This window comes from Spirosoma sp. SC4-14, from assembly GCF_037201965.1.
Taxonomy (GTDB): Bacteria; Bacteroidota; Bacteroidia; order Cytophagales; family Spirosomataceae; genus Spirosoma.
Genome location: NZ_CP147518.1, coordinates 7,511,453 through 7,742,138, shown reverse-complemented (window position 1 = coordinate 7,742,138; position 230,686 = coordinate 7,511,453). Strand labels below are relative to the sequence as shown.

The 230,686-nt window shown below is 47.4% G+C and carries 194 protein-coding genes, 5 tRNA genes and 1 riboswitch (1 of these 200 only partly in view); of the genes, 98 read left to right on the top strand and 101 right to left on the bottom strand.

Annotated elements, in window-relative coordinates; translation table 11 throughout:
• Window positions 1-44: 44 nt before the first annotated feature.
• Window positions 45-464: a gamma-glutamylcyclotransferase family protein gene (locus tag WBJ53_RS32025; RefSeq protein ID WP_338873994.1), complete on the bottom strand. Its 420-nt coding sequence runs from the start codon at window positions 462-464 to the stop codon at window positions 45-47.
• Between the two features lie 81 nt (window positions 465-545).
• Here WBJ53_RS32025 and WBJ53_RS32020 point away from each other — a divergent pair, with 81 nt between their 5' ends.
• Window positions 546-755, top strand: a complete 210-nt coding sequence (locus tag WBJ53_RS32020) for a hypothetical protein (RefSeq protein WP_338873993.1) — start codon at window positions 546-548, stop codon at window positions 753-755.
• Between the two features lie 229 nt (window positions 756-984).
• Window positions 985-2,799: a translational GTPase TypA gene (typA, locus tag WBJ53_RS32015; protein ID WP_338873992.1), complete on the top strand. Its 1,815-nt coding sequence runs from the start codon at window positions 985-987 to the stop codon at window positions 2,797-2,799.
• Window positions 2,800-2,885: 86 nt separating this feature from the next.
• On the opposite strand, the gene WBJ53_RS32010 is transcribed toward typA, so the two are convergent.
• The 9 genes from WBJ53_RS32010 to WBJ53_RS31970 all read right to left on the bottom strand — a co-directional run bounded on the left by WBJ53_RS32010 (window position 2,886) and on the right by WBJ53_RS31970 (window position 10,426).
• A complete protein-coding gene (locus WBJ53_RS32010; protein ID WP_338873991.1) occupies window positions 2,886-3,260 on the bottom strand; it encodes a hypothetical protein in 375 nt (124 codons plus the stop codon).
• Between the two features lie 244 nt (window positions 3,261-3,504).
• A complete protein-coding gene (locus WBJ53_RS32005) occupies window positions 3,505-4,083 on the bottom strand; it encodes a hypothetical protein (RefSeq protein WP_338873990.1) in 579 nt (192 codons plus the stop codon).
• Between the two features lie 16 nt (window positions 4,084-4,099).
• Window positions 4,100-5,377, bottom strand: coding sequence for a hypothetical protein (locus WBJ53_RS32000; protein ID WP_338873989.1), 1,278 nt, complete (start codon window positions 5,375-5,377; stop codon window positions 4,100-4,102).
• Between the two features lie 173 nt (window positions 5,378-5,550).
• Window positions 5,551-5,982, bottom strand: coding sequence for a hypothetical protein (locus WBJ53_RS31995; protein ID WP_338873988.1), 432 nt, complete (start codon window positions 5,980-5,982; stop codon window positions 5,551-5,553).
• Window positions 5,979-6,425, bottom strand: coding sequence for a hypothetical protein (locus WBJ53_RS31990; protein ID WP_338873987.1), 447 nt, complete (start codon window positions 6,423-6,425; stop codon window positions 5,979-5,981). Before WBJ53_RS31990 ends, WBJ53_RS31995 begins: the two co-directional genes overlap by 4 nt.
• Complete coding sequence (locus tag WBJ53_RS31985) at window positions 6,422-7,666, bottom strand: serpin family protein (protein ID WP_338873986.1); 1,245 nt, start codon at window positions 7,664-7,666, stop codon at window positions 6,422-6,424. Before WBJ53_RS31985 ends, WBJ53_RS31990 begins: the two co-directional genes overlap by 4 nt.
• A gap of 77 nt (window positions 7,667-7,743) precedes the next feature.
• Window positions 7,744-8,208, bottom strand: coding sequence for a hypothetical protein (locus WBJ53_RS31980; RefSeq protein ID WP_338873985.1), 465 nt, complete (start codon window positions 8,206-8,208; stop codon window positions 7,744-7,746).
• Window positions 8,209-8,219: 11 nt separating this feature from the next.
• On the bottom strand, window positions 8,220-9,842 hold the full coding sequence (locus WBJ53_RS31975; protein ID WP_338873984.1) for a hypothetical protein: 1,623 nt from the start codon (window positions 9,840-9,842) through the stop codon (window positions 8,220-8,222).
• A gap of 17 nt (window positions 9,843-9,859) precedes the next feature.
• Entirely contained in the window at window positions 9,860-10,426 is a 567-nt protein-coding gene (locus WBJ53_RS31970; RefSeq protein WP_338873983.1) for an RNA polymerase sigma factor, read from the bottom strand.
• A 161-nt stretch (window positions 10,427-10,587) separates the two neighbouring features.
• Between WBJ53_RS31970 and WBJ53_RS31965 the strand changes: the two genes are divergently transcribed.
• Window positions 10,588-11,445 (top strand): sugar phosphate isomerase/epimerase family protein, encoded by an 858-nt coding sequence (locus WBJ53_RS31965; protein WP_338873982.1) that lies wholly within the window; start codon window positions 10,588-10,590, stop codon window positions 11,443-11,445.
• A gap of 74 nt (window positions 11,446-11,519) precedes the next feature.
• Entirely contained in the window at window positions 11,520-14,597 is a 3,078-nt protein-coding gene (locus WBJ53_RS31960; protein ID WP_338873981.1) for a PVC-type heme-binding CxxCH protein, read from the top strand.
• 67 nt (window positions 14,598-14,664) lie between these two features.
• Here the strand turns inward: WBJ53_RS31960 and WBJ53_RS31955 are convergent, their stop codons facing one another.
• Entirely contained in the window at window positions 14,665-15,246 is a 582-nt protein-coding gene (locus WBJ53_RS31955) for a peptidylprolyl isomerase (protein ID WP_338873980.1), read from the bottom strand.
• A 562-nt stretch (window positions 15,247-15,808) separates the two neighbouring features.
• On the opposite strand from WBJ53_RS31955, the gene WBJ53_RS31950 reads away from it, so the two are divergent.
• Window positions 15,809-22,198, top strand: a complete 6,390-nt coding sequence (locus WBJ53_RS31950) for an alpha-2-macroglobulin family protein (RefSeq protein WP_338873978.1) — start codon at window positions 15,809-15,811, stop codon at window positions 22,196-22,198.
• Between the two features lie 460 nt (window positions 22,199-22,658).
• Here WBJ53_RS31950 and WBJ53_RS31945 read toward each other — a convergent pair whose 3' ends face one another.
• From WBJ53_RS31945 to WBJ53_RS31850, 20 genes are all read right to left on the bottom strand, one after another.
• Complete coding sequence (locus tag WBJ53_RS31945; protein WP_338873976.1) at window positions 22,659-23,036, bottom strand: Rid family detoxifying hydrolase; 378 nt, start codon at window positions 23,034-23,036, stop codon at window positions 22,659-22,661.
• Between the two features lie 87 nt (window positions 23,037-23,123).
• The gene (locus tag WBJ53_RS31940; RefSeq protein WP_338873974.1) at window positions 23,124-23,459 is read right to left on the bottom strand and encodes a phage holin family protein; all 336 of its coding nucleotides are present in this window, start codon (window positions 23,457-23,459) and stop codon (window positions 23,124-23,126) included.
• Window positions 23,460-23,548: 89 nt separating this feature from the next.
• Window positions 23,549-24,172 (bottom strand): bifunctional phosphoribosyl-AMP cyclohydrolase/phosphoribosyl-ATP diphosphatase HisIE, encoded by a 624-nt coding sequence (hisIE, locus tag WBJ53_RS31935; protein ID WP_338873972.1) that lies wholly within the window; start codon window positions 24,170-24,172, stop codon window positions 23,549-23,551.
• Window positions 24,173-24,189: 17 nt separating this feature from the next.
• Window positions 24,190-24,996 (bottom strand): tryptophan synthase subunit alpha, encoded by an 807-nt coding sequence (trpA, locus tag WBJ53_RS31930; protein ID WP_338873970.1) that lies wholly within the window; start codon window positions 24,994-24,996, stop codon window positions 24,190-24,192.
• A gap of 167 nt (window positions 24,997-25,163) precedes the next feature.
• Window positions 25,164-26,363 carry a tryptophan synthase subunit beta gene (gene trpB / locus WBJ53_RS31925; protein WP_338873968.1) on the bottom strand — a complete coding sequence of 400 codons (1,200 nt, stop codon included), beginning with the start codon at window positions 26,361-26,363 and terminating at the stop codon, window positions 25,164-25,166.
• 5 nt (window positions 26,364-26,368) lie between these two features.
• Window positions 26,369-26,617 (bottom strand): hypothetical protein, encoded by a 249-nt coding sequence (locus WBJ53_RS31920; RefSeq protein ID WP_338873966.1) that lies wholly within the window; start codon window positions 26,615-26,617, stop codon window positions 26,369-26,371.
• Window positions 26,618-26,757: 140 nt separating this feature from the next.
• A complete protein-coding gene (locus tag WBJ53_RS31915) occupies window positions 26,758-26,976 on the bottom strand; it encodes a hypothetical protein (protein ID WP_338873964.1) in 219 nt (72 codons plus the stop codon).
• Between the two features lie 61 nt (window positions 26,977-27,037).
• A complete protein-coding gene (locus tag WBJ53_RS31910; RefSeq protein WP_338873962.1) occupies window positions 27,038-27,682 on the bottom strand; it encodes a phosphoribosylanthranilate isomerase in 645 nt (214 codons plus the stop codon).
• A complete protein-coding gene (gene trpC / locus WBJ53_RS31905; RefSeq protein WP_338873960.1) occupies window positions 27,679-28,503 on the bottom strand; it encodes an indole-3-glycerol phosphate synthase TrpC in 825 nt (274 codons plus the stop codon). Before trpC ends, WBJ53_RS31910 begins: the two co-directional genes overlap by 4 nt.
• Before the next feature lie 100 nt (window positions 28,504-28,603).
• Window positions 28,604-29,590, bottom strand: a complete 987-nt coding sequence (gene trpD, locus WBJ53_RS31900; RefSeq protein WP_338873958.1) for an anthranilate phosphoribosyltransferase — start codon at window positions 29,588-29,590, stop codon at window positions 28,604-28,606.
• 37 nt (window positions 29,591-29,627) lie between these two features.
• Window positions 29,628-30,194, bottom strand: a complete 567-nt coding sequence (locus WBJ53_RS31895) for an aminodeoxychorismate/anthranilate synthase component II (protein WP_338873956.1) — start codon at window positions 30,192-30,194, stop codon at window positions 29,628-29,630.
• 82 nt (window positions 30,195-30,276) lie between these two features.
• Window positions 30,277-31,728, bottom strand: a complete 1,452-nt coding sequence (locus tag WBJ53_RS31890; RefSeq protein WP_338873954.1) for an anthranilate synthase component I family protein — start codon at window positions 31,726-31,728, stop codon at window positions 30,277-30,279.
• A gap of 209 nt (window positions 31,729-31,937) precedes the next feature.
• Window positions 31,938-32,014: transfer RNA gene (locus WBJ53_RS31885), tRNA-Pro, on the bottom strand.
• A 40-nt stretch (window positions 32,015-32,054) separates the two neighbouring features.
• On the bottom strand, window positions 32,055-32,840 hold the full coding sequence (locus WBJ53_RS31880; RefSeq protein WP_338873952.1) for an alpha/beta hydrolase: 786 nt from the start codon (window positions 32,838-32,840) through the stop codon (window positions 32,055-32,057).
• Window positions 32,840-34,180 (bottom strand): family 1 glycosylhydrolase, encoded by a 1,341-nt coding sequence (locus tag WBJ53_RS31875; protein ID WP_338873950.1) that lies wholly within the window; start codon window positions 34,178-34,180, stop codon window positions 32,840-32,842. The genes WBJ53_RS31880 and WBJ53_RS31875 overlap by 1 nt, the downstream gene beginning before the upstream one ends.
• An 80-nt stretch (window positions 34,181-34,260) precedes the next feature.
• Window positions 34,261-35,799 (bottom strand): GMC family oxidoreductase, encoded by a 1,539-nt coding sequence (locus tag WBJ53_RS31870; RefSeq protein WP_338873948.1) that lies wholly within the window; start codon window positions 35,797-35,799, stop codon window positions 34,261-34,263.
• 105 nt (window positions 35,800-35,904) lie between these two features.
• On the bottom strand, window positions 35,905-36,495 hold the full coding sequence (locus WBJ53_RS31865) for a gluconate 2-dehydrogenase subunit 3 family protein (RefSeq protein ID WP_338873946.1): 591 nt from the start codon (window positions 36,493-36,495) through the stop codon (window positions 35,905-35,907).
• Between the two features lie 20 nt (window positions 36,496-36,515).
• Complete coding sequence (locus WBJ53_RS31860; protein ID WP_338873944.1) at window positions 36,516-37,382, bottom strand: SDR family oxidoreductase; 867 nt, start codon at window positions 37,380-37,382, stop codon at window positions 36,516-36,518.
• Between the two features lie 158 nt (window positions 37,383-37,540).
• Window positions 37,541-37,996 (bottom strand): DUF2141 domain-containing protein, encoded by a 456-nt coding sequence (locus WBJ53_RS31855; RefSeq protein WP_338873942.1) that lies wholly within the window; start codon window positions 37,994-37,996, stop codon window positions 37,541-37,543.
• Between the two features lie 158 nt (window positions 37,997-38,154).
• Complete coding sequence (locus WBJ53_RS31850) at window positions 38,155-40,011, bottom strand: RecQ family ATP-dependent DNA helicase (RefSeq protein ID WP_338877263.1); 1,857 nt, start codon at window positions 40,009-40,011, stop codon at window positions 38,155-38,157.
• 192 nt (window positions 40,012-40,203) lie between these two features.
• On the opposite strand from WBJ53_RS31850, the gene msrB reads away from it, so the two are divergent.
• The 4 genes from msrB to WBJ53_RS31830 all read left to right on the top strand — a co-directional run bounded on the left by msrB (window position 40,204) and on the right by WBJ53_RS31830 (window position 46,080).
• Window positions 40,204-40,611 (top strand): peptide-methionine (R)-S-oxide reductase MsrB, encoded by a 408-nt coding sequence (gene msrB / locus WBJ53_RS31845; protein WP_338873940.1) that lies wholly within the window; start codon window positions 40,204-40,206, stop codon window positions 40,609-40,611.
• Window positions 40,612-40,911: 300 nt separating this feature from the next.
• Window positions 40,912-43,557: a T9SS type A sorting domain-containing protein gene (locus tag WBJ53_RS31840; RefSeq protein WP_338873938.1), complete on the top strand. Its 2,646-nt coding sequence runs from the start codon at window positions 40,912-40,914 to the stop codon at window positions 43,555-43,557.
• A gap of 66 nt (window positions 43,558-43,623) precedes the next feature.
• Window positions 43,624-44,892 (top strand): D-alanyl-D-alanine carboxypeptidase, encoded by a 1,269-nt coding sequence (locus WBJ53_RS31835; RefSeq protein WP_338873936.1) that lies wholly within the window; start codon window positions 43,624-43,626, stop codon window positions 44,890-44,892.
• A gap of 234 nt (window positions 44,893-45,126) precedes the next feature.
• Window positions 45,127-46,080, top strand: coding sequence for a hypothetical protein (locus WBJ53_RS31830; protein ID WP_338873934.1), 954 nt, complete (start codon window positions 45,127-45,129; stop codon window positions 46,078-46,080).
• Window positions 46,081-46,115: 35 nt separating this feature from the next.
• Here WBJ53_RS31830 and WBJ53_RS31825 read toward each other — a convergent pair whose 3' ends face one another.
• Complete coding sequence (locus WBJ53_RS31825) at window positions 46,116-47,432, bottom strand: APC family permease (protein ID WP_338873932.1); 1,317 nt, start codon at window positions 47,430-47,432, stop codon at window positions 46,116-46,118.
• Between the two features lie 58 nt (window positions 47,433-47,490).
• Here WBJ53_RS31825 and crcB point away from each other — a divergent pair, with 58 nt between their 5' ends.
• The 5 genes from crcB (at window position 47,491) to WBJ53_RS31800 (ending at window position 55,224) form a co-directional block, all read left to right on the top strand.
• Window positions 47,491-47,949 carry a fluoride efflux transporter CrcB gene (crcB, locus tag WBJ53_RS31820; protein ID WP_338873930.1) on the top strand — a complete coding sequence of 153 codons (459 nt, stop codon included), beginning with the start codon at window positions 47,491-47,493 and terminating at the stop codon, window positions 47,947-47,949.
• Window positions 47,950-48,035: 86 nt separating this feature from the next.
• The gene (locus WBJ53_RS31815; RefSeq protein ID WP_338873928.1) at window positions 48,036-49,457 is read left to right on the top strand and encodes a M14 family zinc carboxypeptidase; all 1,422 of its coding nucleotides are present in this window, start codon (window positions 48,036-48,038) and stop codon (window positions 49,455-49,457) included.
• 214 nt (window positions 49,458-49,671) lie between these two features.
• Window positions 49,672-52,539: a TonB-dependent receptor gene (locus tag WBJ53_RS31810; protein WP_338873926.1), complete on the top strand. Its 2,868-nt coding sequence runs from the start codon at window positions 49,672-49,674 to the stop codon at window positions 52,537-52,539.
• 40 nt (window positions 52,540-52,579) lie between these two features.
• Window positions 52,580-54,256, top strand: coding sequence for an IPT/TIG domain-containing protein (locus tag WBJ53_RS31805; protein WP_338873924.1), 1,677 nt, complete (start codon window positions 52,580-52,582; stop codon window positions 54,254-54,256).
• Between the two features lie 476 nt (window positions 54,257-54,732).
• A complete protein-coding gene (locus WBJ53_RS31800) occupies window positions 54,733-55,224 on the top strand; it encodes an Rrf2 family transcriptional regulator (RefSeq protein ID WP_338873922.1) in 492 nt (163 codons plus the stop codon).
• A 104-nt stretch (window positions 55,225-55,328) separates the two neighbouring features.
• Here WBJ53_RS31800 and WBJ53_RS31795 read toward each other — a convergent pair whose 3' ends face one another.
• Window positions 55,329-56,849 (bottom strand): DUF4301 family protein, encoded by a 1,521-nt coding sequence (locus WBJ53_RS31795; RefSeq protein WP_338873920.1) that lies wholly within the window; start codon window positions 56,847-56,849, stop codon window positions 55,329-55,331.
• A gap of 245 nt (window positions 56,850-57,094) precedes the next feature.
• Between WBJ53_RS31795 and WBJ53_RS31790 the strand changes: the two genes are divergently transcribed.
• Window positions 57,095-57,817 carry an HAD family hydrolase gene (locus tag WBJ53_RS31790; RefSeq protein WP_338873918.1) on the top strand — a complete coding sequence of 241 codons (723 nt, stop codon included), beginning with the start codon at window positions 57,095-57,097 and terminating at the stop codon, window positions 57,815-57,817.
• On the opposite strand, the gene WBJ53_RS31785 is transcribed toward WBJ53_RS31790, so the two are convergent.
• From WBJ53_RS31785 to WBJ53_RS31750, 8 genes are all read right to left on the bottom strand, one after another.
• Window positions 57,758-58,471 carry a hypothetical protein gene (locus WBJ53_RS31785; RefSeq protein WP_338873916.1) on the bottom strand — a complete coding sequence of 238 codons (714 nt, stop codon included), beginning with the start codon at window positions 58,469-58,471 and terminating at the stop codon, window positions 57,758-57,760. The genes WBJ53_RS31790 and WBJ53_RS31785 overlap by 60 nt on opposite strands.
• Before the next feature lie 119 nt (window positions 58,472-58,590).
• Window positions 58,591-59,376 (bottom strand): amidohydrolase, encoded by a 786-nt coding sequence (locus WBJ53_RS31780; protein ID WP_338873914.1) that lies wholly within the window; start codon window positions 59,374-59,376, stop codon window positions 58,591-58,593.
• Between the two features lie 63 nt (window positions 59,377-59,439).
• On the bottom strand, window positions 59,440-60,012 hold the full coding sequence (def, locus tag WBJ53_RS31775; protein ID WP_338873912.1) for a peptide deformylase: 573 nt from the start codon (window positions 60,010-60,012) through the stop codon (window positions 59,440-59,442).
• Between the two features lie 104 nt (window positions 60,013-60,116).
• The gene (gene ruvX, locus WBJ53_RS31770) at window positions 60,117-60,530 is read right to left on the bottom strand and encodes a Holliday junction resolvase RuvX (RefSeq protein ID WP_338873910.1); all 414 of its coding nucleotides are present in this window, start codon (window positions 60,528-60,530) and stop codon (window positions 60,117-60,119) included.
• A gap of 77 nt (window positions 60,531-60,607) precedes the next feature.
• Window positions 60,608-61,750, bottom strand: a complete 1,143-nt coding sequence (locus WBJ53_RS31765; protein ID WP_338873908.1) for an XdhC/CoxI family protein — start codon at window positions 61,748-61,750, stop codon at window positions 60,608-60,610.
• Window positions 61,751-61,851: 101 nt separating this feature from the next.
• Window positions 61,852-64,038, bottom strand: a complete 2,187-nt coding sequence (locus WBJ53_RS31760; RefSeq protein ID WP_338873906.1) for a molybdopterin cofactor-binding domain-containing protein — start codon at window positions 64,036-64,038, stop codon at window positions 61,852-61,854.
• A complete protein-coding gene (locus WBJ53_RS31755; RefSeq protein ID WP_338873904.1) occupies window positions 64,035-64,541 on the bottom strand; it encodes a (2Fe-2S)-binding protein in 507 nt (168 codons plus the stop codon). Before WBJ53_RS31755 ends, WBJ53_RS31760 begins: the two co-directional genes overlap by 4 nt.
• A gap of 110 nt (window positions 64,542-64,651) precedes the next feature.
• Window positions 64,652-66,346, bottom strand: a complete 1,695-nt coding sequence (locus tag WBJ53_RS31750; RefSeq protein WP_338873902.1) for an alpha/beta hydrolase-fold protein — start codon at window positions 66,344-66,346, stop codon at window positions 64,652-64,654.
• 131 nt (window positions 66,347-66,477) lie between these two features.
• Between WBJ53_RS31750 and WBJ53_RS31745 the strand changes: the two genes are divergently transcribed.
• The 8 genes from WBJ53_RS31745 to WBJ53_RS31710 all read left to right on the top strand — a co-directional run bounded on the left by WBJ53_RS31745 (window position 66,478) and on the right by WBJ53_RS31710 (window position 79,993).
• On the top strand, window positions 66,478-67,245 hold the full coding sequence (locus tag WBJ53_RS31745; RefSeq protein WP_338873900.1) for an NUDIX domain-containing protein: 768 nt from the start codon (window positions 66,478-66,480) through the stop codon (window positions 67,243-67,245).
• A 333-nt stretch (window positions 67,246-67,578) separates the two neighbouring features.
• A complete protein-coding gene (locus tag WBJ53_RS31740) occupies window positions 67,579-70,860 on the top strand; it encodes a CotH kinase family protein (RefSeq protein ID WP_338873898.1) in 3,282 nt (1,093 codons plus the stop codon).
• A 110-nt stretch (window positions 70,861-70,970) separates the two neighbouring features.
• Window positions 70,971-72,113 (top strand): Gfo/Idh/MocA family oxidoreductase, encoded by a 1,143-nt coding sequence (locus tag WBJ53_RS31735; RefSeq protein ID WP_338873896.1) that lies wholly within the window; start codon window positions 70,971-70,973, stop codon window positions 72,111-72,113.
• Between the two features lie 130 nt (window positions 72,114-72,243).
• The gene (gene nagB, locus WBJ53_RS31730; RefSeq protein ID WP_338873894.1) at window positions 72,244-74,232 is read left to right on the top strand and encodes a glucosamine-6-phosphate deaminase; all 1,989 of its coding nucleotides are present in this window, start codon (window positions 72,244-72,246) and stop codon (window positions 74,230-74,232) included.
• A gap of 448 nt (window positions 74,233-74,680) precedes the next feature.
• A complete protein-coding gene (locus tag WBJ53_RS31725) occupies window positions 74,681-75,454 on the top strand; it encodes a hypothetical protein (protein WP_338873892.1) in 774 nt (257 codons plus the stop codon).
• A 58-nt stretch (window positions 75,455-75,512) separates the two neighbouring features.
• A complete protein-coding gene (locus tag WBJ53_RS31720) occupies window positions 75,513-76,667 on the top strand; it encodes a heparan-alpha-glucosaminide N-acetyltransferase domain-containing protein (RefSeq protein ID WP_338873890.1) in 1,155 nt (384 codons plus the stop codon).
• Window positions 76,664-77,059: a hypothetical protein gene (locus tag WBJ53_RS31715; RefSeq protein ID WP_338873888.1), complete on the top strand. Its 396-nt coding sequence runs from the start codon at window positions 76,664-76,666 to the stop codon at window positions 77,057-77,059. The genes WBJ53_RS31720 and WBJ53_RS31715 overlap by 4 nt, the downstream gene beginning before the upstream one ends.
• A 72-nt stretch (window positions 77,060-77,131) precedes the next feature.
• A complete protein-coding gene (locus tag WBJ53_RS31710; protein WP_338873886.1) occupies window positions 77,132-79,993 on the top strand; it encodes an insulinase family protein in 2,862 nt (953 codons plus the stop codon).
• A 65-nt stretch (window positions 79,994-80,058) separates the two neighbouring features.
• On the opposite strand, the gene WBJ53_RS31705 is transcribed toward WBJ53_RS31710, so the two are convergent.
• Together WBJ53_RS31705 and WBJ53_RS31700 are read right to left on the bottom strand one after the other, a co-directional pair.
• Complete coding sequence (locus WBJ53_RS31705) at window positions 80,059-80,625, bottom strand: GNAT family N-acetyltransferase (RefSeq protein WP_338873884.1); 567 nt, start codon at window positions 80,623-80,625, stop codon at window positions 80,059-80,061.
• 63 nt (window positions 80,626-80,688) lie between these two features.
• Window positions 80,689-81,990 (bottom strand): dienelactone hydrolase, encoded by a 1,302-nt coding sequence (locus tag WBJ53_RS31700; RefSeq protein WP_338873882.1) that lies wholly within the window; start codon window positions 81,988-81,990, stop codon window positions 80,689-80,691.
• 109 nt (window positions 81,991-82,099) lie between these two features.
• A riboswitch (TPP riboswitch) is annotated at window positions 82,100-82,201 on the top strand.
• 48 nt (window positions 82,202-82,249) lie between these two features.
• Here WBJ53_RS31700 and thiM point away from each other — a divergent pair.
• From thiM to WBJ53_RS31670, 6 genes are all read left to right on the top strand, one after another.
• The gene (thiM, locus tag WBJ53_RS31695) at window positions 82,250-83,056 is read left to right on the top strand and encodes a hydroxyethylthiazole kinase (protein ID WP_338873880.1); all 807 of its coding nucleotides are present in this window, start codon (window positions 82,250-82,252) and stop codon (window positions 83,054-83,056) included.
• Window positions 83,053-83,685 carry a thiamine phosphate synthase gene (thiE, locus tag WBJ53_RS31690; protein WP_338873878.1) on the top strand — a complete coding sequence of 211 codons (633 nt, stop codon included), beginning with the start codon at window positions 83,053-83,055 and terminating at the stop codon, window positions 83,683-83,685. Before thiM ends, thiE begins: the two co-directional genes overlap by 4 nt.
• A gap of 88 nt (window positions 83,686-83,773) precedes the next feature.
• A complete protein-coding gene (thiD, locus tag WBJ53_RS31685; RefSeq protein WP_338873876.1) occupies window positions 83,774-84,580 on the top strand; it encodes a bifunctional hydroxymethylpyrimidine kinase/phosphomethylpyrimidine kinase in 807 nt (268 codons plus the stop codon).
• A gap of 14 nt (window positions 84,581-84,594) precedes the next feature.
• Window positions 84,595-85,245, top strand: coding sequence for a thiaminase II (gene tenA, locus WBJ53_RS31680; protein ID WP_338873874.1), 651 nt, complete (start codon window positions 84,595-84,597; stop codon window positions 85,243-85,245).
• 57 nt (window positions 85,246-85,302) lie between these two features.
• On the top strand, window positions 85,303-85,497 hold the full coding sequence (locus WBJ53_RS31675; protein ID WP_338873872.1) for a hypothetical protein: 195 nt from the start codon (window positions 85,303-85,305) through the stop codon (window positions 85,495-85,497).
• Between the two features lie 52 nt (window positions 85,498-85,549).
• A complete protein-coding gene (locus WBJ53_RS31670; protein WP_338873870.1) occupies window positions 85,550-86,392 on the top strand; it encodes a helix-turn-helix domain-containing protein in 843 nt (280 codons plus the stop codon).
• 13 nt (window positions 86,393-86,405) lie between these two features.
• On the opposite strand, the gene WBJ53_RS31665 is transcribed toward WBJ53_RS31670, so the two are convergent.
• Entirely contained in the window at window positions 86,406-86,948 is a 543-nt protein-coding gene (locus WBJ53_RS31665; protein ID WP_338873868.1) for a Uma2 family endonuclease, read from the bottom strand.
• Between the two features lie 282 nt (window positions 86,949-87,230).
• Here WBJ53_RS31665 and WBJ53_RS31660 point away from each other — a divergent pair, with 282 nt between their 5' ends.
• Both WBJ53_RS31660 and WBJ53_RS31655 read left to right on the top strand, forming a co-directional pair.
• Window positions 87,231-88,871, top strand: coding sequence for an amidohydrolase family protein (locus WBJ53_RS31660; RefSeq protein WP_338873866.1), 1,641 nt, complete (start codon window positions 87,231-87,233; stop codon window positions 88,869-88,871).
• A 79-nt stretch (window positions 88,872-88,950) separates the two neighbouring features.
• Window positions 88,951-90,078, top strand: coding sequence for an ATP-binding protein (locus tag WBJ53_RS31655; protein ID WP_338873864.1), 1,128 nt, complete (start codon window positions 88,951-88,953; stop codon window positions 90,076-90,078).
• A 13-nt stretch (window positions 90,079-90,091) separates the two neighbouring features.
• Here the strand turns inward: WBJ53_RS31655 and WBJ53_RS31650 are convergent, their stop codons facing one another.
• Both WBJ53_RS31650 and WBJ53_RS31645 read right to left on the bottom strand, forming a co-directional pair.
• Entirely contained in the window at window positions 90,092-90,358 is a 267-nt protein-coding gene (locus WBJ53_RS31650; protein ID WP_338877261.1) for a LytTR family DNA-binding domain-containing protein, read from the bottom strand.
• Window positions 90,359-90,495: 137 nt separating this feature from the next.
• Complete coding sequence (locus WBJ53_RS31645; RefSeq protein WP_338873862.1) at window positions 90,496-91,068, bottom strand: hypothetical protein; 573 nt, start codon at window positions 91,066-91,068, stop codon at window positions 90,496-90,498.
• A gap of 90 nt (window positions 91,069-91,158) precedes the next feature.
• On the opposite strand from WBJ53_RS31645, the gene WBJ53_RS31640 reads away from it, so the two are divergent.
• Window positions 91,159-91,527: a helix-turn-helix domain-containing protein gene (locus WBJ53_RS31640; RefSeq protein WP_338873860.1), complete on the top strand. Its 369-nt coding sequence runs from the start codon at window positions 91,159-91,161 to the stop codon at window positions 91,525-91,527.
• A gap of 22 nt (window positions 91,528-91,549) precedes the next feature.
• Here WBJ53_RS31640 and WBJ53_RS31635 read toward each other — a convergent pair whose 3' ends face one another.
• A complete protein-coding gene (locus WBJ53_RS31635) occupies window positions 91,550-93,493 on the bottom strand; it encodes a histidinol-phosphatase (RefSeq protein ID WP_338873858.1) in 1,944 nt (647 codons plus the stop codon).
• A gap of 353 nt (window positions 93,494-93,846) precedes the next feature.
• Here WBJ53_RS31635 and WBJ53_RS31630 point away from each other — a divergent pair, with 353 nt between their 5' ends.
• Window positions 93,847-94,848 carry a 3-hydroxyacyl-CoA dehydrogenase family protein gene (locus WBJ53_RS31630; protein WP_338873857.1) on the top strand — a complete coding sequence of 334 codons (1,002 nt, stop codon included), beginning with the start codon at window positions 93,847-93,849 and terminating at the stop codon, window positions 94,846-94,848.
• Between the two features lie 50 nt (window positions 94,849-94,898).
• Here the strand turns inward: WBJ53_RS31630 and WBJ53_RS31625 are convergent, their stop codons facing one another.
• Window positions 94,899-96,011 carry a serine hydrolase domain-containing protein gene (locus WBJ53_RS31625; RefSeq protein WP_338873855.1) on the bottom strand — a complete coding sequence of 371 codons (1,113 nt, stop codon included), beginning with the start codon at window positions 96,009-96,011 and terminating at the stop codon, window positions 94,899-94,901.
• A 107-nt stretch (window positions 96,012-96,118) separates the two neighbouring features.
• Window positions 96,119-96,946, bottom strand: coding sequence for a siderophore-interacting protein (locus tag WBJ53_RS31620; protein ID WP_338873853.1), 828 nt, complete (start codon window positions 96,944-96,946; stop codon window positions 96,119-96,121).
• A gap of 239 nt (window positions 96,947-97,185) precedes the next feature.
• Between WBJ53_RS31620 and WBJ53_RS31615 the strand changes: the two genes are divergently transcribed.
• The 4 genes from WBJ53_RS31615 to WBJ53_RS31600 all read left to right on the top strand — a co-directional run bounded on the left by WBJ53_RS31615 (window position 97,186) and on the right by WBJ53_RS31600 (window position 102,068).
• Window positions 97,186-97,971 (top strand): HipA family kinase, encoded by a 786-nt coding sequence (locus WBJ53_RS31615; RefSeq protein WP_338873850.1) that lies wholly within the window; start codon window positions 97,186-97,188, stop codon window positions 97,969-97,971.
• A complete protein-coding gene (locus tag WBJ53_RS31610; RefSeq protein ID WP_338873848.1) occupies window positions 97,958-98,332 on the top strand; it encodes a DUF3037 domain-containing protein in 375 nt (124 codons plus the stop codon). The genes WBJ53_RS31615 and WBJ53_RS31610 overlap by 14 nt, the downstream gene beginning before the upstream one ends.
• Window positions 98,333-98,461: 129 nt before the next feature.
• The gene (locus tag WBJ53_RS31605) at window positions 98,462-99,751 is read left to right on the top strand and encodes a serine hydrolase (RefSeq protein ID WP_338873846.1); all 1,290 of its coding nucleotides are present in this window, start codon (window positions 98,462-98,464) and stop codon (window positions 99,749-99,751) included.
• Window positions 99,752-99,881: 130 nt separating this feature from the next.
• Entirely contained in the window at window positions 99,882-102,068 is a 2,187-nt protein-coding gene (locus WBJ53_RS31600; protein ID WP_338873844.1) for an alpha-galactosidase, read from the top strand.
• A gap of 3 nt (window positions 102,069-102,071) precedes the next feature.
• On the opposite strand, the gene WBJ53_RS31595 is transcribed toward WBJ53_RS31600, so the two are convergent.
• Window positions 102,072-104,117, bottom strand: coding sequence for a helix-hairpin-helix domain-containing protein (locus WBJ53_RS31595; RefSeq protein WP_338873842.1), 2,046 nt, complete (start codon window positions 104,115-104,117; stop codon window positions 102,072-102,074).
• 144 nt (window positions 104,118-104,261) lie between these two features.
• Window positions 104,262-105,533 carry a hypothetical protein gene (locus WBJ53_RS31590; RefSeq protein WP_338873840.1) on the bottom strand — a complete coding sequence of 424 codons (1,272 nt, stop codon included), beginning with the start codon at window positions 105,531-105,533 and terminating at the stop codon, window positions 104,262-104,264.
• Between the two features lie 161 nt (window positions 105,534-105,694).
• Between WBJ53_RS31590 and WBJ53_RS31585 the strand changes: the two genes are divergently transcribed.
• From WBJ53_RS31585 to WBJ53_RS31570, 4 genes are all read left to right on the top strand, one after another.
• The gene (locus WBJ53_RS31585) at window positions 105,695-106,321 is read left to right on the top strand and encodes a thymidine kinase (protein ID WP_338873838.1); all 627 of its coding nucleotides are present in this window, start codon (window positions 105,695-105,697) and stop codon (window positions 106,319-106,321) included.
• Window positions 106,322-106,331: 10 nt separating this feature from the next.
• The gene (locus tag WBJ53_RS31580; protein ID WP_338873836.1) at window positions 106,332-108,620 is read left to right on the top strand and encodes a two-component regulator propeller domain-containing protein; all 2,289 of its coding nucleotides are present in this window, start codon (window positions 106,332-106,334) and stop codon (window positions 108,618-108,620) included.
• Window positions 108,621-108,777: 157 nt separating this feature from the next.
• Window positions 108,778-109,773, top strand: coding sequence for a phosphotransferase (locus WBJ53_RS31575; RefSeq protein ID WP_338873834.1), 996 nt, complete (start codon window positions 108,778-108,780; stop codon window positions 109,771-109,773).
• A 99-nt stretch (window positions 109,774-109,872) separates the two neighbouring features.
• Entirely contained in the window at window positions 109,873-110,823 is a 951-nt protein-coding gene (locus tag WBJ53_RS31570) for a nucleoside hydrolase (protein WP_338873832.1), read from the top strand.
• Between the two features lie 9 nt (window positions 110,824-110,832).
• On the opposite strand, the gene WBJ53_RS31565 is transcribed toward WBJ53_RS31570, so the two are convergent.
• Window positions 110,833-113,262, bottom strand: coding sequence for a TonB-dependent receptor (locus WBJ53_RS31565; RefSeq protein WP_338873830.1), 2,430 nt, complete (start codon window positions 113,260-113,262; stop codon window positions 110,833-110,835).
• Window positions 113,263-114,035: 773 nt separating this feature from the next.
• Between WBJ53_RS31565 and WBJ53_RS31560 the strand changes: the two genes are divergently transcribed.
• Window positions 114,036-115,016 (top strand): pyruvate dehydrogenase complex E1 component subunit beta, encoded by a 981-nt coding sequence (locus WBJ53_RS31560; protein ID WP_338873828.1) that lies wholly within the window; start codon window positions 114,036-114,038, stop codon window positions 115,014-115,016.
• Window positions 115,017-115,225: 209 nt separating this feature from the next.
• Window positions 115,226-115,585 carry a hypothetical protein gene (locus WBJ53_RS31555; RefSeq protein ID WP_338873826.1) on the top strand — a complete coding sequence of 120 codons (360 nt, stop codon included), beginning with the start codon at window positions 115,226-115,228 and terminating at the stop codon, window positions 115,583-115,585.
• 17 nt (window positions 115,586-115,602) lie between these two features.
• Here WBJ53_RS31555 and WBJ53_RS31550 read toward each other — a convergent pair whose 3' ends face one another.
• The 6 genes from WBJ53_RS31550 to WBJ53_RS31525 form a co-directional block, all read right to left on the bottom strand.
• On the bottom strand, window positions 115,603-116,409 hold the full coding sequence (locus tag WBJ53_RS31550; RefSeq protein ID WP_338873824.1) for a sulfite exporter TauE/SafE family protein: 807 nt from the start codon (window positions 116,407-116,409) through the stop codon (window positions 115,603-115,605).
• Window positions 116,410-116,528: 119 nt separating this feature from the next.
• The gene (locus WBJ53_RS31545) at window positions 116,529-118,028 is read right to left on the bottom strand and encodes an amino acid permease (RefSeq protein WP_338873822.1); all 1,500 of its coding nucleotides are present in this window, start codon (window positions 118,026-118,028) and stop codon (window positions 116,529-116,531) included.
• A gap of 165 nt (window positions 118,029-118,193) precedes the next feature.
• Window positions 118,194-121,271, bottom strand: coding sequence for a protein translocase subunit SecDF (gene secDF / locus WBJ53_RS31540; protein WP_338873820.1), 3,078 nt, complete (start codon window positions 121,269-121,271; stop codon window positions 118,194-118,196).
• Window positions 121,272-121,396: 125 nt separating this feature from the next.
• Window positions 121,397-121,783: a hypothetical protein gene (locus tag WBJ53_RS31535; protein WP_338873818.1), complete on the bottom strand. Its 387-nt coding sequence runs from the start codon at window positions 121,781-121,783 to the stop codon at window positions 121,397-121,399.
• Window positions 121,784-121,945: 162 nt separating this feature from the next.
• Window positions 121,946-122,443 carry a hypothetical protein gene (locus WBJ53_RS31530; protein WP_338873816.1) on the bottom strand — a complete coding sequence of 166 codons (498 nt, stop codon included), beginning with the start codon at window positions 122,441-122,443 and terminating at the stop codon, window positions 121,946-121,948.
• A gap of 35 nt (window positions 122,444-122,478) precedes the next feature.
• Window positions 122,479-122,739 (bottom strand): sigma-70 family RNA polymerase sigma factor, encoded by a 261-nt coding sequence (locus WBJ53_RS31525; RefSeq protein WP_338877260.1) that lies wholly within the window; start codon window positions 122,737-122,739, stop codon window positions 122,479-122,481.
• A gap of 450 nt (window positions 122,740-123,189) precedes the next feature.
• Here WBJ53_RS31525 and nadC point away from each other — a divergent pair, with 450 nt between their 5' ends.
• A complete protein-coding gene (gene nadC, locus WBJ53_RS31520) occupies window positions 123,190-124,023 on the top strand; it encodes a carboxylating nicotinate-nucleotide diphosphorylase (protein WP_338873814.1) in 834 nt (277 codons plus the stop codon).
• Between the two features lie 221 nt (window positions 124,024-124,244).
• Here nadC and WBJ53_RS31515 read toward each other — a convergent pair whose 3' ends face one another.
• Together WBJ53_RS31515 and WBJ53_RS31510 are read right to left on the bottom strand one after the other, a co-directional pair.
• The gene (locus tag WBJ53_RS31515; RefSeq protein ID WP_338873813.1) at window positions 124,245-124,991 is read right to left on the bottom strand and encodes an ATP-binding cassette domain-containing protein; all 747 of its coding nucleotides are present in this window, start codon (window positions 124,989-124,991) and stop codon (window positions 124,245-124,247) included.
• Window positions 124,991-125,722 carry an ABC transporter permease gene (locus tag WBJ53_RS31510; RefSeq protein ID WP_338873811.1) on the bottom strand — a complete coding sequence of 244 codons (732 nt, stop codon included), beginning with the start codon at window positions 125,720-125,722 and terminating at the stop codon, window positions 124,991-124,993. Before WBJ53_RS31510 ends, WBJ53_RS31515 begins: the two co-directional genes overlap by 1 nt.
• Window positions 125,723-125,883: 161 nt before the next feature.
• Between WBJ53_RS31510 and WBJ53_RS31505 the strand changes: the two genes are divergently transcribed.
• Window positions 125,884-126,558, top strand: coding sequence for an SDR family oxidoreductase (locus tag WBJ53_RS31505; RefSeq protein ID WP_338873809.1), 675 nt, complete (start codon window positions 125,884-125,886; stop codon window positions 126,556-126,558).
• Window positions 126,559-126,697: 139 nt separating this feature from the next.
• On the top strand, window positions 126,698-127,612 hold the full coding sequence (locus WBJ53_RS31500) for an ROK family protein (RefSeq protein ID WP_338873807.1): 915 nt from the start codon (window positions 126,698-126,700) through the stop codon (window positions 127,610-127,612).
• A 90-nt stretch (window positions 127,613-127,702) separates the two neighbouring features.
• Here WBJ53_RS31500 and murB read toward each other — a convergent pair whose 3' ends face one another.
• Complete coding sequence (gene murB / locus WBJ53_RS31495; protein WP_338873805.1) at window positions 127,703-128,728, bottom strand: UDP-N-acetylmuramate dehydrogenase; 1,026 nt, start codon at window positions 128,726-128,728, stop codon at window positions 127,703-127,705.
• A gap of 126 nt (window positions 128,729-128,854) precedes the next feature.
• On the opposite strand from murB, the gene WBJ53_RS31490 reads away from it, so the two are divergent.
• Together WBJ53_RS31490 and gmd are read left to right on the top strand one after the other, a co-directional pair.
• On the top strand, window positions 128,855-129,451 hold the full coding sequence (locus WBJ53_RS31490) for an SPOR domain-containing protein (RefSeq protein ID WP_338873803.1): 597 nt from the start codon (window positions 128,855-128,857) through the stop codon (window positions 129,449-129,451).
• 81 nt (window positions 129,452-129,532) lie between these two features.
• On the top strand, window positions 129,533-130,645 hold the full coding sequence (gene gmd / locus WBJ53_RS31485) for a GDP-mannose 4,6-dehydratase (RefSeq protein WP_338873801.1): 1,113 nt from the start codon (window positions 129,533-129,535) through the stop codon (window positions 130,643-130,645).
• 80 nt (window positions 130,646-130,725) lie between these two features.
• Here gmd and WBJ53_RS31480 read toward each other — a convergent pair whose 3' ends face one another.
• The 11 genes from WBJ53_RS31480 to mnmD all read right to left on the bottom strand — a co-directional run bounded on the left by WBJ53_RS31480 (window position 130,726) and on the right by mnmD (window position 147,516).
• Complete coding sequence (locus WBJ53_RS31480; RefSeq protein ID WP_338873800.1) at window positions 130,726-132,252, bottom strand: Do family serine endopeptidase; 1,527 nt, start codon at window positions 132,250-132,252, stop codon at window positions 130,726-130,728.
• 216 nt (window positions 132,253-132,468) lie between these two features.
• A complete protein-coding gene (locus WBJ53_RS31475; protein WP_338873798.1) occupies window positions 132,469-132,915 on the bottom strand; it encodes an Hsp20/alpha crystallin family protein in 447 nt (148 codons plus the stop codon).
• Between the two features lie 249 nt (window positions 132,916-133,164).
• Window positions 133,165-133,926, bottom strand: coding sequence for a ribonuclease III (gene rnc / locus WBJ53_RS31470; protein ID WP_338873796.1), 762 nt, complete (start codon window positions 133,924-133,926; stop codon window positions 133,165-133,167).
• Window positions 133,927-133,929: 3 nt separating this feature from the next.
• On the bottom strand, window positions 133,930-135,180 hold the full coding sequence (gene fabF / locus WBJ53_RS31465; RefSeq protein WP_338873794.1) for a beta-ketoacyl-ACP synthase II: 1,251 nt from the start codon (window positions 135,178-135,180) through the stop codon (window positions 133,930-133,932).
• 57 nt (window positions 135,181-135,237) lie between these two features.
• Window positions 135,238-135,477, bottom strand: a complete 240-nt coding sequence (locus WBJ53_RS31460; RefSeq protein ID WP_338873792.1) for an acyl carrier protein — start codon at window positions 135,475-135,477, stop codon at window positions 135,238-135,240.
• Between the two features lie 358 nt (window positions 135,478-135,835).
• Entirely contained in the window at window positions 135,836-138,838 is a 3,003-nt protein-coding gene (locus WBJ53_RS31455) for a T9SS type A sorting domain-containing protein (RefSeq protein WP_338873790.1), read from the bottom strand.
• 170 nt (window positions 138,839-139,008) lie between these two features.
• Window positions 139,009-143,079, bottom strand: a complete 4,071-nt coding sequence (locus WBJ53_RS31450) for a two-component regulator propeller domain-containing protein (protein ID WP_338873788.1) — start codon at window positions 143,077-143,079, stop codon at window positions 139,009-139,011.
• Between the two features lie 179 nt (window positions 143,080-143,258).
• A complete protein-coding gene (locus WBJ53_RS31445; protein ID WP_338873786.1) occupies window positions 143,259-143,795 on the bottom strand; it encodes a hypothetical protein in 537 nt (178 codons plus the stop codon).
• A gap of 132 nt (window positions 143,796-143,927) precedes the next feature.
• Window positions 143,928-145,898, bottom strand: coding sequence for a M13 family metallopeptidase (locus tag WBJ53_RS31440; RefSeq protein WP_338877259.1), 1,971 nt, complete (start codon window positions 145,896-145,898; stop codon window positions 143,928-143,930).
• A gap of 254 nt (window positions 145,899-146,152) precedes the next feature.
• Complete coding sequence (locus tag WBJ53_RS31435) at window positions 146,153-146,740, bottom strand: DUF255 domain-containing protein (RefSeq protein WP_338873784.1); 588 nt, start codon at window positions 146,738-146,740, stop codon at window positions 146,153-146,155.
• A 104-nt stretch (window positions 146,741-146,844) separates the two neighbouring features.
• Window positions 146,845-147,516, bottom strand: a complete 672-nt coding sequence (gene mnmD, locus WBJ53_RS31430) for a tRNA (5-methylaminomethyl-2-thiouridine)(34)-methyltransferase MnmD (protein ID WP_338873782.1) — start codon at window positions 147,514-147,516, stop codon at window positions 146,845-146,847.
• A gap of 51 nt (window positions 147,517-147,567) precedes the next feature.
• Here mnmD and WBJ53_RS31425 point away from each other — a divergent pair, with 51 nt between their 5' ends.
• Window positions 147,568-148,041: a DUF4293 domain-containing protein gene (locus tag WBJ53_RS31425; protein ID WP_338873780.1), complete on the top strand. Its 474-nt coding sequence runs from the start codon at window positions 147,568-147,570 to the stop codon at window positions 148,039-148,041.
• A gap of 75 nt (window positions 148,042-148,116) precedes the next feature.
• Here the strand turns inward: WBJ53_RS31425 and WBJ53_RS31420 are convergent, their stop codons facing one another.
• The 3 genes from WBJ53_RS31420 to WBJ53_RS31410 are packed head-to-tail and all read right to left on the bottom strand — an operon-like array spanning window position 148,117 to window position 150,056.
• Entirely contained in the window at window positions 148,117-148,878 is a 762-nt protein-coding gene (locus WBJ53_RS31420; RefSeq protein WP_338868759.1) for an IS5 family transposase, read from the bottom strand.
• Window positions 148,879-148,926: 48 nt separating this feature from the next.
• Window positions 148,927-149,562, bottom strand: a complete 636-nt coding sequence (locus WBJ53_RS31415; protein WP_338873778.1) for a phosphatase PAP2 family protein — start codon at window positions 149,560-149,562, stop codon at window positions 148,927-148,929.
• Between the two features lie 14 nt (window positions 149,563-149,576).
• Window positions 149,577-150,056 (bottom strand): gliding motility lipoprotein GldH, encoded by a 480-nt coding sequence (locus WBJ53_RS31410; protein ID WP_338873776.1) that lies wholly within the window; start codon window positions 150,054-150,056, stop codon window positions 149,577-149,579.
• 106 nt (window positions 150,057-150,162) lie between these two features.
• Between WBJ53_RS31410 and WBJ53_RS31405 the strand changes: the two genes are divergently transcribed.
• Together WBJ53_RS31405 and WBJ53_RS31400 are read left to right on the top strand one after the other, a co-directional pair.
• A complete protein-coding gene (locus tag WBJ53_RS31405) occupies window positions 150,163-150,525 on the top strand; it encodes a BlaI/MecI/CopY family transcriptional regulator (RefSeq protein WP_338873774.1) in 363 nt (120 codons plus the stop codon).
• Between the two features lie 4 nt (window positions 150,526-150,529).
• Entirely contained in the window at window positions 150,530-152,251 is a 1,722-nt protein-coding gene (locus WBJ53_RS31400; RefSeq protein WP_338873772.1) for a M56 family metallopeptidase, read from the top strand.
• Window positions 152,252-152,304: 53 nt separating this feature from the next.
• Here the strand turns inward: WBJ53_RS31400 and ricT are convergent, their stop codons facing one another.
• The 3 genes from ricT to recQ all read right to left on the bottom strand — a co-directional run bounded on the left by ricT (window position 152,305) and on the right by recQ (window position 157,217).
• Window positions 152,305-153,513: a regulatory iron-sulfur-containing complex subunit RicT gene (gene ricT / locus WBJ53_RS31395; RefSeq protein ID WP_338873770.1), complete on the bottom strand. Its 1,209-nt coding sequence runs from the start codon at window positions 153,511-153,513 to the stop codon at window positions 152,305-152,307.
• A gap of 118 nt (window positions 153,514-153,631) precedes the next feature.
• Window positions 153,632-154,918 carry a phosphoribosylamine--glycine ligase gene (purD, locus tag WBJ53_RS31390; RefSeq protein ID WP_338873768.1) on the bottom strand — a complete coding sequence of 429 codons (1,287 nt, stop codon included), beginning with the start codon at window positions 154,916-154,918 and terminating at the stop codon, window positions 153,632-153,634.
• Window positions 154,919-155,006: 88 nt separating this feature from the next.
• Window positions 155,007-157,217 (bottom strand): DNA helicase RecQ, encoded by a 2,211-nt coding sequence (recQ, locus tag WBJ53_RS31385; RefSeq protein ID WP_338873766.1) that lies wholly within the window; start codon window positions 157,215-157,217, stop codon window positions 155,007-155,009.
• A 108-nt stretch (window positions 157,218-157,325) separates the two neighbouring features.
• Here recQ and WBJ53_RS31380 point away from each other — a divergent pair, with 108 nt between their 5' ends.
• The 4 genes from WBJ53_RS31380 to WBJ53_RS31365 all read left to right on the top strand — a co-directional run bounded on the left by WBJ53_RS31380 (window position 157,326) and on the right by WBJ53_RS31365 (window position 161,887).
• On the top strand, window positions 157,326-158,294 hold the full coding sequence (locus tag WBJ53_RS31380) for a KpsF/GutQ family sugar-phosphate isomerase (protein ID WP_338873764.1): 969 nt from the start codon (window positions 157,326-157,328) through the stop codon (window positions 158,292-158,294).
• 460 nt (window positions 158,295-158,754) lie between these two features.
• Complete coding sequence (locus tag WBJ53_RS31375; protein ID WP_338873762.1) at window positions 158,755-159,270, top strand: RNA polymerase sigma factor; 516 nt, start codon at window positions 158,755-158,757, stop codon at window positions 159,268-159,270.
• 272 nt (window positions 159,271-159,542) lie between these two features.
• Window positions 159,543-161,015, top strand: coding sequence for a phytoene desaturase family protein (crtI, locus tag WBJ53_RS31370; protein ID WP_338873760.1), 1,473 nt, complete (start codon window positions 159,543-159,545; stop codon window positions 161,013-161,015).
• 35 nt (window positions 161,016-161,050) lie between these two features.
• Window positions 161,051-161,887 carry a phytoene/squalene synthase family protein gene (locus tag WBJ53_RS31365; RefSeq protein WP_338873758.1) on the top strand — a complete coding sequence of 279 codons (837 nt, stop codon included), beginning with the start codon at window positions 161,051-161,053 and terminating at the stop codon, window positions 161,885-161,887.
• A 13-nt stretch (window positions 161,888-161,900) separates the two neighbouring features.
• Here WBJ53_RS31365 and WBJ53_RS31360 read toward each other — a convergent pair whose 3' ends face one another.
• On the bottom strand, window positions 161,901-162,797 hold the full coding sequence (locus WBJ53_RS31360) for a cupin-like domain-containing protein (protein ID WP_338873756.1): 897 nt from the start codon (window positions 162,795-162,797) through the stop codon (window positions 161,901-161,903).
• Between the two features lie 190 nt (window positions 162,798-162,987).
• On the opposite strand from WBJ53_RS31360, the gene gatB reads away from it, so the two are divergent.
• From gatB to proC, 3 genes are all read left to right on the top strand, one after another.
• Window positions 162,988-164,478, top strand: a complete 1,491-nt coding sequence (gene gatB / locus WBJ53_RS31355) for an Asp-tRNA(Asn)/Glu-tRNA(Gln) amidotransferase subunit GatB (RefSeq protein WP_338873754.1) — start codon at window positions 162,988-162,990, stop codon at window positions 164,476-164,478.
• Window positions 164,475-165,611 (top strand): TlpA disulfide reductase family protein, encoded by a 1,137-nt coding sequence (locus tag WBJ53_RS31350; RefSeq protein ID WP_338873752.1) that lies wholly within the window; start codon window positions 164,475-164,477, stop codon window positions 165,609-165,611. Before gatB ends, WBJ53_RS31350 begins: the two co-directional genes overlap by 4 nt.
• A 132-nt stretch (window positions 165,612-165,743) precedes the next feature.
• A complete protein-coding gene (gene proC / locus WBJ53_RS31345) occupies window positions 165,744-166,547 on the top strand; it encodes a pyrroline-5-carboxylate reductase (RefSeq protein ID WP_338873751.1) in 804 nt (267 codons plus the stop codon).
• Window positions 166,548-166,668: 121 nt separating this feature from the next.
• Here the strand turns inward: proC and purB are convergent, their stop codons facing one another.
• The 8 genes from purB to WBJ53_RS31305 all read right to left on the bottom strand — a co-directional run bounded on the left by purB (window position 166,669) and on the right by WBJ53_RS31305 (window position 178,828).
• Window positions 166,669-168,009, bottom strand: a complete 1,341-nt coding sequence (purB, locus tag WBJ53_RS31340) for an adenylosuccinate lyase (RefSeq protein WP_338873750.1) — start codon at window positions 168,007-168,009, stop codon at window positions 166,669-166,671.
• 90 nt (window positions 168,010-168,099) lie between these two features.
• Window positions 168,100-169,512 (bottom strand): DUF1207 domain-containing protein, encoded by a 1,413-nt coding sequence (locus WBJ53_RS31335; RefSeq protein ID WP_338873748.1) that lies wholly within the window; start codon window positions 169,510-169,512, stop codon window positions 168,100-168,102.
• 111 nt (window positions 169,513-169,623) lie between these two features.
• A complete protein-coding gene (locus tag WBJ53_RS31330; RefSeq protein ID WP_338873746.1) occupies window positions 169,624-170,985 on the bottom strand; it encodes a dipeptidase in 1,362 nt (453 codons plus the stop codon).
• A 151-nt stretch (window positions 170,986-171,136) separates the two neighbouring features.
• On the bottom strand, window positions 171,137-171,793 hold the full coding sequence (gene plsY, locus WBJ53_RS31325) for a glycerol-3-phosphate 1-O-acyltransferase PlsY (RefSeq protein WP_338873744.1): 657 nt from the start codon (window positions 171,791-171,793) through the stop codon (window positions 171,137-171,139).
• A 161-nt stretch (window positions 171,794-171,954) separates the two neighbouring features.
• Window positions 171,955-173,235, bottom strand: coding sequence for a pitrilysin family protein (locus WBJ53_RS31320; RefSeq protein ID WP_338873742.1), 1,281 nt, complete (start codon window positions 173,233-173,235; stop codon window positions 171,955-171,957).
• 166 nt (window positions 173,236-173,401) lie between these two features.
• Window positions 173,402-174,652 (bottom strand): type IX secretion system outer membrane channel protein PorV, encoded by a 1,251-nt coding sequence (porV, locus tag WBJ53_RS31315; protein ID WP_338873740.1) that lies wholly within the window; start codon window positions 174,650-174,652, stop codon window positions 173,402-173,404.
• Window positions 174,653-174,764: 112 nt separating this feature from the next.
• Entirely contained in the window at window positions 174,765-178,127 is a 3,363-nt protein-coding gene (porU, locus tag WBJ53_RS31310; RefSeq protein WP_338873738.1) for a type IX secretion system sortase PorU, read from the bottom strand.
• Between the two features lie 86 nt (window positions 178,128-178,213).
• Window positions 178,214-178,828, bottom strand: coding sequence for a SprT-like domain-containing protein (locus WBJ53_RS31305; RefSeq protein ID WP_338873736.1), 615 nt, complete (start codon window positions 178,826-178,828; stop codon window positions 178,214-178,216).
• A 61-nt stretch (window positions 178,829-178,889) separates the two neighbouring features.
• Between WBJ53_RS31305 and WBJ53_RS31300 the strand changes: the two genes are divergently transcribed.
• Window positions 178,890-179,177, top strand: a complete 288-nt coding sequence (locus WBJ53_RS31300) for a hypothetical protein (RefSeq protein WP_338873734.1) — start codon at window positions 178,890-178,892, stop codon at window positions 179,175-179,177.
• A 59-nt stretch (window positions 179,178-179,236) separates the two neighbouring features.
• Here the strand turns inward: WBJ53_RS31300 and WBJ53_RS31295 are convergent, their stop codons facing one another.
• The 7 genes from WBJ53_RS31295 to WBJ53_RS31265 form a co-directional block, all read right to left on the bottom strand.
• Complete coding sequence (locus tag WBJ53_RS31295; protein ID WP_338873732.1) at window positions 179,237-179,731, bottom strand: GtrA family protein; 495 nt, start codon at window positions 179,729-179,731, stop codon at window positions 179,237-179,239.
• Between the two features lie 137 nt (window positions 179,732-179,868).
• Window positions 179,869-181,275 (bottom strand): NADH-quinone oxidoreductase subunit N, encoded by a 1,407-nt coding sequence (locus WBJ53_RS31290; RefSeq protein WP_338873730.1) that lies wholly within the window; start codon window positions 181,273-181,275, stop codon window positions 179,869-179,871.
• Window positions 181,276-181,343: 68 nt separating this feature from the next.
• Window positions 181,344-182,822, bottom strand: coding sequence for an NADH-quinone oxidoreductase subunit M (locus tag WBJ53_RS31285; RefSeq protein ID WP_338873728.1), 1,479 nt, complete (start codon window positions 182,820-182,822; stop codon window positions 181,344-181,346).
• A 67-nt stretch (window positions 182,823-182,889) separates the two neighbouring features.
• Window positions 182,890-184,818, bottom strand: coding sequence for an NADH-quinone oxidoreductase subunit L (gene nuoL, locus WBJ53_RS31280; protein ID WP_338873726.1), 1,929 nt, complete (start codon window positions 184,816-184,818; stop codon window positions 182,890-182,892).
• 81 nt (window positions 184,819-184,899) lie between these two features.
• On the bottom strand, window positions 184,900-185,244 hold the full coding sequence (gene nuoK / locus WBJ53_RS31275) for an NADH-quinone oxidoreductase subunit NuoK (RefSeq protein ID WP_046577146.1): 345 nt from the start codon (window positions 185,242-185,244) through the stop codon (window positions 184,900-184,902).
• Window positions 185,245-185,385: 141 nt separating this feature from the next.
• Window positions 185,386-186,207, bottom strand: coding sequence for a 3'-5' exonuclease (locus WBJ53_RS31270; RefSeq protein ID WP_338873721.1), 822 nt, complete (start codon window positions 186,205-186,207; stop codon window positions 185,386-185,388).
• Window positions 186,208-186,283: 76 nt separating this feature from the next.
• On the bottom strand, window positions 186,284-187,876 hold the full coding sequence (locus tag WBJ53_RS31265; protein ID WP_338873719.1) for an FAD-dependent oxidoreductase: 1,593 nt from the start codon (window positions 187,874-187,876) through the stop codon (window positions 186,284-186,286).
• 240 nt (window positions 187,877-188,116) lie between these two features.
• Between WBJ53_RS31265 and WBJ53_RS31260 the strand changes: the two genes are divergently transcribed.
• A complete protein-coding gene (locus WBJ53_RS31260) occupies window positions 188,117-190,684 on the top strand; it encodes a TonB-dependent receptor (protein WP_338873717.1) in 2,568 nt (855 codons plus the stop codon).
• A 143-nt stretch (window positions 190,685-190,827) separates the two neighbouring features.
• Here the strand turns inward: WBJ53_RS31260 and WBJ53_RS31255 are convergent, their stop codons facing one another.
• From WBJ53_RS31255 to WBJ53_RS31245, 3 genes are all read right to left on the bottom strand, one after another.
• Window positions 190,828-191,220 carry a biopolymer transporter ExbD gene (locus WBJ53_RS31255; protein ID WP_338873715.1) on the bottom strand — a complete coding sequence of 131 codons (393 nt, stop codon included), beginning with the start codon at window positions 191,218-191,220 and terminating at the stop codon, window positions 190,828-190,830.
• A gap of 68 nt (window positions 191,221-191,288) precedes the next feature.
• A complete protein-coding gene (locus WBJ53_RS31250; protein ID WP_338873713.1) occupies window positions 191,289-191,999 on the bottom strand; it encodes a MotA/TolQ/ExbB proton channel family protein in 711 nt (236 codons plus the stop codon).
• Between the two features lie 217 nt (window positions 192,000-192,216).
• Window positions 192,217-193,188: a zinc-dependent alcohol dehydrogenase family protein gene (locus WBJ53_RS31245; RefSeq protein WP_338873711.1), complete on the bottom strand. Its 972-nt coding sequence runs from the start codon at window positions 193,186-193,188 to the stop codon at window positions 192,217-192,219.
• Between the two features lie 151 nt (window positions 193,189-193,339).
• Here WBJ53_RS31245 and WBJ53_RS31240 point away from each other — a divergent pair, with 151 nt between their 5' ends.
• Both WBJ53_RS31240 and udk read left to right on the top strand, forming a co-directional pair.
• A complete protein-coding gene (locus tag WBJ53_RS31240; protein ID WP_338873709.1) occupies window positions 193,340-194,065 on the top strand; it encodes an MIP/aquaporin family protein in 726 nt (241 codons plus the stop codon).
• Window positions 194,066-194,116: 51 nt separating this feature from the next.
• Complete coding sequence (gene udk / locus WBJ53_RS31235; protein WP_338873707.1) at window positions 194,117-194,740, top strand: uridine kinase; 624 nt, start codon at window positions 194,117-194,119, stop codon at window positions 194,738-194,740.
• Between the two features lie 83 nt (window positions 194,741-194,823).
• Here the strand turns inward: udk and WBJ53_RS31230 are convergent, their stop codons facing one another.
• Complete coding sequence (locus WBJ53_RS31230) at window positions 194,824-195,861, bottom strand: ferredoxin--NADP reductase (protein WP_338873705.1); 1,038 nt, start codon at window positions 195,859-195,861, stop codon at window positions 194,824-194,826.
• Between the two features lie 212 nt (window positions 195,862-196,073).
• On the opposite strand from WBJ53_RS31230, the gene nadA reads away from it, so the two are divergent.
• From nadA to WBJ53_RS31145, 17 genes are all read left to right on the top strand, one after another.
• The gene (gene nadA / locus WBJ53_RS31225; protein WP_338873703.1) at window positions 196,074-197,063 is read left to right on the top strand and encodes a quinolinate synthase NadA; all 990 of its coding nucleotides are present in this window, start codon (window positions 196,074-196,076) and stop codon (window positions 197,061-197,063) included.
• Window positions 197,064-197,464: 401 nt separating this feature from the next.
• A complete protein-coding gene (gene nadB / locus WBJ53_RS31220; protein ID WP_338873701.1) occupies window positions 197,465-199,090 on the top strand; it encodes an L-aspartate oxidase in 1,626 nt (541 codons plus the stop codon).
• Between the two features lie 163 nt (window positions 199,091-199,253).
• Window positions 199,254-199,336, top strand: a tRNA-Tyr gene (locus WBJ53_RS31215).
• A gap of 110 nt (window positions 199,337-199,446) precedes the next feature.
• Window positions 199,447-199,522: transfer RNA gene (locus WBJ53_RS31210), tRNA-Gly, on the top strand.
• Between the two features lie 61 nt (window positions 199,523-199,583).
• Window positions 199,584-199,655, top strand: a tRNA-Thr gene (locus WBJ53_RS31205).
• Between the two features lie 153 nt (window positions 199,656-199,808).
• Window positions 199,809-200,996, top strand: coding sequence for an elongation factor Tu (gene tuf, locus WBJ53_RS31200; protein ID WP_338873699.1), 1,188 nt, complete (start codon window positions 199,809-199,811; stop codon window positions 200,994-200,996).
• Between the two features lie 109 nt (window positions 200,997-201,105).
• Window positions 201,106-201,179 (top strand) — tRNA-Trp (locus WBJ53_RS31195).
• A gap of 14 nt (window positions 201,180-201,193) precedes the next feature.
• Window positions 201,194-201,385 carry a preprotein translocase subunit SecE gene (secE, locus tag WBJ53_RS31190; RefSeq protein ID WP_338873697.1) on the top strand — a complete coding sequence of 64 codons (192 nt, stop codon included), beginning with the start codon at window positions 201,194-201,196 and terminating at the stop codon, window positions 201,383-201,385.
• A 94-nt stretch (window positions 201,386-201,479) separates the two neighbouring features.
• Window positions 201,480-202,040, top strand: coding sequence for a transcription termination/antitermination protein NusG (gene nusG, locus WBJ53_RS31185; RefSeq protein ID WP_338873695.1), 561 nt, complete (start codon window positions 201,480-201,482; stop codon window positions 202,038-202,040).
• Between the two features lie 151 nt (window positions 202,041-202,191).
• A complete protein-coding gene (gene rplK / locus WBJ53_RS31180) occupies window positions 202,192-202,638 on the top strand; it encodes a 50S ribosomal protein L11 (protein WP_338873693.1) in 447 nt (148 codons plus the stop codon).
• Between the two features lie 23 nt (window positions 202,639-202,661).
• Entirely contained in the window at window positions 202,662-203,360 is a 699-nt protein-coding gene (gene rplA, locus WBJ53_RS31175) for a 50S ribosomal protein L1 (protein ID WP_338873691.1), read from the top strand.
• A 3-nt stretch (window positions 203,361-203,363) separates the two neighbouring features.
• Entirely contained in the window at window positions 203,364-203,897 is a 534-nt protein-coding gene (gene rplJ / locus WBJ53_RS31170) for a 50S ribosomal protein L10 (RefSeq protein WP_338873689.1), read from the top strand.
• 54 nt (window positions 203,898-203,951) lie between these two features.
• Entirely contained in the window at window positions 203,952-204,338 is a 387-nt protein-coding gene (rplL, locus tag WBJ53_RS31165) for a 50S ribosomal protein L7/L12 (RefSeq protein WP_232560324.1), read from the top strand.
• Window positions 204,339-204,588: 250 nt separating this feature from the next.
• Entirely contained in the window at window positions 204,589-208,458 is a 3,870-nt protein-coding gene (gene rpoB, locus WBJ53_RS31160) for a DNA-directed RNA polymerase subunit beta (protein WP_338873684.1), read from the top strand.
• A gap of 83 nt (window positions 208,459-208,541) precedes the next feature.
• Entirely contained in the window at window positions 208,542-212,870 is a 4,329-nt protein-coding gene (rpoC, locus tag WBJ53_RS31155; RefSeq protein WP_338873682.1) for a DNA-directed RNA polymerase subunit beta', read from the top strand.
• 180 nt (window positions 212,871-213,050) lie between these two features.
• Window positions 213,051-213,797 (top strand): transglutaminase family protein, encoded by a 747-nt coding sequence (locus WBJ53_RS31150; protein WP_338873680.1) that lies wholly within the window; start codon window positions 213,051-213,053, stop codon window positions 213,795-213,797.
• Between the two features lie 51 nt (window positions 213,798-213,848).
• Window positions 213,849-214,289 carry a hypothetical protein gene (locus tag WBJ53_RS31145; RefSeq protein ID WP_338873679.1) on the top strand — a complete coding sequence of 147 codons (441 nt, stop codon included), beginning with the start codon at window positions 213,849-213,851 and terminating at the stop codon, window positions 214,287-214,289.
• An 82-nt stretch (window positions 214,290-214,371) separates the two neighbouring features.
• Here the strand turns inward: WBJ53_RS31145 and WBJ53_RS31140 are convergent, their stop codons facing one another.
• A complete protein-coding gene (locus tag WBJ53_RS31140; RefSeq protein WP_338873677.1) occupies window positions 214,372-215,307 on the bottom strand; it encodes a hypothetical protein in 936 nt (311 codons plus the stop codon).
• Between the two features lie 374 nt (window positions 215,308-215,681).
• Here WBJ53_RS31140 and WBJ53_RS31135 point away from each other — a divergent pair, with 374 nt between their 5' ends.
• Entirely contained in the window at window positions 215,682-216,500 is an 819-nt protein-coding gene (locus WBJ53_RS31135; RefSeq protein WP_338873675.1) for a DNA-formamidopyrimidine glycosylase family protein, read from the top strand.
• A 3-nt stretch (window positions 216,501-216,503) separates the two neighbouring features.
• Here the strand turns inward: WBJ53_RS31135 and WBJ53_RS31130 are convergent, their stop codons facing one another.
• Complete coding sequence (locus WBJ53_RS31130) at window positions 216,504-217,715, bottom strand: DNA polymerase IV (protein WP_338873673.1); 1,212 nt, start codon at window positions 217,713-217,715, stop codon at window positions 216,504-216,506.
• Window positions 217,716-217,889: 174 nt separating this feature from the next.
• Here WBJ53_RS31130 and WBJ53_RS31125 point away from each other — a divergent pair, with 174 nt between their 5' ends.
• Window positions 217,890-218,603 carry a S24 family peptidase gene (locus WBJ53_RS31125; protein ID WP_338873671.1) on the top strand — a complete coding sequence of 238 codons (714 nt, stop codon included), beginning with the start codon at window positions 217,890-217,892 and terminating at the stop codon, window positions 218,601-218,603.
• 55 nt (window positions 218,604-218,658) lie between these two features.
• On the opposite strand, the gene WBJ53_RS31120 is transcribed toward WBJ53_RS31125, so the two are convergent.
• On the bottom strand, window positions 218,659-220,449 hold the full coding sequence (locus WBJ53_RS31120; RefSeq protein WP_338873669.1) for an ABC transporter ATP-binding protein: 1,791 nt from the start codon (window positions 220,447-220,449) through the stop codon (window positions 218,659-218,661).
• A 371-nt stretch (window positions 220,450-220,820) separates the two neighbouring features.
• Here WBJ53_RS31120 and fusA point away from each other — a divergent pair, with 371 nt between their 5' ends.
• The 17 genes from fusA to rpsH all read left to right on the top strand — a co-directional run.
• A complete protein-coding gene (fusA, locus tag WBJ53_RS31115) occupies window positions 220,821-222,938 on the top strand; it encodes an elongation factor G (protein WP_338873667.1) in 2,118 nt (705 codons plus the stop codon).
• A 116-nt stretch (window positions 222,939-223,054) separates the two neighbouring features.
• A complete protein-coding gene (rpsJ, locus tag WBJ53_RS31110) occupies window positions 223,055-223,360 on the top strand; it encodes a 30S ribosomal protein S10 (protein ID WP_077134125.1) in 306 nt (101 codons plus the stop codon).
• Between the two features lie 406 nt (window positions 223,361-223,766).
• Entirely contained in the window at window positions 223,767-224,387 is a 621-nt protein-coding gene (gene rplC / locus WBJ53_RS31105) for a 50S ribosomal protein L3 (RefSeq protein WP_338873663.1), read from the top strand.
• 3 nt (window positions 224,388-224,390) lie between these two features.
• Window positions 224,391-225,020 (top strand): 50S ribosomal protein L4, encoded by a 630-nt coding sequence (rplD, locus tag WBJ53_RS31100; RefSeq protein WP_338873661.1) that lies wholly within the window; start codon window positions 224,391-224,393, stop codon window positions 225,018-225,020.
• Between the two features lie 2 nt (window positions 225,021-225,022).
• A complete protein-coding gene (rplW, locus tag WBJ53_RS31095; RefSeq protein ID WP_338873659.1) occupies window positions 225,023-225,310 on the top strand; it encodes a 50S ribosomal protein L23 in 288 nt (95 codons plus the stop codon).
• 29 nt (window positions 225,311-225,339) lie between these two features.
• A complete protein-coding gene (gene rplB, locus WBJ53_RS31090) occupies window positions 225,340-226,164 on the top strand; it encodes a 50S ribosomal protein L2 (RefSeq protein WP_338873657.1) in 825 nt (274 codons plus the stop codon).
• A 9-nt stretch (window positions 226,165-226,173) separates the two neighbouring features.
• Window positions 226,174-226,452 carry a 30S ribosomal protein S19 gene (rpsS, locus tag WBJ53_RS31085; RefSeq protein ID WP_020600951.1) on the top strand — a complete coding sequence of 93 codons (279 nt, stop codon included), beginning with the start codon at window positions 226,174-226,176 and terminating at the stop codon, window positions 226,450-226,452.
• A 76-nt stretch (window positions 226,453-226,528) separates the two neighbouring features.
• Window positions 226,529-226,921 carry a 50S ribosomal protein L22 gene (gene rplV / locus WBJ53_RS31080; protein WP_338873653.1) on the top strand — a complete coding sequence of 131 codons (393 nt, stop codon included), beginning with the start codon at window positions 226,529-226,531 and terminating at the stop codon, window positions 226,919-226,921.
• A gap of 3 nt (window positions 226,922-226,924) precedes the next feature.
• Window positions 226,925-227,806 (top strand): 30S ribosomal protein S3, encoded by an 882-nt coding sequence (gene rpsC / locus WBJ53_RS31075; RefSeq protein WP_338873651.1) that lies wholly within the window; start codon window positions 226,925-226,927, stop codon window positions 227,804-227,806.
• A 90-nt stretch (window positions 227,807-227,896) separates the two neighbouring features.
• Window positions 227,897-228,325, top strand: coding sequence for a 50S ribosomal protein L16 (rplP, locus tag WBJ53_RS31070; RefSeq protein ID WP_163941447.1), 429 nt, complete (start codon window positions 227,897-227,899; stop codon window positions 228,323-228,325).
• Window positions 228,326-228,345: 20 nt separating this feature from the next.
• Window positions 228,346-228,540 (top strand): 50S ribosomal protein L29, encoded by a 195-nt coding sequence (rpmC, locus tag WBJ53_RS31065; RefSeq protein ID WP_338873648.1) that lies wholly within the window; start codon window positions 228,346-228,348, stop codon window positions 228,538-228,540.
• Between the two features lie 142 nt (window positions 228,541-228,682).
• Window positions 228,683-228,886 (top strand): 30S ribosomal protein S17, encoded by a 204-nt coding sequence (gene rpsQ, locus WBJ53_RS31060; RefSeq protein ID WP_338877257.1) that lies wholly within the window; start codon window positions 228,683-228,685, stop codon window positions 228,884-228,886.
• A gap of 3 nt (window positions 228,887-228,889) precedes the next feature.
• Entirely contained in the window at window positions 228,890-229,258 is a 369-nt protein-coding gene (gene rplN, locus WBJ53_RS31055) for a 50S ribosomal protein L14 (RefSeq protein ID WP_012930232.1), read from the top strand.
• Window positions 229,259-229,261: 3 nt separating this feature from the next.
• Entirely contained in the window at window positions 229,262-229,633 is a 372-nt protein-coding gene (gene rplX / locus WBJ53_RS31050; RefSeq protein WP_338873643.1) for a 50S ribosomal protein L24, read from the top strand.
• 20 nt (window positions 229,634-229,653) lie between these two features.
• Window positions 229,654-230,211: a 50S ribosomal protein L5 gene (rplE, locus tag WBJ53_RS31045; protein ID WP_338873641.1), complete on the top strand. Its 558-nt coding sequence runs from the start codon at window positions 229,654-229,656 to the stop codon at window positions 230,209-230,211.
• A gap of 9 nt (window positions 230,212-230,220) precedes the next feature.
• A complete protein-coding gene (rpsN, locus tag WBJ53_RS31040) occupies window positions 230,221-230,490 on the top strand; it encodes a 30S ribosomal protein S14 (RefSeq protein WP_163941461.1) in 270 nt (89 codons plus the stop codon).
• Window positions 230,491-230,580: 90 nt separating this feature from the next.
• Window positions 230,581-230,686 carry the 5' portion of a 30S ribosomal protein S8 gene (gene rpsH / locus WBJ53_RS31035; protein WP_338873637.1) on the top strand. Its footprint extends 293 nt past the window's final position, so only the first 106 of its 399 coding nucleotides appear in the window; the start codon lies at window positions 230,581-230,583; its stop codon lies beyond the right edge, outside the window.

The following is a 230,686-nucleotide window of genomic DNA, read 5'->3' as shown; positions in this document are numbered from 1 at the left end:
TAGCAAAAAGTCCCGGTGCTGATCGTATCGGGACTTTTTTTTGCTTATCTCGATAGATTTAAGTGATGGCAGTAATCGCCCGATTCAATAACTGGTTTGCCTTCGGATGGATAATTGTAGACATAAACCCAGCAATTGAGCAGGTGTTCGTTGCACATAACCGGAACAAGCATTCGGATATATTCGGTTGGCGATTCAAACTCTGCCCCAACACCTTCGTAATAGTCGAGATAGGTTAGAACCGTTTCATTGTTTTTGCTAATGTCATACACGGTTCCGACTACCAGTGTTGGACTGTTTTTCTGATAGACGGCCCCCGGATAACTACCTAAGTCATAAAGCAAACCCGAAAAAGAGCCTTCTCCAATATATTGAGAGCGTTGACGAAGATAAAGAGAAAACGAATTGTCAAAAACAGGCCGTAAAGTACCGTATACGAACAAAAAGTTAGAAGTATCGATCATAATAGGCTAAATAATAGATTTTTGGCGATTAATGCGACTAACGGCCCAAAAATTGCGTTATAAACGAAACAGGTTGAGGCTATGAGAAAGACGAAATTACTACTGCTGACCGCTGTGTCGGTGCTATTGTGGGAGGTTCCATTCGAAACAATGGCTTCTCCAACAAAAAACACGGCTACTGAAACGTCAATTTTTGGTCGTAAACGGAAGGGCTATAAACCCCGGCGAGGTGGCCTTTTTAATACCGGCCTTTTTCGTAAGAAAAACCCCTGTGGGTGCCCAAAGCATTAAGCAATTGTTAAGAAATTGTATTTATAAGAGAGAAAGGTCCTTAAGAGGGCCTTTTTTCGTTTTATTAGTTGTAAAATTCTGTGTTTCAGCGTAAAATTTCGTACCTTTGCGGCAAAATAGACTGGTATTTTTTAGGTTTTACTGATCGTCCCTGATTTTGCTTTCGCAGAAAGCTCATAAATAATCATAGAAGGTCAATAAAATCAAACAAATCCCAGTTCAGACCTGTATGCAATCAATTCGCAACATAGCAATCATCGCGCACGTTGACCACGGCAAAACGACCCTGGTCGACAAAATTATTCACGCGTCAAAGATCTTCCGGGAAAATCAGGAGTTTGGTGACCTGATTCTGGATAACAACGATCTGGAACGCGAACGGGGCATTACCATCGTTTCTAAAAACGTTTCGGTTCGGTATAAAGATGTAAAAATCAACATCATTGATACGCCGGGGCACAGTGACTTTGGGGGTGAAGTAGAGCGTGTTTTAAAAATGGCCGATGGCGTTTGTCTGTTGGTCGATGCCTTCGAAGGGCCTATGCCACAAACACGCTTTGTGTTAAGCAAAGCACTGTCGCTGGGGCTAAAACCAGTCGTGATCGTTAACAAAGTCGATAAAGAAAACTGCCGCCCCGATGAGGTGCATGAGCAGGTATTCGACCTGATGTTTAACCTGGGCGCAACAGAAGACCAGCTCGATTTTCCAACGGTTTACGGATCGTCGAAGCAAGGGTGGATGGGGCCAGACTGGAAAACCCCAACCGACAACATTACGTATCTGCTCGATACAATCGTTGAGCATATTCCGGCAGCGCCTGTCAATGAGGGGTTGCCACAGATGCAGATTACGTCTTTGGATTATTCGGCCTTTGTGGGTCGGATTGCCATTGGTCGTGTGCATCGCGGAACGCTAAAAGAGGGAGCCAGTATGGCCCTTGTGAAATCGGACGGTTCGGTTAAGCGGGTTCGAATTAAAGAATTGCACGTTTTTGAGGGCCTTGGTAAGCAAAAAGTATCGGAGGTTCGGTCGGGCGACATTTGTGCTGTAACGGGCCTGGAAGACTTCGAAATCGGTGATACATTAACCGATGCCGAAAACCCGGAAGCTCTCGACCGTATTTCGGTTGATGAGCCAACGATGAACATGCTGTTCACGATTAACAACTCTCCTTTCTTTGGTAAAGAAGGCAAGTTTGTAACCTCGCGTCACCTGCGCGACCGGCTCTTCAAAGAAACGGAAAAGAACCTGGCTCTTCGTGTTGAAAATACCGATAGTGAAGACCGGTTTCTAGTGTTTGGACGAGGGATTCTACATTTGTCGGTACTGATCGAGACCATGCGTCGTGAAGGTTACGAACTTCAGGTTGGTCAGCCACAGGTTCTTTATAAAGAAGATGAAAACGGTCAGAAACTGGAGCCGGTAGAAACGCTGGTCGTTGATGTTCCGGAAGAAACGGCCGGTAAAGTAATTGAACTGGCTACGCAGCGGAAAGGTGAATTGCTAATTATGGAGCCGAAAGGTGATTTGCAACACCTTGAGTTTGAGATTCCTTCAAGGGGTCTGATTGGTCTGCGCTCAAACGTGCTGACGGCTACGTTTGGGGAAGCTGTGATGAGTCACCGGTTTAAAGAATACCAGTCATTTAAAGGGCCAATTCAGGAGCGTATCAATGGATCACTGATTTCGATGACGACCGGTCAGGCTACAGCTTACTCAATCGATAAGCTACAGGATCGGGGCGTGTTCTTTGTTGAACCGGGTGAGGAAATCTATACAGGCCAGGTTGTTGGCGAGCATAACCGCCAGAACGACATCGTTGTGAATTTGCAAACGGCTAAGAAACTGACCAATATGCGGGCTTCGGGTTCGGACGACAATGTGAAAATTGCACCGAAAATTACGTTCTCGCTCGAAGAGTCAATGGAATATATCCAGAAAGATGAATATCTGGAAGTAACGCCTAAATCGATCCGGATGCGTAAAATCTTCCTGGATGAGAACGAGCGCAAACGGAATGAAAGCAAGTTTGCAATGGCTTAATTGACTGGAAAATAAGTTTGTTATCAATCGTTAGATATAAAAAAACCTCCCGAGCAATCGGGAGGTTTTTTTGTATGATGTGCGTATTATGATGCCTTAACCAACCGAAAGGCAACCGAATTTTTAATATTATCAGGAATTGTTTTCTGATTAGGTTCGCTCGTTGCACTTTGAGTTGTAACATATTCAGCCTGACGGTGAATATGACGGTATCCTGCCACAAATAGCGTTGCCCCAACAACAATCATTGCCATTTTTCTCATAACGTATTTTATATCATTAACCAATTCGATTCTATTAGGAAAAGTAATAACCTTCGCTACTGGTAGCGTGCTTACACCTGTAACCAGAAGGTGATCGCTCACTTTTTCGGCGCTTCGGTCTGTGGTTTTTCTTTCTTGCTGGTCAGAATAAACGTTCCAGTTACCCTGTCGCTGCGAATCCCAATAGTCAGTAGTCATACCTGTGTGGTTTATTAGCGTCAAAACGGTTTACTGGCGAATCAACAAATTGAGCTGAACCGTTAGGGTCAACAAAAAATGTTTGCCAAAAACTCAATCCAGAATTACTGAAATTGGCTGAAATATGAGTTTTGGGTTAGTTCGAACAGAAGACACAAAGTGTACAACGCTATAAGTACGCAAATTGTTAAACCGTTTACTCAATCAGCCAATACTAGGACGGAAAATATTCGTTTGGTCATCATTAAAAACTAATACCTAATCGAATGGCTACTCGATTGTAAACCCGTGTTTCGTGTTTGGCGATTTCATTCCATGAGAGTGGTTTGTCGGCCTCGGCTTCCTGACGCCTGTACGACAGCGACATAATAAAGTTTGCGTTGTTTGGTTTACCGGTTCGGAAGCCAATACCGGGTGAAATTACCCAGCCACCCGTTGTTTTATAACCCGTCGGATCTTCGTTTAGCCAGGTAAATCCCCAACCCGAATCGAGGCTCGTGAACACGCGAAGATTCTTCTGGTTGGGTTGGGCAAGATCGTATCGGAGCCCGGCGCAAACCGGTATGAGAAGTGCCGAATTATACCAGTCGATACCAACCGTTCCGCCCAGGGCCAACCGTGGGTGAATCAATACGCCGTTGAATGTTTGCGCGGTCAGATTCGACCGTTTCGATACCGATTCGACCGTTGGTGTGCCATACCTCACCTGACCCATCGATACACCGATTTCGGTCATGTTGGTGTAAACAGGTTTGAACGCTGGTGTTTGGGCAACGACCGATAACGGAAGCAAACCAAACAGCATCAGTAAAAACGTTCTCATAAGTTTGCTGAGTGGTTTAATACGGCCGGTTGACGGGAATTTTGCTTAATTGACGCAACTGAGCCGGATTCGAATAATCGAACTGATATAAGCCATCCCGACCAATCATTAACAGGGTTTTGTCGATTGGAATCACGTCGTAAGCATTCATGCTAGTCAGATATTCGAGTTGTTTAACGTCGAGCGGTGAGCTGGCGTCAAGTGATTTTAAGCCATATTCGCCCTCACAGATAAACACATTTGGGTAATCGACGCCCAGGCCGTGCGGATTCTGCATGGGATAACTTTTCAGTAACCGCGGATTCGTCAGGCTACTAATATCGACCACGTCGAGTTGATTGGTGTAGCCGCCACACTGAGTTCCATTGCGTAGGGTTACGTAGGCAATATCTCCGCTAACCACAACCGGGTCGCACACGCGGGCATGTTGAAACGTTGAAAGCTGTACGGGGTTGGCCGGATTTGTATTGTCGTAAATGAACATACCCGACTGAGATCCGATAAACAGTTTGTCCTTGTATGGGAAAATAGTTTCGATGCCCCAACCCAGGTTAATCCGATTGCTGGGTGTTGGCCTGGTAGCATCCCGAATATCGAACAATTGCATATCTGACTGGTTAACAGCATACAGATAATTGTCGTACAGCGCAAAACGAGCCATTGATCCGGCCGTGCCATTGGTACTTGGTGCTGCTGAATTAGCTTTTGAGAAATTGGCAAACGCATCGAAAACCAAGCAGTTAGGGCAGTTGTTTTGCCATTGCCCCGCCGTTTCACAGTCCGTTTTTACGGTTTCGGTAACGTAGTCGACCCGTTGGTCGCTGAGCGTAACCGCTTGTGGATTGACGCTCCAATAGCCCCCGTCGAATTGCCCACTTGGAAAAATTGACTGAACGCGATTAACCTCTCGGGGTTGACTCGGATCGCTAATGTCGAACGCGATCAGATCCATATAACTGTCGGCATACAGGATATTGTTACGAACCGCAATGTCGCCATTGCCCGGAATACGCAGAAACGCGATTTGTTGCGGTGAAGAGGGATTCCGGTTATCAATGATGTGAATGCCTTCCTTAATCTCGTTGATGAACAAATAGCCGTCTTTTGTGTAGATTTTACCAGTATTTCGTAGGTCCTGCGCTTGTTCAACGCGTACTCCTTCCCGTACCTGCTGAAGAGTAAGGGTAATGGGGGTAAATTGTTTAAAGGTTCGTGTTTCTTCGCATTTGTCGGTGCAACTGGCCAATGCCAGACCCATTAATGCCAAAGCGAAAAGTAGAGGTTGGGCTTTCATAGGCAACAGGATCTAATGATTTTATTATCAGGATTCTAAAGCGAATGAAAGCGTTGGATTGCCGGAGAAATAAATTGCCCGGCTGTCTTAACTACGGCCGGGCAATATTGGTCTTACACAAAAAGTTAGCAATATAATCGGTGGTGTCTGGTAGATGCCAATGGCCGAAATCCTTATCGGCTGTATTCATATATGGCCCCATCGGCAATAGCAGTGCCATCGGAGCTCCGTTCGGAAAGTACAAGTTTATTATCGCTCAGTTGAAACGATTGTTGGGTTGAATCGACCTGATAAAAAATCAGGCCTTCGGTAGAGCCTCCTTTGGGAAAGGATAGGGAATAATTACTGCTCTCAATCGGAATGCCATTACGAACCAGACTGTATTTGCCATTTCCTACTGTGCCCGTAAATGACAGTACTTCGGTATAGCCCGCTTCGGCAGGCGTAACCGTTTTCTGGGTTAAGCCATAGGTGATTTTAGTCAGGTTCCAGTCGCCCGCTAAAGGTGACGCTGGAAAAACACATCCGCAGACTCGTTTTTCGGAACAACTGAAAACAAGCGCTACGACGAAAACGATAGAAAAAGCCGTTCGGATACGGTTCATGGCTGAGTCATTTTTTTATACACTAACATCCCTGGTGTAGTGCCACCGTGGTAGAGGTTGAGCGTTGTTTGGGTTGGCGATTCAAATCGGACAATGCTGTTGAGCTTTTCATAATAGTTCTGTTCAAACTGTATGGCTTCGGGTGTGCCGCCTAGTTTTGTAGTGCCCAATTCGCTGACCTGCATCGTTCCGTCGATTGTCGCGAATATACGTGCCGTATAGTCGTTGATTGCCGATTTCCCACTGGCCAGAAATGGAGTTATATCAATGGGTGGATTTTTAGTATCGTATGCAAATTCGAGTGTTACGGCATAGGACGAATCAGGTTGAACAAGCTGCCAGGTACCAATCAGGTTTGCCAAAACAGGAGCAACCTCCTGATTCCGTTGTTTACAACCAGCAAAAATCGTTAGAACCAGGCAGGTAATTAAGGCTCGTTTCATGAATTTGTTTTTGTTGGATCGGCTATTTTTCCAACAAATAACACAGTTCCTGACGTCTTTTCGTGAATAACGAACACAAATGGGCGGTCGCAGAGCTTTGGAACAGGCATCGACGTTGTTGAAATACCTCCGGTTGTTACAGCGGCCGCTTCTGTACCTTTCTCATCTACAGCTACAAAGGTGTTCTGTTTCACAAAGCTTAGCGTTAGATTATTTTGTTCGCTTATTCTTGAAAAATCAGCATTGTCCGTAAAAGCGGTTGGCATTCCCATGGCACTGAGTGCGTTGTTTAGCTTGATTTCGTACGACAACGTAAATTTAGGTAATCCAAAGTCCAGCATGCCATTTGCCATATCGTTCTGGAGTTGGCTCCAGTCTGATGCGGTAAAGCTTTGCAACAGCGCATCGGCCGAGGAAGTGGCGGCTGGCAACAGTACCGTCATGGCAAATTTGTCGGAACCGTAGGGCAGTTCAAACGCCGAATAGGTTGGGCGAAACGCCTGCCGGAGGCTTGTGTTGAGCCGCATCATCTTCACGGAGGTTTGACTGCCATTGGCCAGCTTAAACGGAGTATCTACGGTTTGTTCGGGTTTAAACTGTGTTTTCCAGTCGCCTTTGAAATACAGCGCATTCATCAGAAACATAACGTTGTCTGGCTGAATCTGGTCGATTACTTTCGGAATACGACCGTTGGTTTTTTCGCTGGCCCAGCTATTGATCTTACCAACGGTAGCCGGATCATTGAAATCCTCGGCCGAAATTTCGGCCTTAAACGTCTGCTTTAGAATATCCTGAAAAGACGTGGCAACCGAAAATGTATTCCGATACCACATCGAGTTGGCCAGGGTCAGGGTTACTTTCGGATCAACAACTGGCAGGTTTTCCATCAGGTTCTGGTAGGTTTGGTTGGCTTCGGCCAGCGTTTGCGCGCCGAGCTTCAGGGTTTTCTGAATTTCGGCAGCCGTTGCTCCATTTGCTCCGTTCAAAATCATGCCAAGCGCTATGTGCAGGCTTAGCGGAGAAACAAAAATGTTCTTATCCTGTCCTTCTTCTGCCGTTATCTGCCTGGCCAGATCGAAAGCAAACTGAGTAGTTTGATTGGCAAACGGAGCCGACACACGTAGCTCGCCCGTTGCATTAGGGGGTGTATCAGGCGAAACCGTTGAATTTCTGCAACTGATGGCCGTTAAAAGGCTAACGGCAATAACCGCTGTTAATATCGAAAAAGGGTTTGTTTTCATAACAGACTCAGTATTAGCTCATAGTGTACTGGTCAATACGGTGGCCAGCCGTAAAAAGCAGATTCTATGAATAATTATTACTTACATTCTTTATAGGCATTTCGCTGTTTTCGCAGAAGATCTACCAGCGATTCGAAGCCAGGAATAGTGGCGTTGTATTCAAAGGTGACCCGGTGGCTCTGGTCGTTGAGTTGTAACTCAATATATTCGGCACCGCCGTCGGCGCAGTCGGGGCAACCAAGGCGCTCAGGTTGTTTGCTGAATTCCGAAAAATTGGTTGCCGCTTTTATGGCTGCCCAATCGGTTTCACTAATGGTTGTCTGGCAGGTTTGTGTTAATGATTTACGGATGTCGTTTCGAGTGAGTGTTACGGCTGTTTGTTTAATCTCATAATCATTTCGGCAGTAGCCTACGCACATGCCAAACGAGGTGCCTGTGCGAACAATTAAGCCATCGTTTACTTTCGAATCGCTCTGGGGAGAAACGCTGGAGCATCCAAAAAATAGCAGCAAGAACACTATATTGACCAGACGAAGGTTCATAGCCCAACAATTTAGAAATGATAATCAAGACCAAAGCTCATGCCAGCCGAAGTTGGCGTAGTCTGCACCTGCGATTCTGGACGAGTGCCAAACCCTAGCGATGGCTGATACATACCTGCCAATGAAGCCGACCACCGGTGCGAGGGGCGATAGCGAAAACGAGCACCCATCGATGCCGCAAGTGACACTGGACGGTATACACCGTCTTTCCCCGTAACAACCAGATCGTCGCCAACAGTGTTACGAACAAAAATATTCGTTAAAAATCCACCCAGAATAGCCATACCCAGGCGCTTTCGGGGGCGAAACTGATAACCTAGCTGAACCGGAACCTGAACATACTCGAAATTATTGGCCAAGGCCTGTTGATTGCGGTTGTCGTATGCCGAATAGGTGGCTGAAGCAGCACTCAGATTATCATAGTTTCCCTTGGCAGGTGAGGCATAAAGTGCCTCGCCCTGCACGCTATTTCGAACAGCATTGGCATATAAATTACCGGAGGTTGCCGATTTGTTGGTTGCAGCAAAACTCGCAGAAGTAGTTGAAAGGCTCGGGCTTTCTACCGTCGAATGAGCCGATAAATAACCGATTCCAGATTCAACTGACCAGTGTTCGCTGAGTTGTACACCAGCTCCTGCCTGATAAGCCATCGAAAAATTAGGCTGGCTGCTAACGGAAGGCTGGCTGGAAGTCGCAACGTTCAGAGCGGCTGTTTGTAACGATCGTATCGCAACCGATGGGTTAAACGCACCCGGCATCAGACTAACTGAAGCCCAAACTTCGCGATGTTCGTGTTTTAATTTACTCCGTTCAGGTTCCAGCGGTAAATCGGCAGGACGATACCAGACAATTCGATGAATACCACCTGGCGACCGCAGTTTCATTGGTTGCGACGAAAGCTTATTAATCTGGATCGTATGGAACGAAACCAGTTCGGCACTATTTATATCCGCAACGGAAGTTAATGACGTAAACCCTACCGACATTACCCGGGTTCGTTGCCGGGATGCCGTTGCCGCGAGTGTAGGATTGACAGTTCGGTTCGTGATTTCAGATGCCCCTGGCCGACTCTCAAAACGAGCCGAAGATTGCGGTAGCTGGGGAGCCTGAGTAATTTGATTTTCAGGAGAAAACCGGGTCGCCCGATGAACCGATTGCTCTGATTCAGATGCCGGTTGGCCTGGTTTGGAAAGCTTATTTTGTGCCTGATTTAGTGCTGGCGACGAGGGGGTTGCGGAGGCTACTGACTCGCTGGGTAGTTTCTCTGCCTGATGGCTATTTAATTTATTCGTTGATAAAGCAGGTTCGCTCTCAGCAGCACCAGTTTGGTTGGGTTGCGGCTGAGCTGATTTGTTTAATGGTTCATTATGGGCAAGTTGCGAGGTAGTAGGCGCTGTGTTGACAGACCACCACCCAATCAGCAATAAGGCTATAGCCGCAGCAATGCCAACGCTCCATTTGACCGGACGCGATGCCAACTGCCCGGTTTTCCATAGCGGAATAATTTTCGGATTAGCTGATTCATCTAACCGACGTTCAATGGCGTCCCATACCCCAGAGGGCGGTGTCTCGGCGGCTTCGTCGAAAGCCTTGCGCCAGAAATCGTTCGGTATGTTTTTTTCTAATTCATCCATCTCATTCGTATTGTTCACTACGGACGCCCATCTGCTGGATAACCATCCGCAAAGCGGTTGTCCGATTGTAATTTCTGTAGTAAAAGACTGCGTGCACGGGCATATTGTGATTTAGAGGTTCCTTCGGCAATGTCGAGCATTGCGGCAATTTCGGGATGGTTATACCCTTCAATTGCATATAAATTAAACACGGTGCGGCAACCGGGTGGTAGTTCCTGAATCAGTTGCAGCAAGTATTGGTAGTTTAGCGTGGGTAGACTTTCGTCGGCCTGGGGCAGTACTGGGGCTAGTTCCTGCACGTCGGCAGTGTTCTCCCAGGGCTTCAGCTTACGCAAGTGTTTAAGGGCTGTATTAATTACGATACGTTTCAACCATGCTTCCAATGGACATTCGAACCGAAATGAATCAATGTGCCGATAGATCTTTACAAAGGCATCCTGCAGTACATCTTCTGCTTCGTCGGGGTCTCGGATATATCGTTTGCAAACGACAAAGAGTTTCCCGGCAAACCGCTCATAGAGCTGTCGCTGCACAATCCGGTCTTGTCGTCGGCACCCTTCGACTAATGCGTATTCATCCTGCATATCGTATTGACAATCTGAAAGACCACATTCCAAACCAAAGGGTTGGAAACGAAGCAAAAAAATTATGCTTTTTGTGGCCCAAAGACTGTAAACACTAAAATAGGATAATTTTTACTGGATAAGTTAATACCTGTATCTTTGAAAAACCCTTTCTGATAAGCATGAACCGTCGGGATGTAATACGATATTCGCTGGGAATCAGTTTAACTTCGCTAGTAAAACCAGCCTGGCCGAAAAATAAGAAGCTGAAAAATCGGTTCAAAATTGGTGCCTGCGACTGGTCGATTGGCCCTGCTGGTGACATTAATTCTTTTGCTGTAGCCAAACGTATTGGTCTCGATGGCGTTCAGGTAAGTTTGAATACGGCTACCGACCATGAGCATCTGCGCCAACCCGACATATTACGGGCGCATCAGAAAGCGGCACAGGATGCTGGTATTGGGTTCAGCGGCCTTGCCATCGGCTTGCTGAATCAAATTCCTTACAAATCAGATCCCCGAACCGAAGTCTGGGTGCAGGATAGCGTTGATGTTGCCAAAGCGTTGGGCGTAAAAACTATTCTGCTGGCTTTTTTTTCAAATAATGATCTGAAAAACGATCCCAAAGGAACACAGGTCGTTATTGACCGACTGAAAGCCGTGGCGCCCAAAGCCGAAAAGGCTGGTATTACACTTGGCATTGAATCGTGGCTATCGGCTCCTGAGCATCTGGCTATTATGGATGCGGTGGGGTCGCCAGCCATAAAAGTCTATTACGACGTCTGCAACTCGTCGGTTATGGGATATGACATTTTTAGCGAAATTCGGGCTCTGGGGAAAGAGCGTATCTGCGAATTTCACTTAAAAGAAAATGGCTATTTGCTTGGCAGGGGAAAAATTGATCTAACGAAAGTTAGACAGGCATTAGACGATATTGGCTATACTGGCTGGCTCCAGATGGAAGGCGCTGTGCCACAGGGCAAACCAATGATGGAAAGTTATCTTGAAAACAATAAGACTGTGCGGTCGCTATTTGTATAATCCTGCCAGCCTAAAGCTCAGACAAGTTGCTAGTCTGTAGAGGGCTCATCTGGATTATTAACCTTCAGCTATTTATGAAAACGGCTCTTAACCTAAACACACTGCCACTCGTGCTGACAACGGTAGCTATACTTTTTTGTGCTACCCACCTCTTTCAGCAAAAAGCCACTATTCTGACCCCTTTCGACCATGAGCCATTTCAACAGAAAGGAATAAAGCTTGGAGCCGATTCGAGCACGCTCTACCTGCCCGATGATCTTGAAGCTACTTTGTGGGCGGAAGCCCCCATGTTCTATAATCCAACCAATATCGACATCGATGCCAGGGGGCGGGTTTGGGTAACAGAAGCCGTTAATTACCGTAAATTCAATAATAAGCCAGAAGGCAGGCTCAATCATCCTGAGGGCGAACGGATTGTTATTCTGGAAGATACTGACGGCGATGGTAAAGCCGATGAAAGTAAAGTTTTCGTGACCGATCCCGATCTGGTATCGCCGATGGGTATTGCCGTTATTGGTAACCGTATTATCGTATCCTGTTCGCCAAATCTGGTGATGTATACCGACGAGAACGGCGACGATAAACCCGACCGTAAAGAAATTTTACTGACGGGTTTTGGGGGGCTCGATCACGATCATTCGTTACATTCAGTAATAGCCGGACCCGATGGGAAGTATTATTTCAATACCGGAAATGCTGGGCCACATGTTGTAACGGACACCGAGGGCTGGACTCTGCGGTCGGGTAGTTTGTATGTGGGTGGTACACCCTACAACAAAATAAACCATGGCAATCAGGTGAGCGACGATGGCCGGGTCTGGACGGGAGGAATGGCCCTGCGCATTAACCCCAATGGTTCGGGACTGAAGGTGATGGCACATAATTTCCGCAATAATTACGAAACGGCCGTGGATTCGTATGGTAATATGTGGCAGAACGACAACGATGATCAGGTGGTTGCCTGCCGAACCAGCTGGCTCATGGAAGGTGCCAATGCGGGTTATTTTAGCAGTGATGGCACCCGCTACTGGCAGGCCGATCAGCGTCCCGGCCAGTCGATTCCGACAGCACACTGGCATCAGGAAGATCCGGGTGTAATGCCATCGGGCGATATTACGGGTGCTGGTTCGCCTACGGGTATGGTCATGTATGAAGGCGATGAACTGGGACCAAACTACCGGGGGATGTTGCTAAGCGCCGAAGCAGGCCGAAATGTGATTTTTTCCTACAAGCCCGAACCCTGGGGTGCTGGCTATCGACTTCAGCGAACCGATCTTATCAGCACCTTTCCAAAGGTAGATGAAGCCTATAAATGGAATGATGTTGAGAACGATACACGAAAGTGGTTCCGGCCCAGCGACGTGGCTGTCGGTACAGATGGTGCTATTTATATTGCCGACTGGTATGATCCTATTGTTGGTGGTCATCAGATGCAGGATCAGAAAGGGTATGGCCGTATCTATCGCATAACCCCTAAAGGAAAGAAACTAAAAACGCCTAAAATCGACCTCAAGACAACTCAGGGACAGATTGCAGCTTTACTTAACCCCGCTATCAACGTGCGCATGTTGGGTTTTGAAGCACTACGCCAACAAGGTGATAAGGTAATAGAGCCAGTTATGGCTCTATTGTCGTCGCCAAATCCATATCATCGGGCGCGGGCTATTTTCCTGCTGGCACATCTGGGTGCCGAAGGCCAATTTGAAGTAGAGCGGTTGCTGAAAGCCGTTGATGCACCTGTCAGACTCACCGCCTTACGGGCTTTACGTAGTATTACGCCCGAAAATTCGAAAGCAAATCCAGCACTTACGGCTTCGCAGAAAGCTCTGCTTCCTCTGCTGGGGAATCTGGCCAGCGATCGTAGTCCGGCTGTTCGTCGCGAAGTAGCCATTGCCCTTCGCGATGTGCCATATTACGATTGTCGGTTTATGTTGCTGAATCTGGTGAAAGGCTACGATGGCGAGGATCGTTTTTATCTGAATGCACTCGGGATTGCAGCCGATGGTAAAGAAGAAGCATTGATAGCCGATTTGCGCCCAACAATGCCCAGCGAACCAATTGAGTGGGATCAGAAAACGGTGAATCTGGTTTGGGAATTGCATCCGGCTTCTCTGGTGCCTCAGTTAAAAAAACGAGCCGAAGCACAAGCGCTCCCGGCCGAAGCTCGTCGTCAGGCAATTGTAGCGCTGGGATTTATCAAAACATCGGCAGCCGCTCAGGCTATGTTTGAGTTGACAAAATCGCCAGATAAAGCAATTGCCGATCAGGCCCTGTATTGGGTTAATTTCCGGCGCGGTAACGATTGGGCAACGCTCCTCAACTGGGAAGAAATGATGCCGACAAAACTATCGGCTGAAGAACAGAAAATGCTTGCTAAACGTCAGGTACTTCTGGACGAATACAAATCGGAAACCGAAAAACGGAAGGTCGTGCTCGAAATGGCCCGTGATCCTGAAGGGGCTAAAAGCCTGATCGGACTGGCTGCCGATGGTAAATTGGCGCCCGAATTAATAAAGGTAGCAAGTCCGGTTATTCTGAAAAATCCAGACCAGACTGTGCGGGTGATGGCGAAGGAATATTTTGGTAAAAAGACCGAAAAGAAATCAGAAAGTCAGTTGGCAGGCGATAATGCTGCAACAGAAAATATGGCGATGCCAACAGCTTCAGCGGCTAATGAAACATCCAAAGAAACTGCGTCATCAGCGGCTAATGCCGACTCTCCCATTGCCGAAATTGCCCTGCTGACAGGCAACGACCGCAATGGACGAACTGTGTTTCTAACAAACTGTTCAACCTGCCACCGGCATGGCAAACAGGGTAACGATATTGGTCCCGACCTAAGTCAAATTCATCAGAAGTTCGATAAAAATGGCCTGCTGGATGCCATTCTTTACCCAAGTGCTGGTATTGCTTTTGGCTACGAACCCTGGCTGATTACTACTAAAAAAGGGCAAACGTTTTATGGTTTCCTCGTTAGCGATGGCGAACAATCTGTTGTGATCAAGGGAATAAAAGGTCAGAAACACACTATTCCAGCCGATCAGGTATCGTCGCGCCGGCAGTATAAAACCAGCCTGATGCCCGATCCCAGAGCCATGGGGCTAACCAATCAGCAATTGGCCGATCTAACCGCGTTTTTGCTGAAACAATAATGATTTTAGGCTTTGTGTCTAAGCAAACCTAAAAGGGTTTAAATCTCTTTTGGGTTTGCTTAGGCCGTTATTTCACCTCGTAGCCTAGTTTTTTTAGTTGGGCAGCCGTCAGGTTCAGCACATTTACATCCAGCTTAATTGGTGTTAGTGGCGTATCGGTCGAGTCGGTTTTTACGGCTACAACAGCATCAATAACATCCATACCCTTAAAAACCTGACCAAACACGGTGAACTTATCGTCTAAACGGTGCTCTCCTTTTTTGTTCTGAACAATGTAAAACTGGCAACCTGCCGATAGCATTTGCGGGTTATTGTCGCGCCCCGCTCCTACTGCGCCGTATACGTGCCGGATGTTGGGCCGAAATTCTGGTTTCAGCAAATAGGGCGAATTGGCAAAACCTTCGGGCGTGTCTGGGCAACCGCCCTGCGCCACAAAATTGTTGATAACCCGGTTAAACGTCAGCGTATCCCAGTAGTTCTGATTGGCTAGTTTTATAAAACTGGCTTTGTGATTTGGCGTTTCGTCATAGAGCCAGAAAAGCACTTCGCCCATGTTTGTTTTGATCTGGCCAATTGGATACGTTTTTTCTGGCCTGGGCGGAGCTACGAACGAAGCGATATAAACAAAAAGTAGTAGAAGGTTTGGCATGTGCTAAAATGAAAAATGTTGTTAACAGTGTTAATTAGGGGATTTGTTCGGTAAAAAAATAAACGTAAACTCAACGGCCACTCTTTTATAAGCTGAGTTCGTCGGAGTTCGAGAGCTTCAGCGAAAGTTCTACTAATAAAACTGCCACCAAGCTTAGGATACGGATCTGTTGATGCTTTTAGACTGTGAATGTAAGAATCAAAATGAGAATATAGCTTTTGACTGGTTATCGACTTAGGGGAATCTTCAATAAAATAGTGTCTAAATAGCGCTAATGGCAGTTGAATCAGCGTGTAAGGGGTTAACTTACCGAATTGGTCGAAAGAAATCATACCCTATTAGCTATGGTTCTGAAAAGTAACTAGTTTATGTGAAATCTTGCATAATTTGGTTAAGTTATACGTGCTTTGTTAAACCCTCCTGCCTAAATCAGAGTCATAGTTTAAGAATTCGCCAGACACGGTCAACCTGATTTAGAGTCATTATCTAACCCCAAAAACAGCGTTGTGGAAAAACAGCCCTACTTTCATCTATCCCAACGATTCTACCTTCGTAACAAGCTATGCACTACCTCCTGACATTATTTTTTGCTATGGCCGCTTTATCTGCTTCTGCTCAGAGAGGCTCCAATACGCCACCAAAGCAACCCGACTACGCCCGCGACTGGAAACGAGCCGACTCATTAGCTGATAAAGGATTGCCAAAGTCGGCGCTCGATATTGCCAACCGTATCTATAAGGAAGCGAAGGCTACACACAACTATGCACAGGTTGCTAAAGCGGCCATGCACCGAATGATTTTTAGAAGCTATTCGGATGAAAATGCTTACGTTGAACTGGTTCGCTCAATGCAGGCCGATATTCTGGATACGCCAGAGCCTGCCAGGTCGGTCTTACAGTCGGTTATGGCCAATATTTACTGGCAGTATTTTCAGCAAAATCGGTATAAATTTTATAGTCGTACTACTGTTAATCAGTCTGTTAACGGTGTTAAGGGTTCGGGTGTACCTACCGATACAACGAACGATTTTCGAACCTGGGATGCACAGCATATAGTAAGAGCCATAACAGAAGCTTATCTGGCTTCGGTCGAACAAAAAGAGCTGTTGCAGAAAACACCCATTACGGAATTTGATGCCCTGCTCGACAAAGGTGATGCCGATGCCCGGCCACTTCGGCCAACGTTGTATGACCTGTTGGCCCATCGGGCCATTGGTTTTTTTCAGAATACAGAACCCGATTTGCTGAAGCCTGTTTTTTCGTTCGAACTCGATCAGCCTGGTTATCTCTCCATTCCCGATGTGTTCGCCAAACTACCTATTCAGAGCCGCGACTCGCTGTCGGGACGTTATCAGGCGCTGCTATTATACCAGCAATTGCTGTCGTTTCATCTGGCTGATCCTAACCCGGCGGCATTGGCCGATGCCGATGTATTACGGCTTGAATTTGTTCATCGGCACAGCGTAGGGCCCAATAAAGATTCGCTCTATCGCCAAACGCTTGAAACACAAATTGCCCACTATAAAAACCAGCCTGCCGAAGCAGTTTATGCGTATCAGTTGGCGGAGTTTCTGGCCAATTTTTCGTCCCCCGTTCGTCCCCTTGGCGACGATTTGTCTACCGACGATTCGGAGAAACTATCACGCTGGAACAACAAGCGGGCCGCCGACATCTGCCGGGATCTGGTAAAGCGATTTCCGAAAGAACTGGCCGGGCAAAAGGCATTGCAGTTGCTGAACCGATTGCTGAAGCCTTCCTATACGGTGCAGGTCGAACACATCAATGCGCCGGAGCAATCGTTTCGGGCATTGGTAAATTATCAGAATGTAAACAAAATTAATTACCGGATTATTCGGTTATCCCTGCCCGAGCTGGAGACCTACCGCAATATTAATGGCGACGATGCGGCCAAACTCAGGAAGTATAAGACCTGGCTGAAACGGCCGGTTTTAGCCGAGCAGTTCGTTACACTTCCCGACGACGGTGATCTGAACCGGCATTCAGTCGAAATGCCGATAAGAGGCTTGCCTATAGGCCATTATCTATTGCTGGCAACCAGCGACGATAGGTTTCAGGAAAAAACAGAATCCGTTCAGTACACGGTTTTTTCAGTTTCTAATCTGAGCTATTTGCTGCAACCCCGAAATAATAAGGAGCCGGGGCAGCAGATTGTCATTGCTAACCGATTGGATGGGGCTCCGGTTGCCAATGCAACCGTTACAATTGCTGAGGGAGCAACTCTTAACAGTAGCCGTAAACCTGTTCGAACAAATGCCGATGGGGTTGCCCAGTTTTTGGTTCAGGATATTCCGGCCCAAACGCCTTTCAGCTACCTGATTGCCAGTGGTTCCGATACAATTTCCTCTGATCGACAATACTTCTACCGCTATTCCTCGAACCCGAACGAAGATGTATCGCAGACGTATGCGAAGCTATTTACAGATCGGGCTATTTATCGACCAGGGCAATTAATTTATGTGAAAGCTCTGATTTATGAAGGGAAAACGAATCAATATACGGTTGTTGCTGATCGGGAAATTGATGTAGAACTAATCGACCACAACGGCGAACGTGTGCTGGAACAAACCATGCGTACCAACGAATTCGGGACATTCAATACCAGTTTTACGGCTCCGGTTGGTAAACTAACTGGCACTATGACCATTCAAACAGCTTTTGGTTCGGCCAGCGTTCAGGTTGAAGAATACAAACGGCCAACGTTTGAAGTGAAGGTTAAACCCATCAAACAGTCGTTCAAACTCGATCAGACTGTTTCATTAACAGCCGAAGCCAAAACATTTTCGGGGGCCGTTGTCGATGGGGCCGATGTGCGTTATCGCGTTGTTCGAAAACTTCGGGAACGGTGGTATTGGTGGTATCGCCCCCGGAATACAAACCAGACCGAAATTGCCAACGGAACGGCCCAAACTGATGAGAAAGGTAATGTTACGATTAGTTTTCCAGCCACGCCCGATCGCCAGAAATCCCGAGAAGACAGTCCCGTTTTCGACTACGAAGTCACGATTGATGTAACCGACCGTGCTGGCGAAACCCGCAGTGCAACGCAAACCCTGAGCATTGGCTATTCTGCCTTGCAGGCTGAACTGACCGCGCCGGAACAGATTGAAAAAAGTACCCCCGATTCGTTACTGGTTCGGATAACGAATCAATCGGGCGAAAAAGTGGCGGCAAAAGGACAGCTAACGATTTATAAGCTACAGCCGCCAACGCGTGTGTTGCGCGATCGGTTATGGAATCGGCCCGATCGGCAGTTGCTCAGTCGGGAAGAATTTGAGCGGCTGTTTCCACATGATTTATACGCCAGCGAAAACGATCCGCGTAGCTGGCCCAAAGGCGAAATTGTGCAGCAGCAGGTTATCAACTCTCCGGCCGACTCGCTCATAAAACCAGACATGAGTCGGTATGCAGTTGGCGAATACCTGGCGGAGCTGACCGTAATTGATTCGTCTGGCGAGAAATCGACCGATCAGGCGTTTTTTGCGGTAGTTGATGATAAACAACCTACCGCTTTGGTTCGGGCCGATGGCTGGTTGCAGGTGCGTAAAGCTACTGCCGAGCCGGGTCAGGAAGTGGTGTTCTGGGCGGGCAATAGTCAGCCGGGCTGGGTGTTGATGAGCGTCGAAGAAAATCACTCCATCATACGGCAGGAATGGCTCAAAACCGATGGTCGGCCCCGGCGGGTGGCTTTGCCCGTTACCGAAAAGCAACGTGGCGGATTTGCCGTTCATTTCGCAATGGTTCAAAACGGACGGCTATATCAGAAATCGCAGACCATAACGGTTCCGTTTACCAACAAACAACTTACGATTCAGACAAAAACATTTCGTAGTAAGCTCAAACCCGGTCAGCAGGAAGAATGGACGCTCACTATCGGTGGACTTAATAAAATGCCTGCCGAATTGGTAGCTACCTTGTATGATGAGTCTCTTGACGCCTTCGCCCGGCTCGACTGGCCAACGTCGTTCTACCAGTCTTATTTCCCGATGTTTTACGGATGGCAGTCGGGAAGTTTTAATATGCTAGCCACCAATCCACTGTTCTATCCGAATCGCCCAGAGTTTCAGGTTCCAGTCCGGCATTATGACCAGTTAGGCTGGATGGGGTATCGGTTTTCGCTTTACAACAATCGCCTGTTTAGCCATTCTCCTGTTGGGCCTTTTGGCGAAGTCGATAATGCTATTCGGATCAGCGTTCGTCGGTCAGGAAAGGTAATTAGCGGCACCATGAAAGCTAAAGATGGTTCGGGCGTGGCGGGCGTGAATGTGTTGATAAACGGAACTACGCAGGGAGCAGTTTCTGACGGGAAAGGCCAGTTTTCTATTGAAGTTGATTCTGATAAAAAACCAATTACGCTGGTGTTTTCGTCGGTTGGCTACATAACCGAAGAAGCAACCATTAAACAAAAAGCAATTTCGTTGCGCTTGATGCCCGACGAAAGATCGTTGAGCGAAGTGGTGGTAGTGGGCTATAGCACTCAGCAAAAACGATCTGTAACGGGTGCCGTGGCGAAGATGAGTGCCCGAAGCGCCCCAATGGCTTTAGATAGTAGAATGGCCGGTGGAAAGCAAGAAGAGTCGGATAATAGTGGAACCGGTGATACAAAAAAGCAGCCTGAACTTATCAACCCTCGCCGGAATTTTAATGAAACGGCTTTCTTTATTCCGCAGGCTACCACCGATGCAAAGGGGCGGGTTGTGCTCAAATTCACCATGCCCGAAGCCCTTACGCGCTGGCGGCTGCTGGCCTTTGCGCATACGAAAGACCTGAAAACCGGAACGCTCGAACGGGAAATCATCACCCAGAAAGAGTTGATGATTACGGCTAATGCCCCCCGCTTCCTGCGCGAAGGTGATACCATTCGTGTATCGGCCCGAGTCAACAACCTGACCGATAAGCCCATGTCGGTGATGGCAACATTAAACCTATCAGATGCGTTTACGGGTGAACCACTGAATCAGAAACTTCTCCGGTCGAACATACAGCTATCGACGAATGTGGCTGCCGGACAGGGGCAGGCCGTAGCCTGGACGCTTGTTGTGCCTTCGGGGCTCGAAACGGTTTCCTGCCGTTTTACGGCTCAAGCCGGAAACTTCTCCGATGGCGAAGAGTTTACGGTGCCTGTGTTGCCTAACCGAATGCTCGTGACCGATACACAACCTTTTTGGGTGAACGGTAAGGAAAGCAAAGAATTTAAATTGAAAGAGCTGGCCAATCTGAACCCCGAACTGCCCGTTCAGCATGAGCGGCTGACGGTGGAGGTAACAAGCAATCCATCGTGGTATGCCTTGCAGTCGTTGCCCTATCTGATGGAGTATCGCTACGAATGTGCCGAGCAACTTTTCAGCCGGTTGTATGCCAATAGTCTGGCGGCTCATATCATCAATAGTAAACCCGCCTTTAAGCAGGTTGTAGACGAATGGCAGAAAAACCCACCCCGGACACCCTTGATGGCGAACGACGAGTTACGGGCGGTGGCGCTGGAAAACTCACCCTGGCTGGCCGATGCCCGTTCAGAAGCGGCTCGTCAGGCGCAATTAGGCATCCTGCTCAATCAGAACCGAATGGTGAACGAGCAGGAGCGAGCTTTCGAAAAACTGCAACAGCTACAAACCACAGGCGGAGGGTTTCGGTGGTTTGGCGGTATGGAGCCGAGCCTGTCCATGACACTGCATATTCTGAGCGGTTTGGGGCATTTGCAAAAATTAGGCGTGCGCTTCTCTGAAGCTTTGCAACCCGAAGTTGCGGATATGCAGGCAAAAGCAATTCAATATGCTGATGCCGAAATGAAAAAATGGGTGACCGACCAGAAGAAAAAGAAGACCGTCGATAGCTGGTATTTTTCGGCAACCCAGTATCTCTACGCTCGTAGTTTTTATCTGGATAAGCCTGTCGATAAAGATGTGCTGGCCTATTTGAAACAACGTGTTTCGGAAAACTGGCTCAAACAAAGTTTGCAGGGGCAGGCTTTGTCGGCACTGGTGCTATACCGCTTCGGTGATAAAACTACTGCTGATAATATTCTGAAGTCATTACTCGAACGGAGTCGGCAGTCGGAAGAACTGGGGACCTACTGGCCTGATAATACCGCCGGATTATTCTGGTATCAGACGCCCATCGAAACGCAGGCCTACCTGATCGAAGCGTTCGACGAAATTCGGCAGGATCGGGTTGCTGTCGACAACATGAAACGATGGCTATTGCGACAGAAGCAAACACAGTCGTGGTCATCGACCAAGGCTACTACCGAAGCCATATATGCCTTACTGCTGCGCGGTAGCGACTGGCTTGGCACAACAGTAACTACGCAGGTTAGTCTGGGCGGGCAACCCATCGAAAGTCGGGTAACGAAAACGGAGCAGATTACGGGCTACCAGAAGGTAGTTTATGCCGCATCTGAAATCAAACCCGAGATGGGCGTTATCCAGATTACGAAAAAAGCCGACGGACCTGCCTGGGGAGCGTTGTACTGGCAACATTTTGAACCGCTCGATCAGGTGATGCCAGGTAGTGCTGGGTTATCGGTTCAAAAAACGCTGTATGTACAACATGACTCGCCTTCAGGCCCGGTCATCAGCGCCATCGACGCTAAGACTGCGCTGAAGCCCGGCGATCTGATCAAAGTGCGACTGGTTCTGAAAACCGATCGGGCAATGGAATATGTTCACCTGAAGGACAGCCGTGCGTCGGGATTCGAACCCGTGGCCGCTTTGTCGGGCTACAAATTCCAGAATGGTTTAGGATACTATGAATCGCCCCGCGATGCCAGTACCGATTTTTTTATGAGTTATCTGCCAGTGGGTACGCACGTATTCGAATACGATTTGCGAGTTGCCCAAACTGGCGACTTCGCTGCTGGTGTTGCTACAGTGCAATGTTTTTATGCTCCTGAATTTTCGGCTCATTCGGCGGGCACTCGGGTAAACGTGAACTAGCAGATAGTGTAGCGTGCTTTATCCTTAAAGGCGTTTCTCGACTTTGTTTAGAGATAGCGCTTTTAAGGGTAAGTCAATTCTTAGCTCAAAGGATTGAATAGAATGTTATTATTTATTCATGTTTAAAAAATTAAAAAAAAGTACACTAATTTACTTTTTTGTTTAGTATTGTTTATTTTTAGTAATACATTAAGTTTTTATCTAACAGTGTTAGGTTAATTTTTGTTATATATATAGCATTTACAAAAAATAATACATAAAATAAATATATATTTATAATATAGATTTTGTTCTTTATTTGTGAAATGGTCATAATTTATGGCTTTTTTCTTTGAAAAGTGTAGTAAGATTTAACAGTGTTAACTATCTTATAATAAGTTAGTTGATTTAATTGATGCTCTGGTTATATGTTGGGGAAATTAAGTCGATTTACCCGCAATTTCTGGAGAATTATTCTCGGCTATGCAACAATCGCTACAGCTTCCAGCTCAATCGTAAAGCCATAGTGCAACGGCAGAACAGGCACTACTGAGCGAGCGGGGCGATGGTCGCCGAAAAATTGTGCATAAGTTGCGTTGACTGTACTCCAGGCTTCCATATCGGCGATATAGATCGTAACCTTTACTACTTTCTGGCGATCGCTACCGGCGGCCGTCAGAATAGCATCGAGATTGCGCAGAACCTGCTCGGTTTGTTCGGAGATGGTGGCATCGGTAAGTTTTTCGCCTGTGGGTGTAATCGGTAAAATGCCGGAAACAAATACAAGATCGTTATGGACAATAGCCTGAGTGTAGTGGCCTCCTGGCGCTGGCGCTTCTGTTGTTTGAATGAAAGTCATGCTTGCTAAACGTTTTCTAGTGCTCAAAAAAAGAATGCCACAAGTTAGAACTCGTGGCATTCTTTTTTTGAATGAAAAATAAGGAGACTATACAATCGAGTCCAGCAAGGCCGTCACTACGGATACAACAATGCTGAACAACAGGGCCGCAATGAAGCCAGAAACGTGAAAAGCAGGAACCAGCGACGAAGTCAGATAGACCATCAGCACGTTAAGAACCAGTAGAAACAAGCCCAGTGTCAGAATCGTGATCGGTATTGTCAGGATCGTTAGAATTGGCTTAATGAAGGCATTCAGAAAGCCCAGTACGATGGCAACGACTAAATAAGTGCCGGCACCGCCCGTTACCGAAATGCCTGGAATGAACAAACTAGCAACATAAACAGCCACTGCGCTGATGAGGATACGAATAATCAGTCCCATGAAAAAAAAGCTTGTGTTTGGTGAGTAACGCTGTTCAAACACCGCTGTGATGCATCGCAACGTTGAAGAAACAAACCTGAAACCTGAAGCTATTGTTTTTGGTGGCGGGTCTGTAAAACGGCAATAACATCGTCTAAGCCAATATTTTTCTGTTCAAGCAGCACCAGAAAGTGGAAGAGCAGGTCGGCCGCTTCGCCTTTAAACAGATCATCGTTATCGTCTTTAGCCTCGATTACCAGTTCAACAGCTTCTTCGCCTACTTTCTGAGCAATTTTGTTTACTCCGCGGTTAAAGAGTGTAGTGGTGTATGATTTATCGGTTGGGTTAACCTTACGATCGTGAATAATGCTTTGCAGGTAATTCAAAAACTGTCCCTGGCCCGCACCGGCGTTTTCCGTATTAACTTCATCGAAGCACGTATCGGCACCCGTATGGCACACTGGTCCGGCTGGATTTGCTTTAATCAGTAGGGTATCGCCGTCGCAATCTACCAGAATTTCCTGTACGTGCAGAAAATTACTGGAGGTTTCGCCTTTAGTCCAGAGCCGCTGTTTACTTCGGCTAAAAAACGTTACCATCTGTTCGGCAAGTGTTTTGTTGTAGGCGTCGCGGTTCATGTAGCCCAGCATCAGCACTTTGCCGGTTTTAGTGTCCTGAACAATGGCCGGAACCAGCCCATCAGGCGATTTGTCAAAATTGATATCAGCATTCATGCCACAAAGGTAAGTCGCTAAGCGCGAATCGTCTGCACAAACGACCGGATGCTCTCGGCTGATGTGCCTTTTTCCTGTAAATGCCGGATAAATGCACTACCAACAATAGCGCCATTGGCATATTGGCTGGCCGTATCGAAGGTTTCCTGATTATTGATGCCAAATCCAATCAGCCGGGGATTGCGCAGATTCATGGCCTGAATCCGCTCAAAGTAGGCTTTCATCGAATCGCTGATTCCTTTTTGCGAACCAGTAATACTGGCCGAAGACACCATGTAAATGAATCCATCCGATTCCTGATCGATATGCCGAATCCGGCTCTCCGATGTTTGGGGAGTAATCAGATTCACATTCAGAATGCCATACTCCCGGAACGTCTGGGCGTAGTCTGCCAAATAGAGATCGAGTGGTAGGTCGGGCAGGATAACCCCATCGACACCCACTTCCTGACATTTTTTACAGAAATTTTCGACACCATACTGCAAAATAGGATTGATGTATCCCATCAGGAGAATCGGCACAGTAATCGGACCGCCAGATTGGTTCTGGCGGCAGCCTTCAAGTTGTGCAAACAACTTTTTCAATGACATCCCATTTTCGAGTGCCTTGTTGTTGCTCTGCTGAATAGTTTCACCATCGGCAACGGGGTCAGAGTAAGGCATGCCAATTTCGACCAGATCGACACCCGCCTGCTGCAAGCCGCGCAGAACGGTTACTGTATCGTCGAGTTCAGGAAAGCCAGCGGTAAAATATACATTTAATAACCGGTTGCTTTTATGAGCAAACAGGTCGGTAATTCGGTTTTGGGTTAATGTTTGTATCATATCTGTATGTTGGTCAGTGGTCAATAGTTATTGGTTAATAGGTCATTAGCCATTGGTAATGGGACACAGAGGAAACTTACATACGCATAAAAACTCTGTGCCCTCTGTGTCTCTGTGGACAATAAATATTCCTCGCAGACAACTGACCAATAACCACTGACCATTGCCTAAAGATGCTTAGAATAGGTTGCTAAATCTTTATCGCCACGACCGGACAAACAAACGACGACCACATCGTCGGCCTTAAGATTCATTTTTGACAAGGCTGCCAGCGCATGAGACGATTCCAGCGCAGGAATAATGCCTTCGAGTTTACTTAACTGAAAGCCAGCCTGTAGGGCTTCGTCGTCAGTGATAGCGTAGAATTCGCCACGGCCCGAATCGAACAGATGGGCATGAAGTGGACCAATACCCGGATAATCGAGCCCGGCCGAAATAGAGTAGGGTTCAATAACCTGCCCATCTTCGGTTTGCATCAGAATGGTCCGGCTACCGTGCAGTACGCCCGGCTTGCCGAGTGCCGTTGTTGCCGCTGAGTGGCCCGACGATACCCCTTGCCCTGCTGCTTCGGCCGCAACCAGACGAACCGATGGCTCATTCAGAAAATGGAAAAAAGTACCAGCTGCATTACTGCCTCCACCCACACAGGCCACCACATAGTCGGGGTTTTGGCGACCCGTTTTAGCAAGTAGTTGCTTTTTGATTTCTTCTGAAATAACCGACTGGAATCGGGCAACCATATCGGGGTAGGGATGAGGCCCCACAACCGAGCCAATAATATAATGCGTGTCGACGGGATTGTTGATCCAATGGCGCATAGCTTCGTTGGTGGCGTCTTTAAGTGTCTGGCTGCCCGACGTAGCCGGAACCACCGTAGCGCCCAGCATTCGCATCCGGTCGACGTTGGGCTTCTGGCGCTCCATGTCGATGCTTCCCATATACACAATGCACTCCAGGCCCATCAGGGCGCAAACTGTAGCCGTTGCTACACCATGCTGACCGGCACCGGTTTCGGCAACAATCCGTTTTTTACCAAGTCGCTGGGCTACCAGAATTTGCCCAATCGTATTGTTGACTTTATGCGCGCCCGTATGACACAGGTCTTCGCGTTTAAGGTAGATGGTGGCACCAATTTTTTCGGACAGTCGCTTTGCCAGAAATAGCGGAGTTGGCCGCCCTACGTAGTCTTCGAGCAATTGCCAGAATTCGGCCTGAAAGGAAGGGTCGGCAATAATCTGGAGATAGTTCTGCCGGAGTTCTTCAACATTAGGATAGAGCATTTCGGGAATGAAAGCTCCGCCGAAATGGCCATAAAAGCCTTTATCGGAAACCTCAAACGAGGTTGTTGGTTCAAGAGTGGTTTGCATGGTAATCAGTGCTTTACTAAGCGGAGTCCCAACAGGGGGAGATGATCGAAGTCGTTGTCGGTTGTGTGGAGTTCTACATCTAAATACAAGGTGGTTGCCGCGATCCAGATGTCGTTCTTGCCCATGTTTCGGGCAGAGGAGTTGAGCGGTGCAGTTTTTAGCTTCCCTTGACTGAAGGCATCTATTTTTGCATAAACAGGAATAATATCCGGCTCAATATCGGCAATTGGATAGCGGTCTATCAAGTACCTCATGAAATCTATTTTCTGTGCGCCCCAATCGGCTTTTAATGAAAAAGCTTCCAGTTCACCAACTACAATAATTGGGATGATCGTTTAAATAGGCGGTAGACTTCTCTGACGAATATGACTAATTAGCAGGTTTGTGTCATAAATCATACTGCACCTCTATCTCCTTCTGCTAACAATTCATCCATTCGTCTATTCTCTTCATCAGTAAATTCAGGAAATTCGAGTAAGAAAGGTTCCTGTACAGTTGTTGCCTCTAAAAACCTTTCAACTCCCCAACGCTTTATATCACTGGGTTTATAAATATTCAACTGCCCTCTTTTCATTCTCGGAATTTCGTCTTCTGTCGTCTTCGTCGTTTCCATCAGTTTTGTCGTTTTAAGTAATCAACAAACGTAATGAGCGAATCGTTGGCAGGGAAATCACTTACACCGTTTCCTCTTCTTCAACCGGACGAACGCGGTCGATCAGCTCTTTTACTTTAGCCACGTCTTTGATGCCGGGCGAAACTTCGACCTGACTGTTTACATCGACGCCGTATAGTTTCATGCCTTTCAGGGTGTCGAGTTGATCGAGGTTGTTAAGGCCGATACCACCACTAATAAAAAATGGCTTTTCGTTGTCGTACCGGCTCAGAATGCTCCAGTCGAAGGTAACGCCGTTGCCACCGGGCTGGTCGCCTTTGGCATCGAACAGAAAGAAATCGCAGTGGGCTTTGTAGTTGTTCAGCATCGAAAAGTTGAAGCCTTCGTCGACGCGGAACGCTTTGATCAGACTTATTCCACGGTTGCGTAAGCTTCGGCAATACTCGGGCGTTTCGTTACCATGTAGCTGAACATACTGAAAATCGTATTTTTTTACATTTCGAAGAATGTAGTCCGGGCTGGCATTCACAAACACACCTACTTTTCGAATGGAGCGGGGTAATGCCTTAACTACTTCTTCGTTCAATTCTTCACCGACAAACCGGGGTGACTGATCATAGAAAATAAATCCTACAAAATCAGGGCCCAGAGCGGCAATCTCTTTCAGGTTTTCAGCGTCTCTCAGACCACACACTTTTATTTTCATGACGTAAACGAGTTTGCAAAGGTGGGCATATGTGAAGTATAATCAGCCACTATCGACTGTAGCGCAGCGGCCGGATTGGCTGTTTTCATGAACGCTTCGCCAATGAGAAACCCATCGAAGCCAGCGCGGAATAAAGAATACATGGTTTGAGCATCGCGCAGGCCGCTTTCCGTTATTTTGGCAAACGTATCCGGAATCCGTTCAACTAACCGAAGTGAGGTGTCAATAGAGGTCGTAAAGGTTTTTAGGTTTCGGTTATTAACCCCAACCAGATCGACCGAATGAGTGAGGCTTCGGTCGAGTTCATCCTCATCATGAACTTCGAGAAGCACTTGTAAGCCCATATCCTGCGCCTGTTGACTAAGCATAGAGACTTCAGCAGGAGTCAGGCAGGCTGCAATCAGCAGAACCAGATCGGCTCCCCAGGCTTTAGCTTCGAGCAACTGATATTGATCGACAATAAAGTCTTTCCGCAGAATCGGTGTCGACGGGTTTGCTATCCGGGCGGTTTGTAAATCGGCTGGTGTACCGCCAAAGAATGGTTCATCGGTTAATACCGACAAAACGGCTGCACCCGCCTGTACATAGCCCTGGGTAGTTGTCGCTACGTCGGCCTGATCGTTAATGATACCTTTGGAGGGCGATTTACGCTTGAATTCGGCAATAATTCCTGTTGAGCGTAAATCCTGAATAGCTTCCCGCGCCGATAAAGGCTGCCGTTTGAAATCGGGCATCTGTTCCAGCGCTAATGGGGATGTAGCTGCTTTTCGCTGCTCTACTTCTATTCGTTTTTGGGCAATAATTTCGTCCAGAATTGTCATTTGCTACGCGTCATAGATTGGGTCATTTCTTTGGGTCAATAGTGTATTCAGGGAATAATTACGACACCTAATGACGAAGGATGACCATGAATGACTATGTCTAATTAATCAACTTCTTAAAACTGGCTAGTGCGCGTTTACTTTCGAGCGATTCGCGGGCCATCGCAACCGCATCTTCACGCATTGTTGCTTTACCTGCTGCCAGCAAAGCCATTGCCGAATTGGCCAGAACAGCTTGTTTCTGAGCCGATGTGGCTTCATCGTTGAGTACGTTCATAAAGATCTGAGCCGATTCGTCAAGAGTATGCCCACCTGCCAGCAATTCGGGCGATAGTGTGTTCAACCCTAGTTGTTCCGGTTCCAGAATCTGTTCGGTTTCATTACTGATCACTTTAAAAGCACCCGTTAACGAAATCTCGTCGTAACCGTCCAGCGCGTGCAGGATCATGAACCGTTTATCAGTTTGCTGATAAAGATACGCATATAATCGGGCTAATTCAAGGTTAAACACGCCAACAAGCTGTTTTTGAGGCTTTGCGGGGTTAATCATGGGGCCAAGTACATTGAAAAATGTCTTTACGCCGAGGTCTTTGCGAATGGGGGCTACGTTTTTCATGGCTGGGTGAAACAACGGAGCATGTAGAAAGCAAATGCCGGCGGTTTCCATCTTGCGCTGTAATTCGCCTACATCGTTGGTAAATTTATAGCCCAATCGTTCCATCACGGTCGATGAGCCTACCAGCGACGATACGCCATGATTGCCATGCTTGGCAACGCATTGACCTGCTCCCGCAACCACAAATGACGACAGTGTCGAAATGTTAAATGTGTCTTTACCGTCACCGCCGGTGCCACATAAATCCATTGGGTCATAGGCCGCCAGATCGACCGGCAGGCAAAGCTCAAGCATCGCATCCCGAAAGCCTTCGAGTTCTTCGAGCCGAAGGCTTCGCATCATATAAACGGTTAGAAACGACGCAATTTGCGCTGCGTTATATTCGCCCCGACCAATGCCCAGCAGCACTTGTCGAGCCTGGTCTTTGGTCAGGAATTTGTACTCAAATAAGTGGTTTAAAATAGCTTTCATCGTTATTTGATTTGTGTAGAGACGCAAAGAGGAGTCTCTACAGAGATAGCCAGTTCTGAATCATTTTCACACCGTTTTCGGTCAATACTGATTCGGGGTGAAACTGTAACCCACGAACATCGTAGCGAATATGTGCCAAACCCATTACGCGTCCATGTTCGTCTACGGCCGTAGTCCGCAACTCACTGGGTATCGACTCAGGTACTACCGTCCACGAGTGATAGCGCCCAACGGTCAGCTCATCAGGAATGTTGTTGAAAAGCCGCTCAGAGCGATCTGTAACCATGGCCCGGTGCGCAACGCCATGGAGCACATCGCCCAGGTTTTCGAGTGTGGCACCATAGGCTTCGCCAATTCCCTGATGACCGAGGCAAATACCCAGAATGCTTTTGGTTGGGCCATATTCAGTAATGAGATCCTGCATAATACCAGCCTCAGATGGGATACCCGGCCCCGGCGAAAGCATAATTTTGTCGTATTGGCTGACAGCATCCAGTGCAATCTTGTTGTTCCGAATTACATCGGGCCGATTTCCCAACTCCCGCAGAATATAAACCAGGTTGTAGGTAAAGGAATCGTAATTATCTAAGACTAAAAGTTTCATAATCTGAAAGGAGAGTTGATAGTGAAGAATGAAAAGTGAAGAGTATAAAATAGTTTGCAATCACCCTGTTATTCTTCACGCATTAAATAGTTTTCGCCTGTTCGATAGCTGTCCGAAGAGCAGCCAGTTTGTTGTGTACTTCCTGCAATTCGCTTTCGACTACCGACTTGGCAACAATGCCCGCACCCGCCTGATAGTAGAGTGTATTGTCTTTACTCATGAACGTACGGATCATGATGGCATGGTTAAACTCGCCGTCGAAACCCATATACCCAATGCTGCCTGAGTAGAAACTGCGGCTGATGCTTTCATAACGATCAATCAATTGCATAGCCATATGTTTGGGAGCACCCGACAGCGTTCCGGCCGGGAACGTTTCGGCCACAATTTGTAGCGGATCGGCCGATTCGGTCAGGTTGCCAACCACTTTAGATACCAGATGAATGACGTGTGAATAATATTGAACCTCTTTAAAGGTTTCCACTTTCACCACATCGCAGTTGCGACTCAGGTCGTTACGGGCCAGGTCGACCAGCATTACGTGTTCGGCCGATTCTTTAGGATCGTCGTAAAGTTTCTGGGCCAGCTCTGCATCGTGAACGTCATCGCCTGTGCGCCGGAAGGTTCCGGCAATGGGATAGATGGTGGCTTTTCGATCTTTAACAACAATCTGCGATTCGGGCGATGAACCGAAGAGTTTATAGTTGCCGTAGTCGAAGTAGAACAAGTAAGGAGAGGGATTCAGCGACCGTAAGGCCCGATATACATTAAATTCGTCGCCAATAAACGGGGTCGAAAACCGGCGCGACAAAACGATCTGGAATACATCGCCCCGCTGGCAGTGGTCTTTTCCTTTCTGGATAACTGCCCTGAATTGATCGTCGGTGAAATTCGATTGTTCTGGCCCGGCTGTATTGAATGAATAAGTTGGGTAGTTGCGGCCCGTAATTAAATCACTGATATAATCGATTCGACCCTCCGGGTCAGTATGTTCGGCGTCGCCATTACGGAGGTAGCTATGTTCGAACAGATACAGCTCATCCTTGAAGTGATTAATGGCCAGTACGTATCGATATACCATGAAAACGGCCGCCGGAATCTGATTTTCGGCCGGTATAGGTGCATGAAGAGTAATATCTTCAAAGCTCTGAACAGCCGGATAGCCAAAGTAGCCAAACAGGCCGTTGCTAATGAATGGGAATGGCGATTTCTCGTGCTGAAAACTATCCTTAAACCGTTGAAGCGCATCGAGCATATCGCGACTTTCGGTCATTTCGTGCGTTTGTTCTGCTTCGTCCGGCATTTTAATGGTTAGCAGACCGCCGTCGTAGGAGAAGCTGGCAACCGGATCGAAGGCGATGTACGAAAAACTGTTTTCGTTGCCATGATAGTCGGAGCTTTCGAGCAGGATGCTATTGAGAAACCGGTCGCGGATACGAAGGTAAATACTAACCGGCGTGATAATATCGGCCAGCATCCGCTTATGCTTGCTGACGATCCGATAGGTAGTGGGTGTTTTGAGAGTAGTACTCATGTTGTTGGGCTTTACAGGCTTTGTGATCGAATGGATGTTTGAGGGGCGAGTTCTGGAAAAAAAGAAGGCTCACCGGGATGACGGTGAGCCTTTGTGAAATTTGTTGGTGAACAACAATAGCGGCAACCCTCATCCCCAATGAGAAGAGTGCCACCACCAAATCATGTTGTTAACCTTATTATTCATGAGTTCTTGTTTCTGCTTTTCGTTGGTCGGGGTGGCGGGATTCGAACCCACGACCTCTACGTCCCGAACGTAGCGCGCTACCAGGCTGCGCTACACCCCGTTTGAGGGCACAAAAATAGCGTGTTTGATTAATTTTTTGTCTAACCTGCCCAAATTTTTTTCAGAATAAAATCGGCTAGCTGCTCTGGTACCTCCCACGGAAGCAGATGACCGGCGTTTTCTATCATATCTAAAGAGGCTGTTTTCAGATAAGGGATAACCAGTTTTGTTTGTACGTCGGGCGGCAAAGCCCGATCTGAAGTGCCTACAATAATGGACACCGGAATGTTGATGGAAGACAGTTGACCGGCTATATTTTCCTTACTACCCGCCATCAGCCATGCATCCCAGGCAACTTTTGAGGTGCGCAGGTCGTCGGCAATAATTTGTTCCTTAACGTTTTCAGAAACAGATGCTGCTGTTATGTTTTTCAAGGTTTGCTCGGCCCCCGACCGCCGACCGTGTCCCTGGAGGAGTTTTTGCCGTTCCTGATCGGGAATTGGTTCTGGCACAGGTGGCGAGGGTGAAACAAGAATTAATGATTGTAACTCTGCTGGTTGTCGGGCAGCTAGTGCCAGAGCCGCTTTTCCACTCATCGAATGGCCAATAACTACAGCCCTCTCTATCTGTAGTGTTTTTAGTGTAGCTGCAATATCGTCGGCCATGTCGTTTACCGAATAGCCCGATGGTGGCGCATCGGAGTTGCCAAAACCGCGCAGATCAATAGCTACACAATGATAGTAGTTAGCTAACGGGTTCATAACGAATTGCCATTCTAAAGCAGAGCCGCCAAAATAGTGAAGGAAAACAAGCGACAACGGGCCGCTTCCCTGTTCAAGTATATTTAGGTGTATGTTATTTGCAAAAATGCGTCTGGCCGTAGTCATCAGATCTGTACCTTAAGTCGAGCTGGTTGATCGGTCATTTCAAGCATTTCTCCGTAAGGCACAACCGTGATCTGGCCAAACTCGTTGAGAATATTTTTGTAGGCTTCTGCTACCGGTCGTGGCTTTCGGTTGAGGTCGTAAAGCCCGCAGGCATTCACATGATTATTAACCTGACCGAGCTGCGAGTCCCAGTCGATCTGGTCGATGAGGCTATACCACGTAAAGCCTAGGACCGGTACGCCACTTCGGCGCATGCGCATAATACCCGCCCACTGTTTATAGAGCCAGACGGGTGCCTGGTCGGCCTCAAATACGTTTGTTTCGGTATGCATAACGGGCATATGATACCGTTCGTAATATTCGCGGGTAATTTCATACCAGCCCAGCACATCCATCGACGTTTTGATAGAGCCGTCCGCTAGCTTGATCCGTTCATTACGACCATAATAGTCATTGCCCATGATCTGGTAGCCGGGCGGTTTTCCGGCCATAAACCAGTTATACTCGTCGCGGGTAAGACCGTTGTCCATCATAAACATAGCAACCGTAGCCGATGGCGCATTGGCATACAGCAGGTCCAGCGATAAAAACCGTAGTTCGTTGTCCAGAATTGTCTGCGCTGAGGGCGTAGCGCAGAGTTCATGAGTATATTCGGCACTTTCGCTTTGCACGATTACGCAATCGTTTCGATACCGGGCAAGCTGCTGATTGGCCATAATGCTGGCAGCTACACAGTGCTTAAGTGCTGTTACGAAGCCTCGGTCGGTTTTTAGCTGTTCATTCCAGACACCATCGCGACCACTGATGCGGGCCGTAACATAAATCTCATTAACGGGCGTATAGTAACGAACCCACGGGTAGCGTTTGGCAACTGCTGCGGCATAGCTGGCAAAATGAATCGGAAGCTCTGGGTTTTGAAAGTTGCCAATCCAGTCGGGTACGCCAAAATGCATCAGATCCAGAATCGGGATAATACCCAGGCGTTTGATTTCGGCCATTGCCAGATCAGCAAAACTCCAGTCGAATTTACCCGGTCCCTGATGAATGCTATAATAGGGAAGTCCATACCGAAGCACATTCAGTCCCATTTCTTTCACGAGTCCTAAATCGTCTTTCCACTGATCATAATGACCACATTCCCGAAGCTGGTCGCGCCGAACGGTGCCGTTCTGAATCGTTGGATAGGAGCACTCAATGCCTGTAGCGAACATAAAATTGCTGGGATTTGTGGTCGGAAATCCGCTCCCATCGTGTCCATTGGCCCCGCCAAATTGATCGCCGTCGTAGTTGCCGTCGCCAAATTTGCGTTTGATATGATCTAAAAATCCGTTCTGTTTCATAACATCGACTGGCTTACGGAAGTCGGCTTACAGAAGTCGGCCGGAGGTATATACCGCAAACCGATTTTACGATAAGCCAATCAACCTTTTTGTAAAAAACAATCCGCAGTTCGAAGCGATAACGCCATGATTGTCAGAGCTGGATTAACGCTTAAGGCACTGGGGAACGTTGAGTTATCACTGATAAATAAATTCGGAATGTCGAACGATTGCCCATTGGCGTTCACCACTGCCTGATCGGGCTTGTTTCCCATTCGGCAGGTACCGATTACGTGGGCATTACGGGGAAATGCCCAGACGTTTCGGGCACCAGCAGCCTCCCAGATGTCGCGCATGACGTTGTTGGCATGAACGGTCAGGCGGTGTTCATTGTCGCCGTTTGTGAAATAAACACGGGGTTTGGGGAGGTCACGAGCATCTTTTTCGTCCGAGAGCTCCAGATAATTGTGGTCGTAAGGCAGACAGTCGCCCAGAATATTGATACCCGCTACATGGTTGTAAGCCGAAGCCGCCTGTTTTAGGGCCTGCCCCCACAATCCGCGTCCTCGTGCCATTTGGCTCATATACGTAACCGGCATTACGCCAATAGATTGTAGAAGGTATCCGCCCGCGAAGTCGGCCTTTGGAGGGCGGTGCATATCTTCAGATATTAAGGCCCCCGGAATGCCTTTGTATGGACGCACATCGTCATCGAACTCGCCCCAGATTTGCAGGCCCGGATGAGCCATAATATTTCGGCCAACCTGTCCACTGCTGTTCGCGAGTCCGTTAAGAAGCAATAGGCGGGCAGTTTCAATAGTTCCTGCACACAGAAAAACAAACCGACATCGTTGCCGTTCTTCCTGCCCGTTTCGTATATAGACAACTTCACTGATTTTGCCCACGCTGTTTTTAATCAACTGGGTTACAAAACATTCTGGCCGAATCTCGGCTCCGTGATACAGGGCAAGTGGAATGTAGGTGACATCCATACTTGCTTTGGCGCCAATGGTACATCCTGCCTGACAGAAGCCCCGGTTGGCACAGGCAGGCCGGTATCCGACGCCTTCCTGATAATAACCTGCCGACAGAGCCGCATTGGCTGCGGGCGATGTGTTGATCCCCAGCGATTTGCAACCACGATCCATCAATTGGCCGGCACCGTTTATGGGTAATGGCCCTAGCGCGTAAGCGTGTTTGCGAGCAGGGCCCCAGGGGTAAGGTGAAGGCCCCGATACGCCCAGAAATTGCTCAACCTCGTCATAATACGGCTCAATATCCGCAAAGCTCAGGGGCCAGTCTTCACCAACACCGAAGTCGGTTCGGATACGGAAATCGTCGGGTTGGGCTCGTGGCGTGTAGGCTGTGTAATGAAGGGTAGAGCCACCAACACCTGTGCCCGAATTGTTGTTGCCAAAGGGTAGGGGATCGTTGCCCGCGCTAAGCCGTTCATCGTTCCAGAAGAGTTTACTCTGCGCTTTTTCGTCGGTCGGAAAGTCGTGCTGGGGGTTCCAGTGCTTGCCAGCTTCCAGTGCAACTACTTTCAGGCCAGCTTTGGCCAGGCGTGCCAGTAGGGGCGCACCGCCCGCACCGGTTCCGATTACGACAGCATCGACGGTTTCAGTTGTGGAATAAGGCATGAATTCGATACATTCAGATTAGTAGTTATCAAGCATTGGCAATTAGTCATTGATACAATCATTCCGCTTGTCCAATAACTAATGACCAAGTGACAACTGACCAGGTTATATTGCTCTTGGTTCTCGTTCTTCCAGTTGGTTGAGGCCGATTCGGTGCCAGGTTAGCACATCGGCCATCCCAACGTAGCCAATTTCTTCCTGCGCTAACGGGTGGCTATAATAGGCTTCTGCGGCTTCGGCCAGTAGTTCTTCAAAAAAACGATCGGCAGGAAGGGTTTGCCAGGTTTTGCCGGGAGCCTCCATTGTCTGAATAGCTTGAAGAACCTGATTTTTTTGTTCGTCGAGCAAGTCCTGAAATGGCTTCTGGAATAAATGAACGGCACTTTCGTCGATACCTTTCAACCCTGATCGATAAGCCTCGCCGTCATTCGGCATGGTGTCGTATCGCCAGCCATTTGTTGTGTTTTCCGAAAGCCGCTCGTCAATGCTGTGTTCGATGCAAATACGTTCAGGGCTGTTGGGCTGCGGAATCAGTTGGTCACAAACGGCTCGCAACAGTAAGAACTCTGCTTCTGAAAAGAATGTAGGTTGCCGAGGTTGAGCGTTCAGCCGTTCGGTCAATGCCTGTTGGGTAGCTTTGGTAACCTGATCGGTTTTGAGCAATGCGCGAACGGTGCCTGCTGGATAGTGAAACATGGTGAGTGATGAGGTATAAATTAGCCTAGCTTGCCGCCGGTTACTTCGACAATACTGCCGGTCATGAAACTGCCTTCGCTGGATGCAAGCAGCACATAAGCCGGAGCCAGTTCTTCGGGTTGGCCGGGCCGGGCAAGGGCAACCTCGTGACCAAAATTTTTGACCTCATCTTCGGGCATAGTTCCAGGAATGTTAGGCGTCCAGACAGGCCCAGGTGCTATGCAGTTTACCCGAATGTTACGTTTGCCCAACTGAATGGCCAGCGATTTGGTGAAGGCATGAATAGCGCCTTTCGAAGACGCATAATCGACCAGAATCGGATTGCCAACTATACCAACAATACTGCCCGTATTCACAATGGCATCGCCTTCGTTGAGGTGCGGCAAAACGGCTTTCACCATGAAGAAATAGCCAAAAATATTGGTTTCGAACGTTCTGCGAAACTGTTCCTCCGAAAGATCGTCTATAGACTGCTGCGCCATCTGATAGGCAGCGTTATTGACCAGAATATTCAATTTGCCATACTGCTCAACAACCTGTTGTACGGCGGCCTGACAGGCGGCTGCGTTTCGCACATCGGCCTTGATAATCAGGCATGAATGGTCTTTTTGTTCAACAAGGCGCTGGGTGTGTCTGGCATCATCAGTATTTTCGTTGTAAACAATTGCTACATCGGCACCCTCCATGGCAAACGCAATCGCTACTGCCCGCCCTATACCCGAATCGCCACCCGTAATGATAGCTACTTTGTCAATTAGTTTTCCGGCAGGTTTGTAGTTCGACAGATCGCTGTCGGGGGCTGGGTCCATGTCCGATTGTTGGGCCGGATAGGGGAGTTGCTGGCCCGGAATTTCGTTGGATTGCGGTCGGAATTCTGATTGCGTCATCGTAACGTTGAGAAAATCAATAGCCTATAACAATAGTCTGGTAACTGTGTGTTAGGCCTTTTTGTTGATTGGGTAGCAAAAGAGTCGCCCAGTTTTTGACGACTCCCGCACTCATATCTACTCAACGTGTTACTAGATTTCGATTCAAGACTGTGCCTCTACAGTTCGATCATACGAATTTGTACTGATTTATTTTCATTAAGCTCAAAAGAGCATTCGTCGAAACTGGGCGGTCCCATCAGCATCGTTACGTTTGAGAACCCAAAGGGCTCCGCTGGCATTTGACCCGAAAAATCCATTTTCTGATTGTCGTTCAGATCCTGAAGAACCCTCACCGCATAGCGCCCAGGTTTTAACCCCTCAAACGACACCGTGATGTCGCCGGATTCGGGTATCGCAACCGTTTTTTTATGAGCCGACTCTCCGGTAAAGCTGGACGCATCGGTAGCCAAACCGATGTATAGTTTCCCGGTTCGCTGATTGATTCCTGACACAACAACGGTTAGCTGATAAGTTGCCGAGTCGACAACAGCCCACGAAGGGTTATTGGCAGAAGAAAAAGCATAGACCGATAGATTGGTGAGTAGGCAGAGGGACGCGAGTAGGGTTTTCATAATGTGTCTGAAAGTTGATTGGTGACTATCGTTTTTTGGCAAAGATGACAGGTACAATAAAAGCTACAAAATGGCTGGGACACATAGCACGATTATGGGACAAATAGCAAGTTTTAGCCTGAGCAGATAGTCTGGCAGAAGGCTAGATTAACAGAAGATTACAGGTTCAGGGTAAGGTTACCATTTTTGGTATAGCGGATTTCTTCTTCGGCCAGCATTAGTTTTACAACCTGAGCCAGCGAATCGGTATCGGTTTGCGAAAAATGATGAGCCAGTTGTTTGGGCGATATGCCGGGGCCATTGGCTAGTGCAACAAACTCCCGCACTCGTTCGCGCATGGTTGATGAGACGATCTCCTGCTGTTTCTTCTTTTTTATGCAATTATCGCAAATGCCGCAGGCTTCGCCAGGTTTTTCACCAAAATAAGCCTGCAACAGGCGGGTTCGGCATTGGGTCGGATGTTCGCTATAAATAATGGCCGCCTGTACTTTCCGCAGCGCCTGTTCCTTTCGGCGGGTTAGTTCCTGCACATTGATTGGCAATGTTGGGGCATCGAACCGGGGCGTCAGAAAAGTGAGCTGTGGTTTGTCCTTTTGTTTTTCGTAGACAATAACGTTGCGCTGGTGAAGCTGTTCCAGTAGAGTTACAACCTCGCTCTGGTTAACCAGAAACGTTCGGGCCAGGGCCGACTCCGAAATGGTAACGAAATCGGTGAATACTTCCCCGCCATACATGCGCAGGATTAATTTTAGAAACGGATCGAAACGCGGATTCATAACCTGAAACTCATATAGCTGCCGATTATCGAGAGTGACCAGGAGACGGGATGGGTGGAAATAATTCTCGCTTAGTTCGATCAGACCTTCGAGTTGTAGTTGTTTCAGGGCATAATGCGTCTCCTGAGGGTGCAGATTGAAGGTATTGGCAAATGCATTCAGGTCAAAATCGTAGCTCTCGTAGTGCCCGCCACCAACCGGAACTGCCGTGTAGTTGGCTAACGCCTGATAGACCCGGCGCAGCATCTCAACCGGTGGGTAGAGTTGTTCGGTGCGGTAGCGTAAATGTTCCAGATCGCCATGGGTATAGAGCATCACGGCGTATGCTTTCTGGCCATCACGTCCGGCACGTCCGGCTTCCTGATAGTAGGCTTCGAGCGAATCGGGTACATCGAGGTGTACAACTACCCGCACATCGGGCTTATCGATACCCATACCGAAGGCATTGGTTGCTACCATCACCCGAATTCGGTCCTGAATCCATTCGTCCTGTTTATGCGACCGTTGCTGAGTTGTTAAACCAGCATGATAAAAATCGGCCGCAATTCCCTGGCGGGCGAGCCAATGAGCTACCTGCTGCGTTTGTTTCCGGCTACGAACATACACGATTCCCGAACCCGGAACATTCTGAAGAGCGCGCAGAAGTCGGTTTTCTTTGCTTTCTTCCAGTACGGCCGAATAAGACAGGTTGGGGCGGGCAAATGTCTGACGGAATACCTCCGGTTGCCGCAATGCCAGTTTATCCTGAATGTCGGTCTGAACATCGGGCGTTGCCGAAGCGGTAAGGGCAATGATTGGCGTTTCGGCAATTAGTTCGCGAAATTCCGCAATTTGCAGGTAGGGTGGTCTGAAATCGTATCCCCATGCCGAAATGCAATGTGCTTCATCAACCGCCAGCAGGCAAACCACCATTTGCTTTGCGCGTTCGATAACAATTTCGGTGCGGAGCCGCTCGGGTGATACATACAGGAATTTGGTATTCCCATAAATGCAGTTGTCGAGCGTACTGTCGATTTCGCGATAGTGCATTCCCGAGTAAATGGCTGCAGCCGGAATGCCGCGCTTGCGGAGCTGCTCTACCTGATCTTTCATTAGAGCAATTAGTGGCGTTACTACAATGCAAACCCCTTTCATGGCCAGGGCAGGCACCTGAAAACAGATGGACTTGCCGCCCCCGGTAGGCATCAAAACCAATGTATCCCGACGCTCCAGTACCGTCTTGACGATCTCTTCCTGCATGGGCCGGAAGCTGGTATATCCCCAAAACTGCTGTAAAATCTGTCGGATAGTCACTGGCGACGAAGTTAAAAGATCGTTGATATAGGGCACTCAAACCACTAAATAACTGCGAATTTACGTCTGGAAAAGACAAATCGGATAGGAGTATGGTTTACGTTCATAGAAAAGATAGAATATAGAACCAAAACCAACATGATTCAGAAAGTTATTAAAACCGACGAAGAGTGGCGTACCATATTAACGCCGGAGCAATATAGGGTGGCTCGCGGGAAGGGAACCGAACGGCCATTTACGGGCGAATACTGCGAAGCGCACGATCCGGGCGTTTATGCCTGTGTGTGTTGTGGTACAGAATTGTTTGAATCGAAAACCAAATTTGAATCAGGAACCGGATGGCCAAGTTTTACGGAACCTATTGAGGAAGAACGAACTCGGCTTGAAAAAGACTATAGTTATGGGATGTTTCGGGTAGAAGTGCTCTGCAACGTTTGCGATGCCCATCTGGGGCATGTATTTAATGATGGACCCCCACCAACGGGCCTGCGCTATTGTCTCAATTCGGTGTCGTTAGTGCTGAAACGGGAAGCCGATAACGTATAGAACGCTTGCTTTTAACCTCTCAGATTTGACAATTGGGCCATAAATGGACGTCCAGAATAAGTAAACAGGCTTAAACAGATTATGAACTTTGTTTCTTCTGTTACTATGTCTATTTTGGCCTGAAAGTTAAGCGGATGAACAGTTAGGCCGCAATGAAAATGAAACGAAATCGTATAAATACATGTAGACCGAGTTAACCACCAGGCTAAAGCCTTATAAGTAGTGTAGCGCTAAAGGGAGGTGATGGGGCTATATGCTAATCACAAATAACGTAGTATCGATTTATAATTCTATTCTCGCATGTGTTTAGGGAAAGTTCCGGCGTGGAGCCTGGTTGTGGGTCTGGCCTTGATCAGCACTTCAGGTGTAGCACAAAAACCAACTACAGCTTCGCCGGTCTATGGGGAATTTGTTCGAAAAATAAGGTCTGATTTAGTTGCTCCTAAAACCATTTGTTATGGTAGCGGCCGGGATGCCTTCACAAGCGTTGCTCCGCCCGAAGCCTTTCTGAAAGCCCGCCAGAACCCCAATGCCCGCAAAGCCGCAACGGCTACTATCAACGTTACATATTCTGGCTTTACACCCGAAGCCCAGGCTGCTTTTCAATATGCGGTCGATATTTGGGCAACTTATATCAGTACGCCCGTTCCAATTAATATTCAGGCTAGCTGGACAACCCAAAGCCGGGGAATTCTTGGTTCGGCAGGTCCCGCCGAAGTGCGATATGGTTCTGATGGCGCTCAGAAAGCTCAGGGTATCTATCCGATTGCACTGGCTGAAAAAATCGCTCGTCGGGAGCTAAACACGCCTGGCCAGCCCGATATAGTGGCTCAATTTAACCGAAACAATAACTGGTATTATGGAACCGATGGCATAACCCCCGCCGGGCAATATGACCTTGTTTCGGTTGTTCTCCACGAAATTGGGCACGGTTTAGGATTTATTGGGTATTTCGATACCGACGGAACGCTTGGTAACTACGCAGCCGGACTACCGTCGGTCTATGATCATTTCATCGAAAATGCACAGAGCCAGAATCTGGTAACATCGGCAGAAACCTACCCGGACGGGTCTAATCAATTATATCAACAACTGACGGGGGGCAATATTTTTTTAAATGGGCCTGTGCTCCAGCAGCAAACCGGGCAGAAAATTAAGCTATATGCTCCTCCAACCTTCAACCGTGGTTCCAGTGTGTACCATGTCGATGAGGCTACCTATCCGGCAGGTACTATTAATTCATTGATGTCGCCCCAATTCGGTTCGTCTGAAGCGATTCATACTCCCGGACCGCTGGTGCTGAGCTTTTTTGCCGATATGGAGTGGAAAACAACATCGGTACTGCATACACCACTCGTCAGTAGCGAAGAGATAAAGGATGTTGTGTTTATGGTTCGGGTAATCAGTGATACCACGCTGACACCGGGTTCGGTGAAACTACGCTACCGAAAAAGCCTTCCGACCGCTACCGATAATACATTTACGGAAGTGCCGCTGACGCTGGTTGCCGGAAGTTCAGCAGACTATACTTACACAATGCCTGCCAATCTGGCGCAGGGCGATATCTGGTATTATGTTCTGGCACAGGATGCGTCGGGCCGAACGTTTACCAATCCCGGCAAATCGACAACGGCTCAGCAGTTATTATACCGTGTACAATTTGGGCCCGACACAACGCCACCAACCGTAGCGTTTGCGCCAGAAAAAAACTTTATATTCACCACTACCGACAGTTTACCGGTTTATGCCCGAATATCCGATGATCGGAGTATTGCTTCGGTTCGGTCAAACATCAATACCGCTTATATCGACTATCAGATCAATGGAGCTGCCCAGCCAACCATACCGCTGCGGCTTACGCTGACGGGACCGAACGGAAAGTTGTACGATAGCCTTTATACAAACCGAATTACGTTCCCGGCCAATTCGCTCAAAGCAGGTGATAAAATCAGTTATCGGATTGTGGTTCAGGATTCTTCGAAAGCCCGGAACCAGACCATTAGCCCCAAAACCGGCTTGTATGACGTAACGGTAGTGGCCCTGAAGCCGACGGTGGATCGCTACAGCAATACGTTCAACGATGCATCGGCGGCCAGCGATTTTGTTGGCTATCGGTTCATGATCGACAAGCCCGCCAATTTTACAGATCCGGCTATTCAGTCTGAGCATCCGTATCAGAACGGGAGCGATTATAAGTATGAAAGCAATGCGCAGTATGTGTTGCTATCGCCCGTACGCGTAAAAGCCAACCCCGACAGTGCTACCATATTCTTCGACGAAATTGTATTGGTTGAACCCGGCGACGTAACGAGCACGTTTAGCAGTGATAATTTCTATGATTACGTAATAGTTGAAGGCTCAAAAGACGGTGGTAAAACCTGGCTGCCGGTTCGGGATGGCTACGACTCAAACGACCAGCCCGACTGGCTGATTGCCTACAATCGGAATCTGGTTGCCGGAACAACAGCGGGCGACAAAAACTCGACCACAATCGGCATTCCTTCATATTACAAACAACGGTCGATGTCGTTGCTGGAAAACGGTAACTTCAAAGCAGGGGATGAAGTATTGATTCGGTTTCGGTTGTTTTCTGACCAATTAGCGCACGGTTGGGGCTGGGCCGTCGATAACCTGCGCATTCAATTGCCGCCGTTGTCGCCCGTGCTGGGCAATGAACCCATACGTTCAGGCACGTTTTCGGTTTTCCCAAACCCGATTAGTACCGGACTACTTCAGATAGAAGCTGATCTGGTTAGGCCAGTGGCCGAGGCTAATCTGTCAATTTCGAGCGCTACCGGACAAATAATACAGCAGCAAACGCTAAAAGTAAGTGGCAAAAAGCTGAATGAACAGCTCGACCTGAGACAATTGCCTACGGGCTTATACTTTCTGCGGCTTAAAGCCGACGATTCTGTGCTAATGCAGAAGGTCATAATTGCCCGTTAGTTTGTAGGTTTACAGTAGCCACCGTTGCAAACTGAACATGCGGTTGCAAACGGTGGCTGTAAGCCAATGAATACCCTGAAAAAAAGCGCTCTGTTTATTATATTGGCCGGATTGCAGTTTGGTTGTTCACCCGCCCGGCGTCTTAGTCATGACTTACATACAAAACCGGTTTACATCGACCATTTTACCGGTGTTGCTTTATACGATCCGGTTCGTCAACGGTCGTTGATTCAGCACAATGCCGACAAGCCATTTACGCCTGCATCCAACACTAAACTGTTTAGTTTTTATGCTGGTACCCTAACTCTACCCGATTCGCTGCCCGCGTTTCGCTATACCATTAAAGGCGATTCGCTGATTGTCTGGGGCACGGGAAACCCGCTGTTGCTTCATCCCGATTTGCCCGACACAACCCTCCTCGCTTTTTTACGAAATCGCTCCGAACAATTATTTTTCTCAGCAGCAAATTATGCTGGCCCACGATTTGGTTCGGGCTGGGCCTGGGACGACTACAACGACGACTATTCGCCCGAACTGGCTCCACTACCCATTTATGGAAATGTAGTTCGGTACATAAACGGAACCGTCAGTCCACAACGCTTTGCCGATAGTGTTCTCATCGGAATCGGTTCTGCAAATGGATTACGACGGGCCGAATTCAGCAATCAGTTTGTTCGGTCGACTGGCGACCGGCCTCTTCGGCAGGATGTGCCGTTTCGGTGGTCGGCGGGGTTAGCGGCTCAGCTTTTATCCGACACACTTCATCGACCGGTGACGGTGCTGAATAAGCCGTTACCAGCAGAGGCCCGGCTGGTTCGGGGAACACCCACCGATTCGCTCTATAAACGGATGCTTTGGGTGAGCGACAATCAATTTGCCGAGCAAGTACTGTTTATGATTTCGGCCGAGCGAAACAGCAGCCAGTTAGAACCCTTGCTTGAACTGAAACGCACGTTCGATGGGCTGCATTTTCCGGCTTCGTCGGCCAAATGGGTCGATGGGTCGGGCCTGTCGCGCTATAATCTGTTTACGCCCAATGTACTGATTGCGTTGTTAACTAAAATTGCTGCCCGAGTGCCTCAGCAACGGTTGTTTAAGCTACTGCCTGCGGCTGGGCAATCGGGTACGTTACGGACGCTATCGGCCGCCGATAAACCCTATATTTTCGCAAAATCGGGGTCAATGAGTGGCGTATATAATCTAAGCGGTTATGTACTCACGAAGCGGAACAAGGTGCTGTATTTTAGTATTATGCACAATAACTTCACTCAGCCAGTTAGCGAAATGCGCAAACGTACGGCCGATCTGTTAAAGCAGATTCATGAGCAGTTTTAAGTTAGTAGGTAGTGGAATTTGAAAATTTTCATGCTCGTTGGCCATTGCATCGCAGATGGCCGGGGCGCGTGTCTATGACGCTTTTTCTGTCCGCTCGTTGGCCCGGCGAAAGTCATAAATTAAGAAGGGCTAAAAAGTTCAGGTTATAAGTATCTTTGCCTCCTATAATAAAAGTGAGATTTTGTATCCAATACTTGTTGCTAATGTGAGATTGTTAGTGACAAAATTCAGATAATGTTTCTAGACAAGATTAAAGGTGCTGAGTCTGGCGTTTTGCTTTACGGCATCACTCCACCCAAAGCGAGTACTTCTGCTGAACGAGTTGCCGAGATTGCCCAAAAAACCGTTGAACGACTTGCTGGCCTGGATATTGATGCACTCGTGGTGTATGATGTGCAGGATGAATCCGCTCGGACAGACGACGAAAGGCCTTTCCCGTTTATAACGGCACTTGACCCGTTTGGTTTTGCTTCTACCTACCTGGGGGCACTAACCATCCCCAAAATAATCTATCGTCCGGCTGGTAAATTCTCAGCCGAAGAGCTAGCCGATTGGCTGGAAGAAATGCATACGCATAACTTTTATCCTGTTTTTGTTGGCCTACCAGCGCCGGATTTTCCAGTAAAAACCAGCCTTTCGGAAGCCTACAGGCTCTGGAGCAAACATCAGGATGTTTCTGTTGTGGGTGCGGTAACGATCCCCGAACGACATAATCTGCTTAAGGATGAGGATGTTCGGATACTGGACAAAATGAGCGGTGGGGTATCGTACTTTATCTCCCAATGTGTGTTTAATCTTGATTATGCCAAACAGGTAATCAAAGACCTGACTCTACGCTGTAACCGCCTGCAGATAGAGCCTCCAACCATTATTTTTACGCTTACCGCCTGTGGATCAGAAAAAACGCTTCATTTTATGGAGTGGTTAGGGATTCATGTACCCGATGCGCTGAAAGAAGAATTAAAAACATCGGATGATATTCTTGAAAAGTCGGTAACATTATGCTTCGACATTGCCTCAGCATTGACCGCATATTGCCGTAAGCAGAATGTTCCTTTTGGCTTTAACATTGAAAGTGTTTCTATTCGGAAAGCAGAGATCGAAGCGTCCATCGATCTGGCAACTAAAATAGGTCAGATGATGAAGGATAAAGGTGTGCGTAAGTTGTCAAAAGAAAAACAGGAATAAGAGCATGAGTCTGAAAGACAACCAATGGCCACTAGCTAATTGGAAACCGCCCGCCGAATGAACAGATAAAATGGGTAACTGACAGCAATGAATGCCACGGCGTAGAGGCTGCTCGAAAAATCGCCGATGACAACGCCCAGCAGAAAGGCCAGCGAAGCGATTAGCAGTGTCCAGGTCGAAAACGGATAGCCCCATGCCCGAACCGGACGCGGAAGTTCGGGTTCGGTTTTTCGAAGGTAAATCAGTGCGGCAAAGCTCGACGCATAGCACAGCACGAAAAAGAACGTTGCAATATCCGATAACTTGCTATAGGTATTCGTCAGGATCAGGATAATGGAGGCCGATGCGGTTAATACAGTAGCATTTAAGGGCGTTCCGCCATTGTTGACCTGCGTAACGAAAGGGAAAAACAGCCCATCGCGGCCCATCGCAAAAATAACCCGTGGGTTAAACATGATCTGGGCATTGATGATCCCCATAATTGAAATCATCAGCAAAAAGGTAACAACCTGCGCACTCCCTGGTCCAAACAATACCTGAACCGCATCGGCTGCGGGTAACTTCGAACCGGCCAGCGCTGAAAGGGGCAAAACGTAGAGCAAGGCCAGGTTTACTAATATATAGATACCGATAATCAGCAGAACCCCACTAATCATGGAGCGGGGTAGATTGCGGCTTGGGTCAACGTCTTCTTCGGTAAAATAAGCGGCTGTATGCCAGCCATCATACGTATAGAAAACCGATTGTAAGGCCGCCAGCATTCCCAGCCAGATACCGCCTTCGGCCAGCGGCCGAACCGTATCGACGGAAGCAGTCGACTTTGGGTCGGGCGTAATAACAAAACAAACAATAACGAAAGCCAGCAAGCCCACTGCTTTCAATACGCTCATCACTTCCTGGGCCCGGCTGGCCAGCCGAACGCCGATGGAGTGAAACGCGACAAAGGCAACCAGTATCCCAATAGCCACCACTTTCTGATAATCGATCAGCGAGGGTGATAACAGACCGATGTATTCGCTCATGACCGCAGCCCCAAAGGCCATTGCCGACACGCTGCCCAACCAGCTACTGATGCCAATGATAAAACCAGCATAATCGCCAAAAGCCCGGCGGGCATACACATACCAGGCTCCGGCCTTGGGAAGCATCGTTCCTAACTCCATCACCGACAGCGAGCCAACCAGCGCATAAACGCCAACAATTAACCAAACGGCAATAATCAATGCAGGATTACCAATGTCCTGAGCGATCGGACCGGGCTTGCGGAGAATGCCAGTGCCAACGGTGCCGCCAATGGTAACGGCTATGCCGAATCCGACACCTAAAAGTTTTTTGAGTTGATTTTGGGCCATGGTGGGCGAATTAAGAGCAAAGGTGCCGGTGCCGGGAAGCTACAATGATAGCGAAAAAATGCCTTCAGAAAGCAGGCAATTGTTGGTTAAACCCGCTCCATCGCTGTTTTTTCGTAAGTTTGCCTATATGAAAACCCTGCTGACCCATCCTTACCTGCTGGTTTTTGCTGGCGGAGGATTCGGAAGTTTGTTGCGTTATCTGACGGGGCGACTGATTCCGGCCACACTCATGGGCTCTCCGTTTCCGATGGCTATTCTGATCGTTAATGTGGTAGCAAGTGCCATTCTTGGCGCTGTGGCTGGTTGGGTAATGGTCCGCATGGCTGGCGATGAAATGCGGCTGTTGATTGGGGTTGGATTTTGTGGTGGCCTCAGTACCTTTTCGAGCTTTAGTTACGATACGGTTGTGTTGTTACAAAATGGTCGAACCGGATTTGCTTTTTTGAATATTGGCTTAAATGTGACTTGTTGCCTCCTGGCTTCGATGGGAGGTTTATTAATCGGACAAAAACTTTAACACCGGTGAGAATGCAAAGGGTCATACATGATACGAATCGCTCTGCTCTACAATCTGCTTTACCGGTATTTCTGCTAGTACTACTAATGATTTCGACCGCTGCTCAGGCTCAGGATAGCGCACACCGTTTGTATGATGCGCACGAAACCTACAAAGAAAAAAACTTCACGTTTCGACGGTTTAAGCATAAAGATATTGTTCCGTTGATTAATGCCTTAGACCAGAAATTATTTACGGTCAGTCGGGTAGGAGAGTCGCTGGAGAAGCGTGCCATCTATCAGGTAAAGGCAGGTACAGGCCCCAACAAGGTGCTGCTCTGGTCGCAGATGCACGGCGATGAAGCCACGGCCACCATGGCCCTGTTCGATATTTTCAATTTTCTGAAAGCCAAAAACGATGGCTTCGATAACCTGCGTCAGTCGATTCTGACTAACAATACGCTGTATTTTGTTCCAATGCTGAATCCTGATGGTGCAGAACGGTTTCAGCGTCGAACGGCAACTGAGATCGATATGAATCGGGATGCACTACGGCTGCAAACACCCGAAGGCGCGTTGCTGAAATCGCTTCAGCAGACCCTGCAACCATTGGTTGGCTTCAATCTGCACGATCAGAACCCTCGCTACAGCGTCGGGAAAACGGGCAAGCAGGCAGTGGTGTCGTTTCTGGCTACGGCCTACGACGAAGACCGGAACATAAATGACGTGCGCGAACGGTCGATGCAACTCATTGTGGGTATGAATCGGGTTCTGCAACAGTTTGTGCCGGGGCAGGTAGCCCGCTACGATGATGAGTTTGAACCACGCGCCTTTGGCGACAATATTCAGAAATGGGGCACAACGCTCATATTGATCGAATCGGGGGGTTACAAAGGCGATGTTGAAAAAATGGCGATCCGGCGGCTGAATTTTGTTGCTATTCTAACGGCGCTTCAGGCGATCGCCGATAAATCGTATCAGCAGGAAGATACTACACAGTATCAGGCCATTCCGGAAAACGGTCGCCCCTTGTTTGATGTGCTGGTTCGGAATGCAACAATCCACCAGGAAGGGCGAGATATTATGATTGATGTTGGTATCAATCATACCGAGAAAAATATTACGAATGCCACCGATTTTCGATATAAAGGTGTTGTCGACGATATTGGCGACCTGTCGATTTTTTCGGGCCTGGAAGAAATCGACGCTACTGGTTTAAGGCTGATTCCGGCCCGCGTATATGCTGATACACTGGAGTCGGTTGAAGAACTGAAAAAGCTGGATTTATTGGCACTTCATCAGCAGGGGATCGTTGCGTTTCGGATTCGGCAGAAACCACAGGCCCACTTTCTGGATACTCCCGTTCATATTCTCTACGATGGCGATTTACCGGCACAACCCCTCGAAACGGATCAGATTCCAACCTTTTTGTTGGTGAAAGGTGACCAGATCATATATTGGTTCGTTAATGGATTCTGGACAAATGGTTCGGCCGAAACGAGCAAACGGGCAAATGGCATTGCCGAATAATCAGTAGATAAACTATTAATAAACAACAGTATATCGGTTCGATAGTAGGTTCTGGCAGAATATTATTAACTCTGTTAAGGAATGGTTAAGTTTCTGGATTTTAAGGCCTTATGCTAAGCCTTAAATGTAATTCAAGCGTAACATTGGCGTAACGTTGGCGTAACATTGGTCAGGTAGTTTTGCGTCGCTTATAAGCGACTCCAATACTACTAATATGAACCGAAATTTAATTATTGTTCTCTTCTCTCTCTTCTCTACCGCCGTTCTGGCGCAGACAGGTACCGTTAGGGGTACCATTAAAGATAGTAAAACAAAAGAAGCACTGATTGGCTGTACTGTTCGAATCGATGGTACACAACTGGGAGGAACGACCGACATTAACGGCGGTTTTTCAATTGCCAATGTTCCTGCCGGAACGCAAAAAGTTGTTATCTCATACGTATCCTATCAATCGAAAGAAATTCCAAACGTACGGGTCGAATCGGGCAATACGACAGCCATCGACACCGAACTCGACGAAGAAGGCAAATCGCTACAGGAAGTTGTGGTTCGGGCCAATCGGGCAACCAATACCGAAGTAGCCGTTATCACCGAGATCAAACAACTCAAACCCATTGCAGTTGGTATTTCGGCTCAGCAAATTGTGAAATCGCAGGACCGCGATGCAGCCGCAGCTATCCGCCGGGTACCGGGCGTGAGTATTGTCGACAATCGCTTCGTACTGATTCGCGGATTGGCTGCCCGCTACAACTCCGTACTGATCAACGACGTGATTACCCCTTCGACCGAAGTGGACACTCGTTCGTTCTCATTCGATCTGGTACCGAGCAACATCATCGACCGGATGATTGTCTTCAAGTCGGGATCTGCCGATTTGCCGGGTGATTTTGCGGGCGGTGTTGTTAAAATATATACCAAACGTCGTCCCGATCAGAATTTTACGGATGCTGGTATGACAATTGGCTACCGTGCCAATACGACGTTTGCCAATGTGCAGTCGCACAGTCGTAGTGGCCTGAACTGGTTAGGCTTATGGAGCGCCGATCAGCAGCTTCCGAGTAGTTTTCCGAAAAATGCAGCAAGTTTTGATGCGTTAAATCCTGCCCAGCGAGCTGCCTACGGCCGACTTCTACCAAATACCTGGGGGCTGAAAGATGTATCGGTAATGCCCGACATTCGCTTTGCTTTCAACACTGGCCGCCGGTTCGATATTGGAAATGTTCGTATTAGCAATCTGACCAGCATTAACTATGCGATGACTAATCAGGTCGCTAACATCGCTTTTAAGTTGTATGACAACGGTACGGTAGCGAACTCGATTGCTTCGAATTATAATGATGCCAATTACGCCCGGGCTACGCGTCTGGGTATTCTCCATAACTGGTCGGCTCGCTTTTCACCCGGATTTACGTTAGAGTGGAAAACGCTCTATAACCAATTAAGCACAACTGAAACGGTTGTTCGTACGGGTCAGGATATTGCCAATAGTAACGATGTACAGAGTTACTCTGAGCGTTTCGAGAATCGTAGTATTTTAACGACGCAACTGGCCGGTGAGCATTCAATTAGCGAACTGACGAAAATTAACTGGATCGGTAGTTTTGGCTATACCGGTCGGTGGGAGCCTGACTGGAAACGGATTCGTTATACACGTCCTTTAGATTCTACCGAGCCATTTACGATTGTAGCGCCTAACGATGCAACTGCCAGCGAAGCAGGTCGCTTCTATTCAAAACTGCACGAATATGTAGTATCGGCTATTGCCAATGGCGAGCATACATTTGGTAACCCAACCGATCGTGAACCGAATCGTATTCGGTTTGGTGTATATGGTGAACGTAAGAACCGCGATTATGCTGCCCGTTTTTATGGCTATGTATCGCCCTCGTTGATTGCTAAACAGCGGAGCCTGGGTACGGCTTTCGATCCGCAGTATGTGAACGGACAGAGTGGAGAAAACGGCGGATTTACGATTCTAGACGGAACCCGGGATCTGGATTCATACCGGGGGATCAATAGTTATCTGGCAGGGTATGTGTCGGGGGATGTTTATTTCGGACCGAAAGCAAATCTGACAATCGGATTTCGGGGCGAATATAACGACCAGACAATCAGAGCCACGTTGCAGAATGTTGATCGCAAACTGGCCTCGAACAAAATCTTTAGCCCACTACCCTCGCTTAACTTTACCTATAAGCTAAGTGATCGTACAAACCTTCGGTTCGCTTATTCGTCGTCTGTAAACCGTCCCGAAATCCGGGAATTGGCACCATTCCGTTATTACGACTTCAACCTGCTGGCTGATATTCAGGGTAATACAACGCTAACCACCGCAACGATCCAAAACGTTGATGCAAAGTGGGAATTTTATCCTTCGCCAAACGAACTGATTTCGGTAACGGGTTTCTACAAGCATTTCAATAAGCCAATTGAGGCCCTGCTGCTGGTACAGACCAATACACTGGCTTATACTTACTTCAATAGCAAATCGGCTCAGAACTATGGGGTCGAACTGGAAGTCCGCAAAGGGTTTGCGAACTCAGCCAGCCTCTTCCTGCAAAACCTGTCAGTTGTTGGTAACGTGTCGCTGATCAAAAGTAAGATCACTGTAGGGGATGTGGTTACTGCACCAGACCTGAGTGGACAGATCAATGAATATCGCAACTCGACGGATTCTGAGCGGCCTCTGGCAGGGCAGTCGCCCTATCTGATCAACCTAGGTGCATATTATACCGCGCCTAACTCGGGCTGGCAGGCTAATATTCTATATAACGTTTTTGGACAGCGGATTTTCACGGTCGGAAACATTCAGAACCCAACGGTTTACGAAATGCCTCGTAACGTAGTGGATTTGAATATTACGAAACAGTTCAACAATAAAATCGAGCTGCGTTTGGGCATTCAGGACATTCTCAATCAGCCTGTTCGTTTTGCGCAGGACTTCAATCGCGATGGCAAAATTGGCAGCGACGTAACTTCACAAACGGCCAATGCCGATCAGGTTATTCGTCGCTTCAAACGTGGTAGTTACTATACAATAAGCGCAGTTTACACGTTTGGCCGCCGAATGATAATACCTTAATAATCACCGCTAATTAACGAGTCAATCAACCCAATTACTTATGCAATTTCTTAGAAACTGGCAGTATTCATTGCTCCTATTACTGGGGCTCACGGTAGCGTTCACTGCGTGTAAAAACGACGATGAGCCAGCAGCAGTGTTGAGTATTACGGGTATTAATCCCACATCGGCTCCGATTAGTAGCACGGTTACTATCACGGGTACATTATTCAATTCGACACCGTCGAGCAACACAGTAACATTTACGGGCAATGCAGTTGCCACGATTATTTCGGCAACATCCACACAATTAGTAGTTACAGTTCCTTCGGGCGCTCAAAATGGACCTATCACTGTATCAACGGGTGGCCAGACGGCAACTAGCTCTGTGTCTTTCTCATTAAGCAATCGACCAGTTGTTACGAAAGTGGGTAGTATTACCGCCAATGAAACCTGGACCGCAGATAATATTTACCTAATGAAAGGTTTTGTTATCGTTGATAACAACGCAACATTGACGATTCAGGCTGGAACGATTATCAAAGGAGCCGGCAAAGCTGATGATCCTTCTGGTCAACAGCGTGGAGCTACCCTGATTGTTCGTCCCGGTGCTAAACTGATGGCCGTTGGTACAGCCGATGCACCGATTGTCTTTACATCTAATCAGCCTGCCGGGGCCCGGAATTATGGCGACTGGGGGGGGATTGCTCTATTTGGAAAAGCGCCTATCAACCAGCCAAGTGCTACAACGTTTGAAGGTGGTCTGCCCGGAACAGTTGGTACCTATAGCGACGTAAATGATAACTCGGGCACAATGCAATATATGCGCGTTGAGTTTGGGGGTATTGCTTTGCTGGCTAATAGTGAAATTAACGGGATCTCGCTATATGGTGTTGGGGCTGGTACAACCATGGATCACATTCAGGTTTCCTACTCGGGCGATGATGCCTACGAGTGGTTTGGTGGGACGGTTAACATGAAAAACCTGATTGCCTACAGAACCTGGGACGACGATTGGGATACCGACTGGGGCTATTCGGGTAAAGTTCAGTATGGGGTTTCATTGCGTGACCCAAATGTAGCTGACCAATCGGGTTCAAATGGTTTTGAGTCTGATAACTTTAACCCTGGTGCGCCAGCAACTGGCCCAAATGCTGGTCTGCCGTTAACGGCTGCTGTGTTTGCCAACATGAGTAACTTCCTGACGGCTGGTACTCCTCCAACCGGAAATACATCGGGTGGTAGCGGTCCATACCAGTCGGCTATGCACCTTCGTCGGAACACCAGCCTGAGCATTTTCAACTCAATTATGGTTGGTTATCCTGAAGGCTTACGTCTGGATGCTCAGACTGGTACAACCAACACGTTGGATAACGCAACGAGCGGGGCATTACAATTGCACGGTGTAGTAGTTGCCAACTCAACAACTCCGGTTCGCGGAGCCCAGTCAATTACCAACGACCAAGCTATTACGTTCTTCAACACAGCTGCTTATAAAAACCAGATCATTCCGAGTGCAAGTCTGGCTACGCTGTTGTTAAATGCGCAAACATTCAACCTGAGCGGTGGGGCTAGCTTTTTGCCTCAGTCAGGTTCTCCGCTATTGTCAGGAGCAATTTGGGATGGCAAAGGCGCTGATGCATTCTTTACCAAAGAAACCTTCATTGGAGCATTCGGAACAACCGACTGGACCAAAGGCTGGGCTAACTGGGATCCTCAGAATACGCCTTATAACTAAGCCGTCAAATTAATTTTCATATTGGTGTCGCACGAAAGGGCCGGGGCTTTGCACCGGCTTTTTTCTTTATAAAAACGCGTGATGATTGGGGTGGCTCGCTGAACGGCAGCGTTTTATGGCAAGCATTAGATAATGAGGCAGGCAATTTGGCCAGACTTTCTTTTGGCAATCAAGCTTTTCAGAAGTAGGGTAGGAGAGAGCAAAAAAAGCCAGAGAAACTGTACTTTTTTTGTTACTTGAACAAAAAATACACGTCTAACACCCAATTAACTCTATTGAACTTTAAGAGAGTAGTGCACTGTTTCGGCTATAAGAAGGTGCTTCTTTGACCCGGTTTGTTGCAGGTATCGGGTTAACGTTTAGGGGGAAATCACTAAAAAATTGCCTGACACTTAAGTACTTGTTACCTTTGTTCGCTTATATAGCCCATGCAGCTACACAATTAATGTTGTCAAACCCTAAAGTCACCGTAACAAATGATTTCAAAGAAAGCTAAGTATGCCATTAAGGCCCTCAAGGTTTTAACTGAAGAATACGGGAAAGGCCCAGTGCTGATTTCGTATATCTCAGCGAAAGAAAATATTCCTAAAAAGTTTCTGGAGGCTATTCTGCTCGAATTGCGCAATCATGGCATTCTACAGAGCCAGAAAGGAAAAGGAGGAGGTTATTTGTTACGCATTGATCCGGGGCGTGTCAATTTGGCGCAGGTGCTGCGGGTTATTGATGGGCCGATTGCACCCACCCCCTGCGTATCGTTTAACTTCTACGTAAAATGCGACGATTGCGCCGATGAAGAAACCTGTGCACTGAAACCAATTATGGAGCGTGTTCGGGATGCAAACCTCGGCGTATATGAAAATACGTCACTGCTCACATTCCAAAGCCCCGAATCGCTTGAAACCAAAGAGATTCCTATTGGGGCAGGTTCTGCTGAACTGGCAGAAGCATCGGCAAAAATGTCTGCTTAACGAATCAGTCATTAGTTAATTGGCAACCGTTTTTGAGGCTAATGACAGCGTATTTTTTTTATAGGAAAACAAAAAGGGATCGGCAACTGCCGATCCCTTTTTGTTTATTCTTCGGGCTGGTGTTCTTTCCGAAGCAGATCGTTCACTGTTTTGACCGGATTGAAGGTAATTAATGGAACCTCAACGAAGATGGTGTTCCAGTCGGCCATCGCGCCATTCCATAGACCAGGTAACTCCTGTGCTTTCAGGTCTTTTCCGTCTTTCGACTTCGCTGTAATAAAGCCCGTTAGAGGGTCGCGGTAATTAACCAGATTGTATTTGTTGCCCTGGCTGTCTTTCAGACCACAGACCAGATCGACCGGGTTGAAGTGGGTTGCTCCGTCGAAAATGGCTTTCTGTTCTGGATTAGCCAGATCGATCTGCGCCGATTCGACAACCTGTAACGATACCGACCCATCCTGATTTTTGGCCCAGAATGGTCCACCGCCGGGCTCGCCTACGTTTTTCACCATGCCACAAACACGCACTGGGCGATCCAGTTTCTTACGGAAATAGGCTATTTTTTCGGCTTTCGACAGCTTGTCGAACCCATCGGGAGGAAGGGTAAACAATGTCCGCCGGAACAGTTCATCGGCTTCGGCCAGATAGCCATCGCTAACGTCGTCTACATTGCCCAACAACAGGCCCTGCAAACGGGCTATTTGTTGCTGAGCATCGAGCAGTACCGCGCCCAGAACTTTTTTATAGGTAACTGTCGGTTCCTTAATCTCGTCGGGCACAACATTGTCGATGTTTTTAATGAACACAATATCGGCATCGATATCGTTGAGGTTTTCAATCAGTGCACCGTGGCCAGCCGGACGGAATAGCAACGAGCCATCGGGGTTCCGAAATGGCGAATTGTCCAGGTTTACGGAAATGGTATCGGTCGATTTTTTTTGCTCGGAGAAACTAATCTCGAATGTAACGCCCAGCCAGGCTTCATAATCGGCCTTTTGCTCTGCGATTAATTTTTCGAAGCGATCGCGGTGTTCGGGCGAAACCGTAAAGTGGATTTTAACCAAGCCGTTGGAGTTGGCATAGGCAGCTCCTTCAACCAGATGTTCTTCAACCGGTGTTCGCGGTCCGTCGGTATAACGGTGGAATTTCAATAGCCCTTTAGGCAGGCTACCGTACTCCAGGCCTTCGTCGGTGAGCAGAAAGCGAAGAACCGTCTGGCGGTCATTTTCAGAAACGGCTTTTTCCAGATCCTTCCCGTTGGCAGCCATTGCCGCTTTCAGGTCTTCATAAAAAGCGAAGTCGGTCAGGCGGGCAAATACTTCATCCGTTGCTTTATCCGATTTACCATCCAGGGCTGCAAACAGCGATTTAAACATACGGGTTGCGGCTCCAGACGCTGGTACAAATTTAACCAGGTCTGTTTCGTCAGTAGCTTCATCGAACCGGTGAATATAGGTTGCTAACTGATCTTCATCGATTCGTATGATGCCATCACCGATGGTAGCGGCTTTGATGACGTTCAGGAATGGGAAGCCATTAACAAAATACTTTATCTGCTCGTCGATTTGCTCAGTGGCGATGCCCTGAGCGGTAATCTGGTTCTGGTCTTGCTCGGTAAATTGCATAAGGTAACAGGAATAATATCGTTAGGGAACGGTTGGCAAATTGGGTATTTCGATAATGTGACGCAAATCAAATTTTTGATTAGGGCTGCTAATTGACTAATTGGATAACGGAGTAATTGTGGTTAGCCGACAAATGAGTAAATTGTTGAACCGTTGATATTGTTACTGGTCATTTGTTATTGGAAAACGAATGGCCGATGACAAATGACAAATTACTATTGACTAAGATTAAACCAGCTACCACTATGAAACTGATCGCATTTGACGCCGATGATACGTTATGGGTCAATGAACCCAACTATGTCAACGTAAAGGATAAGCTATTCGAAATGATGGCTCATCATGTTGATCCCGTAATTCTGTCGCAGCGGTTTTATGATGCACAGATGCGCAATTTGCGGGTATTTGGTTACGGAGCAAAGAGCTTTATTCTATCGATGATCGAAACGGGTATCGAACTTACCAACGGAGCTATAACGGGCTCCGAAATTCAGCAGATTATTGACGTAGGCCGGGAGTTGCTCGATTTCCCAATCGAAGTGCTCGATGGTGTTCAGGAAGTATTGGAAACGCTCTCGAATCACTTCGATCTGATGGTGCTGACCAAAGGCGATCTGTTTGATCAGGAAAGTAAAATTGCCCGTTCGGGACTGGGTCATTATTTCAAGCACGTTGAAATTGTCAGCGAGAAAAACGAACAGGCTTATCTGAGTATTCTGAAAAAATACAATCTGCAACCCAGCGAATTTATCATGATCGGCAATTCGCTCAAGTCCGATGTTTTGCCGGTTGTGCATATTGGTTGCCGGGCAATTCACATTCCTTTTTCGGTTACCTGGGAGCACGAACAAGTGGCTGATGAGCAACTACTGGATAAATCGTTTACTACCCTGGAAAGCGCCCGCGAATTATTGACTCTGTTTGAAAGTAGCCTGCCGCCGGTCATATTGAATAAGAGCTTCTATTAATATTTCGTCGGTTAGCTCGTGAGAGGCAATAAAATTGGCTAGTTCTATGCCCATATTGGGAAGTTCGCGACTGAGTGTATATTCGCTCGGGACGATGAATTTTGGCCGTTTGCCTTCTTTTTGCAAATAGAATTCGCGAAACATAACGTATTTGCCCCGAAACTGGTCTTCTGGCGGTGTGCGAAAAGAGTATAGTTTAGGGTCGATAAGCCGCAACTGTTTGGTCCATTTGCAAAGAAGTTTAGTGCGACCATCATACAAAAGCTCAAAATAACTTACCCGATTTATACCCAGAGGCTTCCGTTGACCGCTAATAAAATGCTTCCCTTCAAACATAAACTCGTCGGGCAACGCCATACTGGTTTCGGTTGAATCAGCTAAGCGCCAGTAAATCTCATCGAGCATAATGTTGTAAGCAATCTGAGCTGGCAACTCACGCTGATTTCTGTACAATAATGACCCCTGATGCCAGACGGTATTGCCCAGATATGCCGTGCCCAAATAACGTGTCGGATTTGGGGCAATAATTCTGCCCGTTTCTACGGTAATCAGCCTGCCTTTTTCATCCTGTATTATCGAACGCTGGAACGGTTGGCTATAAGTAGTAAGTTGCTTACATAATGTAAACGATACCAGTAGAACAAAGGCTTTCATGATGGAGGATATGTAGTTATAATAAGTTAATGCTGCTACTAATAACTCGTAAAAGCAGTTTTATACCGACAAATCCTTGAAAATTAATACTATTTTAAGCGCTGGGAGAGGAATGATTCTTAACCTAATAACGTAAATGCATCGGCATCGAGATTGGCTGGAAACTTCGCTCGAAACGTTTGTAACTCTTCCAGCGACAAACGTTGCTGATGAATTGCGCCAACATCGGTATGCCGGGCCAGCAGATCACCTTTGAAATCAATGAGGGCAGAGTCGCCTGTGTATGGATGGCCGTTGCCGTCGGCTCCTACGCGATTGACACCCGCAACATAGCTTAAATTTTCGATGGCTCGGGCCTGAAGAAGCGTATTCCAGGCCATGCGCCGGGGAGCAGGCCAGTTAGCAACATAGAGCAGCAGATCATAGTCAAAATCGGTAGAGTCGGCACTGCGGTTGCGGCTCCATACCGGAAATCGCAAATCATAGCAAATGAGCGGACAGATGCGCCAACCTTTCCATTCTTTAATGATTCGTCGTGTTCCAGCCGTGTATACGTTGTCTTCACCCGCCATCCGAAACAAGTGACGCTTGTCGTAGCTGTCGAATTGGCCATCGGGTTGCATCCAGATGAGTCGGTTAAAATACTGGCCACCTTCCTGCACCACATAACTACCCGTAACAACGGCGCCTGTCTGTGCAGCCATTTGTTTGAGCCACCGAAATGTGGTTAGCTTCATCGGTTCGGCAACCGCGGGCGCATCCATCGTAAAGCCCGTCGTAAACATTTCGGGCAAGACAATCAGATCGGTTGGCTCCGGCAACGAAAAGATATGCTCCTCCAGCATGGCCCGGTTCGCTACCGGATCGTGCCAGTACAGATTCGTCTGGAGGAGGGTGATGTGCATAAGAGCGGGGATGGCAGGGATTGCAGGGATAGTCTGGAACATCCCCACAATCCCTGCTCATTATCACTTCGGGAACTTCATTCGGTACTCGGCGTCGGTTTTTCCTTTGGTAATATCGGAAAGTTTTTTCCGGATAAGCTGCCGACGCAATGGAGGCAGATAATCAGTAAATAACTTACCGTCGAGATGGTCATATTCGTGCTGAATAATGCGGGCGGCCATGCCGTCGTATTCTTCTTCGTGTTCGTTCCAGTCGGTATCGAAGTAGTGAATTACCACAATTTCGGGCCGAAAAACTTCGCCCCGAATACCGGGAATACTAAGACAGCCCTCTTCAAAGCCCCAGTCGTCGCCTGCTTCTTCAATAATTTCAGGATTAATAAAGACTTTTTTAAAGCCAATCAGGCTTTTATCAATATCTTCTTCCGGTTCATCCTCATTGAGCGGTTCGCCGTCGACTACAAACATTCGAATGCTCTGACCAATCTGCGGAGCTGCCAGGCCAATACCAGAAGCCGCATACATGGTTTCGAACATATCTTCACTTAATTTCTTTACGTCGATGCTGCCGGGTTCTATTTCCTTAGCCCGTTTCCGCAAAACTGTGTCGCCGTAGGCAATTATTGGGAGAATCATACCTTTAATGTCTGAACCTGGATTTTCAGGATTTAGCAAATTGATACGATTTTGCTTCCTGGTGCCTAATCAGATGAATCTGTCGAATCCCGAAAATCCTGGTTCTACTTTTTACTTTCCATATATGACTGGAGAATAATGGCAGCGCTGACTTTGTCGATGTTGCCCTTCTCGCGCCGATCTTTTTTACTACTACCGCCAGCAATCATGGCCTGTAGTGCCATTGCCGATGTAAAACGCTCATCATGCCAATAAACGGGAATATTGGGAAATGCGTTCTGTAAATGAACGACGAACTTCCGAACACGGGGGGTGTTGTCGGTATCGGTACCATCTAGCCGTCTGGGTAATCCAACTATAAACGCTTCAACTGGTTCCCGTTCTGTGTAGGTCTTAAGATACTTGAGCAATTCGTGCGATAGCACCGTTTCCAAAGCCGATGCAATAAGTTGCAACGGATCGGTTACGGCAATGCCGGTTCGCTTTGCGCCATAGTCGATTGCTAAGAGTCGTGCCATTTCGGGCGCAAAGGTACGACATTAAAAGGAGTTTAAAGTGCTATTTATGAGCTTATGAATAGCTTTTGTCTATAGCATTAGTTGCCAGAGCTGGCAAAGGCTGTATGCGCTCTGACCAGCCGCTCATGAATGGGACCATCTTTGTCTTTCAGAAAACCGCCTGACCCGTTTGTGAAGAAAGCCTTTATTTCGGCCATAATCGATAGGGCGATTTCGTCGGGCGTTTCGGCTCCCATGTCAAGGCCAATAGGGGCATGTACGCGATTGAGCGACATTTCTGAAAACTGATAGCCGTCTTTTTTGAATTCGGCCTGCATTTTGTCGAAACGTTTGCGGGGGCCAAGCATACCGATATAGGGCACATCGGTAGCAAGCAATGCCTGTAAAACGGCCTTGTCGTAATGAAAATTATGCGACATCAGCACGGCGGCTGTGCGGTTGGTAATCGTAAGCTGATCGAGAACGGCTTCGCGGTCGGCATATAAAACGCAGGTGGCTACAGGAAAGCGTTTCGGTGATAAATGAGCGATGCAATCGTCGGTAACGGTAACCTGCCAGCCGAGGTCGCGGGCTAGTTTGGCCACTGGAATTACATCGTAACCGGCACCAAAAATGACCAGCTCGATACCTGGGTCGATACGTTCCAGAAACATATCGGCATATCCGGTTGCAACGGCGTATGACTGCGTAAGTGGTTTACCACTACGGAGTACCTGATGCATAGTTGGTGCTAACCAATTCGGTATACTATTGGTTGCTTCCTCGGTCAGAACGAACCGGTGGCCGGGTTTGAGCGTACTGGCTTCGTCACTGTTAATAACGGTAGCCAAAACCCGAACATCGCGTTTCTGCGTGAACTCTTTCAGAAGTGCAACTGGATTTTGGTCATCGTTAGGATCGATCGGTTCAATCAGGATGTCGATAATTCCGTTGCAGCCTAAACCGACCCCGAAACTATTGGCACCGTCGTCCATGGTATCGTAGGTAACCACAATGGGGGCACCATCGAGCATTACCTGCCGGGCTTTTCGCAATGCATCCCCTTCCAGACAACCGCCACTGATCGCGCCTTCCCATCGGCCATCGTCGGTAATGAGCATACGCGCTCCCGGCCGCCGATACGACGATCCTTCTACCCACACAACAGTTGCCAGAGCGGCTTTACGTTTTGTGAAGTCGATCTGCTCAAAAACCTCAACAATACGGACGATTTCTTTCATGGTTTTGAGTATTCCTATTTATGGTTTATGGTTTAAAGTTTATGGTTGCTTCGCCTATTCATGACCTTAACGAAACCATAAACTTTAAACCATAAACTCATTTATACTTTTTCCAAATCGACTGGCAACCGCCGGATACGTTTGCCAGTTGCTGCAAAAATAGCATTGGCTAATGCGGGGGCCAATGGCGGTAGCCCAGGCTCTCCAACGCCTTTTATTGTAGGACCGCCTTCGGCCAGAATATGCACCTCAACGGCTGGCATTTCATGAATACGGAGCATGCGGTTCCGGTCGAAATTTGCCTGAACAGCCTGCCCTTTGTTAAAGGTTATACCATCTTTGGTGGCGGCTGTGAGGGCCATGGCAATAGCGCCTTCAACCTGAGCCTTCACAGTATCGGGATTAACAACGGTTCCGAGGTCTATTACGCAATATACTTTGTCAACGGTTATGCCACCGTTCTTGTTTTTCGAGACCTCAACAACCTGCCCGGCCAGGCCAGCAAAAAACTCCCACTGAGCAACGCCCCGTCCTTTTCCGGCCGGTAACGGCTGATCCCAGTTCGATAATTCTTTCAGTTTGGTCAGCACGCGTTTCGTATCTGACTCTTTGGTGAGCATTGCCAGCCGGAAATCCATTGGATCTTTCCCGGCTTTGTGTGCCATTTCGTCCAGAAAGCACTCGTGCGAAAAAGCCAGTGTAGAACTGGTGACCGATCGCCAATACGTGAGTGGAATATGAATATCGGCATGAACATACCGCGTACTCAGATTCGGTATTTCGTATTTCTGCTCGTTGGTGCCTTCGAGCATGGTGCCGTCGGGTTTGGCTCTGTCGAATGTTTCGCTCATCGTGGCATCGATCGATGGCGAAATTACTTTATGCTCAAAGGCTATGGCCTGCCCATCGTTCGACAGTGCCCCACGCATGGCTGAATAGGTCATGGGGCGGAAAGGGCCAAGCGTTGTGTCGTCTTCGCGAGTCCAGACAACCTTAACGGGTTTGCCAATGGTTTTTGATAGCAGAGCTGCTTCGGTGGCAAAATCCTGGGTTAGCCGTCGGCCAAAACCACCGCCATTGAACATAATATGAACGGTAATATTGTCGGCAGGGACGTTCAGAACTTTGGCTACTTCGTCTTTCACCAGATCGCCCCCTTGCGAGGAAACCCAAAGCTCTATTTTGTCGCCAGATTGGTAATGGGCCAGCGCATTCATTGGCTCCATTGTTGAATGGCTTACTATAGGGGTTTCATAGAAAGCATCAAGTTTTACTGGCGCATCGGCAAATGCCTGGCCAAAATCGCCCGCGCTGTGGCCTGCTACACCCTCGGTTTTCGCTAATTCGCGTAGCCGGTTTTCAAAGGCAGCACTATTGAATGAATCGTTGCCCTGATGATCCCACTGCACTTTCAGGGCTTTTCGGCCTTTGAGCGCAGCCCAGTAGGTATCGGCAACAACGGCTACACCTTCGTATCGATTTTTGCCAACTACGCGCTCAACCTTAACCACCTGTTTAACACCGTTTACCTTCAGTGTCTGTGCCGTATCGAAACGAACAAGCTTACTGCCAAACACGGGGCAACGCTCGATAGATGCGTAAACCATGCCGGGAGCCTTGGCATCGATGCCAAACATAGCCTGTCCGGTCACTTTCAGCGGTGTGTCGGGACGAGGGGCTGGTTTACCCAGAATATTAAAATCGGTCGGATCTTTTAGTTTCGGATCTTTCGGGACATCGAGCTTTGCGGCTATGTCGGCCAGTTCGCCATACGTTAGTTTTTTGCCCGTTGGTCGGTGAATAATTGTTGCTTCCTTCGCGTAGCATTCGTCGGCAGGCACGTTCCACCGCTGGCTGGCAGCCGTAATAAGCATATCGCGGGCCGAAGCACCTACTTTCCGCATTTGCGTGTAGCCACCCCGAATGGAACCACTACCACCAACTGCCTGCGACCATAAGCCCCCGTACCTGGTTTCACCTCCGGTCTGTTTAATAACTACGTTGTCGAGCGAAACTTCCAGCTCTTCAGCAATTAGCGCTGGAACCGATTGGTAGGTACCCTGGCCAATTTCGGGCCGGGGGTTCATAATGGTGATGCGTCCCGATTTTTCGATCAACACAAAGGGCGTTAGTTCGACCGATTCGGGCAAACCACTCACATTCAATACGGGTCCGGCAATTGCCTGTGATGATGCGGGCAAACCCAGCGCAAAAGCGGCACCTGTTAAACCGGCCGCTTTCAGAAAACCCCGGCGATCAATGGCTGTTTGTGTCAGTTTGTTGCTCATCGTTTGCCAATTTTGGGAGTAGTCTTCGGAGCTTTAGGAGTAGTGGCCATCTCGGCCGATGCCGTATGGATTGCCTCACGTATGCGGTTATATGTACCGCACCGGCAGATGTTGCCCTGCATGGCAGCATCAATATCTGCGTCGGTTGGTTTGGGCGTTTGCTTCAGCAGCGCTACGGCCGACATAATCTGGCCCGACTGGCAATAGCCACACTGGGGTACCTGATGTTCGATCCAGGCTTTCTGAACGGGATGGTCGCCATTTTTAGAGATTCCTTCGATGGTCGTAATCTTATGCCCGGCTGCTGCCGAAACCGGAAAACTGCACGAACGAATGGGCGTACCATCAAGATGAACCGTGCAGGCTCCGCACTGCGCAATACCACAGCCAAATTTGGTGCCGGTTAGGCCAACTACATCACGAATAGCCCACAGTAAGGGCATATCGGGTTCTACATCGAATGTATGAGCCTGATTGTTTATGGTTATTTTGACTGAAGACATAACCTGAATAGCAGGGATAAAGACCTTATTGACAAAGGCGAATTGCTTAATAGAGCGCAAAGCGCAACTAAAATTAAGCAATAAGGCCGAATTTCTCCTATACTTCTAAATTACTTAGTCGCCGATATGGCTCCTGTCGTTACGGTCACGACACCTGTTTGGTTCAGGGCAGTGGCGTCGGCATTTGATAAGCGCCATGACTCATCGAAATAACCCGATACAATGGGCGATTTGGCCGACCCTTTAAACAGCAGAAAATCAGTGAAGGTGTTCAATCCTTCGAGCGCCCGAATCGTAAAATAGCTGGCATTCTGAGTCCCAGTCCACCAGGGTTGTCCCGAACTAACTGCTACATAATGGTTATTCATCGGAAAAATATAGAACAAGCCATACTCAGTAGCTGAAGGGGAAAGCTGCATGGGTAGCCGATCGCTGTATTGACTGATCAGTTTGTTGGTTTCTTTAGTGCCGAACAAAATCAGGTTAGAACTTTCGATATCGCTGGGCCGAACATCTTTGTCGGCCACAACGTGCGGAAATACCATAATTCGACCCAAAAATTCACCGCGATAGGTAGCCCAGTTGGCTGCCTGAGTAGCGGTTTCCTGGCGCGCCTTTAACTCCTCCGGCGATGGATTGTCGGCGGTACCATATACATACAGATGTCGGCTGGCAAAGGCTTCACTTAGGGGACCTTCAGCACCTGCCCGTTTGGCAGTAGTAGTAGGCTGATAGGCTGCGGCCTCCCAGCCTCCGGCTCCTTTAATCAGGGTAAGAGAGTTACTGACCTGCGCGTTGATTGTTTTTCCGTCGATTACTACATCGACAGGCTTTTTAGCCTTGAAATTTGGATGGCCTGCCAGATTAAGTGTAAGCGCACCGAGGTTTTTCGTGCTTATGTCGATATGGTTTTGCCCCGAAAATTTCGCGTCGACACTGGCCAGCGTACCCGGCATAATCTGGTCGAACTGTACCCAATAGGCCGATGGGTGTTTGTATTGGCGGGTTGAGAAACGAACGCGCTCGGGAAAGCGATTGCGTTTGAACTGATCGAACCAGCCAAAGATAAACTCATTCTCATAAGCCTGCACCCAACTATCGTGTTTAACGCCTGGGTACTCTTTATAGGTAACATTGACGCCCAGATCCTGAAAGTTCTTTACCCACTGCCGGGTTCCTTCAGGTTTTACGGCCGGATCGGCATCGCCCTGAAAAATATGAACCGGAAAATTAGTTGCATTGGCGGCCAGTTCGTCGGTGCCTTTGGGGGGGGCCGGACAAACCGGAGCAATGGCTGCCCAGATATCGGGTCGGCTCAGGCCAATCCAGAGCGTGCCACCACCCCCCATCGAAAGACCTGTCAGGTAGGTGCGGTCTTCATCGATGTTGAAGCGTTTCTTAACATCCGCCAAAACGTCGAAGACGTCTTTTTCGGCAATGCCCTGATAGCCAGCCGTACCCCTGGCGAGTGGAGATGCCACAATGTAGTTTACATCGGCCCATTCCGGAAAGTACCGCGAAGTCTCAATATCGCTCTCTCCCGGAGCGTTACTCTTGCCAAATACACGACGGAGCGATAGCCGATGATTGGAGCCTGCTCCATGCAACATGATGACAAGTGGGTATTTTTTCTTAGGATTGTAGTTTTTGGGGATATATAGGCCATAAGGCTGCTCGGTATCATCGACATCGGAGAAAAAAGTCAGTACTTGCGGGCCGGGTGCCAGTTTCTGAGCCTCAACCAGCCGGATGCCAGCAAACAGGCCTAAAAGCAGCAACAGTATTATTGGGCGTGAACGTGCCATAGAAAAAGGATTTTTAGCGTAAAGGTGCAGGCTTAACTACGATGAGTTATACACCGATTATGTTCAAATTGTAAATTGTACGGCCTGGGTGGAGTGCTCCAGGACCAGTAAAAAGAAAAAGAGCTTTTGGTATGACTTTTACCGAACAATTGCTTGCCCATTTTAAAAAAGTATCAGACGAATGCGTGCTCGGGCTGTCGCTCGACTGTGTGATATTCGGTTTTTATGACACCCATCTGAAAGTCTTACTGTTACGATGGAAAAATACCAATGAATGGTGTTTGCCGGGTGGGTTTATTTATAAAAATGAATCAGTCGATGTGGCCGCCAATCGGGTATTGCGCGAGCGAACCGGATTGGATCAATTATTTCTGCAACAGTTTCGTTTGTTTGGCGATGCGGTGCGATATGATCGGGAAGATACATGGCGTCGCCAGAAAATGGCCATTCCATTCGGCAGTGGTTCGTGGCCCGAACGAACCATTTCGATGGGATATTATGCATTGGTTGATCAGACAAAGGTGATGCCCTCCGCCGATTTTATGTCCGATGAGTGCTGCTGGTGGGATGTCTCGGATCTACCATCGTTGTTATACGACCACAAGCACATTATCGAAGTGGCGCTGCGAACCCTTCGCTTACAACTAAACTGGCAACCCATTGGCCTGAATCTGTTGCCCGAAAAGTTTACCATTCCTGAACTCCAGCGACTCTATGAAGCCGTGTTGGGCCGTTTGCTGGATGCGCGCAACTTCCACAAAAAAATTATGAGTCTGCATATTCTGACCCGGCTCGACGAGCGCCGAACAGGCAAAGCGCATAAGTCGCCCTATTTGTACCAGTTTAACCCGGAAAACTACCAAAAGGCGCTGGTGAATGGCGATCTTAGCTTTGTATGAGTTATTGCCGATTCGCGAATCGGTTCTTAAATCATATTAGTACGTATAGGGCAATTGAAACATCAATAGCTCGTAATGATGCTTAACAGTAAGCATCATTACGAGCTATTGATGTTTCAATTGTTTCTGTTCGTTTGATTAACGATTGGCGTAACTAGCAATAGTGAGAATATCGTATAAGAATTAGATGCTATTGCCTTCAGATAATTGATTAAAGCTATATTTATATTTGCTTTCGGTATCTTTATTTATACCGAGTATGTTTTCCGATATACTAATTGTCATTTGAAACTATGCAATTTTTTATCATCTATTCCATGCCTCTTATTAACCATGAACGTTTTACTTACTGCCCTACTGCTCGTTCTTTCATCAAGCCTGACTATTGCCCAGCAATTGTATGTAAATGAACTAATGGCTTCGAATAGCCATACATTGGCCGATAATTCGGGTTCTTTCGAAGACTGGATCGAAATTTATAACCCGAACAATTTTTCGGTAGATATTGCCGGCTACTACATTACCGACAACCTATCCAACCACACCAAGTCGCAGTTTCCAACCGGCTCATCGCAGACAATTATCCCCGCCAATGGCTTTCTGATTGTATGGGCTAGTGAAGAGCCGAGCCGTGGCCCGCTACACGCTACCATTAAACTTTCGGCTGATGGCGAAGCCGTAGGGTTATATCGAACGGATGGTTCTACGGTCGATGAGGTTACGTTTGGTCCGCAGCGCGCAGATGTGTCGTGGGGGCGTCAGCCTAACGGCACGGCTAACTGGTTTTTTTTCGGAGGTAGTAATGTTAGTCCCGGCAGTTCCAACAATGACAAAACGGGCTATTCGACTGTGCTTGCAGAGCCCGTTTTTTCACAAATAGGCGGCTTTTATAGTAGCGGGTTTACGTTAAACCTGAGCACGACAGACCCCACGGCTACTATTTACTATACATTGGACGGGTCAGACCCTGATCCTGCTAACCTGACAGACCAGACCTATCAGTATAAAAATTACTATGCTCAACAGCCTGGGCAGTCGTTGGGGGACTTAGAAACTGGCCATTACCAGACCTACGCCTATTCGGGCTCGATTGCGATTAACGACCGGACCAGTGCGCCTAACAAAGAATCTGTTAAAGCGTCCTCCTTTTTTAATCCACCATCTTATTTTCCGATTAGTCCCGTTTTTAAAGGCACTGTGGTTCGTGCAATAGCCTATAAAGCAGGGGCGCTGTCGAGCAATGTTGTAACACAGACCTATTTCATAGCGCCTACGTCTCCGGCCCGTTATACCGTTCCGGTCGTTTCGATAGCCACCAATGAGAAAAGTTTCTTTGAGTATTTTACGGGTATTTATACGCCCGGAAAAGCCTTCGACGATTGGCGGTCTGGAAACCCAAACGCATCGGCCGATTTTTGTACGCCCGGCAATTATACATACGAAGGGGATTCCTGGGAGCGACGGGCTAACGTTGAGTTTTTTCTCAACAACAATTCAATTATAAATCAGCCCGTCGGTCTGCGAATCAACGGCGGTTGTACGGTATCTGTGCCGCGTAAGAGTGTACGGCTCTATGGCGATAGTGATTTTGACTATCCGTTTTTCAGTAATCGCCCATCGAATCAATTTTATAACCGACTGTTGCTGCGTAATGGCGGCAACGACTGGGACTACAGCCTGATTATTGATGCGTATATGCAGACTATAGTGCGGCACTTAAAATTCGATACGCAATCCAATCGGGCCAGTGTAGTGTTTGTGAATGGCGAATATTGGGGAATCCACAGCTTGTATGAACGATATGACAAATACTATCTCAACAGGAACTATAACGTTAGCCCAGACAGTGTAGACATTGTGTCTCTTAGTTTTGGTATCGATGCCAATGAGGGTGATCTGACGGCCTATAATGCTATGTTGAGTTATTTTACGAATACCAGTCCGGTAAGCTACTCCTATGTGGCAACCAAAATGGATGTCGAAAATTTTACGGACTATCAGATCTCCGAGATTTATTCGGCTAACGACGATTGGCCCAATAATAACCAGCAGCTTTGGCGTAAGCGTACCAGTCAGTATTTGCCAAGGGCACCCTATGGGCAGGATGGACGATTTCGGTGGATGATGAAAGACGTAGATCATGGTCTGAGCTATATCTATCGGGAGAATTATAACCATAATACCCTGGCGCTGGCTACCGATAATACGCTCAATGCTACCTTTCCACTACGACGGCTGCTGGAGTTGCCCGACTATAAGGCATACTTTATTAATCGATATGCCGATCTGCTCAATACAACCTTTAACCAGACCCGAACGGTTGCTATGCTCAACGCTGTTGAGCAGGAGTATCAGCCCTATATTACGGAGCATTTCGACCGGTGGCGTACCTCAAAAAACCTTACTACCTGGACTACGAATGTTAACTACATCCGAACGTTTGTGCAGCAGCGGCCCAGTTATGCACGTGAGCATATTCGGTCGAAATTTGGGTTATCGAACGATCGTAACGTAACCGTTTCGGTTTCGGATACCAGTCGAGGATATGTTAAAGTCAACACAATCGATATTCTGCCGACTACGGCCGGGGTACCCGCTAGCCCCTATCCCTGGACGGGACTTTATTTTCAGGGAAATACGATTCGTATTGTAGCCAAAGCAAAAGCGGGCTACAGGTTTGTTGCCTGGCAGGAGAACGGAACGACTCTTACGACCGATACGGCCTATAGCTATAATCCTACTACCGATCGTTCGTTTACGGCTGTATTTGATTTTGATGAAAGCTTTGGGGGCAACCCTTCTGCCTATAATTTAGCTACTTGTGCATACCGATTTGACGCCTGGCCTGCTACCTCGGCAGCCGGTACATACCCATCCAACACCTATTTGGTAAGTATGAGTCAGGACGATCCGCCACTGTCGGCAACCTATGCTGTGGCCGATACCGTTAAAGGGACTTATAATTATTCGAGCAGTACGCGTATAAATGGGTTAGGCAGCGATGGGCTATCATTTATCAATACCGGAGGAGCCAATGTCGGCTATATAGCCACCCGATTGGGCGGAATGGTACTCGCCTTAAGAACCGTAGGGCTTACGGAAGCCTACGTGCAGTGGCGGGGCGGAACCGTTACGCCTAATCCGCGTCAGTATGCCATACGATTACGGTACCGAATTGGAAGTACAGGGCCTTTCACAGACCTGCTCGATGGTTCAAATCAGGTTGTCGAGTATGTACGAAACGCCAGTGCCGGACATTCGCAGGTGATAGGGCCGGTTGCGCTACCTGCCAGTTTGCTTAATAAACCTTATGTGCAGCTATTGTGGCAGTATTACTGGACGGGCGTAGGCAGCTCTGGTGCCCGCGATCAATTGCGAATAGATGACATTGAGATCAGCCGGGGAGTCTGCCAAAGTGTAGCTTCTGGCGACTGGAATGCGGCATCTACCTGGAGTTGTGGGCGAATACCATCCCTATGCGACGATGTACTCATTGCCGATGATCATACCGTTACACTGCTCATTAGCAATGCTAATGCCAGGAGTTTACGGTTCGGAACAAATGCCAGGTTGATTTACGCTAATGCAACGGCCTCACTGTTTATTCGGCCATAAATGCAGAACCGATGGGTACATTAGTTCTATAGTGTAAAGTAGTTGAATAGCTTTCTGCCAACATATACCCCATTCCTTTGGTTGTTTATGCGGATACAACACGCAATATTATGGAAACGACCGCGCCGAATGAACGCGAACTAGGAATTGGAGTTATTGGCATGGGAGGCTTTGGTCTGTTTGCGGTTCAGCAATTTTTGCAGACACCGCATACGAAGCTAGTAGCCATTGCCGGATCGAAACGCGACGAGGCAATGGTAACAGCCAAACGTTTCGGTGCCGATCAACTCGCTAGTCTCGATGAACTCGTCAATCATCCCGATGTCGATTTAGTTTATATTGCTACCCCGCCTTTTTTGCACTACGAGCAGGCTATGCTGGCGCTGAATGCGGGCAAGCACGTAATCTGCGAAAAACCACTGGCCATCAATCCCGAACAGGGACGGGAAATGATTGAAACTGCCCGGCAAAAAGGATTGCTTATGGTTACGAACCTCATGCAGCGATATAACCCCATGTTTGCCCGGATCAAACACCTGATCGATAAAAAACTACTGGGCGAATTTCTGCATGGCTATTTCGAAAACTACGCGGGCGATGAGGGCCTTTCGCCCGAACACTGGTTTTGGGATCGGAGTAAAAGCGGAGGGATTTTTATTGAACATGGCGTTCACTTCTTCGACATGTTTGCGGGCTGGCTGGGCGAAGGAACGGTGAAGGCAGCACAGGTCTTAACACGTCCGGGAAGCGCTATTGAAGATCAGGTGCAGGCAACGGTAGAGTATGGCGATGACGAAACCGGAAAAAAACTCGTCAATTTTTATCATGGCTTCACACAAACGGGCCGCATGGATCGGCAGGAAATGCGCCTGCTGTTCGAGCGGGGCGATGTGACCCTATTCGAATGGGTACCCACCCGAATGATTATGCGCTGTTTGGCCGACGAAGAAACTACGCGTGCCTTGCTGGATCTTTTTCCCGGCGCTCAACTGAACGTAACGGCCAACGTGAGCGGAAAAGACCGGCCTCTGCGCGGGCGGCATAAAGAGTTTGACGCCTATCAGCAAATCGAAATTCGGTTTGGCTTTGGCGATGAGAAGCAACATTTGTATAGCGAACTGCTCCGGCTCATGTTTCGTGATCAGGTCAGTGCAATTCGCTATCCAGATACGCATAGGACCATTCGGGAAGAAAATGGCTTGTATTCGCTACAAACAGCCACCGAGGCCGATCAACTGGCTCGCCAGAGCTAACAACTATCTGCCGCTCAGAACCTATTAATAAAAAATTTTAAAAATATAGACCCATCAACCGCTAAACTGATATAAACTCGCTGATTTTTTGCGACCTTTGCAAGGTCTTACTAATCCCTGAGTATAGCGCATGATCACCGAGTCTCAACTACTCGACAACCCGGATGGGCAACTATCGGGCGAATCGACGTCAGGTCTCTCAACCACTGGCGGCCCTCTCCATTCAGCTATTACGTACGAAAAAATTCCAACGCACATTTATGCTGATGCCAAAGATGCATCGCGGGCTGTGGCGCAGGAAATTGCTGGCCTAATTCGGCAGAAACAAAGCGAAGGCAAGCCTTGTATACTAGGATTGGCAACTGGCTCGTCGCCTAAAACGGTTTATGCTGAGTTGATTCGGATGCATAACGAAGAGGGGCTGAGCTTTCGGAACGTTGTTTCGTTTAACCTCGACGAGTATTTTCCCATGGAGCCCGATTCGCTGCAAAGCTACTGGCGCTTCATGCGGGAGCAGTTGTTCGACCATGTTGATATTCCGGAAGGAAATTACCATGTGCCCGACGGAACCCTGCCTGCCGATAAAGTAGCAGAGTTTTCGAAGCAATACGAAGCAGCTATCGAAGCGGCTGGTGGACTTGATTTCCAGTTGCTGGGTATTGGAGGAAATGGGCATATTGGTTTCAATGAGCCGGGTTCGCTGATTAATTCTCATACCCGGTTGATGATGCTCGACAACTCGACCCGGGCGGCTGCTGCGGGCGATTTCGGTGGACTTCCCAAAACACCCCGTAAGGCCATTACGATGGGCGTTGCGAGTATTCTGAGTGCCCGTCGCGTTGTGCTCCTTGCCTGGGGCGAACGCAAAGCGCCAGTTATTCGGGGGGCTGTTGAAGGGCTGGTAACCGAATTGAACCCAGCTTCGTATTTGCAAACGCACCCAAATGCCTTGTTTGTGATCGACGAAGCGGCTGCCTCAGAGCTGACCCGAATGAAAACACCCTGGCTGGTGGATTCGGTTGTTTGGGATAACAAGATGAAGAAAAAGGCCGTAACGCATTTGTCGCTGGCCTTAAGTAAGCCGATTCTGAAACTGACCGACCGCGATTATAACGACAACGGTATGAGCGATCTGCTGGCTCAGTATGGTCAGGCGTACGATATTAACATCGATGTTTTCAATCAGCTCCAGCATACCATTACGGGCTGGCCCGGTGGTAAGCCGAATGCCGACGATACAAACCGGCCCGAACGGGCGCTACCTGCTCAGAAACGCTGCCTGATTTTCAGCCCGCACCCCGACGATGATATTATTTCGATGGGGGGCACCTTCCAGCGCCTGCACGATCAGGGCCATGAGGTACACATTGGCTACCAAACTTCGGGTAATATTGCCGTTGCCGATGACGAAGCGCTGCGTTTTGCCGACTATGTGGTCGATTTTAATACAAAATTTAGCATCGACAGCCCAGAAGCGACGCGGATTTTCAGAGATGCCGCAGCTTCGTTGCGCGAGAAAAAAGACAGCGAAATGGATACGGTCGAAGTGCGTTACGTGAAAGGTCTGATTCGGATGGGCGAAGCGAAAGCAACCTGCCGTTTTGTTGGAATTCCCGTCGAAAATGCGCACTTCATGAATATGCCTTTCTACGAAACCGGAAAGGTCGCCAAAAAACCGCTCAGCGAAGAAGACATCAGGATTACGATGGACCTGATCGAAGAGATCAAGCCCCATCAGATCTATGCAGCTGGCGATCTGGCCGATCCGCACGGAACCCACAAGGTTTGTCTGGATGCCGTTCTGGAGGCAGTTCGTCGCTTAAAGGATAAAGATTTCATGAAAGACTGCTGGGTATGGCTCTACCGTGGTGCCTGGGCCGAGTGGGATATTCATGAGATTGAAATGGCCGTGCCGATGTCGCCCGACCAGGTGATGAAGAAACGGCTGGGTATTTTCAAACACCAGTCGCAGAAAGACGGTGTTGTGTATCAGGGTACTGACTCGCGGGAGTTCTGGCAGCGCGCCGAAGAACGTAACCAGGGTACGGCCGGTTTATATAACCGCCTGGGTCTGGCCGAATACGAAGCCATGGAAGCCTTTGTGCGCTGGCATTTTTAGGAACGATAGCGTTGACAATAAACAAGCTCGCCCAAGCCGTAAGAAGCTGGGCGAGCTTGTTTATTGATAATTCTTTCTAAATCCAGAGCTTTTTCAGAGAGTGTTCATTAAAGTGTGTCAAGTTATGATTTGCTAACTTGACACACTTTAATGAACACTCTCAAACAGGCCAGAAATCATTTTCTAACTATAATATCTTTACATAATCAGAGTTATCAGACCGTTCTGGAAAACGTCCAAATTACCGCCCCTCAGCTAGGTTGTATTTTAGCTAGATTGACTGGTCTAAGTGACTGATGCTGTACATAATGCCGAACTACCCCTACTTAAGAATCCGCCTGCGAAAAGCCATTAAAATTAGTTACTGTTATATGTTATAATACACATTTTGAATATAATTGCACAATTATATAATAGTTGTATTATAATGAGGCTTTTTGTCAACAGCATGACACGTCAAAACAAACAACGAACGCTCCGGCTATTTGCTTTACATGAATTTATTGTCGATCATTTTACGAAATCCGACTGGATCAAGTTGGCCTATCTGCTCGATGCGGTCGAGCTAATAGAAGGCCATCCACGCCTGTTACGAAGTCTCGATTTTAAAGATGATGATTATGAGGGGAATAGCCTGCTGATTCTCTCGAAACTGATTACTGAAAGCCATAGCAATCTCTACGAAATTGAACGCTTCGTTGAGGCTAAAAAGCTGACGATGAATCGGCCAGTGCGCGAAATTCCTGATTTTATTTCGACAGTTCAGGTCAATATGCCTGAGCGGGTCATCACCTTCGCACCTGATGTGTTCCGCATTCCCGAAAAAGCCGTTGAATCGAACGTATTGTCGGTCATGATGCCGTTTGAAAGTCGATTTAATGGTACCTACGAAGCTATTCGAAACGTATGTGCCCGACTCAGAATTGAGTGCAAACGGGCCGACGATATCTGGGATAACAGTATTTTGATTCAGGATGTGTTCGACCTGATTTATACATCGAAAGCCGTGATTACCGATTTTACAGATCGAAACCCAAACGTGTTTTACGAAACCGGCGTCGCGCATACACTCGGAAAAATCGTGATTCCAATTACGCAATCGGTGGGCGATATTCCGTTCGATCTGCGGCATCATCGGGCGCTAACGTATCTGCCCAATGCCGAAGGCCTTTTAAAACTCGAAAAGGATCTGGAGAAAAAGCTATCGAAGGTGTTCAGTTAACGTTTTTGCCCTACTTGTCGTATCTTCGGGAAACCCTTCGCTCTGGACCCCGACTTACATGCAATCGTTCGTTTCGACAAGTACGGCCCAATTTCACCACCCGCCGGTTTCGGCAGGTCGTTTGCTTTCGCTTGACTTTTTTCGCGGCCTTACGGTCGCGGCCATGATCACGGTTAATAATCCCGGCGACTGGGCGCACATCTATGCTCCGCTCGAACATGCCGCCTGGAACGGCTGGACGCCGACCGATCTGATTTTTCCGTTTTTCCTGTTCATTGTAGGCGTATCGATCACATTTGCCTTAGGTCGTTCGGCAGATGATTCGAAGGTGGCTGGCAAAATTTTGAAGCGGAGTATTACCCTGTTTTTACTGGGGCTGTTTTTGAGCTTCTTTCCGAAGTTCGACATTTCGACCGTTCGGATTCTGGGCGTACTTCAGCGAATCGCACTCGTTTATCTGGCCTGCTCTTTTTTATTCCTGAAAACAACTCCTCGTCAGCAAGGTATTCTGCTGGCAATCTTACTGATCGGCTATTGGCTGCTGATGACGCTGGTGCCCGTACCTGGCGTCGGCTATGCCAATCTGGAGCCAGAAACCAATATGGCGGCCTGGCTGGATCGGATCATTCTTACACCTGCGCACGTATACAAACCGGCCAAAGTCTGGGACCCGGAGGGGTTGCTCAGTACGCTTCCGGCCGTTGGTACCGGAATACTGGGCTTGTTAACTGGCAATTTGCTGCGCTCCGATCGATTGGCTGCCGAAAAAGTGGCCTGGTTGTTTACGGCAGGTTGCTTTTGCACAGTAGGTGGGTTAATCTGGAATGGTTTTTTTCCGATCAACAAAGCCTTATGGACCAGCTCGTTTGTGTTGCTCGCCGGTGGGCTGGCTATGCTTGGGCTGGCGCTGTGCTACTGGCTAATTGACGTTAAACACTACCGGCGTGGTATCCTGCCAGTTGTAGCTTTCGGCGTCAATGCCATCACAGTCTTTTTCCTGTCGGGACTGATTCCGCGGATGATGAACCTGATTCACGTAGCTGGTTCAGATGGTACTAAAGTTGGGTTGAAAGAGTATCTCTATCGGAGTTTTATTGCCCCACTTTTTTCCGATCCAACCAATGCGTCGCTGGCCGGTGCACTCACCTTTGTGTTAATCTGGTTCGGAATTCTTTGGTGGATGTATCGCAAAAACGTTATTATTAAAGTGTGAGCCGACACGCCGACGATCTAAAAGACCAGGTTGAACACATTTTGCGATGGGAACACGCTTCGCACTGGCGTCCGCGCGACTTTGTGCGCCTGAGCGAACTCGTTCATGCACACACGCAGGAACGTGTAGATGCTGAGCAGTTACAGATCTTTTGGCACAAGTCAATCGTTCATTCGCCCGAGTTGCTGAATAGCCTCGCCCGTTTTGCTGATTATACCGATTGGGACGATTTCTGTGTTCGTAATTCATACGGCATTGTTGAGGTCGATGAGGAAACAGCCCTGATGCACCCGCCTATGTGGGAAATTCCAATTCGATGGGTAATTCTGATCTGCTGGTTTTCCGTGATTGCTTCAATACTGGTGGCCATTTTATTGATCTGGAAGCGATAAACGTTTCAAGCCTTCTCAGCGTTATTATCTCATACGTTAATTACAAAATCAAATCCCAACCCAAACGACCGAATGGTACGTTTTCCGTTATCGCTGAGCTTGTTGCTTAGTGCAACATTGGTGCTGGCTCAATCGCCCTCCAAACCAAAATCATCGGCTCCTAAACCGACTAAACCCATACAAACAGCCGCTACGGCTTTTGACCTGAGCAAACCCATTCCGCCTGATCCGGCCGTAAAAGTTGGCAAGCTACCCAACGGCCTGACCTACTACATTCGGAAAAATGCCGAACCTAAAAATCGGGCTGAACTTCGATTGGTAGTTCGGGTCGGGTCGGTGCTGGAAGCCGATAATCAGCAGGGACTGGCGCACTTCATGGAACACATGGAGTTTAACGGAACGAAGAATTTCCCCAAAAACAAACTAGTCGACTTTCTGCAATCGTCGGGGGTTCGATTTGGTGCCGACCTGAATGCCTATACGGGTTTCGACGAAACGGTTTATCAACTGCCTGTTCCGACCGATTCGGCTAATGTGTTCCGGCAGGCGTTTCAGATTCTGGAAGACTGGGCCCATAATGCCACAATAGACCCGGTTGAAGTCGATAAGGAACGGGGTGTTGTGCTGGAAGAACGGCGATTGGGTAGGGGCGCTGGTCAGCGGATGCGCGATCAGTATTTTCCAATCCTGCTCAACAATTCTCAATATTCAAAACGACTGCCAATCGGTACCGAACAGGTACTCACAACCTTCAAGCCCGAAACCTTGCGGCAGTTCTATAAAGACTGGTACCGGCCCGATTTGATGGCTGTGATCGCTGTTGGCGATTTTGATCTGAAAGAAGTAGAAGGGATTATCCGGGAAAAATTCGGTCGGATTCCGGCAGTAAGACCGGCCAAATCCCGCACCGAATTTGAAATACCACCGCATAAGGATACCAAAGTTGCTATTGTAACCGATCCCGAACAGCCGAATACCATCATACAGGTAATTTATAAACGGCCTGAAATAAAAGAAAAAACGCTGAACGATCTGCGGGAAAGCATCAAGCGTGGCTTGTTCAATACCATGCTCGGCAACCGGATTCAGGAGCTGACGCAGCAGGCCGACCCTCCATTTTTGGGCGGTTATAGCAACTACAGCGATTTTCTGGGTAATCTGGATGCTTTCACGTCTATTGCCGTAGCCAAAGAAGGCAATGTTGAACGGGCGATTCGGGCGGTGCTGGATGAAAATGCCCGGGTGAAACAGTTTGGGTTTACCCCAACCGAACTGGCTCGTGCCAAGCAGGAGTTTATGACCAACGTAGAGCAGGCCTATAGCGAACGCGACAAAACCCGCTCATCGAGCTACGTAAATGAATACGTCCAGAATTTTACGGATCATGAACCCTACACGAGCATCGACTTTTATTACCACTTTTTGCAGAAGATTCAGGATGGTATTAAACTCGATGAGGTGAATGCGCTGGTCGATCAGTTTATTCATAATGATAACCGGGCTGTTATAGTCATGGCCCCCGAAAAAGACAAGGCAAAGCTCCCAACGGTTGAGCAAATCCTGGGCTACATCGACTCAGCGGGTAAAGGATTGACGGCCTACGACGATAAAACGCTCGACAGCCCCCTGCTGGCCCGGCAACCGACCGGATCGCCTGTGGTAAGCGAAAAAGAAATAAAAGACATCGGTGTAACCGAATGGACGCTGAAAAATGGCGTAAAGGTTGTGCTGAAACCGACCACCTTTAAAAACGATCAGATTCTGTTTTCGGGGAGCAGCTTTGGCGGCACATCGCTCTACGATCTGAACGATTTTCAATCGGCGAGGTTCTCGTCGACGTTGGCGGCATTGGGTGGCACGGGCGAGTACAACCAGGTACAGTTAGGTAAATTTCTGGCGGGGAAACAAGTGAGTGTGTATCCCTACATAGGTGAATTGAGTGAGGGAGTCAATGGTAGTGCAGCCCCGAAAGATCTGGAAACAGCCCTTCAACTGTTGTATAGCTATTTTACCCAGCCAAGAAAAGATGCTGATGTTGTGAAAGGATTTCTCTCGAATCAGCGGTCGGCGCTTCAGAATCAGGTAAATACACCCACACCACAGCGCGTTTTTCAGGATACAATTCAGGTAACGTTGGGCGATAATAATCCCCGCCGGCAACCACTCAAACCCGCTGATCTTGATAAAATAGACCTCGACCGTGCGCTGCAAATCTATCAGGAGCGGTTTGCGAATGGTGGCGACTTTACGTTCTATTTTGTTGGTAACTTTAAGGAAGATCAGATAAAACCGCTGATCGAGAAATACCTTGGAGGTTTGCCAACAACTGGTAAAGCCGAAACGTTTAAGGATCTTGGGATTCGAATTCCAACAGGCCAGATCAGCAAGACCGTGTATCGGGGCCTTGATCCGAAAGCCGCCGTTCAACTGGTTTATAGCGGAAACCTGACCTGGTCGCCCGAAACAACGACTCAGCTGGATGCGCTGGCCGAAGTGCTCGAAATTAAGTTAATTGAAAAACTACGTGAAGAAGAAAGTGGCGTTTATGGCGTCAGTGCCAATGCAGCTTATAGCAAGTATCCGGTGCCGCGCTACACATTCCGCATTAGCTTCGGTTGTGCGCCCGAAAACGTTGAAAAACTGATTGCTAAAACGCAGGAGCAGATTAACGATCTGAAACAGAAAGGCGCGCTTCCGGCCGACATTGCCAAGTTTAAGGCCGAAACCCGGCGCGAAACAGAATTGCAACTGAAAGATAACCAGTTCTGGCTCGGTTATCTGCAAAGTCAATATTACAATGGTGATGCGCCCGATGAGGTCTTACATGAGAACCAGCAATTGGAAAAAGTAACGGTCGGGAGCACGAAAGAAGCGGCCAATCAGTATTTGGGTTCTAATTTTATTCGGCTAGTGCTGATGCCAGAGAAGAAATAGTAGGAGTCATTTCGTTTTTGAGATAACCGACCGAGTTCTTAAGTGGAGCCGGTCGGTTTTGTTTGTTAGAACGTTGGACTGAATGCTGTATGTTGTTCGTGCGTTTTTCGGTACAGCACATGCCAACGCATGGGATGACCTTCGGGCAGACGCGGATGCTCAAAATCGTCGGCGGGATTATGGGTCATACCGAGCCGTTCCATCAGGTGCCAGGAGCGAATATTAGCCGGAATGGTGAACGATACGATCTCATCCAGACCCAGGGTTTCGAATCCAAAGTTCATAGCAGCCTGAGCCGCTTCAAACGCGTAGCCTTTACCCCAATACGGCCGGGCAAGTCGCCAGCCAATTTCAACGGCGGGCGTAAATGGCGCTTCGAACGAAACCGTCCATAAGCCACAGAAGCCAATAAACGGCGCAATATTGGGCGCTTCAATCGACCACAATCCCCAGCCGTTTACGTCCATATGATAGACCATCCGTTCGATCATGGCATCGCTTTCCAGCCGCGACAGGCGAGCCGGAAAATGCTTCATTACTTCTGGATTGGCATTCATAGCGGCAAACGGTTCGGCGTCCGCAGGTTGCCAGGGGCGTAGCACAAGGCGAGGGGTATGGATTCGTTGCGGCATGGCTATTTTAGTTGGAATATTACCTCATCTCTGTTTCAGGAGGAGGACAGGGATGGACGATCTCTACGGTTTTGCATGATGCATTTCCAGGCCAAGGGAGGTTCGGGGTTTGAAGCCAGTCCATGGCCCAGGGGCGTCCGTTTCAGGAAGGTTGAAGTACTTCGCATACTCCATTTTCTTCAGATGAATGCCCAGAAATGCCGTTACGAAGTGCTGGTTGATGTTGTTGATTCGGCGCTCGTTCCAGACCGGTTCAGCATAGTGACCATATTCGTCAGCCGATACGCCGGGTTGTAACGTTACTGCTGGCGGTGGATTGGGCGCTACATTATGCCGTGCATTGACGTAGGTAAGCAGATAACGATCTGCATTAACGGCTCCTTCATAAATGGCTTTGATGCCCTTTTCATAGCCAGAAATGTCGTCTTTACTACCCGCTATAAACAGTGTCGGTAACGTTAACCCGGCCAATCCGGCAGCATCCCATACACCCCGTTCCATTCCCCAGGGCGCAAACGCAACTACGGCCTTAATCCGCGAGTCGAGTGTGGGCTTGTAAGCGGGTGAGTTCATCGTACGGGGTTCCAGTGCAGTGCTTCCGTTGGTCATCTGGCCAAACAGTTTTAGGGCTTCGGCACTGAAGCCAGCTCCTACCGTGTTGAGTACGCCATAGCCACCCATCGAATAACCAATCAGGGCCGTATTATCGGCGTCGAGTAATCCCGCCAGAAACGTATTGCTGGTTTTCGCACTCAGCCGAGCCATCTCGTTCAGAACAAACAGATCGTCGAGTGGGCGATTTAGTAGTGTACTCGGGAAAGCGGCCAAATCGCTATAGGTCGATTCGGTATGGTCGATGGCGACAACAACGTACCCTTTCGAAGCCAGGTTTTCGGTCAGGTAGGTAAGCAACAACCGCGATCCGGGATAGCCATGCGATACGATAACTAATGGATAAGCTCCGCCACTTCGGTCGGGTTCGGCATCACGACTGGCCCGGCCCGGAAACGTAAAAGGGACGATGGGTCGTTTAGGATCATTTGATCGCCCAAGCACCGATTCATACTGTACTATGCCCGGTTTATTGTCGGGAATACGGGCCGGATACCAGATTTCGAGCGTTAACGGACGATCATACAAGGGATGCTTGCCTTCTTTTGTATGCAACACATCGACCTGGTCCTTATGAATCAGTTTCAGGGTTCGTACGCCAATCGGATAGCTTCCGCGAGCTGCCAGCTCAGGCGCATTAGGCAACAGATCGCCATTGATAAAGGTATCGCCGGATGGTTGGGCCATGGTTTGCCCGACTGTAGCCAGTGATATCAAGAGAAAAAACAGGTAACGAACAGCGGTTAGTTTCATCGGTTTTGGGAAATAGGAATAGGGTTTGTAAAGCTATCGCAAACTTTTTAAAGCCGATAAAGAGTCTCGTTTTTTATCCGCTTGTACAGTATTATCTGCTACCTTTGTTGCACAACTTTAGGGGTGTCTGACCAGATCGGCTCAGACTGAGAGAATACCCTCACTACCTGATGCAGTTCGTACTGCCGTAGGGAAAAGTTAACGAAACTTCGTTTACTCTCCTCTAAAGTTGCTGTGTATTTATCTCATAAACAGCAACATGACTCAACCCTCACACTTGATCTGGACCGATGTCGAGCGCATTCGTGCGCAGGCTCCGCTTATTCACAATATTACCAACTTCGTGGTCATGAACAACACGGCCAACGCCCTGCTGGCTCTCGGCGCTTCGCCCGCTATGGTTCATGCGCCCGACGAGGTCGAAGAGTTTGTTTCTATTTCCAGCGCACTGGTCGTCAACATCGGTACGCTCGATGCCACTTTTGTGGCCGGGATGAAACTCGCCATGCGACAGGCTAAAGCCTTGGGCAAACCCATTGTATTTGACCCGGTTGGTGTTGGGGCCACTACATTTCGTAATAAGGTCAGCGAGGAATTGCTGACGCTGGCTGCTCCCGACATTATTCGTGGCAATGCCTCCGAAATCATGGCATTAGCCGGTCTGAACGCCCAAACCAAAGGGGTCGATAGTTTGTATGGCTCGGAGGCCGCCGTGGAGGCCGCCCGACGGTTGAGTTCGGTATGGGGATCGGTGGTGGTGATCAGTGGTGAAACCGATTACATCATTCACGGCGACCGAACCGCCAAAGTGGCCAACGGGCATCCGCTCATGACCAAAGTAACGGGTATGGGTTGTACGGCCACGGCCATAACGGGCGCGTTTTCGGCTGTGAACAACAACTATTTTCAGGCCGCTACACACGCGATGGCTGTAATGGGAATCGCTGGTGAACTGGCCGTAGCGAAGAACCCGGCTCCCGGTAGCTTACAGGTCAACTTTCTGGATACGCTCTATCGACTGACCGAAGCCCAATTTACCGACACCCTCAAGCTGACACAGTCGTGAATCGTTTATATCTGGTAACGGATAGTGATGTGGCCCGAAAGGCAGGCCATACGCTTCCGTTTGTAGTCGAAGAAGCCTGTCGGGCGGGTGTTCGCTGGGTGCAGCTCCGCGAAAAAGAATTGTCTACACGGGCTTTTCTGGAACTTGGCGCCGAAATAAAGCAGATCACGCAGGCTTACGGAGCCAACCTGATCATCAACGACCGGGTTGATGTGGCGCTGGCGCTCGATGCCGATGGTGTTCACGTTGGCCAGGGCGATATGCCTTATTCGATGGTTCGGACGCTGATTGGACCAGATAAGATCATTGGGTTATCGATCAACAATCTGGCTGAATTACAGGCTATTGCTGGCGCTCAACTAGACTACCTGGGTATAGCCACAATTTTTCCAACAGGCACCAAACAGGACACGTCGAGTCTACTCGGTCTGGATGGCCTTCAACAGCTTTGCCGTCAAACCAGCCTGCCAACCTTTGCGATTGGCGGGATTAATGCTCAGAACATTCAACAGGTGATGCAAACCGGTGTAACGGGTGCCGCCGTCGTATCAGCCATTTGCGGACACCCGTCGCCGTATGAAGCCAGCAGGGAAATGATTGAATTGTTGAATGATAGAATGATTGAATAGAATGGTTAAATAGCTACCTCACTCTATTCTATCATTCTATCATTCAATAATTCAATCATTCAATCATTCAACAATTCAATCATTTCCTATGAACACCTACATTCGGACATTAACCATTGCGGGCTCCGATAGTGGCGGAGGGGCTGGTATTCAGGCTGATCTGAAAACGTTTTCGGCATTGGGCTGCTATGGCATGTCAGTGTTGACCGCCCTGACGGCCCAGAACACCCAGGCCGTTACCGGCATTTTTCCGGTATCGCCCGCCTTTATCGTTGAGCAATTGAAAGCCGTTCTGAGCGACATTGGCGTCGATGCGGTAAAGATTGGTATGCTTCACTCGCCCGAAATTATTGAACAAGTGGCCACTACGTTACGCGCGTTCGATGTGTCGACCATTGTGCTTGACCCGGTCATGGTCGCTAAAAGTGGCGATAAGCTGTTACAGGACGAAGCAGTCGATGCATTAAGAACGTATCTGTTACCGATGGCATCGGTCATTACCCCCAACTTGCCCGAAATCAGCGTATTGCTGGGTCGATCTGTAGAGACGAAAACCGATATGTTGCCTGCGGCTGTCGATCTGGCAACGCGCTGTCCGGGCGCGATTCTGGTAAAAGGCGGCCATTTGGCTGACAACGACAGTACAGATCTACTTTACGTTTCGGCCGATGAGCAGCATTGGTTTCCAACTGCCCGTATCAATACCAACAATTCACACGGAACGGGCTGTACACTGTCGTCGGCAATTGCGGCTGGATTGGCCAAAGGATTATCGGTCGTTGATGCGGTTGCAATGGCTAAAACCTACCTGACAGGGGCATTACAAGCCGGTGCTGATTATCGGTTGGGGCATGGACATGGGCCTGTTCACCATTTTTATAACCTCTGGCAGTAAGGTATAGAACGCAGATGAAATTCACCGAACAACTCTGGCAGGACATTATGCCTATTTACGAATCCATTCTGAAACACGGTTTTGTCGATGAACTGATGGCAGGCAGTCTGCCCACGGCTCTATTTCAGTACTACATTCAGCAGGATGCCCTGTATCTGGCCGATTTCAGCCGTGCCCTGAATCTACTGGCAGCCCGGTCGATAAGCACAGACGATGTGTTGCAGTTTACCCAGTTTGCGCAAAACGCTATTCTGGTCGAGCGGGCATTGCACGAAACCTATTTTTCAATCTATGCCATCGAACCAACATCGGACAAAATGCCAGCCTGTTTTGCGTATACGAATTACCTGCTGGCCACCACATCGCTTCAATCGGTTGCCGTCGGTGCAGCAGCGGTATTGCCCTGTTTCTGGATTTACCGGCAGGTGGGTAAACATATCTACCAACGAGCTATTCAGGAAAACCCGTACCAAACATGGATCGACACGTATGCAGGAGAAGCGTTCGATGTATCCGTCAATCAGATGCTGGCCATCACGGATCGGTTGGCCCAACAGGCCGGAACGACCGAACAACAGCGAATGCGCGACGCTTTCCGAACCTCAAGCCAACTGGAGTGGTATTTCTGGAATGACGCCTATACGCAGAATCGGTGGCAGGTGTAATTCCAATCATTTTGAGACAGTCCACAAAATGTCCGATTCTTCCAGATTGCCTGACGCTTGTCCAAATTCTGCATAACGACTTACCCAAAAGATAGTTGTGCAACGCAGGATATTCCTCGCATCAACCCTGACGGCTTAGAGTATTACTACTATCAGCATCTGGTTCGGGACTTTAAGGAGTTTACGCCCAACGCGTTTTACGAAGCTGAAGCCATATCGTCCGAGCGTGTATTTGGTGTTGCTGAGACATAACCATTCCCTAAGAGCCATTTGCCATTCAAAGGGCAAGTACTTATCTTCCAATATGATTTTCTTTCCGCACATACAACCCCATCCTTCGCTACGGCCTTATGTGCGGCATTATTTGCTACTACACATACCGCTAGACGACATATCTTTTGAGCAACGGATTAAGCCCATTCCGCCCGATGCCGATCAGTCGCTCTTCTTTTATCCACGTAGTGTCGCAAAAACCGTTGTCAACCGCAATGGTGAAACCCGAACCAACCCGTCGAGCATTTTTGTTGGGCAGCAAACGTCACGGATCAATATACTGCTTGGCGAAGATCACCTGATTATCCAGGTTTGTTTTCGGCCTGGATTTTTGTATCAACTGCTTGGAGGAATGCCAGCTACTGAATTTCAGGGCAAGGAAGTCGATGCGGAATACCTGATGGATGCCGGAATAGCCGAATTAAACAATCAATTGCGGGAAGAAACCGATCATCGTCGTATGATCAGCCATATCGAAGCATACCTGCTCAAAAAGATGGATTCATTGGCCCGGCGTACTTTGCCGCTACAACCCATCGACAAAGTGATTCTTGCGATTAAAGATACGAATGGCCCACTTTCGCTGGATTGGCTGGCCGACCAGGCTTGTTTGAGCAGCCGCCAACTGGAGCGTAAATTTCAGGAACGGCTCGGCATGAGTCCGAAGTTTTACGCCCGTATTGCCCGATTCGACCGAGCCTTTAAGCTGAAACTCCAACAGCCCCAACTCGACTGGCTCGACGTTGCCTACGCCTGTGGCTATTTCGATTATTCACACCTGATGCGCGATTTCCGGCAGTTTGCCGAGGTATCACCTACTATGCTGATGACGCAGGATACGGCTTCGCCCGACCGGGGGCAGTCTCTTGCCTGATCGAAACTCGTCGTTAGGCGAACGAAGATCCTTTTTTAGCCAGATATTGACCGATATTGAACTGAATGCCATCCAGCACGTCAATATCTTTATGCCAGTCTTTCACCTGCCAGTCCCCCTGCGGGGTAGCCACAGTAACTTTCTTAGCCACTGTAGTAATCCAGATCACTTTCTCAACGCCAAAATTCAGTAGCTTCTGGGTTTTCTGGAAGATGTAGCCATCTGTCTCTACGTCAGCCGAGTCGGCAGCAATATCAACTTCAACCACAACCTTAGGCGGCACCTGGGCGTAAAATTCATTGATAGCGTCGATGGGTAACGTAGCATTATCGAAAATGAGAATATCGCCCGCCAGATTGGTTCGCTTATCTAGATGAAGGCCCGTTTCGCTGGATAGAATTGTATACTGGTCCTCACTCAATTCCCTAAAAAGTAGTCGTTGAAGGTAAGCGACAATAAATGACTGTAGCGTACTTGATCCCATAATTTCTGAAAACTTCTTTGTACCTGCCAATACATCCCGGTAGCCCTTATAGTGAATAGGCTTACCGTCCATGATTTCGTAAATAAGATATTCTGGCACGTTAGCTTTGGGCCTTTTCGCCCGTATTCCAGATTTCGTAGCGATCATTTCCGTTCGTTTTCGATACGCTCAAATATAGCCAAAATCCATTGAAACTCCTGTTTAGAAGCCCAGGCGGTTGAGAACTCAAATAGATTTAGCACAGAATACAGCTCAGCTCAACCTGGGCCAAACGCTGTATTAATGTCGTTTTTTTACATCTGGCACGCCGACGCATTGCAATAGTTTTGGCTGGTAAACCAAAACACATTTTCCATGCGAAACGTATTGGCCGCGTTAGTTACCCAACTGATTAGTCTAGTAGCCGTAGCACAACAACCCGACCTGATTCTGACGAATGGACAAATTTTTACGTCGGATACCAGCCAGTTATATGTAGAAGCATTGGCAATCAAGGGAGGGCGCATCATTGCCACTGGCAAAACATCCGACATAGAAAAACTGGCGACCCGGCAAACTAAACGACTCGATTTAGGCGGTATGCTGGTTGTGCCGGGATTCAACGATGCGCATAACCATCTACCCGGTGGTCTGAAAGCAACAAAAATTGCGTCGGCTGGCATGAACCCTTCCTGGGAGGCCGTACAGGATTCGCTGAAAAAAGCCGTTCGGCGAACTCCCGAAGGGCAATGGATTGAAGGGATAATTGGTATCACAATCGCCAATTCGCCGGAGGTTACCCGGTTTGTGCTGGATAAAATCGCACCCAAACACCCTGTTCGGCTGCTTTCGTGGTGGGGCCATATTGGGTTATATAATACACTGGGGCTGCACGAAATGGGCATTGCCGACGATCAGCCCGACCCCAAAGGTGGTTTTTACGAACGGATGCCCGATGGCAAAACCCTGACGGGCAAAGGCTACGAAAAGAATGCCTACTGGCCGCATACCAGTTACGCAAAAATGGCATCACTACGCGACGAGAACGCTATGATAGCCGAGTTTAGGAGTATGACGCAGGCATTGCTCAAAGCCGGGGTTACCAGCTATCAGAACATGTGTACGGGTGCTACGGCTGCTGACTACGCTCAGCTCTGGAAAAAAGCCGGATTATCGTTCCGCCTTCGCCTGATTCGCTGGGGCGATATGAACACCGACGGTAGCTTAAGTATTCCAGCGAAAGACCTGGCTAAAACAACGCCCGATTTACCATTATTAACGGTGAGCGGCACCAAATGGCTGCTCGAAGGCACCCCTCTGGAAGGCGGTGCCGAACAGGTCGACCCTTACCCAAATCGCCCCGGCTGGTATGGCCGAATGAACTACACGGTAGCCGAAATTGAGCGGATGTGCAAGGAAGCTATTGCCCGTAAGGACCAGTTGCATTTCCATATTGGCGGCAGCAAATCGATTGGTAAACTCCTCGACCTGATGGCGGCTATGCCTGTCGACTGGAAAGCATTACGTCCGCGTTTTGAGCATGGCGACGAGATCGACTACTCGCCCGAATACATCAAAAAGGCACAGCAAATGGGCATTATCATTGTGCAGAACCCTACGCATTTTGCGCCGATGGAAGGCTTCCCGATTGGTCCACCAGCCACACATGGTATGGCGATGAAAACCTTGCTGAATGATCACATTCCGTTGGCGATTGGGTCTGATGGGCCGTTTAATCCTTACCTGAACATTATGTTTGCGACCACCCACCCGCGTCGACCCAGCGAAGCACTCAGCCGCGAACAGGCCGTTATCGCCTACACCCACACAGCCGCTTATGCCGAGTTTGCGGAAAATACTAAAGGGACACTAACGGTCAGCAAAGTGGCCGATCTGGCGGTGCTATCGCAGAATATTTTCAAAGTACCAGCCCCTAAGCTACTTCAAACTGAAAGCGTTCTGACAATGGTGAATGGGGTTATAGTTTATGATGCAGGCTTACTGACTGTCAAGTAAGGGGAATGTACAAAAAGTACTAATTCAGGGATTACAATCGCCTTTTTTATATAAATTTGGTGATTATAATCCCTGAATTATGATAAACAGGTTATTACTGCCAATTATTGAAGCGCAGCTTTTCAAGCAAAAGAGCATTGTACTACTTGGACCAAGGCAAACAGGAAAAACAACGCTGGTACGTGAGTTGCTTTCGCGGCTTTCGCAACCGTCAATATGGCTAAATGCCGATTTACCATCGGTGCGGGAAGGGCTTACCAAGGTGGGTACGGAGCAACTAAAACAAATTATTGGCAATGCAACGCTCGTTGTGATCGATGAAGCTCAACGGATTCAGAATATTGGGCTGACCCTCAAAATTGTTCATGATACGCTACCCCATGTGCAGCTAATTGCTACCGGCTCTTCGGCTTTTGACCTGGCCAATGAAATCAATGAACCGCTAACCGGCCGAAAATGGGAGTACTGGCTGTATCCTATTTCGTGGCAGGAGTTGGTTGATTACACCACTTTTTTAGGAGCCACAGGGCAATTGGAAACTCGTCTGATTTATGGTATGTATCCTGATGTGGTCACGAACTTAGGCAACGAGCGCGAAATTCTGGCCCAACTTTCAGGAAGCTACCTGTATAAAGATTTGCTTTCGTTTAGGGGAATCCGGCGGCCCAACGTACTGGAAAAATTATTGAGAGCACTCGCGTTTCAGGTGGGTAGCGAAGTGTCGTATAATGAGTTATCGCGTCTGGTTGAAATCGATAAGGCGACCGTCGAAAGCTACATTCAGTTGCTCGAACAGGCGTTTGTTGTATTCAGACTCCATCCCTTCAACCGAAATCTTAGGAATGAGATCAATACGAGCCGAAAGGTTTATTTCTACGATAACGGGATTCGGAATGCGCTCATCGAAAATTATGCCCCCCTCGAACTCCGAAATGATACCGGTGCTCTATGGGAGAATTTTCTGGTGAGCGAACGGATGAAACGCAATCACTATAAAAAGCACTACGCAAGGTCGTATTTCTGGCGTACTCACGCACAGCAGGAAATTGACTATCTGGAAGAATCAAACGGGCAATTAGCCGCTTACGAATTTAAATGGAACCCAAAAGCCAAAGCCCGTTTTCCTAAGACATTCTCAGAAGCATACCCGAATACGCAGCAAACGGTGATTAGTCCGCAGAATTTCACGGATTTTTTACTGACCTGAAAAGACCATTTTGCTACAGCCACCCAAACCGCTGTATCAATTTCTCTTTCTGATTGCGGGCTACGGGGATACTGACGTCGTTGCTCATGACCAGGTAAGCCCCTTCGCCCTTCATGAACAGTTTGATGTGGTCGAGGTTGATGACGTACTGCCGGTGAACCCGCAGAAAGTTCCGTTCTTCCAGCACTTCCTGCACCTCGCGAAGGGTGCGCGTCAGTAGAAAAGATCGGTTCTGGATAGCAATAACGTTGGTGTAATTACTATCAGACTCGCAGTAAATAACCTCGCCGACTGGCAGGAAAATAACGCCTTGCTGATAGGGAACGGCAATCTTGTCGGCTAACTGATGGCTGTGTAACTGGCTCCGAAGTATATCAACCTGCCAGGCATCGACCCGCTACTGTCGTTCGGCCTCAATCAATGTGGTCGTACCATCGGAATCTGCAAATTAGTGGGCCGGTTTTCTTCCGTGTCGAAGCCGCGCCCATCGACGTGCCTCGCTCCCCAGAACAACATATCGTTCAGGACATACATCAACTCGGATTCCTTAAAAATTTGTCCTTCGGTCAGTCCAAACGGTGCAAACGCTTTGCCTAAAATGCTTTGCGTACTGGTTAGCTCCCATCGATCAAAGTCGGCGCTGGCAAACTGATTCAGAATACCCACAAAACCCGGATGCAATGGCGTTACATCATACGCTTCATCGGCAATAAAGTCTACTTTCTGGGCACCAGTCGCTACCGGATGATCGCCCTGCCATTCTACATGACCCTTGATGAGCAGTCTGGCTAAAGGCACTTTTCCGTAGGCATCGGCAAAATTGATGATCTCCAGCGTAAAGGTGTCGTTAGATTGGTAGGTGAATCGACGGGACAAATAAAAGGGTTTTGCACTGCCATCTTCGTTTCGTGAACTACTGGGACGCACTTCGGGCGCAATACTGATCCACTCTCCGCCCGCGATCATTTCTTTGATTTGCTCGATTGTCATTGTTTTTGTCTTGATTACACAAAGCTGTTACCTTTGTCCATAATAGGCAAGTAGTCTGTTTTATGCTAGCTAGTACATTTTTTTAGACTAATGGGTAATTCGCGCAAAAACAAGGATTTTAATCCACATAACTGTCCGGTTACGCACTGCCTGAGTCGAATTGGCGGTCAGTGGAAAGTGCTGATTTTGTACGGAATCAGCAAAAACTGTAATCGGTTCAGTAAGCTGCAACGCGCCATTCCCTCCGTTAGCAAACAGATGCTGGTTAACCAATTGCGCGAACTGGAAGACGACGGTATTATCGAACGAACTATTTACCCGGAAATTCCACCTCGCGTCGAATACAAACTAAGCGACTACGGCCGATCATTAATTCCTGTAATTAACGTCATGCAGGAATGGGGGTTAAATGATTTGAAGGCCCAGGCTTCAGATCGCGTTTTTATGCAACCCGAGTGATGGTCTGGCAGAAATGCCGGGCTTAGTTGCTGTTTGTTTTCAGTAAAAAGTCGCGCACTAGTTCCTGCTGATCGGTACTTAGAAAGTCGACACCGGCTTCACGAAGCTTTGCCCAGACGACCGGGTCTTCGGGGCTGGCCCAAAGCCGCAGTTTTTTCCCTTCTTTATGGACCCGCCTTACCAACAGGCGTAATTTCTCGAATTGGTCGGCGGGTATTTCACCTTTTCCACGCCAGCTTAACTGATTCGGATAGGCATCGCTGACAATGGGCATAATTGCCTGCGAATAGCCTTTGCCCAGATCGCTGGGGCGACCGTCAATGGTTACGAAGTGATTTTTGTCCTTACTTATCGTCTGAACCGGTCGATTGCCTGACAAGACTACCGTGATAACACCGTTTTGATTTTTTGTCCGGCTACCGGTCGTGAGCATTGATTGGTAGCGCTGAAGCACTTTTTTCAATACCTGATAAGTGCTTTCTGCTTCGGTTTTAGCATCGATCATGAGGTAGAACGGGCCATTATATCCCGTAAAAATGTGCCCTTTGTTCTGGCGAATTCGTTCTGCTAATGGATTGAGGTATAGAGTTTCGAGGGTTGAGGCTGCATTTTTGAAGCCCGGCCGTTCGTGGGCAACATACAATGTGTCGTCAATCAGGTGAATATCGGCTTCAACACTCGTAAAGCCATTGTCGAGCGCATCCCAAAGCGGTCGCGATTGTTCGTAATCGTTATGAGCATGGGCATTGGGGAGGGGCGAAACGCTGGCGAGTGGTTGCGGTACCGGCTTCTGAACAATGGGCTGTGTCCAGGCCGTTTCTACGTCGCCCGGCATAAATGGATTGTATTTCGGTTTATTCGAAATGATTTTGGCCCGCAATAGCAGCAAATCATCGGTCAGGGCATAGGTAGCGGAGGTGTCCGACACTTCCCGTAGTAACTCGGCGGTTGTTTTTCCCTGCCTGATTCCGAAAAACTGAATTCGATACGAGACCTTCGGTTCGGCCTGCACCTGAACCGTCAGGGTCTTGTTGTGTTGGGGCAGTTGTTTTAATAAAACACCTGATGTTGAGTAAAACCGCCCGGCTTCCATCGCTTCGATTAGCGAACGAGGGGTTAGCTCGGGCGCATTAACCATAACCCAGGCTCGACCCGAATTGCTGAATTCCGGCCCAAAAAAATAGTAGTTGTGGCTGTCGTCGGTGCCGAGGCCATACATAATGGGGCGGCCTTGCTGCAAAAACCGAAAGTTGATCTTGTCCCACATCGATTCTGTACCTTCGCGGGTGCTGTCGCCATAGTTATTCACCAGCGGATGGCCATTGAAGACTTCGAAAAAACGCTCATACCGAAGTTGCATGAGATCTTCGGCCTTGATAGCATAATAAAAATTAGGATGATTAATGTGCGGAAATAAAGGTTGTCCTGTCTGCCGTCGTTGCGCAACAACCTGGTCGATATTGTTTTGCATAACCTCGGCTACGCTATTGCCGGGGAGGGGCCGAATCAGGTTTTGAACGTTAGTGACGTTAATATGAATCGGTTTTCCCTGAAAGCCCGTTGAGAGTTCTTCGCTTTTGATGATTAGGAATTTTCCTGGTTCTTCGAAATAGCTACGGTATTCGTCCAGCTTTTTGAGTTTAACTTTGAGAGAGTCGTTAGCACCGCGCTTGTAGGTGACCCAGTCGGGCCCAAACGTGCGCAGGTAGCGGTCAAATGTTCGCCGACGGTCGTTCTGATGCGGCACATTCACCCATTTATCAACATTCTGAATCACGTTATGGTCCGATAAGCCAACAAACTGATAGCCATTGGCTTTATACCAGTCCATAATCATTTCGGGGTAATCGTCGCCATCACTCCAGAGCGAATGCGTATGCAGATTACCTTTATACCAGTTTTGGGCGTAAGTCGAACCGCTTAAAAACCAGTTCAGTATAAGGATCAGGTAGATGAATTTTTTCATCGGTTGAGGGGGGAGGGGCCGTTAATGGCAGCAGATGCCGTAAAAATATCTATTGCTGTCTACTTTACCTGCTCTATACGTTTAAAATGGCTCAAACAGGCTATAAACATTGTGAGAGAAAGATAAAAAAAGTAAGGCGTCCGTTGTAATGTCTTGATAGATAGTGTTTTGCTACGGTAGTTGTTTGGGTGGATTCTATATGATGTAATCATTAAGCTTTTCGAAAAACAACAAAAAATGCGAAAAACTCACGGGAAAATAAGGTGCTTTTTGTTGACCAGAGCATGGCCACTCGTTCGTTGATTGGCGATCGGTTATCTTTAAGAACTGAACTTTCCCTCCTTACACGTCGTATGAATCTACCCATAATTCCAGAAAATATTCCCGTAGGCGTAGTTGGCCTGGGCCTGATGGGGTGTAGCATTACAACCTGCCTGCTGATGGCGGGGCATCCGGTGGTGGCCGTTGCTCCGTTGCCCGTCGATATGGAAACTGCCGAACCGCGCATTCGCGAGCATCTGGCAAAATCGTTTCAGGAAGGGCTGCTGACAAAAGAACCCGCAACGTATCTGGAGCCGCTTGTCATTACGGAAGAGTATAGCCTGCTGAAAAACTGCCGGGTTATTATGGAATGTACCGTTGAGAACATAGCCATTAAAAAAGCAGTCTATGAACGAGTCGAAGCGGTTGTTGCCGACGATGCCATCATTACCAGCAATACATCGGCGATTCCCATCAGTCTTCTTCAGCGTGAAACTCGTTTGCCAGCTCGCTTTCTGGGATTACACTGGGCTGAACCATCGCATACGACTCGTTTTCTGGAAATTATTTGCGGAGATCTGAGTGATGTACCAACGGCGGAGTGGCTCTACGAATTGTCGCATCAATGGGGAAAAGAACCAACGCTGGTCCGCAAAGACATTCGTGGTTTCATTACCAACCGGCTGATGTATGCCATGTATCGCGAGGCCTTTAATCTGGTCGAAAAAGGGTATGCTACCATTGAAGACGTCGATCGAGCCTGTCGGAACAATGCCGGTTACTGGATGACGCTGGTGGGTGTTTTTCGCTGGATGGATTTAACCGGTGTTCCGGCTTACCACACCGTGATGAAAGACCTGTTTCCAACATTGAGCAACCAGACCGAAGTGCCCCAATTGATCGATGCTATTGTAAACGCAGGGGGTAAAGGTGTTTTAAATGCGCAGGGTTTTTATGAATACACCCCCGAAGAAGCCGAACTCTGGAAACAAACCTATGAGGAGTTTAGCTACGATATTCGTCGGTTGGCGCTAAAGTATCCGGCCGATGTTGTACAAAAGAAACTGGCTGCCCGTAAAGCTACTGAGGAATGACGCTACTCAACAAAACCATATGAGGTGAGACATAAAACCCAGTTGTTGGTTTAGTCGGCTACCAGTGTTTCAATGGTTTTCAGGATGGCAGGCAGGTTTTCGTGAGCGTTGTTGCACAGCAAAATAACGGTTCTGTCAGCGTCGATATACCGAATTAGCTGGGTTTTGTAGCCAGGATTGTCGCCACTGTGGCGCACAACTTTGCCAAGTTTTTCGCTTTTTTCCAACTCCCAGCCAAATCCATACGGCGATAAAGTGCCATTGTTGAGTTTGGCGGCCATGAAGGCATCCGTAAGCGTCTGTTGTTTAACGAGCATGTTGGTGTATAGGGCGCGGTCCCATTTGAGCAGATCGTTGGCCGTTGAGCTGATTCGGCCCGGTCCTTTGCGGTTACCCAGCCAGATGGCATAATTAAACTGCGGAAACGAATCAGCGCGGACATACCGCTTTTTCTCGGGAACGTACATATACCCCCAGGCCATTTCGGGAAGTTTCACTTTTTCGTCAAGGGTTCGGATATCGGTATGCGACATACCCACTGGCTTAAAAATGCGCTTTCGACAAAATTCAATAAAATCCTGCCCCGAGGCTTTCTCAGTAATGCTGGCTAGCAGCATATAGCCGGTGTTGCTGTATTCGTATTTAGCACCTGGCTCGAATAGTGCAGCAGGGTGATACTGAATCAGGTAGGCAATGTTGTCGGTGTTACTGGCTACTTTGCTCTTATCCCAGTGTTTATCCATCACGTCCTGATAGTCGGGCAGCCCTGAGGTGTGGTTGAGTAGATGGCGAATGGTAATGCCGGGATAAGGAAGGCCGGGAATATACTTTTCGATGAGGTCGTCGTAGGCTAGTTTTCCTTCCTCTTTCAGCATCATAATCGTCATGGCCGTAAACTGCTTCGATACGGATGCCAGTTCGAAAATAGATGAGGCAGTCATCGGATCGTTGGTTTCAACGTTTTTAAAACCAAAAGCTTTCTGATAGATCGGCTGTCCTTTGTCGGCAATAAGTACAACACCACTAAAATCGGGAACGCTGGCGAATAGTGAGTTCAGCTTATCGTCCAGAGAAAGGGTGGTCCGGTTTTTCGGTCGGCTACAGGCAATGAACAAAAAGGTTAAGCAGGAAATGAGCGTAATGAGGCAGTGTATAAATTTCATCAGATGCCAAAGTGAAGGAAATCAACTAAAAATAGCCATTCTTAGTCTATTCACTGACTATCTGGAAACAAGTTCTTAGCTACCTCCTTCTCTTTAGCCGTTTTGTCCTATTGCTCGCTTCCCCGATGCCGCATTTCCTGATAGGTGTCTTCGTTCATACCCAGTTTCCAGTAAGCGGCTGCATGTAGTTCATGGTGCGCAAGCTGATACCGCATCCGCAGGTAATCGCGAATTCGTTTCGTAGCCGACGATTCAGTTGCCACCCAGATAAAGCGAACATCTGAACGCCCCTCAGGTATCGGAGCCGAACGGATGGCTTCTTCCAGAATGGTACTTCGTCCCGCTTCAATGCCGTTGCGATGAAGCCAGTGCAGGGCAATATTGGCCTTGTAGTATAATGCCTGCTCTTCGGTAGCATCGGAGATTTCTACAAACGCCAGTCCATTTGCCGATGCCGGTAGTTGTTCCAGGATGGCGCTAATAGCAGGCAATGCCGTTTGGTCGCCTGCCAGCAAATACCAGTCGGCTTGCCGATATGGAATGCCACCGCGTAGCGCAATGCCCAGATAACTGCCGATTTGAACGGTAGTTGCCCAGGCCGATGCGGGGCCTTCGTCGCCGTGTAGTACAAAGTCGATGGCTAACTCGCCGGTTTCTGGTACGAACGACCGGACCGTATACGTACGCACGCTGGGAAGACCGTGTTCGGGTGGCGGAAGTGGCTGACCTTCTGCATCGAAAACGGGTAGGATCGGCTTTTCCTGACCAGGTTGCGGTATGAGTAGCTTTAGATGGATACCCGGAATTAATCCCTGCAAACCAATCAGCCCATTGCTCATCACGGTAATCCGGCGCATATGTGGTGTTAGATCTATAAACGATACGACCTGCACCAGTTCCAGTATGATTTGCCGCTTAGGATTACCCGAAGTCATTGTCTGGTTAATTTAGATTAAATCTAAACAAAGGTAGCGCATTCTCTGGAAAATGCATAAAGGGGGGACAATAATCCGTAATCTTAAAAATAAGCCCTATTTTTCCGGGGAGTAAGTTATTGTCTATAGAAGCGCCGGGCGAATAAAAGGCTAATTGTCGCATCGTCAATATTGATCTCTGTGGACTTGTAGTGAAACTCCGACGCATGTCGGACAACAACACCTCGAACAACAGACTTGTGAGTTATCCTCAACCTGAACTACGAACCGTTGCTGTAACGCGCTATGGGAAGCCGTTGCGCGAAGGGGGCTCTTTACCGGCTCTTGTCGAAGCCGACGATAATTTTTTATATGTCCTCAAGTTTCGGGGCGCCGGACAGGGGGCCAAGGCATTAATTGCTGAACTCATTGCCGGTGAAATTGCCAGGGCAGTGGGTTTGCGTGTTCCCGAAATTGTGTTTGCTAATCTGGACGTTGCTTTTGGCAGAACCGAGCCCGACGAAGAAATTCAGGATTTGTTGCGGGCGAGTGAAGGACTTAATCTGGCCCTTCATTACCTGTCGGGTTCCATTACGTTCGACCCCGTGATCAATGATGTCGACGCCCGGCTGGCTTCAGAGATCGTGTGGCTGGATGCATTTGTGATGAATGTCGATCGGACGGCGCGGAATACCAATATGCTCATGTGGCATAAAGAATTATGGCTGATCGATCATGGTGCTGCGTTGTATGTGCATCATACCGGTCCCGACTGGCCACAGCTAAGTTTGCGGCCTTTTACGCAGATTAAAGATCATGTGCTGCTACCTCAGGCGACCGAACTCGATGCGGTTGACACCGCTTTTCGCACTATTTTGACACCCGACCGTATTCGGGCAATTGTTTCGCTTATTCCCGACGAATGGGTAATGAATGAGTCGGCAGAAGAGCTTCGGCAGGTATACGCCCACTTTTTAGAGTCGCGGATAGCCGCTTCAGAAGTATTTGTCAACGCAGCAAAGGAGGCCAGAAATGCACGTGTATGAATATGCCGTAGTCCGGTTTATGCCACGCGTTGACCGGGAAGAATTTTTGAACGTGGGTGTCATTTTATATTGCCGCGAGCAAGGGTTTTTGCAAACGCGGTTCGCGCTAAACGAACCGCGTTTGAGGGCGTTTTCGGCTGAAATCGATTTGGAAGAGCTTGATGCACGCTTGCAGGTTTTTCAGCGAATATGTGCCGGTCGGAGAGAAGGTGGCCCAATCGGTTGCCTATCTATTGCCGAACGGTTTCGCTGGCTTACGGCCACCCGCAGCACAGTTGTGCAAACCTCGCCGGTACATCCGGGCCTGTGTATCGATGCGCAGGAGACTCTTCAGCGGTTGTTTGCCGAACTGGTTCTGTAGTTAGTATTCCGATTTGCATTAGCTAGCCTTCACGTTCGTCGGCCGCTGACCAGAATAGGGCTGTACACGACGGCTGACACGAACCTATTCGATGAGTCTGTTTAAGAAAATTATCGCCCGAATGCACCCATGAAACACATCAGCAGCATCCTCTTCTTATTGTTTTTCTCCACATTTGGTTACTGCCAGCCCCGAACCGATGCGTTTTTAGTTAATCTGTTTGCCAGAAATAAGACGGATGTGTTTCAGAACGTAATTCGGTTTCCGGAGCGCTATCGGGTTCAGATAATTTATACACAGATCGACCGGAACAAGACCAATGAACCATCGTTTCGACATTATTTTTTTAACGTCGACAGCACTAATTATTTCAACCCGGCTTCAACGGTAAAGCTTCCGCTGGCATTGCTCTCGCTCGAAAAACTGAATCGGCTGAACAACCCTGCCGTGACGAAATTTACGGCTATGCAATTCGACAGTGCATATAGCAGGCAAACAAAAGAAGGACACGACTCAACAGCCGAAACGGGTTATCCGTCCATTGCTCAGTTTATCCGAAAAGCCTTTCTGGTTAGCGACAACGATGCCTATAGTCGTATGTATGAATTTGTTGGTCAGAGTGAGATTAACCGCTCCTTACACGCCAAAGGGTATCTGGATACGCGCATCACGCATCGGTTTGTGCGGATGACACCCGACGAAAACCGGCATACAAATCCCGTGCGGTTTCTTGATCTGGCGGGCAAAACCATCTATACGCAACCAGCGGCCTATAATACTGACCCGTTCGATTTTCGGCGGATTGCTAAACTGGGGAACGGATATTATGCAAAAGATAGCCTGATTCATGAGCCGTTCGACTTTACAGAACGGAACAAAATGCCGCTGGAAACTTTTCAGCAGATTTTGCAGTCAGTAATGTTTCCGATGTCGGTTCCCGCAACGCAACGCTTTCGGCTTACACCCGACGATTACCATTTTCTTTATCAGTACCTGTCGCAATATCCCGGCGAAACCAATTACCCCAAATACGATGCGGAGCAATATTATGACAGTTACGTGAAATTTTTCTTTATGGATAGCCTACATCATCAGATGCCTGATGGAATTCGGGTATTTAACAAAGTAGGTTGGGCTTATGGCTTCCTGACAGATGCATCGTATGTCGCCGATTTTAAAAATAATGTCGAATTTATGCTTTCGGCTACCATTTACGTCAATAACGACGGCATACTCAACGACGATAAGTATGAATACGATACCATTGGGCATCCGTTTTTATATCAGTTAGGACAAACCATCTATCTGTACGAGCTACAGCGGAAACGGCAGCATACGCCCAACCTAAACGGCTTTCAAATTCAGTATGAGAAACGGCAAAATGATTCCCGGCCCGTGGTTAAAAATGTGGATAACTAATGGTTTTTGTGGATAACTATTTGGGTAGTTGTTGATTGGTGCTGCAACTGCACTAAAATCAGGTTGTTGGCAGTAAATAGTGGGTGCGAAAGACTCTATATTGGTTAAGTACTATTGCGTTAGTAGAATAATGAGCAAATCTCGCTGGTTAGGGACCTTTTTACTGATTTCGCAACTTGCATTCGGGCAAATTCAATCATTACCAATTTATAAACCCGTTGCGGTTCAGACCGATTGGCTTATTGCGCCCATAACGCAAAAAGCGGCCGTATATCAGGCCAATTATGCTAAAGACCTTGTTCTGTCGAATGGTTTACTGGTTCGTCGGTTTCGGATAAGCCCCAATCTGGCAACGGTCGATTATCAGAACCGCACCACTAACGAGCAGTTTGTGCGCTCAATCCGGCCCGAAGCCCGGCTGGTGCTGAATGGGAAAACGCATCAGGTTGGTGGTCTGTATGGACAGAAAGAACACGCCTACCTGCGAGAAGAATGGCTGGATAATTTCACGGCCAATACGGCTGATTTTCAATTTAAAACGTTCTCAGTTGCGCCATTGAAACCTGCTGTCGACTGGCAGCGCCGGACGTGGGCTTCAAATTTGACCTTACCAACCGGCCAGGAGCTGTCTTTGTTGTTTATATCAGATTCGCCTGAGCTAAAAGGCATTGAAGTAACGGTTCACTATGCACTTTACGACGGTATACCAACGCTTTGCAAATGGCTAACGATTCAGAATAAGCGTTCGGACGGTGTTCATATTGATCAGGTTGTCAACGAAGTTCTGGCTACACCCGAAGAAGAATCGGCCGTAGTTGGCTCGCCCGATCAGATGAAGAAACCACAGCGGATTTATGTTGAAAACAATTTTGCCTTCAACAATGCCATGCGCTACGAGCTTTCTGATCAGGCAACGCACTGGAAAACCGATTCGCTCTATACATCTCAGGTCAACTACAATTACGAAACACCCTGCGTGCTGGAAGTATATCCCGGTCGGGGTGTTGGCATCGATCTGGAAGCTGGCCAAACCTATACGTCGATTCGTACACACGAACTGCTCCTCGATTCGTATGATCGTGAACGAAACGGCCTGGCACGCCGACGGTTCTATCGGACAGTAGCCCCCTGGACCACACAAAACCCCATATTCATGCATCTGGTCAGCACCGATCCGGCTACAGTCAGAAGTGTGATCGATCAATGCGCAGATACGGGCTACGAAATGGTAATTCTGAGTTTTGGCAGTGGCCTGAATATGGAAGATACTACGCAGGCGAATATCCAGAAGTTCAAAAGTCTGGTCGATTATGCGCACAGCAAAGGCATTTTGTTAGGGGGCTATTCGCTGTTTAGCAGCCGTCGGATTGATGATGCAACTGATGTTATTGATCCGAAAACAGGTTTACCCGATACAGGCGCCTTCTTTGGGCATGCGCCCTGCCTGGCCAGCCGCTGGGGCATCAATTACCTGAACGGCCTGAAAAAATTCATTACCGAAACCGGCTTCGATATTCTTGAACACGATGGCCCTTACCCCGGCGATGTTTGCGCTTCTACCAGCCATCCGGGGCATAAAGGTCTCCACGATTCGCAATGGGTGCAAATGGAAATGCAGAAGGGTTTTTACCGATTTCTGAACCAGAAAGGAGTTTACATCAATGCACCCGACTGGTATTTTATGGATGGCACCAACAAGATTGCCCTGGGTTATCGGGAAGTTAATTTTTCCCTCTCGCGGGAACAGCAGAAGCTCCTGAACCGCCAGAATATTTTCGATGGTACCTGGGAAAAAACACCGGCCATGGGCTGGGGCTTTGTGCCGCTTACCAAATACCAGGGCGGTGGCCCCGAGGCTGTACTGGAACCGTTGCATGAGCACCTCAGCGACTACACGCAACTTATGATGCAATATTATGGTGCTGGTGTTCAGGCCTGTTATCGAGGGCCACGGCTGTATGATACCGATGCCACAAAGCAGGCCGTAAAACAGGTCATTGATTGGTATAAGAAATACCGGATGATTTTAAATGCCGATATTATTCATCTTCGTCGGCCCGATGGCCGCGACTGGGATGGAATTATGCACGTTGATCCAACGCAGAAGGAAAAAGGGCTGTTGATGCTTTATAATCCGCTGAAAATGAAAATCACTCGGACCGTAAAGCTTCCTCTCTACTACACTGGTCTTCGCGATAAGGCTATGATCCGGCAGGGCGATGGCAAGCCCAGAATGTATGCCTTAAACCGGCAATATGATGTTGAACTGACGGTCGAACTAGAACCCGAAAGCTACGGATGGTGGGTAATCGAATAGTATTCAGAATCGCCACCGTGTCTGAATCTTTAGTTCTGATTTGTGGGGAGCATTGATCTGATCGAGATCTGAGCCAACCGTATCCTGATTGGTCAAATTGGTTCGTGACCAGCGTACCCACATCGACAGATGCCGACTCAGGTTATACTGAACCAATAGGTAGTGTCGGAAGCCCTGATTATAATAGGCCGGAAACGAAAACGCATACAAGACGTCCCGCTCATATACATACTGGCGGCTGTCATAATCGTCTGTACTAAAGAACGCCAGGCGGGCACTAACACTAAGCCGTTTCATATCCAGTGTGGCATCCTGCACGAGCGCAAACCCGTTCGACGGCGCTTGTCCGGCGTAGGTGAAGCTGCCAAATTGAAGTCGTGACCGTAGCGATAAACCTTTGAGTGGTGTATATTCGGCATTGAGGGCAATGCTACGGCGAGTAGTGCCAACCACTTCTTTCGAATCGCTGCCCGACAGATTCTTTTCTTTGTGCTCTTCATGGTAAACGGCATAAAAGGCCGTTTGTCGGTTAGGCATATAGCGACTTTGCAGCAGATAATCGAAACCTGATGAGGGTTTATCGACCAGGTATTTGAGCCAGGGAAACCGGAAATAATCGACAAAGCCACTCAGCGTTAGTCGTCTATAGATGGTATATTTCATACCTGTATATAGACCAGATTCATTACTGGTTCGACTGCCTTCGCTGAAGGCATTGCTATAAAAACTGTGGAAGTTGCGGTCGTAGTGACGCGCCACAATAGCCAGGTCGAGTCGTTTGGTCAGACTGCTGAGCGCACCGGCCACCATGCCCATTCCGCCCGAGTTGGTTTCGGAGCCACTACTGCGGGCTATTTCTCCAAACAAATTCCAGTTTCGCCATATATAGCCACTATGTAGCCCCATCACCAGGTTATGCTTCCCCGTAAATTCATACTGATTATAGGGCAGGTCCCGACGGAGATAGTACAGATCGAAATCAGTATGTAACACCGTTAATCCAACCTGCCATTGCCGTGGGTTCCGGTAGAGTAAATGCGCCCCTATATTGGTTTCGAGCAGGCCCCCCTGGTCGTCTATTTCAGCCTGGGTTCGGTGTAGACCCGATGTTTGCAGGGAGGTTGCTACGAGGCCGGTGCTTCCGGCTGTTGTGTTGGCATCGCGCCGGTTGCGGGCGGCTAAAAGTGTCAGATCCAGCCGGGAATGAATAGCATAGGTTGCCGAAACGCCACGCAGATAGCCATATTCGGTCAGCGACGTATACGGTCGGGCACCAAGCGTAGGTCGACGTACGGTCTGAACGGTTTCGGCGCTTTTGCCCAGCACGAACCCAGCCGATAGCACCAGTCCCTGCCCAATCTGCACCTGATAATCACCAACAATTATGTTTCGCCAACGGCCCCGATTTTGAACCTGTGCATGAAATGACACATAATCGAACCCGTATCGGCGGGCCGATGGCTGCCAGCCCATTGTTTCGCCAGGGTCTTTTTCCAGGGTTACGCCAACACTAAATGCTCGCGGACGGCTATACCGGTAACGGGCATACCATTGCTGCGAATTGCCGAGATAACGCGTTGGCAACTTACCATTTTTGCCCGGCGTTGCTTCTGAAAAGCCTTTCTGTTCTTCTAAAAGTTGCTCATAGCGGATAATCAGGTAATTGTCGGTCGGGGTTGGCAGATTACCGAGCAAACGAGAATTGCCAGCTACGGTGACAAAGGGAAGCAATCGGCGTATGGTTGGCAGGTCAAAATCGGGTATGGCCTGAAGCTCATAAATGGAAAGCAGATCGCCAAAGTCGGCCCGGTAAGTTGCCAGACTAGTCAGTTGGCGCTCCGTAAGCAGATAAGTAGAGGCTAGCTCGTCGCGGGTGGCTGTGTTCAGATCAAGTGGATTGGTGTATAACTGCGTTAGCGCGTCGTATACCGACTGGTAATCGATACCTTCGGTCTGTACGGGAAACAAGTCCTGTATATACCGGGCACTTGCATCGGTAGAGCGGTCTGTATTCTGATAGGGTTGGCCAGACTGAGCGTGTGCAGTCATAAGCCATCCCGATAGCATTACTAAGTAGACAGTACGCAAGATCACCAGAACTGTAAGGGGTTAGCACTAACACGTCATTCGGCTGAATTTGACGAAGAAGCAGCACTAAAGTAACCTAACGGTTCTGGTAGGGTTATTTATCGGTCATGAAAAACGCCGTTTCAGAATCTCAACCAGTTCGCTAACCTCATCGCTACTCATATCCCACAGATATTGTGAGGCATAGCGATACGAGATAAGATCGAGAGCTTGCCCATAGTTATTGAGTGTGTCAATTTCGTCGATAGCCTGGTTATAGGCTACAGCATTGCCATTAAATAACTGATTGATGAAACGAAACTTCTGATTTAACGAAATGCTGCGGGCAATGCTTTCGATAGGGGCCCGGTGGAAGGTTTCGGCAACCGTAGTGGGTTCGGTTGGAGTTGTTTCCCGAAGCTTATCATTCAAGGTTGGCGACGACTCGGTTGCTATAATGGGCTTGGACGATTGCTCAACTGAGGGTTGCGAAATGGCACCCGTTGGTAGTTGCGATGGTTGACTGATGGGAGCAACAGGCTCTGGCCCTGAAACGCCATTGAGAAACATAGGGCCAGTGCCGAATGTCGTATCTTCTACGGCAACGGGTGCCGGAATCGGATCGACTTTAGGAGGTATGGGCGCGTCGGCAGGCGATTGCATGGCCATTGCAGATGGTTCGGCTACCAGGGGGGCTGGCGGGACGGCGGGTTCAGTTGCCGTGTCGAAAAACGACCGCCCTGGAGCCGTCGGAATGGTATCGGGAACATGGCTCCGCAGCAGAGCCGACACATCCATGGTTACTTTTTCGGAAAACAATGAAACAAATTTGTCATAATGCTCCAGCTCATGGCCGCGCTGGGTTAAGGCTTCGTCCAGATACGTTAAGGCCTGGTTGACATAAACGAATGGTTTTCCATTCATCCGTTGAGTGATATAAGCCGGAATAAACTGATTAATTTTTGTATACCGGGTTATTTGTTTCAGGGTTGAATTGGTTAATGTAAAATCGGGCTGGCTACGTAAAATATCATCGAAATAAGCCCGTGGGTCAAAAATCAACGTAATGGTTTGCTTTATAGCCTCTACCAGCAATGGTTCCAGGTGTTCGCGTCGAACGGAGATGTATTGAGAAACAACATTCATGAAATTTTGAAGAGCTTCCTGTACATCTGTATTCGAGAAGTCGAAGTAAGGGCTACGGAGCTTCTCGGCGTCGGCTCGCCACTTGTCCGACAAGCTGCTGATGACGAGTATATTAATCTGATGAATAGGCGTCAGAGACAGAATTTGCTGGCCATTGATGGTTGTATGCTGCTGATAAAAATCGGCAGCAATTCGGCGAGCATATGACTTGCTATATTCTGTAAGGGCGTTAGCGTTAAACTTGTTCGACATCGGGAAAAGCCTTTGTTTTGTAAAGATAAAGTTTTCGGACACAAACCGCTTTTTGCCCGATAAGAAATTAAAAAAGTGATTTTGTAGCCGGAAACACAGTCTGGATCGAAACCCGATTCATTCGATCAAAAGCACTCGGCTTCAACAACGACTGACACCACATGTTTATTGAACCTACTCGACGGCGCGAACCTCCTCACCTGCGCACTGGCTGGATTGAGATCATCTGTGGATCGATGTTCTCCGGCAAGACCGAAGAACTGATTCGGCGGCTTACACGAGCCCGAATTGCCAAGCTTCAGGTCCGCATTTTTAAGCCAAGTCTCGATACCCGCTATCATGAGGAAAATATCGTTTCGCATTCGGCACTGACAATCCATTCTACTCCTGTGCAAACAGCGGGCCAAATTTTATCGCGGGCGGGTGACTGCGACGTGGTTGGTATCGATGAAGCACAGTTTTTCGATCAGGAAATTGTTGAGGTTTGTTGTACATTGGCTAATCAGGGCAAACGAGTGGTTATTGCGGGGCTTGATATGGACTTTTCGGGTAAACCATTTGGTTGTATGCCGCAATTGATGGCTACTGCCGAATATGTCACTAAAGTTCATGCCATTTGTGTGGTTTGTGGCGATATTGCTCATTATTCTTATCGGCTAGTTCCGTCAAACGAGCGGGTATTGCTGGGCGAAACCGATAGCTATGAAGCGCGCTGCCGACGCTGCTTTAACCTGGGCGAAGAAGCAGGCCGGAAAGAGTGGGTCTACGAAGACGAAGATGAAAAATGAATCGTGTAGAATGACGAATAAGCGTTTTGCCTGGTTCCGTACGCAGAAAAGAGGTCAGTACCGACCTGGGTTTTTCGGAGTATTCTTCATTCTTCATGCACTTGTCCTTACTGGTCAACTCCCATCATTCGCCCAGATTGGTACCTGGCAGCCATACGTAAGTTATCGGTTGGGGCAGTCGGTGGTGGTGGCAGGTAGTAAAGTTTATGCGGCCAGTCAGAATGGCTTGTTCTATTATGATAAAGCCAGTTCAGAAACCAGAACATTATCGAAAGTAGACGGATTGAGTGATATTGGAATCAGCCGTCTGGCTTATCTGACCAACCAAAAGCGGCTATTGATCGCCTATCGTAATGGTAATCTGGATTTTTTGTCATTGACGGACTCCAATGAGCCGGGTTCTGTGCAGAATGTCAATACAATTGTTACGGCCACCAATCTACCTTCTTCCCGAACCATCAATCATATAAACCGGGTGGGCGATTATGCTTATCTGAGTACCGATTTTGGGCTGGTTGTTTTGAACCTGCTAAAAAACGAAATTCGGGATACCTATTTCAGCCAGCGAACCGACGGTTCGGCACTACCCATCTACCAAACGACCGTAACGACCGACAGCCTCTATGCATTGACCGCGCCATTACTGTCGACCGAAACCGGCCGCAGGCTACGGGCCGTACGCTTTGCTGCTGCTGTCAACATAGCCGATCCGGCAAACTGGGCAATGATTCCTGCACCCGCTTTGCAACTAGAGTCGATTGCTACCAATCAGAATCGACTGTCAGTAACGGTAAATGGGGTGGGAATTTATGAGCGCCAGTCATCAGGCTGGCTATTGACCCAGCCCATGCAGAATGCCATAATCCGGCAGTTTTCAGCTTCGGAGGCCTTGATTCTGGCTACCGAAACGGGGGTTACGGTAGCGGGGTCAGCTACATATACGGGTTCGTTATTAGTAAATCCAGTAGAGGTTGTGGCCGATGGAAACCAGGTATGGGTAGCCGATTCGCAAAGTGGTTTGCTGCTTGGTAGTGCCGGTTCATTTCAGCAAATACTACCCGAAGGACCCACACAGGATTCGTTTTTGGGCTTATTTGCCTATTCGCAAAATCTGGTTGCCCTACCAAATGGACCCCAGGATGCCACACAGCGAACAACAGCCCGGCCGCCTTTTGAGAGGTTGTCGGTGGCTAACGGCCGATGGGTGGGAGAGGCCGGAAATGGCCCCGCAATAGGATTCAATTCGGCGGTTTATCTGGCTACAGAGCAGAAACTCTATCTGAGTAGCTACGGTGGTGGTTTATGGAGCTGGGCCGATGGACAATCGCTAACCCCCATCATGTTGCCAGCCTCGGTTGGACCTTACATTAGTAGTCTGGCAACAGATTTAGACGGGAATTTGTGGATAAGCACGGCGGGCTATAATGCACAGCAGGCTACGCTGCACGTTCGGCGGGCCGATGGGCAGTTTCAGTCCTTTCCGGCGGTGGGACTGATTACAATTAATCAGGTAGTTCCCGACGATAATGGTTTTATCTGGCTTCGGCTGAGCTCGGGAGGAATTTTGGTGTTCGATCCACAAACAAACCGAAGCCGGTTGCTGACGTCGCAAACGGGGCAGGGGGGGCTGCTAACGAACGCTGTTCAGGCAGTAGCAAAAGATCGAAACGGGGCTATTTGGGTCGGCACCGACCTGGGGCCTACTGTTTTCGATAATCCAGCGGGAGCATTCGACGCTACCATCGACGCACAGCCACCCATATTGAACCGACGCCGGTTGCTGGCGAACGAACCCGTCACGGCAATTGCGGTGGATGGAGGAAATCGAAAATGGATCGGTACACGCTCAGGATTGTATCATGTCACATCCGATGGCTCACAATTGCTGGATACCTTTACGGCCGATAACAGCCCATTACCAACTAATACCATTCAGGCTCTTGCTATAGAGCCGGTTAGTGGAAAAATATTTATTGAAACCCCTAATGGGCTGGTAGCCTATCAGGGGCCAGCTACCGAACCCGCTCCTGTGCTGAGCAACCTGACTATTTTTCCGAATCCGGTTCGTCCCGATTTTAGCGGTACGGTTGGCATTAGCGGATTAACCGAAAATTCGACTGTGAAAATTATGGATGCGGGCGGACAACTGGTATACGAGACCCGTTCGCAGGGAGGAACTGCTAGTTGGAATTTGCGCGATTATCGGGGGCGTTCGGCTCAAACCGGTATTTATCTGGTTGTGGTTGTTACGGCCGATGGCCTCGAAGGGGTAGCCGGTAAGCTGGCTGTAGTTCGGTAGGCAAAACAGATTACCTGGCAATTGGTTGTCAATCTATTTGGTATTGGTGAACGTATGCCATCTTACATACCTGTCATTAGTCATTACATTTAATGACTAACTGCTGTCTGAAAATACTCTGATCGATATGGTGCACCTGGACGCCCAAAACCTTATTATGCTGCAAGACTACCTTCGTCGGCGCGGCTGGCTCGATACGAACGAAGTAATTTCGGCGGTCGAGAAGCCCGGAGAGGGTAATATGAATTACACCTTGCGCGTAATAACGCTTAATCGCACGCTTATTATAAAGCAGTCGCGTGCCTACGTAGAAAAGTATCCGTCTATTCCGGCTCCGGCAAACCGGGCAATCATTGAAGGACGATTCTACGAGAAAACCCAGCCTGTGCCAATGTTGGCCAGTTATATGCCACAATTGCTTGGTACCGATGAAGAAAATAATATTCTGGTACTTCAGGATTTGGGAACGGCCCGCGATTATACCTTTTTATATAAACCCAGCCAGCTCCTGAGTGAGGCCGATGCCTGGGCCCTCATCGAATATTTATCCGAGTTGCATCATCAGTTTTTGGCCGAAGTTCCTGACCCCGTCTTTGTTAATCAGGAAATGCGGGCGCTTAATCATGAGCACATCTTCAATTACCCGTTTCTACTCGAAAACGGGTTCGATCTTAATACAATTCAGCCCGGTTTGCAGGACGTTGCTATACCCTACAAGCAGGATGTAGAGCTGAAAAAGATTGTGCGTAGACTTGGGCGTCTTTATCTGGACGAGAACGATAACCACACGGACGAACATCCTCACCGGACGTTGCTTCATGGCGATTATTATCCCGGAAGCTGGTTACAGATCGACTCCGATGGCGAAACAACGGTGAAAATAATCGACCCGGAATTTTGTTTTTATGGCCCACCCGAGTTTGATCTGGGCGTAATGATTGCTCACCTAATGATGGCCCAGCAGCCCTTCAGCACACTGGAAGCGATTCTGACAAACTACGAAAAGCCGGTAGGTTTCGATGATACCTTACGGCAACAATTCACGGGTGTTGAAATCATACGTCGATTGATTGGCCTGGCGCAACTACCCCTGAGTTTATCGCTCGAACAAAAACAACAGCTTTTGGAAGAAGCCCGCCGAATGATTGTCTGATTCGGTTTTGTGTTCGGTCATTGGTTATTCGAATAAACGGTACTCATCGCAAAGTATCCAATGGCAAATCTGACGTATTATTATTGACTAACCCGTTCTATGTTGACTCCGTCTGCTGAACCATCTTCAGTACCTCGCCGTATCTGGCTCGATACCGATATAATGATCGGAATGAAGGATAAAACGCCCCGTGAAGTCGATGATGCCATTGCGCTCATAATGGCTCTGGAGCATCCTGACAAAGTGGAACTGGTTGGTATCAGCACCATCACCTATGCAAACTATTCCTACGAAGTGACGCAGAAAATACTGGGCTGGTATAACAAAACGGGCCGGACAATTCCGGTTTATCGAGGCTCGGATACGGCCAAAGACGTTGGTATCGAAAACGATGCCAGTCGGGCTTTAGCCAATGCACTTCGCCACGAAAAAATGCCCATTCTGGCCATTGGCCCGCTTACCAATGTCGCCACCGTAGTACAGAATCATCCTGAACTAATTCCGCAGATCGAAGAAGTAATTGTTTGCGGTGGTCGTACGCCGGGTTTACCTTTTAAGCCCGGACTGGAAAAAATGTCGGTGGGCGATTACAACTTTGAGATGGACCCCGAATCGTTTCGGATTTTATTCGATGCGGGCATCAACATGGTTTTATCGGGTTATGAGTGTAGTATTTACCTGTTTCTTGGCAAAACGGATATTGAGTTTCTGAACAATGGAACAGAAGCAGATCAGTGGGTCTATGATCAGTTGCGGCCCTGGCAACAGTTCAATGAGTCGCTTTTTGGCGTCGATGGCTTTGTGCCCTGGGATACAACCCCGCTCGGTTATCTGACTCATCCGAACTATTTCAGGTATTATGAGCATATACCCGTTCGGATCAATGTTCGGCAAAGCGATACGGAGCCAGCCGAAACAAAGCCTTATCTGGAAGTTTCCTACGACTACACCGATACCTCCTGGCGAGCTACCTATGCCTACAAAACTTTACCCGGCTTTGAGGAGATTGTGATTGAAGACCTGAAACGGGCAGCCGCGCGAAACGGGTAATGAGTCGGCTTATTTCTTATCGTCGTTACTGATTTTGCGGCTTTGCTTTCCGCCCGAACTCATCTGACCGAATTTATAGCTGACCGTAAGCCGTACAGAACGGTTCATATAAAACGAAATGTTTTGGGCAGTGTAAGAAGGAGCAAACTGATTGCTTGTGATCTTGACATCCCGATTGAATGGGTTATTGATGTTCAGCGTCAGGCTGGCTTTTTTGTCGATAAATTCCTTCTTAGCTGATAAGCTGTAATAGTACCAGCCTGTATTGCGACTTTGCAGGGATACCCAGCCTGAGCTTACAAAACCGTTGCTTTGCAGGGTCCAGTCTTTGGGTAGTTTATACGAAAAATTAGGACTTATGCTCCATATCCAGCCGGTCGTTTGCTGCTGAAACGCAATACTAGTCAGATGTACGTATGTCAGTTCACTGTTGATGCTAAGATTGATGTTTTTGTTGGGTTGAAGCGTCAAATTAAGGTTTGCACCGTAGCTGGCATTGCGGCCAATGTTTTGCGGAGCCGACAGCGCTACCCCCTGCGCATCGACGGCTGAAAGCCATTCGATGGAGTTGTTTGTTTGCCGCCAGAACAGGGCCGCATTAAAAGAAGAACCACTCTCACCGAACGTACTATAGGAGAGCTCGGTTGCGTGGGTGAGTTCGGGATTCAGATATGGATTGCCTGTCTGTATATTTTTGGGGTCACTATAGTTGCGATACGGATTCAAATACCAGATTAGCGGCCGCGAAATTCGTTGGGTATAGCTAATTTTTACCGTATGCTTGCTGGCAAGGGTTTTGGCCAGCGAAAAACTCGGGATCAAATTCTGATACTGGTTCGAAAAACGGCTCTGCGTTGTCACGAAATTGCCGTCGATGCTGGTGTGTTCAAGGCGGGTTCCGGCCGTTAGGTTCCACTTCCGTTTTGTGTCTATTTTGAGTGAAGCATAGCCAGCCATTACCCGCTGGTTATAAGTAAACTCATTCGATCGGGTCGGATCAACCGCATAGTCGACTTCTTTACCTGTCAGGGCCTGTTCAATAACAAATTCGCTGCCAATGTCGCGCAGAATAGTTTTGGCTCCGATTTCCGCTTTTATCGTGAGGGTGTCGTGTTTGGTGTAGGTGGTAAAGGGATGCGCATAATCGGTCTGGAAGGTATATTCATTGTTTCGGCTAAGATTGGTACTACGCTCCAGATAAGCAGGCACCTCCGACTGCCTGTCGGTTTGTGTAATGGTATAGTAATAATTGTCGGGCATCCGGGCATATTGCGTTAACAGGCTGAATTCCTGCCCTGTTTTTTTGAATGTTTTGGTCCAGCCCAGGTTAAATTCTGTATTGCCGTAAGGGTTCCGATACTTAATATCCCGATGATATTGTTGTAGAACCTGGCCCTGGGTATCGGTCAGCCGGCTATCGAGTGTGCTGTTCATCGGGAAATCTCCACCCCAGGCATTGGCCGAAAAGTTAATGCGGTTCGTTGTATCGGGGTCATAATCAACGCTCATTTCGCCAAAGCCACCCGTACCGGTATTGTCGCGTGCTGTACTTTGCTGCAAAAAGCTGGTTGGCTGTCCATCAGACAATGCCGTTCGAAAACTGCTCGTTTCCCCAATATTTCGGTATTGATAGCCATTCAGCGAAATGGCCAGACCGAGTTTTTTGCCCTTGATGTTCAAATTTCCTCCCAACGAACGATTTAGGTTTCCGCCCGTCACGTTTATTGTGCCATTAGTGCCTTTTACGCCTTTTTTGGTAATAATGTTGATTACTCCTGCCGATCCTTCTGCATCGTATTTTGCACCGGGACTAGTAATTACTTCAACCGTTTTAATGATGTTGGCAGGCATTTGCTTAAGCGCATCAGCCAGATTTCGGGCCATAATGGAGGAGGGTTTGCCATTCACCAGCACCTTTATGTTGCCACTGCCGCGCATTTTCAGATTACCATCCATATCTACGGTCAGCATAGGCACCTTCCGCAACACATCCACGGCCGTGCCGCCGGTATTCGACACATCAGTTTCGGCATTATAAACCAGCCGGTCACCTTTGTCTTCTACCAGCGGTTTCTGAGCAACAACATTAACCTCTTTCAAATTACGGCTGTCTGGCGGTACAAGTATACTGCCCAGATCAATAGCGGGCTTGCCAGTCGTAAGAGTTACGTTGTCGATGGTTTGGGATTTGTAGCCAACAAACGAGATAATCACTTTATACCTGCCAAAGGGGATTCGATCAAGTATAAATGAACCTTTGTCGTTGGTAGTTACACCCGTTAGCAACTTACTGTCGGGTGTTTGGAGCGCAACAGTAGCAAACGGAATTGGCTTAGAGGTCGTTGAGTCGATAAGTAGGCCATTAATTCGTCCCAGACCTGATTGAGCCATTGATACGAATGGGTAAAGAATAAGCAGGAATACGAAAAATTTTTTCATATAAGAAGGTTGAACGTATGGCTGTGGCAGAAATGATGGGCAAAACTAAGTAAGCCGATTTTTAAGATTGGTCTCGTTATGAAAATTTAACAATCCATAGGTTTTATAATGCCTATAGGATTTGCTCTTTTTAAGCTCAAACAGAGAGTTTATACGCTTATTGACCTATCGGCCATGGGCAGATTTTTGCCTGGTTCGGTCATACGAACCAAAAGTAGAGACCCGTTTTCTGGCAATTGAAAAAGCCATGCAAAACATTGTAAACGATTTGTAAAAGTACGTTTTAGGCATAGAGGATAGAGATAACGCATGAGATAAGAGTGTTCTGATTCTTTTTCACAAAGCCGGATTATGCTAATTGAGACACGGCGACTGTCGCATTACTACCCGTAAGCTTATCGAAGCTCGAAAGCCCTTAGCCTTTCGTCTAGTTGCGGACATTGCACATGGCTGGCATTACGAACTGGAAATTGGCATTCCTCTTTTCTGATTCGTAAGCTTAAACAGATAGTTGATGCTATAAGCCCTACAATTGCACACGAACGAAATGCTGATGAGAGAATGCTAAAGTGGTTGGTAACAGAGAAAGAGGGACCTGTTTTCGTTTATTAAGAGTACCCTGTCAGAGCGCAGAGTCGGATATTCGTAGAACCCGCTAACGAGCATTTGACGAATCAGGGCATTTTGCCTAATTTTGATCAGTTTTTAGCCAAATGTTGTCGGATAGCGTCAGATTATCCAGTGTAACATAAAACGAAATCAACCGATTTAGGATGAGAGAAATACAGTTCCGCGAAGCCCTGCGGGAGGCCATGTCGGAGGAAATGCGCCGGGACCCAAAAGTGTATCTGATGGGCGAAGAAGTTGCCGAGTATAACGGTGCTTACAAAGTCAGTCAGGGCATGCTGGATGAGTTTGGGCCAGAACGGGTAGTCGATACGCCAATTGCCGAGTTAGGTTTCGCCGGTATAGGAGTTGGTTCGGCCATTAACGGCTTGCGCCCAATTATTGAATTCATGACCTTCAACTTTTCGCTGGTGGCGATTGATCAGGTCATTAACTCAGCGGCAAAAGTTATGTCGATGTCGGGCGGGCAATATTCCTGCCCGATTGTGTTTCGGGGCCCTACCGGTAATGCCGGTATGCTATCGAGCCAGCACTCGCAAAACTTTGAAAACTGGTTTGCCAATACACCCGGCCTGAAAGTTGTTGTGCCATCGAATCCCTACGATGCCAAAGGACTTCTGAAATCGTCGATTCGTGACAATGACCCGGTCATTTTTATGGAATCTGAATTGATGTATGGCGACAAAGGTCAGGTTCCCGAAGAAGAGTACCTGATCCCGATTGGCCAGGCTCACGTTGTACGCGAAGGAAATGACGTTACGATTGTATCGTTCGGCAAAATTATGAAAGTAGCGTTGGCCGCGGCTGACGAACTGGCCAAGAATGGCGTTTCGGCTGAGGTAATCGACCTGCGTACGGTTCGCCCAATCGACTATGCAACAATTATTAATTCGGTTAAAAAAACCAACCGGTGCGTCATTGTAGAAGAAGCCTGGCCACTGGCAGCTATTTCGTCGGAGCTAACCTATAACATCCAGCGCAATGCTTTCGATTATCTGGATGCTCCGGTAATTCGGGTAAATAGCATGGATTTGCCATTGCCCTATGCACCGACCCTCATTGAAGCGATTCTGCCAAGTGTGAAACGAACACTGCAAGCTGTTGAATCGGTGATGTATAAAAAATAAGCGCTGACGTGGATGTTAGCTGAGTGCACAAAAAAAGCGTCGGTCGACAGAACTGACGCTTTTTTTGTGGCCAATAAAAAAGCCCGACCGTTTTGGACGAGCTGCTGTTTCTGGCTTAGTTATTGTTATAACCGTCTTGATGAGCTTTTAGTTTAGGCTTTGAAAAATAGCGGGATTATTTTTCAAAATATTGCTGAAAATGAATAAAAATGAATAAGGATATTGAAAACGAGCTGAAAGGGTCCAGAATCCGACCTACGGGTCGAACGATCTATGAAGTAACAATTCAGCATGTCGGATCGTTGAACGTGCTTCGTCAGCGCGAATCGACCGTTATTTTTTTTTCTAACCTTCGGAAAGCTGTTGATGCAATTACGGCAGAACTGGCTCTGGCAAACTGGCCACCCAGAGTAAACTATACCGCTGTATACCGAGGTATCAAGCTTCGTGATTTTTATAGTTGCGATTTTGATGTTGCAGGTACGCGGGTTTTCAGAATTAAAGTAGTTGCCCGTGTGTTAAATCCGGCATTGCCCCGACTGGGGATTGATGATAATCCGGGCAGGTAATGGATTGGTTAGAAGGCCTAAAACAGGTGATGCAGTTCGTTCACCAGGATGTAGCAGGCTACTGCTAATACAAACCAGCCAAAACCCTTTTTTAGCTGACCAGGGGCTAGATAGTGCGCCAGATACATACCAATAAAAATTCCCAGTACTGAAAGGCCCGTAAATGGTAATAGAAAGTTCCAGTCGAGTGTTGTATGCTGAATATCGCCCATAAAGCCAACAAACGAATTGACGGCTATAATCAATACCGACGTAGCAACAGCCCTACGAATGGGCAGACCTGCCAGAAGCACCAGCATAGGTACAATCAGAAATCCTCCTCCGGCTCCAATAGTTCCTGTTAACAGCCCAACAGCGAATCCATCGAGTGCCAGTCCTGCGTAGCGCGGGCGTCCGTCGGCAGCCTCTCCCTGTTCGGGTCGTTCGTTGCGAATCATGGCGCGGGCGGCCATAATCATCACAATGGCAAAAAAGTAAAGTAGTGCCTTATTTTTGGGCAGAATGAAACCGTTGAGCTGAAAAAGTGGGTCGGGTAGGGCCGGAACCAGAAATCGGCGGCTTAAAAAAACGGATATAAATGATGGCAGGGCAAACGTCAGCGTTACCGGGAAGTCGACACGCTTTTTTAGAGTATGATTAAGGGAACCGATCAGCGAAGTGGCTCCTACTACAAATAAGGAATAGGATGTGGCAAGGACGGTTGGAATGTTAAAGAGGTATACAAAAATAGGTACTGTTAGAATCGATCCTCCTCCGCCCGTCAATCCAATCACAATACCTACCACTATGGCAGATATATATCCAATTAATGTTTGTTGACTCATTTTGTAGCAAAGCTACTCATTGACCTAAAAATTTCGGTATTCTATAGTCATAAAGCCAACAGCCCGACACCAGATTTAATGGTGTCGGGCTGTTGGCTTTATACACTTTGGTCGTCACCTTACTCCGGATTGTTCAGGTTACTGTGTTTGCGGCTATACAGGAAGTACACGATCAGGCCTAATGTTCCCCAGACCAGAAACGCGATTTTGGTATCGACACGGAGGTTCCACATCAGGTATAGGTTCGCCAGAATTCCCATTGTTGCTACAACAGGCAAGGCCGGAGTCTTGTAAGGGCGTTCCAGATTTGGCTCTCGAACGCGCAGCAGCCATACCGCAGCGCAAATCATGGCAAAGGCAAGCAATGTGCCAGAGCTACACAACTCAGAGACCTTATCGATGGGGGTCAATGCTGCAACAACCGATACGATTCCTCCAACCAGAATCGTACTCTTCCAGGGGGTTTTAAACGTTGGGTGAATGGCAGCAAACAGCCCTTTGGGCAGGAGGCCATCTTTGGCCATACCCAGGAAGATCCGTGTTTGGCCAAGCATCATTACCAGCATAACTGAGGTTAGCCCCGCAATAGCTGCAATTGTAATGATGTAAACAGCCCAGGTCAGCCCTACATCGGCAAATGCCTGTGCAACAGGTGCTTTTAGGTCAAGTTTATCATACGGAACCATGCCTGTTAACACCAGTGAGACCAGAATATATAACAGCGTACAGATAATTAACGAAGCTATAATAGCGAAGGGGACGTCTTTTCGGGGATTGATTGCTTCGCCTGCCTGAGTCGATACTGCATCAAAACCAATGTAGGCGAAGAAGACAATACTGGCCGCCGTCACCACGCCATTAAAACCAAAGTGAGGCTGGCCTTTTTCGTCAATTGTTTCCAGCGGAATAAAAGGTGTCCAGTTGGTTGGATCTACATAAAATGAGCCGGCAATAATAACGAAAATAACGGCTATTACTTTGGTTATTACAATCAGGTTGTTGGTACTTGCCGCTTCCTTAATCCCTTTTACCAGAATGTATGTTACGACCCATACGATCAGGAAAGCGGGTAAATTTATAGCAAAGGAAAATTCTGGAATTGCTTCACCGGCTGCTCGTAGTTGCGTCGCTTTTTCCTGCGCCGTAATGGGATCGTTTAGTAACCAGACGGGAGGATTTATATGAAACAGGTGCATTAGTTTCTCAAAGTATCCCGACCAGCTAACGGCTACGGTTGTGGCTCCCATCATGTATTCCAGAATAAGGTTCCAGCCAATGAACCAGGCGAAAATTTCGCCAACAGTTCCGTATGAATAGGCATAGGCCGAACCTTCAACGGGTAAGATAGAAGCAAATTCGGCATAGCAGAGCGCGGCAAATGTACAGGCTACACCCGCCAGCACAAACGAGAGTGCCAGGGCTGGACCTGCCCAGTCGTGAGCGGCTATACCCGTCAGAACGAAAATACCGCCACCGATGACCGCTCCAATACCTAATGATGTTAGCCCCCATCGGGTCAGAACCCGCTTAAGTTCACTCTTTTGCATGTCTGCCGCATAAGCCGAAAGCGGCTTTTTGCGCATGATGCTAGTATCAACTGGTTTTAGTTTGGTTTCCATGCAGGAAAATAGAGTTTGGTGATAATGGCTTTTGGAAAAAGATTCTTAGGTGAAAACGTCGTGAAATATACGAAAAAAATGAGTGAAAGAGCGAAAGAGTGAAAGAGCGAGAGCCAGTAGGCAAATTTTTCGCTCTTTCACTCTTTCGCTCTTTCACTCATTTTCTTACGATTGCGAAGGGCGAATCAATGGCTTTTTCTCTTTTTTCTCCTTCTTGGCGGTGAACTCTTCGGGCGTAGCCGCAGGGGCAGTCGTCGTAAAGTCTGCCGGTACAGCGTCAAAACCAGTTTTCTTCTCAATCACCGGCTTGTCGTCTTCTTTATCCTGATCGCGGCTCAGAGCATCTACCACAATAGGCGTAGCAACGAACAACGATGAGTATGTACCAACAATAACGCCAATGAGCATCGCGAATGAGAAGCCACGAATGGTTTCTCCTCCGAAAATAAAGAGCACCAACAGTACCAGAATGGTTGAGAAGCCAGTAACAGCCGTACGACTCAGCGTACTATTCAGAGCATTGTTGATAATAGTTGGAATGCTTTCTTTTTTGCCGCGGTTTTCATTCAGGTATTCCCGAACGCGGTCGAATACAACTACAGTATCGTTCATCGAATATCCCATAATCGTTAGCAGAGCGCCTACAAATGCCTGATCGACATCGAGTGAGAAGGGTAGCAAACCGTTGAAAATCGAGAATATAGCCAGAATGATAAGTACATCGTGGAACATGGCCACCACAGCGCCGTATCCAAAGGCCAGCCGTTTAAACCGAATCAGGATATAGATGAAAACGACCGCTACCGCCAGCAGGATCGACCAAAGTGCCGACGTCATGATATCGTAAGCGATGGTTGGTCCAACTTTCTGCGAACTTTCGATTTTGGCAGGGTTTCCTTTCAGGCTGCTTAATCCTTTGTAGATGGTGGCCTCGGCCCGTTTGTCAGCACCTTCCGAATTGTCGTCTACCAGATAAGGTGTTGTTACTTTTACCTGATTAGCGCCAATACCGGTTCCGCCGTAGGTTTTTACTTCGGGCGAAGCACCCAGAACGCCTTCGAGCGCGTTGCGTACATCGTCGGTGCTGACGGCTTTTTCAAATCGAATCACATACGACCGTCCACCTTTAAAGTCGACGCCAAGGCCAAAGCCTTTGAATAGGACAGAAATAATACCGGCAGCAATAATGACCGACGAAATGGTGTAGTACAGCTTCCGGCGCGATACGAAATCGAAGTTCGAATCTTTAAACAGGTTTTTGGCCCACGACGACGAGAAGGTCAGGGTTTTACCATTGCGAATATACGATTCCAGCAGCAGGCGGGTGATGAAGATAGCGGCAAACAACGAAGTCAGAATACCGATAATAAGCGTTGTGGCAAAACCCAGGATCAGCCCCGTTCCGAAAATGAACAGGACAATACCGGTCAGGAAGGTTGTTACGTTTGAGTCAATAATCGACGACATGGCGTTTGTGAACCCATCACTAACGGCCTGCTTAAAGGTTTTTCCCAGTGCCAGTTCTTCTTTGATTCGCTCAAAAATCAGTACGTTGGCATCCACCGCCATACCAATCGATAGCACAATACCAGCAATACCAGGCATGGTGAGCACTGCACCAAGGGAGGCCATAACACCCAGCAGGAAGAACAGGTTGACAACCAGCGCAACGTCGGCAATAAGTCCAGCACGATTGTAGTAGAATACAACAAAACCGAAGACAAGCAGAATACCAATTACTGACGAAATAACACCGGCACTAACCGCTTCAGACCCCAGTGTAGCGCCAACAACGCTTTCTTCAACAATGTTGGTCGGCGCGGGTAACTTACCGGCTTTCAGGACGTTAGCCATATCTTTGGTCTCTTCTACGGTGAAGCTGCCTGAAATGCTAGAACGGCCATTCGGAATTTCGTTTTGTACGTTAGGGGCAGTATAAACCAGATTGTCGAGCAGAATTGCGATTGGGCGACCAACGTTGGCAGCTGTCAGGTTTTTCCACTTACGGGCACCTTCGGCATTCATGTTCATCGTTACTTCCGGACGGCCACGGTCATCATAATCATTAGTGGCATCCGTAATTACATCGCCCTCAAGCGGAGCACGTCCACCTGGTTTTTTCAGGAAATAGAGTGGCAGAATCTCTTTGCCATCCGTTGCTTTAAAGGTCTTACGATCCCAGGCCGGAACGGCATCGGCCGGAAACAGGCTGCGTACCTCTGCTGCGTTCAGCACGGCATTAGCACGAGCAGTATCTTTCAGATAAACACCGAGCTGATCCTGGCCAATTGGCAGAAACAGTTGGGTTAATGCTGTACCCTGAGCTGCTGCTGCAGCCGTATCGTTTTTGGCCGTCGAATCTTTTTTTGCACCCTGTGCTAACTGCGATTCAAGGCTGCTTCCTTTCGAGGCCGTTCCGGCCGTTGGTGAGGTTGCTGTCGTTTTTTGAGCTGCTTTACGGGCTGTTTCTTCGCGCAGCAGGTAAGCGCCCATACCTTCAATAGCGGGAGCTAGTTCGTTTAGGCGGTAAACTTCGGTAAACTCCAGTTTTGCCGCTCCTGTTAGTAAACGACGCACTCGTTCTGGATTGTCGACACCTGGCAGTTCGATCTGAATACGCCCCGAACCTGGCAGACGCTGAATATTGGGGTTAGCTACCCCGAATTTATCAACCCGAGCCTGAATGATCTGGAAAGCCCGTCCGAAGGCTCCATTGACCTCGTCGTTCAGCAGTTTCCGAACTTCTGTATCCGACGACTGGAAGTTGATTTTGCTGCGGTTGGCGCTTGTTGCAAAAATGCTCGCCAGTTTGGTATCGGGAGCCAGTTTTTTGAAGTTATTGGCAAACAGGTCAACAAAGCTGGTGTTGCTTGTTTTCTGGTCTTCGGCAGCTTGTTTGAGCGCTTCGTTAAATTTCGGATCGCGGTTGTTGCCCGAAAGGCTACGAAGAATGTCGGCAGGCGACACTTCAAGCACCACGTGCATACCCCCCTGTAAGTCCAGACCAAGACCTAACTCACGCTCTGAGACTTCCTGTAAGGTGCTACCCAAAAAAACGGGCTCTTTCCAGAGCGAATCGAGGTAGTGCTGCTTTTTGGCAAGGTCTACCTGTCCTTGTTTATTGGTTGCGTAAGCCTCGGCATCGGTTTTGATGCTTCGCGAGACAAACGTAAATGACAGAAAGTAGATGCAGATAGCGGCAAGAACTCCTGTCAGAATGAGTATTCCGGTTCGATTTTGCATTAGATAGAAAATTTGGAAACTGAATTCTGGACGCCAGACTCTTAATTAAATTGAATAATGAACGGCAACAGACACTGCGTTAGTGGGTCTAACGTCCAGTGTTCATTATCCAACATTCTGGCTAATTAGGGCGCATTTGTGGCAATATGATGCCCAAAAACGTATTTGAAGTAGGAAAAATAAAAATGGGGAAGCGTGAAATGCCTGAGTAGAGGAACACTCAGTAGCAACAGAATCACGAGCGTTGGAACTGGAAGCAGAAATGCAGTCTGGCTGCCTCCATCTAATGTTATTGCCGGGGTAACGACCGCTTCAAACTGGGCCGCGCTCAGTTGGGCATCCGACGTGTGAGAATCGGGTGTTTTGCCTGCTTTGCTTTGTTCGGCAACTGCCTTTTTGGCCGCTAATGCCTGTTGGTTAGCCATACTGCTATAGCCCTGCATTGCCGAAAATAGCAATAACGTAGCCAGCAGCAGGCTCGAAAGACGTTGTATGATGCGCGGTTGCTTCATAAAATCCCTTAGCGGATTACAAATCTCGTACCATTTTCAATAGAATGCAAGTATAAACACAACCATTCTTCCAATAAGAATGCCATACTATTTTGCCCGAAAACAAAATGACCGAATCTAGCCGTAAAACGGTGTTAGACTAAAAAATAGTACTGATCCAACTTAATCACCCTGGTACTTTATAGTTAGATTCGGTCTTAGAAAATAATCTACTACCATCAGGACACTTACAGCAAAAAGGGTCAAGGGATAACTAATCGGAAGGGCCTCGAGGCTTCTCTCCACGCTAGAAAGAAAACGATCCAGCCCCGATGAGGTTGGTTGAGGAGGACTGACAGGAAAAAGAAGTACACAGAAAAGAACGATCAATACCAGGGTTGCCACCATCATATACCATATACGAGGGCGAATGATAGGTGCCAACGGTTTGGATTGCGAAATCACAAGCTGATTCATGACCCGACGATTGAAAGCAGTCGATGGCTTTTCGATAAGGGTATGCGCCTGGAAAAGCTGGATCAGGGATGCTTCGTTGGCCAGATCCAGTTCCGACTCAGCCTGTACTCGTTTCATAAGGGCATTGGTAAAGTCATTGCCCGGTTTGTCGGGTCCTGCTTTTTGGATCAGCCTTCGGAAACGATCTTCTTTCTCGTTCTCCATAGAAAATGGGCAGTTTAAAACGATAAGTTATTCAGTTACAATAAAAACCGTAACTGCTCTTCCAATACTTTTCTGGCCCGGAATAATTTTATTTTAATGTTGGATTCCGATAAGCCGGTAATTTCTTCAATCTCCCAGATTGACTTTTCATCCAGGTAATATAACGTAATCATTAGCCTTTCCCTTGGCGGGTGTCGATTAATAGCCTCTTTAATATAGTTCTGTTGCTCAGATGCCTGTAGATGCTCCAGATGAGAAGTTTGGTGATGAGGTATATTGGTATTGGCGCTTTGAATAGGAACTGTGGCGACCCGCTGTTGTTCTACTTTAGTAATGATGATATTCCAAGCGGCAATTAGCAGAGCATCACCCTAACTAGTCTATTATTCCTCCGGTCTGTTTCATAGGCGTAGATTGTCGACGAGATTATAATTAAGCCGCTATCAATAATTCAGCCCCTAATTGGCCAAAAGAGAGGATACTGCTTTTTAAGCTCCTTCTCCCGCTTATCATTTAACCGGTTGGCTCACACTACCTGTTTTTTCCGAGCACCGTTCACTTAATCAAAGCCCGATAAAGCGTCAGGTTAGCTGCCCTGTTTGTCTGGGTAGAGGGTGCTATCTATGCCCTAACCGCGCCAACTATCCTGAAATGCCTCAACCGTAGTTGGGTGTAATGCATAGGAACACATAGATCGGTTTGCGTTTCTTCAGAGGAGCATCGCCAAAATTTGTTACCTTGCACTTATGAATTTGCATGAATTTATCCAGTTAGCTTTGGCCGAAGACATTGGCGATGGCGATCATACATCGCTGGCAACTATTCCGGCCGATGCGCAAAAGCGCGCTCGCTTACTCGTAAAAGGAGAAGGGGTTTTGGCCGGTGTAGAAGTAGCAAAGGCAGTTTTTGCCGAAGTAGACCCCAGCTTTCAGGTTGATGTGTTGTTGCAGGACGGCACCTATATAAAACCTGGAGATGTTGTTTTAACGGTTAGTGGGAGTGCCCGAAATATTCTGACGGCTGAGCGGTTAGTTCTGAATTGCATGCAGCGAATGAGCGGCATTGCTACCCATACCCGGCAATTGGTCGACCTGCTCGAAGGAACGCGGGCCCAACTGCTCGATACCCGTAAGACAACACCAAATTTTCGCATTTGTGAAAAAATGGCTACTAAAATAGGGGGAGCCGTCAATCACAGGTTTGGGTTATATGACATGATTCTGATTAAAGATAATCATATCGATTATGCCGGTGGTATTGAAGCCGCTATCAAAAAGGCAGTGACCTACTTACAGGAAACGGGTCGGTCGCTCCGGATCGAAATAGAAACCCGAAACCGGGCCGAAGTAGAAGACGTATTACGGGTGGGGCAGGTCGATATTATTCTACTCGATAATTTTCCGCCTGATGGCATTCGGGAAATGGTTCGATTAATTAATGGCCGTTTTATTACAGAAGCCTCGGGAGGTATTGATGAGACAAATTTGCGAGCTTATGCCGAGACCGGAGTCGATTTTATCTCCTCCGGTGCTCTGACACATCAGATTAATAGCCTTGATTTAAGTTTGAAGGCTTATTGATAGGAGTAGCTTAATCTGAGCTGGCCATTGGTTATTTGTCATTAAAGTGGTATTACCATTTTTCCATGATGACAATTGACCAATGCCTGGCCAGGCCTGCAGTCAAAAAAATGTAAAGGAAGTGTTCGCTTGAGGGATAGAAACGGAAAGGCATCAGGCGCAAATTAACTAATCCTGTCTTTAATTACACTTAAAGTCTTTAGCGAACGGTCAGTATAAGTTCATTTCTCCATTTCCCGAAGCAATTTATTGGCATAAATAAATTCGTTCAGTTCTGGTACATCAGACTGAGTCAGTGTGTTGCTGTTACCTTCCCAGAGTTTATTTCCCTGATAGAGGAACATAATTTTCTCGCCAATTTCCATCATCGAGTTCATGTCGTGGGTGATCACAACGGTAGTAATCTTGAATTCGTCCGTAATTTCGGAAATCAACTGATCGATCTTGATGGAGGTGAGCGGGTCCAGGCCAGAGTTGGGTTCATCGCAGAATAAGTATTTAGGATTTAAAACGATAGCACGGGCAATACCAACCCGCTTTTTCATTCCTCCACTTATTTCGGAGGGCATCCGGTCGCCCGCGTTTTCCAGGCCCACCCGGCGCAAACATTCCATAGACCGATCTTTCTTTTCGCTTTCGGCCTGATCGGTAAGCATGTTCAGCGGAAACTGAACATTTTCGAGTACTGTCTTTGAGTCGAACAGGGCAGATCCCTGAAACAAAACTCCCATTTCGCGCCGAATAGCTTTCTGTTCCTCCAGGTTTCCCGTCAGAAAGTTGCGGCCGTCGTACAGAACCTCTCCCGAGTCGGGCTTGATTAAGCCAATCATACATTTTAGCAGAACGCTTTTACCGGTACCACTACCACCGATTATTAAACTGGTATCGCCCGGCTGAAACGTACCACTAATGCCCGCCAGAACCTGTCGATCTCCAAACGTTTTGGCTATGTTTCTTATCTCAATCATTACGTCAGCAATACTTGCGTTAAGATAAAGTCGGCGGCTACGATGGCAATACAACTGTTAGTAACGGCCGATGTTGAAGCGGCTCCAACTTCCAGTGCGCCCCCTTTTACATTATAGCCCTGGTAGGCCGAAATGGTTGATACCAGAAAGGCAAAGACCACAGTCTTGATCAGGGCAAACGTTACACCAAATGGTTTATAGTCGAAGCGCAGGCCCGAAACATAATCTTCGGGTGAAATAACACCTGCCAGTACCCCGGCTATATAACCACCCAGTATGGAGAGAAAGCCCGCCATGATGACCAGCAGAGGAAACATCAGAACAGACGCTACAACTTTGGGCAGCACCAGATAGGAACTAGAGTTAATACCCATCACTTCGAGTGCGTCAATTTGTTCCGTGATCCGCATCGTGCCAAGCTCGCCCGCTATGTTGGACCCAACCTTACCGGCCAATACAATGCAGGAGAGCGTAGGAGCAAGCTCAAGAATGGTGCTGTCTCGAACAATTAGAGCAATGATGTTTTTAGGGACAAATGGATTGGTAAGGTTATATGCTGTTTGTACACAGGTTACGGCTCCAATGAAAGTGTTAACCAGCGCCACAATAAAAATGGAGCCGACACCAATTGACGTACACTCATTCAGAATAAGGTTTAGATATACCCCGAATTTCTCCCGATTTCGGAAGAGTGTACCCAGAAAAATGAAATAATGGCCTAATCGTGACATAAAACGCGCGTAGAGGAGCAATATGCTGTTCCTGTTGTTGATGGTAACAACATCGAGACAACCCCGGCAAAGATAGAATGGTTTCTAACGTAACTTGCGCCGTAGCTTAAAGCCAACTGGTTTTAAGACGAACGCTGGTTTTGTTAACGAATTTCGACTATATGAATCCATTAATTGTTGTTACGGGTGGCACCAAAGGCATAGGCCGTGCTATTGTAGACCGGTTCGTTTTGGAGGGCTTCGATGCCGTTGTTTGCGCCCGTTCGGTCGATGGTATACAGGGCCCCGGCTTGCTCCCGTTTGCTGCTGATCTTTCCGGCCGCGAGGGCGTTGAGGCACTCCTCCGCTATATTTATTCTCTAAACCGCCCGGTGGATGTATTGGTTAATAATACCGGAATATTTTTGCCTGGAATGATTCGGGAAGAAGCCGAAGGTACGTTCGAACTGCTGATGAATACCAATGTGGGCAGTGCCTACCACCTGACCCGAGGGTTGGTTCAGAACATGATAGACCGACGGCGGGGGCATATTTTTATGATGTGTTCAACAGCCAGCATTACGGCATATACCAATGGAGGCTCTTATTGCATTTCTAAATTTGCTCTGCTGGGAATGAGCCGGGTTTTGCGGGAAGAGTTGAAGCCTCATGGCGTTAAAGTGACAGCCATTATGCCTGGTGCTACACTCACTGCCAGTTGGGAAGGGACCGATCTGCCAGAAGAACGTTTTATGAAACCGCAGGATATTGCCAACAGCGCCTGGCTTGCCTATAGTTTGTCGGAAAGTGCAGTAATTGAAGAAATTGTTATTCGGCCACAATTAGGCGATATTTGATTCGGTTGTGTTGTTGGGGGAATAAGAAACGATCTGGTGGCGATAAATTACGGTTGACTAACGACTCTTTCGTATCTTGCGTCCCACTTCATCCGGCCTAGGCTTATAACTGTTCACTGTTAACTGATTACTGTTACGAATGTCTTCTGTTGAATATTTGGGTATTGACGTCGGCGGAACGAACGTCAAAATGGGTATTGTTGACGCCAGCACTGGCAAAATCTCGAATTTCTATAGTCACGATACCATTAGCTGGCGGCAGTCTGGCCATTTCGTTGAGCGGTTTGGCGATGCAGTTGCTTTACAGTTGCTGTCTAATAAAGATGTTAATCGAGTAGGTATTGGCCTCCCCGGAATGCTGAGCCGGGACCGTACGGTGCCACTCGAAATCACGGCAATTCCCGAAATTAATGGTGTTCCGCTGGTAGAAACCCTAACGAAGCGTTTTCCTGGAGTTCAGTTTTTTCTGGAAAACGATGCCAATGCTGCTGCACTAGGCGAATATTACTTCGCAGAAGAAAAAATAACAGAAAACTATATCTTCATTACTCTGGGAACAGGTGTAGGCGGAGCTGCTATCATCAACAAGAAAATTTTTACGGGTGGCGATGGTAATGCCATGGAACCTGGCCACATTCCTTCGCGTCATGGGCGCGTATTGGAGCGAAATATTGGAAAAAAAGAACTACTCGAACTGGCCGAACTGCGCCGGTCAGAATATACGGGCGAAACCCATTTGCCAGGTGATGGCGACATTTCGACAACTGGCCTGGTAGCGGCAGCGGCTGAAGGTGATGAACTGGCTCTTCAGATTTGGGCTGAAGTTGGCGAAATTCTGGGCGAGGGGCTGGCCGCACTTATTAAAATACTGGATATTAAGCAGGTATTGATAGGAGGGGGCTTATCGGCTTCGTTCGATTATATCTTACCTGCTGTTGAAAAAACGTTGGATTATTGGCTTAATCCATATTACAAAAACGGTCTGGCTATCAAACGGGCTACGTTAGGAAATGATGCAGGCCTGCTGGGTGCAGCGTCGTTGTGTTTTGAGTAAGCTATATTACCCAGGAGAGGGCCCGAAGCCAATGAATTGCGTAGCCGCGTTTCTAAGTCCAGGCCCTCTCTGTTCTATACACTATTATGCCTAAACTATATTTACTTCTGGCGAAATAGCGACCCCAAACTTTTCCAGCACTGATTTCTGTATGCGTTTGGCCAGTGCCAGAATTTCGTCGCCAGTAGTATTTCCGTAGTTGACCAGAACAAGCGCCTGCCTGGTATGTACACCTGCATCGCCGGATCGATAGCCTTTCCAGCCAGCCTGCTCGATTAGCCACCCCGCTGGAATTTTGACTACCCCATCATAAACCGGATAGCCGGGCAGAGTAGGATAGGATTCTTTTAACGAATCGAACTGATCCTGCGAAATTTCAGGGTTTTTGAAAAAACTGCCAGCGTTACCTATCTGTGCCGGATCTGGAAGCTTACTCTGGCGAATATGAATAACTGCATCGCTAACAGCTTTAACACTCAGGTTTGCGTCGGAGATGCCCATGGCTGCCAACGTTTCCTGAATTGCTCCATAGCGAGTATGAAAAGTTGCCTGTTTATTTAGCTGAAACGTTACGCTCGTAATAATATACTGATTCTTAAGCTCGCGTTTGAATATGCTTTCGCGGTAGCCAAACTGGCAGTCTGCATGCATAAAACGACGCCGTTCGCCCGTATGTATATTGATAGCCGTCAGCGATTCAAATACCTGCTCCAGCTCAACACCATACGCCCCAATATTCTGCATAGGAGCAGCTCCAACGGTTCCCGGAATAAGTGATAGGTTCTCCATGCCTGCATAGCCCCGCTCAATACAGAACATAACCAGATCGTGCCAGACAACCCCTGCTCCGGCAGTTAGGTAAACATGGGAGTTATCTTCTCGAAGAACGTCGATTCCCTTAATGTTCATTTTAACTACTAAGCCATTAAAGTCATGGCATAACAGCACGTTGCTTCCTCCACCTAAAATTAGTTTTGGTGTATCAACAAAATCGGTTAACTGTAGTAGTGTCTGAATATCGGTTTCCTGATTAATCTCAACCCAGTACCGCGCGTTGGCATCAATCCCAAAAGTATTGTAGGGTTTGAGCGACACGTGGCTTTCAATTGTCAGCATGTGTTGTTTATAATAAGCACCCAAAATTAACCAAAATATACGTTGGGATAGCGAGCGGTTTTGCAACCTTCGGTCATAGAACTGACAAATTACTTATTTTTGCTTTCTAACTTTTCACTATTAGCTATGCGCTTCGGACTCAGTGGCTTCTACTTGCTGGTTTTTCTGGTTTTAACCGGGTGTGCAACCAGCCGGTCGGCGGCCTCTAAAAAGTCAACCGTAAACTATAATAGTTATAACGAAGATTTGTCGTCGGTGCGGCCCGTTTATAATTCGACCGCAGCCGGGAAGTCTGTACCGGCTACCCGCCCAGCTACCCCAGCTTCAACCAGTGCTACTACGGCGAGCCCGTCGCGCAGGAGTGAGTCAGCTAAACCTGCGGGGCCAATTGAAGCCCTTCATGTCAACCGTAGGCTCGATTTAGTGCTCGATACCATCGCTGTAAAGAACAGAGCGATACGTTATGCGCCTGGTTTTCGCATTCAGGTGTATGTTGGTAACCAAAGAAAAGAAGTTGATGCGGCTAAGTTACTTATTTATCAAAATTTTCCCGAACTTAGCCCTTACTTGACCTATAACCAGCCAACATATAGATTAAAAGTTGGAGACTTTATGCGCAGGGTCGATGCGGAGCGTTATTATGCTTCAATTCGTCAATTACTGCCTTCAGCACAATTACAACCCGATAAAGTAGATGTTCGTCGCAGCCTATCAATAAAATAATTCATATATTTTAGGCCGTATTATTTATATTTGATGAGTTTTGTACAACTCTGAGAGCAATCTTTTCCTGTGTAAAAAATTATGAAGAAAGCATTAATTACCGGTATAACCGGACAAGATGGAGCTTATCTGACCGAGTTCCTTCTGGCAAAAGGATACGAGGTACACGGCATAAAGCGCCGGAGTTCGCTGTTTAATACGCAGCGGATCGATCATATGTATGAAGATCCGCACGAAAAGAATGTGCGCTTCAAGCTGCACTATGGTGATCTGTCCGATTCTACCAATATTATCCGGATTATTCAGGAAGTACAACCCGACGAAATTTATAACCTGGGTGCTATGTCGCACGTGCAGGTGAGTTTCGAGGAACCTGAATATACGGCACAGGTTGATGGAATTGGAACACTGCGCATTCTGGAAGCCGTTCGGCTGTTGGGCCTGACGGAAAAAACCCGGATTTATCAGGCTTCTACTTCTGAGTTGTACGGTGGTGTTCAGGGGCATGCCCAATCGGAAACCACGCCGTTCTATCCGCGGTCGCCTTATGCCGTTGCCAAACAGTATGGATTCTGGATCACGGTTAACTATCGGGAGGCATATAACATGTATGCCTGCAATGGTATTCTGTTCAACCACGAATCACCGCTTCGGGGCGAAACCTTCGTTACGCGCAAAATAACGCGTGCCGTAGCTCGCATTGGTCTGGGTTTGCAGGATAAAGTATATCTGGGTAATCTGGATGCTCAGCGTGACTGGGGCCATGCAAAAGACTATATTGAGGCAATGTACCTGATTCTTCAACAGGATACACCTGAAGATTTTGTAATTGCTACGGGTGTTACGACCCGTATCCGTGATTTTGTGCGGATGTCGTTTGCCGAAATTGGCGTTGAACTGGAGTTTAAAGGAGAAGGTGCTTCTGAAACGGCTGTTGTGGTTAGTGCCTCGAACCCTGAGTTTCCGATTGAAGTGGGTAAAGAAGTAGTTTGCGTTGATCCACGTTATTTCCGCCCTACCGAAGTAGATCTGTTACTTGGCGATCCAACCAAAGCGATGACCAAGCTGGGCTGGAAACCTAAATATGATCTGCCTGCACTAGTGAAAGATATGATGACAGCCGATATTGATCTTTTCCGTCGCGATCAACTGCTTGCCCAAAGTGGTCATCCTGTTCTTAATTACTACGAATAAACAGAACAACACTCGCTTACGTAAACAATTAAGGCCACCCAATGAGTGGCCTTAATTATTTATACTACTAGCTGTTAAGATTAAACAGGAACGGCGTAGTAATACATGCGGGAGCTATTAGGATACATTCCAATCAGCATTAAGCCTTCGCCTTCTTTTACCGACGACAACGCAGCCTGTAGGTCTTTTGTGGTTTTCACGTTTTTGCCATTGGCTTTCACAATGATAAATCCTTCTTCGATCTCCGTTTCGGCCAGTTTACCGTCCGCAATTTTCTTCACACGAACCCCACCGCTAATGCCAAGCTGTTTGGCATCCTGAGCACTCAGATCTTCAAAGCTGGCACCCAGCGAATTTAGCGAAGCAGCCGAGGCTGTAGCTTCTTCTTTTTTAATTACATCGTGGCCACCATTGCGGTTGCGAAGTTCAATTTTGAAGTCACGTTCGGTACCGTTCCGGTTAACCGTTACATTGATGATATCGCCTGGGCGACGACGACCAATGATTTCACGCATTTGCGCATCCGAATCAAGCGATTGGCCTTCCATTTTGACAATAACGTCACCTTTTTCCAGCCCGGCTGATTTTGCTGCACCATTGTCGACCAGCGTTTCTACATAGATACCACGGCCAACTTTAGCGCCTTTTTCTTTAGCTACCGTGCTGTTCAGCTCAATAGGAATGATACCCAGATAACCCCGTTGTACATTGCCATATTTGAGCAGATCGGCCGATACTTTTTTCACCAGCGATACGGGTACTGCAAAGCCATATCCACTATAATAGCCAGTTGCCGAAGCAATAGCCGAGTTAATACCGACCAGTTCGCCACGAAGATTTACCAGCGCACCACCCGAGTTGCCAGGATTAATGGCGGCATCGGTCTGGATGAATGCTTCTACAGGGGTGTCGGCTTTCTGGTCGTTTTGTTGCTGACGGGCATTTTGGTCGAGAATACCAATACGACGGCCTTTAGCACTAACGATACCGGCCGTTACGGTCGATTCAAGATCGAGAGGATAACCCACTGCCAAAACCCATTCGCCTAGTTTCAGGGCATCAGAGTCGCCAAGCGTAATAGCTGGCAGGTTGTTGGCATCGATTTTAACAACAGCCAGATCGGTAAGAGGGTCTGTTCCAATTACTTTCGCTTTGAAGCTACGTTTGTCGGTCAAAATAACTTCTACTTCATCTGCATCCTGAACAACGTGGTTGTTCGTTACGATATAACCATCTTTGCTAATGATAACCCCCGACCCTGAAGCCTGTCCCTGCTGACGACGTGGGCGGCTTTGACCACCAAAATCATCACCGAAGAAATCCCGGAAAATATCAGGAATTTGTTGCTGGCGAACCGTTCGTGTTATTGTGGTCCGGATATGTACAACCGTTGGGGTTACGGCTTCTGCTGCGGTAGAAAAATCGTTAGGAGTAGCGACGGGCCCATTACCAGTAAGAGCGGCTAACCTTCCCGTAATAGTTGGGGTAGGTGAGGATTCGTTAAAAATTACATCGCGCTTATTAAATCCCAGGAAGTTATAAGCGGCCAGCGTTATTACACTCGATAAGAGGGCCATCAACGCCAAAAGTTTCCAGTTGCTTTTCATGTTAATTAAGAAAATCTAAGTTGCTGTCCTTATGTGTAAGACGTATACTAATTTACTGTTACTTGTTAGTATAACGGAAACTCCGTGTTGAAAAATCCGGGGTTTGTCATCCTTAACAAATTTTAACAAGGCTTTGTTAACGAGAAGGTAAGATAGCGAAAAGCCCGCGAGAAATTACCCCACAGGCTTTTTCTTATTTCGATTTGAGCCTTTTTATTACCCGCCAATTTCAATCTGCCGGGGCGGTTTTACTTTTGCCTCTTCACGTTTCGGAATGTTAATTTTCAGAACGCCATCTGTATAAGATGCCTGAATATTGTCGGCATCGACAGAGGTTGGCAATGTAAATGTTCGCTGGAAAGATGAATAACTAAACTCCTGCCGCGTATATTTCTCATTCGGCTTATCCGATTCCTCTTTTTGGGTTTCCTGATAAGCCGAGATCGTTAGATTATTATGGTTCAGGTTTAGTTTAAAGTCTTCTTTCTTCAGACCCGGAGCAGCTACTTCAATACGGAAACCATCGTTGTGCTCTATTACGTTGACTGCTGGCACATTGTTAACCCACGATGAGTTAGAGTTAAAGAAGTCGTTCATGTCACGACCAAAAAAGTTCTCGATCAACGACGGTAAGTTGTTGTTCGTGCGCATTAACGGATTCATGACGTTTCGTTGGTTTTGAGTTAGAAATACGTTAACTAATTACGTCTAGTATTTTTCAAACTCTGTGCCAGCGTGTTTGTTAGCACAAAACCGGTTAATATGTCATTAAATTGCGCGTGAATAAGCGCCAAAAACAGACAAAGTGGCGGCTGCTGTCAGTTTTTTTATTTATGAAGTAGTAAAGAATCTGATTCCAGGTTGCCTGGTATGGCGGTTTTACATTCTACAGATTCAGAAGCGGAACAGCAACTATTTAGCATCGAGTAGCTCAAGGGCTTTTTCGGCAGCGGCCTGTTCGGCTTTTTTCTTGCTATAACCACTTCCTGTTGCAAACTGCTCATCATCGATAGTGACCTGAGCAATAAACTCTCTGAAGTGGCTGTTGCCTTTTTCTGACAAAATTTCAAAACGAACTTCTTTGCCAGAACGCTGCGCCCATTCGATCAGGCGGCTTTTGAAATTGACATTGTTCTGAACGACCGAATCAATGTCATAGTGAGCTAGCAATTCTTTAAGGATAAACCGGCGGGAGAATCGGAAGCCTTTGTCCAGATAAACAGCACCCACCAGCGCTTCAAGAGCGTCGCCGTACATCGACGTACGAGCGGGAAGGCTACGCGTACGGCTCCCGTCGTATTCAATCAGATGATCGAGGCCAATTTTGCGTGAAATGCCGTTAAGGGTTTCGCGGTTCACAATCCGGGAGCGGATTTCGGTCAGAAAGCCTTCGTCTTTATAAGGATACTTTTTGAACAGATATTCAGCAATGACCATTCCCAGCACTGCATCGCCCAGATATTCTAAGCGCTCGTTTGATTCCCGGAACCCTTCAATAGCAGTAGCTTTTGACGCCGAAGTATGACGCAGGGCTAACTGGTACAAACCGATATTGGAGGGCCGTTCGCCAATGATATGGGCGATTGACCTCCGCAGATTTTTGCGGGGATTGGTAGTGCTGGATCGAAACCAGTCGAACGGATTAAACAAACTACGAGGTAGCGCGAGTTGCACGACTCAGCTTAGTTTACGGAAAATGACAATGGCATTATGGCCTCCAAAACCAAACGCATTGCTCATCACAGTGGTTAGCGAACGAGCCTGCGCCTTCATAGGGGTTAGGTTAAAACGCGAATCAATCTCTTCGTCCACGGTAAACAGGTTAATCGTGGGGGGCACTAACTGGTGCTCCAGAGCTTTAATACTGGCAATGGCCTCAACAGCTCCTGCCGCTCCCAGCAAATGGCCGGTCATGGACTTGGTAGAGCTGATATTCATTTTAAAGGAATGATCTCCAAACAGTTGATAAATCGCTTTCAACTCCTGTGGGTCGCCAACTGGTGTCGACGTACCATGGGTGTTGACATAGTCGATCTCAGATGGAGCAATGCCTGCATCGTCCAGCGCATCTTTCATGGCCAGATAAGCGCCAAGTCCTTCGGGATGCGGTGCTGTAATATGATAAGCATCCGATGACATGCCACCGCCAATTAGTTCAGCATAAATTTTGGCTCCTCTGGCTTTGGCATGTTCATATTCTTCCAGAATGAGCGAACCGGCTCCTTCGCCCAGAACAAAACCGTCGCGGTCTTTATCATAAGGGCGAGATGCCGTTTCTGGGGAGTCGTTTCGTTCGGAAAGGGCACGGTTTGCATTGAAACCTCCAATGCCCGCGCGGGTAACAGCAGCTTCGGAACCGCCCACTACACACATAATCATTCGGCCCAGCCGAATGTAATTGAATGCGTCGATGATACCATTGTTGGTGGATGCACAGGCCGACACCGTTACGTAGTTGGGACCACGGAAGCCATAGCGCATGGAGATTTGCCCCGATGCGCTGTCGGCAATCATGCGAACAATAAAGAATGGGTTGATGCGAGGGGTTCCATCGCCTTTGGCATAATCGATCATTTCGTCCTCAAAGGATTTGAGACCGCCAATACCAGAACCCCAAATGACGCCGACTTTATTCCGGTCAATTTTTTCGAGGTCCATTCCCGAATCCTTAATGGCCTCGTCGGTAGCGATGAGCGCATAATGGGTAAAGGCATCCATTTTACGGGCATCCTGCCGGGGAATAAACTGCGTGACATCGAGCCCCTTCACTTCGCACGCAAATTGCGTACGAAACTTAGAAGCATCGAACTTCGTGATCGGGCCGGCACCGCTTACGCCGGCTGATAAGTTGTTCCAAAAGGTCGGTACATCGTTACCAATCGGCGTAAGTGCGCCTAAACCCGTTACGACTACTCGTTTTAACGTCATACAGTTTTACTCCGGGGTAATGAGAAGAGGATAGCGTTAGGTGCCAACCTCAAAAAATTATTTACCTGCGTTTTCTTCCAGGTAAGAAATAGCCTGACCAACCGTGCCAATATTTTCGGCCTGATCGTCTGGGATAGAAATGTTGAATTCTTTTTCAAATTCCATGATCAATTCAACCGTGTCGAGTGAGTCTGCGCCCAAATCGTTCGTGAAGCTAGCCTCGGGCGTTACCTCCGACTCTTCTACGCCCAATTTCTCGACAATGATATTTTTGACCTTTTCTGCAATTTCTGACATTTTAGTAGTCCGTTGGGGTTGAAAAACTGCGCAAAGAAAAGGATTTACCTTTGTATTGTCAAACAATTTTTTGAAGTAGGTAGCGTTTGAGCTAAACTGTTGTATTGGGTTAGGTGGCTGTTTATCAATTAATTGTGCTTGTTTTTGTTAAGTATATAAATAAAGTAGAGAACAGGTGCCGAAAACATTTATTACCCATACTAAGGGCGTTTGTCTAACAGAAGAGGAGTATTCAGAAGGGAATTGATAGAGGTTATTCTGCTGGTTTTCAGGTAAAAACAAAATAATAATCAGGTGTGGAAAGCTCCCAATGTTTGGGGCTTTCCACACCTGATTATTATAAAATTGCAATAAACGACTATTGCTTTAGAACCTTGACTTGTCGTAGTTGACCGTCACTGGCTACGTTCAGCAGAAAAAATCCGGCGGGCTGTTGCCGAATGTCAAAAGAATGGTGTTCGTTTGAGCTCGCGTTGTCAATAGATTTTGTTGAAATAACCTGGCCTCTGGAATTTGTTAACTGCATTTTTATTGGCCGCTTTTCGGCTCCGGTTATTTCAAACATGATTATTTCATGGACAGGATTGCCTAATACTTGTAGTTGAAACGGCACATCGGAGTTCGTAACCCCAAGCCGCGCCTGTCCACAGTAGTTTTGTCTGGACCAGGAGTAGGTAACAACCTGTCCACTTTGTCTTGCCGAGATCAGGAAGGGGGGGATATCAGCACAGTTTCGGGCACACTCATCCAGAATCTGGTCGGCATTTGTGGTCCAGCCGGTAATGCCGGGAGCCATAAACTCGATGGGTGACCCATTGCCCCCGCTGGTGTTGAAATGAATCGCCCCCGTCGAGCAGTTGTAGGTCGGTTCGGTCAGGGCGAAGTTTGTTGTGGGCGGGTTCGTGTTATCGGTAACGGTGAATTTGAAGGTAGTAGAAGCAGATCCACCATTGGCACTGGCCGAAGCCGTTACCATATAAACGCCCGGTGTAGTAGCTGTACCGAGCAGAACCCAGGTAGGACCTGGGCTTCCTCCCCCTTCCTGCCGGAAAAATGTAGAAATGCCCGGTGGTAATCCCTGTGCACTCACGATCCAGCTTGTGGTAACGGCCGAACCGAAATAGCCCCCGATGGGGAAATAAACGCTTTGCCCAACAGCTACAGTTTGGTCGGGGATGGTGCCTACCCTGACGATGGGGTTTGTAGTTGCACAGTAGTTTTGTCTGGACCAGGAGTAGGTAACAACCTGTCCACTTTGCCTTGCCGAGATCAGGAAGGGGGGGATATCAGCACAGTTTCGGGCACACTCATCCAGAATCTGGTCGGCATTTGTGGTCCAGCCGGTAATGCCGGGAGCCATAAACTCGATGGGTGACCCATTGCCCCCGCTGGTGTTGAAATGAATCGCCCCCGTCGAGCAGTTGTAGGTCGGTTCGGTCAGGGCGAAGTTTGTTGTGGGCGGGTTCGTGTTATCGGTAACGGTGAATTTGAAGGTAGTAGAAGCAGATCCACCATTGGCACTGGCCGAAGCCGTTACCATATAAACGCCCGGTGTAGTAGCTGTACCGAGCAGAACCCAGGTAGGACCTGGGCTTCCTCCCCCTTCCTGCCGGAAAAATGTAGAAATGCCCGGTGGTAATCCCTGTGCACTCACGATCCAGCTTGTGGTAACGGCCGAACCGAAATAGCCCCCGATGGGGAAATAAACGCTTTGCCCAACAGCTACAGTTTGGTCGGGGATGGTGCCTACCCTGACGATGGGGTTTGTAGTTGCACAGTAGTTTTGTCTGGACCAGGAGTAGGTAACAACCTGTCCACTTTGCCTTGCCGAGATCAGGAAGGGGGGGATATCAGCACAGTTTCGGGCACACTCATCCAGAATCTGGTCGGCATTTGTGGTCCAGCCGGTAATGCCGGGAGCCATAAACTCGATGGGTGACCCATTGCCCCCGCTGGTGTTGAAATGAATCGCCCCCGTCGAGCAGTTGTAGGTCGGTGGATCGATTGTTAGACCCGATGCTGATGGCTCTGTCTGAAGCTTCACCACCTGACCTATAGTTGTCGCAAACACCAGGCTACCGTCCCCGGCTCGATTCAGCGCCTGCAAAAAGCTGTCGGAGGAACCATCGAATATTCGTTGAGCAACAACTTTAAATAGATTAGGGTCGTTCAGGCTCAGGCTGGCGGGGTTTACTTTTAAGAGCTGCGGATCGGTACCATTCGATTTGGATGTGTTGCCAATAGCATAATAAGGGCTACCGTCTTTAGCTGGATAGGATGTAATAAATGCCTGCGTTGCGGCTACACCGAGCGATCGGGCTCGTTTAAAATTACCATTCCCGTCAAGTTCAAGTATGGATGTAGTTGGTGGCGGAATCGCTACTGAGCTTGGCACTATGCCTGACCCCACTATAGCGTAACCGTTGCCGTCAGAGGCTACTGCTACATCGCTGGCAAAGAGCATTTCTACTATTGAGCCAGGGATAGGTCCATTGGTGTTTGCTGCAATGGGAAAGTTGTTCAATAGCTTATGCCAGATAACATTGCCTTCTCCGTCGAGTTTGGCAATCCAGCCTACACTTTCAATAGAATTGTAATCGTTTAAATCGATAATGGCTCCTGTTGTGTTATAATAGCCTCCTATTAAAAAGCCCCCATCGGGCGTGTTGATAATTGCCTGGGCCTTTGTCAGGCTACGATCGGGATTGGCCGGTTGCGAGGTTGGATAGGCCGCCGACTTTGTCCATGATGCATTTCCGTTAGCGTCGTATTTAGTATAAAATACAATTGTTTTAGCATTGGGTTCTGCGCTGGTAACAAGAAGCAAAAAACCTCCATCGGGCGTGCCAATCAAATCGTCGTAGGTAATTTTGGTATCATAGGCATTAGGGGTTTGATAAAAATAATCTACTCGAACAGGGTTTACAAAGACCTGATGACCATCTGCTCTTACTTTGGTGTAAACAACTGTTCCTGTTCCATACTCTCGCCCAACTACCACCAGGCCACCGTCTGTTGTTGGCGCTATATGAAAAACACTGCCTATGGGGGTATATTGAAGTCCCAAACGACCAGCTAATGGGGTGGCGCCATCTAATACTGTCGACTGGATCAGATCGCCCTGCAACGAATAGGTGACCAATACTACGCCCGGAACACCACCACCTTGCGCAGGGTCGCCCCGGGGCGTTAACGTTGTTGAAACAATGTTGCCGTCAGTGCTAATTGCCAGAGAGTTAGTTGCTTTGCTCCACTGAATGTCGGGGATCGATTGTGACAAAATAGGTTGCCTGCCTAATAACCCCAGCCATACTAAAAGACACCAAATGAGTTTTCGGAACAATAAATGTATCGTTTTCATAGCCGTAAAAAGTAAAGTGTTGCTATTGTTAAAGAGGATAATTGTATGAAATTTTGCTAAGATAAAATAGTAAAATAATAAGTTTATTTACTTGAGTATTATTGTCCCGGAATTGACAGGAATAGTCTCAGAGTTTACAGGAACTTATGGGTAAGTAATTGCCAGAAGAATTATTCAGCTTTGCTAAATCCGGTTTCAATGAATTCGGTAGGTGTTTTACCGTAAAACTCTTTAAACACGATCGTAAAATACGACGGAGACTTGAATCCAGTTTGATAAGCCGTTTGCGAAGCATTGTGACCGGCCCGCAGTAAGTCGGCAGCCTTGCGCAGGCGGTATTGCCGGATCAGGTCGTGGGGCGACAGTTGGGTTAGGCTATGTATTTTTCGGTAGAGTGTTTTGCGGCTCATGGCTACCTGGTCGGCCAGCCAGTCGACAGAAAGGGAGGGATCTTGGAGATTGGTTTCCAGTAATTGATAGACCCCTTGTAGAAAAGCATCTTCTACAACATTGAGTGGGCTGGGCATATCGGGCTGGGCGAATTGTTGCCGATATTGATCGCGAAGTTTCTGCTGATGCGAAATCAGATTACGCAATCGTAAGTGCAATTCATCTAAATGAAACGGTTTGGCTAAATAATCGTCAGCCCCTTCCTGTAATCCTTCAATACGGCTACTATGGGCTGCTTTTGCGGTTAAGATGACTACCGCAATATGATCTGTAGCCGCGTGATTTTTGATTCGATGCGTTAGTTCATAACCATCCATTTGGGGCATCATCACATCCGAAATCACAATATCGGGCAGTTCGGTCTGGGCCATTTGCCAACCTTCCTGACCATCTGTTGCCAGCAAAACCCGATAGGAGGCCATTAGTTCGCGGGCTAGAAATTCACCTAATTCTCGATTGTCTTCAACAATTAAAACGATGGGCAACAACCCTCGACTAAATTCCTGACCTGCAACATCAGGACTAAAAGAGGATGATGGTTCGAGACGGATAGGTTCTTTTTCTGGCAAAGGTAACCTGGGGGCCTGACCATTGGCTGTTACGGGCCAAACCGGTAGCTTCAGCCGGAAAGTAGTACCCACACCAGGCTGGCTTTCGGCATAAATTGTACCGCCAATGAGGTCAATCAGTTCTTTTACGAGTGCCAGTCCGATGCCGGTGCCTTCGTAAGCACGCGTTCGGGAAGTGTCGATCTGATAAAAGCGATCGAAAATATGCGGTAAGTATTCGGGCGAAATACCAATGCCAGAATCTTCGATTTGGATTTCGATGTGCGAAATTTCTTCAGTTGTTTGAGTGCTGTCGGGTTTAAGGGTAACCGTTACGTGGCCTCCGCTTTTAGTAAACTTTAGGGCATTGGATAATAGATTTGCCAGAATTTTCTCCCACTTATCGGCATCAAACAACAACTCTGTTTCCGGGCCAACAGCCGAATAGAGAAGTAACACGTTTTTCTGCTCGGCAGATGGCCGAAACGAAGCGAGCAGATGGCCAACAAATTCTGCTATATTGCCCCGCATCTGAACAACAGTCATTTGGTTTGCTTCCAGCTTTGACAGGTCGAGCAATTGGTTAATCAGCCGCAGTAGGTGATCGGCGTTGCGTTGTATCAGGGCCAGTGTCTGGCGGGTTGACCAGTCGAATCGGGAGTCGTTCAAAAGTTTTTCGATGGGCGAGATAATCAGCGACAATGGAGTCCTGAACTCGTGGGTAATGTTGGAAAAAAAACGGGTTTTTAATTCATCAACGGTTTTCAGTTGTTCAGCCTCTCTGCGGTTTAGTTCCAGTTCCTGCTGTTGTCGGATTCGGTTCGTATAAAATCGCATATAAGCCCATATGGCTCCGGCAGCCAGAATCGTGTAGATACAATAGGCCCACCAGGTAGCCCACCAGGGTGGATAAATAATCAGTTGAATAGCGGTTCCTTTTTCGTTCCAGATGCCATCGCTGTTCGAAGCTTTTACTCGAAATGTGTAGTATCCCGGCGATAGGTTTGTGTAGTTAGCTACATGGCGGCTTCCGTTCTGAACCCAGTTTTTATCGACACCAATAAGCTGGTAAGCATATTGATTTTGCTCGGGATACGTATAGGATAAAGCCGAAAAGCTTAACGATAGAAAATTTTCATCATAGTTTAGGGCAATGACACTGTCGGTTAGGATTCGTGACTGGTCCAGAACCTTTAATGAGGTGATATAGACGGGGAAAGGCCGGGTATCGTCGCGAATGCTATCGGGATTAAAGTAAACGACTCCATTCAGGCTTCCGAAATAAAGTCGTTCCTTCTGTTTATAGACTGCATTTCGGATGAAGTCATTACTCGGCAAGCCGCTTGTTGTCTGGTAGTTACGAATAGCATGCGTGTGTGGATTGTAGCGACTAAGGCCATTGTCAGTACTTATCCAGATATGTCCGCTGTTATCGCCTATAATGGCCGCAATGTTGTTGCTGGCCAATCCATTACGGGTTGTAATTGCCGAGAAACGGTCAGTGCGGGCATCATATCGATTCACTCCTCCCTGATTTGTACCCACCCAGATCGTGCCCGCAGCATCTTCATAAACTGTCTGGATGTCATTGCTGGTCAGGCCACTTTTTACCCCGGCAGTATACTGAACAAAACGGCGTTGACCGGCCTTTAGAAGGCCAATTCCCTGCTTTCTGAACGGTACCCACATATCGCCCTTTCTGCTTATGAGCAAACCATGTATATATTGATCAGGAATGCCATTAGGGTCGTTGGGTCGATATTTGTTGTACTGATAGCGATGTGAATATGGGTTGAAAACTGCAATTCCTGAAGAAGGGGGTACATATCCTGCAATGCAGATATTGCCTGTTGTCGTTCGGCTAATATATTCGACGGGCACTTCGGATGGATAGTTCGTGAATTGACCGGTAATTTGATTGAAGTGGTACAGGCCAGTCGTCGTTCCTAGCCAGACTCCACCGGAGCCGTCGGAAGTAAGAGCCTGTGTGTAATTTTTAAAGGACCCGGCAGAACCTAAGGTTTCGGGGGGGATGGCCTGTAGGTGATTGCTACCCACGACGGGACGATATACGCTATAGCCATTACTAATCCAGAACCGCCCTTTATTATCTGGCAATAAAGCCACGACCTTGTTTTCGGTCAAATTGGCGGTCCCCTTGTTTGGTAGTACCTGGTAGGTCATAAACGGCTTATTGTTTACGGCTTGCCGATCAATTCCATTGTCGGTGCCTACCCATAGAGTACCTGCCCGGTCGTGATAAACGGTTTGTGCTGTATTACTGCTAATACTTTTTAGCGCATCCGGATCGGGCCGATAGGTATAAACCAGATTGCTGGCTGGATCAATGCGTTGTAAACCCGTAGTTGTTGCCAGCCAGAGAATACCCTGCGCATCGCCATGAACAGAATTCAGGAACGTAAATGGATTAATTTGTCTATTGGGATTGTAGGGCTCCAGATGCCAGGGCGACCGGCGCAAATCCAGCCGAAATAAACCATATCCGGCAGTTGCTGTAGCCAGCCAAAGCACTTGCTGCTTATCCAGATAAAACGCAATGAATGTGGGTTGTGAGGCCCCCGTCGGCACCAAGGCCGGAACCAGCGTAAACCGGCCCGTTTCCCGGTCAAATAAATACAACCCCTGATAGGTAGCAACCCAGAGCCGATGCTGTGGATCTTCAAAAACAGTTTTGATTGTTGCTTCAGGCTGAGGTACCGGATAAAGTGTAAATTGGTGGTGTTGGGGTTCATAGCGTGCCAGCCCCCCCAATGTGCTGATCCATAGTACTTGCTGGCTGTCTTCATATACCGAATGCTGATAGTTCCAACGGTCGGCATTACGGGCCCGTATCATATGAGGAGTAACTTGTCCAGTACGCTTATCAACATCGTGTAAACCACCCAGGGTAGCCACCCATAAATGATTGTTATTACCCTCACAAAAACCCGATATCTGGTTGTTCCGAAAGCTGTGCATTGGATTGCCTGGATCGGGCTTTAATGCTGTGAAGGCATAACCGTCGTATTTGTTCAGCCCATCATTGGTGCCAAACCACATAAACCCTTCGCGATCCTGAAGAATGCAGTTGACCGAATTATTCGATAGGCCATCTTTAACAGATAAGTGTTCGAAGGTGTTGCGTGGCTGATCGGCAGACTGGCCGGCAGCCGCTTTTTCTAGCCGAGACTGGGCTTTCCCCTGCATGCCCACAATCAGGAATAAAAAAAGATAAGTACGCACCGCCAAAGTAAGTAAAAGGTGGGATAGACAACCTGGGGAGCGAAATAGAGCTGAGCTAAAACCTACGGCCGGTTCCTGTCTCCTCCGCATTTAAGCAACCATTCTATTCGTAAGGCATGAATACCTGGCTACGAAATCAATTCATATCTATCATAGCAGTTGGCGGGCTAGGCCTGTAGCTATTGCAACAATTGCGTTAACTGCTTTCCGTTGGGATACGTCATGTCTGTTATACGCCAACGGCCATTGATCTGTTGTAAATCAACTTTTACTTCCTCGGGTTTACTATTATTCTGAAAGGTTACGTATACAATGGCTCGGGTTCCGCCAACGGCTGCTGGTTCGACCCAGGTTTTTTTGACAGCCACATCGGGGGCATTAAATAATAGATTTGTTTTAGTCCGGTTCACCTTACTGGTTCCTTGCTGGGCGTCGTTCCAGATCAGATCGGCAGTGGGTTTAGCAAAATACTGATCGACCAGGCTCCGGTCTTTTGTTTCCCGAAAGGGATTCTCCTTCGTGTTATGTTCAAAATAAAGCGCTCGAACCAGCCTGTCGGCTGCCGATCGGGGCGCGTCGGGACCGGGGCGTTTTGCCAGACTGCCAGCACTGTCATCCTGCATGGTTGCGGTTGCTTCTGTCTTCTCCTGTTTGGGTTTGGTCTGGCACGAAAAACTGAAAAGAACAAAAACCAGTATCAGTTTAAGGGCATTCATAAAAATCGAACGGTTTAGGAGTCGGGTGTTTTCAGGGCAAAATAAAAAGGTAATTGAGCAAGAAAGGTAGCTATTCTACGAATAGAATGTCTCACCTCTTACTCAATTACCTTGTCTGCTCGGCTATTCAGGCTACCAAACCTTAATCCGTTGATCTTTGGGTTTGTAGAGCTTATCGCCAGGGCGAACATTAAAGGCCTGATACCAGGCGTCAATATTCGGCAATGGTCCATTGACCCGATACATTTCAGGAGCATGCGGATCGGTTAATATGCGCTGTGCTGCCGATTCAGGAAGTTGATTGCTACGCCAGATTTGTGCCCATGCCAGAAAAAAGCGCTGATCGGGTGTAAAACCATCAATTTTGGTTTTCGATTTCCCTTGAGGGGTTTTTTTGAAGGCATCATAGGCAATGGCCAGACCACCCAGATCGGCCAGGTTTTCGCCAAGAGTTAGCTGTCCGTTCACTTTGATGGAGTCGAGAACCTTGAACCCAAAAAATTGATCCCGCACCTGATTGGCACGCTCCTTAAACTTCGCAGCATCGTCTTTTGTCCACCAGTCGCGGAGGGTTCCGTCGGCGTCGTACTGGCGGCCTGAGTCGTCGAAGCCGTGTGTCATTTCATGTCCAATTACGGCACCAATGCCACCATAGTTAATGGCATCGTCGGCGTCGAAGTCGAAAAATGGAAACTGCAAAATGGCGGCCGGGAACGAGATATCGTTGTTAATGGGGCTGTAGGACGCATTTACGGTTGGTGGGGTCATTCCCCATTCGGTGCGATCAACAGGCCGACCGAGCCGGTTCAGGATATAGTTGTAATGCCATTTACTGGCCGACTTCACGTTTCCGTAAAAATCATTGCGGGCAATGGTTACGCCTTCATAGTTTTTCCATTTATCAGGATAGCCAATCTTGCGTTTGAAGGCAAGCAGTTTTGTCAGTGCTTTCTTTTTGGTCTCATCGCTCATCCAGTCCAAATTCTTGATATGTTCCTTAAACGAAGCTTCCAGATTGTCGACCAGGGTGAGCATACGCTGCTTGGCTTCTGGCTTAAAATAGGTCTGAACATAAAGTTGACCCAGCAAATCGCTTAGAGATCCGTCAATTAAGCTACTAACGCGCTGCCAGCGTGGTGTTTGCTCTTTCTGCCCTGAAAGCACGCGCGAAAAGGCGAAATTCTGCGATACGAAGGCCTCACTCAAATAAGGGGCGGCACTTTTTACGATATTCCAGCGCATATATGTTCGCAGGTCTTCGATGGGAGTCGCCATTACCAAACTATCGAGCGAACGGAAAAACGCGGGACTTTGTACCAGAACGGTGTCCTGACCTTTGGTACCCAGCTTTGTTAAGTAGTCGCCCCAATTAATGTCTGGAGTTTGCTTACTGAAAGCGGAAACCGTGAACTTATTATACGTTTTGTAAGGGTCGCGCATCTCAACGCGTGGCATTTGTGCTTTAGCCAGCGCCGTTTCGAGCCGTAGAATTACGTCGGCGTCCTGCGATGCCTGCGTAGGCTCTTCGCCAATCAGCGAAAACATTTTCACCAGATTATCGAGATAAGCATCGCGAATTTTCAAACTACGGCTATCATTCTTAAGGTAATAGTCGCGGTCGGGTAGGGATGTGCCTCCTTGCACAAGTTGGGGCAGATACTTCTTAACGTTTTTCCGATCGGGAGTAACCCCAAAGCCAAACAACATACCATTGCCCTGGGTCCGCTGATAAGCCAGCTCGTCGAAAAATTCCTGCTTGTTGTTTACTTTATCGATGCGGGCCAGCTCAGGTTTTATTGGGTCGAAGCCTCGTTTTTCGAGCGTCAGGCTGTCCATACCACTGCTATAAAAATCACCAACCATCTGATACAAGCGCCCTCGGGTTGTGGTTTTGGTGGCCTCTTCGAGCAGCGATTTCATAGCATCAAGACTTTTCTCATGAAGCTCGTTGAAACTACCCCATCTTGTTTTAGAGGCCGGAATCGGATTTTGCCGAATCCAGTTGCCATTGGCATACTCATAGAAATCATCGCCCGGTTTAACGGACAAATCCATATTCTGAGGGTCAATAAACTTGCGTGGTGGCGCTGGTTTCGGCGCCATTTTCGGATTCGGTTTTAGTCTGTTCTGAGCCTGTCCGGGATCAGATCCCAGAACGGCCATTGAGCCAATGGCAATGGCTACTGTAGTAAACAAAAAGAACGGTTTGTGCATGTAATCTCCTTGGTTGGGGTCAATGAAGATTACAAAAATACTTTATAAATACACGCGAATGATTATAAAAGCAAAACAGTCTACGAAAAAAGTAGAGATTGATTTTTCGTAGACTGTTTTGTTGAACGATGTTGGCAGTAGTCTTATTTCCCGGCAAGGGTTGCCTGGTATTCTTTGGCGTATGTGCCCGATTTAAATTGATCGAAAGGCTCCTTCTGATGATAGTTATTGCCGAAGTAGGTAATAATCTGGTGAAAAGTTCGCGGCTCCAGATAACCCGGTATTGGCTGAATCAACTGAAATTTTTCGTCCAGAAATACGGTAGTCGGATAACTCATCTGGTTGCGCAGCAGGGCTGCCGCCAGCTCATGTACGCCACGATTGCCAGTACTGACGTATTTGAAGGTTTCCTTGCCAAGTGTAATGTCCTGTTTTTGCTCAGCGTTAAGACGAACGGGGTAGAAATTTTCGTTGACATAGTCGACAATGGCTGCCTTCGAAAATGTTTCGCGGTCCATTACTTTACACCAGCCGCACCAGTCGGTATAAACATCCACTACAAATTTCTTCGGTTTCTTTTGCGTTAATGCATAGGCCTCCTGAATCGTTAGCCACTTAATATGTTTGGCCTCTGCTTTGGGGGCAGCGGCAGTCGTTTCGGGTAAGGTCGTTCGGAATGCGCTGATCGTAAGCAGTACGAAGGCTGCAAAACAAAGGAACAAACGGTTCATAGTATATCAGATTGCTAAGCTGTTGTTTTCAGAATAACGTTATCGAGCTAATAAAATTAGCTCGATTTTAGTTTTTATTCCTGCCTGATTATTACAAAAGCAGTTTAAATAGGCTTACTAGCCCGCAAAATGTCTCGTTTATGGGGTGGGCCAGGATGTTTTTCAACAATTAGTCCGGCCGTCCGTATATTTCGCTGAACGTAGCTCTTCGAGCAATAGGTGGTCAACATACCTCCCGGTAGCAATAAGTTTGCCATTTGCTGAAATATTTCAGGCTCCCAAAGCTCTGGCTGGGCTGTAGGAGCAAACGCATCGAAATAAATCAGATGAACCTGCTCGGTAAGTGGCATATCTTGCAGAGTACCCTCTAGCTTCGTCAGGGTAACGGTTGGGCTAATAACTACAGGCTCACCCCAGGTTGACTCATGAAGCTGACTCAGGTAAGACGTGCCTAATAATTGATCGTAGTTAAGCTGTCGGGCATCGGCTACTGCCATCGGGTAAGCCTCAATGGCAGTATAAATTACCTGTCGATTATATTTTTCGGCTTCCCGAGCCGTTAATAAGGCATTTAGTCCTGTACCAAAACCCATTTCGAAAATGCGGATTACCTGACCGGGAAATGCAGCAAATGCTGCCCACAAACCTAATTCGATAAAAACGCGCTGCGATTCCTGGTAGGCTCCATGAATCGAATGATATGTTTTATCGAGAACCTGGTTAACGGCCGTATGCGAACCGTCGGCCGTAAGCATTAAGCGAACATCTGCTTTCATAAACTATTATTTTTTGGGCTATTTTTGCGCACCCAAAACATAATTTCACTAATGATTCAACGCGTTCAAACGATATTTTTGTTTCTTATTGCCGTGGCTATGGGGGTAGCTTTAGCGAATCCGATCTGGGAAAAACCTGGACTTAACCCACCCGCAATGGCTCATCTAACCGCACTGCAATATTCTGAACAACAAGGAGTTTCTACATCTGTAACACCACTATGGTACTTAGGGCTTTTGCTGGGGCTGGTTGCTCTGTCGTCGCTCTATGCTGTTTTTCAGTACCGGAACCGACTCACCCAAACGGCCCTTTGCGCTGTTAATGCTCTTATGTTAACGGCTATTATGGGTATTGTAATCTACTGGACGATCTATAGGGGTAAAACCTATGGGAACCCAGCCGATCAGGGCGATTTTCTGGTAGGGTTTTATGCCATCATTGTCGCTTTGATTTTAAATGCACTGGCTAACCGCTTTATTCGCCGGGACGAAAAAATGGTACGCGATTCTAACCGCCTTCGCTAATAGTCAGACTGGAATGGGAGTTAGTCTATTCCAGTCTGCTTAGAACGTGTTGGGGAATTTTATTTGGTGAAGCAGTCAAAGGCGTTGTAGCATGATCTGAATGTTTGCTAAATACAGCCAACTCACCGAAGAAGATAGCGTGTACTCGTAATCTTTGACGATGCGCCGGAAGAAATTCGTCCAGGCAATGCTCCGTTCAACGACCCATCGCTTGGCCACAGGCACAAAACCTTGGGTTGATTCGGGACGCGAAGCCTTCTCGAAATCGATGCTCCACTCGGTTAATGCCTGGGCAAAAGCTCCATTGTAAGCCTGATCGCCGTAAACCTTCTCCAGGCGTTCCCCAACTCGCCAAAGGATTGTCCCAATCAGAGAAATTGACGCCGGTCCTTCTGCTTCATTTGCCGCATGCACATCGACCACCCACAAGCGGCCGTCGGTATCCACGACGAACTCTCGTTTTCGCCCGTTGACGCGTTTATTGACGTCCATACCCCGGTGTTCGCAGATCATGGGATTTAACTTAACACTTTGTGCATCAATGCATAGAACAGATGGCTGAGCTTCCTTACCCACTCGTTTTCGGTCTGATTGATTCAAGGCTGCGTTGATTCGTTCGAAGGTGCCGTCCTGCTTCCAGCGGTCAAAGTAATAGTAAACCGCCTGCCAGTTAGGCCATTGCGGTGGCAGGTTCCGCCATTGACAACCGGTTCGCAGCAGCCACAGAATAACGTTGATGATCTGGCGCAATTCATGTTTTCGCTTGCGTTTGAGGTCAAAGAAAGGCGAAATTGCGTCCCATTGAGGGTCGGTCAGTGGTTGCCACTGTTTGGTCATCACTTTGCATTTTGGTCGATACAAAGTTGACACGACTCTCAACTCTTTTCAATTCCCCAACACGCTCTTATTGTTCATCCAGCGGTAAAGAAACAGGTAAATAAGCACCGATGAAGTAGTGCCAACGAGCGAACCAGCGTAGGCATCTTCAACGAAGTGCTGAAATAAGTACACTCGCGAATAACCCGTCAGGAAGGCGATTGCAAAGAAAAACCAGCCTCTATCTTTCCGGCTATCCAGAAACGCCAGTAAGCCAAATACCGCAAAGGCGGAGGTTGTATGGCCAGATGGGAAACTATTGTAACTATGAATATCGAGCCCTTTTATGATGTGGTATTCATAGGTCGAATGTTCAAAAAACTTTAATGGCCGGGGTGAGTTCGGAAAAACAATTGTTTTCAGAAACAGGGAAGTCAGCGAAGAAAGGGCAAAGCTGGCAAAGCCCATAAAGCCTATTCGCCAGTTATAAATAAGCAACACAAGGCACACGATTACAAAAAAAGCGCCATCGCCCAGATAAGTTGCATAGGTGAAAAATCCATCAGCAATTGGGTTATTTCGGGCATTTACCCATTGCATCAATTGCGCCTGCGTATAAAGAAGCTGAAGAATACCTACCACAATCAGCCCTAATGCATATAAGCTGAAGAAAAGCCGATTCTTCTTCAAAAAATCAATGAACATCAGTACCAGACAGATCAGTTAGTTGAGGGATTCGCTTTCTCGACCGTAATGCCTACGCTGAGGATATTTAATAGCGGATCCTGCCGCATATATTGCCTGATCTGCATCGTGTACTTGCCGGGTTTGGGAAACCGATAATCGCGTTTCATCAGAAACTTATGATCAAAAATGTCGCCCAGCCCATCGCCCGTTGGCTTACCCGTTTTAGGGTCCATCAGAATTAACTCATCGAGCCGCGATTCAATTTCCTTCCCGTTGGCATCGCGTAAGTACCTGGTTAAATACAGGTTGTAGTAACCATACGAAAGGCTATTTCGGAGGTTATAATAAATATTGTAGGGTATAGATGCATCTTCGATTTCGAACGTGAACGAAGGTGCATTTTTAATATACCACTTTCCGTCTTCAATATCGGTGTATTCTTTATAGACGGCACTGCTATCGCAGCCCAATAGCAGCCCAACGCCCAATACTACTAAAATCAATTGTTTCATACTGCCTGATTAAGACACAAAGCTACGACAGCCACTCTTCCTTTTCAAACGAGAAAAAACGACAGAATTAGTTTGTAAACGATAAAAATAGTTATAAGTTTGTTTTATGGAAAAGCTAACAGCCAAAGAAGAAGAAGTGATGCAGGTGCTCTGGAAAATGGAGCAGGCCTATGTTAAAGATATGGTTCCTCAATTTACGGACCCTCCGCTTCATTATAATACCGTTTCAACTATAGTTCGTAACCTGGAAGAGAAAGGTTATGTAGGGCATCGTGCCTACGGAAACACGCACGAATATTATCCGATCATAAGCAAGGAAACATACCAGAACCGGTTTGTACTGAAAAAAGTGGTTAGCGATTATTTCGATAATTCGTACAAAAATCTGGTCAGCTATTTCGCCAAAAACGAAAAAATTTCGGCTGATGAGCTTCGGGAGATTCTATCGATGATTGAACAAAAAAAATAGCGGTATGAACAGCCTGCGCTATGTTCTGCTGGTCAACAGTCTGCTGGTTGTTGTGAGTATGGGTTATTACCTGCTCCTCCGGCATGAAACCTTTTTCAGGACCAATCGAATTGTTCTTTGGTTGGGTATGGTAGCCGCTCTCTCGCTACCCATGCTTGAACTTCCCGACTGGCGACCACAACCCGTGCGAACGGTAATGCAGCGCACAGCGCAGGTTATTATTCCTAAAGTGCTTCCGCCGTCTTTTTCTCCACGCCCCGACGTGATTATTACGTTTCCGAACGGACGTGCCTTTTTGGCGTTTTCGGAGCAACCCGTCTCCCTGACCTGGTCGTGGCAACTGGGTTTATTGGTTATGTATGCACTGGGCGTTTTGTTTCTGCTCGCTCGATTTGGCATCCGGCTTTTATCTTTAGGATTGCTCATTCGACGATCAGCCCAGGAAAATTATGAAAGCTTTACCCTGATTTGTACCCACCGGATAGTATCACCCTTCTCCTTTTTCAATTGGGTTGTTATCAATCCAGAACAACATTCTCCTAACGAACTTGAGCAGGTTTTGCGGCACGAACGGGTTCATGTGCTCGCTGTACATAGTCTGGATATGATTGGAGCCGAGCTGATTTGTATTCTCTTCTGGTTTAATCCTGCTGCTTATTTGTTTCGCTATTTGATTCATCAGGCGCTTGAGTTTAGTGCCGATGAGGCTGTTCTGGCCGAAGGAGTCGATGAAAAAGCGTATCAGTATAGCTTGTTAAGTGTGGGGTTGTTGGCTAATGATGCCGGTTTTATGAATCAGTTTAGTGGCCCAAGCCTTCGGCAGCGTATTGCCATGATCAACCGCGAGCGGTCTGGTTCGAGAGCCTGGGGGCGGTATGTTTTCTGGTTTTTGTTGATGGGCACAATGGCGGTGGCCTGCCGACGTAAACTAGGTACAATGGATGAAAAGCCGCCTGTGAATGCACTGGCAGCTATTAGTCCCACAAGAGCCCTGGTTGTTGCTTTAGAGGATAAGAATACGTGGCATAAGCAAACAGCATTGTACAACAGTAAGACAGGAACAAAAATTATTGAGGCAGACCCTGTTATCGTTCAGTTAAAGGGAAACAAATTCGTTATTGCTGACGACTACAGGTATTCGGTAGGCATCCACATTAATGGCGGCCCTGTTCCGGTCGAAGCGCTGGAAAAATTGTCGCCCGAGTTTGTCGATGAGCTTTTTGTGATGCAGCAATGGGAAGATATGGCTGGCACTGACCTTGGCGCTAAGCCGTTTCAGGTACTAATCCAAACCAGTTCGAACGTGGTTCCTTTCAATGGCGTGCGTAAGCACTTCTTTACCTTACTTCAGGCTGCCGCTATTTCGAAACATCCACTTGGAGATAGCTATTCGTTTTCCATGAATCAATTGCTGGAAGCTACTTTTTTTCATAATAAAGATGCGCTGGTTGAGCGAACTAAAAATGAGCATCTGAAAGTATACGATGAGTATAAAAAAGATGTTGAAATTTTCATTAATGATATTCCGGCCAAACCGGCTGATGTTGAAACGGTTCATGTACGCGAAGTTGCCCGACTGCATACGAAGGAACGGCCTTATACGGAATGGTTTCATACCGACAATGCGGTTTCCCGCTTCGAACTCCACATTCTCACAACCCCAAAACGGGCAAAACGCGATACGAGTTATTATGTTTTCAGTCCGTTTTATACCGGGGATTTTTAACCTCAATGCCAATAAACTAAAAAACCAGCCGCTAAGGCTGGTTTTTTAGTTTATTATGCTTTCCCATTCGGAGTCGGCTTCGCTGGCTTATCAGTGCCTCCTTTCGCTTTTTTCTTTTTCTTTTTGGCCGTTCGGGTAGCATACTTGGCATCAAGTTTCTGCAGATCGCTATTCAAAGCGGCCACAGCAATCGGCTCCTTTTCGCCAATAGGGGTTAATATTTCAAACGATTCCGGAATAATTCCGCGTTTGTTCAGTTCTGCAATTTCAAGAACGCGTGGAATGGGTAACGGATGCCATGTACTTTCGGCCCCATAACCAAACCACATCAGCTTTCGGAAAATATCCGTTTTTTGCAGAAAAGCACGCCCTTTTTGGGTTTCCAACGGTTTTTCAATCGTCGGAATATCGCGTAGAGCGTCGATATAGGTATCTAATTCATAGTTCAGGCAGCACTTCAGGCGGCCGCATTGCCCCGATAATTTTGCCGGATTCAGCGACAGGTTCTGATAACGAGCCGCCGACGTTGCTATGTTCTTAAAATCGGTTAGCCAGGTCGAGCAGCAGAGTTCGCGGCCACAGGAGCCAATGCCGCCCAGGCGTCCGGCTTCCTGACGCAGGCTAATCTGCCGCATTTCGATTCGGACCTTAAATTCGCTGGCCAGCATTTTTATTAGTTCCCGAAAATCGACCCGTTCTTCGGAGGAGTAATAAAAGGTGGCTTTTGTATTATCCGACTGGAATTCAACGTCGGATAATTTCATATTTAAGTTCAGTTCACGAATAATTTCGCGGGTGCGATAAAGAGCAGGCAAATCGCGCAGAATAGCCTGGTCGTGCCGTTCAAGGTCTTTAGGCGTAGCTACCCGATGAATAACTTTCGTATCATCGTTTATTTTGATTGCTCGTTTTTTAACCTGTAGCCGCACCAATTCGCCCTGTAGCGAAACCGATCCGATATGAAACCCCGACTGCATTTCAACGACTACATAGTCGCCCGTAGTCAGGTCGAGTTGGTGAACATTGCGGTAGTAATCTTTCCGACCGCCTTTAAATTTCACCTCAACAACGTCGTATTGCTTCATTCCTGGCATAGCCACATCGCTAAGCCAGTCAAATGCATTTAGTTTATTGCATCCTCCGGTGCTGCACCCTCCGCTTCCGCATCCTTTAGTGGCCGTTTTCTGCGGTTCTCCGCCGAGGCCATCGGATGCGCCCTGTCGGGTACCGCAACCGCCAGTTGCACAGGATCTACATGACATAAGTTATTCCGTTTACGCGGACTACTGCCGGGATTTTTGGTATTCAGCGTTACGGTTAGTTAACGAATGCAGTTCTTTGTCAGTAGAACCGCAACTGAAAACACCTAAATAGAACCCGTTAATCAGCGTACCGGATCAGGTCGAGTCCGATGTCTTTGCGATAATGCTTTCCATCGAACTGTACAGTCCGGGCCGCTTCCTGCGACTTTCTTACCGCATTTTCGAGCGAATTTGCTAAAGCCGTCAGAGCCAGCACTCGTCCACCATTAGTTACAACCTGACCATCATTGGCCAGGGTTCCGGCATGAAATGCCGTAACATCTTCTAAACGATCGAGGTCTGAAATGATTTTACCTTTCTCGTACTCATTTGGATATCCTCCCGAAACGACCACCGTAGTAACCGCTGTTTGCGCTGAAACCTGAACTGTTATCCGGTCGAGTTCTCCTCGGGCAGTGGCCAGCATCAACTCCGCAAAATCGGTCTGGATACGTGGCAAAACAACTTCGGTTTCTGGATCGCCCATTCGGGCATTGTATTCAATCACATAGGGTTCTCCATTTACCTTCATGAGGCCAATAAAAATGAACCCTTTGTAGCGGATATTTTCTTTCTGCAAGCCAGCCAGTGTTGGTTTTACGACCTTTTCCTCAACCTTACGCAGGAACGATTCGTTGGCAAAAACTACCGGCGAAACAGCCCCCATACCGCCCGTATTCAATCCCTGATCGCCTTCGTTGATGCGCTTATAATCTTTTGCTTCAGGAAGGATTTTGTAGTTGACGCCATCGCTCAGCACAAATACCGACAACTCAATACCGCGCAAAAATTGCTCCACAACAACTTTGCTGCCTGCTTGGCCAAACTTTTGGCCGCCAAGCATGTCATTCATCGCTGCCTGAGCATCGGCCAGAGTTTCGGCAATAATTACGCCTTTACCCGCAGCGAGCCCATCGGCTTTCAATACAACCGGTAATGAATGTGTTTCAAGATACGTCAATCCTTCGGTCAGCGTATCGGCTGTAAATGTTTTTGAGGCAGCGGTCGGAATGTTATGCCGCAGCATAAACTGCTTTGAAAAATCTTTACTTCCTTCCAACTGTGCTCCTTCGGCATCAGGACCAACAATTGGCAAATCGATCAAATCGGCCTGTTGCTGAAAAAAATCGACTACACCATTAACCAATGGTTCTTCGGGACCAACAATGAGCAAATCTATATTGTTGGTGCGAACGGCATCGGCAATTGCCGGAAAGTTATTATAACTAATCGATAAATTAGTTGCTACCTGTGCAGTACCCGCGTTTCCTGGCGCTACAAACAGATTATCGCACAGTGGGCTTTGCGCAATTTTCCATGCAAACGCATGTTCGCGCCCACCCGAACCCAGTATTAGTATATTCATTTGATTGAGAAGCAAGGCCACATAAGGCTGGCGTAAAGATGCCCTGAAGCTTTTTTTACGCCAGCTTTATGTGTTCTGACTCCTGTTGTTAATTAGCTACCTCCGACAGGAATTTAATGCGCATCAGGCGCAAATCCTGTTCCGTAAAATCATCTCCGCCAAACTCACGCATGGCAATGGCGATATTATCACTTTCGGCATTCATGAAGTAATCGTAAATCTCATCCTGGCGATCTTCGTCCATAACCTGATTAATGTAATAATCGAGATTGAGTCGTGTTCCCGAATAGCAGATATGTTCGATTTCTTCCATCAGCTCTTCCATGGAGAGCGTTTTGGACTCGGCAATTTCTTCCAGATCAACCTTGCGATCAATTTGCTGGATGATATAGATCTTAACTTTCGACTTATTGACAGTCGATTTTATTACTACATCCTTAGCCGTCTCAATTTCATTGTCTTCTACATATTTAGCGATCAGATCGATGAAGGGCTTGCCAAATTTCTGCACTTTCCCCATTCCAACGCCATTTATCTGCGCCATCTCTTCGCGAGTGGTTGGATAGGTTGTTGCCATTTCTTCCATAGAGGGGTCCTGGAAGATTACGTAGGGAGGCAGGTTTTTTTCTTTGGCAATTTTCTTGCGTAATGCTTTCAGCAAGCCTAGCAGTTCTTCATCATAGGCCGCTCCTCCGGCCGACGGGGTAGAATCTTTGTCTTCGTCTTCTTTCTGTTCGGCAACGGCATTGTCGTAGTCGTGGTCTTTCGAAAGCGTAATCGGATAGGGGTCTTCGATATAATTTAAGCCCCGCTGCGTTAGTTTCAGTATGCCATAGTTATCAACGTCCTTTTCTATGTAGCCATAAATGGTGATCTGTTTCAACAACGAACACCAGAATTCGGGGCTTTCGTTAAACTCCCGGCCTTTTCCGTACACCTCCAGTCGATTGTGCTCATAGCTGGTTACGTACTGATTATCTGTAGCGGTCAATACATCGCTTAAGTGAGCTACATCGAAGCGTTGATCTGTTTGTAAAACGGCTTGTAGAGCCAGAATGACCTCATCGTGTACTTTAAACTTTTCAGTCGGTTTCAGGCAATTGTCGCAAAAACCGCAGTCTTTCTCCAGATACTCGCCAAAATAACCGAGCAACTGGCGCCGACGGCAAACTCCTAGTGTTGAATAGGAGACCATTTCGGTTAGCAGGTGCTTGGCATTATCGCGCTCTGTAACGGGTTTGTCTTTATTAAATTTTTCGAGCTTAACAATATCGTCGTAACTATAAAACATAATACAGTTACCCTCCAGGCCATCGCGCCCAGCCCGGCCCGTTTCCTGATAATAACCTTCCAGCGATTTAGGGGCATCGTAGTGAATAACAAACCGAACGTCGGGTTTGTCGATTCCCATACCGAAAGCAATGGTAGCGCAAACTACATCCACATCTTCATTGAGGAAGGCATCCTGATTGGCCATTCGGGTCTGAGGATCGAGGCCTGCATGATAAGGCAACGCTTTTATGTCATTGACGCTCAGGAGTTCTGCGATCTCTTCAACAGTTTTTCGGCTCAAACAATACACAATACCCGACTTACCTTTATTTTGCTTAACGTATCTGATAAGTTGTTTCTTAGCATCAACTTTAGGCTTGATCTCGTAGTAGAGGTTTTTGCGATTGAATGATGTTTTATAGAGGTCTGCATCCTCCATTTGCAGGTTTTTCTGAATGTCCTGCTGTACTTTGGGAGTAGCGGTGGCTGTTAAAGCAATGACGGGCAGGTCGCCGATATTGTCGACTATTCCACGGATTTTTCGATACTCGGGCCGGAAGTCGTGACCCCATTCAGAAATACAGTGCGCTTCGTCAATAGCAACAAATGAAATATTGGCTTTCTTTAAAAAGTCCAAGTTTTCTTCTTTTGTTAGCGACTCTGGGGCAATATATAAAAGTTTGAGAGAACCGTTCAGGGTGTCCTTTTTAACTTTGTTCATTTCTGTCTTCGACAGGGTCGAATTCAGAAACTGTGCGTTAATACCAAACGCATTCAACTGATCGACCTGATTTTTCATCAGGGCAATCAAAGGAGAAATAACAATTGCTGTTCCGTCACTAACAATTGCTGGTAGCTGGTAACACAGGGATTTTCCTGCGCCAGTAGGCATGATAACGAACGTATTACGGCCCGCTAGAATGCTGTGAATAATGGCTTCCTGATCGCCCCGGAACTGACTATATCCAAAAATCTCTTTTAGCCGCTCTTTGATGGTCTCATGGACCCTCTGATCAACCTGCATCATTCTACAAATCGTACAAAAGTTACTTTAACTCTATTCACTTGCCGTATCTTTGTTTTATAAAGTTAGCGAATATACACAGCAAACTATTCTTCATCGCGAAATCTGACGTTGAAAGTATTAAAAAATTCCAAAACAATCGCCCAGGAGGTGTTACTGGCCGAAGCCAATGCCATTCGCAACGTAATTGAGCTGCTCGACGAACAATTTGAGGCTGCTACTGAGGCAATTCTCAAATCGACCGGCAGGTTGGTTGTAACTGGAGTTGGTAAGAGTGCTCTGATTGGCCAGAAAATCGTAGCAACTATGAATTCTACGGGCACTCCTTCTTTATTTATGCATGCAGCCGATGCCATTCATGGCGATTTAGGTATGATTCAGGCCGATGATGTTGTTCTTATTATTTCTAAAAGTGGCAATACGGCTGAAATTAAAGTACTGATTCCTTTACTACGGCGTACAACTATTCAGCTCATAGCACTGGTTAGTGATAAAACATCGTATCTGGCTCAGCATTCAGATTACATTCTGCACGCTTTTGCCGAGCGGGAAGCTGACCCGATGAACCTGGCACCTACTACAAGCACTACAGTAGCATTGGCTTTGGGCGATGCCCTTGCTGTCAGTCTGCTGGAGGCTCGTGGTTTTACCCGGCACGATTTTGCGCGCTATCATCCGGGGGGCGCACTGGGCAAAAAGTTGTATCTGAAAGTTGGTGATATTTTTCCCCACAACCAGTGTCCTCAGGTGCCGCTCACTGCATCGCTCAAGGATGTTATCTTCGAAATTTCAGCTAAACGACTGGGAGCCACTGCCGTTGTGGATCAAATGGGAATGCTGGCAGGAATTGTAACTGATGGCGATATACGGCGGATGGCCTATCAGCAGGATGCATTTTGGGAACTCCATGCGCAGGATGTTATGACACCTGCTCCCGTTTGTGTTACGGCCGATGAATATGCAATGGGCGCACTCCAGTTAATGCGCGATCGGGATATTTCTCAATTGATTGTTACCGAAAACGGGCGCGTAAAAGGGTTTGTCCATCTTCACGATCTGCTTAAAGAAGGCTTACTTTAATAAATTATTGCTAGTTGAAAGGGGATATATATTTTTTCAATATGCAGATAATCAGCGGATTGGCTCAGTTCTGATACACATCATTTCTTTTCCTGTTTCTTATTAGCCTCTATTTGTAGAAATGTGAATAACTCACAGGACTAATGATGGAGGCTATTGTTTTAAGAGCCACTAATAATAAGTAGAAATGAGCAGAAAAGGTGTTTTGTTTAAGCGTAATTGGGTATTGCTTAAACAAAATCCACACCCTACATTCCACACTATGTGGGAATAATTCCACAGTAAATGGGAGATGTTATAAACGAAGAACTTTTCTTATGAGAAAAATAAAATATATAAATCTCTGTTTTACAGTAGGTTATGTACCTTAAAATTAACTTCTTCAAAAAAACTTGAAGGCTGGTTGCTTTTTTGTCTAATTGCTTATCAAATCAGGTTCAACAAAAAAACACTCGCAATCATGACTGCGCTCGAATTCACTCATCATATCGGAAAGGTGTCCAAGTCGTTGCGCCCGTTCGCACTGCGGCTTACTAAAGATGTTGAAGATGCTAACGATTTGTTACAGGATACCCTTTTAAAAGCCTTTACCAATCGCGATAAATACACCGATGGTACGAACCTGAAGGCATGGTTATATACCATCATGAAGAATACGTTCATCACAAATTATCAGCGGATGGTTCGCAAGAATACATTTATCGATACAACAGATAATCTGCATTATATCAACTCAATGGAGAGTAGCACCGATAATCTGGCCTATTCTTCCTTTGCTCAGGACGATATTAATCGGGCAGTTAATAGTTTGGACGATACTTACCGGACGCCGTTTATGATGCACTTCCGGGGTTTTAAATACCACGAAATTGCTGCTAAGCTCGATATTCCAATCGGAACGGTTAAAAACCGCATTCATATAGCACGGAAAGAGCTGAAAGACCAACTGAAGGTATATGCTCATTTCAACAGCTAAAAATTTTTTTTCAAGTTCGGTGAGACTTTTGTGACCTATCGCCGTCTTAACCACATTGATTGAGTAGTTTTTGGTTAAAAAAGAGGAAGGTTCGAAAAGTTGGGTGGAGTTCCGCCCAACTTTTTTGTTTTTTAGCTAGCAGATTTACAATAGTTTATGGTATAAAACCGTATAGATCACTATATTTTCGGGCTAATTGAGTAAATACATGAAAACAAAAAGGCTAAACAAGTATTTACCTGCTTACCTGGTACTCAATTAACCATCCTCTAATGCCCCAGCGTATTCTTGTTATCGGTGCTGGTTTTGCAGGACTAGCCGCTGCAACCAGTTTAGCAAATAAAGGCTACGACGTAACGATTCTGGAAAAAAATAGTATGCCGGGTGGCAGAGCCCGTGTATTTCAGGCCAATGGCTTCACATTTGATATGGGGCCAAGCTGGTATTGGATGCCTGATGTATTTGAAACCTACTTTGCCCGATTCAACAAAAAACCATCCGACTATTACCAGTTAGTTCGGCTCGATCCGTCCTATAAGGTTATTTTTGGCCCAAACGAGGCCATTGACTTACCGGCAGGTCTGGAAAACCTGGAAAACCTCTTTGAGCAGATTGAACCCGGCAGTGCTCTGCAATTGCGAACGTTTTTGACACAGGCATCCTATAAATACAAGGTTGGTATAAACAACTTTGTCTGGAAGCCTAGCCGCTCGATTCGAGAGTTTTTGAGTCTGAAACTGCTTTACGATGTAACTCGGCTCGATGTGTTCCAATCTTTTGCCAGCCACGCCCGTAAGTTTTTTAAACATCCCCGTTTACTCGAAATAGTTGAATTCCCGATTTTGTTTCTGGGTGCTACACCGGCCAATACGCCAGCTATGTATAGCCTGATGAATTACGCTGAGATGGCCCTGGGGACCTGGTATCCAATGGGGGGGATGTATGAAATTGTGAAGGCAATGGTTAGTCTTGCCGAAGAAAAAGGCGTTAAGCTACTGCTTAATCAGAACGTTCAACAAATTGAAATAGCGCAGGGCAAAGCAAAACGAGTTATTACTAATCAGGGCATTTTTGAAGCGGATGTGGTAGTTGCCGGAGCAGACTATAATCATGTCGACACGAATCTGGTTGACCCGCCTAATCGTAACTATGACGAAAATTACTGGCAGAAACGTGTTATGGCCCCTTCGTCTTTACTTTTTTATTTAGGAGTCAACAAACGAGTGCCCCGGCTGGAGCATCATAACCTGTTTTTCGACGAAGATTTTTCGGTACATGCTCAGGAAATTTATGAAACACCCCGATGGCCCACAAAACCTCTCTTTTATGCATCGGCTCCGTCGAAAACTGACTCTGGCGTTGCACCATACGGCTGCGAAAATATATTTCTTCTGATTCCGGTAGCGCCCGATTTGCAGGACGACGATGCAACCCGCGAATATTATTTCAATCTTATTATGGATCGGCTCGAAGCCTATGTGGGGGAAGACATTCGTAGCCATATAATTTACAAGCGGAGTTATGCTCACCGTGATTTTAAGAACGATTACAACGCTTTTCGAGGAAATGCATATGGGCTGGCCAATACGCTTCGGCAAACGGCATTGCTCAAGCCATCAATGAAAAACAAAAAAGTGAACAATCTGTTCTACACGGGTCAGCTAACGGTGCCCGGACCGGGTGTGCCGCCTTCGCTCATATCAGGCTTGGTTGTGGCCGATGAAGTTGCCAGAGAATTTGTCTAACTTTCAAAAATCCTAACCTCTTCTTTTTCTACATTATGATGGCGTTATTTAACAAAACCGCACTGAAATGCAGTAAACTCATTACTGAACATTACAGTACGTCATTCACATTAGGCATTAAAACACTCGATCGTAGATTTCATATGCCTATCTACGCCATCTATGGGTTTGTACGCTATGCCGATGAAATTGTCGATACTTTTCACGACTACGACAAAAAAACGTTATTGGCCCGATTCAAACATGATACCTATCAGGCCATTGAAGAAGGCATTAGCATGAATCCAATCCTCCAGGCCTTTCAGATTATAGTTCGGGAATATAATATTGAACGTGAGTTAATTGAGTCGTTTCTGAAAAGTATGGAAATGGATCTCTATTTTCAGGACTACGATGCTGATGGCTATAATGAGTACATCTATGGCTCAGCCGAAGTAGTAGGACTCATGTGCCTGCGCGTATTTTGCGAAGGTAATCGCAATGAATTTGACCGTTTATGCGAACCCGCCCGAAAACTGGGTTCAGCGTTTCAGAAAGTCAATTTCCTGCGCGATTTGAAAAGCGATTTTGTGGACCGAGGCAGAACCTACTTTCCGGGGGTTAATTTTAATGAATTCGGCTGCGATATGAAGCAACTCATCGAAGAAGACATTCAGCGCGACTTCGACGATGCATTGAAAGGCATTATGGCGCTTCCGCGCGGAGCAAAACTGGGGGTTTATCTGGCCTATGCCTATTATCAAACGCTATTCAATAAAATTAAGCAACTGCCCGCTTCAAGAATTCAGAACGAACGAATTCGGGTGCCAAATCCACAAAAATTTGCACTGCTGGCCCAAACATACGTGAAATTCAGACTGAATGTCATTTAAGCAGCAGTTGGTGCTAAATACTTACTCCGACTTTCTCAAACATGCCAAGAACACTACCTACTACCGATAAATAGGTATGAACAGCTCCTGCTAGTTTAGGTCGGCGTTGGAGCATATTCCGATCCACTTCCTGCATAAAATTTTTCCAGTTTGACGCATTAAGGCAGTCCAGTGCAACGGATATTGTAGGAGTTAATGAGCGCGCCGTGTGCCACCATCCGCAGGGAATGAACAAGGTTTCGCCGGGCCCCACAACAAAAGAGACTGGAGTGGTTTTGGCAAACAATGGATACTTTTCTAAATCGGGCTTATAAATATCGTTTACCTGCGAAACCCACAGATCATCAGGATTTGGGTATACATAAGGCGTTTGAGTTGGCGGAATTACGGTAAATTCTTTCTGACCATAGAGCTGTGTGATATATGCATGTAGGCTCATGTAATCGTAGTGGACATATGGGAAAAGTGCACCTGGGCCACCAAAAAAAATCTCCAGCGTATTGGCTCCTGACAAAAAACGCCTTGGCAGGAGTTTACTATTAATTCGATCGGGCAGCGCATAGTTAAACCGGGGTAGCACATCTGGCAACAATTCCGGATATTCCTGCTCAATTTGCAGCGTGCAAGGGTAGGGTGCCGGATTCTCTTCGGTTCCGGTTAGCATCCAGTCAATGTATTCACCCAGGTTATAAGTCTTTCGGGCAATTTCTACAGTTCGGTCGCTATAATTTTTCCTGAAAAACTCAGGTGTGAATTTGCTCTTTGCTGTCCAGGCATCGCCTGCATCACCGATAACAACCGGATAATTGGCAAACAGGTGTTTTTCTGCAAATTCGTCATACGACATTCCATATTTCTTCTCAACGAGAATATCATTTCTGCACGCTAGTTCAACGACTCGGGTAGCCATAGGATTGAAGGGTAATTTATTGATTGATAGCGGTATAAGGATTTGTGGTTTTGACTTTGTTTTTGTTGGGCAGACACTTCAAATACGGGTTATTTATTGTTCGGCGTTGAGGCCTATTGCCAACGGAATTAAAAGAACCGGCACCTGTTTCATTTCTAGTTATCTTTGCCTAAAATTTTTCGTTTTGCCAATGGTAGCGCAAGCGCCTTTATCGCCAGAAATTTTGTCCCGCTACGAAGCCGTTATCGGGCTGGAAGTTCACTGCCAGCTACTGACCCAAAGCAAAATCTTTGCGGCCGACGCCAACGCGTTCGGGGCCGAACCCAACACAAACATTAGTGTCATTACGCTAGGTCATCCCGGCACTTTGCCTAAACTGAACCGAAAAGCTGTTGACTATGCTGTTCGGATGGGTTTAGCCTGCGGCAGTGAAATTACACGTCATATTATTTTTGCCCGTAAAAATTATTTCTACCCTGATTTGCCAAAGGGTTATCAGCTTTCGCAGGATAAAGGGCCTATCTGTGTTGGTGGGAGCATTCCTGTTAAAGTAAAGCACCCCGAAACAGGAGAGCTTTACGAAACAACTATCCAGATTCATCATATTCATCTGGAAGAAGATGCGGGCAAATCGATTCACGATGGTAATGAGTGGGCCACCCAACTCGATTATAACCGCGCAGGTACTCCACTGATTGAGATGGTTACCGACCCCTGTATACGAACTGCTGAAGAAGCAGGGCAATACCTGACCGAGGTTCGGCGGCTGGTGCGCTATCTGGGAATTTGCGACGGAAACATGGAAGAAGGATCGCTCCGGTGCGACGTTAACGTTTCCATTCGCCCCACTGGCGCGACTAATCTGGGTACGAAAGTTGAAGTAAAGAACCTGAACTCGATTCGGAACGTAGTACGCGCCGTTGAAAGTGAATTCAAAAGACAGGTAGAAGCTACAGAAGCTGGCGGTTCTATTATTCAGGAAACGCGTACATTCGACGCAAGTACGGGCCTTAGCTACGGGATGCGGGAAAAAGAAACCATGAACGACTATCGTTATTTTCCTGATCCTGACCTGACGCCCGTTATTATTTCAGATGAGTGGCTGGCTAGTATTCGGGCGCAGATGCCCATGCTTCCGGCAGAACTTTACCAGAAATTTAGAGATCATTATGGATTGCCAGACTACGATGCGGCTTTGCTGACCGACTCGCGTGAACTGGCCGAATATTATGAAGCCGTATGTGATCGTACAACTAATTACAAAGCGGTTTCGAACTGGATTATGGGCCCCGTGAAGGGGCAACTTACCGAAAAAAACCTGCGCGATCGGTTGTTTCCCGTGTCGGTCAATCAGTTAGCGTCATTAATTGAACTAATTGACAATGGAACCGTTAGCCAAACGGCAGCCCAGCAAGTTTTTGCATTAATGGTTGGGAAGCTCGAAACGGAGCCTGCCGAACTGGCGCAAACGCATGGTTTGGTTCAGAATCGCAATACAGACGCGTTACAAGCGTTGGTAGAAGAAGTGTTGGCAGCCTGGCCCGACAAAGTTGCCCAATACCAGAAGGGTAAAAAGAATTTGTTGGGAATGTTTGTCGGCGAGGTTATGAAAAAATCGAAAGGCTCTGCCGATCCTAAATTGGTGAATCAATTAGTAACGAAGACATTACAAGCCATATGAAAAACCTGTTTTTTAGCGTAGCCGGTTTTCTGCTTCTTGGTTTTGTGGCCAATGCCCAACCGACAAAGCCATTTACAGTAACGGGAAAGGTTAAAGCTGCGGCTCCCGGCAGCTACATTTATCTGGAAGCCAACAGCCAGCCCACTCGTAAGCTCGACTCAGCTAAAGTCGGTTCTGACAATACGTTTACGCTCAACAATAAAGTGGCTGATGGGGGCGAAGTATTAGTGCTGAACGTTGGGGGTGGGCAAAAAATGGCATTGCTGCTAGAAGGGGGCGAAACCCTGAACGTAGTAGCCGATGGATATCGGATGGATGCTAAAACGGGCCAGGCCGGAAAGGCCACCGTAACGGGTTCCAAAAATATGGAGTACTACGAGAAGTTGACGGCACTGCGAACCGATATGGAGAATCGGGTTTCGAACTGGAACAAGCAGGTTGCAGCAGCTACCGAGAAAAAAGATAACAAGCGAATCGCTCAGATTGAGCAGGAATACCAGACCGCTGAGCAGGAAGTTGTCAATAAAGTGAAGGCGATGCTGCCCGAAATGGGAACATCGCTTGTGTCGTTGTTTGCACTTAACTTTATTAATATCGATACCGACTTCGATACCTATGACGCACTGGCGCAACGGTTCGAAAAAGAAAATCCGAATAGCCCTCATGCAAAGGCATTGATTGGCCGGGTAGCCCGGATCAAAGGCGTTATGGTTGGCGCGCAGGCTCCCGAAATATCACTCAGCGATACAACGGGGACACCGGTGCCACTTTCTTCGTTGCGGGGTAAATACGTTCTGCTCGATTTCTGGGCTTCGTGGTGTGGACCATGCCGGATGGAAAACCCGAATGTGGTTCGTATGTATAACAAGTATAAGGACAAGGGTTTTGCTATATACAGCGTTTCGCTGGATCAGTCGAAAGCGAACTGGACCAAAGCCATTCGCAACGACAACCTCACCTGGACACACGTTTCCGATCTGAAGTACTGGCAGTCGGCAGCCGCACAGCAATATGGTGTGCAGGCAATTCCGGCCACATTCCTGCTCGATAAGGATGGGAAAATCATTGCCAAAAACCTGCGTGGACCGGCATTGGAACAGAAACTTGAGGAAATCCTGAAAGCTGGCCAATAGGTTCATTGCAAGTTAGTAGTTTTGCAGGGTCAGGTTTTCAACCTGACCTTTTCTTTTGGCTACTGCTTTTAGTTATGCCGTCACTTCATTCAGCACTTCTTTATTAATTCGTACATTCTTTCTCCGTAAACAATGAAAATTGCTATTGTCGGTTGCGGTAACATGGGTATGGCTTTCGCCAAATCGTTTCTGCAATATGATCTGGTAAAAAAAGAGAATTTACTACTCATTGAAAAAAGCAGCGACCGTTCCGATGCCCTGAAAAACGAAAAAGCGGGTGTGGTGGTCGAAACCATTGGACCACACGTCGGCGAAACCGATTTGATTATCCTCTCAGTTAAGCCACAGGATTTTAACAGCGTTTACGAATCCCTTCGCGAAGTGATTCAGCCTCGGCAAATTATTCTGTCGATCATGGCCGGCATTCCAATTGCGCAGATACAGGAGAAGCTTGGGCACTTGCTGGTAGTCCGGGCTATGCCCAATACACCTGCTATGTTGGGTATGGGCATTACGGGCTTTACGGCTGCGAAAGAAGTCGATTTAACTAATCTGCGTCGGGTCGAAAATTTGATTAATGCTACGGGCCGTTCCATTTTCCTGGAAGATGAAGCAATGCTCGATGCCGTTACGGCGCTGAGCGGTAGTGGTCCCGCTTATTTTTATTACGTTGTGAAAGCAATGATTGAAGCGGGCAAACAAATGGGGTTCGACGATGCGGTGGCCGCGCTGCTGGTTAAGCAAACCATGCTGGGGGCCTATCACCTCATCAACAATGCCGATAAATCGCTGGATGATCTCATTAAAGCTGTTGCCTCGAAAGGTGGCACTACCGAAGCTGCGCTACGTACGTTTGAATCGGGAGGTTTAGACGATACGCTTATTGAGGGTATTAAAGCCGCTCAAACGCGGGCAACAGAGCTTTCGAAAGGATAAGTAATTGAGTAAGTCTATTGTCCACAGAAACGCAGAGTTATTGTAGCCTCACACGTTGTCAGATTCCCATTTTCTGACATAATTTCTTTGTGTACTCTGTGTCTCTGTGGACAAATACCTGTTAGATACCCGTATAGCTGAATGGCGTTATAGCGCTTAACTCGGCTTTTACGGCGTCTGATACAGACAATTTACTAATAAACTCCTGAATTGTCTGCTCCGTAATTTTCTGGTTGGTTCGGGTTAGTGCTTTCAGTGCTTCATATGGCTGCGGATAACCTTCGCGCCGAAGAACCGTTTGGATTCCTTCGGCAACAACCGCCCAGTTATCTTCGAGGTCGGCATGGATAGCGGCTTCATTCAGTTCAAGCTTATTCAGTCCTTTGAGTAATGACCGGAGCGCAATAACCGAATGAGCAAATGGTACGCCCAGGCTCCGCAATACGGTGGAGTCGGTCAGGTCGCGCTGAAGTCGCGAAATAGGGAGCTTCGCCGACAAATGCTCGAATAATGCATTCGCAATGCCAAGGTTGCCTTCCGAATTTTCGAAATCAATCGGGTTAACTTTATGGGGCATTGCCGACGATCCGACTTCCCCTTCTTTGAGCTTTTGCTTGAAATAGTTCATCGACACATACGTCCAGACGTCGCGGTCGAGATCAATCAGAATGGTGTTGAGCCGCTTAAAGGCATCGAGTGTTGCCGCCAGCATATCGTAATGCTCAATCTGCGTCGTGAATTGGCTCCGTACCATACCCAGGCTTTCAACAAATTTATCGCCAAATTTTTTCCAGTCGTCGTTCGGATAGGCAACCGTATGGGCGTTGAAGTTGCCGGTGGCTCCGCCAAACTTGGCAGCCGTAGGAATACCGGCCAGCAAATGAAGTTGTTTCTCGATCCGTTCAACAAATACCAGTAATTCTTTCCCAAGCCGGGTGGGCGATGCGGGTTGCCCATGCGTTTTAGCCAGCATCGGAATCTCTTTCCACTGTTCGGCCAGTTGTTGCAACCGAACAAAAACCTGCCGATAGAGTGGAGTGATTTCGGTATTTAGTGCATCGCTGAGCGATAGCGGAATGGCTGTATTGTTAATATCCTGCGAGGTCAGCCCAAAATGAACGAACTCCAGATAGGGCTCAACCGGCGAGCCTTTCAGTTTTTCTTTAATGAAATACTCTACCGCCTTAACATCGTGATTGGTTGTTTTCTCGATGTCTTTGATGCGCAGGGCATCGGCCTCTGTGAAGTTTTTATACAATGCCCGCAATGCCGGAAACTCCGATGGACTAACACCCGACAATTGTGGAACAGGCCATTCGCAGAGAGCAATAAAATATTCGATTTCAATCCGAACGCGGTAGTGAATCAGGCCAAATTCTGAAAAGTAAGGAGCCAGACTTTCAACCTGACGCCGGTATCGCCCATCGACAGGCGATATGGTCGTTAATGCTGTTAAATCCATATAGTTAATCAAAACGTAAAGGTAAGGCAAACGACTTTAAACAACCCGATGGTATAACACTTTCGGATAGTTAACTCAGGTTCAGACTACTCAGAACGGGTTCAGATAAAGCCCAAGCCCTAACCAGACCGTCTGCTGGTTTTCGTATTGGCTATAGGGCCGGAAACCCGAGTAGCCTTCCAGCAGGAAGGTCAGGTTGTTTTGTGTACGACCTACTTCAACACCGACACCAGCATGAATACCCGGCCGGAAATCGGTTTGTTGCCAGAACTTGATGTCGACGCCACCAACGAGCCGCGTTGCTTTGTCGGACGGTTTTTTGTAGAAAGCACCCAGTTGCGCACTGAGCAGCTTCCGTTCTTCGGTTTTACGAAGCACAAACCCAATGCCGCCATATAGCCGCCAGTTATTGACATTTCGGCTGTAGGTACCATCCAACTGTTCATAATTAACCGCATTGGGCGATGGAGCCGTAATCTGGTTCCGGAAAATATAATCGTCGCCCAGGTGCGAAGAGATATGATATACCCGAATGCGGTAGTTATTAACACCACGCCGAATGTTATAGATGATACTGATTTTGTAATCGGTATTCATGATCTGCCGACGAGCCTTATTGAGCTTATTGTCATGAAAGGCTTCAAACTGCGTAAACGACGCCAGATCGAGCACCCATTCCGACGATTTACCGGGTTCGGTTGTATGCCGGTAAAAAGGCTTGGCAAAGCCAAACGCAAACGGCACAATACTGCCTTTATATTTTTCGCCATCCGTATAATAGAATGGCAGAACGCTACCATAGGTCCGGGCTTCGAGGGGGTCGAGTAAAATCGGTTCAAATAAATGGCCTTTCGGTAGAAACTCCCGTGTCGGTCTGGCAACGTTAGGTTCGGTGGCTACCGATACGCCAGCAACCGAGTCAACCGGTAGCGTTGGCTTACCAATTGGTTTCCGTTCACGCTTTTCACGCGTTGGCCGGGGAGCCTTTTCTACCTGTTTCGGGGTTTCGACAGATGGTGGCGTTGGCGTAACCGGCACCGGTGTTGGTTCGACAGGTTTCGACTCTTTAACAGTCGGGGTTGGTTCCGGTGCTGGCTCTTTTTTGCGCTTCTGTTTTTTCTCTTTAGGAACAGAAACCGGTTCTTCTGTAGCCTGTTTTACGGGTTCTGGCTCCTTCGCCGGAACTGGTGTACGAGGACTAACCGTTACGGGAGCAGGCTGTGATTTATCCGCTTCTTTTTCTTGTTGCTGACGCTCTTTCGCTGCTTTTTTAGCCTGACGCTGACGCTCTTTTTCAGCCTGTTTTGCTTCGTATTCCCGCTGTTTCTGGGCCCATTCGGCTTTAATCTGGCGTTCGCGCTGAATTTCGCGTTCTATTTTTTCTTTCTGTCGCTGCTCAGCCGGGGTTAAGGTGCGCGAAGCGGGCGCGGTGGTGGGTTGTTGAGCCCAGGCCAATGTTCCTACCTGAACAACCAGTAGGAGAACCAGTAGCACTTTCTTCATAAAATAGAAACAAATTATACCAACGTAGCTTTAACGTTTTGTCATTGATCAATTGTCATTAGGAAGTCTTACTAATGACAAAATCCTAAAACCGCATCGGATGCATTCGCATTATTGTTTAAGCTCAGCGTAATTTTTATAGAAGTAAGGAATGGTTTCTATGCCTTTGTAGAAGTTGAACAGGCCATAGCTTTCGTTAGGCGAGTGTAACGCATCGCTGTCCAGACCAAAACCCATCAGAATGGATTTAACGCCAAGTTCTTTTTCAAACAAAGCCACAATTGGAATACTGCCTCCGCCCCGGGTTGGAATTGGTTTCTTGCCCCAGGCGTCTTCAAAGGCTTTGGTAGCCGCTTCAAATTCAACCGAATCGGTAGGCGTTACATACGGTAAGCCACCATGATGCGGAGTCACTTTCACCGTTACGCTATCGGGCGCTATGGCCTTAAAATGCTTTGTAAAGAGTTCCGTGATTTCGTCGGGGGTTTGATCGGGAACCAGGCGCATACTGATTTTGGCAAAAGCCTTCGAGGGCAACACCGTTTTAGCCCCTTCGCCCGTATAGCCGCCCCAGATGCCGTTTGCATCGAGTGTCGGGCGGATCGATGTACGCTCGTTGGTTGAGTAACCTACTTCACCTTCTACATCTCTAATGCCCAAATCGGCCTTATACTCTTCCAGATTGAAAGGGGCTTTGGCGAGTTCGGCCCGTTCGGCATCGCTCAGGTCGACAACTTTGTCATAGAAGCCTGGAATGGTGATGTGGCCATTCTCATCGTGAAGCGATGCAATCATTTTGGCCAGCACATTAATAGGGTTGGCAACAGCCCCCCCATACACGCCCGAATGCAGATCGCGGTTAGCACCCGTCACTTCCACTTCAACGTAAGAAAGACCCCGCAGACCAATTTCCAGAGAAGGCGTTTCGTTTGAGATGATACTGGTATCCGAAATCAGAATAACGTCGGTTTTCAGCATGTCTCGGTTTTCTGCCACAAAGGTACCCAGATGATCCGAGCCAACTTCTTCTTCTCCTTCAATCATGACTTTTACATTGCATGGAAGGCCATCGGTAGCCAGCATCGTTTCAATAGCCTTGATATGCATGTAAAACTGGCCTTTGTCGTCGCAGGCACCACGGGCATAGATGCGTTCGTTGCGGATGGTGGGTTCAAACGGTGGCGATTGCCAGAGGTCATATGGATCGGCAGGCTGTACATCATAATGGCCATAGACCAACACCGTTGGGCGCGCAGGGTCCACTATTTTTTCGGCATAAACAACCGGATGCCCTGGTGTTTCATACAATTGCGCATTATCCATACCGGCGGCACTTAGCTTTTCTTTAACATACTCGGCTGCCCGACGAACATCGGTTTTAAAATTAGAATCTGCTGATACAGACGGAATACGCAGCAATTCCAGAAGCTCATCCAGAAATCGCTGCTTGTTAGCTTCAAGGTAAGTAGTCATAGTATGATTAAATGGCATGTACGATACATGACGTTATGCAGAGACTGTGTAGAACACCGTTTATAGTCAATGTCATACATAAAAATTTGCCCCGAAGGTACGCAGATTTCGCGCAACGTCGGGGCATGAATATGGTCAGAAAATAGGTTTCTTATTCTTCGCGTTTCTTTCGCAGGCGAATCAGTATTGTGCGGTTTTCCTGGCCACGCATTAAGCGGCCAATATTTTTCTGATGTGTAAGCACAACCATCAGAAACATTACAAAGCCAAATACAATCAGCAATGGACTTTCTTTTTGCCCAAACACCTGTAGTAGCAATAGGACTGGAAAGGCAAGTGCGGCCAGAATAGAACCCAGCGATACATATTGCGAAGCAATGACAACGAGCAGAAAAATTCCGATACAAAGCAACGCCATCTCAGGATGAATGGCCAGTACCATACCCAATAATGACGCAACTCCTTTTCCTCCTTTAAAATCGGCAAAAATCGGGTAGAGGTGGCCAATAACCGCTACCAGACCAAACACAATTTCGAAGGTCATAATTTCTTTTTGCGTAATTACATCCAGATACCACAGCAGATTCGCCATGATTGCTGCTGTGTATCCTTTTAATACATCGACCAGCATAACAATAGTACCGGCTCGTTTGCCCAATACCCTGAATGTGTTCGTTGCTCCGGCATTACCACTACCATGTTGGCGAATATCAATACCAAAAAAACCCTGTCCATACCAAACGGCGGTTGGTATGGAGCCAAGCAGATACGCTACTACTACGGTAACACTAATCAAAAAAACGTTCATTAACGCAAATTTAGTAAACGGTTGTTAGCAAAGCAGAAAAAGCCTGAAGAAGTGCCTGGTGAGAAAACGCAATGTGACCCCAAAATTAGATTATTGTTATGGAATCAACAAATCTATATTTTTTATAACAATTCAGTTACTAAATAAATTTCCTGCCGATGCTATTTTCCGCCAACGACCACTTCTTGTAAGCTACTGTCGATCAGGTATTGGTTGGCCATTGCCATAATATCTTCTGGCGTTACGGATCGAATTCGTTCAATATAGGTCGTTAGAAAATTGGCTGGCATACCATCCAGCAATATAACTTTATAGCGATCTGCTATTTCGAACGGTGTGTTAAGCGATCCCACAAATTCGCCTGCCATAAAATTCTTGACAGTATCCAGTTCTTGCTGACCAACCGGTTCGGTTTGAAGGATTCGGATTTCTTTACGAATCTCATCGAGTGTTTGCTGGGTATTTTCTTTGTTCACATCGGTCCCGATCAGGAAATAGCCATCTCGTCGAAACGAAGGCATGTTTGAGGAAATCCCATACGTAAATCCTTTTTCTTCCCGAATGTTTTTCATGAGTCGGGAGCCAAAATACCCACCCAATACCTCGTTTGTGACCAGCATCCTGAAAAAATCGGGATGTGCTCTCGTAAATAATCGACGACCGACCCGAATGGAGGATTGAACGCTGTCGGACTTTTCGGCCAATATGGGCAAATGGTCTTCTCCAGCTATGGTGTGGTCAATTGGGCTTACTTCATTTTTTTGAATGGGAAACTGGCCGAGCGCGCGATTTATCAGAATAACTTCAGTTTCGGAGGCATGCCCTGCCAGCAGTATCTGGTAGGGGCGATTACGAATATCCTGTTCGTAAAAATCGACAATACTTTCGCGGGATAGTTGTTCGATAATCTCAGGGCGCTGGCTACGGCCATAAGGGTGTTGCGCACCAAACAGTTGTTTACGAAACAAAACTCCGGCTAGATAGGCATTCTTTTCGTAGTTGACCCGCAAATTCTGGAGTGTGATGTTTCGCAGGTCTTCCAGTTCTTTTTGCGGAAATGTCGACTCAGTTAGTAACTCCCGAAGCAGGGGTAAAATATCAGGCAAAAATTTTGTCAGGCAATAAATGACTACACTTGCCCGATCAGGTCCGCTATTTAGTTCCAGGAAAGCGCCATACCGGTCAAAATATTCGCTAATCTGTGCCGAGGAGCGATTAGCTGTTCCTTCGGTCAGCATTTTAAAGGCGAAAAAAGAGGTGCCGGGTATCTTTTCCTGCCAGGTGCCCGCTTCGAATATACACTCGATTCGTAATACGGGCTGATGAGGAACATCGATTAAATAAAGAGGAATACCATTATCTAATGAAAATGTCTGGAAGGCCGGAAGACGGACCTCCTGAATTATCTGAAATGCAGGCGATTGAGTTCTGTCAAGTACCATTAAATTCTTTGGGATAAAGAAAATGGCATTTCAGTTCCGAAATGCCATTTCTATAGTATGGTTCGAAATTAATTCAGGTTGCGAAATGGCCTACGAGAGATTCTGTTCGCAATGTCGTGCTGCTAATTGAATATTCATATTGATTTCAACTACAAATAGCTCATGCTTAATTGAAATCGTCGTTGCTGGCGTCGGTATCGTCGTCTGAGCCGACGGCACCAGAACTATTGAAGTTCAGGATCAGCGAAATTCGGAACGTATTGGCCAGTGCATTACCCTGCTTCACCGGCAGCAAATACGAGAAATCGACGCCAAACCGTTGTTGTAACCGCAAGCCAATACCCGTTGTAAAATATTTACGTCCGCCTTTTGCATTCGATTCGCCGAAATAACCAGCCCGAACAGCGAACTGATCATTGTACCAATATTCTACGCCTGTTGACACCGTAAACTCTTTTAATTCCTCACTGAAACCGCCGGGAGCATCGGCAAAAGAACCAAACACTGCACTAAAGTAGTTTCGGTCGGGGTCTTTACCACGGGCAATCTGATACTTGGTTGGGTTCGTACCCGCTATAGGAATAAGATTCCCGTTGGCATCGCGTGCATATTCGGGCGGAGTAGGCACCATCAGTTTATTGACGTCGGCTACGAAGTTGAATTTATTGTACTGATCAGCATAGTAGGTAAGTGCTGTTCCTAACCGCAGGTTGGTTGGGATAAAGTACCGTTGCGTTCCACCGTAGCTGATTCGGCCACCCAGATTTGAAATCATACCTCCGAATGCCCATCCGAAGCCTTTGCCGGTAGCGTTATCGCGCGCTTCATCGCGATAAAAGGCGCTAATGTCGGCAGCGGCTGTTCCGCCCGGTTTCAGACCAACGTTGGCTGCACCGGCAGCCAGGTTAGAGTTCAGGTATTTGAGGTCGACCCCTAACGAGAAATTTTGCGATAACCGCTGCGAAAACGAAGCCGTTACGGCGTATTCGCGCGAGTTGAAGGTTCCGGCAGCTACTCCTGTTGCCGTTGTGAAATTTACGGTTCCCAGGTCAAAGTACATTAAGGAGCCACCTATCACTGAGTTTTTCCCTATTTTGGAGTAGCCCGACAGATAGGTATAATACATATCGCCAATCAGTTGTCGTAGCCAGGGTGTATAGGAAATAGCAGCACCTTTGCTCTGTTTGGCAAATACCAATTTCGAAGGATTCCAAAAGATCGCGTTAGCATCAGCATCTCCCAGAGCAACCCCAGCTTCGCCTAAGGCGCCTGAGCGGGCATCGGGCGTAAAGTTTAAAAAGGGTACTGCTGAGGTTGGAATTCCAAGGTTGGAACCAGACAGCGTAGTTTGGGCAAAAAGAACAGAAGGAAAGACACTACAAACGGCAAAAATTACACGGGAGAAATTGCGCTTCATACAAAGTGTGTTGCTCAACAACAACGACTGGTTGTGGTGAATGGGACAGCCCTGAACGGTCAAAATTACAACGATTCGTTGGATTAGAAAAAATGGTTATTTCAACCGGTGATCATTTTAATAAAATTAGTCGGCCACTTCCATCAGCAGTTGAGCCATCAACTGTTGACTGAATGTGAAGTCTATATACGTATAAACCATTTGGTGCGGTTTGTCCTGCTTCAGTCAGACCATTCCACGTTCCAATTTCAAGGGATGCCGAACAGTCGCTACACTGCCCTTGCTGCTGACTGAACATACGCCCGCTCAGATCGAAAATCTGAAATGTCCAGTCGAGCGGTTCACCCGAACGATTATGTACAATTGATACTTTCGTATCGGTTATTACTGGATTCGGACTCGCCTGAATCAATTGCAAACGTAGCCCCGGCTTACCAGAAACTACTAAGCTCAACGTGCCCTCAGTAGAATTATTGTTAATGTCCCATGCTTTTACCTGAACGGAATAAGTGCCGGGAGCAACGTTCTGAAACGTATAAACAGCTTCGCCCTGACGCCCGTCGTTGCTATTGGCAACGTAGAAGTCATTGAGAATAACCGGTTCCTGACCACTAAATTGAGCTGTCAGCTCATGCCCAAGTCCAGCACGGGCAATATTTATACCTTCATTATCAGACAAGGTAACATGCAGGGTTATGGCAGGTCCGGCAACCAGAATCTGGTCATTGCTTGCCACGCCCCCTTCTACCGACAACTGCATCGCCGGGGGCTCCGTATCGGGGTTATCGACAATCATACTTCCTCCCACCCGCAGGCTGTCGTAGCTCCCCAGTGCATCCAGTAAACTATCGCTTCGGATTGCATAAGCATATAGCTTAGCCCGGCCAACCGAATAATTAATATCCTTCGGCATCACAAAACGAGTCGTAAACCGGCCATTCTGTACGGTTACTTCTCCCGCAAAAAGTGTGCTGGTATAAGCTTGGTAACTCATTTTTGCACTTTCGGTCCCTAATGTAGTCTGAGTTGTTGCCTTATCATAGAGAGTTAGTTTGACTTTCCCCGAAAAATCGGACAATCGTGCACCCAGTTGTTGAATTTCGCCTGTTAGTTCAACCGTTTGTAAGGCCCGGAGTGTATCTATCCGATTTATTGATACGGGTTGCCCATTCACATTCGTAATAGCAACCTGTGCCTGTGGGTATGCTAAACGCATAGAGGGGTCGCCTAAGAGTGCAAAATTACGATTCACCGGCCCAACCAGACTGGCATTTTTGGTCAATCGGGTCACATCGCCAAGCCTGGGCATTTGATTGTTGATAGGCGAAAAAACAGCTTTATAAAAAGAGGTATTTAAAACCAGATTTGTGTTTGCATAAACTGGCCGGGTTGTTGTAAGCAAACCAATAGCCCCTCCCAACCGGCTCAACAAGGCCAGTTCGGCACCCGAGTTGGTAGTAGGATCATCGTAGCGTCCAAATTGACAAGTGGCAGTTATGAATAAAGGCAGTCGCCGGTTTTTCCATGACAAAATATCCTGTAATGTTACCACCTGCTCGTCGGCTAACGTTTCAATACCACCATGCCCACTATAATTAATCATTAAACGTCCGTCAGAAATTCCCTGGTTAATCAGCTCATTAACGGTCGGTGATTTCTGCCCATCCGACGTTATTTCCTGTGGATAAGCATCCATAAAAATACGCTCAGGGCGGTATGCGGGCGAATTGGTTTCGATGAGGGTTGCCAGGGAGTTGGCATCCTGCTGATGAATATTATAGTCGCCATCGTCGGCAACAAGCATTACTTTGGTTTGCCAGTCGCCCGCCAGCGTTGGATCGGAACTATACCGAATCAGCTTGTCGACAACCGTTTTGGCTTCATCGCTCGATTTTACGGGCAAACGCCCTACGCCAATATCCATCTGATAATCGCCCGCAGCAGTTTCTGGCCATTCTCCTTCCTGTTCATCCATGAACCCGAAATAATCGTCGGACGAATAGCTCAGGACAGGATGGAGGGATTCATAACTTTCATAAACCGGTACTGTATTGGCCAATTGGGTGTTGTTGAGTAACTGACTGATATTACGGTAATCGAATGTAGCATCGCCAAACAGTAATAAATATCGAAGCTGCCCCGGTTGTTTCAGATAAAAGTAACGGGTAGCGTCCCGAATAGCCGTTAAATCGGCCTGGCCCGATGCAAATTCGTTATATACTTCCTGTGTCGTAACAACCTGCACCGACAGTTGATCATGTTCCTTCCGAAAAGCGGCCAATCGTTGGGCCTGATCTTTCCAGGCCGCAGGCGTAACAATCAATAAATTGGGTGTCGACAAATCCGATAAATTCTGATTGGCAATAAGCCGCAATGATGCTGCTGTTTTAACCTGATTGTCGGTAAACAAAAAATAGTCGCCAGCACTCTCCGATACCCACCTGGCTACCTGATCGGTTGCTAACGAATAGAGCTGGGTTAGGGGAGTTAGCGGGTTTGTAATATTCCAGATTCGTAAGCCAGTAGTAGCCTGTTTCACTCCGCATTGTCCGGCAGCTACCCAACGAGCCCAAAGGGGTTGAGCATATTGTCTGAGTTCCCGCTGTGTTTGAATGCTCAGGTAATTTAAATAGCCCGAAGCCGATAGCTGGCCTTTTTTCTGAAAAGTTAGCTTAAGATGAATCGTTTCGGAAGTAGTGGCGGGTTTTAACCAGAATGTATCTGTTCGGATCACTCCCTGATAATCATATTCATTTCCCGATATGCTCGATACCGGTAATATTCCTGCCTGCTGGTCGTTTAACTGCAAGCTAAATTGGGTTGGCGACAGGGCACCGGCCATAACAGAAGCTGCTATCCGAACGGGTGAACCCGCTACCTGCCCCGATACATCGAATGGAATATCTTTTAGTGTATCGGTGGTCATGTATTCGCCAAACCACTCGCGGCCCGAACGGACGGATTGTACCTTCAGTAAATCCTGTTCATGAAACTGATAGTCGATACATGTGTTAATGGTTGGCAAGCCTGATAGGGTTCCTGCTGCATGTTCTGCAATGCGCAATCCGGGCGAGCTGCCAATGGTAAGAAAATAAAATGTAGTATCGGAATAGGGATTAATCTGGTGTTTGAATCGCTGAGCTACTGAGTCATAGCGAACCGTATGAGGACTTTGCCCAAAAAAAAGCAGGGCATCGCCCGAGTCAAAGCGGCCGTCTGCTTCCCCAGTAACCTGAACCGCATTTTCAAGTAAGCCTGTAGGGCGCGGAGACGCATTCGATTGCGGCAGAGCCGCACCTCCATTTCCATAAAGCCGAAATAGGCGCGGGTCGGCCGAGCCAAAAGCCGGATTCAGGCGGGTTAGTGTAGTTTGGTCAATTCGATATACGCCCGATTCCGTTACACCAATTTTGATCCATATACCGTTGCCAAGTACTGATTGCGCACGTACCTTCGGTGGGGTTGTAACTAGCAAACAATGAATGATAGCGAGCCCAATCACGTTTAAGCAACGATTGCTTGTTAGCTTCGAGGTTCTTCTGATTCTACAGCTACCCTTATTCATGTTTCGCTAATTTCTACCCAGGCATGAGCCAGAATAGCATATGATTTGCCCGATGAGGTTTCTTTGCAGAGAACGCGTGTTCGGCGTAGCGCTCCCCGTATAAATGTCTTTTTATCAAACTGAAAAGCAGTGCCTTCTGGTATGTCGCGCAGTAATATTCGCCCGTTAGCAAACCGAGCCGATTGGTGAGTATCCGCTTTTCTGAGCGCTGTCATCAGCGCCGGATTTGCATAGGTTGTTGCCGCTGGTTTGAGCATATAGTGTTGTAGAGGAAGCAAAATGTCAACCGGAAAAATGGTTTCGTTCAGCAAGGGTTGCATGAGCCGCTGAAAGGCCGTTTGCCAGGCTTTTCCATGAGGCTGTACGCGTCTGCGATACGACCGATACACATCGGCATGGGCAACTTCATGCACAAACGTAATCAGAAACGCATACGGGTTAAGGTCGTTGTTAACAGTAATCTGTAGTTTGCCATGCGGAAGCGCCCGGAAATCCCCTAACCGTGTCCGACGCGGTTTAACAATCCGAAAGTCGAAAGTATAGTGCTGCCAGAGCTGTCGGCAGTAGGTAGCAGTTCCTATTGGGAAATAGGTTGTAAATACGTCTGTCAAAGTCTGAACAATAAAAAAAGCCTTATAAAAATAAGGCTTTTTTTATTGTTCAGGGAAGCTAATGGCTTACTTCGCGCTGTCAGAAACAGCAGTAGCAGCCGAATCAACCATAGTAGCAGCCGAATCCGTAGCCATTGTGGTGGTGTCGGTCGACATAGTAGCAGTTGAATCTGCAGCAGCTTCTTCTGTTTTAGGTTTGCTTTGGCAAGCAGCAAAGGTCAGCATGCTGCCTACGAATAATAAAGCGAAAACTTTTTTCATTGCCTTTTGGTGGTATTTTAAGGTTTGCGGTAGCAAATATACCTTTTTTCTAAATAATGCAAATGTAGATGTATTATTTTCTAAATAATAGCTAAGGGTCTAAGAATAGTGCAGAAAGGAATAAAACAAAACGAAGATGAGCTACACTTATAATTGCTCTTCATTTTGCCGGGGTGCTCGTGCGCGTAGCTTATCATATACGCCAGTACTACGAAAGGTCAGTAGTTTGTGCCCAAAATAATTTGCCATAAAACTCATGCCCATACCAACTACATGAGAGCCTTTTTCGCGCCATAGGTCAGAGGCAGTAGGGAAGAGTGGATTGGCAACCCATTCCAGCGTATACTTGGACACGTAAACCTGAACAATAAGGGCTACCAGCGCAATAACCAGAAACTTAATAGCCTCGCGGGCGGTGTTGCCTGTTTTGGCAGCGGCAAAAGCATATCGTTTGGTTGGTAAAAACGTAAGAACTGTGGCTGTCAGATAGCCACAAAGAACACTGGTAGCGTAGTCGAAGTAGTTCCGGTAAAATATCTGGCTAACGAAATTGATAGATGCTCCCAGCAAAGCCGTTAGAAAAAATGAGAAAATATCCTTATACTCCTTAGGCTTTGGCTGTTCTATGCTGCTCACGTTCACTGTTTTACCCGAGAAAAGACGCTGAACTTATCGATTTACTTTTCTTCCTACGGCTCAAAAATACAACTTTGATGCCAATCGCGTATGTAATCGGGATTGATAAATTAGGCTACGGCTTAAATTTAAGTAGCAGATTATTAGAACAAACCCTGTAATAAACCCGGCGCAATTCCTAAGCCAAGTGTTAGAATTGTGGCCGCCAGAAGCACATATCGATAGAACGGCGCAACCAGAATGGGCTCCGTTGCACCATCGCGAAAATACATAGCAATGATTACCCGGAAGTAGTAATAAATACCAACAGCCGACATCAGAACCGCCACTACTAATAACCAGATTTGGCCACGCTCAACGGCTGTTGAAAACATATAAAACTTCCCCCAGAACCCCGCCGTTAATGGAATGCCAGCCAGCGAGAGCATCGAAACAGTCATCGCAAAGCCAAGAAGCGGATTTTGTCGAGCCAGTCCATTAAATGAATCGAAGTTTTCAGTTGTTACACCATCGCCCGAGAAGGTTTGCGTTGCCCGTTGTTGTGCTACCAGAAGCAGTACGCCAAAAGCTGAGATTGTGGCGATCGAATAGGCCAGTGAGTAAAACACAATTGCCTGTTTAGTTTGCGTACCTAAGGCCGCTAAGCCGATAAGCAGATAACCAGCATGAGAAATGCTCGAATAGGCCATCATTCGCTTAAAGCTATTCTGATAAACGGCCGTAATGTTGCCAGCAACGAGTGTTAAGGCCGTAATAATTGCCAGAATTGTCCACCAGAAGGTATAGACACCGCCAAACGATACCGAAAGTAACCGGAATAGGGCCGCAAAGCCAGCCGTTTTTACAACCGTCGACATAAAGGCCGTAAAGATCGTAGGGGCACCATCGTAGACATCGGGGGTCCAGAAATGGAAGGGGGCCGCCGACACTTTAAACAGCAAACCAATCAGCAACATGAGCAAGCCTACATAGAGGAGTAGGGATAAGCCCATTTGTGGATTGGCTGCATAAGAGCCAATACCCGTGATTGTGAATGTGCCGGTGGCTCCATACAACAGCGCCATGCCAAACAGCATAATGCCGGTAGCGAATGACCCCATCAGCAGGTATTTCAGAGCGGCTTCGTTTGATCGCAGATTACGCTTATCGCTACCCGTAAGTACATACATGGCAACCGACAGGATTTCGACACCTACGAATAACATAATCAGATTTTCGAAACCCATCATGATGATGGCACCTACCAGCGAAAACAGAATAATACTGTAATATTCGGCTGGCTGAGCTGATTCGTCCCGAAGAAAATTACTCGACAAGGCTACGACCATAAATGCAGACCCCAGCACAATAGCCGTAAAGACCATTGTCAGGTTGCTGGTTCGCAGCATATCATTGAAATAGAGATAGGTTTTGTTCCAGTCGAGGAAATTGACAGCCAGCGCAATCAGCAGGAATAGTAGTGTAGCTGGCAATAGCACTGCTCTAGACTTCAAAAAGCCTAAAAACAGGAGTATAATACCAAAAATCGACAACAGAACGATGGGAAGCATATTATTTGCGTTTTCAGTTTTCCGATCAAGGCTCTGACTGGAAAACGGTCTAACTACTACAGTTTAATTTATTTCATAGACACCGTTGTGGTGCCGATGTATTTCATCAGATTGGCAACGGCTGGTTCCGTAACGTGTAAAAATGTATGCGGATAAACTCCAATCCAGAAAACCATAACCACTAAAGGAACAAATACCCAGCTTTCGGTACTGGTTAGGTCACTAAATGATTCTGTTCGCATAGATGTTGGACCAAACATGCTTTTCTGAAACATCCGCAGCATATAAACCGCACCAAATATGATGGTAAAGCCAGCTGCTAATCCCAGATAATGATTGTAAGTAAAGACGCCATGCAACAGCAGGAACTCGCCAATAAACCCGTTTGTGAGGGGCAACGCAACACTGCCCAGCATCATAATCATAAAGAAGACGGTCAGCTTGGGTGTGGTTTGTGTAATGCCGCCAAGCTGATCGAGCTGGCGTGTATTTGTTCGTGAGAAAATCACATCGGCGGCAAAAAATAAGCCAACAACATTAATCCCGTGGGCCAGCATCTGTACCAGCGCTCCCTGCATACCGGTTTCAGTTTGCGAAAATACCCCCGCTGCCATTAGGCCAACGTGCGAAAACGACGAGTAGGCAATCAGTCGTTTCATATCGCGCTGACGAATAGCGATAATCGCACCATAAATAATGCCAATTACCGACAAAATAATGGCTGTTTTACCCCAGGTGGCAACGCCCAGCGGAACTATGGGCAGAATAAAGCGGATCAAACCATAAATACCCATTTTGAGCATGATACCAGCCAGCAGCATCGTGGCTGGCGTTGGCGATTCAACATAGGTATCGGGTTGCCAGGTATGGAATGGGAACACTGGCATTTTGATGGCAAAGGCAATAAAGAATGCCCAGAATACCCAGTTTTGGGCTTCGGGCGTTAGTTTTAGCTTATAAAAATCTTCGATTGCTGCCGAATGGGCTGCCATGGCAGTTGGTGGCGTCTGGTAGTATAAATACACTAGAGCCAGCAACATGAACAAACTGCCGAAGATGGTATAAATGAAGAATTTAAACGTAACCGGAATCCGGTTTTCGCCACCCCACATAGCAGCCAGAAAATAAATAGGAATCAGTGCTGCTTCGAAGAAGAGATAGAACAAAAAGCCATCGCGGGCTGTGAACACGCCCACCAGCGCAGCCTGCATATAGAGCATCAGCGCATAGAATGTAGAGGGGCGGTCGTAGCTCCGGTTGAAGGTCGATAGAATAATGAACGGAACTAGTAAGCCAGTTAGTAATACCAGCAAAACGCTGATTCCATCGATTCCTGCACTGAAACGAATGCCCATCGAGCCCAGCCAGGGGTAGTCGAAACCAAACTGCGATGTAGCATCCGGCTTAAAGGCAAAAAATGCGTAACCTGCTAAAACCAATTCGACCAACGCAGCTACTAAAGCCGCTTGTTTTACGCGTTCGCCCCGAAAAAGCAGAATCAGTGTAGCAGCTACGGTAGGATAAAGAATCAGAAAAAGTGTAAGCATCGTAAACAAGTTTTCAGTTGTTCGTTTTCAGTTAAGCTTAACCGAAAACCGGGCACAGTATACCGTTCTAAAACCGAATGAAAAATCGTAGTGCAAAAATGGCGGCAATACTTAACACCATTGCAAAAACATAAAAGCCAATAGAACCACTCTGGAGCAACCGAAGTTGAGCTGCACTTTGGCGTACCAGCCAGGCAACACCATTAACAATACCATCGATAACCCCTTCGCCAAAGCTATATAAGGCATCGCCCAGCCCACGAATAGGCCGAACGATGACGGCATCGTACAATTCATCGACGTAGTATTTGTTATAAACAAGCTGTTCGGGGCCTGACCGTTCGGCCGTATCAGCTACTGGAACAGCACCACGGCTAATGTACATAACATAGGCTATAACAAGGGCCAGTAGGGCAACGCCAGCCGAAACGGCCATGAGTATGTATTCGGTGCTATGTTCAATTGTCGATTCGGCAAAGGCTTCTGGATTAACGTGCCGCGAACCTTCGAACAAAGGTGCCATAAAATCGCCCAACCAACCTGAACCTGGCAGATTCAGCCCGCCACCAATGGCCGACAGAATTGCCAGAATAACCAGCGGTGCGGTCATGGTTGCTGGCGACTCGTGCAGGTGATGGCGCTGTTCTTCAGTTCCTCTGAATTCGCCAAAGAATGTCAGGAACAACAGACGGAACATATAGAAGGACGTAAGTCCTGAACCCAGAACGCCTAGTGCCCACAAGATTTTGTTGTGTTCGAAAACGTGTGCCAGAATTTCATCTTTTGAGAAGAAACCGGCAAATGGGGGTAAGCCCGAGATGGCAATGGTTCCGATCAGGAACGTAATAAACGTAATTGGCAACGCTTTCCGCAAACCACCCATCTTACGAATATCCTGTTCGTCGGACATGGCGTGGATCACACTACCGGCACCAAGGAACAGGAGTGCTTTGAAGAATGCGTGCGTAATGACGTGGAACATGCCCGCTGTATAAGCTGTTGCACTTAAGCCCAGGAACATATAACCGAGTTGCGATACGGTCGAATAGGCAAGCACTTTCTTAATATCGTTCTGAAGCAGACCAATAGATGCGGCAAGGAGCGCTGTAGCAATGGCAATGATGCCAACAATTTCCAGCGTCAATGGGGCCAGCGTATAGAGAACATTTGACCGAACGACCATGTAGATTCCGGCAGTCACCATTGTTGCCGCATGGATCAGCGCCGAAACCGGGGTTGGGCCAGCCATTGCATCGGGTAGCCAGGTATAGAGCGGAATCTGAGCCGATTTGCCCATAGCACCAACAAAAAGGAGGATGGTAATGAGCAGCACCGTACTGTCGCCAATTTCCAGACTGGTTGCCTGTTTGAAAATATCGACATACTCAACCGTACCGAAGGTATTGATGAGTAGGAATATGCCTAACAAAAAGCCCAAATCGCCAATTCGGTTCATGACAAAGGCTTTCCGGGCGGCATTGTTGTAGTTTATATTTTTGTTCCAGAAGCCAATAAGCAGATAGGAACACAAGCCAACACCTTCCCAACCGATGAACATAATTACATAGTTGGAGCCCATTACGAGCAGCAACATGAAAAAAATGAACAGGTTCAGGAAAGCCATAAACTTGCCAAACCCTTCGTCGTGGTGCATGTAGCCGATGCTATAGAGGTGAATCAGCGTACCTACACCCGTTACAACCAGCAACATCAACAACGATAACTGGTCGATCTGGAAGGAGAAATTAATGTGTAAATCGCCAACGCTAATCCAGTCGAAAAGAGTGGCAACCAGCGGTGCTTCGCTGCCTGTGCGACCAGCATTACCGATAAACGCACCAAATAAATAAGCCGAGGTTAAGAAGGAAGCCAGGACCGCTATTGTGGCAATGGCTCCCACCAGACCGTTTGGTACCCGACGAAAACCAATACCGTTGATGAGAAATCCAATCAGCGGAAAAAGCGGAATTAGCGCACAGAGTAATTCTATTTGCATGAAATTGTTTGACGTTTACGGTCTACGATTCACGGGGTAGGGCCGTATTCAGCCCGCTAAACCGTGAACTGAAAACTTATTTCACCATTTCAACTTATTAAGCAATCCGACGTCGATTGATCGGGTATTTCGGTAAATCATGACAATAATAGCCAGACCAACCGATACTTCGGCTGCGGCTACTGCCATAATAAAAAAGACGAATACCTGCCCCGACGAGTCGGAACGGTAGGACGAAAAGGCGATCAATAATAAGTTAACGGCGTTCAACATCAATTCAATAGACATGAAAATGATGATGGCATTACGCCGGGTCAGAACACCAATAATGCCGATAACGAACAGCGCGGTGCTGAGGATCAGATAATACGTGAGCGGTATTTGCTGAATGACTTCCGGAATGAGGACGTCCTGCGTGGGTTGCATGGCTTGCCGGTTAATAGAAAGTGCCGCAAATGTAAAGATTATTCGGGCTTGCTCAAATTCAGGTGACTAAGGTAGGTGGCGAATTGAAGTATAAATAGGGCAGATTCGAAAAATTTAACCTCTATTTTATGTGATTACTGCCTATTTTCTTCCATTTCCGTTACTAAACATGCGCAGCCGGATTTCGGTTAAGCGCCGTTTCGTGTCGAGTGGAAATTCACCTTTTAGCATCCAGTCATAGAAAGATGGCTCTTTTTTGAGCACTTCCAGCACGGGTAGCCCTTTATGTTTGCCGAAATTAAAAACTTCTTCGCCTTTACCGTTTGTAATAATTCGGCCCGCCAAATCAACATTATTATTGGCCGTAAGGCTGTGAAGCATGTCGATGTCGTTTTCAAAAATAATATCCTGCCCGCTGTCAGTTTTGGCAACCATGCCCCGATAGCGTTGGACCTGGGCATTCAATACTTCGAGCGAAGCAATTGTATCGGCTTCGGCTCCATGAGCACCAATCAGATCTTTGTTGCAATAAAATTTGTAGGCTGCTGTTAAGTTGCGGGGTTCCATGAGATGAAAAATCCGCTGGGCATCAACCATCCGGCGATTTTTCATCTCAAAATCAACATTGGCCCGCAAAAATTCTTCGACTAATAATGGGACATCGAAACGATTGCTGTTAAAACCAGCCAGATCGCATCCTTCCATAAACTGCGCCAGCGTTCGGGCAACCGTCTTAAAAGGAGGAGCGTCCTTTACGTCGTCGTCATAAATTCCATGAATTAAGCTCGATTCAAGTGGAATCGGCATACCTGGATTTACACGCTGGCTTTTGCTAATGACCTCACCATTGGGCATTGCTTTCACAATGCAGATGTCAATGATACGGTCTTTAGCAACATTGATGCCTGTCGTTTCCAGATCAAAAAAAGCCAGCGGCTTTTTGAGGGCAAGTTGATGCGTCATAACCAAACCGTTTTTAGCACGGTCTGGTCACAAAGTTAAACGTTCTGGCTAACAAGTAGCGTCTGAAATGTTGACATCATGCTGCTGACGATGCTTTTTTCAGCAATTCGGTCCATTTTATTCCTTGCTGAGCCTTATCGGCCGATGGTAGTCGACCTTCCTGCATCAATTCTTTTATCGCAATTATGTCCTGATCCCGCTTCAGGCCAGCCGCAGCCTTAATCTGGTTATTCTGAATATACAAGGCCAAAAACGACTCATCTGTTTCGGGGTCGCCGTCGTATAAAATAGTATCGAAGTCCTTTGCATGGCCAATATAATTGATGCGTTTTCCCTGTTGATTGGTCCAGAAAAATGGAACTGCATCGTAAGCAATTTCTTTACCAGCCATATTCAGTCCGGCAATATGCCCTTGCAGTCCGGCAACTTTCCAATGTTCGATGCGTTGTGATCCATCGGCGGTTGGATAGTATGCTATATCACCAGCGGCATATAAACCATCAGCTATTTGTAAATAGGCATCAGTTTGTACTCCGCCGTCTTTTTTTAATGGAATATCTTTCAAAAAATGAGTATTGGGTTTTACGCCTAACCCAAGTAGAACCACATCGGCCGGAAGCCGTTCGCCAGTATCAAGCAAAACGGCATTTACGGACTCAGTTCCTTCTAAAGTACTAACCTGACGCCCCAGATGAAACCGAATGCCTTCTTTTTCGTGCCAGTGTTGCACTATCTGTCCAATTTTTTGCCCCAGTATTTTGGCGAATGGAACGGGCTCCGGGCCAACAACATCAATTTCTGCACCGAGCTTTCGCAAACTCATGGCACCTTCCAGGCCAATAAATGAACTGCCAACAATAACGATCCGTTTACCTGGCTGCCCCAACTCGCGCAACTGCTGGCTATCGTGCAGGCTCCTAAGTGTATAAACGCCTTTCAAATTGGAGTCTAAGCCCGGCAAGACATTAGGTTTGCCACCTGAGCAAATGAGAGATTTGTCATAGTGAATAGCCTCGCCAGAATCTAATATGATTTGTTTCGATTTAGAGTCTACGGCCGAAACGTGTACGTTTGTGCGGATTTCGATGCCATAATCCTGATAAAATTCATCAGTGCGGAGGGGCATCCACTCGTCGGGAGCTTGCCCCTGCAAATAATCTTTTGAACAGTTTGGGCGGTCGTACGGCCCTTCCTGACTGGCCGTCAGTATTACAATTTTCCCCGTAAAGCCACCTTCTCGCAAACCCTCTGCTGCAAAGGCTGCCGCACCTCCTCCTCCAACAATAACGTAGGTCTCCATATTGGCATCGTCCGGCGCTGCCATTGGATTCTCCAGGCTTTCTTTATCAGTTGTTAGTCGTACAAATACCTGATCGCCTTCTAGCCGCACTTCATGCATAGGCAGTCCGTTTAATGCTGGTGATTCGAGTCGATGTCCATTCCGAATATCGAAGCAGGCATTATGCCAGGGACAAACTAATCGATTCCCATTTAATATTCCTTTTGCCAAAGGAGCCTGGTAGTGTGAGCATTTTGGGTGAAGAGCATAGAACTGGCCATCGACACGCGCCAGTAATACGTCAGTATCTCCCACACGAACTTCTTTGAGTTGGCCGTCTGCCAGTTCATCGATCTGGCAAACGGCGGCTTCAGTGTAGTTAGCGATCATATCCGATTAGGTTTATCCTATAAACCAGAAAGCCGGTTGGTTTGATTGAATGAATCGCAACAATTGATCGGATTCTAAAGCGCTATGGCTTTTTATGAAGTAAAGTGACTAGTCGCAACAAACAGGTATTTAGTCTGTATTTGTTTACAGATTCTGCCAATAATGGTTACTAGCAATTTCGCCTTTCGTCTAAAAAAGACACTGAGTTACAATTGTTTAAATCATTATATTTTCCATTAAATGAATGCAAAAATTCTAATTATTTGTTGTCTGGTATCGATCTCTGCTTTTTCACAAAGCTTGCGCGGTCGGGTTACGGATGCCGCCAACGGAAGTTCATTACCAGGCGTAACGGTTGTTGTGCTTAATATGCAAACGGGCACAACCACAGATGCTGGCGGAAATTTTTCGCTTGAGTTAAATCCTGGTCGCTATACGCTCCGATTTAGTTCGTTAGGGTTTGAAACCGCTGAGCAATCGGTCGTAGTCGAAGCGGGTACGAGAGCAATAACTCAGGCGTTAAAACCTGCTTTAACGAATCTGAATGAGGTAGTCGTAGTCGGATCGCGTAATCTGAACCGCTCTGTTACTGATTCGCCTGCACCCATCGATGTAATCGACGTTCGGCAGGTAACCTCAAAAACGGGCCAGCTCGATGTTAACCAACTACTACAATTTGTTGCGCCTTCGTTCAATTCGAATCGGCAAACCGGTTCCGACGGGGCCGACCACGTAGATCCGGCTACGCTGCGCGGTCTGGGACCCGACCAGACCCTGGTATTGATCAATGGAAAACGGCAGCACCAGTCTTCGCTGGTTACGTTATTTGGAACGCGCGGCCGGGGCAATACGGGTACTGATCTGAATACGATTCCGGCAGCGGCCATCGAACGGATCGAGATTCTTCGTGACGGGGCAGCCGCTCAGTATGGTTCTGATGCCATTGCCGGTGTGATCAACATCGTTCTCAAATCGACTACCAACCAGTTAACGGCAAACGTTAATTATGGCGCTTATCAGGCTAAATATCGTTTCGATGATCAGAAATTTGATGGCGGAAATTTGAATCTGAACGCCAACTATGGCTGGAAAATTGGCAAAAATGGGTTCCTGAACCTAACGGGCGACTATAACCAGCGCGATCATACGAACCGGGCCAACACGCCAGGTATCGATTCGACGCTGCAACGGCGGCAATATGGTGATGCACAAATTAAAAATACGTCGCTGTATGCAAACTCTCAGATTCCGCTCAGTGCGAATACCAATCTGTATGCTTTCGGAGGAATTAATTTTCGGAAAGGCGATGCCTATGCCTGGACCCGGTCGGCCGATAGCCCGCGTAACATTCCCTCAATTTATCCGAACGGATTCGACCCCATTATTACCAGCAACATTACCGACGGTACGTTTGCGGCTGGTGTTCGGACTACTACAAAGCGTGGCTGGAACATCGATTTTGGCAATATTTTTGGCTCGAACCGCTTCGACTACGGCGTAAAGAACACGCTAAACGCATCGATGGGAGCCTCATCGCCACGCGAGTTCAATGCAGGCGGATTTCAATTGCAGCAAAACGTAACGGGCTTGCACTTTACGCGCTTCTTTAAAAACACCTTTCAGGGATTCAACGTAGCGTTTGGGTCGGAGTTCCGGTATGAAAACTATAAGATTTTTGCCGGTGAAGAGGCATCATATAAAGCCTATGATATTACAAAGGCTGCTGGTTCGCAGGGGTTTCCGGGTTTCCAGCCAAGTAATGTGGTTAACCAAAGCCGTACCAACCTGGGTTTATATATTGACACGGAAGCCGATCTGACAAAAGCATTCATGATTGGGGCTGCTGCCCGTTATGAACACTATAGCGATTTTGGAAGTACGATAAACGGTAAACTATCGAGCCGGTTGAAGGTTAGCCCTGGCTTTATGCTTCGGGGAACATTAAGCACCGGCTTCCGGGCACCGTCGCTGGCACAGAAGTATTTCAATTCAACCATTACCAATTTTGTAGGTGGACAACCCATTCAGGTGCAGATTGCTCAGAACGGAAGCGACATCACAAAAGCGCTCGGTGTACCTCCCCTTAAACAGGAAACGTCAGTAAATGCCAGTCTGGGCTTTACGAGCGAATTGGGAAGCGGCTTTACGTTAACCGTCGATGGGTATTATGTTCGCATCAAAGATCGGGTAGTGCTGACTGGGCAGTTTAGCAACGATCTGCCCGAAATTTCCGATGCCCTTAACCAGCTAAATGTAAGCCAGGTGCAGTTTTTTACGAATGCTATTTCGACCCGTACCCGTGGTATCGACATCGTACTGGCTCACCATGCACAGGTTGGAAAGGGGCGTCTGAACACATCGCTGGGCATGAACTTCAACTCGCTTGATACCATCAGCGTTAATACAAACGAAAAGCTTAAGCCTTATAAAGATCTATACTTCGATCTGCGCGAGTACTATTTCGTGAAAGCGTCGGCACCACCATCAAAAATTAACCTGACAGTCGACTACAGCATCGACAAATGGGCGTTTTTAGTGCGCTTTGTGCGGTTTGGCGAGGTGAAACTGGCCAACTGGAATTATGACCCCGTAAATCTGGATATATACCACCCCAAAGTGACGACCGATATGTCGATCTCTTATCGCTTTACTCCGCAGGTAGGATTGTCGATCGGCGGCTCAAATATTTTTAATGTCTATCCAGACCTGCATCGAGCCGATCTTACCGAATCGGGTGGTGCCTGGGATCCGGTTCAGATGGGTATAAATGGTGCGTACTGGTTTGGAAAACTCAATTTTCGGTTTTAGCAATTAATTATTAGTGGCAAATCAATAGTTATTTGATAGGGCGAAGAAAGACTGTGTTTTAATAAGAAATGGCTTCAGGTATACCTGAAGCCATTTCTTATAGTCATGTAAATCTTTTTAATCCCGAAAATCCAGGGTCTGATTTATTTCGAGGTGGCCATCACCATCTTAATATTCAGTTTCGCGCCTGTTTGCAAAACATCGACCAGATCCTGCACCGTCAGCGATTTATCGAAGCGAACCACAACGGTTGGTTCGGCAATACCGGCCATAATTGTTTTTAGTTCATTTTCCAGATTGGCCGGATCAACGGGTTTCTTATCAATAAAATACTGCTTGTGTTCATCGACCGACAAGGTCACCTGCTTTTTGCTCAACTGCTGCGACGACGACGCTTTCGGTAGCAACAACTTTATGACATTCGGGTTTGCCACCGTCGAAATAATCAGGAAGAACAACAGCAGGAAGAACATGATGTCGTTCAGCGATGAGGTAGCAACCTCGGCGGCAAATTTATTTTTTCTGCGAAGTTTCATAGCCCCCGGCCCCTAATGGGGCGGTTTATTAACGTTTATGTTTAGAAGCCCCTTTGGGGTTTGGGGCTTTACCGCATCCGGGCGGGTTCGGCGGTGGGTTTCTGCAATACTTCGATAAACTCGAACGCATTGATTTCGAGAGCCAGCGTAAAACGCTCAATCATCATATTCAACAGGTGATAGCCCGTATAGGCAATAACACCCACAATCAGGCCAGCCCCTGAGGTAATCATTTTCTCATACAAACCACCGGCAATAATCCCGACACTGATGTTGTCGGAGAGGGAGATGTCGTAGAAAATGCGGATAATACCGGAGATTGTCCCAATAAACCCTAGCATGGGTGCAATACCGGCAATGATACCCAGATAGCCCATGTTTCGTTCGAGCCGCGATAGTTCAATCTGGCCAACCGTTTCGACGGTACTTTCAATTTCTTTGATGGGCGATCCGATCCGGCCAATGGCTTTTTCAAAAACACGACCCATTGCTGTGCGTTGATTTTTAGCGAATGATTCTGCCGACTTAATATTCCCCTGGGCAACCATATCCCGAATGTTATCGATAAAATTCGGGTCTGATTTGGTTTGAGAGCGAATAACAAAATACCGCTCAAAAATCAGATAAAGCGCCGAGAAAAATAAAATTGCAATGGGCACCATGACCCAGCCGCCTTTGGCTACCAGATCAAACAATTGTAAACTTTGGGGTTGAGCAGCCGCGGTGGCCGACAGCGATGCGGCCGTGGTGTCAACAGCCGGAACCTGAAGCAAGAGCATACGAACGAGTCGAGTAAGTGGATGAGTTTGTCCAGCAAGCGTTTACGAACAAACGAGCCGGTTTCCCCGGATATTGTTTCAAAGATAACGAAGCCTAACTTATGGAAAAGATAAAGTTAGAAAATGCAGCATAAATGAGCGCCGGGCAATGAGCCAAACGAGATGACCTAGTCGTTAACTAAGCTCATAATCCGACACTTATAACTGCGTTATTGGTTTAGGGTTTTATCAGAATTTTCCCCCAGCGTCCATGCCGTTCAGCATGCTCTATTGCCTCGCCAATCTGATCGAGCGGATACGATGCTTCAACGGGTAATTGAATGTTGCCGGCAGCTAACAAACTGATAACGTTTTGGGCTACTTCCTGCCGGGTCTGGCTATCAACCCGACGCATCCAGTCGGTTAGCCAAAAGCCTTTAACCGTAAGTTCCCGAAAAATAAGCAGCCCAGCATTCAGCGATGGGTCCTGCAAACTCAGAACTCCATATATAATCAGGGTACCGCCTTTTGCGATGCACTTTAGTGCTTCGGTTGCTGTGTGTCCGCCAACGGCATCCAGCACACAGGCCACTCCGGCACCATCGGTAATTTGTTTGACCCGCGCTGTCAGGCTTTCGGTTTCTACATTAACAACCTCCGTAAGGCCTAACGCTTTAAGTTCGTCGTTGAGGTCGTCCCGCCGAACAGTGCCAATGGTATTAATACCGCGCATTTTGCACAACTGAATCACCATTTTTCCGAATGCTGATCCGGCTGCCGTTAGCATAAGCCAGCCACCTTCGGCAACGCCCGAATCCTGCACCATTGCATAAGCTGTGAACGGATTGACGAACAACTGAGCTGCCATATCATCAGAAATCGACTCGGGAACCGGAATCAGGCTGCGCTGATGGGCAATGGCATAGTCGGCCCAGGTTCCTACGCTGGTGAAACTAACGCGCATACCGGTTCGCATCTGAACCCCCTCGCCCAGGGCATCAACAATACCTACGCCTTCAAAACCAGCCCCCGATGGTAGCTTTGGTCGAATCCCATAGAGATTCTGCACAAACATGATGTCGGAGGGATTAATAGGCGCTCCAATCACCTTAACGCGTACTTCATTTGGCCCTGGTTCGGGCATTGGCACCTCAACGGCCTTCAGAATGTCGGTTGGTTTGCCGACCTGATCGAAAATGATACTTTTCATGAATAAAAAAAAGAAGCCAAAATCCAGTTTCTCTTTGCATTTACGCCAAAAATATGACTTAATTCGCACAAACTATTCCTAAACCTTGACAACGGTGGTTAGTGGTAGGGCTTCTCCTGCTTACTAACCACTTCTTATTGACTACTGTTTTATGCAAACCTCTCCGTTTCTGGGCGAATTGATTGGCACTGCCGTTCTGCTTCTGTTGGGCAATGGCGTAGTGGCCAATGTAGTGTTGAAGCAAACGAAGGGTGAATCGGCAGGCTGGATCGTTATTACGGCCGGTTGGGCATTTGCCGTAACGATGGGAGTGTTTGTTGCCAAAGCCTTTGGTAGCCTCGATGCCCACCTGAATCCGGCCGTTACGGTGGCGTTTGCCGTTGCGACAAACGACTATAGCCATGTGGTGCCGTATATTACCGCTCAGCTTGTTGGCGCTTTTGTGGGTGCCACCTTAGTCTGGTTACATTATTATCCGCATTGGGCTGCTACACCCGATGGTGGATCTAAACTTGCCTGTTTTGCTACTGGTCCAGCCATTAGGAATACTGGAGCCAATTTTTTGAGTGAAACCTTAGCAACCGTAGTTCTAATTCTTGGCCTGGCTGGTATTTCTTCCAAAAATCTGGGCGAACTGGCTATTGGCGTAGGACCGTATCTGGTTGGAATTCTGGTTTGGAGCATTGGACTTTCGCTGGGCGGAACCACCGGCTATGCCATTAACCCCGCCCGGGATTTTGGCCCACGATTAGCTCATGCGCTACTGCCGATCCCCGGCAAGGGTTCATCCGACTGGAGTTATGCCTGGATACCAGTAGTAGGCCCATTGGCTGGTGCAATCATCGGTGGATTACTGATCCATTTATTCACTTTATAGGACAATACGGGAAGTCAGCTATTTTTGTAGTCTCCGTATCTTTGTCCTATCATGACTACAAAACCGTTTATCGTTGGTATTACCGGCGGCAGTGCTTCTGGCAAAACCTCATTCCTGAAAGGTATTTTAAGTGCCTTTCCCGACGATCAGATTTGCCTTATTTCGCAGGACAATTATTATCGTAGCCGGGATGTCATCCCTGTCGATGATCAGGGTATTCATAATTTTGATCTGCCCGAAACGATCGATCATCATCTTTACGCAAAACATATCGCACAACTCCATAACGGCGAAACGATTACCCAGCGGGAATATACATTCAATAACCCGAACATTGTTCCAAAAATGCTGACGTTTAAGCCTGCTCCTATTATTATTGTTGAGGGTATTTTCGTTTTCCATTTTCGGGAGTTGGCCGACCAGATGGATCTGAAAATTTTCATCGACGCTAAAAATAGTATAAAGCTAGAACGGCGGGTAAAACGCGATGCCGAAGAGCGGGGTTATGATCTGGATGACGTTATGTATCGCTGGAAATACCACGTCAAACCGACATATAAGCAATTTATAAAGCCCTACCGAGCCGAAGCGGACATCGTTATCCCTAATAATGTCCACTACAAGAGAGGACTCGATGTGGTCATTTCGTTTCTGAAGTCGAAGGTGAATCTATAAAGGGCTTGGTTGCGGTTGGTGGGCTTGCCGTGCTAACCGCAACAATAATCAATTCATGACCCAGAGCTGTGGCTGGTTTAGATCTACACAGCCAACACAACCTGATCACTTTCTGGATAACCTGTGCAGGTTAATACCCATCCTTCGCGCAGATCCCGTTCTGTCAACACATCGTTAATTGTCATGTGAACGCTGCCTGACAGGCATTGAGCCATACAGGTCGAACACCGCCCACCGCGGCAACTATAGGGCAATGAGACACCTTCGTCGAGCGCTGCCTGCAAAATAGATTTATAAGCCGGTACCAGTATTTCAATTTCGTGTCCTCTAAATCGGAGCAAAACCGTTCGATCCTGCGCTATAATGGGAGGTGGTGTAAGCACTATGGGTTCTATTACAAAATTTTCCCGCCTAATCTGTTCTGCCCGAATACCACTGAAAACCAGCGTAAACTGAATCATGCGCATATAATCGCCAGGGCCACAGACATAAAAGTGTATTGTTTCGCGATTTGATTTATCAATGAGCGCTGGCAACAGCCGCTCAAGCATAACATTGTTCAGTCGGCCACGTAAGCCGCTCCAGTCATCAGATGGGTTACTGAGCAAATGGATCAGGCGAAATCGGTTAGGAAATTGATGCTGTAGCTTTTCTAACTCCTGTCGAAAAATAATAGACCGTTCGTTCGTATTGCTATACAGTAGTGTAACTCTTCGCTCCGATCCGAATAGTTCCTGTTTCAGCAAGGCAAACAATGGTGTTATGCCACTTCCTGCTCCCAACAGGACTAGATCGCCCGTTATCTTTGAATCAATAGTAAACCGTCCGGCAGGCTGCAAGCTGGTCAGTATGTCGCCGACTTGTAATGTGTCGATGAGGAAGCGGGATATTTCGCCGTTTTGTACACGCTTTATGGTCAGCCGGAGTGGCTCACTGGCGGTTGAGCTTAGCGAATAGGCCCGACGTACTTCATGCCCATTATGTTGTAGGATAAGTGTAAGAAACTGCCCGGCCCGATGGGGTACTAAACGTCCATCTGTAGATTCAAGAAAGTAACTCTTTACGCCAGGGGCTTCATTTTGTAGGCGAACAATACGAAGTTGTAGAAAATGATCGGTCATGAACAGAACAGCTTTGCTCTCAAAACTAACCAAATATCATCTGTTGTTTGAAAGCCGGATCGATTTACAGAAATTCGCCCACGCAGACATGACTTTCGTACCGATTGATCGTATAATTTAAACACCGCGCAAGTCGTATTCATTCATGTATTGGCAATTGTGACATTTTGCCGGTATTCATTGTTTAGTAGTAAAACCACCTGATACCACCAATGGAAGCACTCCTGGAAGAAGTTCAACGCGTAGGGTATGTTAACAAACCTGTTGCCGAAAATATAGATCTGGTTGCCGAGATCAATCGGCTCAAAAAAGAAAAAAATGCGGTTATTCTGGCCCATTACTACGTAGATGGTGCTATTCAGGATCTGGCCGATTATATTGGCGATAGCCTTGGCCTGTCGCAGCAGGCGGCTGCTACACCGGCCGAAATGATTGTGTTTTGTGGTGTACATTTCATGGGCGAAACAGCTAAAATTCTGTCGCCCCAAAAGAAAGTCGTCATTCCCGATCTCAATGCAGGCTGTTCGCTGGCCGACTCGGCTCCCGCCGATAAGTTTGCTGCTTTCAAGGCTCAATATCCCGATCATATTGTGCTGTCCTATATTAACTGCTCGGCCGACATTAAGGCGCTGTCCGACATAATCGTTACATCGTCCAATGCGCTGAAAATTGTTGAAAGTCTGCCTAAAGATCAGAAAATTATCTTTGCCCCCGATGCCAATTTAGGCCGCTATATCTCGAAAAAAACGGGCCGCGATATGGTGCTTTGGGATGGCGCCTGTATTGTACATATCGATATATCGCTGGAAAAGCTACAGAAACTCCGTCAGGAATATCCCGATGCTAGCTTTATTGCACACCCCGAATGCCAGGAACATATTTTGAGCCAGGCCGATTACGTTGGTTCGACCACGGCTTTATTGAAATACGTAGTCGACAGCCCCGAGCAAACCTTTATTGTTGGTACAGAAGCTGGTATTCTGCATAAAATGCGGCAGGCCGCACCCCATAAAAAAATTATCCCGGCTCCCGCCAGTCAAAATAACACCTGTGCCTGCTCCGAGTGTCCCTACATGAAAATGAATACACTCGAAAAAGTATACAACTGTATGCTCTACGAACAGCCGGAAATTATTGTACCCGAAGATGTACGGCTAAAAGCCTACGAATCAGTAGCGCGGATGCTGGAGTTGTCAAAGTAAATCATAGGATTCATGAACTGGCAAGAGTATATCTCTTCCGATCCGGCGATTTTTCGTTTGAGCCGACGAAAATTTCGAGCTTTCGACAGTTAAACAATTGCGGGAATGTGTTTTTTCTGTTTTAGTCATTACTGAAATTTTTACAGTATTTCAGCTACACAAGTTCGGCAGATTGCGGTCGAACGAAACGCAATTGTACTAACCGAAGACAAAAAATTTGGAGAACTGGTCCACCGGCTCCGCATTGTAGTATTTTGTTAATCTGGCTATTGCCGATTGGTAGCCTTAAAAACCACAACGAATAATCGATGTTATTAATCAATTTGGTAGCTACCTAATCAATAGTTTTTCGGTTCTAGGCAATGATCAACTAAGAATTCGGCCTGCTCAACCTAAGTAATATGCCCCATCAATTTGATTTTTTAGTTATCGGCTCCGGCATTGCGGGCCTTAGTTATGCCACCAAGCTGGCCATGTATTTCGAGGAGCGTCAACAGGAGGTCCGTATTGGCGTTATTACCAAAGTTCAGGCCGACGAAACGAATACGAAATATGCCCAGGGTGGTATAGCTGCCGTTTGGTCGGAAGAAGATTCCTTCGAGAAACATATTGAGGATACCATGATTGCGGGCGATTTCCTGAGCGATCGTCACATTGTCGAAATCGTTGTTCGGGAGGCCCCTGCCCGTATCCGTGAACTGATCGACTACGGGACTCGATTTGACAAAGAACATGGAGGAAACGGCTACGATCTGGCTAGAGAAGGCGGGCATTCTGACTATCGCATTCTGCATTTTAAGGACATTACCGGTGCCGAAATTGAACGCGCTTTACTAGAAAAGGCGCATTCATTAAAATCCATTGAGATTTTCACGCATTATTATGCTGTTGAACTCATTACCCGCCACCACCTCGGCGAAACCGTTCATCGATACGATACCGACAATAAGTGCTTTGGTGCTTATGTGCTGAATACCCAAAATGGCAGCGTAGAGCAGTTCCTGGCTAAAACGACCTTACTGGCTACGGGTGGAATTGGTAATATTTACCAAAATACAACTAATCCTAATATTGCCACCGGCGACGGCATTGCAATGGCTTACCGGGCTAAAGGGATCGGTAAAGACATGGAGTTTATTCAGTTCCACCCAACTGCATTGTACGAACCTGGCAAAAAGCCAAACTTCCTGATTTCAGAAGCCGTCAGAGGATTTGGTGGCGTGTTACGGACACGGAAGGGCGAAACCTTTATGGAAAACTACGATGCGCGCCTATCGCTGGCTCCCCGCGACATTGTCGCTCGCGCAATCGATTCCGAGATGAAAAAGGCAGGAGACCCTTATGTTTATCTGGATGTAACCCATTGCGACTACGAAAAATTTGTTGAGCATTTTCCTAATATAACTGCTTATTGCCGCGACCGACTAGGGCTCGATTTACGGAAAGATTATATTCCGGTAGTACCCGCTCAGCATTACCTCTGTGGCGGAATTCGGGTAAATGAGTGGGGACAAACCAATATCCAGTTTCTATATGCCGTTGGCGAATGCTCCTGTACGGGCTTACACGGTGCCAATCGACTGGCATCCAACTCCCTTCTGGAAGCAGTTGTATTTGGGCATCGGGCATATCTGAAAACTGTTGAGCTGGTCGATCAGGCAGTTGTACCGAGCAACCTTCCTGCCTGGAACGATGCCGGTACCACTCATCCCGAAGAACTGGTTCTGGTTACGGAGATGAAAAAAGAACTGGAATCGATTATGTCCAACTATGTGGGCATTGTTCGTTCGAACCGTCGATTAAAACGAGCGATGGATCGACTTGAACTGATTTATCTGGAACATGAAGAACTCTATCGCCAATCGAAAGTGTCGGTACCTATCTGCGAATTGCGAAATATGATTGAGGTAGCCTATCTGGTTATTAAAATGGCAATGGCCCGGCGCGAAAACCGGGGCCTACACTTCAATCTGGATCACGTAAGGTCAGAACACGCTGTGTCCGAGCTGCAAGTTGGAAAACAGTAAGAAAAGGTAGCTGGTTTTCTATTGTTTTTGATCAATAGAGGGAGAAAGTGCAAAGTTTCACGAATTATTTTTGGGTCAGTTGTTGACAACAAGATAAAACCGTGTAATTTTGCAACTCCAAACCCGAAAGGGGGGCGGAAAATGTTCTTTAAGAGTGATTTTTGGGGAGTTTCCAGAGTGGCCAAATGGATCAGACTGTAAATCTGCTGGCGTACGCCTTCGGAGGTTCGAATCCTCCACTCCCCACTAAAGTAGTTTTCAGTTTTTAAGTTTTTGCGGGTTAATCCCTGAGGGTTATAGTTCAATAGATAGTAGATAACTATAAGCCAAAAACTTGCTAGCTGAAAACTTTTTTTGCGGAAGTAGCTCAATTGGTAGAGCGATAGCCTTCCAAGCTATAGGTTGCGGGTTCGAGACCCGTCTTCCGCTCCATTAGGTTGTAGATTTTTAGTTTAAAGTAAATTTTTACTGAAAACTGACAATTTGTTGAATTGCCGTTATAGCTCAGCGGTAGAGCACTTCCTTGGTAAGGAAGAGGTCCGGGGTTCAAGTCCCCGTAACGGCTCAAGATCTCAGGTGAGATCTTTTTACGGGGCTGCCCGTGCGGTTTTAAGCTAAAATGGTGTCAGGCCTAAAGGGTGGACTCCGTCTGGCTTAATTGACGTTCAGCGAGTTCATCCAATAAACAAACAACAGTTCATAATAGCGTTTTAAAAACATGGCAAAAGAGAATTTTGACCGCTCGAAACCGCACGTAAACATCGGTACGATTGGTCACGTTGACCACGGTAAAACGACGCTGACGGCTGCCATTACGAAAGTGCTGGCCGAAAAGGGTCTGGCCGCAGTTCGGGACTTCTCCTCAATTGACAACGCTCCAGAAGAAAAAGAGCGTGGGATCACCATCAATACATCGCACGTTGAGTATGCTACGGCAGCTCGCCACTATGCGCACGTTGACTGCCCGGGCCACGCTGACTATGTAAAAAACATGGTAACGGGTGCTGCTCAAATGGACGGTGCTATCCTCGTGGTAGCTGCAACAGACGGTCCGATGCCCCAGACTCGTGAGCACATCCTGCTTGCTCGTCAGGTAGGTGTACCTCAGCTCGTTGTGTTCATGAATAAAGTGGACATGGTGGATGACCCAGAACTGCTCGAACTAGTAGAAATGGAAATCCGCGAACTGCTGAGCTTCTACAACTTCGACGGTGACAATATTCCCGTTATTCAAGGTTCGGCTCTTGGTGGTCTGAACGGCGATGCTAAATGGGTTAAAACCATCGAAGAATTGATGGATGCTGTTGATACCTGGATTCCGCTACCTCCTCGTCAGACGGATCTTCCGTTCCTGATGCCAGTAGAGGACGTATTCTCGATCACAGGTCGTGGTACAGTTGCTACCGGTCGTATCGAGCGTGGTATCATCAACTCGGGCGAACCTGTTGAAATCCTGGGTATGGGTGCCGAAAACCTGAAATCAGTTGTAACGGGTGTTGAAATGTTCCGGAAAATTCTGGACCGTGGCGAAGCCGGTGACAACGTAGGGTTGCTGCTCCGTGGTATTGAAAAAACCGATATCCGTCGTGGTATGGTTATCTGCAAGCCAGGATCTGTAACACCACACGTGAAGTTCAAAGCTGAAGTTTACGTACTGTCGAAAGAAGAAGGTGGTCGTCATACACCATTCTTTAACAAGTACCGTCCTCAGTTCTACTTCCGTACCACCGACGTAACGGGTGAGATCGCTCTGCCTGCAAACGTTGAGATGGTTATGCCTGGTGATAACATCACGATTGAAGTAACGCTGATCAACAAGATTGCTATGGAGAAAGGTCTTCGTTTCGCTATTCGCGAAGGTGGCCGTACCGTAGGTGCTGGTCAGGTAACGGAAATCCTCGACTAATACATTGCTTAAAACAAGTGCATTTCTTTCAAGGGATGCACTTGTTTTTTATTATTATTTTGTACCTTTGCAGTCCGTTTCGGGGGCACGCTCGTTTCGGAAATCATATACGGGTGTAGTTCAAGGGTAGAATAGCGGTCTCCAAAACCGTTGATGGGAGTTCGAATCTCTCCACCCGTGCCAATCCCTTACATACAATGGACAAGTTTGTATCGTTTCTGAAAGCCTCCTGGGAGGAAGTTCAGCATAACGTGACTTGGCCTAAATTCAGCGATTTGCAGTCCAGCTCAACACTTGTACTGGTTGCGTCGCTGATTTTTGCGCTATTGGTCGGGTTAATTGATTTAGTATTTGAGAATGCACTGAACGCATTCTATCAGTCATTCTAAAATTAGTCATTTGTTGTCATTAGGTCATTTGTCAAAAGAGTAAACTAACAAATGACAATTAATGGCCTCTAATGACCACTCAATGACAGAAACTATGAGCGGCATTCAATGGTACGTTATTCGGGCGGTATCGGGACAGGAGAAGAAAATAAAATCGTATCTCGATAACGAAATCATCCGGCAAAAATTGGATGAGGTAATCCCGCAGGTTCTTATACCTTCTGAGAAAGTATATGAAATGCGCAACGGAAAGAAACGAGTTCGCGAGAAATCGTTTTATCCAGGATATATCATGATTTCGGCTGACCTGGGTAATAACCGTGCCCTCGACCTGATTCTGAATATGCCTGGTGTACTGGGCTTTTTAGGGAATTCGCAGGTTGGAACTACCACCAAAGTACCCGTTCCCTTACGTCAGTCGGAAGTGAATCGGATGCTGGGTCGAATTGAAGAAGAAGCTCAGGAAGTAGCAGCACCCACCGTTGCTTATCTGAAAGGCGAAAACGTTAAAGTCGTCGATGGCCCATTTGGTGGCTTCATTGGCACTGTAGAAGAAGTATTCGACGACCGTAAGAAACTGAACGTCGTTGTGAAAATATTTGGCCGGAGCACTCCGGTAGAACTCAGTTACGCACAAGTAGAAAAGGAAAGCTAATGTTACGTTAGTTTTCAGATGGTCAGGAGTCCTATGCTTCCCTCTGAGGATTACTGACCAAACCAGTTGATTTCTGGTGTAAGGTTGCTGATTTGTTATGTGACTAACGAGTCAGAGGCCCCAAATCGTGAATCGTAAATTAATTTATACGATGGCAAAAGAAGTAGGTGGCTATGTAAAGCTGCAAGTCAAAGGCGGGCAAGCTAACCCATCACCTCCAATCGGTCCTGCGCTTGGTTCCAAAGGTTTAAATATCATGGAATTCTGCAAGCAGTTTAACGGACGGACGCAGGATAAAATGGGGATGGTATTGCCGGTTTTGATTACGTACTATAAGGATAAATCCTTTGATTTCGTCATCAAAACTCCGCCGGCACCAATTCTGCTGATGGAAGCAGCGAAACTGAAAGGTGGATCTGCTCAACCAAACCGCAACAAAGTCGGTTCGGTATCGTGGGATCAAATTCGGACTATCGCTGAAACGAAAATGCCAGATTTGAATGCATTCACGGTAGAAGCAGCTATGCGGCAGGTAGCCGGTACGGCTCGCAGCATGGGTATTACGGTGTCGGGCGCATCGCCATTTGAGAACAAATAAGACTTGCCCAGGCAAATACAGAAATGGCTAAGTTAACAAAAAAACAAAAAGAGGCTCAATCAAAATATGACGCTTCGAAAGAATATTCGCTGGAACAAGCAGCTTCTATTCTGAAGGAGATTTCGTATACCAAGTTTGATGCTTCTGTGGATATTGACGTTCGGTTAGGCGTTGATCCGCGTAAAGCCGACCAAATGGTGCGTGGTGTAGCTACGTTGCCACACGGTACTGGTAAAACGGTTCGCGTTCTGGTGCTTTGCACGCCGGATAAAGAGAACGAAGCGAAAGAGGCTGGTGCTGATTACGTAGGTCTGGATGAATATATTCAGAAGATCGAACAAGGCTGGACGGACATCGATGTAATTATTACGATGCCGAACGTAATGGCTAAAGTTGGTCGGCTGGGTAAAATACTCGGACCACGTGGGCTGATGCCAAACCCCAAGTCGGGTACGGTAACCCCGGAAGTTGGTAAAGCCGTTCGTGAGGTGAAAGCGGGTAAAATCGATTTTAAAGTCGATAAAACCGGTATCATTCACACAAGCATTGGCAAAGTATCGTTTTCGCCAGATAAACTGGCTGAAAATGCACAGGAAGTAATTTCAACTTTGCTACGCCTGAAGCCTTCATCGGCCAAAGGAACGTATGTGAAGACAATCTACCTGTCGAGCACAATGAGTCCGGGAGTAAGTATTGATAAAACCACAGTAACCGGAATTTAAGCCATGAAGCGGGAGGAAAAAGGAGCAATTATTGAGGAATTAACTGATAAATTTCAGACAATTCCCTTCTTCTACATCACGGAAGCCAATGGCATGACGGTTGCTGAAACCAACAATCTCCGTCGGATGTGTTTTGAGCGTGGGATCGAGTACAGAGTGGTGAAAAATAGCTTCATCAAAAAAGCACTCGAAACCCTGGATACGGATTATACGCCGTTCAACGAAACGGTGCTTCATGGCCAGTCGGCGGTGATGTTTCACCCTGAAAATGGTAAGGCACCGGCGCAGCTAATCAAAGAGTTTCGCAAAACGAACGATAAGCTGCAACTAAAGGCTGCCTCTATTGATTACAGCCTGTTTATTGGTGCTGATCAACTGGATACGCTCATCGCACTGAAGAGCAAACAAGAGTTGGTTGGCGAAATCATCGGTCTGCTGCAATCGCCTGCGAAAAATGTCATTTCGGCATTGCAAGGTGGTGGCAACAAATTGGCCGGTATCCTCAAAACGCTGTCGGAGCGCGAGGAAGCAGCTTAATTTTCCGACGTTCAATTTTCACAATCGTATAACAATCAAATTAAGAATACTACAATGGCAGATTTGAAAGCGTTCGCTGAGCAGCTTGTAAGCCTAACGGTTAAAGAAGTTAACGAACTGGCTGCTATCCTGAAGGATGAGTACGGAATTGAGCCAGCTGCTGCTGCTCCCGTAATGGTAGCTGGTGGTGCTGCAGGTGGCGGTGATGCTGCTCCAGCTGCTGCTGAGAAAACTTCGTTCGACGTAATCCTGAAATCGGCTGGTGCCGCTAAACTGGCTGTCGTGAAACTGGTTAAAGACCTGACCGGTCTGGGCCTGAAAGAAGCGAAAGAACTGGTTGATGGTGCTCCGAAGCCAGTGAAAGAAGGTGTTGCTAAAGACGAAGCAGAATCGCTGCGCAAGCAACTCGAAGAAGCAGGTGCTGAAGTTGAAGTGAAGTAAGCATCCACTTAATAGTATACCGCTCCAGGCAGGGGAGGCCAGACCATCGTCTGGTCTTTTCCTGTTTGGAGACTTTTTTGTCTATGCGCTTGCAAATGACAAACTTATTTTTATTGCCTTACGTTGTCTATTTACGCCCCTTGGGTTGGGTGACGCCTGGGGTCTGAATAGCCGCTTAGTCCGAGTGCCGTCGCAAATCCTCGCAACGCACTCACAGAGAATCGGTTACGCAACTAAACGAAGCACAATCTTGGCTACAAACGCGAAAATCAGTACGCGCAAAAATTTTGCGACGATTCAGCCAGTGATTGGGTATCCGGATTTCCTGGATATTCAAGTAAAATCCTTCAAAGATTTTTTCCAGCTTGACACGCCTTCTAACCAGCGCTCGGAAGAGGGCTTGTTTAAAGTGTTTCAGGAAAATTTCCCAATTTCAGACTCCCGCGAAAACTTTAAGCTGGAGTTCATTGATTACTCTGTTGATCCACCAAAATACTCGGTCGATGAATCCATTGATCGTGGATTAACCTATTCGGTGCCACTGAAAGCCAAACTGCGCTTGTCGAACAATGATCCTGATAATGAGGATTTTGAGACAATTGAACAGGAGGTTTTTCTGGGAAATATCCCATACATGACCGAAAAGGGATCATTCGTGATTAACGGAGCTGAACGGGTGATTGTTTCTCAATTGCACCGTTCGCCGGGCGTGTTCTTCTCGATGAGCAAGCACACAAACGGAACAAAACTCTATTCGGCCCGGATTATTCCATTTAAAGGGTCGTGGATTGAGTTTTCAACCGATGTTAACAACGTCATGTATGCCTACATTGACCGGAAAAAGAAATTCCCGGTTACGACGTTGCTACGTGCTATCGGATTTGGCTCAGATAAAGATATTCTGGATTTGTTTGGTTTGTCAGAAGAACTACCAGCAACACCAGCAAATCTGAAAAAAGCCATTGGCCGTCGGTTAGCAGCCCGCGTACTTCGTACATGGACGGAAGACTTCGTTGATGAAGATACGGGTGAAGTAGTATCGATCAGTCGGAATGAAGTGCTGCTTGAGCGTGACTCTGCCATTTCGCCTGATGATATTGATGTGATTATGGATTCGGGCCAAAAGTCAGTGATTCTCCATAAGGAGGACATGAACATGGCCGATTACAATATCATTTATAATACGTTGCAGAAAGATAGCTCGAACTCTGAAAAAGAGGCTGTCGAGCAAATCTATCGGCAACTTCGGAATGCCGACGCACCCGATGAGCAAACCGCCCGTGAAATTATCCAGAGTCTGTTCTTCTCAGATAAACGGTATGATTTGGGCGATGTGGGCCGTTACCGAATTAATAAAAAGCTCGGTCTTGACATTTCGTCGGATATGAAGGTTCTCACAACAGAAGATATTGTTTCTATTGTGAAGTACCTGATTGGTCTGATCAACTCAAAGGCCGTAGTTGATGATATTGACCATCTCAGCAACCGCCGTGTTCGGACGGTAGGTGAGCAGCTATACGCCCAGTTTGGCGTTGGGCTGGCTCGTATGGCGCGGACGATTAAGGAGCGGATGAACGTTCGGGATAACGAGGATTTCAAACCCGTTGATCTGATTAATGCCCGTACGTTATCGTCGGTTATTAACTCGTTCTTCGGAACCAACCAGTTATCGCAGTTTATGGACCAAACCAATCCGCTGGCCGAAGTGACGCATAAGCGTCGGATGTCGGCACTGGGACCGGGGGGTCTATCACGCGAGCGGGCTGGTTTTGAGGTTCGTGACGTACACTACACGCACTATGGCCGGTTGTGTACCATCGAAACCCCGGAAGGTCCGAACATCGGTCTGATTTCGTCGCTGTGCGTTTATGCTAAAATCAACAGCATGGGCTTTATCGAAACACCATATCGCATTATTGAAAACGGTAAGGTGGCCATGGATAAACCCGTAATGTATCTGACGGCTGAAGAAGAAGATACGCACTACATTGCTCAGGCAAATGCCGGGGTTGATGATAGTGGTAATTTCCATGTTGATCGTCTGAAGGCTCGTTTTGAAGGTGACTTCCCAATGGCTGAACCTTCGAACGTAACCTTTATGGATATTGCACCGAACCAGATTGTGTCGGTGGCGGCTTCGATGATTCCTTTCCTTGAGCATGACGACGCTAACCGCGCCCTGATGGGATCGAACATGCAACGTCAGGCGGTGCCATTACTCCGTCCGGAAGCTCCAATTGTAGGAACAGGTCTGGAAGGTCGGGTGGCCGTAGATTCGCGGACGCTGGTAATTGCTGAGGCAGATGGTGTTATTGAGTTTGTCGATTCTACGAAAATTGTCGTTCGCTATGAGCTGGATGATGATCAGCTAGCGGTTACGTTCGATGATGATCAGAAAACATATAACCTCATCAAGTTCCGTCGGACAAACCAGGATACCTGCATTAACCTGAAGCCAACTGTGCTGAAAGGCCAGCGTGTGAAGAAAGGTGATGTGCTGTGTGAAGGCTATGCAACACAGGCAGGGGAACTGGCACTGGGCCGGAACATGAAGGTTGCCTTTATGCCATGGCAAGGGTATAACTTTGAGGATGCGATCGTGATTTCGGAGCGTGTTGTACGCGAAGATATTTTCACCTCAATTCATATTGAAGAGTTCGAACTGGAAGTTCGTGATACGAAACGTGGCGAAGAGGAATTAACGTCTGAAATCCCGAACGTTAGCGAAGAAACAGTTCGTAACCTCGATGAAAACGGGATTGTTCGTGTTGGTACCGAAGTAAAAGAAGGTGATATCCTGATCGGTAAGATTACTCCGAAAGGAGAAAGTGATCCAACACCGGAAGAAAAACTGCTTCGCGCTATCTTTGGCGATAAAGCGGGTGATGTAAAAGACGCATCGAAGAAAGCACCACCATCTTTAAAAGGTGTTGTGATTGATACGAAGCTGTTTGCTCGCCCAGCCAAAGAGGAGCGCGGTAAGCATAAAGATGAAATCAAGGCACTGATGAAAAAATACAGCCGTGAGTTAACCGACTTCCGTGCTCGTATGATCGAAAAAACAGTAGCGTTACTTGATGGCAAAACCAGTGCCGGGGTTAAACACAAATTTGGCGACGAAATTGTGAGCAAAGGGGTGAAGTTTAACCGGAAAAATATTACGGATAACTTATTCCCAGACAAAAACCCTTATCGTGATGAAAGTGGTTATGCCGTTCCGGAAGAAGCGAACATCCTGATTGATCTTAATCTGGATGGTTGGACCGAGGATGATAAAGTAAACCAAATGGTGGTTCTGTTAGTGAAAAACTACAATAACCGCCGGAGCGAAATCACAGGTCGATTCAAACGGGAGCGCTTTACGCTTGAGGTAGGCGATGAGCTGCCAGCCGGTATTGTAAAACTTGCCAAAGTATACATTGCCAAAAAGCGTAAGCTGAAAGTGGGGGATAAAATGGCTGGTCGTCACGGTAACAAGGGGGTTGTTGCCCGGATTGTTCGTGACGAAGATATGCCATTCCTCGAAGATGGAACAAAAGTGGATATCGTTTTGAATCCGCTTGGCGTACCATCCCGGATGAACCTCGGTCAGATTTACGAAACCGTGTTGGCATGGGCAGGCCAGAAACTTGATCGGAAGTATGCAACGCCAATTTTTGACGGGGCGACTGAACAACAGGTGGCTGATGAACTGAATGAAGCCGGGTTGCCATCCTTTGGTCGTACATATCTCTACAACGGTTTGACAGGTGAGCGTTTTGATCAGCCGGTAACGGTTGGCATCATTTATATGCTTAAACTAGGTCACCTGGTAGATGATAAGATGCACGCTCGTTCGATTGGGCCATACTCGCTCATTACTCAGCAGCCGCTGGGTGGTAAAGCGCAGTTTGGTGGTCAACGGTTTGGAGAAATGGAAGTATGGGCGCTGGAAGCCTTTGGGGCTTCGAACATCCTACAGGAGATCCTAACCGTTAAATCGGATGACGTTGTTGGCCGTGCGAAGGCATATGAGGCAATTGTGAAAGGTGAAAACCTGCCGAAGCCAAATATTCCGGAGTCGTTCAATGTACTTGTGCACGAATTGCGCGGTCTGGCCCTTGAAATTACATTAGAATAAAAACAGCCCCCCAACCCCCGAAGGGGGGGCTTTAACCAGCGAAAGCCCCCTTCGGGGGTTGGGGGCTTTTAAATCTCCAACCAATGTCGTTCAAAAAGAACAAGAAACTCAATAGCGACTTCCAGAGCGTGACAATCAGCCTGGCATCGCCGGAGTCTATTTTGGAGAGTTCCTACGGCGAGGTGACACAGCCGGAGACGATCAACTACCGCACATACAAACCAGAAATGGGAGGCTTGTTCTGCGAGCGCATTTTTGGCCCTGTAAAAGACTGGGAATGCCATTGCGGTAAGTATAAGCGGATTCGCTATAAAGGCATTATCTGTGATCGCTGCGGTGTGGAAGTTACCGAGAAAAAGGTACGCCGGGAGCGTATGGGCCACATAGAACTGGTGGTTCCGGTTGCGCATATCTGGTATTTCCGCAGCCTGCCAAACAAAATTGGTTATTTGCTGGGTCTATCAACCAAAAAACTCGATCAGGTGATCTACTACGAACGGTATGTAGTAGTTCAGCCAGGAGTGAAGGCCGAAGATGGCATTAACCAACTCGATTTCCTGACGGAAGACGAGTATCTTGATATTATTGACAAACTGCCGAGCACAAACCAGCACCTCGACGACAAAGACCCCAACAAATTCATTGCGAAAATGGGGGCCGAAGCGTTGGAAATGCTATTGTCTCGTCTGGAATTAGATGAACTGTCGTATCAACTTCGCCACGCGGCAGCAACCGATACCTCACAGCAACGCAAGGCCGAAGCGCTGAAGCGGCTGAAAGTGGTTGAAGCGTTCCGCGAAGCGAATGGACGTATTGAGAACCGCCCTGAGTGGATGGTAATCAAAATGGTGCCAGTAATTCCGCCCGAATTACGTCCGCTTGTCCCGCTGGATGGTGGTCGGTTTGCTACATCTGACTTGAATGACCTGTATCGCCGGGTTATTATTCGGAACAACCGTCTGAAGCGACTTATCGAAATCAAGGCGCCTGAAGTAATTCTACGGAACGAAAAGCGGATGTTACAGGAAGCTGTCGATTCGCTGTTCGATAACTCTCGCAAAGTGAATGCCGTCCGTTCGGAAGGTAACCGCGCGCTGAAGTCGTTATCGGATATGCTGAAAGGTAAGCAAGGTCGTTTCCGGCAGAACCTGCTCGGTAAGCGAGTCGACTATTCGGGTCGTTCGGTTATTGTGGTAGGTCCTGAGCTGAAACTGCACGAGTGTGGTTTACCGAAAGATATGGCGGCCGAATTGTTCAAGCCGTTTGTGATTCGGAAACTCATTGAGCGGGGTATCGTGAAAACGGTGAAATCGGCTAAGAAAATCGTTGACCGGAAAGACCCTGTTATCTGGGATATTCTGGAAAACGTGCTGAAAGGCCACCCTGTTCTGCTGAACCGGGCTCCAACGTTGCACCGGTTGGGTATTCAGGCATTCCAGCCTAAGCTGATCGAAGGAAAAGCTATTCAGTTGCACCCACTCGTTTGTACGGCCTTCAACGCTGACTTCGATGGTGACCAAATGGCCGTACACGTTCCGCTGGGTCAGGAAGCTATTCTGGAAGCGTCGCTGCTGATGCTGGCATCGCACAACATCCTAAACCCTGCTAATGGTGCACCAATTACGGTACCATCGCAGGACATGGTGTTGGGTCTATATTACGTTACCAAAGGCCGTAAAAACACTCCTGAATATCCAATTGCTGGTGAAGGAATGACGTTCTATGGCGCTGAGGAAGTAATTATTGCCATCAACGAAGGTAAAGTTTCTAAACATGCTAACATTAAGTGCCGGGTTAAAGTCCGGGACGAAGATGGTGAGCTAGTATATAAAGTTATTGATACGGTGGCTGGCCGGTTGTTGTTCAATCAGGCTGTGCCAGAGGAAGTAGGCTATATTAATGAACTGCTGACGAAGAAGAAACTGCAACAAATCATTGCGTTGATCTTCAAGATTTCGGGCGGTGCACGTACGGCACAATTCCTCGACGATATCAAAGAACTCGGTTTCCAGATGGCCTTCAAAGGTGGTCTGTCAATCGGCCTGAGCGACGTCATGATCCCTGAAGCCAAACAGGGCCTTGTTGAAGAAGCTAAAGCTGAAGTGCAGAGCGTTTGGGATAACTACCTGATGGGTCTGATTACAGAGAACGAGCGTTACAACCAGGTTATCGACATCTGGACACGTGTAAACTCCCGTTTGACGGAGACATTGATGAAGCAGCTCGAAGCTGATCAGGGTGGTTTCAACTCAATTTACATGATGATGCACTCGGGAGCCCGTGGTTCTCGCGAGCAGATTCGCCAATTGGGTGGAATGCGGGGGCTGATGGCTAAGCCACAGAAAAACCTGCAGGGTTCAGTTGGTGAGATTATCGAAAACCCGATTTTGTCGAACTTCAAAGAAGGTCTCGACGTATTGGAATACTTTATCTCGACCCACGGTGCCCGGAAAGGTCTGGCCGATACAGCTCTGAAAACGGCTGATGCTGGCTATCTGACCCGTCGTCTGCACGATGTAGCGCAGGATGTTATTATTAGTGAAGACGATTGCGGTACACTTCGTGGTCTGCAAGTGTCAGCACTGAAAGATAACGAAGACATCGTTGAACCACTTTCTGAACGGATTCTGGGCCGCACAACGGTTCATGATATTTATGATCCGCTGACGAAAGATCTGATTGTTGCATCGGGTGAGTTGGTTACCGAAGAAGTAGCTGCCCGCATTGATGAAACCAGTATTGAAACGGTTGAAATTCGGTCGGTACTGACCTGCGAATCGCGCCAAGGTGTTTGTGCTAAGTGTTATGGTCGGAACCTGGCTTCGGGCCGGATGGTCGACATTGGTGAAGCGGTAGGCGTAATTGCCTCGCAGTCAATTGGAGAGCCCGGTACACAGCTTACACTTCGTACCTTCCACGTGGGTGGTACAGCGTCGAATATTGCGGTCGATGCATCGATTAAAGCGAAATTCGACGGTCTGATTGAGTTCGAAGAAATGCGGACCGTTCAATCGGAAGATGCTGAAGGAAATCCACAAACGGTTGTTATGGGCCGTTCGGGCGAAGTCCGGATCGTTAGTCCGGAAGATCGTAACATCGTTCTGATCAGCAACAACGTTCCCTATGGTGCGTTCCTGCGGGTTAAAGACGGTGATATCGTGAAAAAAGGCGACGATATCTGCGCATGGGACCCCTATAATGCAGTTATCCTGTCTGAATTAACCGGAACGATCAGCTTCGACGCAATAGAAGATGGTATTACCTACCGCGAAGAGTTTGACGAACAAACGGGCTTCCAGGAAATGGTGATCATCGAAAGCCGCGATAAGTCGAAAAACCCGGCTATCGTTGTGAGCGGTGTTAGTACAATCCTTCCTGAAATTACCGAGAAAGGGTATAACCTGCCTGTTGGCTCTCGTCTTGTTGTAAAAACAGGCCAGTCGATTAAAGCAGGTCAGCCGTTGGCGAAAATTCCACGTAACGTAGGTAAAACCCGCGACATCACGGGTGGTCTGCCTCGTGTAACGGAATTGTTCGAAGCACGGAACCCATCGAACCCGGCAGTTGTGAGTGAAATTGATGGCGTTGTTACCTACGGTGCTATCAAACGGGGTAACCGCGAAATCTTTATCGAATCGAAAGACGGTACCAAGAAAAAATACCTCGTACCGCTGTCGAAATTCATTCTTGTTCAGGATAACGACTTTGTACGGGCTGGCGCTCCGCTGTCGGATGGGGCCATTACACCGAGCGATATTCTGGCCATTAAAGGACCAACGGCTGTTCAGGAATACCTGGTAAATGAAATTCAGGAAGTTTACCGCCTGCAAGGCGTAAAAATCAACGATAAGCATATCGAAGCCATTGTGCGGCAGATGATGCAAAAAGTTGAAATTATCGACTCAGGCGACACGAACTTCCTCGAAGGACAAGTAGTTGACAAGTGGGCGTTCCGTGAAGAGAATGATAAAGTTCTTGACGCTAAAGTAGTAACGGATGCTGGCGACTCAGCTAACTTTAAGCCAGGACAGATCGTTACGACTCGTCAGTTACGTGATGAAAACTCAAGCCTGAAACGTCGCGACTTAACGCTTGTTACTGTTCGTGATGCTATGGCTGCCGTTTCGCAACCAACACTGATGGGTATTACGCAGGCATCGTTGGGTACCGACAGCTTCATTTCGGCTGCTTCCTTCCAGGAAACAACGAAAGTATTGAGCGAAGCCTCTATTCGTGGCAAGCGCGATACGCTCGAAGGGCTGAAAGAGAACGTAATTGTCGGACACCTGATTCCGGCTGGAACAGGTATCCGCCGTTACCAGAATGCTGTTGTGGGTTCGAAAGAAGAACTCGAATCAATTACCGAATCGCGTGAGCAGTTTGCTCGTAGTAAGAAACGGGCTACGGTTTAAGCACTGGTATAATTATAGAAAATACCCTGGCTGGCAACAGCTGGGGTATTTTTTTGCTATGTCATAACAAAAGCACTGAAATTCTGCTTATTCTGCTAAATCATTTACGCGAAAAAAATGCAACTCAATGCTGGCTGCGAACTCTCGTTCGACGCAAAAGAATCAACACCGCTAGTGCTTATGCTACGTCCACGTTCGGGAGCCGGACAGTGGATAATTCGAGAAGAATACCAGATTACTCCAACTGTCAACGTCACGGAGTTTACCGATATTTATGGAAATCTTTGCCAGCGGGTAGTAGCACCCGAAGGACCTTTTTCAATTCATTTCTCGGCTACTGTGCAAACCGCAGATATAATTGACGTGGCGGCAGGTGCGCCCTATACGGCCGTAGAAGATTTGCCCGATAGCGTATTACATTATACCTTGCCAAGCCGTTATTGTCAATCGGATCAGTTGGGTAGTCTGGCAACCGAGATTACAAATGGCTATGAACCGGGCTACGATCAGGCTGAAGCTATTCGAAGCTGGATCAATCAGAATATAAAATATGAGTATGGGACCAGCAATGCCAGTACATCGGCGGTTGATACGGCCAATAATCGAATTGGCGTTTGCCGCGATTTTACCCATTTAGGCATTTCACTCTGCCGGGCTTTAAATATTCCGGCCCGAATGGTGGTGGGGTACCTATATCAACTTGATCCGATGGATCTTCATGCCTGGTTTGAAGCTTATATCGATGGTCGGTGGTTTACGTTTGATGCCACCCAGCGCGAACCGAGGGGTAATAGAATCACAGTGGCTTATGGGCGCGATGCTGCAGATGTTGCTTTTACAACCCAATTTGGGAACATGGTACTTACGGATATGAAGGTTTGGGTTGATTCGGCTGAAGAGGGCGAGGTCGAAAAAAACGGCCAATAACGCAACCTTTTCAGTACCAGATGGGTCTATGAATTAAGCTTCTATTAACCAATGATGAAACAACTGCTTTTTTTTGTTTTTTTAGGCATGTTAACGGCCTGTCGGCATGAAAGTGATATTCTGCCTAATGCAACATCGCTGGCTGGAGAAGTTGTTGGTACTTATCAGACCAATTTTTTTCTTGATCCTTCCTGTGCCGCTATACCGTCGGATAAAATGCCATTTGCAAAGGTGGAGGCAGAGTCGGATAGCGCAGTAACCCTGATCTATACCCGGCAATATCCGAACAGAGAAACCAGACGGTTAGAGCATATTAAGCTAAATCGCCAAGCTGATGCGGTTCAGTTCAATATGGCCGACTCCAGCATTGGGTTGCTTCAAACGGATCGTATGTTTATGGATAATGGAATGGAAAAGCAAGGTAAGGTCTTACGGCTAACCATGCAAAATTCGCCGGAGGCTGTTTTATTTTTTACTGGTTATAAGCAATAAAACCATATTTCTCGAAAATGAGATAAGCGAAAAAACGCGACACCGTTAGGTGCCGCGTTTTTTCGCTTATTAGAATGATTGATTAGCGAACGGCAAATTCGCCAGATCCAATCCGGAATCCTTCAGAATACAGCTCAACAGTATACTTGCCAGGTTTGTAAGGAATTCCCCGTGTATACAGAAGCTCCACATTCTGGCCATTGTTGGTGTAGTTAACCGTTTGCTTGGTTGTATAGATGGTCTCGTTACCATCTACCGTAAAGGTGCCTGAGCCATTTGCCATATCGGATACAACTGCTCCCGTAGGATCGAGTACGCGGACAAACACTTCTTTGGGCTCTTCTTTTGTAAGCGGGTTATCCAACAGAGTATAGACCAGCTTAATCTTGTCGAGACGTTTGGCTTTGTATGAATCGTCTTCTTTTACCTTACCTTTCGAATTCACCGCAAACACTTTCACGTTTTGCGCTTTCAGTGCAGCAGCCCGTGTTACTTTCGTGCTCAAATCCTGATTCTGCGCAACTACCGTCGAAACGGAGTCAGACAATCGCTGTCTATCCGTTTTCAGTCCGGTGTTTTCTTCGTCCAGAACTTTAACATTGTTAGCCAATGTCACATTCTCGCGCTGTAGATTAGCAATCAGGGTATCTTTTTCGACCAGGAATGCTTCATACTGCTTGATTTTAGTTTCGTATTTGGCAATCGAAATCCGATTACCTTTGCGTAAAGAAGCTTTATCAGCTTCCAACTGAGCTTTTACTTTTTCAAGCTCAGAAACATCTCCACCTAATTTTTGCACTTCTGCAATTTTAGCATCCAGTGCTGTAGAAATCGAATCTAATTTTACCCGTGTTGTTGAGAGTTCTTCAACACGCTCAGAAATTGTTACTTCCTGATTCTCCGATACCTTTTTCTGATCGAAGTACAGATAACTCGATACACCAGCCAAACCTGTCATTATAATAAGTGCAGCTAGTAGGGCGCCGTTTGTCTTCGACCTTGGCGGATTGTTCTCCATAGCAATTTTCAGTTTAACAGTTTAACATGCACAGACTCAAAAAAGCCGCTTGCGCGGTTGTGTAGAGGTTGTTACATCTGAGTGTAGTTAGGCTTAAGAAATGTATAGTTTTGTTATAGAGAATCTATTTTTTTTGTGATTGCGTAATCTCGGAACGCCCTCCCATACTGGCATATTGCCTAAAAGAACTAATACTAGTCCAAAAAAGTTTTAGCTTATTCCAATATAGACAAAGGTAATATATTTTGATTGTCAATTAGTTAAACCGAATAATAAATTATTTAAAAAGCTATTTCCAGCAACCCTTCAAATGTGAATTCTGGCTACTATGTAAAGAACAACTACTCGTACCGATTAGTTATCAGATAAAAACAATGCCCGAACTGCCCGAAGTTGAAATCAGGCGACAATACCTGCAAGCCTCATCGCTATATCAGCCAATCAGTCATATTGAAGTTGAAGACAAAAAATTGCTTACTACCGACTATAGCACCTTGCTTCACCAACTCGAAGGTCGACAGTTTACGGGCACTTGGCGGGTTGGGAAAAATTTATTTATTCTGACCGACAGCTCAACGGTTATCGTTCATATGCATTTTGGTATGACTGGCGATCTGGAATATTATCATAGCTCGATTGGCCGACCACGTTTTGCCCGAATCGTATTTGAATTTACCAATGGTTTTAATCTGGGGTTTATTTGTCCACGTAAGTTTGAGCGAGTAGGAATAATTGAGAATATTGACGCTTACCTGGAGCAAAAAAAAATAGCTAAAGATGGCCTGGATATATCTCTGGCAGATTTCAAAAGAAACATCGGCCGAAAAAAAGCATTGATAAAACCTGTATTACTCGATCAGAGTGTTGTTGCAGGTTTAGGAAACTGGATTGTCGATGAAGTCTTGTTTCAGGCGTTTGTGCATCCTGAGCAACGTGTCGACTCCCTCAGCAATGAGCAAATAAGCCGAATTCATGAAGCAATACAATTTGTTCTGGAAACGGCCATCCGACACGAAGCTACCTATCGCGATTTTCCACTCAGTTTTCTTATTCATGTACGGGAATGGGACAATTCGCCATACGACGACTTAGAAGCCCACAACTATTGCCCTCGTTGCCGAACGCGCATTGAGCGCTCAGTGGTGGGGGGAAGAACAACATTCTTTTGCCCGAAAGAACAAATTATTAACTGAAAGCTATAGATCGTTGATGTTGCCAAAACCAATAACATCACGGTAGACCGGGTGGTCGCGGAGTTCGGTAGCTCGCATGAGTTTATCATTACCATACCTGGCCTTTAGTTGATGTAGCGTTTGGCGAAGGGTATTTTTTCGGGTATTGTTATCAAATAGATTAAGCGGTACAGCATCAGTAGGAATAAACCGAAAGACAACTACACTCATACTGCGTAAGTATGCATTCAGAACGGGTTCGCAACGATGAGTTGCCTGAAATTTATCGAGTCGTTCACGAATAACCTGATACAATTCGATGCCATCCTGTTTGGGCTCAGGAAAACGGACCTCATAATTGAACGTTTTGCCAGTATGGTAACGGCACGAGAACGACATATCCTGACAAAAAACGTTCTGACGAACCATGCGCCTTTCGAGAGTTAGACAGAGCGACTGGAGTAGCTCATCCAGTTGCTCGGAAGTTTGTCGCTGTTCCGAAGAAATGGTACGCATGGCCGACATACTTTTATTGCCATCGTGTGTGGCCAGATCCACCTCACCACCAAAGTTTAGCCGGATGTGCCAATGCCAGCCAACAATACTCTGGCAAATCGCCCGAAGGCGCTCGGGAGGGGTATGACGAAGATCAAGTGGAGTCTGGATGCCATGGGACTGTAAACGATTCGCCATGCGCTGGCCAATGCCGGGCAGATCAGTTAAGGTAAGTCGGGCTAATACAGCATCAATCGTATCGGGTGTGATCAGCGTTAAACCATCTGGTTTCTGAACATCGGAAGCTAGTTTTGCCAGAAAAACATTAGGCGCTATACCGATTGAGCACTGCAGGTAGTCGCCCACTTTTTCGCGAATTGCCTGCTTAATATTTCGGGCTACCTGTTGAATATCTTTATAAACCAGTTGATAATTAGTCAGATCGAGTACAGCCTCATCGATGCTCTTAGGAACTACATTGTCCGAAAAGCTACGCAGAACAGCTATAATCTTTGTATGATATTCGCGATATCGGTTTGGGTGAGTTTCTACCGGAACCAATTCAGGACAAAGTAGTATAGCCTGATCGAGTCGCATACCTGTTTTTATGCCTCGCTGTTTTGCTTCAATGGAAGGAGCAATCACACAGCCGTGTTTTCCCGTATAAACGCATACTCCTATAGGCCGGCCTCGTAGCCAGTAATTATCCTGCTGTTCGCATGAGGCAAAAAAACTGTTCATATCCACAAACAGGACCGTAGGAGAAGTATGATTTACAAGTCGGTTCCGGTTCATTAATTTTATAGAAAGAAAGTGTCTTTTAGTGCTGTCATTCGTCTGTATTTGTTGTATGTTTGTTGTAATACAAGCGCAATATATTTTACTTGTATTATACTGTCAAACATCCATACTATAATGGCAGAAAAATGTTTGGAAAAAATTAGCGAAGCAGTGACGATACAGGATCGGTTAAAGCATGTTTTTGATGCTCTTGGGATTACCATATATCAGATTGCCAAAGAGTTAGGGGAGAACCCATCTAAGTTTTATAATATATTGAATGGTAGGGCCAAACCCTCTTATGATACAATCATGAGTTTGCTGGCTTGCTATCCACAAATCAGTGCCGACTATTTAATTCGTGGCATCCTGCCAATTCTGAACTCACCAGAAGCGAATGCCAAGGTGAGCGATACCGATGAAGAAACGGTTGAAATCCCGTTTGTGCCTGTTCGGTTCTATGCAACGTTTGTGGAAAGTTTTGCGGACGGCTATTCAACATCGGAAACCGAAATGTTCCGTGTACGCAGACCGGTGCTGAAAGGCCACAAAAGAGCTGTTGTGCTGGAAATTTCTGGAAACAGTATGAGCCCTCAGTTAGCACATGGGGCTAAAGTGCTGGCCGTACCAATCAACGAAAATGACTGGGAGTACCAATCTGGTGGGGTTTATGCGGTAATGTATCGGGATTATTTCGTTGTGAAACGCATTCGCGACAACGAGCTTATCACTCGCAAATACCTGACTCTTCACTCCGATAACCCCAATGGGGGCAACGTTACGGTGCCTATGCAGGATATTCGGGGGTTGTGGAAAATTGTAACAATTGTTGAAGCGCCGGTCGAGTAACATTCTACTAGCAAAGCCTGCCGTAAAAGCAGACTTTGCTAGTGCCTCTAAAAAGCTAGGCGACTACCCGTTCCTGAGTATCCATCACTTCTTTTTGATGCGACCACATTTCCTGAAAAATTGGACTACGTTGGCGTAGTTCCATAAAAGAACCCTCATCCACAATTCGACCATTATAAAGAATGTAGATGTAATCGAACATCGGCAGGAGATGCAAACGATGAAGCGTTGAAACAACAGCTTTGTCGGAAAACTCCTGAAGCATTCTGTGGTAAATTTCAAACTCCGTTTTAGGGTCAACACTGCTCGTTGGTTCATCGAGCAGGACAATATTGCTCGTACGGGCAGCTAAAACTCCACGAGCCAATGCCAGTCGCTGGCGCTGACCACCCGATAGGTTTAGCCCTTTTTCCTGAATATTGGTTTCCAAGCCTAAAGGAAGACCTTTAACAATGTCGGCAAAGTGCGCGGTTTGACAAACCTCCATTACATCGGCATCGCTGAAAGGGAGTCCTAGCGTTATATTATACCCAATTGTATTCTCAAAAATTTCGGGTTCCTGCGGAAAGAGCGTAACCGTATTGGCAACCACTTTCATCTCAGTGTAAATATGGCCATCGACATCTACCAATAAACCTGGTTCTGATGAATATAGACCACGCAATAAGGTTAGCAAGGTGCTCTTCCCCGAGCCACTTTCGCCAATAAAGGCTATACGTTTACCACGGCTTACCTGAATCCGTATATTATGAAGCACAGGGCTATTACGCTGGCTAAAACCTGATGGAGAATGCGAAAAATTCAGATTCGAAAGCGTGATGGATTGCCAGCTTTGGGGTAGCACATTTTCGGTATCAGTGCGATCGTGCTGTGCATAAGCTACGCCAATACCGCGCGCCGTTTGAACATCCGTATTGAACTGAACAATTTGTGTATACTGAAACGCTACGTCGTTAAATACACTCGTAAACTGATTTACATAGCCTAGTAGTGTTACTAATCCGCCGACATAAAAAACCTGCCCAGGTACATAGTGTTGATAAACGTAACCCGTTGCCATAACTACATAAATCAGTATTATCAGCATACTGGCTACAAACCACTTCCATTCATTAATCGTTACCTGCCGCATAAATGGAGGAAAAATGGCCCCAATCTTGTCGGCAAAACTGTCTTCAATACGCTTCTCCAGTCTTAAAGTAATAACCGTAACAATATTGGACAAGCTATCGAACAGTGTAGACGAAGCAGTATGTTCCCGTTCATTGGTTTCGTCGAGTGCTTTAATAAAAGGCCGGTCGAAACAGAGAATCACATAAACTGTTAATGCACCCAAAGCCACTCCAATCAGGCCGAACAAAGGCGAAAAATACAGCATTGCTCCAAACGAGAACAAGAATTTAGAAATAGCATGGAGGTAGATAAACCCATTCTGAAAAAAAGCTTTCAGGGCATCGTATGCTTTTCGAATTCGATTAATGGTAGCACCGCTATGATGGTCTTTATGCCAGCTTACTGGCAGATGCAGCGTCTGATGATAAAGCTCTGCCAAAAAATTGCGGCTCAGGTTAAAGGCAAGCTTTCGTTCGAAAACACGAGCAGGCCCATGAAAGGACCACTCAAGTACCTTAAGGCCCAGCACTCCACCAGCATATAGCAACACACTATGCAAAATATCAGTACCCTTATGCTGAATGGATTCGACAAACCATCCAAAAAGAAGAGGATGCAAAGCCACTACAAGGTTCGCCAGAATAAACAATACGTAAACGAGTACATACTGCCTTTTTTCTTCCCGCGCATATTGCCAGGCCGTATGCAGAAGCGACAAATAAGGATTTTGCATGATGCTAAGTTACGGTCTCGATTCTGAACCAGAATCGTAATGCAAAGTTGACAAAAACAAAGAATAATCAGCTTTTAGAAGAAAAAATATTTCTTCTAAAAATATAGATTTAGTATATCTTTTGTTTGACTCACGATTTATTAAATCCCGTCGTAATTGCCTATTTCATAACCCTACTCGTTAAAATTGATCTATTTCGTTAGGGTTGTGTGATTGATATCCATCTAAACTACTATATTTCTAGCACTTCTATTTGTTTTCTGATTGGCTTTCAGTAATTTTGCGACCTGATTCGTAAAAGGTGCCGTTTGCGAACTTACCGGCCCCTTCCCGCTGTTTTAGAATTAAATAACTCTCAGTATAACAAGCTAATGGCTCGCGATTTAAATTTCACGAGAAACATCGGTATCGCTGCGCACATCGACGCAGGTAAGACAACTACGACCGAACGCATTCTCTATTACGCCGGGGTAAGCCACAAGATCGGTGAAGTTCACGACGGTGCTGCTACAATGGACTGGATGGAGCAGGAGCAGGAGCGTGGTATCACCATTACGTCGGCTGCTACTACCGTTGACTGGACCTATCGGGACAAGAAATACCACATCAACATTATTGATACTCCAGGTCACGTTGACTTTACAGTAGAAGTAAACCGTTCGTTGCGTGTACTGGATGGTCTGGTGTTCCTCTTCAGCGCCGTTGATGGCGTTGAACCTCAGTCAGAAACCAACTGGCGTCTGGCTAACAACTACAACGTAGCTCGTCTGGGCTTCGTGAACAAGATGGACCGTTCGGGAGCCGATTTTCTGAATGTGTGCCGTCAGGTAAAAGAAATGCTGGGAAGCTATGCCGTTCCTCTTCAGTTGCCTATCGGCGAAGAAGATAACTTCAAAGGTGTAGTTGATCTGGTAAACTTCCGGGGTATCGTTTGGAACGAAGCCGATAAGGGTATGACCTTCCAGGTTGTTCCTATCCCAGACGATATGCTAGACGAAGCGACCGAGTGGCGCGAAAAACTTCTGGAAGCTGTTGCTGAATTTGACGACAGCCTGATGGAGAAATATTTCGAAGATCCGGAGTCAATTACCGAAGACGAAATTCTGACGGCTCTTCGTAAAGCAACCATCGCGATGAAGATCGTGCCAATGCTTTGCGGCTCGTCGTTTAAGAATAAAGGTGTTCAAACCATGCTCGACTATGTGATGGCGCTGTTGCCATCGCCGTTGGACAAGGAAAGCATCAAAGGAACTAACCCAAACACGGGCGAAGAAATTTCGCGTAAACCGTCGTCTGACGAACCGTTCTCGGCACTCGCATTTAAAATTGCTACCGACCCATACGTAGGCCGTCTGTGCTTTGTTCGTTCGTATTCAGGTGTTCTGGAATCAGGTTCTTACATCCTCAACAACCGTTCGGGAAGCAAAGAGCGGATTTCGCGGATTTTCCAGATGCACGCTAATAAGCAAAACCAGATCGAGCGTCTGGAAGCTGGCGATATTGGTGCTGTGGTTGGTTTCAAAGATATCAAGACCGGTGATACCCTGTCGGATGAGAAGAACCCAATCGTTCTGGAATCGATGGTATTCCCCGATCCAGTTATCGGATATGCTATTGAGCCGAAGAAAACCGCCGATCAGGATAACTTCTCGAAGGCAATCGGTAAACTGATTGAAGAAGATCCAACCCTGAAAGTTGAGTCGAACGAAGAAACCGGCCAGACTATTATCCGGGGTATGGGTGAGCTTCACCTCGAAATCATCATCGACCGGATGCGTCGTGAGTTTAAGGTAGAAGTGAACCAGGGTGCACCGCAAGTGGCTTATAAAGAAAAGCTAACCAAGAATGTTGAGCACCGCGAAGTATATAAGAAACAAACAGGTGGTCGCGGTAAATTTGCCGATATCGTATTCGAACTCGGACCTCGGGGCGAAGACGAAAATGGCATTGTTCAGCCAGGTCTGGAGTTTGTGAACGGTATTGTTGGTGGTGTTATTCCACGTGAATTCATACCTGCCGTACAGAAAGGCTTCGATGAGTCATTGAGAAATGGTCCGCTGGCTGGCTTCCCGCTCGAAAGCATGAGAGTTCGGTTGTTCCATGGTTCGTACCACGATGTTGACTCCGACTCGCTGTCGTTCGAAATGGCGGCTCGCCTGGGCTTCCGTGAAGCGGCTCGTCAGGCTGGTCCGAAACTACTCGAACCAATCATGGCTGTTGAAGTTATCACGCCTGAAGAATATACAGGTCCAATTACGGGTGATCTCAACCGTCGTCGGGGTGTGATGAAGGGTATGGATACAAAAGCCGGATCGCAAGTGATCAAGGCTGATGTGCCTCTGTCGGAGTTGTTTGGTTACGTTACCGACCTGCGTACGATGTCGTCGGGCCGCGCTACGGCTAACCTGACTTTCTCGCACTACGAAGTGGTTCCGCAGAACATCTCGGATACTGTTGTTGCTAAAGAAAAAGGTACTGTGAAGGCCTAAGCCTTCGAGATATTGGGCAGTAAGTCAAACTCGACTTACTGCCCATTTTTTGTGCTGTCGGAGTAAATGGTTCTTTCGGCGGTACTTTTTATAAACACATAACGAACCACAACACAATGAGCCAAAAAATTCGCATTAAGCTGAAATCGTTCGACCACATGTTGGTTGACAAGTCGGCTGAGAAAATTGTGAAGGCCGTGAAATCGACCGGTGCTGTCGTGAGCGGACCTATCCCTCTGCCAACCGACAAGGAAATTTACACAGTGCTTCGTTCGCCCCACGTGAACAAGAAAGCGCGGGAGCAGTTCCAACTGTGCACCTATAAGCGTCTGGTTGACATCTATAGCAGCAGCGCTAAAACTGTCGACGCATTGATGAAGCTTGAACTCCCAAGTGGTGTCGACGTAGAGATCAAAGTCTAACGATTTTCTGCCAAAGGGCTTATAAAACCGCCGATGCGATACAATGATGTATTACATCGGCGGTTTTAAATTTTATTTAAAAATAGCTTTTATATCTAATAATAATTTTCTACTTTTGCACTCCCAAACTCAACTCTGAGTCAACGACATATAGAAGGTGAAGGTCCGCTATCTGTGGAAACCACATCTGACTTTAGAGCAAACAAATCTTGCTATGCAAGGTATTGTCTGTTCATGAGAGGTCAGGTGTAGTACGCCCGACCTTTTTTTATGTCTTTCTGAGGCTGATTGTTAAGCAGATATAGGAATCATCCGACAATTTGCCTACCTTTGCGGCCCGATTCAGAAGGTCTGAATGGGAGAAAGAGTATCTAAATTTTTACCTGCTTACTTTAAACAAACACAGATGTCTGGTTTAATTGGCAAAAAAATCGGGATGACCAGCGTGTACAATGCGGACGGGCAGGCTCTGGCATGTACAGTGATTGAAACGGGTCCCTGTGTCGTAACTCAAGTTCGTAGCATCGAAAAAGATGGCTACACGGCTGTGCAGCTGGGTTTCGACGACAAAAAAGAAAAGCACACCAACAAGCCGGAGTTAGGCCACTTCAAAAAAGCGGGCACAACACCAAAACGTAAACTCGTTGAATTCAAAGAATTCACTCAGGAGTTTAATCTTGGCGATACACTCACCGCAACCGACGTATTTGGCGAAGGCGATTTCGTTGATGTAGTTGGAACAGCCAAAGGGCGTGGTTTCCAGGGCGTTGTAAAACGGCATGGATTCGGCGGTGTTGGTGGCCAAACGCACGGTCAGCATAACCGGGGCCGTCACCCAGGTTCGATTGGTGCCTGCTCATTCCCTTCGCGGGTATTTAAAGGCCTTCGTATGGCAGGCCGTATGGGTGGCAACCGCGTGAAGGTTCAAAACCTACGCGTACTGCGCATTCTGCCTGAGCAAAACCTGCTCGTTGTTAGCGGTTCGATTCCGGGAGCCAAAAATTCATACGTTATTATCGAGAAGTAGGTCATGGAAGTAATCGTATATAACAGCAAAGGCGAGGACACTGGGAAGAAGGTCACGCTGTCGGAAGAGGTTTTCGGTATTGAGCCGAACCAGCACGCGATTTACCTCGACGTGAAACAATACCTGGCCAATCAGCGTCAGGGAACCCACAAAGCGAAGGAACGTGCCGAAAATGCACACTCTACCCGCAAACTGAAAAAGCAAAAAGGTACGGGCGGTGCTCGCGCCGGTAGCTTAAAGTCGCCTGTATTCGTTGGTGGTGGTACTATTTTCGGGCCACGTCCTCGTGATTACAGCTTCAAACTGAACAAAAAAGTAAAATCGCTGGCTCGTCAATCAGCACTGGCAGCTAAGGCACAAGCGAATAACATTTCGGTTATTGACAGCATCACTCTGGAAGCTCCGCGTACGAAAGATTACATTCAGTTTCTGAGTGCACTGAACGTGGCTAATCGTAAAACGCTGTTGATTCTGCCAGACGTGAACACCAACGTTGTGCTATCGAGCCGGAACGTACAGAAAACGAAAGTGGTAACTGCCTCGCAGGTAAACACCTACGATCTGGTTCATGCCGACCAATTGCTGATTAGCGAAGAAGCTCTGTCAACCATCCAAACGCTGTTCAACAAGTAATCATGAGCATACTAAAACGACCAATCGTCACGGAAAAAATGACGGGCCTTAACAAGCAGGGGAAGTATGCTTTTGAGGTTGAATTAAAAGCGAACAAACTCGAAATCGGTAAAGCCGTTGAGAAATTATACGGTGTAAACGTCGAGGCTGTACACACGATGCGGTCGCTTGGCAAAAAGCGCAGCAAAAACATTAACGGGCGCGTTGTAACGGGCAAGACCCCAACTACCAAGAAAGCAATCGTAACGGTTGCAGAGGGCGAAGTAATCGATATCTACGCTGATCTGTAAACACTCGTTGCTCTACCAATAAATCAGTCATGGGAGTTAAGAAACTAAGACCAGTAACGCCAAGTACACGTTTTCGCGTGGCACCTGACTTTGCTGAAGTAACAACCTCCAAGCCGGAAAAGAGCCTGCTGGAGCCCCTAAAGAGAACCGGTGGCCGTAATAACGAAGGTCATCGCACTATGCGCTACATTGGTGGAGGTCATAAGCGGCACTACCGTATTATTGACTTCAAGCGCGATAAAGTCGGCCAGCCAGCCGAAGTTTTGACTGTAGAATATGATCCCAACCGTTCGGCACGCATCTCGCTGGTGCAATATGCCGATGGCGAAAAACGCTACATCCTTGCTCCTCAAGGCATTGCGGTAGGTCAGACAGTAATGTCGGGCGAGGGTGCTACTCCAGACGTAGGGAATGCACTTCCTTTGTCGGCTATGCCAATCGGTACAATCGTTCATAACATTGAACTGACACCGGGTAAAGGTGGATCAATGGCTCGCTCGGCGGGTACATATGCACAATTGGTTGGTCGTGAAGATAAGTATGCTATTCTGCGTTTGCCATCGGGTGAGACCCGTCGGGTATTGAGCGCTGGCATGGCTACGGTTGGTTCGGTATCGAACCCCGACCACATGAACGTAGTTGTCGGCAAGGCTGGTCGTAATCGTTGGCTGGGTATCCGTCCTCGCGTTCGTGGTGTAGTAATGAACCCGATCGATCACCCAATGGGTGGTGGTGAAGGCCGTGCATCGGGTGGTCACCCGCGTTCACGGAATGGCCAGTTCGCTAAAGGTCAAAAGACCCGTAAGAAGAACAAGGCTTCGAGCAGCATGATTATTAGCCGACGCAAAAAGTAACAGATAACAATGGCACGTTCACTCAAAAAAGGCCCATATATTGATTTCCGCTTAGACAATAAAGTTCAGGCGCAGAACGAATCGGGCAAGAAATCGGTCATCAAAACCTGGTCGCGTCGTTCAATGATTTCGCCGGATTTCGTAGGCCATACCTTCGCTGTTCACAACGGCAATAAGTTTATCCCGGTTTATGTAACGGAAAACATGGTAGGCCATAAACTTGGCGAATTTTCTCCAACGCGCAACTTCCGGGGCCATACGGCAAAGAAAGACAAGGGCAAACGATAAACTAGCATAGGGCATAGGGCGTTGGGCTTAGGGTTTTACCCCACGCCCTATGCCCCGAGCCCAAAGCCACTAAAAAATGGAAGCAGTAGCAAAACTTAAAGATGTGCCCACGTCGCCCCGTAAGATGCGGTTAATTGCCGACCTGATTCGTGGTCAGCGGGTTAGCCGGGCGTTGGGTCTATTAAAATATCAGCCCCAGGCTGGAGCAGCCGTTCTGCAGAAAGTTCTGTTATCGGCTGTTGCCAACTGGCAGCAGAAAAACGAAGGTGAGCGCATCGAAGACGCTGATCTCTACGTAAAAACGATCTTCGTAGACGGTGGCCCAATGCTGAAACGTCTGCGTCCTGCTCCCCAGGGCCGTGGACACCGGATTCGGAAGCGCTCGAACCATATCACCATTGTAGTAGATAGCGCAGCACAGCCAGTATTAGGTCAGGCAGAAGAAGAAACCCCAGAAAACGAGAACTAAGAAATGGGACAAAAAATTAATCCAGTTGGCCTACGACTTGGTATTGTTCGGGGCTGGGAATCGAGCTGGTACGGTGGCAAAGAGTTTTCGGACAAACTGGTCGAAGACGAAAAGATCCGTAAATATGTAGCAGCCCGTATTCCAAAAGGAGCTATCGCTCGGGTAGTTATCGAACGTACTCTGAAGCGCGTTACATTAACAATTCATACGGCTCGTCCGGGTATTGTTATTGGTAAAGGCGGTAACGAAGTCGACAAGATCAAAGAAGAGTTGAAAAAAGTGACGGGCAAAGATGTCCAGATCAATATCTTCGAGATCAAGCGGCCAGAAATTGATGCGAAACTGGTAGGCGAAGCAATTGCTCAGCAGCTTCAGGCACGTATCTCGTTCCGTCGTGCCATGAAGCAGGCTATCCAGTCAGCAATGCGGGTAGGTGCTCAGGGTATTAAAGTAAAAGTATCGGGTCGTTTAGGTGGTGCTGAAATTGCACGTTCGGAGCAGTATAAAGAAGGACGCGTTCCACTTCATACACTTCGTGCCGATATCGACTACGCTATTTCTGAAGCACAAACCGTCTATGGAAAAATCGGCATCAAAGTGTGGATTTTCAAAGGCGAAGTATACGGCAAACGCGATCTGTCGCCAGCCGCAATGATGAGCCAGGCACAAGCTGGTGAACGCAGTGCCGGTGGTAATGATCGTGGCGACCGTCGTGGCCCTCGTGGCGACCGTGATGGTAATGATCGCGGAGGCCGTGGTCGTGGTGATCGCGGAGGTCGTGGTCGTAATGACCGTGATGGTGGTGGCAACGACCGGGGTGGCAACCGTGGTGGTGGCAACCGGGGTGGTCAGGGTGGCAACCGTGGCGGTGGCCAAAGACGATAGATTAGTTTTCAGTGCTGAGTTTTCAGTCCTAATGGATTTGCAAAAAGGCTGAAAACTAATCAACTGTAAAACTGTAAACTTCTTGAAAAGATGTTACAGCCAAAAAGAACAAAATTTCGCAAGCAGCAAAAAGGGCGTATTCCGGGTATCGCATCGCGGGGCCACGAAATAGCATTCGGTACGTTCGGCATTAAATCGCTGGAACCAGGCCGGATCACTGCCCGTCAGATTGAAGCCGCTCGTATTTCTGTAACGCGGGCTATGAAACGTGAAGGACAAGTTTGGATTCGTATATTTCCAGACAAGCCAATCACCAAAAAGCCAGCCGAAGTACGGATGGGTAAAGGTAAAGGTGCCCCTGAATACTGGGTTGCCGTTGTAAAACCCGGTACGATTATGTTCGAAGCAACGGGCGTTAGTCTGGAAACGGGCATGGAAGCCTTACGCTTAGCCGCTCAGAAACTACCGGTTCGGACCAAATTTGTGGTTCGGCGTGATTATCAGGAGCAAGGCGAATAACCCTCTAAGCGACGAACAAGATGAAAAAAGAAGACTTAAAAGGACTGTCGGCCGACGAACTCCGCAATGAGATTTCTGCAGAGCAGGATCGTCTGCTGAAACTGAAGTTCGCTCATGCGGTATCTCCCATTGAGAACCCTATGCGCATCCGCGAGAGCCGCAAACGGATCGCTCGCCTGAATACAGAACTAGCAGTTAAATCGCGGCAAGCCTAAGTAAGATACGACGATGGAAGAGCAACAAGCATCAGCACCGCAGGAAGAAGCAGCAAAGACTTCGGCGGTGGCAGCAACAGAAAAGCCGCAATCAGAGCGGAACGCTCGGAAAGAGCGTATCGGACGGGTGACCAGCAATAAAATGCAGAAAACAATCACTGTTGCCATTGAGCGCAAAGTGAAACACCCACTGTACGGAAAGTTTCAGCATAAGACAAAGAAACTGACCGTTCATGACGAAAATAACGAGTGTGGAATTGGCGACACTGTTCGCGTAATGGAAACCCGCCCGTTGAGCAAGAACAAACGTTGGCGTTTAGTCGAAATCATCGCAAAAGCGAAGTAAGCCATGGTACAGCAAGAATCAAGATTAGGTGTAGCCGATAACAGTGGTGCTAAAGAAGTGCTGGTTATTCGGGTCCTGGGCGGTACAGGTAAGCGCTACGCTTCGGTCGGTGACAAGATTGTCGTAACGGTGAAGCAAGCGTTGTCGTCCAGCAATATGAAAAAAGGTACGGTATCGAAAGCCGTCGTTGTCCGGACCAAGAAAGAAGTACGTCGTAAAGACGGTTCATACATCCGTTTTGAAGACAATGCGGCTGTGCTGCTGAACAACAACGATGAGCCACGGGGAACCCGCATTTTTGGGCCGGTAGCTCGTGAATTGCGTGAAAAGCAGTTTATGAAAATCGTATCGTTAGCTCCAGAGGTATTGTAAGCAATGGAAAAGAAAATAACGCTGCCAAAGCATAAATTCCACATCAAAACGGGCGATACCGTTCTGGTGATTGGTGGTAACTCGAAAGGACAGCGCGGTGTGGTGAAAGAAATAATCGTAGAAAAAGATCGTGCTCGTGTTGAGGGCGTCGCTATGATTACTAAACACATGAAACCTACCGCGTCTAATCCGCAGGGGAGCCTGGAAAAAACGGAAGGGTCAGTTCATATCAGCAATCTGAAATTGATTGATCCGGCCACTGGCGAACCTACCCGCACAGGTCGTAAGTTGAACGACAAAGGCAAGTTGCAACGCTACTCGAAAAAGACGGGTAACTTTATCCCTGACCGGTCTGCCGGCGCGGGTCGTAAATAACTTTAAGCAGGTCTAAGAGAATGGCAACGCCAAGACTGAAAGAGAAATATTTAAATGAGGTCGTTCCTCAGTTGAAAGACAAGTTCCAGTATAAGTCGATCATGCAAGTGCCGCGTCTGAGCAAAATTGTTATCAACAAGGGGATCGGTGCCGCCGTAGCCGACAAAAAACTGGTTGACGTAGGTGTCGAAGAATTAACGACCATCACGGGCCAGAAAGCCGTTCCGACAATGTCGAAAAAGGCTGTTTCGAACTTCAAACTGCGGGAAAAAATGCCCATTGGTGCGAAGGTAACGTTGCGTGGTGAGCGGATGTATGAATTCCTGGATCGTTTGACAACGGTTTCGTTGCCACGAGTTCGCGATTTCAAAGGCATTAGCGACAAAGGTTTCGATGGCCGTGGCAACTACACATTTGGTGTGCAGGAGCAGATCATCTTCCCTGAGATCAGTATTGACAAAGTAACCCGGATTTCGGGTATGGACATCACCTTTGTGACCACTGCCAATACGGATAATGAAAGCTATGAGTTGTTAAAATCATTGGGTATGCCATTTGCAAACGCTGGCAAGAAATAACCGATAGACATGGCAAAAGAATCAATCAAAGCACGCGAGCGGAAACGGGAAGCACTGGTAGCTAAGTACGCTGCGAAGCGCGCTGCTCTGAAAGCTGCCGGCGATTACATCGGTCTGGACAAGCTGCCTAAAAATGCATCACCTGTTCGTCTGCACAACCGTTGTAAACTAACGGGCCGCCCCCGGGGCTATATGCGCAAGTTTGGTATTTCGCGGGTAACATTCCGTGAGATGGCATCAGCCGGTAAAATCCCAGGCGTAACCAAGTCAAGCTGGTAGTTTCAGCCACCATTTCCATTTGTAATTCAGTTTCCGTAATTTTGCGAACTTTCTTGGAAACAGGGGTTTGCAAGTAACGCAACGCTAAGAATGAATACAGATCCTATAGCAGATTTTCTGACTCGTATCAGAAACGCTATCCGGGCCAAGCACCGGGTTGTGGAAATTCCTGCTTCCAATATAAAGAAAGAAATTA

Excerpts from the sequence above, each read along its gene's own strand:
- WBJ53_RS32025 (WP_338873994.1), bottom strand. The coding sequence starts at position 464 with ATGATCGATACTTCTAACTTTTTGTTCGTATACGGTACTTTACGGCCT.
- WBJ53_RS32020 (WP_338873993.1), top strand. The coding sequence starts at position 546 with ATGAGAAAGACGAAATTACTACTGCTGACCGCTGTGTCGGTGCTATTG.
- typA (WP_338873992.1), top strand. The coding sequence starts at position 985 with ATGCAATCAATTCGCAACATAGCAATCATCGCGCACGTTGACCACGGC.
- WBJ53_RS32010 (WP_338873991.1), bottom strand. The coding sequence starts at position 3,260 with ATGACTACTGACTATTGGGATTCGCAGCGACAGGGTAACTGGAACGTT.
- WBJ53_RS32005 (WP_338873990.1), bottom strand. The coding sequence starts at position 4,083 with ATGAGAACGTTTTTACTGATGCTGTTTGGTTTGCTTCCGTTATCGGTC.
- WBJ53_RS32000 (WP_338873989.1), bottom strand. The coding sequence starts at position 5,377 with ATGAAAGCCCAACCTCTACTTTTCGCTTTGGCATTAATGGGTCTGGCA.
- WBJ53_RS31995 (WP_338873988.1), bottom strand. The coding sequence starts at position 5,982 with ATGAACCGTATCCGAACGGCTTTTTCTATCGTTTTCGTCGTAGCGCTT.
- WBJ53_RS31990 (WP_338873987.1), bottom strand. The coding sequence starts at position 6,425 with ATGAAACGAGCCTTAATTACCTGCCTGGTTCTAACGATTTTTGCTGGT.
- WBJ53_RS31985 (WP_338873986.1), bottom strand. The coding sequence starts at position 7,666 with ATGAAAACAAACCCTTTTTCGATATTAACAGCGGTTATTGCCGTTAGC.
- WBJ53_RS31980 (WP_338873985.1), bottom strand. The coding sequence starts at position 8,208 with ATGAACCTTCGTCTGGTCAATATAGTGTTCTTGCTGCTATTTTTTGGA.
- WBJ53_RS31975 (WP_338873984.1), bottom strand. The coding sequence starts at position 9,842 with ATGGATGAATTAGAAAAAAACATACCGAACGATTTCTGGCGCAAGGCT.
- WBJ53_RS31970 (WP_338873983.1), bottom strand. The coding sequence starts at position 10,426 with ATGCAGGATGAATACGCATTAGTCGAAGGGTGCCGACGACAAGACCGG.
- WBJ53_RS31965 (WP_338873982.1), top strand. The coding sequence starts at position 10,588 with ATGAACCGTCGGGATGTAATACGATATTCGCTGGGAATCAGTTTAACT.
- WBJ53_RS31960 (WP_338873981.1), top strand. The coding sequence starts at position 11,520 with ATGAAAACGGCTCTTAACCTAAACACACTGCCACTCGTGCTGACAACG.
- WBJ53_RS31955 (WP_338873980.1), bottom strand. The coding sequence starts at position 15,246 with ATGCCAAACCTTCTACTACTTTTTGTTTATATCGCTTCGTTCGTAGCT.
- WBJ53_RS31950 (WP_338873978.1), top strand. The coding sequence starts at position 15,809 with ATGCACTACCTCCTGACATTATTTTTTGCTATGGCCGCTTTATCTGCT.
- WBJ53_RS31945 (WP_338873976.1), bottom strand. The coding sequence starts at position 23,036 with ATGACTTTCATTCAAACAACAGAAGCGCCAGCGCCAGGAGGCCACTAC.
- WBJ53_RS31940 (WP_338873974.1), bottom strand. The coding sequence starts at position 23,459 with ATGGGACTGATTATTCGTATCCTCATCAGCGCAGTGGCTGTTTATGTT.
- hisIE (WP_338873972.1), bottom strand. The coding sequence starts at position 24,172 with ATGAATGCTGATATCAATTTTGACAAATCGCCTGATGGGCTGGTTCCG.
- trpA (WP_338873970.1), bottom strand. The coding sequence starts at position 24,996 with ATGATACAAACATTAACCCAAAACCGAATTACCGACCTGTTTGCTCAT.
- trpB (WP_338873968.1), bottom strand. The coding sequence starts at position 26,363 with ATGCAAACCACTCTTGAACCAACAACCTCGTTTGAGGTTTCCGATAAA.
- WBJ53_RS31920 (WP_338873966.1), bottom strand. The coding sequence starts at position 26,617 with ATGAGGTACTTGATAGACCGCTATCCAATTGCCGATATTGAGCCGGAT.
- WBJ53_RS31915 (WP_338873964.1), bottom strand. The coding sequence starts at position 26,976 with ATGGAAACGACGAAGACGACAGAAGACGAAATTCCGAGAATGAAAAGA.
- WBJ53_RS31910 (WP_338873962.1), bottom strand. The coding sequence starts at position 27,682 with ATGAAAATAAAAGTGTGTGGTCTGAGAGACGCTGAAAACCTGAAAGAG.
- trpC (WP_338873960.1), bottom strand. The coding sequence starts at position 28,503 with ATGACAATTCTGGACGAAATTATTGCCCAAAAACGAATAGAAGTAGAG.
- trpD (WP_338873958.1), bottom strand. The coding sequence starts at position 29,590 with ATGAAAGCTATTTTAAACCACTTATTTGAGTACAAATTCCTGACCAAA.
- WBJ53_RS31895 (WP_338873956.1), bottom strand. The coding sequence starts at position 30,194 with ATGAAACTTTTAGTCTTAGATAATTACGATTCCTTTACCTACAACCTG.
- WBJ53_RS31890 (WP_338873954.1), bottom strand. The coding sequence starts at position 31,728 with ATGAGTACTACTCTCAAAACACCCACTACCTATCGGATCGTCAGCAAG.
- WBJ53_RS31880 (WP_338873952.1), bottom strand. The coding sequence starts at position 32,840 with ATGACTACGGCCAGACGCATTTTTGCAAATAACATACACCTAAATATA.
- WBJ53_RS31875 (WP_338873950.1), bottom strand. The coding sequence starts at position 34,180 with ATGAAACAGAACGGATTTTTAGATCATATCAAACGCAAATTTGGCGAC.
- WBJ53_RS31870 (WP_338873948.1), bottom strand. The coding sequence starts at position 35,799 with ATGCCTTATTCCACAACTGAAACCGTCGATGCTGTCGTAATCGGAACC.
- WBJ53_RS31865 (WP_338873946.1), bottom strand. The coding sequence starts at position 36,495 with ATGTTTCACTATCCAGCAGGCACCGTTCGCGCATTGCTCAAAACCGAT.
- WBJ53_RS31860 (WP_338873944.1), bottom strand. The coding sequence starts at position 37,382 with ATGACGCAATCAGAATTCCGACCGCAATCCAACGAAATTCCGGGCCAG.
- WBJ53_RS31855 (WP_338873942.1), bottom strand. The coding sequence starts at position 37,996 with ATGAAAACCCTACTCGCGTCCCTCTGCCTACTCACCAATCTATCGGTC.
- WBJ53_RS31850 (WP_338877263.1), bottom strand. The coding sequence starts at position 40,011 with ATGCAGGAAGAGATCGTCAAGACGGTACTGGAGCGTCGGGATACATTG.
- msrB (WP_338873940.1), top strand. The coding sequence starts at position 40,204 with ATGATTCAGAAAGTTATTAAAACCGACGAAGAGTGGCGTACCATATTA.
- WBJ53_RS31840 (WP_338873938.1), top strand. The coding sequence starts at position 40,912 with ATGTGTTTAGGGAAAGTTCCGGCGTGGAGCCTGGTTGTGGGTCTGGCC.
- WBJ53_RS31835 (WP_338873936.1), top strand. The coding sequence starts at position 43,624 with ATGAATACCCTGAAAAAAAGCGCTCTGTTTATTATATTGGCCGGATTG.
- WBJ53_RS31830 (WP_338873934.1), top strand. The coding sequence starts at position 45,127 with ATGTTTCTAGACAAGATTAAAGGTGCTGAGTCTGGCGTTTTGCTTTAC.
- WBJ53_RS31825 (WP_338873932.1), bottom strand. The coding sequence starts at position 47,432 with ATGGCCCAAAATCAACTCAAAAAACTTTTAGGTGTCGGATTCGGCATA.
- crcB (WP_338873930.1), top strand. The coding sequence starts at position 47,491 with ATGCCTTCAGAAAGCAGGCAATTGTTGGTTAAACCCGCTCCATCGCTG.
- WBJ53_RS31815 (WP_338873928.1), top strand. The coding sequence starts at position 48,036 with ATGATTTCGACCGCTGCTCAGGCTCAGGATAGCGCACACCGTTTGTAT.
- WBJ53_RS31810 (WP_338873926.1), top strand. The coding sequence starts at position 49,672 with ATGAACCGAAATTTAATTATTGTTCTCTTCTCTCTCTTCTCTACCGCC.
- WBJ53_RS31805 (WP_338873924.1), top strand. The coding sequence starts at position 52,580 with ATGCAATTTCTTAGAAACTGGCAGTATTCATTGCTCCTATTACTGGGG.
- WBJ53_RS31800 (WP_338873922.1), top strand. The coding sequence starts at position 54,733 with ATGATTTCAAAGAAAGCTAAGTATGCCATTAAGGCCCTCAAGGTTTTA.
- WBJ53_RS31795 (WP_338873920.1), bottom strand. The coding sequence starts at position 56,849 with ATGCAATTTACCGAGCAAGACCAGAACCAGATTACCGCTCAGGGCATC.
- WBJ53_RS31790 (WP_338873918.1), top strand. The coding sequence starts at position 57,095 with ATGAAACTGATCGCATTTGACGCCGATGATACGTTATGGGTCAATGAA.
- WBJ53_RS31785 (WP_338873916.1), bottom strand. The coding sequence starts at position 58,471 with ATGAAAGCCTTTGTTCTACTGGTATCGTTTACATTATGTAAGCAACTT.
- WBJ53_RS31780 (WP_338873914.1), bottom strand. The coding sequence starts at position 59,376 with ATGCACATCACCCTCCTCCAGACGAATCTGTACTGGCACGATCCGGTA.
- def (WP_338873912.1), bottom strand. The coding sequence starts at position 60,012 with ATGATTCTCCCAATAATTGCCTACGGCGACACAGTTTTGCGGAAACGG.
- ruvX (WP_338873910.1), bottom strand. The coding sequence starts at position 60,530 with ATGGCACGACTCTTAGCAATCGACTATGGCGCAAAGCGAACCGGCATT.
- WBJ53_RS31765 (WP_338873908.1), bottom strand. The coding sequence starts at position 61,750 with ATGAAAGAAATCGTCCGTATTGTTGAGGTTTTTGAGCAGATCGACTTC.
- WBJ53_RS31760 (WP_338873906.1), bottom strand. The coding sequence starts at position 64,038 with ATGAGCAACAAACTGACACAAACAGCCATTGATCGCCGGGGTTTTCTG.
- WBJ53_RS31755 (WP_338873904.1), bottom strand. The coding sequence starts at position 64,541 with ATGTCTTCAGTCAAAATAACCATAAACAATCAGGCTCATACATTCGAT.
- WBJ53_RS31750 (WP_338873902.1), bottom strand. The coding sequence starts at position 66,346 with ATGGCACGTTCACGCCCAATAATACTGTTGCTGCTTTTAGGCCTGTTT.
- WBJ53_RS31745 (WP_338873900.1), top strand. The coding sequence starts at position 66,478 with ATGACTTTTACCGAACAATTGCTTGCCCATTTTAAAAAAGTATCAGAC.
- WBJ53_RS31740 (WP_338873898.1), top strand. The coding sequence starts at position 67,579 with ATGAACGTTTTACTTACTGCCCTACTGCTCGTTCTTTCATCAAGCCTG.
- WBJ53_RS31735 (WP_338873896.1), top strand. The coding sequence starts at position 70,971 with ATGGAAACGACCGCGCCGAATGAACGCGAACTAGGAATTGGAGTTATT.
- nagB (WP_338873894.1), top strand. The coding sequence starts at position 72,244 with ATGATCACCGAGTCTCAACTACTCGACAACCCGGATGGGCAACTATCG.
- WBJ53_RS31725 (WP_338873892.1), top strand. The coding sequence starts at position 74,681 with ATGACACGTCAAAACAAACAACGAACGCTCCGGCTATTTGCTTTACAT.
- WBJ53_RS31720 (WP_338873890.1), top strand. The coding sequence starts at position 75,513 with ATGCAATCGTTCGTTTCGACAAGTACGGCCCAATTTCACCACCCGCCG.
- WBJ53_RS31710 (WP_338873886.1), top strand. The coding sequence starts at position 77,132 with ATGGTACGTTTTCCGTTATCGCTGAGCTTGTTGCTTAGTGCAACATTG.
- WBJ53_RS31705 (WP_338873884.1), bottom strand. The coding sequence starts at position 80,625 with ATGCCGCAACGAATCCATACCCCTCGCCTTGTGCTACGCCCCTGGCAA.
- WBJ53_RS31700 (WP_338873882.1), bottom strand. The coding sequence starts at position 81,990 with ATGAAACTAACCGCTGTTCGTTACCTGTTTTTTCTCTTGATATCACTG.
- thiM (WP_338873880.1), top strand. The coding sequence starts at position 82,250 with ATGACTCAACCCTCACACTTGATCTGGACCGATGTCGAGCGCATTCGT.
- thiD (WP_338873876.1), top strand. The coding sequence starts at position 83,774 with ATGAACACCTACATTCGGACATTAACCATTGCGGGCTCCGATAGTGGC.
- tenA (WP_338873874.1), top strand. The coding sequence starts at position 84,595 with ATGAAATTCACCGAACAACTCTGGCAGGACATTATGCCTATTTACGAA.
- WBJ53_RS31670 (WP_338873870.1), top strand. The coding sequence starts at position 85,550 with ATGATTTTCTTTCCGCACATACAACCCCATCCTTCGCTACGGCCTTAT.
- WBJ53_RS31665 (WP_338873868.1), bottom strand. The coding sequence starts at position 86,948 with ATGGACGGTAAGCCTATTCACTATAAGGGCTACCGGGATGTATTGGCA.
- WBJ53_RS31660 (WP_338873866.1), top strand. The coding sequence starts at position 87,231 with ATGCGAAACGTATTGGCCGCGTTAGTTACCCAACTGATTAGTCTAGTA.
- WBJ53_RS31655 (WP_338873864.1), top strand. The coding sequence starts at position 88,951 with ATGATAAACAGGTTATTACTGCCAATTATTGAAGCGCAGCTTTTCAAG.
- WBJ53_RS31645 (WP_338873862.1), bottom strand. The coding sequence starts at position 91,068 with ATGACAATCGAGCAAATCAAAGAAATGATCGCGGGCGGAGAGTGGATC.
- WBJ53_RS31640 (WP_338873860.1), top strand. The coding sequence starts at position 91,159 with ATGGGTAATTCGCGCAAAAACAAGGATTTTAATCCACATAACTGTCCG.
- WBJ53_RS31635 (WP_338873858.1), bottom strand. The coding sequence starts at position 93,493 with ATGAAAAAATTCATCTACCTGATCCTTATACTGAACTGGTTTTTAAGC.
- WBJ53_RS31630 (WP_338873857.1), top strand. The coding sequence starts at position 93,847 with ATGAATCTACCCATAATTCCAGAAAATATTCCCGTAGGCGTAGTTGGC.
- WBJ53_RS31625 (WP_338873855.1), bottom strand. The coding sequence starts at position 96,011 with ATGAAATTTATACACTGCCTCATTACGCTCATTTCCTGCTTAACCTTT.
- WBJ53_RS31620 (WP_338873853.1), bottom strand. The coding sequence starts at position 96,946 with ATGACTTCGGGTAATCCTAAGCGGCAAATCATACTGGAACTGGTGCAG.
- WBJ53_RS31610 (WP_338873848.1), top strand. The coding sequence starts at position 97,958 with ATGCACGTGTATGAATATGCCGTAGTCCGGTTTATGCCACGCGTTGAC.
- WBJ53_RS31605 (WP_338873846.1), top strand. The coding sequence starts at position 98,462 with ATGAAACACATCAGCAGCATCCTCTTCTTATTGTTTTTCTCCACATTT.
- WBJ53_RS31600 (WP_338873844.1), top strand. The coding sequence starts at position 99,882 with ATGAGCAAATCTCGCTGGTTAGGGACCTTTTTACTGATTTCGCAACTT.
- WBJ53_RS31595 (WP_338873842.1), bottom strand. The coding sequence starts at position 104,117 with ATGACTGCACACGCTCAGTCTGGCCAACCCTATCAGAATACAGACCGC.
- WBJ53_RS31590 (WP_338873840.1), bottom strand. The coding sequence starts at position 105,533 with ATGTCGAACAAGTTTAACGCTAACGCCCTTACAGAATATAGCAAGTCA.
- WBJ53_RS31585 (WP_338873838.1), top strand. The coding sequence starts at position 105,695 with ATGTTTATTGAACCTACTCGACGGCGCGAACCTCCTCACCTGCGCACT.
- WBJ53_RS31580 (WP_338873836.1), top strand. The coding sequence starts at position 106,332 with ATGACGAATAAGCGTTTTGCCTGGTTCCGTACGCAGAAAAGAGGTCAG.
- WBJ53_RS31575 (WP_338873834.1), top strand. The coding sequence starts at position 108,778 with ATGCTGCAAGACTACCTTCGTCGGCGCGGCTGGCTCGATACGAACGAA.
- WBJ53_RS31570 (WP_338873832.1), top strand. The coding sequence starts at position 109,873 with ATGTTGACTCCGTCTGCTGAACCATCTTCAGTACCTCGCCGTATCTGG.
- WBJ53_RS31565 (WP_338873830.1), bottom strand. The coding sequence starts at position 113,262 with ATGAAAAAATTTTTCGTATTCCTGCTTATTCTTTACCCATTCGTATCA.
- WBJ53_RS31560 (WP_338873828.1), top strand. The coding sequence starts at position 114,036 with ATGAGAGAAATACAGTTCCGCGAAGCCCTGCGGGAGGCCATGTCGGAG.
- WBJ53_RS31555 (WP_338873826.1), top strand. The coding sequence starts at position 115,226 with ATGAATAAGGATATTGAAAACGAGCTGAAAGGGTCCAGAATCCGACCT.
- WBJ53_RS31550 (WP_338873824.1), bottom strand. The coding sequence starts at position 116,409 with ATGAGTCAACAAACATTAATTGGATATATATCTGCCATAGTGGTAGGT.
- WBJ53_RS31545 (WP_338873822.1), bottom strand. The coding sequence starts at position 118,028 with ATGGAAACCAAACTAAAACCAGTTGATACTAGCATCATGCGCAAAAAG.
- secDF (WP_338873820.1), bottom strand. The coding sequence starts at position 121,271 with ATGCAAAATCGAACCGGAATACTCATTCTGACAGGAGTTCTTGCCGCT.
- WBJ53_RS31535 (WP_338873818.1), bottom strand. The coding sequence starts at position 121,783 with ATGAAGCAACCGCGCATCATACAACGTCTTTCGAGCCTGCTGCTGGCT.
- WBJ53_RS31530 (WP_338873816.1), bottom strand. The coding sequence starts at position 122,443 with ATGGAGAACGAGAAAGAAGATCGTTTCCGAAGGCTGATCCAAAAAGCA.
- nadC (WP_338873814.1), top strand. The coding sequence starts at position 123,190 with ATGAATTTGCATGAATTTATCCAGTTAGCTTTGGCCGAAGACATTGGC.
- WBJ53_RS31515 (WP_338873813.1), bottom strand. The coding sequence starts at position 124,991 with ATGATTGAGATAAGAAACATAGCCAAAACGTTTGGAGATCGACAGGTT.
- WBJ53_RS31510 (WP_338873811.1), bottom strand. The coding sequence starts at position 125,722 with ATGTCACGATTAGGCCATTATTTCATTTTTCTGGGTACACTCTTCCGA.
- WBJ53_RS31505 (WP_338873809.1), top strand. The coding sequence starts at position 125,884 with ATGAATCCATTAATTGTTGTTACGGGTGGCACCAAAGGCATAGGCCGT.
- WBJ53_RS31500 (WP_338873807.1), top strand. The coding sequence starts at position 126,698 with ATGTCTTCTGTTGAATATTTGGGTATTGACGTCGGCGGAACGAACGTC.
- murB (WP_338873805.1), bottom strand. The coding sequence starts at position 128,728 with ATGCTGACAATTGAAAGCCACGTGTCGCTCAAACCCTACAATACTTTT.
- WBJ53_RS31490 (WP_338873803.1), top strand. The coding sequence starts at position 128,855 with ATGCGCTTCGGACTCAGTGGCTTCTACTTGCTGGTTTTTCTGGTTTTA.
- gmd (WP_338873801.1), top strand. The coding sequence starts at position 129,533 with ATGAAGAAAGCATTAATTACCGGTATAACCGGACAAGATGGAGCTTAT.
- WBJ53_RS31480 (WP_338873800.1), bottom strand. The coding sequence starts at position 132,252 with ATGAAAAGCAACTGGAAACTTTTGGCGTTGATGGCCCTCTTATCGAGT.
- WBJ53_RS31475 (WP_338873798.1), bottom strand. The coding sequence starts at position 132,915 with ATGAATCCGTTAATGCGCACGAACAACAACTTACCGTCGTTGATCGAG.
- fabF (WP_338873794.1), bottom strand. The coding sequence starts at position 135,180 with ATGACGTTAAAACGAGTAGTCGTAACGGGTTTAGGCGCACTTACGCCG.
- WBJ53_RS31460 (WP_338873792.1), bottom strand. The coding sequence starts at position 135,477 with ATGTCAGAAATTGCAGAAAAGGTCAAAAATATCATTGTCGAGAAATTG.
- WBJ53_RS31455 (WP_338873790.1), bottom strand. The coding sequence starts at position 138,838 with ATGAAAACGATACATTTATTGTTCCGAAAACTCATTTGGTGTCTTTTA.
- WBJ53_RS31445 (WP_338873786.1), bottom strand. The coding sequence starts at position 143,795 with ATGAATGCCCTTAAACTGATACTGGTTTTTGTTCTTTTCAGTTTTTCG.
- WBJ53_RS31440 (WP_338877259.1), bottom strand. The coding sequence starts at position 145,898 with ATGGCGCCGAAACCAGCGCCACCACGCAAGTTTATTGACCCTCAGAAT.
- WBJ53_RS31435 (WP_338873784.1), bottom strand. The coding sequence starts at position 146,740 with ATGAACCGTTTGTTCCTTTGTTTTGCAGCCTTCGTACTGCTTACGATC.
- mnmD (WP_338873782.1), bottom strand. The coding sequence starts at position 147,516 with ATGAAAGCAGATGTTCGCTTAATGCTTACGGCCGACGGTTCGCATACG.
- WBJ53_RS31425 (WP_338873780.1), top strand. The coding sequence starts at position 147,568 with ATGATTCAACGCGTTCAAACGATATTTTTGTTTCTTATTGCCGTGGCT.
- WBJ53_RS31420 (WP_338868759.1), bottom strand. The coding sequence starts at position 148,878 with ATGACCAAACAGTGGCAACCACTGACCGACCCTCAATGGGACGCAATT.
- WBJ53_RS31415 (WP_338873778.1), bottom strand. The coding sequence starts at position 149,562 with ATGTTCATTGATTTTTTGAAGAAGAATCGGCTTTTCTTCAGCTTATAT.
- WBJ53_RS31410 (WP_338873776.1), bottom strand. The coding sequence starts at position 150,056 with ATGAAACAATTGATTTTAGTAGTATTGGGCGTTGGGCTGCTATTGGGC.
- WBJ53_RS31405 (WP_338873774.1), top strand. The coding sequence starts at position 150,163 with ATGGAAAAGCTAACAGCCAAAGAAGAAGAAGTGATGCAGGTGCTCTGG.
- WBJ53_RS31400 (WP_338873772.1), top strand. The coding sequence starts at position 150,530 with ATGAACAGCCTGCGCTATGTTCTGCTGGTCAACAGTCTGCTGGTTGTT.
- ricT (WP_338873770.1), bottom strand. The coding sequence starts at position 153,513 with ATGTCATGTAGATCCTGTGCAACTGGCGGTTGCGGTACCCGACAGGGC.
- purD (WP_338873768.1), bottom strand. The coding sequence starts at position 154,918 with ATGAATATACTAATACTGGGTTCGGGTGGGCGCGAACATGCGTTTGCA.
- recQ (WP_338873766.1), bottom strand. The coding sequence starts at position 157,217 with ATGATGCAGGTTGATCAGAGGGTCCATGAGACCATCAAAGAGCGGCTA.
- WBJ53_RS31375 (WP_338873762.1), top strand. The coding sequence starts at position 158,755 with ATGACTGCGCTCGAATTCACTCATCATATCGGAAAGGTGTCCAAGTCG.
- crtI (WP_338873760.1), top strand. The coding sequence starts at position 159,543 with ATGCCCCAGCGTATTCTTGTTATCGGTGCTGGTTTTGCAGGACTAGCC.
- WBJ53_RS31365 (WP_338873758.1), top strand. The coding sequence starts at position 161,051 with ATGATGGCGTTATTTAACAAAACCGCACTGAAATGCAGTAAACTCATT.
- WBJ53_RS31360 (WP_338873756.1), bottom strand. The coding sequence starts at position 162,797 with ATGGCTACCCGAGTCGTTGAACTAGCGTGCAGAAATGATATTCTCGTT.
- gatB (WP_338873754.1), top strand. The coding sequence starts at position 162,988 with ATGGTAGCGCAAGCGCCTTTATCGCCAGAAATTTTGTCCCGCTACGAA.
- WBJ53_RS31350 (WP_338873752.1), top strand. The coding sequence starts at position 164,475 with ATGAAAAACCTGTTTTTTAGCGTAGCCGGTTTTCTGCTTCTTGGTTTT.
- proC (WP_338873751.1), top strand. The coding sequence starts at position 165,744 with ATGAAAATTGCTATTGTCGGTTGCGGTAACATGGGTATGGCTTTCGCC.
- purB (WP_338873750.1), bottom strand. The coding sequence starts at position 168,009 with ATGGATTTAACAGCATTAACGACCATATCGCCTGTCGATGGGCGATAC.
- WBJ53_RS31335 (WP_338873748.1), bottom strand. The coding sequence starts at position 169,512 with ATGAAGAAAGTGCTACTGGTTCTCCTACTGGTTGTTCAGGTAGGAACA.
- WBJ53_RS31330 (WP_338873746.1), bottom strand. The coding sequence starts at position 170,985 with ATGACTACTTACCTTGAAGCTAACAAGCAGCGATTTCTGGATGAGCTT.
- plsY (WP_338873744.1), bottom strand. The coding sequence starts at position 171,793 with ATGAACGTTTTTTTGATTAGTGTTACCGTAGTAGTAGCGTATCTGCTT.
- WBJ53_RS31320 (WP_338873742.1), bottom strand. The coding sequence starts at position 173,235 with ATGGTACTTGACAGAACTCAATCGCCTGCATTTCAGATAATTCAGGAG.
- porV (WP_338873740.1), bottom strand. The coding sequence starts at position 174,652 with ATGAAGCGCAATTTCTCCCGTGTAATTTTTGCCGTTTGTAGTGTCTTT.
- WBJ53_RS31300 (WP_338873734.1), top strand. The coding sequence starts at position 178,890 with ATGGCTTACTTCGCGCTGTCAGAAACAGCAGTAGCAGCCGAATCAACC.
- WBJ53_RS31290 (WP_338873730.1), bottom strand. The coding sequence starts at position 181,275 with ATGCTTCCCATCGTTCTGTTGTCGATTTTTGGTATTATACTCCTGTTT.
- WBJ53_RS31285 (WP_338873728.1), bottom strand. The coding sequence starts at position 182,822 with ATGCTTACACTTTTTCTGATTCTTTATCCTACCGTAGCTGCTACACTG.
- nuoL (WP_338873726.1), bottom strand. The coding sequence starts at position 184,818 with ATGCAAATAGAATTACTCTGTGCGCTAATTCCGCTTTTTCCGCTGATT.
- nuoK (WP_046577146.1), bottom strand. The coding sequence starts at position 185,244 with ATGCAACCCACGCAGGACGTCCTCATTCCGGAAGTCATTCAGCAAATA.
- WBJ53_RS31270 (WP_338873721.1), bottom strand. The coding sequence starts at position 186,207 with ATGACGCATCAACTTGCCCTCAAAAAGCCGCTGGCTTTTTTTGATCTG.
- WBJ53_RS31265 (WP_338873719.1), bottom strand. The coding sequence starts at position 187,876 with ATGATCGCTAACTACACTGAAGCCGCCGTTTGCCAGATCGATGAACTG.
- WBJ53_RS31260 (WP_338873717.1), top strand. The coding sequence starts at position 188,117 with ATGAATGCAAAAATTCTAATTATTTGTTGTCTGGTATCGATCTCTGCT.
- WBJ53_RS31255 (WP_338873715.1), bottom strand. The coding sequence starts at position 191,220 with ATGAAACTTCGCAGAAAAAATAAATTTGCCGCCGAGGTTGCTACCTCA.
- WBJ53_RS31250 (WP_338873713.1), bottom strand. The coding sequence starts at position 191,999 with ATGCTCTTGCTTCAGGTTCCGGCTGTTGACACCACGGCCGCATCGCTG.
- WBJ53_RS31245 (WP_338873711.1), bottom strand. The coding sequence starts at position 193,188 with ATGAAAAGTATCATTTTCGATCAGGTCGGCAAACCAACCGACATTCTG.
- WBJ53_RS31240 (WP_338873709.1), top strand. The coding sequence starts at position 193,340 with ATGCAAACCTCTCCGTTTCTGGGCGAATTGATTGGCACTGCCGTTCTG.
- udk (WP_338873707.1), top strand. The coding sequence starts at position 194,117 with ATGACTACAAAACCGTTTATCGTTGGTATTACCGGCGGCAGTGCTTCT.
- WBJ53_RS31230 (WP_338873705.1), bottom strand. The coding sequence starts at position 195,861 with ATGACCGATCATTTTCTACAACTTCGTATTGTTCGCCTACAAAATGAA.
- nadA (WP_338873703.1), top strand. The coding sequence starts at position 196,074 with ATGGAAGCACTCCTGGAAGAAGTTCAACGCGTAGGGTATGTTAACAAA.
- nadB (WP_338873701.1), top strand. The coding sequence starts at position 197,465 with ATGCCCCATCAATTTGATTTTTTAGTTATCGGCTCCGGCATTGCGGGC.
- tuf (WP_338873699.1), top strand. The coding sequence starts at position 199,809 with ATGGCAAAAGAGAATTTTGACCGCTCGAAACCGCACGTAAACATCGGT.
- secE (WP_338873697.1), top strand. The coding sequence starts at position 201,194 with ATGGACAAGTTTGTATCGTTTCTGAAAGCCTCCTGGGAGGAAGTTCAG.
- nusG (WP_338873695.1), top strand. The coding sequence starts at position 201,480 with ATGAGCGGCATTCAATGGTACGTTATTCGGGCGGTATCGGGACAGGAG.
- rplK (WP_338873693.1), top strand. The coding sequence starts at position 202,192 with ATGGCAAAAGAAGTAGGTGGCTATGTAAAGCTGCAAGTCAAAGGCGGG.
- rplA (WP_338873691.1), top strand. The coding sequence starts at position 202,662 with ATGGCTAAGTTAACAAAAAAACAAAAAGAGGCTCAATCAAAATATGAC.
- rplJ (WP_338873689.1), top strand. The coding sequence starts at position 203,364 with ATGAAGCGGGAGGAAAAAGGAGCAATTATTGAGGAATTAACTGATAAA.
- rplL (WP_232560324.1), top strand. The coding sequence starts at position 203,952 with ATGGCAGATTTGAAAGCGTTCGCTGAGCAGCTTGTAAGCCTAACGGTT.
- rpoC (WP_338873682.1), top strand. The coding sequence starts at position 208,542 with ATGTCGTTCAAAAAGAACAAGAAACTCAATAGCGACTTCCAGAGCGTG.
- WBJ53_RS31150 (WP_338873680.1), top strand. The coding sequence starts at position 213,051 with ATGCTACGTCCACGTTCGGGAGCCGGACAGTGGATAATTCGAGAAGAA.
- WBJ53_RS31145 (WP_338873679.1), top strand. The coding sequence starts at position 213,849 with ATGATGAAACAACTGCTTTTTTTTGTTTTTTTAGGCATGTTAACGGCC.
- WBJ53_RS31140 (WP_338873677.1), bottom strand. The coding sequence starts at position 215,307 with ATGGAGAACAATCCGCCAAGGTCGAAGACAAACGGCGCCCTACTAGCT.
- WBJ53_RS31135 (WP_338873675.1), top strand. The coding sequence starts at position 215,682 with ATGCCCGAACTGCCCGAAGTTGAAATCAGGCGACAATACCTGCAAGCC.
- WBJ53_RS31130 (WP_338873673.1), bottom strand. The coding sequence starts at position 217,715 with ATGAACAGTTTTTTTGCCTCATGCGAACAGCAGGATAATTACTGGCTA.
- WBJ53_RS31125 (WP_338873671.1), top strand. The coding sequence starts at position 217,890 with ATGGCAGAAAAATGTTTGGAAAAAATTAGCGAAGCAGTGACGATACAG.
- WBJ53_RS31120 (WP_338873669.1), bottom strand. The coding sequence starts at position 220,449 with ATGCAAAATCCTTATTTGTCGCTTCTGCATACGGCCTGGCAATATGCG.
- fusA (WP_338873667.1), top strand. The coding sequence starts at position 220,821 with ATGGCTCGCGATTTAAATTTCACGAGAAACATCGGTATCGCTGCGCAC.
- rpsJ (WP_077134125.1), top strand. The coding sequence starts at position 223,055 with ATGAGCCAAAAAATTCGCATTAAGCTGAAATCGTTCGACCACATGTTG.
- rplC (WP_338873663.1), top strand. The coding sequence starts at position 223,767 with ATGTCTGGTTTAATTGGCAAAAAAATCGGGATGACCAGCGTGTACAAT.
- rplD (WP_338873661.1), top strand. The coding sequence starts at position 224,391 with ATGGAAGTAATCGTATATAACAGCAAAGGCGAGGACACTGGGAAGAAG.
- rplW (WP_338873659.1), top strand. The coding sequence starts at position 225,023 with ATGAGCATACTAAAACGACCAATCGTCACGGAAAAAATGACGGGCCTT.
- rplB (WP_338873657.1), top strand. The coding sequence starts at position 225,340 with ATGGGAGTTAAGAAACTAAGACCAGTAACGCCAAGTACACGTTTTCGC.
- rpsS (WP_020600951.1), top strand. The coding sequence starts at position 226,174 with ATGGCACGTTCACTCAAAAAAGGCCCATATATTGATTTCCGCTTAGAC.
- rplV (WP_338873653.1), top strand. The coding sequence starts at position 226,529 with ATGGAAGCAGTAGCAAAACTTAAAGATGTGCCCACGTCGCCCCGTAAG.
- rpsC (WP_338873651.1), top strand. The coding sequence starts at position 226,925 with ATGGGACAAAAAATTAATCCAGTTGGCCTACGACTTGGTATTGTTCGG.
- rplP (WP_163941447.1), top strand. The coding sequence starts at position 227,897 with ATGTTACAGCCAAAAAGAACAAAATTTCGCAAGCAGCAAAAAGGGCGT.
- rpmC (WP_338873648.1), top strand. The coding sequence starts at position 228,346 with ATGAAAAAAGAAGACTTAAAAGGACTGTCGGCCGACGAACTCCGCAAT.
- rpsQ (WP_338877257.1), top strand. The coding sequence starts at position 228,683 with ATGCAGAAAACAATCACTGTTGCCATTGAGCGCAAAGTGAAACACCCA.
- rplN (WP_012930232.1), top strand. The coding sequence starts at position 228,890 with ATGGTACAGCAAGAATCAAGATTAGGTGTAGCCGATAACAGTGGTGCT.
- rplX (WP_338873643.1), top strand. The coding sequence starts at position 229,262 with ATGGAAAAGAAAATAACGCTGCCAAAGCATAAATTCCACATCAAAACG.
- rplE (WP_338873641.1), top strand. The coding sequence starts at position 229,654 with ATGGCAACGCCAAGACTGAAAGAGAAATATTTAAATGAGGTCGTTCCT.
- rpsN (WP_163941461.1), top strand. The coding sequence starts at position 230,221 with ATGGCAAAAGAATCAATCAAAGCACGCGAGCGGAAACGGGAAGCACTG.